General features: G+C 73.0%; 175 protein-coding genes, 4 tRNA genes and 3 pseudogenes (1 of these 182 cut by a window edge). 95 read left to right on the forward strand and 87 right to left on the reverse strand.

The genetic code is table 11. The annotated features are described in order from the left end of the window. Positions 1-553, reverse strand: the 5' portion of a protein-coding gene (locus tag OG310_RS22805) for a TetR/AcrR family transcriptional regulator (protein ID WP_329457727.1). It extends 29 nt beyond the left edge of the window; the window shows 553 of its 582 coding nt (coding positions 1-553); it begins with the start codon at positions 551-553; its stop codon lies off the left edge, out of view. Positions 554-750: 197 nt separating this feature from the next. Here OG310_RS22805 and OG310_RS22810 point away from each other — a divergent pair, with 197 nt between their 5' ends. From OG310_RS22810 to OG310_RS22840, 7 genes are all read left to right on the forward strand, one after another. After that, the gene (locus OG310_RS22810; RefSeq protein ID WP_329457728.1) at positions 751-1971 is read left to right on the forward strand and encodes a cytochrome P450; all 1221 of its coding nucleotides are present in this window, start codon (positions 751-753) and stop codon (positions 1969-1971) included. 7 nt (positions 1972-1978) lie between these two features. Continuing rightward, on the forward strand, positions 1979-2209 hold the full coding sequence (locus OG310_RS22815; protein ID WP_329457729.1) for a ferredoxin: 231 nt from the start codon (positions 1979-1981) through the stop codon (positions 2207-2209). 632 nt (positions 2210-2841) lie between these two features. After that, entirely contained in the window at positions 2842-3621 is a 780-nt protein-coding gene (locus tag OG310_RS22820; RefSeq protein WP_329457730.1) for an HAD-IIA family hydrolase, read from the forward strand. A gap of 119 nt (positions 3622-3740) precedes the next feature. Beyond that, positions 3741-4349 (forward strand): hypothetical protein, encoded by a 609-nt coding sequence (locus OG310_RS22825; protein ID WP_329457731.1) that lies wholly within the window; start codon positions 3741-3743, stop codon positions 4347-4349. A gap of 11 nt (positions 4350-4360) precedes the next feature. After that, entirely contained in the window at positions 4361-5092 is a 732-nt protein-coding gene (locus OG310_RS22830; protein ID WP_329457732.1) for a class F sortase, read from the forward strand. 737 nt (positions 5093-5829) lie between these two features. Continuing rightward, positions 5830-7290, forward strand: coding sequence for a peptidoglycan-binding protein (locus tag OG310_RS22835; protein ID WP_329457733.1), 1461 nt, complete (start codon positions 5830-5832; stop codon positions 7288-7290). An 11-nt stretch (positions 7291-7301) separates the two neighbouring features. Continuing rightward, entirely contained in the window at positions 7302-9122 is a 1821-nt protein-coding gene (locus OG310_RS22840; RefSeq protein ID WP_329457734.1) for an SPFH domain-containing protein, read from the forward strand. Between the two features lie 80 nt (positions 9123-9202). Here the strand turns inward: OG310_RS22840 and OG310_RS22845 are convergent. From OG310_RS22845 to OG310_RS22875, 7 genes are all read right to left on the reverse strand, one after another. Then, positions 9203-9276 (reverse strand) — tRNA-Lys (locus OG310_RS22845). Between the two features lie 72 nt (positions 9277-9348). Further along, positions 9349-10140: an IclR family transcriptional regulator domain-containing protein gene (locus OG310_RS22850; RefSeq protein WP_329457735.1), complete on the reverse strand. Its 792-nt coding sequence runs from the start codon at positions 10138-10140 to the stop codon at positions 9349-9351. Between the two features lie 322 nt (positions 10141-10462). After that, positions 10463-11452: an ectoine/hydroxyectoine ABC transporter ATP-binding protein EhuA gene (gene ehuA / locus OG310_RS22855; RefSeq protein WP_443078711.1), complete on the reverse strand. Its 990-nt coding sequence runs from the start codon at positions 11450-11452 to the stop codon at positions 10463-10465. Next, positions 11442-12089, reverse strand: a complete 648-nt coding sequence (ehuD, locus tag OG310_RS22860; protein WP_329457736.1) for an ectoine/hydroxyectoine ABC transporter permease subunit EhuD — start codon at positions 12087-12089, stop codon at positions 11442-11444. Before ehuD ends, ehuA begins: the two co-directional genes overlap by 11 nt. Continuing rightward, positions 12089-12832, reverse strand: coding sequence for an ectoine/hydroxyectoine ABC transporter permease subunit EhuC (gene ehuC / locus OG310_RS22865; protein ID WP_329457737.1), 744 nt, complete (start codon positions 12830-12832; stop codon positions 12089-12091). The genes ehuD and ehuC overlap by 1 nt, the downstream gene beginning before the upstream one ends. Positions 12833-12854: 22 nt before the next feature. Next, on the reverse strand, positions 12855-13757 hold the full coding sequence (ehuB, locus tag OG310_RS22870) for an ectoine/hydroxyectoine ABC transporter substrate-binding protein EhuB (RefSeq protein ID WP_329457738.1): 903 nt from the start codon (positions 13755-13757) through the stop codon (positions 12855-12857). Positions 13758-14430: 673 nt separating this feature from the next. Next, complete coding sequence (locus tag OG310_RS22875) at positions 14431-14892, reverse strand: TetR/AcrR family transcriptional regulator (protein ID WP_329457739.1); 462 nt, start codon at positions 14890-14892, stop codon at positions 14431-14433. Positions 14893-14995: 103 nt separating this feature from the next. On the opposite strand from OG310_RS22875, the gene OG310_RS22880 reads away from it, so the two are divergent. After that, the gene (locus OG310_RS22880; protein WP_443078884.1) at positions 14996-15934 is read left to right on the forward strand and encodes an NADP-dependent oxidoreductase; all 939 of its coding nucleotides are present in this window, start codon (positions 14996-14998) and stop codon (positions 15932-15934) included. 249 nt (positions 15935-16183) lie between these two features. After that, complete coding sequence (locus OG310_RS22885; RefSeq protein ID WP_443078712.1) at positions 16184-17311, forward strand: LLM class flavin-dependent oxidoreductase; 1128 nt, start codon at positions 16184-16186, stop codon at positions 17309-17311. Positions 17312-17513: 202 nt separating this feature from the next. Here OG310_RS22885 and OG310_RS22890 read toward each other — a convergent pair whose 3' ends face one another. Next, positions 17514-17891, reverse strand: a complete 378-nt coding sequence (locus tag OG310_RS22890) for a MerR family transcriptional regulator (protein ID WP_329460324.1) — start codon at positions 17889-17891, stop codon at positions 17514-17516. 133 nt (positions 17892-18024) lie between these two features. On the opposite strand from OG310_RS22890, the gene OG310_RS22895 reads away from it, so the two are divergent. Next, the gene (locus OG310_RS22895) at positions 18025-19098 is read left to right on the forward strand and encodes an alkene reductase (protein ID WP_329457741.1); all 1074 of its coding nucleotides are present in this window, start codon (positions 18025-18027) and stop codon (positions 19096-19098) included. Positions 19099-19428: 330 nt separating this feature from the next. Here the strand turns inward: OG310_RS22895 and OG310_RS22900 are convergent. Next, positions 19429-21573, reverse strand: a pseudogene (locus tag OG310_RS22900) (putative bifunctional diguanylate cyclase/phosphodiesterase); the annotation flags it as partial. A 631-nt stretch (positions 21574-22204) separates the two neighbouring features. Here OG310_RS22900 and OG310_RS22905 point away from each other — a divergent pair. Continuing rightward, a complete protein-coding gene (locus OG310_RS22905; protein ID WP_329457742.1) occupies positions 22205-23464 on the forward strand; it encodes a M6 family metalloprotease domain-containing protein in 1260 nt (419 codons plus the stop codon). Between the two features lie 298 nt (positions 23465-23762). Here the strand turns inward: OG310_RS22905 and OG310_RS22910 are convergent. The 4 genes from OG310_RS22910 to OG310_RS22925 all read right to left on the reverse strand — a co-directional run bounded on the left by OG310_RS22910 (position 23763) and on the right by OG310_RS22925 (position 26237). After that, positions 23763-23836: transfer RNA gene (locus OG310_RS22910), tRNA-Lys, on the reverse strand. Between the two features lie 18 nt (positions 23837-23854). Then, positions 23855-24526: a bifunctional DNA primase/polymerase gene (locus OG310_RS22915; protein ID WP_329457743.1), complete on the reverse strand. Its 672-nt coding sequence runs from the start codon at positions 24524-24526 to the stop codon at positions 23855-23857. 302 nt (positions 24527-24828) lie between these two features. Further along, positions 24829-25179, reverse strand: coding sequence for a hypothetical protein (locus tag OG310_RS22920; RefSeq protein ID WP_329457744.1), 351 nt, complete (start codon positions 25177-25179; stop codon positions 24829-24831). A gap of 461 nt (positions 25180-25640) precedes the next feature. Further along, a complete protein-coding gene (locus OG310_RS22925) occupies positions 25641-26237 on the reverse strand; it encodes a histidine phosphatase family protein (protein WP_329457745.1) in 597 nt (198 codons plus the stop codon). Positions 26238-26472: 235 nt separating this feature from the next. Here OG310_RS22925 and OG310_RS22930 point away from each other — a divergent pair, with 235 nt between their 5' ends. The 4 genes from OG310_RS22930 to OG310_RS22945 all read left to right on the forward strand — a co-directional run bounded on the left by OG310_RS22930 (position 26473) and on the right by OG310_RS22945 (position 31717). Then, positions 26473-27441 carry a phosphatase PAP2 family protein gene (locus OG310_RS22930; RefSeq protein ID WP_329457746.1) on the forward strand — a complete coding sequence of 323 codons (969 nt, stop codon included), beginning with the start codon at positions 26473-26475 and terminating at the stop codon, positions 27439-27441. After that, entirely contained in the window at positions 27326-28552 is a 1227-nt protein-coding gene (locus OG310_RS22935; RefSeq protein ID WP_329457747.1) for a hypothetical protein, read from the forward strand. The genes OG310_RS22930 and OG310_RS22935 overlap by 116 nt, the downstream gene beginning before the upstream one ends. Next, a complete protein-coding gene (locus tag OG310_RS22940) occupies positions 28543-30288 on the forward strand; it encodes a hypothetical protein (RefSeq protein WP_329457748.1) in 1746 nt (581 codons plus the stop codon). Before OG310_RS22935 ends, OG310_RS22940 begins: the two co-directional genes overlap by 10 nt. An 82-nt stretch (positions 30289-30370) precedes the next feature. Beyond that, on the forward strand, positions 30371-31717 hold the full coding sequence (locus tag OG310_RS22945; RefSeq protein ID WP_329457749.1) for an AAA family ATPase: 1347 nt from the start codon (positions 30371-30373) through the stop codon (positions 31715-31717). A gap of 162 nt (positions 31718-31879) precedes the next feature. Here OG310_RS22945 and OG310_RS22950 read toward each other — a convergent pair whose 3' ends face one another. After that, the gene (locus OG310_RS22950; protein ID WP_329457750.1) at positions 31880-33415 is read right to left on the reverse strand and encodes a hypothetical protein; all 1536 of its coding nucleotides are present in this window, start codon (positions 33413-33415) and stop codon (positions 31880-31882) included. A 352-nt stretch (positions 33416-33767) separates the two neighbouring features. Here OG310_RS22950 and OG310_RS22955 point away from each other — a divergent pair, with 352 nt between their 5' ends. Together OG310_RS22955 and OG310_RS22960 are read left to right on the forward strand one after the other, a co-directional pair. Beyond that, entirely contained in the window at positions 33768-34235 is a 468-nt protein-coding gene (locus OG310_RS22955) for a hypothetical protein (protein WP_443078885.1), read from the forward strand. Positions 34236-34461: 226 nt separating this feature from the next. Beyond that, entirely contained in the window at positions 34462-35247 is a 786-nt protein-coding gene (locus OG310_RS22960; RefSeq protein WP_329460325.1) for a spermidine synthase, read from the forward strand. A gap of 118 nt (positions 35248-35365) precedes the next feature. Here OG310_RS22960 and OG310_RS22965 read toward each other — a convergent pair whose 3' ends face one another. Beyond that, positions 35366-35929: a hypothetical protein gene (locus OG310_RS22965; RefSeq protein WP_329457751.1), complete on the reverse strand. Its 564-nt coding sequence runs from the start codon at positions 35927-35929 to the stop codon at positions 35366-35368. A gap of 62 nt (positions 35930-35991) precedes the next feature. Between OG310_RS22965 and OG310_RS22970 the strand changes: the two genes are divergently transcribed. After that, a complete protein-coding gene (locus OG310_RS22970; RefSeq protein ID WP_329457753.1) occupies positions 35992-36699 on the forward strand; it encodes a response regulator transcription factor in 708 nt (235 codons plus the stop codon). Then, entirely contained in the window at positions 36696-38132 is a 1437-nt protein-coding gene (locus OG310_RS22975; protein ID WP_329457755.1) for a HAMP domain-containing sensor histidine kinase, read from the forward strand. Before OG310_RS22970 ends, OG310_RS22975 begins: the two co-directional genes overlap by 4 nt. A gap of 538 nt (positions 38133-38670) precedes the next feature. Here OG310_RS22975 and OG310_RS22980 read toward each other — a convergent pair. From OG310_RS22980 to OG310_RS22995, 4 genes are all read right to left on the reverse strand, one after another. Next, positions 38671-40191 (reverse strand): glycoside hydrolase family 1 protein, encoded by a 1521-nt coding sequence (locus tag OG310_RS22980; protein WP_329457756.1) that lies wholly within the window; start codon positions 40189-40191, stop codon positions 38671-38673. 267 nt (positions 40192-40458) lie between these two features. Continuing rightward, complete coding sequence (locus OG310_RS22985) at positions 40459-41337, reverse strand: carbohydrate ABC transporter permease (protein WP_329457757.1); 879 nt, start codon at positions 41335-41337, stop codon at positions 40459-40461. A 14-nt stretch (positions 41338-41351) separates the two neighbouring features. Then, a complete protein-coding gene (locus OG310_RS22990) occupies positions 41352-42350 on the reverse strand; it encodes a carbohydrate ABC transporter permease (RefSeq protein WP_329457758.1) in 999 nt (332 codons plus the stop codon). A gap of 409 nt (positions 42351-42759) precedes the next feature. Further along, entirely contained in the window at positions 42760-44094 is a 1335-nt protein-coding gene (locus OG310_RS22995; RefSeq protein ID WP_329457759.1) for an ABC transporter substrate-binding protein, read from the reverse strand. Positions 44095-44440: 346 nt separating this feature from the next. Between OG310_RS22995 and OG310_RS23000 the strand changes: the two genes are divergently transcribed. Then, positions 44441-45478, forward strand: a complete 1038-nt coding sequence (locus OG310_RS23000) for a LacI family DNA-binding transcriptional regulator (protein ID WP_329457760.1) — start codon at positions 44441-44443, stop codon at positions 45476-45478. A gap of 124 nt (positions 45479-45602) precedes the next feature. Here OG310_RS23000 and OG310_RS23005 read toward each other — a convergent pair whose 3' ends face one another. Genes OG310_RS23005 through OG310_RS23015 form a run of 3 tightly spaced genes read right to left on the reverse strand, consistent with a single transcriptional unit; the run spans position 45603 to position 48689 of the window. After that, on the reverse strand, positions 45603-46364 hold the full coding sequence (locus OG310_RS23005; RefSeq protein WP_329457761.1) for a hypothetical protein: 762 nt from the start codon (positions 46362-46364) through the stop codon (positions 45603-45605). Then, positions 46361-47992 (reverse strand): HAMP domain-containing sensor histidine kinase, encoded by a 1632-nt coding sequence (locus OG310_RS23010; RefSeq protein ID WP_329457762.1) that lies wholly within the window; start codon positions 47990-47992, stop codon positions 46361-46363. The genes OG310_RS23005 and OG310_RS23010 overlap by 4 nt, the downstream gene beginning before the upstream one ends. 7 nt (positions 47993-47999) lie before the next feature. Then, complete coding sequence (locus OG310_RS23015) at positions 48000-48689, reverse strand: response regulator transcription factor (protein ID WP_329457763.1); 690 nt, start codon at positions 48687-48689, stop codon at positions 48000-48002. Positions 48690-49081: 392 nt separating this feature from the next. Between OG310_RS23015 and OG310_RS23020 the strand changes: the two genes are divergently transcribed. Further along, on the forward strand, positions 49082-49888 hold the full coding sequence (locus tag OG310_RS23020; RefSeq protein WP_443078713.1) for a DUF3152 domain-containing protein: 807 nt from the start codon (positions 49082-49084) through the stop codon (positions 49886-49888). A gap of 155 nt (positions 49889-50043) precedes the next feature. Here OG310_RS23020 and OG310_RS23025 read toward each other — a convergent pair whose 3' ends face one another. Then, positions 50044-51309, reverse strand: a complete 1266-nt coding sequence (locus OG310_RS23025) for an amidase (protein WP_329457765.1) — start codon at positions 51307-51309, stop codon at positions 50044-50046. 426 nt (positions 51310-51735) lie between these two features. Here OG310_RS23025 and OG310_RS23030 point away from each other — a divergent pair, with 426 nt between their 5' ends. Then, a complete protein-coding gene (locus tag OG310_RS23030; protein ID WP_329457766.1) occupies positions 51736-52899 on the forward strand; it encodes a GlxA family transcriptional regulator in 1164 nt (387 codons plus the stop codon). Between the two features lie 209 nt (positions 52900-53108). Here the strand turns inward: OG310_RS23030 and OG310_RS23035 are convergent, their stop codons facing one another. Both OG310_RS23035 and OG310_RS23040 read right to left on the reverse strand, forming a co-directional pair. After that, positions 53109-55895, reverse strand: a complete 2787-nt coding sequence (locus OG310_RS23035) for a multifunctional oxoglutarate decarboxylase/oxoglutarate dehydrogenase thiamine pyrophosphate-binding subunit/dihydrolipoyllysine-residue succinyltransferase subunit (protein ID WP_329457767.1) — start codon at positions 55893-55895, stop codon at positions 53109-53111. A gap of 417 nt (positions 55896-56312) precedes the next feature. Then, positions 56313-56858, reverse strand: a complete 546-nt coding sequence (locus OG310_RS23040) for a TetR/AcrR family transcriptional regulator (protein ID WP_329457768.1) — start codon at positions 56856-56858, stop codon at positions 56313-56315. 600 nt (positions 56859-57458) lie between these two features. On the opposite strand from OG310_RS23040, the gene OG310_RS23045 reads away from it, so the two are divergent. The 4 genes from OG310_RS23045 to OG310_RS23060 all read left to right on the forward strand — a co-directional run bounded on the left by OG310_RS23045 (position 57459) and on the right by OG310_RS23060 (position 61559). Next, complete coding sequence (locus OG310_RS23045) at positions 57459-58907, forward strand: aldehyde dehydrogenase (RefSeq protein ID WP_329457769.1); 1449 nt, start codon at positions 57459-57461, stop codon at positions 58905-58907. 366 nt (positions 58908-59273) lie between these two features. Continuing rightward, the gene (locus OG310_RS23050; RefSeq protein WP_329457770.1) at positions 59274-59702 is read left to right on the forward strand and encodes a PPOX class F420-dependent oxidoreductase; all 429 of its coding nucleotides are present in this window, start codon (positions 59274-59276) and stop codon (positions 59700-59702) included. 227 nt (positions 59703-59929) lie between these two features. Beyond that, positions 59930-60868 (forward strand): class A beta-lactamase, encoded by a 939-nt coding sequence (bla, locus tag OG310_RS23055; protein WP_329457771.1) that lies wholly within the window; start codon positions 59930-59932, stop codon positions 60866-60868. A 271-nt stretch (positions 60869-61139) separates the two neighbouring features. Then, positions 61140-61559 carry a hypothetical protein gene (locus tag OG310_RS23060; RefSeq protein WP_329457772.1) on the forward strand — a complete coding sequence of 140 codons (420 nt, stop codon included), beginning with the start codon at positions 61140-61142 and terminating at the stop codon, positions 61557-61559. Between the two features lie 321 nt (positions 61560-61880). On the opposite strand, the gene OG310_RS23065 is transcribed toward OG310_RS23060, so the two are convergent. From OG310_RS23065 to OG310_RS23075, 3 genes are all read right to left on the reverse strand, one after another. Next, positions 61881-61953, reverse strand: a tRNA-His gene (locus OG310_RS23065). Between the two features lie 442 nt (positions 61954-62395). Continuing rightward, the gene (gene orn, locus OG310_RS23070; protein WP_329457773.1) at positions 62396-62998 is read right to left on the reverse strand and encodes an oligoribonuclease; all 603 of its coding nucleotides are present in this window, start codon (positions 62996-62998) and stop codon (positions 62396-62398) included. A gap of 10 nt (positions 62999-63008) precedes the next feature. Further along, entirely contained in the window at positions 63009-64358 is a 1350-nt protein-coding gene (locus OG310_RS23075) for a GlxA family transcriptional regulator (protein ID WP_329457774.1), read from the reverse strand. 1519 nt (positions 64359-65877) lie between these two features. Between OG310_RS23075 and OG310_RS23080 the strand changes: the two genes are divergently transcribed. Beyond that, positions 65878-66399, forward strand: a complete 522-nt coding sequence (locus tag OG310_RS23080) for a universal stress protein (protein ID WP_329457775.1) — start codon at positions 65878-65880, stop codon at positions 66397-66399. Positions 66400-66912: 513 nt separating this feature from the next. Further along, the gene (locus tag OG310_RS23085; protein WP_329457776.1) at positions 66913-67497 is read left to right on the forward strand and encodes a GPR1/FUN34/YaaH family transporter; all 585 of its coding nucleotides are present in this window, start codon (positions 66913-66915) and stop codon (positions 67495-67497) included. 363 nt (positions 67498-67860) lie between these two features. Here OG310_RS23085 and glmS read toward each other — a convergent pair whose 3' ends face one another. The 3 genes from glmS to OG310_RS23100 all read right to left on the reverse strand — a co-directional run bounded on the left by glmS (position 67861) and on the right by OG310_RS23100 (position 71181). Next, the gene (gene glmS / locus OG310_RS23090) at positions 67861-69690 is read right to left on the reverse strand and encodes a glutamine--fructose-6-phosphate transaminase (isomerizing) (RefSeq protein WP_329457777.1); all 1830 of its coding nucleotides are present in this window, start codon (positions 69688-69690) and stop codon (positions 67861-67863) included. 110 nt (positions 69691-69800) lie between these two features. Continuing rightward, positions 69801-70076, reverse strand: a complete 276-nt coding sequence (locus OG310_RS23095) for a hypothetical protein (RefSeq protein WP_329457778.1) — start codon at positions 70074-70076, stop codon at positions 69801-69803. 100 nt (positions 70077-70176) lie between these two features. Beyond that, entirely contained in the window at positions 70177-71181 is a 1005-nt protein-coding gene (locus OG310_RS23100) for a DUF4429 domain-containing protein (RefSeq protein ID WP_329457779.1), read from the reverse strand. Between the two features lie 496 nt (positions 71182-71677). Here OG310_RS23100 and OG310_RS23105 point away from each other — a divergent pair, with 496 nt between their 5' ends. Beyond that, positions 71678-73354, forward strand: a complete 1677-nt coding sequence (locus OG310_RS23105) for a beta-N-acetylhexosaminidase (protein WP_329457780.1) — start codon at positions 71678-71680, stop codon at positions 73352-73354. Between the two features lie 98 nt (positions 73355-73452). On the opposite strand, the gene OG310_RS23110 is transcribed toward OG310_RS23105, so the two are convergent. The 6 genes from OG310_RS23110 to OG310_RS23135 form a co-directional block, all read right to left on the reverse strand. Continuing rightward, on the reverse strand, positions 73453-75243 hold the full coding sequence (locus tag OG310_RS23110) for an IucA/IucC family protein (protein WP_329457781.1): 1791 nt from the start codon (positions 75241-75243) through the stop codon (positions 73453-73455). Then, positions 75240-75869 (reverse strand): GNAT family N-acetyltransferase, encoded by a 630-nt coding sequence (locus OG310_RS23115; RefSeq protein ID WP_329457782.1) that lies wholly within the window; start codon positions 75867-75869, stop codon positions 75240-75242. The genes OG310_RS23110 and OG310_RS23115 overlap by 4 nt, the downstream gene beginning before the upstream one ends. Continuing rightward, on the reverse strand, positions 75866-77185 hold the full coding sequence (locus OG310_RS23120; RefSeq protein ID WP_329457783.1) for a lysine N(6)-hydroxylase/L-ornithine N(5)-oxygenase family protein: 1320 nt from the start codon (positions 77183-77185) through the stop codon (positions 75866-75868). The genes OG310_RS23115 and OG310_RS23120 overlap by 4 nt, the downstream gene beginning before the upstream one ends. Continuing rightward, positions 77175-78632: a pyridoxal phosphate-dependent decarboxylase family protein gene (locus OG310_RS23125; RefSeq protein WP_329457784.1), complete on the reverse strand. Its 1458-nt coding sequence runs from the start codon at positions 78630-78632 to the stop codon at positions 77175-77177. The genes OG310_RS23120 and OG310_RS23125 overlap by 11 nt, the downstream gene beginning before the upstream one ends. Positions 78633-79093: 461 nt before the next feature. Further along, positions 79094-79957: a siderophore-interacting protein gene (locus OG310_RS23130; protein ID WP_329457785.1), complete on the reverse strand. Its 864-nt coding sequence runs from the start codon at positions 79955-79957 to the stop codon at positions 79094-79096. Between the two features lies 1 nt (position 79958). Continuing rightward, positions 79959-80996 (reverse strand): ABC transporter substrate-binding protein, encoded by a 1038-nt coding sequence (locus tag OG310_RS23135; protein ID WP_329457786.1) that lies wholly within the window; start codon positions 80994-80996, stop codon positions 79959-79961. A 283-nt stretch (positions 80997-81279) separates the two neighbouring features. Between OG310_RS23135 and OG310_RS23140 the strand changes: the two genes are divergently transcribed. Beyond that, the gene (locus OG310_RS23140; RefSeq protein ID WP_329457787.1) at positions 81280-81690 is read left to right on the forward strand and encodes a hypothetical protein; all 411 of its coding nucleotides are present in this window, start codon (positions 81280-81282) and stop codon (positions 81688-81690) included. 241 nt (positions 81691-81931) lie between these two features. On the opposite strand, the gene OG310_RS23145 is transcribed toward OG310_RS23140, so the two are convergent. The 4 genes from OG310_RS23145 to OG310_RS23160 all read right to left on the reverse strand — a co-directional run bounded on the left by OG310_RS23145 (position 81932) and on the right by OG310_RS23160 (position 87792). Then, on the reverse strand, positions 81932-83092 hold the full coding sequence (locus tag OG310_RS23145) for an acyl-CoA dehydrogenase family protein (RefSeq protein ID WP_329457788.1): 1161 nt from the start codon (positions 83090-83092) through the stop codon (positions 81932-81934). Positions 83093-83100: 8 nt separating this feature from the next. Next, positions 83101-84021 (reverse strand): hydroxymethylglutaryl-CoA lyase, encoded by a 921-nt coding sequence (locus OG310_RS23150; protein WP_329460326.1) that lies wholly within the window; start codon positions 84019-84021, stop codon positions 83101-83103. 95 nt (positions 84022-84116) lie between these two features. Continuing rightward, positions 84117-86159: an acetyl/propionyl/methylcrotonyl-CoA carboxylase subunit alpha gene (locus tag OG310_RS23155; RefSeq protein WP_329460327.1), complete on the reverse strand. Its 2043-nt coding sequence runs from the start codon at positions 86157-86159 to the stop codon at positions 84117-84119. Between the two features lie 16 nt (positions 86160-86175). After that, the gene (locus OG310_RS23160) at positions 86176-87792 is read right to left on the reverse strand and encodes a carboxyl transferase domain-containing protein (RefSeq protein WP_329457789.1); all 1617 of its coding nucleotides are present in this window, start codon (positions 87790-87792) and stop codon (positions 86176-86178) included. Between the two features lie 198 nt (positions 87793-87990). On the opposite strand from OG310_RS23160, the gene OG310_RS23165 reads away from it, so the two are divergent. Continuing rightward, a complete protein-coding gene (locus OG310_RS23165) occupies positions 87991-88674 on the forward strand; it encodes an SACE_7040 family transcriptional regulator (protein WP_329457790.1) in 684 nt (227 codons plus the stop codon). A gap of 189 nt (positions 88675-88863) precedes the next feature. Here OG310_RS23165 and OG310_RS23170 read toward each other — a convergent pair whose 3' ends face one another. Next, positions 88864-89349, reverse strand: coding sequence for a peroxiredoxin (locus OG310_RS23170; RefSeq protein ID WP_329457791.1), 486 nt, complete (start codon positions 89347-89349; stop codon positions 88864-88866). Positions 89350-89489: 140 nt separating this feature from the next. On the opposite strand from OG310_RS23170, the gene OG310_RS23175 reads away from it, so the two are divergent. After that, complete coding sequence (locus OG310_RS23175; protein WP_329457792.1) at positions 89490-90275, forward strand: phosphatase; 786 nt, start codon at positions 89490-89492, stop codon at positions 90273-90275. Positions 90276-90516: 241 nt separating this feature from the next. On the opposite strand, the gene tesB is transcribed toward OG310_RS23175, so the two are convergent. The 3 genes from tesB to OG310_RS23190 form a co-directional block, all read right to left on the reverse strand. After that, positions 90517-91392: an acyl-CoA thioesterase II gene (tesB, locus tag OG310_RS23180; RefSeq protein WP_329457793.1), complete on the reverse strand. Its 876-nt coding sequence runs from the start codon at positions 91390-91392 to the stop codon at positions 90517-90519. A 35-nt stretch (positions 91393-91427) separates the two neighbouring features. Continuing rightward, positions 91428-92585: an acyl-CoA dehydrogenase family protein gene (locus OG310_RS23185; protein WP_329457794.1), complete on the reverse strand. Its 1158-nt coding sequence runs from the start codon at positions 92583-92585 to the stop codon at positions 91428-91430. A 252-nt stretch (positions 92586-92837) separates the two neighbouring features. Beyond that, a complete protein-coding gene (locus tag OG310_RS23190) occupies positions 92838-93722 on the reverse strand; it encodes an SDR family NAD(P)-dependent oxidoreductase (RefSeq protein ID WP_329457795.1) in 885 nt (294 codons plus the stop codon). A 262-nt stretch (positions 93723-93984) separates the two neighbouring features. On the opposite strand from OG310_RS23190, the gene OG310_RS23195 reads away from it, so the two are divergent. From OG310_RS23195 to OG310_RS23210, 4 genes are all read left to right on the forward strand, one after another. Beyond that, positions 93985-94614: a GOLPH3/VPS74 family protein gene (locus tag OG310_RS23195; protein ID WP_329457796.1), complete on the forward strand. Its 630-nt coding sequence runs from the start codon at positions 93985-93987 to the stop codon at positions 94612-94614. Between the two features lie 448 nt (positions 94615-95062). Then, entirely contained in the window at positions 95063-99019 is a 3957-nt protein-coding gene (locus OG310_RS23200) for an ABC transporter ATP-binding protein (protein ID WP_443078714.1), read from the forward strand. A gap of 275 nt (positions 99020-99294) precedes the next feature. Further along, entirely contained in the window at positions 99295-100788 is a 1494-nt protein-coding gene (locus tag OG310_RS23205; protein ID WP_329457798.1) for a S28 family serine protease, read from the forward strand. A gap of 589 nt (positions 100789-101377) precedes the next feature. Next, complete coding sequence (locus OG310_RS23210) at positions 101378-102205, forward strand: NAD(P)-dependent oxidoreductase (protein WP_329457799.1); 828 nt, start codon at positions 101378-101380, stop codon at positions 102203-102205. A 121-nt stretch (positions 102206-102326) separates the two neighbouring features. Here OG310_RS23210 and OG310_RS23215 read toward each other — a convergent pair whose 3' ends face one another. Together OG310_RS23215 and OG310_RS23220 are read right to left on the reverse strand one after the other, a co-directional pair. Beyond that, positions 102327-103112, reverse strand: coding sequence for a sugar phosphate isomerase/epimerase family protein (locus OG310_RS23215; protein WP_329457800.1), 786 nt, complete (start codon positions 103110-103112; stop codon positions 102327-102329). Positions 103113-103403: 291 nt separating this feature from the next. Next, on the reverse strand, positions 103404-104516 hold the full coding sequence (locus OG310_RS23220; protein WP_329457801.1) for a LacI family DNA-binding transcriptional regulator: 1113 nt from the start codon (positions 104514-104516) through the stop codon (positions 103404-103406). Between the two features lie 253 nt (positions 104517-104769). Here OG310_RS23220 and OG310_RS23225 point away from each other — a divergent pair, with 253 nt between their 5' ends. The 5 genes from OG310_RS23225 (at position 104770) to OG310_RS23245 (ending at position 111986) form a co-directional block, all read left to right on the forward strand. Further along, on the forward strand, positions 104770-105921 hold the full coding sequence (locus OG310_RS23225; RefSeq protein WP_329457802.1) for a Gfo/Idh/MocA family protein: 1152 nt from the start codon (positions 104770-104772) through the stop codon (positions 105919-105921). After that, entirely contained in the window at positions 105918-107168 is a 1251-nt protein-coding gene (locus OG310_RS23230) for a dihydrodipicolinate synthase family protein (RefSeq protein ID WP_329457803.1), read from the forward strand. Before OG310_RS23225 ends, OG310_RS23230 begins: the two co-directional genes overlap by 4 nt. Before the next feature lie 44 nt (positions 107169-107212). Beyond that, entirely contained in the window at positions 107213-108010 is a 798-nt protein-coding gene (locus OG310_RS23235) for a sugar phosphate isomerase/epimerase family protein (protein WP_329460328.1), read from the forward strand. A 249-nt stretch (positions 108011-108259) separates the two neighbouring features. Further along, on the forward strand, positions 108260-110518 hold the full coding sequence (gene recD2 / locus OG310_RS23240; RefSeq protein ID WP_329457804.1) for an SF1B family DNA helicase RecD2: 2259 nt from the start codon (positions 108260-108262) through the stop codon (positions 110516-110518). A 154-nt stretch (positions 110519-110672) separates the two neighbouring features. Next, positions 110673-111986 carry a citrate synthase gene (locus OG310_RS23245; RefSeq protein WP_329457805.1) on the forward strand — a complete coding sequence of 438 codons (1314 nt, stop codon included), beginning with the start codon at positions 110673-110675 and terminating at the stop codon, positions 111984-111986. A 548-nt stretch (positions 111987-112534) separates the two neighbouring features. Here OG310_RS23245 and OG310_RS23250 read toward each other — a convergent pair. The 3 genes from OG310_RS23250 to OG310_RS23260 all read right to left on the reverse strand — a co-directional run bounded on the left by OG310_RS23250 (position 112535) and on the right by OG310_RS23260 (position 114524). Then, entirely contained in the window at positions 112535-112753 is a 219-nt protein-coding gene (locus OG310_RS23250; protein ID WP_329457806.1) for a heavy-metal-associated domain-containing protein, read from the reverse strand. Positions 112754-112890: 137 nt separating this feature from the next. Further along, on the reverse strand, positions 112891-113088 hold the full coding sequence (locus OG310_RS23255; protein WP_329457807.1) for a helix-turn-helix transcriptional regulator: 198 nt from the start codon (positions 113086-113088) through the stop codon (positions 112891-112893). A 491-nt stretch (positions 113089-113579) separates the two neighbouring features. Continuing rightward, on the reverse strand, positions 113580-114524 hold the full coding sequence (locus OG310_RS23260) for a sugar phosphate isomerase/epimerase family protein (RefSeq protein WP_329457808.1): 945 nt from the start codon (positions 114522-114524) through the stop codon (positions 113580-113582). A gap of 187 nt (positions 114525-114711) precedes the next feature. On the opposite strand from OG310_RS23260, the gene iolC reads away from it, so the two are divergent. The 7 genes from iolC (at position 114712) to OG310_RS23295 (ending at position 124734) form a co-directional block, all read left to right on the forward strand. Continuing rightward, on the forward strand, positions 114712-115749 hold the full coding sequence (gene iolC / locus OG310_RS23265; protein WP_329457809.1) for a 5-dehydro-2-deoxygluconokinase: 1038 nt from the start codon (positions 114712-114714) through the stop codon (positions 115747-115749). Beyond that, positions 115746-116642: a Cgl0159 family (beta/alpha)8-fold protein gene (locus OG310_RS23270; protein ID WP_329457810.1), complete on the forward strand. Its 897-nt coding sequence runs from the start codon at positions 115746-115748 to the stop codon at positions 116640-116642. Before iolC ends, OG310_RS23270 begins: the two co-directional genes overlap by 4 nt. 231 nt (positions 116643-116873) lie before the next feature. Next, positions 116874-117965: a 5-deoxy-glucuronate isomerase gene (gene iolB / locus OG310_RS23275; protein WP_329457811.1), complete on the forward strand. Its 1092-nt coding sequence runs from the start codon at positions 116874-116876 to the stop codon at positions 117963-117965. Next, the gene (gene iolD, locus OG310_RS23280) at positions 117965-119884 is read left to right on the forward strand and encodes a 3D-(3,5/4)-trihydroxycyclohexane-1,2-dione acylhydrolase (decyclizing) (RefSeq protein ID WP_329457812.1); all 1920 of its coding nucleotides are present in this window, start codon (positions 117965-117967) and stop codon (positions 119882-119884) included. The genes iolB and iolD overlap by 1 nt, the downstream gene beginning before the upstream one ends. 121 nt (positions 119885-120005) lie before the next feature. Next, positions 120006-121508 (forward strand): CoA-acylating methylmalonate-semialdehyde dehydrogenase, encoded by a 1503-nt coding sequence (locus OG310_RS23285; protein WP_329457813.1) that lies wholly within the window; start codon positions 120006-120008, stop codon positions 121506-121508. A gap of 750 nt (positions 121509-122258) precedes the next feature. Continuing rightward, a complete protein-coding gene (locus OG310_RS23290; protein WP_329457814.1) occupies positions 122259-123515 on the forward strand; it encodes an arginine deiminase in 1257 nt (418 codons plus the stop codon). A 139-nt stretch (positions 123516-123654) separates the two neighbouring features. Next, positions 123655-124734, forward strand: a complete 1080-nt coding sequence (locus OG310_RS23295) for an NAD(P)-dependent oxidoreductase (protein ID WP_329457815.1) — start codon at positions 123655-123657, stop codon at positions 124732-124734. A gap of 115 nt (positions 124735-124849) precedes the next feature. On the opposite strand, the gene OG310_RS23300 is transcribed toward OG310_RS23295, so the two are convergent. Next, positions 124850-125389, reverse strand: coding sequence for a GNAT family N-acetyltransferase (locus OG310_RS23300; RefSeq protein WP_329457816.1), 540 nt, complete (start codon positions 125387-125389; stop codon positions 124850-124852). Between the two features lie 169 nt (positions 125390-125558). Between OG310_RS23300 and OG310_RS23305 the strand changes: the two genes are divergently transcribed. Together OG310_RS23305 and OG310_RS23310 are read left to right on the forward strand one after the other, a co-directional pair. Continuing rightward, the gene (locus tag OG310_RS23305) at positions 125559-128411 is read left to right on the forward strand and encodes an alpha/beta fold hydrolase (protein WP_329457817.1); all 2853 of its coding nucleotides are present in this window, start codon (positions 125559-125561) and stop codon (positions 128409-128411) included. Then, the gene (locus tag OG310_RS23310) at positions 128408-129262 is read left to right on the forward strand and encodes an ABC transporter permease (protein WP_329457818.1); all 855 of its coding nucleotides are present in this window, start codon (positions 128408-128410) and stop codon (positions 129260-129262) included. The genes OG310_RS23305 and OG310_RS23310 overlap by 4 nt, the downstream gene beginning before the upstream one ends. A gap of 118 nt (positions 129263-129380) precedes the next feature. Here the strand turns inward: OG310_RS23310 and OG310_RS23315 are convergent, their stop codons facing one another. Together OG310_RS23315 and OG310_RS23320 are read right to left on the reverse strand one after the other, a co-directional pair. Then, positions 129381-130073: a DUF6624 domain-containing protein gene (locus OG310_RS23315; RefSeq protein ID WP_329457819.1), complete on the reverse strand. Its 693-nt coding sequence runs from the start codon at positions 130071-130073 to the stop codon at positions 129381-129383. Between the two features lie 68 nt (positions 130074-130141). Then, entirely contained in the window at positions 130142-130621 is a 480-nt protein-coding gene (locus OG310_RS23320) for an ATP-binding protein (RefSeq protein ID WP_329457820.1), read from the reverse strand. 139 nt (positions 130622-130760) lie between these two features. Between OG310_RS23320 and OG310_RS23325 the strand changes: the two genes are divergently transcribed. From OG310_RS23325 to OG310_RS23340, 4 genes are all read left to right on the forward strand, one after another. Then, on the forward strand, positions 130761-131657 hold the full coding sequence (locus OG310_RS23325) for a helix-turn-helix domain-containing protein (protein WP_329457821.1): 897 nt from the start codon (positions 130761-130763) through the stop codon (positions 131655-131657). Continuing rightward, on the forward strand, positions 131657-131890 hold the full coding sequence (locus tag OG310_RS23330; protein WP_329457822.1) for a DUF397 domain-containing protein: 234 nt from the start codon (positions 131657-131659) through the stop codon (positions 131888-131890). The genes OG310_RS23325 and OG310_RS23330 overlap by 1 nt, the downstream gene beginning before the upstream one ends. A 40-nt stretch (positions 131891-131930) precedes the next feature. Continuing rightward, positions 131931-132749 (forward strand): SAM-dependent methyltransferase, encoded by an 819-nt coding sequence (locus tag OG310_RS23335; protein WP_329457823.1) that lies wholly within the window; start codon positions 131931-131933, stop codon positions 132747-132749. Between the two features lie 73 nt (positions 132750-132822). Then, entirely contained in the window at positions 132823-133626 is an 804-nt protein-coding gene (locus OG310_RS23340) for a hypothetical protein (protein WP_329457824.1), read from the forward strand. A 70-nt stretch (positions 133627-133696) separates the two neighbouring features. On the opposite strand, the gene OG310_RS23345 is transcribed toward OG310_RS23340, so the two are convergent. Continuing rightward, positions 133697-134335: a hypothetical protein gene (locus OG310_RS23345; protein ID WP_329457825.1), complete on the reverse strand. Its 639-nt coding sequence runs from the start codon at positions 134333-134335 to the stop codon at positions 133697-133699. Positions 134336-134438: 103 nt separating this feature from the next. On the opposite strand from OG310_RS23345, the gene OG310_RS23350 reads away from it, so the two are divergent. From OG310_RS23350 to OG310_RS23360, 3 genes are all read left to right on the forward strand, one after another. Next, positions 134439-135194, forward strand: a complete 756-nt coding sequence (locus tag OG310_RS23350; RefSeq protein ID WP_329460329.1) for an ArsR/SmtB family transcription factor — start codon at positions 134439-134441, stop codon at positions 135192-135194. Between the two features lie 320 nt (positions 135195-135514). After that, positions 135515-136792, forward strand: coding sequence for an FAD-dependent monooxygenase (locus tag OG310_RS23355; protein ID WP_329457826.1), 1278 nt, complete (start codon positions 135515-135517; stop codon positions 136790-136792). A gap of 734 nt (positions 136793-137526) precedes the next feature. Next, entirely contained in the window at positions 137527-138957 is a 1431-nt protein-coding gene (locus OG310_RS23360; RefSeq protein WP_329457827.1) for a M1 family metallopeptidase, read from the forward strand. Between the two features lie 142 nt (positions 138958-139099). On the opposite strand, the gene OG310_RS23365 is transcribed toward OG310_RS23360, so the two are convergent. From OG310_RS23365 to OG310_RS23385, 5 genes are all read right to left on the reverse strand, one after another. Continuing rightward, entirely contained in the window at positions 139100-142117 is a 3018-nt protein-coding gene (locus OG310_RS23365; RefSeq protein ID WP_329457828.1) for an alpha-mannosidase, read from the reverse strand. A gap of 178 nt (positions 142118-142295) precedes the next feature. Further along, the gene (locus tag OG310_RS23370; RefSeq protein WP_329457829.1) at positions 142296-143549 is read right to left on the reverse strand and encodes a glycoside hydrolase 5 family protein; all 1254 of its coding nucleotides are present in this window, start codon (positions 143547-143549) and stop codon (positions 142296-142298) included. Positions 143550-143884: 335 nt separating this feature from the next. Next, complete coding sequence (locus OG310_RS23375; RefSeq protein ID WP_329457830.1) at positions 143885-144829, reverse strand: carbohydrate ABC transporter permease; 945 nt, start codon at positions 144827-144829, stop codon at positions 143885-143887. Next, on the reverse strand, positions 144826-145821 hold the full coding sequence (locus tag OG310_RS23380) for a carbohydrate ABC transporter permease (protein ID WP_329457831.1): 996 nt from the start codon (positions 145819-145821) through the stop codon (positions 144826-144828). Before OG310_RS23380 ends, OG310_RS23375 begins: the two co-directional genes overlap by 4 nt. 20 nt (positions 145822-145841) lie before the next feature. After that, on the reverse strand, positions 145842-147155 hold the full coding sequence (locus OG310_RS23385) for an extracellular solute-binding protein (protein WP_329457832.1): 1314 nt from the start codon (positions 147153-147155) through the stop codon (positions 145842-145844). 286 nt (positions 147156-147441) lie between these two features. On the opposite strand from OG310_RS23385, the gene OG310_RS23390 reads away from it, so the two are divergent. Beyond that, entirely contained in the window at positions 147442-148491 is a 1050-nt protein-coding gene (locus OG310_RS23390; RefSeq protein ID WP_329457833.1) for a LacI family DNA-binding transcriptional regulator, read from the forward strand. 316 nt (positions 148492-148807) lie between these two features. Next, positions 148808-149305 carry an FBP domain-containing protein gene (locus tag OG310_RS23395; protein ID WP_329457834.1) on the forward strand — a complete coding sequence of 166 codons (498 nt, stop codon included), beginning with the start codon at positions 148808-148810 and terminating at the stop codon, positions 149303-149305. A gap of 210 nt (positions 149306-149515) precedes the next feature. Here the strand turns inward: OG310_RS23395 and OG310_RS23400 are convergent, their stop codons facing one another. After that, the gene (locus OG310_RS23400) at positions 149516-151435 is read right to left on the reverse strand and encodes an N-acetylmuramoyl-L-alanine amidase (protein WP_329457835.1); all 1920 of its coding nucleotides are present in this window, start codon (positions 151433-151435) and stop codon (positions 149516-149518) included. A 1286-nt stretch (positions 151436-152721) separates the two neighbouring features. Then, a tRNA-Arg gene (locus tag OG310_RS23405) sits at positions 152722-152797 on the reverse strand. 318 nt (positions 152798-153115) lie between these two features. Between OG310_RS23405 and OG310_RS23410 the strand changes: the two genes are divergently transcribed. The 7 genes from OG310_RS23410 to OG310_RS23440 all read left to right on the forward strand — a co-directional run bounded on the left by OG310_RS23410 (position 153116) and on the right by OG310_RS23440 (position 163116). Then, a complete protein-coding gene (locus tag OG310_RS23410) occupies positions 153116-154711 on the forward strand; it encodes a dynamin family protein (RefSeq protein ID WP_329460330.1) in 1596 nt (531 codons plus the stop codon). Between the two features lie 14 nt (positions 154712-154725). After that, positions 154726-156828, forward strand: a complete 2103-nt coding sequence (locus OG310_RS23415) for a GTPase (RefSeq protein WP_443078886.1) — start codon at positions 154726-154728, stop codon at positions 156826-156828. 216 nt (positions 156829-157044) lie between these two features. Beyond that, positions 157045-157794, forward strand: coding sequence for a single-stranded DNA-binding protein (locus tag OG310_RS23420; protein WP_329457836.1), 750 nt, complete (start codon positions 157045-157047; stop codon positions 157792-157794). Positions 157795-158288: 494 nt separating this feature from the next. Further along, positions 158289-159785 carry an LAETG motif-containing sortase-dependent surface protein gene (locus OG310_RS23425; protein WP_443078887.1) on the forward strand — a complete coding sequence of 499 codons (1497 nt, stop codon included), beginning with the start codon at positions 158289-158291 and terminating at the stop codon, positions 159783-159785. Between the two features lie 455 nt (positions 159786-160240). Further along, the gene (gene ettA, locus OG310_RS23430; protein ID WP_329457838.1) at positions 160241-161905 is read left to right on the forward strand and encodes an energy-dependent translational throttle protein EttA; all 1665 of its coding nucleotides are present in this window, start codon (positions 160241-160243) and stop codon (positions 161903-161905) included. A 1-nt stretch (position 161906) separates the two neighbouring features. Beyond that, entirely contained in the window at positions 161907-162335 is a 429-nt protein-coding gene (locus tag OG310_RS23435; RefSeq protein ID WP_329457839.1) for an acyl-CoA thioesterase, read from the forward strand. Between the two features lie 79 nt (positions 162336-162414). After that, entirely contained in the window at positions 162415-163116 is a 702-nt protein-coding gene (locus OG310_RS23440; RefSeq protein WP_329460332.1) for a hypothetical protein, read from the forward strand. A 398-nt stretch (positions 163117-163514) separates the two neighbouring features. Here the strand turns inward: OG310_RS23440 and OG310_RS23445 are convergent. After that, positions 163515-163940 (reverse strand): annotated as a pseudogene (locus tag OG310_RS23445) (ABC transporter ATP-binding protein); the annotation flags it as partial. A 749-nt stretch (positions 163941-164689) separates the two neighbouring features. Between OG310_RS23445 and OG310_RS23450 the strand changes: the two are divergent. From OG310_RS23450 to OG310_RS23480, 7 genes are all read left to right on the forward strand, one after another. Beyond that, the gene (locus OG310_RS23450; protein ID WP_329457840.1) at positions 164690-166105 is read left to right on the forward strand and encodes a hypothetical protein; all 1416 of its coding nucleotides are present in this window, start codon (positions 164690-164692) and stop codon (positions 166103-166105) included. Between the two features lie 11 nt (positions 166106-166116). After that, positions 166117-167238, forward strand: a complete 1122-nt coding sequence (locus OG310_RS23455; RefSeq protein WP_329457841.1) for a transporter substrate-binding domain-containing protein — start codon at positions 166117-166119, stop codon at positions 167236-167238. Between the two features lie 314 nt (positions 167239-167552). Further along, complete coding sequence (locus OG310_RS23460) at positions 167553-168938, forward strand: hypothetical protein (protein ID WP_329457842.1); 1386 nt, start codon at positions 167553-167555, stop codon at positions 168936-168938. Positions 168939-168976: 38 nt separating this feature from the next. Next, the gene (locus OG310_RS23465; protein WP_443078715.1) at positions 168977-171754 is read left to right on the forward strand and encodes a tetratricopeptide repeat protein; all 2778 of its coding nucleotides are present in this window, start codon (positions 168977-168979) and stop codon (positions 171752-171754) included. Between the two features lie 3 nt (positions 171755-171757). After that, positions 171758-173281, forward strand: a complete 1524-nt coding sequence (locus OG310_RS23470; protein WP_329457844.1) for a PP2C family serine/threonine-protein phosphatase — start codon at positions 171758-171760, stop codon at positions 173279-173281. A 230-nt stretch (positions 173282-173511) separates the two neighbouring features. After that, on the forward strand, positions 173512-174837 hold the full coding sequence (locus tag OG310_RS23475) for a vWA domain-containing protein (RefSeq protein WP_329457845.1): 1326 nt from the start codon (positions 173512-173514) through the stop codon (positions 174835-174837). 105 nt (positions 174838-174942) lie between these two features. Continuing rightward, the gene (locus OG310_RS23480) at positions 174943-176244 is read left to right on the forward strand and encodes an FHA domain-containing protein (RefSeq protein ID WP_329457846.1); all 1302 of its coding nucleotides are present in this window, start codon (positions 174943-174945) and stop codon (positions 176242-176244) included. An 83-nt stretch (positions 176245-176327) separates the two neighbouring features. On the opposite strand, the gene OG310_RS23485 is transcribed toward OG310_RS23480, so the two are convergent. The 3 genes from OG310_RS23485 to OG310_RS23495 all read right to left on the reverse strand — a co-directional run bounded on the left by OG310_RS23485 (position 176328) and on the right by OG310_RS23495 (position 178356). After that, entirely contained in the window at positions 176328-177263 is a 936-nt protein-coding gene (locus OG310_RS23485) for a methyltransferase domain-containing protein (RefSeq protein WP_329460333.1), read from the reverse strand. Between the two features lie 147 nt (positions 177264-177410). Beyond that, positions 177411-177854 carry a helix-turn-helix transcriptional regulator gene (locus OG310_RS23490; RefSeq protein ID WP_329457847.1) on the reverse strand — a complete coding sequence of 148 codons (444 nt, stop codon included), beginning with the start codon at positions 177852-177854 and terminating at the stop codon, positions 177411-177413. A 196-nt stretch (positions 177855-178050) separates the two neighbouring features. After that, a complete protein-coding gene (locus OG310_RS23495) occupies positions 178051-178356 on the reverse strand; it encodes a helix-turn-helix domain-containing protein (RefSeq protein WP_329457848.1) in 306 nt (101 codons plus the stop codon). 65 nt (positions 178357-178421) lie between these two features. On the opposite strand from OG310_RS23495, the gene map reads away from it, so the two are divergent. Further along, positions 178422-179204: a type I methionyl aminopeptidase gene (gene map, locus OG310_RS23500; protein WP_329457849.1), complete on the forward strand. Its 783-nt coding sequence runs from the start codon at positions 178422-178424 to the stop codon at positions 179202-179204. 380 nt (positions 179205-179584) lie between these two features. Next, positions 179585-179989, forward strand: coding sequence for a globin (locus OG310_RS23505; RefSeq protein ID WP_329457850.1), 405 nt, complete (start codon positions 179585-179587; stop codon positions 179987-179989). Positions 179990-180209: 220 nt separating this feature from the next. Here OG310_RS23505 and OG310_RS23510 read toward each other — a convergent pair whose 3' ends face one another. The 6 genes from OG310_RS23510 to OG310_RS23535 form a co-directional block, all read right to left on the reverse strand. After that, the gene (locus tag OG310_RS23510) at positions 180210-181205 is read right to left on the reverse strand and encodes an N-acetylglucosamine kinase (protein WP_329457851.1); all 996 of its coding nucleotides are present in this window, start codon (positions 181203-181205) and stop codon (positions 180210-180212) included. Next, positions 181202-182467, reverse strand: a complete 1266-nt coding sequence (locus OG310_RS23515; protein WP_329457852.1) for a 6-phospho-beta-glucosidase — start codon at positions 182465-182467, stop codon at positions 181202-181204. Before OG310_RS23515 ends, OG310_RS23510 begins: the two co-directional genes overlap by 4 nt. Before the next feature lie 6 nt (positions 182468-182473). Then, positions 182474-183376 (reverse strand): carbohydrate ABC transporter permease, encoded by a 903-nt coding sequence (locus OG310_RS23520; protein ID WP_329457853.1) that lies wholly within the window; start codon positions 183374-183376, stop codon positions 182474-182476. Between the two features lie 3 nt (positions 183377-183379). Beyond that, the gene (locus OG310_RS23525; RefSeq protein WP_443078716.1) at positions 183380-184378 is read right to left on the reverse strand and encodes a carbohydrate ABC transporter permease; all 999 of its coding nucleotides are present in this window, start codon (positions 184376-184378) and stop codon (positions 183380-183382) included. 10 nt (positions 184379-184388) lie between these two features. Further along, a complete protein-coding gene (locus OG310_RS23530) occupies positions 184389-185732 on the reverse strand; it encodes an ABC transporter substrate-binding protein (protein WP_329457854.1) in 1344 nt (447 codons plus the stop codon). Positions 185733-185883: 151 nt separating this feature from the next. Continuing rightward, entirely contained in the window at positions 185884-187020 is a 1137-nt protein-coding gene (locus OG310_RS23535; RefSeq protein WP_329460335.1) for an ROK family transcriptional regulator, read from the reverse strand. A gap of 393 nt (positions 187021-187413) precedes the next feature. On the opposite strand from OG310_RS23535, the gene OG310_RS23540 reads away from it, so the two are divergent. Both OG310_RS23540 and OG310_RS23545 read left to right on the forward strand, forming a co-directional pair. Further along, positions 187414-188319 (forward strand): helix-turn-helix transcriptional regulator, encoded by a 906-nt coding sequence (locus tag OG310_RS23540; RefSeq protein ID WP_329457855.1) that lies wholly within the window; start codon positions 187414-187416, stop codon positions 188317-188319. A 144-nt stretch (positions 188320-188463) separates the two neighbouring features. Continuing rightward, positions 188464-189228, forward strand: a pseudogene (locus tag OG310_RS23545) (NADPH-dependent F420 reductase); the annotation flags it as partial. A 169-nt stretch (positions 189229-189397) separates the two neighbouring features. On the opposite strand, the gene OG310_RS23550 reads toward OG310_RS23545, so the two are convergent. Next, positions 189398-190471 carry a mechanosensitive ion channel family protein gene (locus tag OG310_RS23550; RefSeq protein WP_443078717.1) on the reverse strand — a complete coding sequence of 358 codons (1074 nt, stop codon included), beginning with the start codon at positions 190469-190471 and terminating at the stop codon, positions 189398-189400. A 240-nt stretch (positions 190472-190711) separates the two neighbouring features. Here OG310_RS23550 and OG310_RS23555 point away from each other — a divergent pair, with 240 nt between their 5' ends. Then, entirely contained in the window at positions 190712-191248 is a 537-nt protein-coding gene (locus OG310_RS23555) for an HNH endonuclease (RefSeq protein ID WP_329457856.1), read from the forward strand. 133 nt (positions 191249-191381) lie between these two features. Here OG310_RS23555 and OG310_RS23560 read toward each other — a convergent pair whose 3' ends face one another. Then, positions 191382-194456, reverse strand: coding sequence for a beta-N-acetylglucosaminidase domain-containing protein (locus tag OG310_RS23560; RefSeq protein ID WP_329457857.1), 3075 nt, complete (start codon positions 194454-194456; stop codon positions 191382-191384). 402 nt (positions 194457-194858) lie between these two features. On the opposite strand from OG310_RS23560, the gene OG310_RS23565 reads away from it, so the two are divergent. Genes OG310_RS23565 through OG310_RS23575 form a run of 3 tightly spaced genes read left to right on the forward strand, consistent with a single transcriptional unit; the run spans position 194859 to position 197494 of the window. Further along, a complete protein-coding gene (locus OG310_RS23565) occupies positions 194859-195062 on the forward strand; it encodes a hypothetical protein (RefSeq protein ID WP_443078888.1) in 204 nt (67 codons plus the stop codon). Beyond that, entirely contained in the window at positions 195063-197195 is a 2133-nt protein-coding gene (gene malQ, locus OG310_RS23570) for a 4-alpha-glucanotransferase (protein ID WP_329457858.1), read from the forward strand. Positions 197196-197215: 20 nt separating this feature from the next. Continuing rightward, positions 197216-197494, forward strand: a complete 279-nt coding sequence (locus OG310_RS23575; protein WP_329457859.1) for a hypothetical protein — start codon at positions 197216-197218, stop codon at positions 197492-197494. Between the two features lie 370 nt (positions 197495-197864). On the opposite strand, the gene pepN (OG310_RS23580) is transcribed toward OG310_RS23575, so the two are convergent. After that, positions 197865-200447, reverse strand: coding sequence for an aminopeptidase N (pepN, locus tag OG310_RS23580; RefSeq protein ID WP_329457860.1), 2583 nt, complete (start codon positions 200445-200447; stop codon positions 197865-197867). Between the two features lie 116 nt (positions 200448-200563). Between pepN (OG310_RS23580) and OG310_RS23585 the strand changes: the two genes are divergently transcribed. After that, positions 200564-201067 carry a DUF1203 domain-containing protein gene (locus OG310_RS23585; protein WP_329457861.1) on the forward strand — a complete coding sequence of 168 codons (504 nt, stop codon included), beginning with the start codon at positions 200564-200566 and terminating at the stop codon, positions 201065-201067. 91 nt (positions 201068-201158) lie between these two features. Here OG310_RS23585 and OG310_RS23590 read toward each other — a convergent pair whose 3' ends face one another. The 3 genes from OG310_RS23590 to OG310_RS23600 form a co-directional block, all read right to left on the reverse strand. Beyond that, the gene (locus tag OG310_RS23590) at positions 201159-202196 is read right to left on the reverse strand and encodes an aspartate-semialdehyde dehydrogenase (RefSeq protein ID WP_329457862.1); all 1038 of its coding nucleotides are present in this window, start codon (positions 202194-202196) and stop codon (positions 201159-201161) included. A gap of 169 nt (positions 202197-202365) precedes the next feature. Then, positions 202366-203373 (reverse strand): alpha/beta fold hydrolase, encoded by a 1008-nt coding sequence (locus tag OG310_RS23595; RefSeq protein WP_329457863.1) that lies wholly within the window; start codon positions 203371-203373, stop codon positions 202366-202368. 169 nt (positions 203374-203542) lie between these two features. Then, positions 203543-206857: a S8 family serine peptidase gene (locus OG310_RS23600; protein WP_443078718.1), complete on the reverse strand. Its 3315-nt coding sequence runs from the start codon at positions 206855-206857 to the stop codon at positions 203543-203545. A 450-nt stretch (positions 206858-207307) separates the two neighbouring features. On the opposite strand from OG310_RS23600, the gene OG310_RS23605 reads away from it, so the two are divergent. Beyond that, positions 207308-208099, forward strand: coding sequence for a putative protein N(5)-glutamine methyltransferase (locus tag OG310_RS23605; RefSeq protein ID WP_329457865.1), 792 nt, complete (start codon positions 207308-207310; stop codon positions 208097-208099). On the opposite strand, the gene OG310_RS23610 is transcribed toward OG310_RS23605, so the two are convergent. Next, complete coding sequence (locus tag OG310_RS23610) at positions 208068-208472, reverse strand: PPOX class F420-dependent oxidoreductase (RefSeq protein ID WP_329457866.1); 405 nt, start codon at positions 208470-208472, stop codon at positions 208068-208070. The two genes, OG310_RS23605 and OG310_RS23610, sit on opposite strands and share 32 nt — an antisense overlap. Positions 208473-208557: 85 nt before the next feature. Further along, positions 208558-209448: a LysR substrate-binding domain-containing protein gene (locus tag OG310_RS23615; protein ID WP_329457867.1), complete on the reverse strand. Its 891-nt coding sequence runs from the start codon at positions 209446-209448 to the stop codon at positions 208558-208560. Positions 209449-209562: 114 nt separating this feature from the next. Here OG310_RS23615 and OG310_RS23620 point away from each other — a divergent pair, with 114 nt between their 5' ends. The 6 genes from OG310_RS23620 to OG310_RS23645 all read left to right on the forward strand — a co-directional run bounded on the left by OG310_RS23620 (position 209563) and on the right by OG310_RS23645 (position 216156). After that, positions 209563-210579 carry a hydroxyacid dehydrogenase gene (locus OG310_RS23620; RefSeq protein ID WP_329457868.1) on the forward strand — a complete coding sequence of 339 codons (1017 nt, stop codon included), beginning with the start codon at positions 209563-209565 and terminating at the stop codon, positions 210577-210579. Between the two features lie 43 nt (positions 210580-210622). Then, positions 210623-211753 (forward strand): mandelate racemase/muconate lactonizing enzyme family protein, encoded by a 1131-nt coding sequence (locus OG310_RS23625; RefSeq protein WP_329457869.1) that lies wholly within the window; start codon positions 210623-210625, stop codon positions 211751-211753. A 337-nt stretch (positions 211754-212090) separates the two neighbouring features. Next, positions 212091-213416, forward strand: a complete 1326-nt coding sequence (locus tag OG310_RS23630) for an ABC transporter substrate-binding protein (protein WP_329457870.1) — start codon at positions 212091-212093, stop codon at positions 213414-213416. Positions 213417-213539: 123 nt separating this feature from the next. Continuing rightward, positions 213540-214481, forward strand: coding sequence for a carbohydrate ABC transporter permease (locus OG310_RS23635; RefSeq protein ID WP_329457871.1), 942 nt, complete (start codon positions 213540-213542; stop codon positions 214479-214481). Continuing rightward, positions 214471-215361 (forward strand): carbohydrate ABC transporter permease, encoded by an 891-nt coding sequence (locus OG310_RS23640; RefSeq protein ID WP_329457872.1) that lies wholly within the window; start codon positions 214471-214473, stop codon positions 215359-215361. The genes OG310_RS23635 and OG310_RS23640 overlap by 11 nt, the downstream gene beginning before the upstream one ends. Before the next feature lie 3 nt (positions 215362-215364). Next, positions 215365-216156: a sugar phosphate isomerase/epimerase family protein gene (locus OG310_RS23645; protein WP_329457873.1), complete on the forward strand. Its 792-nt coding sequence runs from the start codon at positions 215365-215367 to the stop codon at positions 216154-216156. A 46-nt stretch (positions 216157-216202) separates the two neighbouring features. On the opposite strand, the gene OG310_RS23650 is transcribed toward OG310_RS23645, so the two are convergent. The 3 genes from OG310_RS23650 to OG310_RS23660 form a co-directional block, all read right to left on the reverse strand. Next, positions 216203-216661 (reverse strand): hypothetical protein, encoded by a 459-nt coding sequence (locus OG310_RS23650; RefSeq protein WP_329457874.1) that lies wholly within the window; start codon positions 216659-216661, stop codon positions 216203-216205. A 123-nt stretch (positions 216662-216784) separates the two neighbouring features. Next, positions 216785-217594 (reverse strand): Fpg/Nei family DNA glycosylase, encoded by an 810-nt coding sequence (locus OG310_RS23655; protein ID WP_329457875.1) that lies wholly within the window; start codon positions 217592-217594, stop codon positions 216785-216787. 16 nt (positions 217595-217610) lie between these two features. Next, positions 217611-218099: a ribose-5-phosphate isomerase gene (locus OG310_RS23660; RefSeq protein ID WP_329457876.1), complete on the reverse strand. Its 489-nt coding sequence runs from the start codon at positions 218097-218099 to the stop codon at positions 217611-217613. A gap of 212 nt (positions 218100-218311) precedes the next feature. Here OG310_RS23660 and OG310_RS23665 point away from each other — a divergent pair, with 212 nt between their 5' ends. Beyond that, positions 218312-219814, forward strand: a complete 1503-nt coding sequence (locus tag OG310_RS23665; protein ID WP_329457877.1) for an amino acid permease — start codon at positions 218312-218314, stop codon at positions 219812-219814. Between the two features lie 97 nt (positions 219815-219911). On the opposite strand, the gene OG310_RS23670 is transcribed toward OG310_RS23665, so the two are convergent. Continuing rightward, positions 219912-220499 (reverse strand): biotin transporter BioY, encoded by a 588-nt coding sequence (locus OG310_RS23670; RefSeq protein WP_329457878.1) that lies wholly within the window; start codon positions 220497-220499, stop codon positions 219912-219914. Positions 220500-220781: 282 nt separating this feature from the next. Further along, positions 220782-221414 (reverse strand): mycothiol-dependent nitroreductase Rv2466c family protein, encoded by a 633-nt coding sequence (locus OG310_RS23675; protein ID WP_329457879.1) that lies wholly within the window; start codon positions 221412-221414, stop codon positions 220782-220784. Between the two features lie 169 nt (positions 221415-221583). Here OG310_RS23675 and pepN (OG310_RS23680) point away from each other — a divergent pair, with 169 nt between their 5' ends. Together pepN (OG310_RS23680) and OG310_RS23685 are read left to right on the forward strand one after the other, a co-directional pair. Then, positions 221584-224160, forward strand: coding sequence for an aminopeptidase N (pepN, locus tag OG310_RS23680; RefSeq protein WP_329457880.1), 2577 nt, complete (start codon positions 221584-221586; stop codon positions 224158-224160). 204 nt (positions 224161-224364) lie between these two features. Further along, entirely contained in the window at positions 224365-225453 is a 1089-nt protein-coding gene (locus OG310_RS23685; RefSeq protein ID WP_329457881.1) for a hypothetical protein, read from the forward strand. On the opposite strand, the gene OG310_RS23690 is transcribed toward OG310_RS23685, so the two are convergent. Both OG310_RS23690 and OG310_RS23695 read right to left on the reverse strand, forming a co-directional pair. Beyond that, entirely contained in the window at positions 225442-225888 is a 447-nt protein-coding gene (locus tag OG310_RS23690) for an NUDIX hydrolase (protein ID WP_329457882.1), read from the reverse strand. The genes OG310_RS23685 and OG310_RS23690 overlap by 12 nt on opposite strands. 59 nt (positions 225889-225947) lie before the next feature. Further along, complete coding sequence (locus OG310_RS23695; protein WP_329457883.1) at positions 225948-227180, reverse strand: GNAT family N-acetyltransferase; 1233 nt, start codon at positions 227178-227180, stop codon at positions 225948-225950. A gap of 102 nt (positions 227181-227282) precedes the next feature. Here OG310_RS23695 and OG310_RS23700 point away from each other — a divergent pair, with 102 nt between their 5' ends. From OG310_RS23700 to OG310_RS23710, 3 genes are all read left to right on the forward strand, one after another. Next, positions 227283-228440 carry a PP2C family protein-serine/threonine phosphatase gene (locus OG310_RS23700; RefSeq protein WP_329457884.1) on the forward strand — a complete coding sequence of 386 codons (1158 nt, stop codon included), beginning with the start codon at positions 227283-227285 and terminating at the stop codon, positions 228438-228440. After that, entirely contained in the window at positions 228437-228964 is a 528-nt protein-coding gene (locus OG310_RS23705) for a DinB family protein (protein WP_329457885.1), read from the forward strand. Before OG310_RS23700 ends, OG310_RS23705 begins: the two co-directional genes overlap by 4 nt. Before the next feature lie 641 nt (positions 228965-229605). Continuing rightward, the gene (locus OG310_RS23710; RefSeq protein ID WP_329457886.1) at positions 229606-230589 is read left to right on the forward strand and encodes an aldo/keto reductase; all 984 of its coding nucleotides are present in this window, start codon (positions 229606-229608) and stop codon (positions 230587-230589) included. Positions 230590-230686: the final 97 nt, after the last annotated feature.

Here is a 230686-nt window from a genome sequence, read left to right on the forward strand (position 1 = left end):
CCGCCGTCAGGAACAGTTCGCTCACCTCGTCCGGCCCCGCCGTCGACAGCGGTTCGATACGGCTCACATCCCGTACGAGCCCGATCCCGACCAGCCACGCCAGCACCAGTTGGGCGCGCAGCCGCGCGTCCGGGGCGCTGGTGAGGGTCGCGAGCGCGGCCGCGTAGTCGTCGCCGAGCTGCTCCGCGATGTCCGCGGCCGGGCCGTCCGTGCCGAGTGAGCGCAGGAACGTCACCATGGTGTGGTCGCGTCGCCTGCCGGGTTCGTCCCGCAGCATGCTGCGCAGCGTCGTGTCGAGCAGTTGTTCCACGGGCGTCTGGTGCAGTTGCTCATGGCCGAGGCGTGCCGCGACGGCCTCGAAGACCGCGGCTTTCGAGCCGAAGTAACGAAAGATCAAGGACTGGTTCGCGCCCGCGCGACCCGCGATGTCCCGCACCGTGGTGCGGTTGAACCCGCGTTCGAAGAAAAGCTCCGCGGCGGCGTCGAGCAGTGCCTTCCGCGTCGCCGCCGCGTCGCGCGCCCTGGGGCGTGCGGGGCGTCCGGTTTCAGCCACATGTCCTCCCGTGCACACCGTATCCCCCGCTTCCCGGTCCGGGGTTTCCTTGACGGCCGGGAAGGTGCTGCCTAGCTTGTAAGCGTCTGCTTGCAAGACGTTCGGTCGCAGGGGCGCCACGGAGAGTGCGGACGACGGCTGTCCGGGGTCCCCCGCGAGCGTCCACCCCGTCGGCCACGTTCCCGTGGGAGAGATCCTTGACGAGCACCACACCCCCCACCGCAGCCTCCCTCTCCGCTCCCCAGCCCGTTCCCTACCCCTTCAACGAGGGGGACGGCCTCGCCCTGCACGAGGCGTACGCCGACGCCCGGGGCGGCGCGGGCATGATCCGGGTCCAACTGCCCCACGGCGGGCCCGCCTGGCTCGCGACCCGCTACGAGGACGCCCGGTTCGTCCTCGGCGACCTGCGGTTCTCCCGGGCCATGGCGGTCGGTGACGCGGAGGAGCCGCGCTACAACCCGGCCGTGACCCAGCCGAGCATCCTGTCGATGGACCCGCCGGACCACACCCGCCTGCGGACCCTCGTATCCCGCGCCTTCACCCGCCACCAGGTGGAAGGACTGCGGCCCTGGGTACGGCAGTTGACGTCCGACCTGCTGGACGCGATGCTCGCGTCCGGCTCCCGCGCCGACCTGGTCGACAGTTTCGCGCTGCCCCTGCCGGTGGCCGTGATCTGCGAACTCCTGGGCGTACCGGCCGAGGACCGGCCCAAGTTCCGCGCGTGGAGCGACGCGCTGCTCTCCACGTCCCGCCTCAGTGAGGAGGAGATGCGGGGCAACCAGGAGCAGTTGACCGCGTACATCTCCCAGTACGTCGCCGAGCGCCGCGCCCGTCCGCAGGACGACCTGATCTCCGGCCTCATCGAGGCCCGCGACGCCAAGGACCGCCTCAGCGAGCAGGAGATGGTCAGCCTCTGCCTCGCGATCCTCGTCGCGGGCCACGAGACGACGGCCTCCCAGATACCCAACATGGTCTGGGTACTCCTCGAACAGCATGATGAATGGCAGCGGTTGGTCGGCGACCCGGAGCTGGTGCCCGGCGCCGTCGAGGAGTTGATGCGCTACATCCCCCTCGCGTCGGGCGGGTTCTTCCCCCGGTACGCGCACGAGGACATCGAGGTCGGCGGTGTGCTCGTGCGGCGGGGCGAGCCGGTCCTCGTGTCTCTCGGAGCGGCCAACCGGGACCCGGAACGCTTCGAGGACCCCGACGTGCTCCGGTTCGACCGGCCGGCCAACCAGCACCTGGGCTTCGGCCACGGTGTGCACCACTGCCTGGGCGCCCAGCTGGCCCGGATGGAACTCCAGGAGGCACTGCGCGCCCTCGTCACGAAGGTGCCGCAGCTGCGGGTCACGGGTGACGCCGTGTGGAAGCGGCAGATGCTGGTGCGGGCACCGCGGTCCCTGCCGGTGGGGTGGTGAGGACACGATGACCGACTGGCACATCGAGGTGGACGGACACGTCTGCGTCGGCTCCGGCATGTGTGTCGCGCTGGCACCCGACCGGTTCGCCCTGGACGGCCCGGCGGCCCGTGTGGTGCCGGGCGCGGCCGACGCGGGCGCGGACGACGTGCTGCTCGACGTGGCGGACTCCTGCCCGGCCTCGGCGATCACGGTGACGGACGGCGGCTCCGGGCAGGTGTTGGGCCCCCGGCCGTGACGGACGCCGGGGAGCGGAACGTTCGTGACGGCCCACGCGGGGCGGCGCCCCCGCACTTAAACCCCCGCCGTCCGTAGCGCCTTCGTGCGTGCGGCTGCCGCCCCCGCGTGCCCGCGTGTGCCGGGCGCCGGTCCGGGGGAGTGCGACGGTCCGTCCGGGGCGGTGGCGACAGTCGCCGCCCCGTACCACCGGGACACGGGCCGCCGGCGCGTACCCCCAACGCGTGCCGGTGGCGGCGCACGGACTGCGGGAACACCGGCGAGAGCCGGGCGCCACGCCACCCTCGCCCCGAGGACGGGAACCGCGGCACCGGAAACGGACTCCGGGCCGGAACCGGAACCGAAAGCGGAGCCGGCACGGGAAATGCGAGCGCACGCAGCAGCCGGAGCCGGAGCCCCAGGCGGAGACGGGGCCAGGGCCCTGACCCTGGCCCTGACCCTGGCCCTGGTCCGGGCCGAGTGCGCCCGCGCGGGCGCGGCTCCGGCCCTGCCGGAGCCGCCCGCCGCCCGCCAGGGCTGTCCCGCTCCCGTAACGCGGCGCCGCCCGTGGGGGAGCGGGAGGCTGAGCGGAGGAGATTGCGCCGCTCGTTAGGCTGGGCGTCTCGTTACCACCGCAGAGCGGAGAACAGGCCAGTGGCAGAGCGCAAGCCCATCGAATCGTGGCTCACGGACATGGACGGTGTCCTCGTGCACGAAGGGGTTCCGATCCCGGGCGCCGCCGAGTTCCTGAAGCGGCTGCGGGACTCGGGCAAGCCCTTCCTCGTCCTCACCAACAATTCCATCTACACACCCCGCGATCTCCAGGCCCGGCTGTCCAGGATGGGTCTGCAGGTGCCGGTGGAGAACATCTGGACGTCCGCCCTGGCCACCGCGAGGTTCCTGGAGGACCAGCGGCCCGGCGGCACCGCGTACGTCATCGGTGAGGCGGGGCTGACCACCGCGCTGCACGACATCGGCTATGTGCTCACCGACCACGAGCCCGACTACGTGGTGCTCGGCGAGACGCGCACGTACTCATTCGAGGCGCTCACCCGCGCGATTCGCCTGATCAACAACGGCGCACGGTTCATCTGCACGAACCCGGACGAGACCGGCCCGTCGGCTGAGGGCCCGCTGCCCGCCGCCGGTGCGGTCGCCGCGCTGATCACCAAGGCGACCGGCAAGGACCCGTACTTCGCGGGCAAGCCCAACCCGCTGATGATGCGTACCGGCCTCAACGCGATCGGTGCCCACTCCGAGACCAGCGCGATGATCGGCGACCGCATGGACACCGACATGCTGGCGGGCCTGGAGGCCGGGGTCGAGACGTTTCTCGTGCTGACCGGTGTGACCAAGCGCGCCGACATCGACCGGTACCCGTTCCGCCCGTCGAACACCGTCGATTCGATCGCGGACCTCATCGACCTGGTCTGATTCGGCGCACGAGCAGGTCAGCGCCGTGTCCGCAGGGCCGATCGGGTGAGGTGACCCCGGCTCTGCGGATGCGGAAAGGCTGCGGGCGGGTGAGTCTTCCTGTCAGGAGGAGGTTCACGATGCGTTCAAGGTTGCTCGCTTTCCGTGCCGCCGGTGTGGCCGTCATAGCCGTCGCGGCCCCGGTCCTCGGGGCCACCGGCGCCCAGGCGCGTGACGGTGTCACCGCCACCGTCAGTCCCACGGTCATCGCCGCCCAGGGGCAGGTGCAGGTCAAGGTCGAGGGCTGCAGGGACGGCCGGGCCACGGTCTCGTCCAGCGCGTTCGCCCGGGTGGTCACCATCAGCGGATCCCGCCGCACCATGTACGGCGATGTCTCGATCAAGTCCGTGATGGCCGCCGGGAGTTACGACATCAGCGTCAGCTGTGACGGACACGACCACGGCCGGGTGGGCCGTTTCCAGGTCGTGGACGCGGGTCGCGGCGACCGCAGTCACGAAGGGCGCGACGGCCACCCGGTTCCCCATGCCCCCGTGCAGGCGGGAGGCGGCGGCACGGCGGTCAACGCCGCGGACGTCCGCGAGACGGCGGAGCCCGAGCAGTCAGGACCAGGCACCGCGTACACGCTGACCGGCCTCGGTCTCGCCGGAGTCGCCGCGGTCACCGTCGCGTACCGCACCACCCAGCGCAGGCGCGCGGCTGCCGCGTCCGCCGGCCGGGACGCGGACTGAGGGCGGCGGGCGTGTCCGACGGGAAGTCCGCCACCGGCTCCGGCCGGGGTACCGGCCGCGCGGTCACCGGGGTGGCCTGGGCCGTGCTGCTGCTGGGGCTCTGGCTCTGGGGCCGCGGCGCCGCCGACGGTTCGGCGGGCGGCGCCTCGGCGCCCGCCACGGGTGACATCGCGGCCGTCGGCAGGCCGCTCGGCGTGCCACTGCCGCCGGCGCACCGCCCCCTCGATCCGTCACGGCCCGAGCGCGTCGAGATTCCGTCACTCGGGATCACCGCGCCCGTCACCGCGCGCGGCCTCGACGCGACGGGCGCGGTCGACCCCCCGCCGTACTCCGCACCCGGCACGGTCGGCTGGTACGGCGCCGGTACGCAGCCGGGCGCCGCGGGCACCTCGGTCTTCGTCGGGCACGTGGACACCGACACCCGGCCCGCGGTCTTCTACGGACTGAGCGCGGCGAAGGCGGGCAAGAAGGTACGGGTGACGCGGGCCGACGGCTCGGTCGCCGAGTTCACGATCAGCGATGTGGAGGTCGTGCCCAGGAAGCACTTCGACGCCGCGAAGGTCTACGGCGCGGGCCGGCGGAACCGGGCCGACCTGCGGCTGATCACCTGCGGTGGGACCTTCGACCGCAAGACCCACGCATACACGGCGAACGTGGTGGTCTCGGCCTACCTGACGGGGGTCGTGGACGCTGGTTCCGGCGAGCGCGACGGCGACAGGACCACGAAGGCCGCGGCCGGCTGAGACGCTGCCGCGCCCGGACGGCCGGGAGGACGGCTCCGCGTCGCACGCGGCGCCCTCCGGCACCGGGCGCCGCCGCGACCCGACCTGCCTGCCAGGGCCTGACCCGCCGCGACCGCCTGGCTCACCCGATCTGCCTGCCAGGGCCTGACCCGCCACGACGCGGCCGGGCCGGCCTGACCTGACCCGGCATGGCCCCACGCGCCACGCCCGACCTGGCCTCGCCCGGCCCGGTCCGCGCGGCACGCCCCCGACCCGGCCCGGCCGGCGACCCGCTCCCCCAGGGGTCGTCGGCCGGGCCGGTCCTCGACCGCGCGGGGCCGGGCGCTCGCTGAGGTGTCCGGCCCGCGCGGGAGATCAGGAATGATCATGACCCTGTCATAGTACCGGGAATTGTCGATTTAGCGCCCCCGTTTGGCGGTGCGGTCCGCCCCTCGGCAGGGGCCGCGCCCAGGCGGAGGGGGGAGTGCGAGAGGCCCCCGCGCCACATGGTGCGCGGGAGCCTCTTCCTGCGTGCGTCCCGGGTGCCGTGGCCGACGCGCGGGTCGGTCGGGAGCCGGGGAATGGTCGCACCCTACGCCGACTTTCTGGGCAAACCGGGCCTTTCGGTCCACGCCACGCCCTTTCAAAGAGGTATTTACTACCTTCGATCCGTCAGAATGCGACTTATTAGGGCAGTTGAGACACTGGCGTTCTTGACACCGCGTCAGACACGACCTTGATGAGCGTGGAGGGATCAGATGACCGTCCCGGTCTTCGAAGAGTACGAACCCGCTCTCGACTGCCCTTGTGCGGGATGCGCGCAGCGGCGGCGGGAGCGAGCCCAGAGTGCGGCCGGCCACGACGGCGGCCCCGGCGCGCGGCGCGCGCTGGCACTCGCCACAGCGGTGGGGCTCGCCTGGGGGTGCTCCACGATGGCGGCCTCGGCCGCGACGCCCCATGCCCCCGGTGACGCCACGGCGCCGCACGTCCGCGCGGTGGCGCCCGGCCTGTCCGGCCGGTCCACCGGCTCCAGCGGAACCGCCGGCTCGGCCGCGGCCGCCACCTCCGCCGCGACCGCCGCCGACCAGGACCCGGGAACACCCCAGGGCGGCAGCGGACCGCTGCACGGGAAGCCCGGCGGCAGTGGCCCGGCCACGGATCTGGCGAAGACCACACGCGCCGAGATCATCAGCCGCGCGAAGCGGTGGGTGAGCGCCCAGGTGCCCTACAGCATGACGACGTACTGGAGTGACGGATACCGGCAGGACTGCTCCGGCTACGTGTCCATGGCCTGGAACCTGCCGGAGAACGAGTGGACCGGCAGCCTTTCGGAGTACGGCGACAAGATCGCGCGCGCGGACCTCCAGCCCGGCGACATCCTGCTGTTCCACAACCCCGACGACCCCAGCAAGGGATCGCACGTCACGATCTTCGGCGGCTGGGCGGACGCCTCGCACGCCACGTACCTGGCCTACGAGCAGACGCCGCCGCACACGCGGGCGCAGACGACGCCGATGGCGTACTGGTCCAACTCCGACAAGTACATCCCGTACCGCTACAAGGGGATCGAGGAGGGCGCGGCCGGTGCCGCGGCCCCGGCTCCCGTGGCGTTCCCCGGTGCGGCGAAGTTCGGTCCCGGCGCGAACAACGAGTACGTCACCCGGCTCGGCCGGATGCTGGTGGCGCGCGGCGGCAAGCGCTTCTACACCGACGGTCCAGGCCCGCGCTGGGGCGAGGCGGACCAGCGGGCGACGCAGGCGTTCCAGCAGGCGCAGGGGTGGCGGGGGAGTGAGGCGGACGGGATGCCGGGCCCCGGGACCTGGCGCCTTCTCGTCCAGGGCCTCGGCAAGGACATCCCGCCGGCGACCGACTCCGCCGCCCACGGCAAGCCCGCCTCCGCGGCCTCCGCATCCCCTGCGGCCCCGTCGGTCCCGGCGGCGCAGGCCAAGCCGGCCGCTTCGGCCGTGCCGGTCGCGAAGGCGCCCGCGTACCCGGGCAGCCAGTACTTCGGGCCCGGCCGGTCGAACGCGTACGTCGAGCAGCTCGGCGAGCAGCTCGTGAAGAAGGGCTTCGGCACGCAATACACGAACGGCCCGGGCCGTACGTGGGGCGAGCCGGACCGCAGGAACGTGGCGGCGTTCCAGCGGGCCCTGGGATGGCGGGGCGGCGCGGCGGACGGCCACCCGGGCCCGGAGACATGGCGACGACTGTTCGCGTGACGGAGGAAAGCATGACGACGACGACCCCGCCCCACGACGCCCGGCCGCCGCAGGCCCCGCCTACGGCCGGGGCCCCCGCGGGCCTGCCGGCCGAGGGCGGCACGCCCCAGGAGGCGTCCGGGGCGCAGTCCGGGGCAGAGCCCGGGCGGGCCCCCGCGCCGCTGCCGGGACCGGTGGCTGAAGGGCCGTCGGGGGCGGGCGGCGCCGGGGAGGCACGGGGCACGACCGCCCACGAGCCCGACGCGGCGACGGCGACGACCGGCACGAGCCGGACGGCTGACACGCCGGAGATGACCGGGACGAAGGACACCACCGGGACGGGGGAGCGGACGGAGACGTCCCGTGCGACGGGCCTTCTCACGGTGCCGGGCCTCGCCCTCGACGACGGCGCCCCTGCCGACGCGACCACTGCCGGCCCCGGTGACGACGGCCCCGGCGATGGGTGCGCCGCGGGGGCCGCCGGGGTCGCACCCGTGGCTTCGGAAACGGCGTCCACGAGGAACGTGAGCGACGCGACAGGTTCGGCGGGGACTCCGGACGGGACGCCCGCCCCCGCTTCCGCTTCGGGACCCGCGTTCTCCGAGCCCGGCCCCGCTTCCGGGCCCGCGGTCTCCGTGGCCGGACCCGCCCGGCTCGTGGGCGGCATCGCGACGCCCGGGCCGGCCGAGGGCGACTGGGCCTTCGCCGACCGGCCGGGCGGGGAGGACGCGTTCGTGGGGGCACTCGCCGGGTCCGGAACGGCCCGGCGCAGCCCGCTGATCGTGGGCGAGGCGACCCACGAGATCCCCGTGCACCTGCTCTTCCGCGACGAGGTCGACCCCGCCGTGCGCCGGTCGCCCACCGTCGTGGGGCGCCGCCTGGGCACCGGTGAGCAGCCGCGTATCCGCCGCACCGCACCGCCGACCCGGCCCGAGACGCCCCTGGACCCCCGGTTCAACGAGCGCCCGGGGCCCGCGCTGCCCGGCTGGGCCGCCGCGTTCGCCGGGGCGCTCACCCTCCTCGGCTGCCTCGCCCTGCTGTGGCGGGCAGGCGCCCTGCCCGACATGCTCACCGCTCTGGCGGGGCTCGCCCCGTACCCGTACCACGGCATCGGTCTCGGCCAGTGGCTGCTGCTCACGCTCGGCGTGCTCGTGCTGCTGTTCACGCTCGGCGGCCTCAGCCGGGGCCGGGTCGGGCACGCGCTCGTGCTGACCCTGTTCGGCGAGTACCGGGGCAGCGTCCGCAGGACAGGACTGCTGTGGATCAGCCCGCTGCTGCTGCGCCGCCGGGTCGACGTACGGCTGCGCCACTGGCGTTCCGAGCCGATGCCGGCCATGGACGCCAACGGCACCGGGCTGCGGGTCGTCGTCCTCGTCGTATGGCGGGTGCGGGACACCGTACGGGCGACGCTCGGTATCCGGGACCACGAGGAGTACCTGCGTGAGCAGGTCGAGGCCGCGATGGCGCGGGTCCTCTCGCAGCTGCCGGCGGACGCCTTCCACGGCATGTCGCCGACGCTGCGCAATGTCGAGGCCGTCGGGGACTCGCTGACCCGGGTGCTCTCCACCGAGTGCAGGGCCGCCGGCATCGAGGTGTTCTCCGCGCAGCCGACCCGCATCGAGTACGCGCCGGAGATCGCCGACGTGATGCGGCGCAGCCGGATCGCGGCGCTCGACGCCCGCCACCGGGACACGGTCCTGAACGCCGTGGTCGACGCGGTGGACGACACCGTGCAGCGGCTCACCGCGCGCGGTCTGGTCGAACTGGACGACTACGAGCGCAAGGCGCTCGTGAAGGACCTGACGGTCGCGTTCTACACGGGCAGGGCGGGCAGCCCGGGCGAACGCCTCTGAGGCCGGTGCGGGACCCGGAGCCGTCGGACACGCACAAAGGCCGTGGATCATGTGACATGATCCACGGCCTTCGTCTGCAGTGCGCCGCCAGGGACTCGAACCCCGGACCCGCTGATTAAGAGTCAGCTGCTCTAACCAACTGAGCTAGCGGCGCTTGCTGACGTAGTAATCATACCTGCTCCCCATCGGTGCTTGTGACCACGGCCGGGACGGCCGTCCGCCGCCGTCACGTCCAGGAGGCGGGGGCGTGACGGCCCCCGTTCTGCATGGTCAGCGTCAGTGCGAGCGGGGCCGCCTCCCGGTTGAGCGTGGCCGCCGCCGCCCGCAGCTGGTGGGCGCGCTCGACCGGCAGCGACAGGGCGAGCGCGCCCACCGTCGAACCCGCCGTGAGGGGGACGGCCGCGCAGACCGTGCCGACCGCGTACTCCTGGAGGTCGAGGACCGGGACGGTGGGCGGCTGGCTGTCGAGACGGGAGAGCAGCACCCGCTCGTTGGTGATCGTGCGGGAGGTCAGGCGCGCCACCTTGTGCCGGGAGAGGTGGTCCCTGCGGCTGTTCTGGTCGAGCTGGGTGAGCAGGCACTTGCCGACCGCGCTGGCGTGCGCGGCCGCGCTGAACTCGACCCACTCGGTGACGGCGGGCATGTCAGGACCCGCCGCGACCTGGGTGACGCGGAGCTCGCCGTCGATGTACCGGCTTATGTAGACGGCGGCGCCCAGCGAGTCCCGCAGCCGGGTCAGCGCCTGCTGGAGCTTGGCCTCCAGCGTCCGCCCCCGCGCCGCGTCCGAGCCGAGCAGGGCCAGCGGGTCCCCGGCGATGTACGCGCCGTCGGCCAGCCGCTCCACGTACCCCTCGCGGCTCAGCAGCGCGAGCAGGGCGGACAGATGCGCGGGCGGCAGCCCGGTCTCGCGTGCGATCCCCGGTTCCCTGACGCCGTTGCCGTACCGGAAGACCGTCTCCAGCACGCGCAGCACGTAGTGCACCGAGTGGAACGGCGGGTTCGGATCCCCTCTGGCCACCGCGCTTCCCCCTCCACCTCTGCTTCGCCTCGCGGCCCGTGGCCTCCGCCGCTCGGGCGAACTCCAGGGCAACGATAACCAGGAGTGCGGACGGACAGGCGGCAATTGTCCTGGGGCACCGGCGCGGTTCCGGTCCCCCGCACGCGGTGCGGGGGACCGGAACCCGTGTGCCGGGCGGCGGGCGCGGGCCGTGGGGCGGCGCCGCGCGATCGTGCCCGGGTCCCGCACTCCGGTCCCTCCGGACCCTGCGCCCGGGTTACCGCGCCGGTCGGCGCCGCCGGTCCCTCGCGCGGCTCTCACGGGCCCGCCGGGCCCGCCGCGCTCACAGCACGGCGTTCAGGAACTCGCGGGTGCGCCGGTGCTCGGGGTTCGAGAAGATCTTCTCGGGAGGTCCCTGCTCCACGATCCGCCCCGAGTCGAACATCAGTACCTGATCCGAGACGTCACGCGCGAAGTTCATCTCGTGGGTCACGCACAGCATGGTGATGTCGGTGTCGTGCGCGATCTGCCGCAGCAGGTCCAGCACGCCCGCCACCAGTTCCGGGTCGAGCGCCGAGGTGACCTCGTCGAGCAGCAGGACGTCCGGCCGCATCGCGAGGGCGCGGGCGATGGCAACCCGCTGCTGCTGCCCGCCGGACAGCTGGGTGGGGTGGGCGTCGACCTTGTCGCCGAGCCCGACCAGATCGAGCAGTTCGCGTGCCCGGGCCTCCGCCTCGTCGCGCTCGACACCGAGGACGCTGACGGGGGCCTCGGTGATGTTGCGCAGTACGTTCATGTTCGGGAACAGGTTGAACTGCTGGAAGACCATGCCGATCTTCCGGCGCGATTCCCGCAGTTGCTTCTCGGTGGCGGGCTTCAGGCCGCCGCCGGAGGTCCTGGCGTGCGACAGCGGTTCGCCGCCGACCCAGATCACCCCGCCGCTGGGCCGTTCCAGTGTCATCAGCAGCCGCAGGATGGTGGTCTTGCCCGAGCCGCTCGGACCTATCAGGGTCACGTGCTCGCCGCGCCGCACCTCGAAGTCCAGTTTGTCGAGGACGACATGGTCGCCGTAGTGCTTCTCCACCTGCTCGAAGCAGATCATCGGGGTGCCGGTTCGCCGGGCCGCCGCGTCGTCGGCGCTCACGTCGGCGGGTGCGGCGGTGGCGGCTGCCGTGGCGGCCGGCGCCGGGACGGCGTCCTGCGGCGTCCCGGTGACGGTGGGCGGCACGGCGTCGACGGGTGTCGCGTCACCGGCGGGCGTCGTGTCACCGGCGGGCCGCACCGCGCCGGCGGCCCCCTCGGGTGTCGTCTTCTGCAACGGGTCAGTGGCCAAGGCGCTTCTCCAGCTTTCTCATCAGCAGCGACGTGGGGTAGCTCGCGACCAGGAAGATCAGCCCGGCGAGCGTGAACGCCTCCGTGTACGCGAAGTGCTCGGACCCGTAATCGCGGGCCTCGAAGACCATTTCCTGGACCGTGATGACGGCAAGGAAGGGTGTCTCCTTGAACATCGAGATGCCGTAGTTGCCGAGCGCCGGGAGGACGTTGCGCACCGCCTGAGGCAGCACCACGGCCTGCCAGGTGCGGCGCGGCGACAGGGACAGTGCCCGGCAGGCCTCCCACTGGCCCTTCGGCACGGCGTCGATGCCTGCCCGGTACACCTCCGAGGTGTAGGTGGCGTAGTGGATGCCGAGCACGATGATGCCGATGACGAGCGGGTCCACACTGGAGAACACGGTGGCCGCGCCCACCAGTTGGACGAGCAGCGGGGTGGACCGCACGAACTCCATGACCGCCCGCACCGGCACACTCACCAGCCGTGTGGGCGTCCGGCGCGCGATCGCGATCAGCAGGCCGAGCACGGCTGCGACCAGGGTGCCGAGCACGGTGGCGAGCAGTGTGGTCAGGAAGCCGTGGAGCAGCAGCGGGAGGACATCGCCCGCCGCGCCCCAGTCGAACGTCGAGCCGTTCACTACGCACCACCCCCGACGACCGGGACGGATTCCACCGAGGCCGCGCTGCGGCTGCGGAACAGTCCGCCCGTACCGGTGTGTTGGCCGAGGCGCGCCTTGGCGGCCCTCTCCAGCAGGTTCATGAGGAGAGTGAGGACGTAGGCGAGGATGAAGTAGCAGACCAGCAGGGTGAGATAGGCGACCAGTGACTCACCGGTGCGGTCGCGCAGCTGCTGGATCACGGTCATCAGGTCGGCCGCGGAGATCAGCCACAGCAGCGGCGTCGCCTTGAGCAGCTGGATCAGCAGGTTGGTGAAGGACGGGATCATCTGGGCGAGGGCCTGCGGCAGGATCACCCGCCGCATCCTCTGGTACGGGCTGAGGTTGAGCGCGACAGCCGCCTCCCACTGGGCGCGCGGCACCGCGCTGATGCCGCCGCGCACCACCTCGGAGCCGTACGCCCCGAAGTTCAGTGCGAACGCGAGCACACCGCAGAACAGCGCGCTGAGCTGGTAGCCGGTGAGCAGCGGCAGCGCGTAGTACAGCCAGAACAGCTGGACGTACAGCGATGTGCCGCGGAAGAACTCGACGACCGTGCGGGACACACCGCGCACCACGATGTTGTGGTGCCCGGCCATGAGTCCGAGCACGAAGGACAGGACGAACGCGATCAGCGCGCCCAGCACCGTGGCCTGCGCGGTCACACCGAGCCCGGAGAGCACTTGCGGCAGGTTGTCGAAGAAGGCCGTGAAGAAGGTGTTCATGACGTCTCCGGTGCCGTACCGGTCAGCCCTTGCACAGGTCGGCCGTCTTCAGTGTGGTGGGCGGGATCTCGGCGGCGGTGAAGCCGTAGGTGCTGAGGAGCTTCACGTACTCCGCCTGATCCGAAGTGATCTTCTTCAGCTGGGCGTTGAAGGCGTCGCGCAGTGCCTCGTTGCCCTTCTGGAAGGCGGCGCCGCCCGGGCTGTACTGCTTCTTGCCGCTCAGGGTGGGCACGAAGGTGGGGGTCACTTCGAGCGTCGGGTTGGTCTTGGCGAGCCAGCGCAGCGAGATACCGGTGAGCACGAACGCGTCGACCCGGCCGCCCTTGACAGCGTCGGCGCCGTCCTGCTGGTTCTGCAGGGTCTTGATCTTCGACGCGGGGATGCCCGCGGCCTTCGCGTACGAGGCCTCGACGGCTCCCGCCATCACACCGACGGTGACGCCGGCGGCCTTCGCGGACGGCAGGTCGGTGATCTTCTTCGGGTTGCCCTTCTTCACCATGATGGCCGTGGGCGATATGAACTCCGGCTCGGAGAAGAGGACGTTGGCGCAGCGCTCCGGTGTGATCGCCATGCCCGCGCTGACCACGTCGTAGCGGCCGGCCTGCAGGCCCGGTATCAGGCTGTCGAAGTCGGACAGCGTCGGCTTGAGCTTGTCGATGCCGAGCGCCTTGAAGATGTGGGCGTGCAGGGTGGGCGCTTCGCCCTTCAGCACGCCGCCTTCCGTGTAGCCGTACGGGGCCTCGCCCGCGTACGCGACGCGCACGTAGCCCTGTTTGCGGAGCTTGGCCAGTACGTCGTCGCCGGACCCGGCCGACGTGCTGGTCTTGCTGCATGCGGCCAGGGCGCCGGGTACGACGAGCAGTCCACCGACGGCGGCGGACCGGCTGAGGAAGCCCCGGCGGGACAGGTTCGGGAAATCAGCCATGGATTCGCATTCTCCTCGGTGGGGTTCGGGATCGGGCAGACCTCGCGAAGCGCCTGCCCGATCCCGAACTTCTCAGCGACAACCCCCGATGGCTGTAATGAAACAGTGTCCGGAAGGAGACGTTCCGGTGGCCTGAACTGATTCTTCTGGTGCGCTGTGTCCGTGTGTTGTGCGGTATGTCCCGACGGGATCGGGAGGCCGGAAGGGGTGGCTCGAACCCGCTGTGCCCTGGCCGGACCCATGGGATCGCCGACTCACGACGTACGGAAGCGGTCGGTTGGGGCCGCCTGGACACAACGACACTGACGGGTGGCGGATAGGGGCGCCGCATCGACACGTGGTGTGATCGGACGGCCCCGAGCGGTGTGCGGGCGGGAGCCGTCGTGGGGGACATCGGGACGGCCGGGGCCGGTGAGAACGACCACGGATGCCCGGCGTCCGGTGCCCGGTGCTCGGGTCCTGGTGCCTGGTGCGGACCTCCGGTGTCCGGCGCACCGGCGCACCGGCGCACGCGCCCAGCGGGTCATCACCTCACGGCGACGGCCACCGGGTGCGGCTTGAGCGGCAGTTCAGCGATCGGGCGAGCGCAACCCGGCGAGAAGCAGGTCGAGCAGGGCGCGGATCGCGTCGGGGCGCCGGACGAACCGCGTCGGGCGCAGCGAGGAGATCGCCGTCAAGGCGACGCGGACGTCGCTGACGGTGGTGCCTCGTCCAAGGCCCCCTGCCGGTGTGCGCGGGCGACGAGTTGTTCCAGCGCCGCCGCGTGGGCCTGCCGGTCGTCGCGGAACGCGTCGCCTGCCGCGTGCGAGCCCAGCAGGGCCTCGTTGAGTCCCGGGGCGTGGATCTGGTGCTCCGCGAAGGCGCGGATGGCGGCGCTCAGCGCGACCCAGGCATCCGGCTCCGCCTGTGCGGCCCGCATGTCGGCACGGCAGGCCGCCACATGGCCGGCCAGGGCCGCGTCGATCAGGTCCGTACGGGTGGGGAAGTGCCGGTACAGCGTCGCGATGCCCAGACCGGTGCGGCGGGCTACCTCGCGCAGGGGAAGGTCGACGCCCCGCGCGGCGAAGGCCTCGCGTGCGGTCGCGACGATGTGTTCACGGTTGGCGGCCGCGTCGGCCCTGGTTTTCCGAGTCACTTCTCTCCGCGCCCCTCTCACCTTCCACGGAAGGGGAGCAGGTGCTCCGGAACGATGTTTACCTCATCGCGGAGCCCGGAGGCACCGGGCCGGAGAGGTGATCATCTTCGCTGTGCGGTTCGAGCGGTTCGGTTCGCCCGAGGTCCTGGCTCTCGGCACGGCGCCCGAGCCGCACCCCGGCCCTCGCCAGGTCCGCATCGCCGTCAGGGCGGCGGGCGTCTCACCCGTCGATCTCGGGCTGCGCGCAGGCTCGTCCCCCGCGAGCAGGAGCCTTTCGCTGCCGCACATTCCCGGCGTCGACGCCGCCGGTGTGATCGACGAGATCGGCGACGAGGTGACGGGCCACGCCGTCGGCGACGAGGTCTTCGGGGCGGTCGACGTGGCACGGCTGGGCGGTGCGAGCGCGCAGTACGCGGTCCTGGACTTCCTGGCGCGCAAGCCGCACGGCATGACGTGGGCGGAGGCCGGTGCGGCGGGTACCGGCATCGAGACCGCGACCCGCGCCCTCGACCTGCTCGACATCCAGGACGGCATGACCCTGCTGGTCGACGGTGCGGCCGGCGGCGTCGGCAGCATGGTGGTGCAGCTCGCGGTGGCGCGCGGCGCCCGCGTGATCGGCACCGCGCGTCCCCAGAGCCATGGGTTCGTCAGGGAACTGGGAGGGGAGCCCGTGGACTACGGACCCGGTCTGCCCGCCCGGATCCGCGCCCTGACCGCCGCCCCGGTCGACCGGGCACTCGATGTCGCGGGAGCCGGGTCGCTCAGTGAACTGACCGACCTGGCGGGCACGGCGCACCACGTCGTCACCCTGGCCGACTTCGGGGCGCCGGCTCACGGAGTCCGGCTTTCCCTGGGCCGTCTCGGCGGCCAGGCCGACGGCGTCCACGGACTCGCCCCGGCCGCGGCACTCGCCGACCGTGGCCGCTTCCGCGTGCCGGTCCGGGACGTCTATCCGGCCCATCAGGCCGCGCGGGCGCACGAGGCAGCCGCACAGCCGCCCCGGCGGGGAAAGATCGTGGTCGACCTCACCCGTATCCGTTAGGGCGCTCACGGGCGCCGGGTCCGCGCGCCGGGCCGTCCCTGCCGTGGTGGCACGGGCAGGGCACGGGCTCGGGCATGAGCGTGAGCGGGGGCGAGGGTGCGGGCGCTGGCGGGGGTGCGAGCGCGAACCGGGTGCGGGCGGGGGTGCGAGCGCGGGCCCGGACCAGGTGCGGGCGGGGGCGCGAGCGCGGGCAACGCGCGGGCCCGGCGCCGGCCGGGAATAAAGCGGAGACGACCTCCGCTGCCTCTGGTGACCTGGAAGCTCACTTTGGAGGACCCGAACGTGACGGACGACGCCACCCACGCCGACGCGATCCGAGGCACGGCACAGGGCACCGCGCCGGTGCCGCTGTCCGTGCTCGACCTGGTCACGGTCGGTGCCGGCACGACCGCGACGGACGCGCTGCACAACAGCGTCACGCTGTCGAAGCTCGCCGAGCGGCGCGGTTACCTGCGGCACTGGATCGCCGAGCACCACTCGATGCCCGGCATCGCGTCCTCCTCACCCGCGGTGATCCTGGCCCACCTGGCCGCGCACACCGAGCGCATCCGGCTCGGCTCCGGCGGTGTGATGCTGCCCAACCACGCGCCGCTCGTCATCGCGGAGCAGTTCGGCACGCTGGAGGCGCTCGCCCCCGGCCGCGTGGACCTCGGCCTCGGCCGTGCCCCCGGCACGGACGGCGCCACCGCCGCCGCGCTGCGCCGCTCCGAGCGGCTCAACGAGGGCGCGGACGACTTCCCGCAGCAACTGGTCGAGCTGACCCGCTTCCTCGACGACGACTTCCCCGACGGGCACCCGTACGCGCGCATCCACTCGGTGCCGGGGCCGGTCCAGGGGGCCCCGGGCCGCCCGCCGATCTGGCTGCTCGGTTCGTCCGGCTTCAGCGCGCAGCTCGCGGGCATGCTCGGTCTGCCGTTCGCCTTCGCGCACCACTTCTCCGCGCAGAACACCGTCCCCGCGCTCGACCTCTACCGCAGCTCGTTCCGGCCCTCCGAAGTGCTCTCGGAGCCGTACGCGCTGATCGGTGTGGCCGCGCTGGCCACCGAGGACGAGGCGGAGGCGCGCCGTCAGGTGATGACCGGCGCGCTGTCGATGGTGCGGCTGCGCACGGGTCGCCCCGGCCTCGTGCCGACGCCGGAGGAGACGGAGGCGTACACGTTCAGCGAGATGGAGCGCGACTTCGTGGAGGGCTGGGTGGGCAACGTGGTCCACGGCACGCCCGACGCCGTGCGCGACGGCCTCAACGAGCTCCAGAAGCGCACCGGCGCCGACGAGTTGATGATCACCGCCAACGCGCACACCGCGTCCGTGCGCATCAGGAGCTACGACCTGATCGCCGACGCCTACGGGCTGCCCGGCGGCTCCTCGCAGGGCTGAGGCGCCTCGGCGTCGCCGGGGGCCGTTCTCGCGTCCCCGCCCCGGCCGTCGGCCCTTTGGGCGGTGGGCCGATGGGCCGTACACACCGGCCGCGTTCTCCGGCCCGCGGGGCGGTCCCCGCGGGCGGAGAGCTCCCGTCGGGGGCGGTCCCCGTCGGACGCAGTCATCCGGCGGGGCCGTGACCGCCGCGGGATCTCCGCGTTCAGGCGGCCGTCCGCGGCCGGTGGAGCTCCCGGTGCGCCCGGGCCACCCGCATCAGTTCCTTGAGCGCCTCCTGAGTGCGCGTCAGGTCGCGGATGTGCTCGGCGAGCCGTTCGTGTTCCTGCGCCATGCGCTCCAGGGCCGCGTCGGAGTTCTGCTCGCTGGGGGCGTCGACGCACGGCAGGAGATCGGCGATGGTCTGGCTGGACAGGCCCCCGGCGTACAGCCGTTGGATGAACCGGACCCGCTCGACCTCCGCGTCGGTGTAGTGGCGCTGCCCGCCGGCGCTGCGGGTGCTGGTGAGCAGCCCCTGCTCCTCGTAGTAGCGCAGGGACCTGACGCTGACCCCGGTCCGTGACGCGAGTCCCCCGATGCGCATACCGCCCTCGGTCCGCATGCCGTCCTCCTCGTTGTGAACTGCGCCACAGCGCTTGCCTCTGACATCCGTGTCAGGTTTTAGCGTAGTCGACGTACCCGGGATCCGGGTACGCCGGACGTGAAGGAGCCTGGACGTGACGACCCTTTTCAGCAGCCACCGGATCGGTCAACTGGCCCTGCCCAACCGGGTGGTGATGGCGCCCATGACCCGGGTCAGGGCCGCCGCCGGCGGGCTGGCGACGCAGTCCATGGCGACGTACTACGCCCAACGGGCCACGGCCGGACTCATCGTGAGCGAGGGTGTGCAGCCGAGTGTGATCGGGCAGTCGAACCCGGGTACTCCGGGACTGCACACCGACGAGCAGGTGGCCGCGTGGCGGCCCGTCACCGACGCCGTGCACGCCAACGGCGGGCGGATCTTCGCCCAACTCATGCACGGGGGGAGGGTTTCGCACTCCAGCACCATCGGGACGCAGCCCGTCGGCCCCTCGGCCGTCCCCGCCACGGGCGAGGTGTTCACACCGGACGGTCCCCGGCCCGCGCCCGTGCCGCGCGCCCTGGAGACCGCCGAGGTGGCCGGGCACGCCGAGTCGTACGCCGGTGCCGCCCGCCGTGCCATCGAAGCGGGTTTCGACGGTGTCGAACTACATGGTGCCAACGGCTACTTGATCTCGCAGTTCCTCTCGTCCAACGCCAACCTGCGGACCGACCGATACGGCGGCTCGGTGGTCAACCGGACGCGGTTCGCGGTGGAGGCGGTTGCCGCGACCGTCGCGGCCGTCGGCGCGGAGCGCACCGGCATCCGGCTCTCTCCCGGCGGCGGGTTCTGGGGAGTCGAGGAGAGCGACGCACGCGAGGTGAACACCGCGCTGCTGAGCGAACTGGCGCGCCTGGAGGTGGCCTACGTCCATCTGGAGGCCACCGCCGACGAAGAGGTCCTGCTCGGCCTGCGGCGCGCCTGGCCGGGCACCCTCGTGATCAACCCGGTGTTCCCGATGGGGCCGAAGCAGACGGACCGGGCCGACGCCGACCGCTGGCTCGGGCTGGGGGCCGACCTCATCAGCTTCGGACGCGCCTTCATCGCCAACCCGGACCTGGTCGAACGGCTGCGCACGGGACTCCCGATCGCGCCGGTCGACGAGGCGACGTACTACCAGGGCGGTGACACGGGCTACCTCACCTACGGGGCGTACCAGCACGTGGCCTGACGTACCGTCACCAGTCGTCGGCCTGACGGGTGGACCGGCCGGCGCTCCCCGCGCCGACCGGTCACGCGGCCGGCACCGGAAGCCTGGGCGCGCGGCCGGCGGGGGAGGCCGGTTGTGCGCCGGGCACGGGAAGCCTGCTCACGTGCCAGGTGTCCCCGCGTTCGTAGCGCTGACCGCCTCGGTGGTGGGGAGCGCGGGAGCGCCGGCCGGGGCTCCCGTCCCGGCGACGGCGACGGCGCCCGAGTCGGCGCCCGCGCCCGAGTCGGCGCCCGCGCCCGAGTCGGTGCCCTGGCCGAGGCGCGGGCCCGTACCCGCCCCGCCGGCCCCGGTGGAGCGCCGGGCCAGCAGTTCCGAGATGCGCTCCGGCACCACCGGGCGCGAATACAGCCAGCCCTGCCCGGTGTCGCAGCCGATCTGCTGGAGCCGCTCGGCCTGTACGGACGTCTCGACGCACTCCGCCGTCACCGTCAGCCCCAGCCGGTGCGCGAGCTGCACCAGGGCCTCGACGATCATCTCGTCCGCCGGGTTCTGGTGCGCGCCGCCCTCGTCGTAGCGGAAGCCCCGTACGAACGAGCCGTCCAGCTTCAGCACGGACACCGGCAGCCGGCTCAGGTACGCGAGGTTCGAGTAGCCCGTGCCGAAGTCGTCGATGGCGATGCCGACGCCCATCTCGCTGAGCGACTGCAGCGCTTGCAGCGGCCGGCCCGCCGACCCCATCACCGCCGACTCGGTCAGCTCCAGCTGGAGCAGCTCCGGCCGCAGCCCCGTCTCGGCGAGCACGTCCGCGACCTCGGCCACCAGGTCGGAGTCCCACACCTGCCGTACGGCCACGTTTACACTGACGAACAGCGGCGCCGCGTCCGGGTGCGCGAGCTGCCACCGCCGGGCCTGGCGGCACGCCGTACGCAGCACCCAGCTGCCGAGCTGGACGATCGAACCGTCCTCCTCGGCCAGCCCGATGAACCGATTCGGCGTCAGTGTGCCGAACTGCGGGTGCTGCCAGCGCACCAGCGCCTCCACGCCCTTGACCGAACTGTCCGCCATGCACACCAGCGGCTGGTACTCCAGCTGGAACTCGCCCCGTTCGACGGCGGGCCGCAGCGAGGACGACAGGGCCTGGCGGGTCATGCGGTGCGCGTTGCGCTCCGGGTCGAACAGCGTCCAGCGCGCCTTGCCGTCGGCCTTCGCCCAGTACAGCGTGGTGTCCGCGGCCTGCATCAGCCCCGTCGGGGTGGTGGACTCACAGCCGCGTTCCACGACCCCGATCGACGCGGACAGGGCGAGCCGCTGCCCCGCGAGGTCGAACGGGAGCTGCAGCGAGTCCAGCACGGACCGGGCCAGGGCGGTGAGTTGCTCGGTGCCCGTCGAGTCCTCGACGAGCACCGCGAACTCGTCGCCGCCCAGCCGCGCCACGAGGTGGCCGCCCCCGGTGCGGTCGGCGTGCTCCGCGCAGTCCACGAGGCGCTGCGCGACGGCGGCGAGCAGCCGGTCGCCGGTGCGGTGGCCGAGGGTGTCGTTGACGGCCTTGAAACCGTCCAGGTCGAGGTAGAGGAGCCCGATGCGGCCCGTGCCGCGCTCGCCCGGGTCGTCGTCGGCGCGGCTCTCGCGGGCCTGACGACCGTCGGCGGGGGCGGAGACGGAGGCGGAGGAGACAGCTGAGGATGAGGAGACAGCTGAGGCGGAGACGGAGGTGGATTCTTCGGGGGCGGAGGCGGAGGTGGGGGCGGAGGTCACCGGGGTGGCCCCGGCTGCCTGAGCGACCCGCTCGGTGGGACGGGCCCCTCCGTCGCGCCCTGCTCCATCCTCGGGGACGCCCTCCGGCACGGCGCTCGGAGAGCTCTGGGCGCTCAGGGCCCTCGCGGCGACCTCCTGCTCCGGCGCGATGGCGGTCCGTCGTCCGGGGGCCGAGCACTCCAGGGCGGCCGTCAGCCGCTCGAAGAACAACGCCCTGTTGGGCAGCCGCGTCACCGGATCGTGCATCTGGAGATGGCGCAGCCGCGCCTGGAGTTCGCGCCGGTCGCTGATGTCCGTGACCGAGAGCAGCGCGCCGCCGTCCGTGTCGGGTACGGGGGCCACCGTGACCTCCGCCCACACCGCGCGCCCGCCCGGGTGCTTGATGCGCCGGGTGCACCGCAGGCTGCGCCGGGCGCCGCGCAGCACCTCCCGGTACGCGTGCCAGGTGCGGGCGTCGGACGCGAGGTCGACCAGGTCCGCGGCGGCCTGCCCGGGCAGGCCGGGCCCGGTGGCGCCGAGCAGGTCGGCGAGGGCGTCGTTGGCGCTGAGGACCGTGCCTTCCCGGTCGAGGACCGCCATGGCCAGTTGCGCGGCGTTGAAGGCGGCCCGGTAGTCGCTCGGCCGCGGCGTTCGGCGGACCCCGCCGATCGGGTGACGGTCCGTGACCTTGTGGTCCGCCGGTCGCGCGGCGCCGTGCGCTGCGACTGCCGTCGATCGCGGTTCTTCGGAGGTTGCGCTCACGGCTCGCTCCCTCGGTGCAGTCGTGTCGTACAAGGGCGGTCAGGGTCGGTCGAGCCGGGAAAGTGAGCCGATCATAGAGCCAGGCCGGGGGGCCGTTCCAGCTACGGGCGGACGGGCGGGACGACACGGGGAGGCCAAACGGGGGTCCACGCCCCGGAGGTTGACCGTTTCTGCTTATCTCCGACGCAGGTCGCGCGTGTCCTGACGGTTTGTGACGTTCCGTGATCGAGTGCGCCCACCGGGAGGAGGGGCGCCGCGGTCCGGCCGCCGTGGTGCGCGCCGTCGTCGTACGTGCGTCGCACGCGCCGTCGCGCCCCAAGCGTCCCTCCGTGCGTCGCACGCGCCGGGCCCGTGACCGGCACGCCCATCCCCGCCCCGCCCCGCCCGTCCTGTCCGCTGCGTTCTTCCCGTGCCGGTTCCTTGTGCCGGATCCTTCGCCGCTGCCGCTGCCGCTGCCGTTGCCGTTGCCGTTGCCGCTGCCGCTGCCGCCACCGTCGTCGCGACCGTCGGCGTTGTCGTCGTCGTACGCGTGGCTGTACGGCTCACCCGGCTGGTTCCTCTGAGCGGGCATTTCATAACAAAACATCACAAAGTGGGTGACGTCACACGAATTCCGCGGCCGGAGGTCTTTGTGGAGCGTCACCAGGGATCGGCACCCGCGGGGCCCGACCGGCCGCGTCTGCGCCGCGCGGCGGCGGCCCTCACGTCGCTGGTGGCACTCACCGCCACCTCGCTGGTCACCGCGCCGACGATCGCGGCCTCCGCCTCGCCCGCCGCGTGTGCCCTGCCGCGCACTGCCGCGCACCACAGCCTCGGGCTCGACTCCTGGAACAGTGCCTACGCGCGCCCCGACCACACGGTCGACTCGGTGATGATCTTCCTGTCGTTCCCCGACGCCGCGCCGAGGACCACCCCGCGCGAGCTGGCGGCCGACCACTTCCCGGCCACCAGCCGGTTCTGGAACCGGTCCTCGTACGGCAAGTTCGTGCTGCGGAACCATCCCCTGGCGCACTGGCTCCGGATGCCGCACCCGTCCACCGCGTACCGGATAACACGGGACTGGGCCCCGAAGCGGCGCGACATGTACCTGCGCGACGCGCTACGCGTGGCCGACCCGGTGGTGGATTTCGCGAAGTACCAGGTCGTCTACCTCGTCGCCGACCCGGACGCCCCGGGCGTCGACGCGGACGCGACGAAAGTGGTCAACTTCAGCCGTCCGATGCGCGCGGACGGTACGGACATCGGTCGCATCGTGACCGTGTTCGAACACCACCCGCCGGACCGGAACGTCCTGGCGCACGAGACGGGCCACGTGTTCGATCTGCCCGACCTCTACCACCGGCCCACCGACGGCAAGGGCGACTGGGACACCTACGTGGGCGACTGGGACGTCATGGGCAGCCAGTTCGGCCTCGCGCCCGACCTGTTCGGCTGGCTCAAGTGGAAGCTGGGCTGGCTGGACGACCGCCAGGTCCGGTGCGTGCAGAGCGCCGGTGCCACCATGCTCACCCTGGAGCCGATCTCGGCGCCGCGGTCCGTGGGCGGACAGGCAGGCACCCGGCTCGTGGTGATCAGGACCGGCGAGGAATCGGCGATCGCCGTGGAGGCGCGCGCCGCCGTCGGCAACGACGCGACCACGTGCACCGAGGGCATCCTGATCTACCGCGTCCGCGGCGGGACGGAGTCGGGCGGCGGTCCGATCGAGGTGTACGACACCCATCCGCACACCTCGGCGTGTGCGGGCAACTCGGTCTACCCGCCCCTCGCGGACGCGCCGCTCGGCGTCGGCGAGACGTACACCGTGCCGGGGGAGCGGATCTCGGTGGAGGCCGCCGATCGCACGCCGACGGGTGCGTGGACGGTGAAGATCACCACGGGGGACCACGCGTGACGTGAGGGTGGCGGTGTCCCGTCCCGGGCCGCCTGGTGCCGGGCTCCGGACGCCGGCCGCGCCGCCGTGCGGCGATGCTCACGTCCCGCGGTCGCCCCGACGGTGCCGCCGTCGGGACGAGCACCTCGGGCCATTCCCCGGGTCGCCCGGGACGTCTCCGGACCCCCGACTCCGTACCGGCGACTCCGGGCCCCCGGATCGTCCCGGATCGCCGTGGACCCCTTCGGATCGCTCCGGACGATCGCTGCGGACACGCAAGAAGGCCCCCACCTGACGATGAGGGCCTTCTCGCTGTCTGTGCGCCGCCAGGGACTCGAACCCCGGACCCGCTGATTAAGAGTCAGCTGCTCTAACCAACTGAGCTAGCGGCGCGTGCTGACGTCGTAGACATTAGCACCCGGACCGCTGAGAGGAAAAATCGATAAAGGACGGTGAAGGCGCAGGTCGACGCCGTGCCGCCGGAATCGTCCGCTCCTCGCCCGGCTGCGGGATCGCGCGGGCGGCCCCGACGCACGCCCAGAGCAGCACCTCGGGCCCGGGCAGCCAGGGCCCCCGTGTGTCGGGCGCCACCACCCAGCGCGGCCCGGAGGCCTGCCCGGGGGCCAGCGGTGGCACGGTGACGGCGTCGCCGGCGCCATGGCACAGCAGCGGCGGCATGCCGCCCGCGCGGTCCGTGCCGCCCCACTCCTCCCAGTCGATGAGCGCCGGCAGCCGCTGCGCGGTGCCCGGGGTGGCGAAGAGCAGCACCCGGCCCCGGTGGGCCGCGACCGGCCCGGAGCCGGGGCCCTCGGACCACAGCCGGTCGAGGACCCGGCGGGCGAAGACGATGGGCAGGTTCACGATGTCGAAGACCGACCCGCAGGGCAGGACGCCGGGGGCGTCGGGCCTGCCGTTCCACAGGGACAGCGCGGAGCGCGGATAGGCCGCGGCCGAGGTCAGCCAGGCGGCGCCCTCCGGGGTGACCTGCTCGGTGGGTCCCCGCTCGGCCTCACCGGGCGGGGGCAGCAGATCGGTACGGCGGGGGGCGAGGGGCGGCTTCTCTTCTCGTGGCCATGCGGTCATGCACCCAGGTCTACCTGGAGTGACGGCCGTATGGCTGTGAGTTGTGGGAAACCGGGACGCGGGGTGGAGGCGGGGCGTAACCTGCCTGCCCGCATATGCCGGACGCTCGTACGGATGCACGTGCATCCGGCGTGTGCGCCGGGGTGCGCGGGGGTGCGCCGTCGCACACCGGGACCGGCGCGCGTGTGTCCCGCTCGCGGCGGCACAGAGGTGCGGGACGTGGCGCGGGACGCGGGGCGCGGGGACGTGCGTACGCCGGGACGCTGGTACGCCGCCGTGCTGACGGCGGGCGGGCCGCGTGCTCAGGCGTCGTGGGCCGGGGTCGTGCCGTTCAGCAGGTCCCGGCCGAACTCGATCATCTTCTTCGCGTAGTCCTCGGTCCACCCGGCCCGCTCGGCGATGTCCACCGGCGTCAGCCGGTCGAACCTGCGCGGGTCGGCGAGCTGCGCGGCCGCGATCGCCTGGAACTCGACGGCGCGGTCCGTCGCGGCGCGGAACGACAGCGCCAGTTCCGTCGACCGGTCGAGCAGCTCGCCCGGGTCGTCCATCGATTCCAGTCCGAAGAAGCGGTCGGGGTCGGCCGCCGCGGCCGAGGGCTCGAACAGGAGCGGAGCGGGCCTCGTACGGCGCCGGCCCGGGGCGGCATCCGCCATGGTGTGTCCTCCTGGGTACTGCTGGACGTGCTCGTACGCGAACGTGATCCGACGAGGGACCGTCGTCCATTGTCCCGCGTCGCGCAAGAGGGCGTCCGACGGGCGGACGCCCGGGAGCGTGCGGCGGTATCCGGGATCGTGGGACGCGGAGCGGGACAGGCCCCGTGGGGCATACCGGGCGCCGGCCCTGCGGCACGCCCCCGGGGTCGTGCGGCGGTGGACCCGCGGGAGTGCGCGAGGGCCCCGGCCCACGGCAGCGGCAGGAGCGCGGCACGAGTGGCCGTCCCGCGTCGGGCGACCCCCAGCGGCCGGGCGGGGCGTTCCCCGGGCGAGCGCCCGCGACAGCCGCTCTCGCCCCGGGTCCCTACGTCGAGTTCGTGCTTCGGGCCCGCGCTTTCGGGCCGTACGTCGAGTTCGTGCTTCGGGCCCGCGCTTCCGGGCCGTACGTCGGGCCCTGTCCCTCAGGCCCCGGGCTCCAGGTGCGCCGTGTCGTTCCAGACCTCCAGCGCGGGCGCCCCGTACGCCCAGCCGAGGACCGACAGGGACGCGGGCGCCAGCCTGATCCGCGAGGCGAACGCGACCGGTTCGCCGAGCCAGCGCGCGCCGATCGCCCGCAGGATGTGCCCGTGTGCGAAGACGACCGCGTCGCGCTCGGCGGACCGCGCCCAGGCCACCACCTCGTCCGCCCGCTCCGAGACCTGCGCGAGACTCTCGCCCTCGGGCACGCCGTCGCGCCAGATGAACCAGCCGGGCCTGGCTTCGGCTATCTGTGCGGGCGTGAGTCCCTCGTAGGCCCCGTAGTGGAACTCCATCAGCGCGTCCCACCGCGCCGCCCGGTCGCCGAACCCCGCGAGTTCGCACGTCTGAGCGGCCCGCACCAGGGGGCTCGTGCGGACCTCGGCGCCCGCGAGTCCCGACCACGGTGGGCGGTGCAGGCGCTCGCCGAGCGCCTTGGCGTCCGCGCGCCCCTCTTCGAGGAGGGGAATGTCCGTCCTTCCGGTGTGCTGTCCGGAAACCGACCAGGCCGTCCGGCCGTGCCGGACGAGGAACAGGCGCATGCGAGGGCTTCTCCCAGGAATTCGCGGGCAGATGTCCCTCCATCATCGCCCAGCCGGCCATCCCGCGTTCACCGGGCAACCCGTCCGCCCCGTCCGGCGTCCTTCCCCTCACGCCGCTTTCCGGGGCCGTCGCACGACCCGGTGAACGGCCGCACCCGCATCACCGGCGCCCCCACTGGCCCCGTAGGTTGAACGTCCGCCGAAAAGCATATGAAAACATCATGGAGACGTCCGAATGTCGTACGCAGTGAGCAGCACCGACCGGACCGGGGCGCACCCCAGGCTCCGGTGGTGGATCGAGATCCTGCTGCTCGTCGTGGTGTACGCCGCGTACTCCGCGGGCCGGCTCCTCGTACGTGGTGACATACCCGGCGCCGTCCACCACGGCATCGCGATACTCCACATAGAACAGCACCTGCGCATCGACCCCGAGCGGACGCTCAACCGGGTCTTCACGCGCACCGCGGTCCTCGGCGTCCCCGCCGACTTCGTGTACGCGTCCCTGCACTACGTCATGACGCCCGCCGTCCTGTTCTGGCTCTACCGCCGCCGGCCCGGCCACTACCGCAGGGCCCGCACCTGGCTGATGCTCTCCACGATGGTCGGCCTCATCGGCTTCACCCTCGTGCCGACCGCGCCGCCCCGCCTGCTCGGCAACGCGTACGGCTTCGTCGACACCATGGCGCGCTACAGCTCCTACGGCTGGTGGGGCGGCCAGGCCAGCGCCCCGCGGGGCCTCGGCAGCATCACCAACCAGTACGCGGCGATGCCGAGCCTGCACGTCGGCTGGGCCCTGTGGTGCGGCGTGATGCTGTGGCGGCACGCCAGGACCCCGCTCGTACGGTGGCTCGGCGTCACCTACCCCCTCGTCATCACGCTCGTCGTCATCGGCACCGCGAACCACTACCTCCTCGACGCCGTCGCCGGGGCCACCGTCATGGCGATCGGCGCCCTGCTGACCGACCCGCTGCGCACCGCGGTCGGCCGCGTGCTGCGCCGCCCCGACGAGCCCGAACCGACCCGCCCGGGGGCCCGCCCCGGGACCCGGGGCAGCACGATTGTCAGCGGCGGGTGCGAGACTTCGGCGGGTGAACGATTCCCAGGGCAGCGGACCCGCACCGGCAGTTCCTCCGCAGGCGCGAAACGCGGCGCACGGCGCGGAGCGGGGGCCGACGCCGGCGGCACTACGGCGGCGGCTGGCTGAGCTGCGCGGCCCCGGGGTGAGCGCGCGTCCGCTCGACGCCCGCGCGCTGGCCGCCCTCGCCGCCAACCCCGGCTGCCGGCGGCGCGCGCTGCTCGACGGGGCGGGCGTCGACAAGGGCGTGCTCGCCGAGGCCCTCGGTTCGCCCGCGCCCTTCGGCCAGTCCCAGTTCGCGTTCGCCCGGGGCAACGCGTTCGAGGCGCGCGTCAAGGCGCACGGCGGGTTCGAACTGCTGCGGCTCGTACGGGAACACCTCGGCGGCCCGCCGGCGGCGGCCGAGGAGAGTGCCCGCGTGCCCGACCTCGCCGCCGCAGGCCCCGAAGGGCGCGTGGCGCGTACGGCGCTGGCGCTGCGCGAGGCCACCGACACCGCGGGCGAGCGGGCGTGGACCCTGCTCGACCATCCGCTGCTCGCCCTCGACGTGGCGGGGTCGCCGGCCTATCTGGAGCCGGACGCCGTCGTGGTCGACCCGGACGGGCGGTGGACGGTCGTGGAGATCAAGTCGTTCCCGATGATCGACGGCTCGGCCGACGCGACCAAGGTCGGCGCGGCGGCCCGGCAGTCGGCGGTGTACGTGCTGGCGCTGGAGCGCGTCGCGGCCCACGCCGGCGGCGCCCGCGTCGACGACCGGGTCCTGCTGGTGTGCCCGAAGGACTTCTCCAACCTGCCCGCGGCGTCCGTCGTCGACGTCCGCAAGCAGCTCGCCGTGACCCGCCGTCAGCTGGAGCGGCTGACCCGGATCGAGGACATCGCGGCGGTCCTGCCCGACGGCACGACATTCGATGTGTCCGGGCGCTCGGGCGAGCAGCTGACGGCCGCCGTCGAAGCCGTGCCCGCCGCCTACGCGCCCGAGTGCCTGGCCGCCTGCGAACTCGCCTTCCACTGCCGGGGCCGGGCGCGCGACGCCGGCGCGGTGGAGTCCCTGGGCCGGGGCGTACGGGGCGACCTCGGCGGCCTCACGACGGTCGGCGCGGTCCTGGCGGCGGCGCGCGGTGAGGCGGGCGACGCGGCGGACCCGGCGGTCGCCGCGCTGCGCAGGGCGGCCGCCCTGCGGGCCGAGGCACTCGCCGGTGCGGGTGGCGGCCCGGACGGGGGAGGTGCCGGATGTCCTTGATCAGCACGCTGGCGCGGCTCGAAGCGGTCGACACCGGCCGGGCCACGCGGCTCGCGACCGTACGCCACCGGCACGTGTCGGACCGCCCGCTCGTCCTCGTGCCGCTGACCACGGCGGGGGAGGCCGGGGCGCCGCTCGGGGCCCTCGTCGGCACCGACCGCGACGCGCCCCGGCTGCTGACCGTGGCTCAGCCGCGCGACCGCGACCTGCGGTTCGCGTTCCTCGCCCGGCTCGCGGACTCCGTGCTGCCCGTCATGGACGCGTACGCGGACGACGTGGAGGTCGCGGAGCGCGGCGAGACGGACCCGCAGACGGGCAAGCGCGTCAAGGTCGAGGTCGAACTGTGCGCGGACGCGCCGCAGCTGATCGTGCCCAACCGGCCGGGCATCGACTTCGTACGGCTGCTCGGCCGGTCGATGCGGTTCCGGCGCACGGCGGAGGACGACCCGGACGTGGCCTACCCCGCGCCGCCGCGCGTGCCGCTGCTCGGCCGCTGGCTCACCCACTACGGCGAACGGGCGCGCGTGCCCGGCTCGTCGCTGCTGCTCGCGATGACGGACCTGCTGGGCCGTCACTGGGCGACCGGGCAGTCCAACCTGGAGGACCAGCATCTCGGCGCGCTCCTCGCCTGGCTGGAGCCGCCCGGCGAGCTGACGGGTCCCGAGGCGGCGCTGCGGGCCGAGGTGGGCAGGGACGCGCGGGGGCAACTGCTCTGCCCGCCCGCGGGACCCGCGACGGACCCCGCGTTCGACAACAAGCTGCTCGCGCCCGCGGTCGAGCGCTACGACCGGGCGCGCCGCGAACAGGCGGCGGCCGAGGACGGGGCGTACGCGGAGGAGCAGCTCGCCCGGGCAGCGGCGGCCGAGCGCGACCTGCGCCGGATGCTCGCGGAGGTGCTGCGGCCCACCTGGGACGCCGTGTGGCGCGGCGTCGATCTGCTGCGGGAACTCCCCGAGGGCGCCCGCGTCGACGAGCGGTGGACCAAGGACCGCTGGTCGTACACCGGGCACCGGGACCGGGTACGGGCGGGCGAGCCGCCCCAGCCGCGCCGGGACGACGCGGTGACGGCCGCGCGCAAACTGGCCTCGCGGGAGAGCGCCCAGGCGCAACTGGAGGCGGCGGAGGCGCTGGACGATCCGCTGGTGCTGGCCGGCCACCGGCTCGCGGGGCAGGCGTTCGTCGGCGAGGTGACAGACGTCGTCCTGGAGTACAGCGAGGGCAAACGCCCCGCCCCGAGGCCGCTGGTGACGGTGCGGACGGGTGACGCACCGCAGCTCGGGGAGCGGGCGAAGGTCTTCCGTTCGCTGGACGGCAGGCCCCAGGCGGCGGTGTTCGTCCGGTACGAGGACGTTCCGGGCGGGGCGCGGAGCGCGGGAGAGCCGGGGGCCCCGGAGCGCCAGGAGACGGACGGCCGGGAGGCGCGCGATACGGAGGCGGGTGGTGCGGAGGCGGGTGGTGCGCGGGCGGCCGGGGACGCGCCCGTCACGGTGGTCCTGCGGATCATCGACCGCATGGGCAGGAGCAAGGCTCCGGCCGAGGGCTCGGTGCCGGAGAAGGGCGACGTGATCGCGTGGACGCTGTTCGAGCACACCGTCCGCGGCGGTCCTAGGCTGCCGGAGCCGGAGGACACGCCCTGGACCCACGGCGGACCCCCGGAGGCGTTCACGGCGCCGGCGCTGCCGGACGCCCCGGCCTGGCCGGAGCCGGACCGGGACACGGAGGAGGACTTCCTGTGAGGGACCACGGATGGCCGCCGTTCCTGGCGGCAGTCGACGCACACCCGACGGCGGGCACGGGACGACGGCGGGGAGGCACCAGGTGACGGGGCTCCTCGGCGCCGTCCGGGACACGGACCCGGGCGCGGCGGCGGCGCGGGCCACCGAGGCCATCCTGCGCGACACCCTGCACGGCACGCACCGCGGTGTGGTGGTGGACTCCCCGCCCGGCGCGGGCAAGTCGACACTCGTCGTGCGCGCGGCCCTTGAACTCGCCGCCGCGGGGCGGCCGCTGATGGTGGTCGCGCAGACCAACGCCCAGGTGGACGACCTGGTTCTGCGACTCGGCGAGAAGGACCCCGAACTGCCCGTCGGGCGGCTGCACAGCAGCGACGCGGACCCTTACGACCCGGCGCTCGACGCCCTGGAGAACGTGCGCAAGTCGTCCAGGGCGGCCGACCTCGCCGGCCTCGACGTCGTGGTCTCGACCGCCGCGAAATGGGCTCACGTCCAGGGCGTGGAGCCGTGGGGGCACGCCATCGTGGACGAGGCGTACCAGATGCGGTCCGACGCGCTGCTCGCCGTCGCCGGGCTGTTCGAGCGGGCGCTGTTCGTCGGCGACCCCGGCCAGCTCGACCCGTTCAGCGTCGTGGGGGCCGAGCAGTGGGCGGGCCTCTCGTACGACCCGTCGGCGAGTGCCGTCTCCACGCTGCTCGCGCACAATCCGCATCTGCCGCAGCACCGCCTGCCGGTGTCGTGGCGGCTGCCCGCCTCGGCGGCGCCGCTGGTGTCCCGCGCGTTCTACCCGTACACCCCGTTTCGCAGCGGTACGGACCACGGTGACCGGCTGCTCGCCTTCGGCGTCGCGTCCGACGGCTCCGGCACGGATAAGGTGCTGGACGAGGCCGCCGCATCCGGCTGGGGCCTGCTGGAACTCCCCGCGCGGCGCACCCCGCGCACCGACCCGGAAGCGGTGCGCGCCCTCGCCGGGGTCGTCCGCAGGCTGCTGGAGCGGGGCTGCGTCGCGACGAGCGAGCGCGCGGACGGGCCGGTGCCGGTGACGGCCGACCGGGTCGCCGTGGGCACGGCCCATCGCGACCAGGCGGCGGCGGTCCGCGCGGCGCTCGCGGAACTCGGCGTGCGCGGCGTCGCGGTGGACACCGCGAACCGTCTCCAGGGACGCGAGTTCGACGTCACGGTGGTGCTGCACCCGCTCTCCGGGCGGCCGGACGCCACGGCCTTCCACCTGGAGACCGGCCGTCTGTGCGTCCTCGCGTCCCGGCACCGGCACGCGTGCGTGGTGGTCTGCAGGGCGGGCGTCGAGGACCTGCTGGACGACCATCCCTCGACCGAACCCGTCCAGTTGGGTGTGAGCGTGAAGTTCCCGGACGGCTGGGAGGCCAACCACGCGGTACTGGCCCATCTGCGCGAACACCGGGTGATCGCGTGAGGCGTGGGGCTTCGGCCGCGCTCCTTCGGCCGTGCACCCTGGGCCGGGATGATCCTCCGGCCGCGAACGCCGGGCCCTGACGGGTGAGCGCGTGACGCGGTGGGCGGACCTGGGCCGTCCCGAACACCGGGCGGGGGCCCGTCGCCGCGCCGTCGCGTGGGGTCAGAGCGGCCGGGCGGGGCCCGTACCGGAGCGGGCGAGGAAGGCCTGCACGCCGTGGACCTTGCGCTGCGGCAGCAGCACCCGGGCCGTCGTCGTCAGTATCCCCTGGATACGGGACGACTTGACGTCCTCCAGCAGGTCGAGCGCCGCGTTCCCCGCGGCCGCCGCCTCCTCGGGGGAGCCGGAGTGCGCGAGCGACGTGGCCAGTTGGACGCGGTACAGCGCGAGGTTGCGGGCGAAACGCCCGTCCCTGAGCGCTGTTGCCCGGTAGGCGCGGCGCGCGGCGCGCGGCCAGTCGCCCAGAGCGGCGTGGCAGCGGGCCTCCAGCCAGGCCAGTTCCGGTTCACCGAAGAACGACATCCACTCGGGGTCCTCGTCCGACTCCCCTCGCTCGAAGAGGGCGTGGGCCCCCGCCAGGCTCTCGGTCGCCGCGCTCCGGTCGCCCAGCCCGGCCCAGCCGGCCGCCTCCCGCATCGTGAGCAGCGCGAGCAGCCGCGGTGACGGCAGCCGGGCCGCGGCGCGCCGGCCCGCCTGTGCCGCGCGTACCGCCTCGCGGTGCTTGCCCGCGTCGTCGGCCAGGAACGCGATGTTGCAGAAGGCGTGCGCCTCCAGCGGCGCGTCGTCCGCGACGCGTGCCGTGGCCAGCGCCTCCGCGTAGTGCGACCTGGCCTGTTCGAAGCGGCCCGAGTCATGGGCCAGCCACCCTACGGAGAGGGCGAGTTCGCCGGCGCCCACGTGCAGCCGGTCCGCGAGGGCCGGCCCGCTCACGTGCCCGGAGTCGAGCAGCGCGTACGCGGCGTGCAGTGGCTCCCTCGCCCGCCGGAACAGATCGTCCGCGCCGTGCCGGTCGTCCAGCAGGCGGATGCGGCGGACTTCGTCCTCCACCGCGCGCACCTCGGGTTCGCCGAGGCGGCCCGCGCCGTGTCCGGCGCGGCGCGGTACGGGGATTCCGAGGGTCGCGAACGCCATACCTGCGCTGCCGCTCGCCATGAACGCACGACGCAGCATGTCGCTCTCCTTGTCCGGATCGTGGGGGTCGTCGGGCGGGTGGGTGCCATGAGGATGGTGGGGATGAAGGCGGTGATTGGGGTGTTGGTGGTGCTGAGTCGCGAGAGGCCGTCCGGCGGCGGTCCCGCCCGCCCCACTCGCCCCGCTCGCCCTTCCGGTCCCCGCGGGCCGGCCGGCGCCTTCGGAGGGCTCGGAGCCGGGGTGCCCGCGGCGCCCGGGCGCCGCGTCCGGCTCCGCCGGGGACGCCGTGAGGGCCCGCGTACCCCTGCCCCGTACCGCCTGGCGCGCGAAGAAGCCGAGGTCCGCGAGGGACTTCCCGGGGAACATGTGGAGGAAGACCCGTTCGTAGGCGTAGTTGGGGCAGCGGATCTCACCCGACTCCACCCGTCCGACGTAGCGCGCGTCGCAGGCGACGTGCTCACCGATCTCCCGTGCCGCTCTGCGTACCGCCGCCGCGAACTCCCCGGGAGAGCGCGATCCCCGCAGGCCGCGGAACGCGGAGTTGGGAACTGCCGGTGACGTCGCCATGGCCGAGCCCTCTCTTGGTGCGGGGCAAGAATGTACCCGCTGTTACGGGGTGCGCACAGAGGGTTTGGCTACAAACCGGATAACTCGCCCACGATCTGCCATGAACTGCCATCCTTTGCGGCGGCGTGCCGCCGTAGCTGTTGACGCCGCCAAGCGTTGAACCTCCTGGAGACGTGCGACGTGTCTCGCTCGACGACTCGTGACGCGACGAGGAGGGTCCGCCTTGTTCGAGGTGGAGGTGGAGGTCGGCATGGAAGCCAGTCAGGGGCCGCTCGCGGCCGGCCGGTGTGCGGCGGAGGCGACCCGCGAGGCCGCGGGAGCCGCGAACGCTGCCGCGGCCCGGGCCGCGAACGTGAGCGCCGGGAGCGCCGCCGCGCACCCGGCCGCGGGCGGTGCCGCCGACCGGGCCGCCGCCGGCGAACAGCAGGCCGCCGCCCCGCACCCCGGTCCTCCGGGCCGCTCCCGGGTCGCGCCGCCCTGCGACCTCGTCATGGTTCCGGCCCGGCAGGGCCTGGAAGCCGTGGACATCCTGCGCCGGGGCGAGGTGCCGGCCGTCGGACCGGTCATCCACGACGGACCCTGCGACACGCTCGGTTTCCTCGTCCCGTCCGGTACCGCGGCCGCCTGGGACGTTCCCGGCAGCGCCTGTACCCAGACGGACGGCCGCGGCGTGCGGCTGGCGTCGGACCCTCCGGTCGTGGGCACCGGCTGGCTGTTGGCGCCGGGCAGCACCCAGGGCCCCGTCACCGATCCGACGCGGCTGCGCGCGGCACTGGACGAGGCGGCGCGCACCATCGAGGCCGCCGACCGGCACAGATGATCTCCCCGCGCCGCGCGCGGGCCGCCCCGCACCACCCCGGGAGCCCTTGGCCGCACGTGTGACCCCCGGGTCCGCGCGGGAGCGGCGGGGGCCGCGCGGGAGCGGCGGCCCGAGGCACGGCGATAATGGAACCGTGGCCAGAAATGTACGGAGAGCGGCGCGATCGTCGTCGACACCCTCGGCGCCCGCGGCGCGGGGCAGCGTCGGCGGCGGCACCGCCGAACTCGTGCCGGACCGGGAGCGCCCCGGCGCCACGACGCTGCTGCTCGACGGGGCGCCGCAGTCGCACGTCGACCTCGCGGACCCGGGCCACCTCGACTTCCCCTATCAGCGCAGACTCGGCCACGCCGTGGACCTGTTGGCTCCTGAACGGCAGCCGCTGCGCGTGCTGCACCTCGGCGGGGGCGCCTTCACCCTGGCCCGCTACGTCGCCGCGACCAGGCCCCGTTCGACGCAGCAGGTGATCGAGGCGGACGGCGCGCTCGTCGAGTTCGTCCGCGCGCACCTCCCGCTCGACCCCGCCGCGCGCGTACGGGTGCGTACGGCCGACGCGCGCGAGGGGCTCGCCAAGGTGCACGACGGTTGGGCGGACCTGGTCATCGCGGACGTCTTCGCGGGGGCCCGCACCCCCGCTCACCTCACCAGCGCCGAATTCCTCGCGGAGGTACGGCGGGTGCTCGCACCGGGCGGGTGGTACGCGGCGAACGTGGCCGACGGTCCGCCCCTGGCCTACCTGCGCGGCCAGATCGCCACCGTCGCCTCGGCGTTCGGGCGGCTCGCGCTCGCCGCCGACCCGGCGGTGCTGCGCGGGCGGCGTTTCGGCAACGCCGTACTGCTCGCGGCCGACGGCGACCTGCCGGTCGCGGAACTGACCCGGCGCGTGGCGACCGACCCGCACCCGGGACGCGTCGAACACGGGCGCGGGCTGGCGGACTTCACCGGCGGAGCCGCCGTCGTACGGGACACGGACGCCCGGCCCTCGCCGGTACCCCCGCCCGGCACCTTCGACTGAACGAGGGCGTTCACCGGGCGGGGCGGACCGGCGTCCGTAATGGGCGAGGACCGGACGTACCGCAACAGGGCGAGGGCAGGCCGGGCCGGGACCTGATCGGCCGGCACCGGGCCACGGCCTAGCGGGAGTCGAACTCGGCCATCGGTGCGTGGCCGTTCCAGGTGTAGAACACGGACGACTCCTGCTGTCCCTTCGTGAAGGTCACCCGGACCCATTCCGGTTGCGTCCAGGCCTGCATCTGCCAGCCCGCCGCCGGCGTCGCCGACACCAGGGACGCCGATGTCGCGCCCACGGAGAAGACGGCTCGGCCGCCGGTGATCTCGTAGTTCTTCAGCGTGCCCGAGGGGTCGGAGGAGGAAGGGGACACCGGCGGCGAAAGCGCGGGCCGCCGCGATGGTGACGCCGCGCCGGCTCCCGGCGGGTGCGGGGCCGGGGGCGTGCCGGACGCCTTTGACCGCGGGGAAGGCGGTGGTGCGGAAGGGCTCTCGGGACGCTGGGTGGCCGGGATCAGCGGGGGCGCCGAGGCCAGGGCGGGGGTCGTACCGGCCGCCGTGATCGGGACGGCGCGCGGCGGGTCGTACGCGGTGCCCGCCATCACCGAGTGCACGCCCCACCACGACAGCGTGACCGCCGCGCCGGTGGCGAGCGACCACGCGACGACGGGAACGAGTGCCTGGCGCATCCCCGCCATGGTGCACCACCGGGATGCCCCCTGTCTCACCCGGATGGCGTACGGTGCGGGCCATGGCACGAGTGCTCGTGGTCGAGGATGACCAGTTTGTGCGATCCGCACTGATCCGGCATCTGACCGAGGCGACCCACACCGTACGCAGCGTGGGCACCGCGCTCGAAGCCCTGCGCGAAGTCGCGCATTTCCCCTTCGACGTGGTGATCCTGGACCTCGGTCTGCCCGACCTGGACGGGTCCGAGGCGCTGAAGATGCTGCGCGGGATCACGGAGGTACCGGTGATCATCGCGACCGCCCGCGACGACGAAACCGAGATCGTCCGGCTGCTGAACGCGGGCGCCGACGACTACCTCACGAAGCCCTTCTCCGTGGACGTGCTGTCCGCGCGCATGGCGGCCGTGCTGCGCCGCTCGCGCCTCGGCCCGGCGGACGGGGAGGCGGGACACCTCATCGAGGTGGGCGGGCTCGCCATCGATCCGCTGCGCCGGCACGCCACCCTGGACGGTCTGGAACTCGACCTGACCCGAAGGGAGTTCGATCTGCTGACGTTCCTCGCGGGTCGCCCGGGAGTGGTCGTCGCGCGCAAGGAGCTGCTCGCCGAGGTGTGGCAGCAGTCCTACGGTGACGACCAGACGATCGACGTGCACCTGTCCTGGCTGCGCCGCAAACTCGGCGAGACGGCCGCGCGCCCGCGCTATCTGCACACCCTGCGGGGGGTCGGCGTGAAGCTGGAGCCACCGCGCGCGGGGGCCGCCGCACGATGAGATGGGCGCTGGTCAAGGTGGTGCTCGCGGTGAGCGTGATGGTCGTCGTCGCGTTCGCCGTGCCGCTCGGCCTCGTCGTCAAGGAGATGGCGCGCGACCGGGTGTTCACCAACGCGGAGCGCCAGGCCGCCACCATCGGCCCCGCCCTCGCCATCACCACGGACCGGGGCATGCTGGAGCGCGCGACGCTCTCCACCCAGGCGGGCTCCGACGGCCGGATGGCCGTGCACGTCCCGCCGGCGGACGGCGCCCCGGCCATCGACCTCGGCACCCGCAGGGCAGCGGCCTCGGACATCCGTACGGTCGAACGCGTCGGCCGCGCCTCGATCTCCGCGGTGCCGGGCGGCTTCGCGCTGCTCCAGCCGACCGCGCTCGGCACGGGCGTGACCGCCGTGGTGGAGGTCTACGTCCCCGAGGCCGACGTGACGCGGGGCGTCGCCACCGCGTGGCTGGTGCTGGCGGGGGTGGGGTGTGCCCTGGTCATGGGCTCCGTCGTGTTCGCCGACCGGCTCGGCCGCCGTACGGTGCGCCCGGCACGGCGGCTCGCCGACGCGGCGCAGGCGCTCGGTGAGGGCATGCTCGGCGCGCGCGTGCCCGAGGAGGGCCCGCCCGAACTGCGCTCCGCAGCGGTCGCGTTCAACGCGATGGCGGATCAGGTCGTCCAACTTCTCGATGCGGAGGGAGAGTTCGCCGCCGACCTGTCGCACCGGCTGCGCACCCCGCTGACCGTGCTGCGCCTCAACGCGGCCTCGCTCGGGGACGGTCCCGCCGCCGAGCACACCCGTGAGGCCGTCGCACGGCTGGAGCGTGAGGTCGACACCCTCATCGGTTCGGCCCGGGAGGCGAAGCCGCGTACCACCGGGACCACCGGGTCGGTGATCGGCTGCGACGTCAGCGAGGTGGTCCGGGAACGGATGGACTTCTGGTCGGCGCTCGCCGAGGACGAGGACCGGACGGTGCGGGTCGCGGGGATCGGCGCGCCCGTCCGCATCCCCGTGGCGCGTCCGGAGATGGTGGCGGCGCTGGACGCACTGCTCGGCAACGTCTTCCGGCACACGGCGGAGGGCACGGCGTTCGCCGTCGACGTGCACAACGCGCCGGACGCGGTGATCGTGCTCGTGTCGGACGCGGGTCCCGGCATCGACGACCCGAGGTCGGCGCTCGCGCGGGGCAACAGCGGCGGGCGGCCGGGCTCGACGGGACTCGGACTCGACATCGCGCGCCGGGTCGCGGAGTCCACCGGCGGTGACGTGCGCATCGGGCGCTCGGTGCTGGGCGGGGCGGAGATCAGGATCTGGCTGGGGGTCACGACGCCACCGCGTGGCGGTGGCGGGCGGGGATCGGGCGGGAGCGGCGGTGGCCGAGGCGTTCGAGGACTGGGCCGTACCGGTCATCGGCGAAATAGAAGTGATCGAATCCGGTCGTCCACTTAACTCGTTCCGATCCCGTCCTTAATGCAAGCGTAAGGACGCCCGCCCGGCGCCCGATCAGGCGACGGGCCGGGGCGCGGGGGGCTAGCGTGGCGGTATCCCCCCACGGGACCCGCCCCTCTCGCCCGCCGGCGGGCGAGAAGGACGGGAAGGGTGAGAGCCACGCGGGGGAAGGCGTCGCGATCGCGGCGACCGCCCTGCTCACGTGCGCGGCAGGAGCAGGAGCAGGAGCAGGAGCAGGAGCAGAAGCAGAGGCGGCAGCGATGGCGCAGGCGATGACGGGGGCCTGAACCGACCCGCCCCGGCCCGGCGTCACGGGCCGGGGACCCGGCCGCCCCACCGGCAGGCCCTGGCGCCCCGGACCGGGATCCCCCCACCTGTCCGGGGCGCCGCCCTTGCCCGGCCCCCGGCCCGACCACCCCGGAGTCCGGCTTCCCATGCGCTCCGGCCCGGTCCCATACGGTCTATTTCGGTCTCATCCAATCCGGCCCGCCCGGGGGACCCCGGCCCGGTGCGCGGGCCGGAGCGCCTGCGGACGTCGCTAGGGCAGCCGGGGGAGCGGGGGCAGCGCGTTCGCGCGGATGACGTCCGCGTACCAGTGGGCGCTCGCCTTCGGGATGCGCGCCTGCGTCGCGTAGTCCACGTACACGGCACCGAAGCGCTTCGCATACCCGTACGCCCACTCGAAGTTGTCCAGCAGCGACCAGAGGAAGTACCCGCGCACATCGGCACCCTCGGCCAACGCCCGCTGTACGGAGGCGAGATGACCGTTCAGATAGGCGATGCGCTCCGGGTCCTCGACCCGGCCCTCGGGCGAGACGTAGTCGTCGAAGGCCGCGCCGTTCTCCGTCACCATCAGGGGCAGGTCCGGGTGCTCGCGGTGCAGGCCGACGAGGAGTTCGTACAGGCCGTCGGGGTCGATCGCCCAGTTCATCGCCGTACGGTCGCGTCCCTCCGGCAGGTGGAAGACGACGTCGGCGGCGCCGGGCCAGGGGGAGTGCTCGCTCGCGCCGTGGCCGCCGTGCGAGGCGTCGCGCACCGGGCCCCGCGAGGCTTCCGCGCGCGCATCCGGTGCCGAGACGAGCGTCGGTGTGTAGTAGTTCACGCCCAGGACGTCGAGCGGGCGGGAAATCGTCTCCAGGTCGCCGTCGCGCACCAGTTCGGACCAGTTCACGACGCGGGCCGTGTCGGCGAGCAGGTCCTCGGGGTAGGCGCCCGTGAGGATCGGGCCGGTGAATATCCGGTTGCCGACGGCGTCGATCCGGCGCGCGGCCTCCCGGTCCGCCGCGCCGTCGGTGAGCGGGCGCACGTGGTGGAGGTTGAGCGTCACGGAGACCTCGGCCTCGGCGGGCAGGGTGTCGCGCAGCACCTCGACGGCCCGGCCGTGGGCGAGGTTCAGGTGGTGCGCGGCGCGCAGCGCGGCCGCCGGGTCGGTACGGCCGGGGGCGTGCACACCGGAGCCGTAGCCGAGGAACGCCGAGCACCACGGCTCGTTGAGCGTGGTCCACAGCGGGACGCGGTCGCCGAGCGCGCCGGAGACGAGGGCGGCGTAGTCGGCGAACCGTTCCGCGGTCGGCCGGTGCGGCCAGCCGCCCGCGTCCTCCAGGTCCTGCGGCAGGTCCCAGTGGTACAGGGTGGCGACGGGGGTGATACCCGCCCCCAGCAGTTCGTCCGTGAGGCGGCGGTAGAAGTCGAGGCCGCGTTCGACGGCGGGCCCCCGGCCGGTGGGCTGCACGCGCGTCCAGGAGACGGAGAACCGGTAGGCGGTCAGGCCGAGTTCCCGCATCAACTGGATGTCGTCGCGGTAGCGGTGGTAGTGGTCGGCGGCGATGTCGCCGGTGTCGCCGTTGCGCACCTTGCCGGGTGTGCGGGCGAACGTGTCCCAGATGGAGGGCGTGCGGCCGCCCTCGGTCGCCGCGCCCTCGACCTGGTACGCCGCCGTCGCGGCGCCCCAGGCGAATCCTGCGGGGAACGGGACGGGTGTGTCGCCGAGAGCGTCGGAGGGCGCGGTTCCGGTCCGGGTCCGGGTTCGGGCGCCAATGTCGGTCTGCAGTGCGGTCATGACGGGAGCGCTCCCAGAATGGACGGGGTCGGACAGGGACAAAACGGTTCTTCAGACGGGCGGGCGGACCGGGCGCGGCCGGGGCCGCGGCCCGGGGGACGGTGCGCGACGGAACGGGAACGGACCGGCGGAAGGGACCCGTGTGACGCTGCGTCATCGCGGCGCGGGCACGAAGGGTGACCGACAACGCGGACGCCCGGCACGGGGGATGCCGGACGCGGGGTGTCGGGCGCCGCGCCGCCGTGTACTGAGGCACCCCGCCCGGCCTCACCCCTTGACGGCGCCGGACATGATGCCGCCCACGATCTGCTTGCCGAACACGACGAACACCACGAGCAGGGGCAGAGCACTGATCAGCGCGCCCGCCATCACGATGGACTGGTCCGGGGTGTACGAGGCGCTGAGCTGGCCGAGCGCGACCTGGAGCGTGGGGTTCTGCTGGCTGAGCGCCAGGTACGGCCAGAAGAAGTCGTTCCACGCCTGTACGAACGTCAGCATGCCGAGCACCATCATCGCGGGCCGCGCGACCGGCAGGACGATGCTGAGGACGATGCGGAAGTTGTTCGCGCCGTCCACCTTCGCGGCCTCGACCAGCTCGTAGGGCAGCGCTTCGAGCAGGTACTGCCGCATGAAGAACACACCGAAGGCGCTGACCAGGGTCGGGAAGATCACCGACTCCAGGTGCCCGCCCCAGCCGATGTCGGACATCATCATGAACAGCGGGACGACGCTGAGCTGCGGCGGGATCGTGAGGGTCGCGATGACGGCGGTCATCAGCCACCCCCGGCCCCGGAAGCGCATCTTGGCGAAGGAGTAGCCCGCCAGCGTGCAGAAGAACAGGGTCGCGGCGGTGATGCAGCCGGACACCACGACGCTGTTGACGATGGCCTTGCCGAGGTTCGCCTGCTGCCAGGCGGTCGCGAGGTTGTGGAACAGCCGCCCGCCGGGCACCAGCGGCGGGGTGAGCGACAACACGTCGTTCTGGGTGTGCGAGGCGGCGACGAGCGTCCAGTACAGCGGCAGGATCGACAGGAGCCCGGCGACGATCAGGACGACGTACGTGATCGGTCCCGCGTGCAGCTGGCGACCCGCGCCGACACGGAGCCGGCCGCGGGTGGTGCGGGCGGCGGGGCTGGTGGTGGTCATGGCGGAGGGCTCCCTCAGGCGGCGGACTTGCGAACGAAGCGGCCGACGAGCAGATTGATGCCGGCGATGATCAGCAGCAGGGCGAGCATGGCCCAGGCGACGGCGGCGGCCGGCCCCAAGTGGCCCAGCTTCCAGCCGTAGTTGTAGAGGTAGACACTGAGCGTCTCGTACTGGTTCTGGTTGCCTCCGGTGGCCCCCAGCGTGCCGCCTTCGAGCAGCAGCGGCTCGCCGAACAGCTGCATGGAGCCGATCGTCGAGATCACGATCGTGAAGAGGATCGTGGGCCGCAGGGAGGGGATGGTGACCTTGCGGAACTGCTGCCAGCGGGTCGCCCCGTCGAGGGCCGCGGCCTCGTACAGGTCGGTCGGGACGGCCTGCATGGCGGCGAGGTAGATCAGCGTGTTGTACCCGGTCCAGCGCCAGATGACGATGACCGAGATGGCGATCTTCGACGTCCACTGGCCGTTGGCCCAGTTGGTGTGGCCCAGGCCGATGAAGTGCAGCAGCCAGTTGAGGATGCCGCCGTCGGCGCGGAAGACGAGGGCGAAGACCAGGGCGGCGGAGGCCACCGAGGTGGCGTACGGGGTCAGGATGAGCGTACGGAAGAACGTGCTGGCGCGGAGCCGGTAGTTGAGGAGATGAGCCAGTCCGAGCGCCATCAGCAGCTGCGGAACGGTCGAGATGACACCGATGATGAAGGTGTTGGCGACCGCGGTCCAGAACTCGGAGTCGTGCAGGATCGTGTCGAAGTTCGCCCAGCCGACCCACTGCATCTGGTCGAGCCCCGTCATCTCCACACGGTGCAGGGCGATCCAGCCGGTGTAGACGAGGGGGAACAGCCCGAAGGCGCCGAAGACGAGGAAGAACGGGGCGATGTAGGCGTACGGCGAAGCCTTGTCGTCGAAGCGCCACAGCCGGCTGCGCCAGGAGCCGCGAGCCGCCGCGGGGGGCGGGGGAGCGGACCGGCGGGGCGGCGGGACGTGCGCGTCCCGGGTGGGTGTCGAGGTGGCCACGGTCGGAATCCTTGTCCTTGTCCTGGGGTGGGGCCTTGGGGCGGCGGAGGCCGTCTTCGTCGGTGGCGCCGTCGCGCGGGTGCCGCTTCCGGTGCCGGTTCCGGTGCAGGTCGTGCCGCCCGGCCGGCGCGTCCGGGCAAGCCGGGTCCTCCGGCGCGTCCGGTGGACACCCCGCGGGTCGGGCACGGGTCCGGCGGCCGGTGCTCGTGCGGGCCGTGCCGCGACCCGCCGTGCGCCCGCCGCGCCCCGGCCCGGCGGGGAGACCGGGGCGGGGGGCGGGAACGGGGAGCCGCGGCCCGCGGTCAGGTCAGCCGTCCCGGGGATCCGGGGATCCGGCGGACCGGTGCGGCCCGGCGGCCGGGTGCAGGGGGCGGCCGGAGTCACGCTCGGCCACCCCCGGGCGCGACCGTCAGCCGATGACCTTGTCGATGGTCTTGGTCGCCGCCGCCCACGCGTCGGCCGGCTTGGTGCCGCGCTGCTCCATGTTGTTGATCTGGTTGGAGATGGTGTCCTTGATGACGCCGTCCTTCGGGCCGAGCACGGCCGCCGGGATCGACGCGGCCTCCTGCGCGTAGATCTTTCCGATCGGCGCGTTGTTGAAGTACGGGAGGGTCGCGTTCTGCACGGCCGGCAGCGTGTACGCGCCCTGGTTGGACGGGAACACCCCGATCGCCTTGAAGGTGGCCGCCTGCTGGGCCGGTGCCGTCAGCCAGGCCACGAGGTCCGTGGCCTCCTTCACGTGCTTGCCGCTCTTGGGCACGGAGAGGAAGGAGCCGCCCCAGTTGGCCGCCGCCGTACCGGGCGCCTTGGCGATGTCCCACTTGCCCTTGAACGAGGGGCCCGCGTTCGTGGAGATCTGACCGGCCATCCACGCCGGGCACACCACCGTCGCGACCGTGCCCTTGCGCAGCGCCGCCACCCACGGGTCGTTGAACTGGGCGAGCCCCTGCGTCAGCTTCTTGCTCGCCGCCTCCGCCGCGAGGTTCCAGCCCTCCTTCACGCTGGGGCTGCTCTTGTAGACGGGCTTGCCGTCCTTGTCGTAGTACTGCTCCGCGCTGGAGCTGACGACCGCGTTGTACATGGCGCTCGCGGAGTCCATGAAGAAGGTGCCCGCGGGAGCCTTCTTCTGGTACTGCTCACCCAGCTTGAGGTAGTCCTGCCAGCCGCCCGAGACGAGCTGCGCGACCTTGTCGCGGTCCGTGGGCAGGCCGGCCTTCGCGAACAGGTCGCGGTTGTAGCAGAGCGACATCGGGCCGATGTCGGTGCCCGCGCCGATGACCTGGCCGCCGGACGTGGTGGCCTGCGCCTCCTTCCAGCTCACCCAGTCGGAGGGCTTGATCGCCTTGCTCAGGTCGACGAAGGAGTCGGCCTTCGTGTCGACGACCTCCTTGATGCGCCCGACCTCGATGCCCGTGACGTCGCCGAGGCCGCTGCCCGAGTTCAGCTCCTGGAGCAGCTTCGGGTAGTAAACGGTCTCGTCCGCGGTGACGTCCTCTTTCACCGTGATGTTCGGGTGGAGCTTGTGGTACTGGGCGAACAGGCCGGCTTCCTTGTAGCCGAACTGCCCGTAGTCCGCGACGGTCAGGGTGATCTTCCCGTTCGCCGAGTCCGAGCCGGAGCCCGCGTCGTTCGTGTCGCTGCTACAGCCCGTCAGCAGCAGCGCGGAGGCGGTGAGGACCGCGGTCGTGAGAGCTGCGGCGCCTCCTCTGCCTCGTCGGCTACCGACAGTGCGGGTGATGCGCATTCCACTACTCCTTGTTCCGGGGCGGAGGACCTGGTTCCGGGGTGATCCGGCGAGGGGCCGGTAGGGGTCGGCGCGTGCCGGGACCGGCGTACGGTATCGAGGTGGAATTGGGAGCGCTCCCAATCCGGTGCTGCTCGAAGACTCACGCCAAGAGGGGCGAAGTGTCAATACTTGAAGTCGGTTCCGTTGCCGGAGCGTGTCCTGGCGTCCCGCCGCTGTCCGGGCGCCCGCCGGGGGCCGCCCGGAACGACGGCGCGGAGGAAGGGGTGGACCATGGCCGGGAAGCCGTGGTCACAATGAGCCCACCCCGCCCGCACGAGGCGCGCACAGAGCTGGAAGGTGAACGATGAGCCGAGACGCGAAGGGGCCCGCCGTCAGGGGTTCCGCCCGCCCGACCCTGGAGGCCGTGGCGGCACGGGCGGGTGTCGGCAGGGGCACGGTCTCCCGCGTGGTCAACGGATCGGCCGGAGTCAGCGCCAGGGCGCGGGCCGCGGTGGAGAAGGCGATCGCCGAGCTGGGGTACGTGCCGAACAGGGCTGCCCGCACTCTCGTCACAAGTCGAACGGACTCGGTGGCCCTGGTGATACCGGAGGCCGAGACGCGCCTCGTCGCCGAACCGTACTTCTCGGACACCATCCGGGGCGTGACGGCCGGACTCGCCGAGACCGACATGCAACTGCTGCTGATCCTCGTACGGACGGCGAAGGAACGCGAGCGGCTGGCCGCGTACCTCTCCGCGCAACGGGTGGACGGGGTGCTGCTGGTCTCCGTGCACGCCGACGACCCGCTGCCCACGCTCCTGGAGACGATCGACATGCCCGCGGTGCTCGGTGGCAGGCGCTCCGACCGCGAACCGCTCAGCTACGTGCACGCGGACAACACCTCCGGGGCGCGCATCGCCGTCGAGCACCTGCGGGACCGCGGGCGGCGCGCCATCGCGACGATCACAGGACCGCTGGACATGGAGGTGGCGCGGGCCCGTCTCGACGGTTACCGCACGGCCCACGGCGACGAGCAGCCCGACGACACCCTCGTGGCGCACGCGGACTTCACCGAGGAGGGCGGGGTGCGGGCCATGCGCGAACTCCTCGCGCGCAGAGGGGACCTGGACGCCGTCTTCGCCGCGTCGGACGTGATGGCGGCGGGCGCGATGCAGGTGCTGCGCGAGGCGGGCAGGCGGGTGCCGCGCGATGTGGCGGTCGTGGGCTTCGACGACTCGATCGTGGCCCGGCACACGGACCCGCCGATGACGAGCGTGCGCCAGCCGATCGCCGAGATGGGCCGCACGATGGCCCACATGCTGCTCGACGAGATCGCCCACCCCGGCCTGCCGCACCGCCATGTCGTCCTGGCGACGGAACTGGTGGTGCGGGAGTCCTCCTGACCTCCTGATCCCCTTCACGCGCGCGGCCCGGCCGCCCGTCCTGGGGAGTGCGGGGCGATGCGGACGGGCGGGGAGTCCGCAGGGAGTCGGCCGTGCGTTGCCGCGGCGCCGGTCGGGGCGGTGGTCAGCTCGACGGGCAGCCCGCGTCCGTGCCGCTGGACTTCCAGCCGGCGCCGCTGACGTGGACACTCACGGCGTTCGTGGCCGTGGGACCTGCGACGGCTGCCGGGCCGGGGCGCGCCGATCGCGGCGAGTCCGGCACCGCGCGCAGTGCGGCGGCGGCCGTGCACACCACCTGGCGCATGCCGGGGGGCGTGAGCGGTGCGACCCCGTCCGGGAGGGTCACGAGGACCAGCCCGCCGCCGGTACGGACCGTCGGCGCGCTCGGCAAGCGCGGCAACTCCGTGGTCAGCACAGCCGCTTCGGCCGCGTCCGGGCCGGCGAACACGGCGCGTACGGCGGCGGCGACGGAGGGGCCGCCGGCGCGTGGCGCCGCGACGAGGGCGCCGCCCGGGACCGGGGTCGCGCTCCCACCACCGGAGGCGTCGGCGGCGCCCACGCTGCCGGCGGCGCCCGTGCTGCCTGTGCTGTCCGTGCCGCCGACGCCGCCCGAGGCGCCCGTGCCGCGCGCGCTGCCCGCGCCGCCTGTGCTGTCGGCGCTGTCCGCTCCGTCCGTGCGGTCCGCGTATCTGTCGTAGAAGAAGACCTGGATCGCGGGAGCCATGCCGGTCGCGGGCTCGCCCGCCTGCACGACCTCGGACGGCTGCACCCCGCACCCGGCGGCCGCTGCCGCCACCAGGGCGGCCGGTATCAGGAACGCGCGGAGGCGGGAGCGTGCGGAGCGGGCAGGCCGGGCGCGCCCGGGTCCTGCGGCAGGCCACTTCACGCGCGCTCCCGACCGGGCTCGTCGCCGGAGCCGTCGCCGGCCAGGGACCCGCTGCCGGGGCCGACGTCCGGGCCGGGCCCAGGGCGGTGGCCGCTCCCCGGCCCTGCCGCGGTGTCCGCGTCGGGGTCCGGGCACAGCGGCAGTTCCACCGTGAAGACCGCCCCCGCACCGGGCCGGTTGGCGACGGTCAGGCGCCCGCCGTGCAGGCGTACGTTCTCCGCGGTGATGGCGAGGCCGAGCCCGCTGCTCTCGCTGCGGGTCCTGGTGGCGTCGGCCTTGTAGAAACGCTCGAAGATGTGCGGCAGGTCCGCGTCCGCGATCCCGGGACCGCCGTCGCTCACCTCCATGACCGCGCGGGGCCGGCCGGCGCCGCCGGGCTCCGCCCGGGGGCCCGACAGGTCCTCGTGGCCCTCGCGCAGTTCCAGCCGCAGCAGTACCGGGGGCGCGCCGTGGCGCAGCGCGTTGCCGACGATGTTGGCGGTGACCACGTCGAGCCGACGCGGGTCCACCCGGATCCGCAGCGGCCCCGGCGTCGTCACCTCGACCCTGACCCGGTCCTGCCAGCCGCGTGAGGACAGTGAGTTGCGCACGGAGTCCGCCAGATCGATCTCGTCGGGGTTGAGCACGGCGGCGCCCGCGTCGAAGCGGGATATCTCCATCAGATCGGCCACCAGCCGCGTCAGTCGCACGGTCTCCTGGCTGACCAGCCGTACGGCGTCCGCGGTGGTGCCGTCCAGGTGGGACGCGTCGTCCAGGACGTCCGTGACCGCCGCCATCGCGGCGAGCGGCGTACGCAGCTCGTGCGAGACGTCCGCGACGAACCGCCGCGCCTGCGACTCCAGGCGGCGCAGTTCGGCCACCGAATGTTCCAGCGCGGCGGCTGTCTCGTTGAAGGAGCGGGAAAGATCCGCCAGTTCGTCGGAGCCGTCGACCGACAGCCGTACGTCCAGGTGTCCTTGGGCCATCAGCCGGGTGGCGCCGCGCAGGGCGCGTACGGGACGCAGTACGCCGCGGGACGCGACCAGGGCCACCACCACGGCGGGGAGCAGGGACCACAGGGCGGCGTCCTTGATGGCGCCGACCATCGCCGAGACGTACGCCTGCTCGGTGTTCTGCGGGACGACGAGATAGAAGACGAGCCCGGAGGAGACGAGCGAGAGGCGCCGGTCCGCACCGTAGGTGACGGGCAGCCCGACGACCAGGACGGGATGGCCGCGGTCGTCGACGCGCTGGAAGACGGCGTTCCGTTCCGTCCGCACGGACGCCCGCAGCGCCGGGGACAGGACGTCGAACGTGCCCGGTGGGTCCGAACCGGCGCGCAGGCGGCCGTAGGTGGCGAGCACGTGCCACCCCTGGGGGCGGCTGCCGCGCGCCAGATCGTCCACGACGGACTGCATCTCCTGCTCGCTGGGCGGTGACGCGAAGGAGGGGGCGAGCTCGTCGATCCGGTCCCGGAACTGCCGGATCACCGTGTCCTGGCTCTGCTGCAGGACGCCGGTCCTGGCCTCGCGGAAGGCCAGTGCCCCGGTGCTCAGCGCACTGGCGACGGCGACGAGCACGAACCCCACCACGAGACGGAAACGAAGCCCGCGCAGCGCCAGGAGGAAGCGGGCGCCGACGGCCCTCACGCCGGCCTCATGACGACTGGAAGCGGTAGCCGAAACCGCGGACGGTGTGGATGTACCGGGGGTCGCCGCTGAGTTCGCCGAGCTTCCCGCGGATCCGTTTCACGCAGGCGTCGACCAGGCGTATGTCGCCGTGGTAGCTGTGCTCCCAGACGGCTTGCAGCAGTTGCTGGCGGCTGAGGACCTGACCGGGCGAGGCGGCGAGGGTCAGCAGCAGGCGCAGCTCGGACGGCGCGAGCGGCACGGGCAGGCCGTGGTGGCTCACCACGAGCCCGGCCCGGTCGATGGTGAGCGCGCCGTGCGTCTCCAGCGGGGGCCTGGTCGATCCGGAGCCACGGGTGTCGAGCCTGCGCAGCAGGGCGCGTATCCGGGCTTCGAGTACCCGTGACCTGACCGGTTTGACCACGTAGTCGTCGGCGCCCGCCTCCAGTCCGACAACGATGTCCACATCGTCGCCCCTGGCCGTCACCATGATGATCGGGACCGCGTCGCGGTCCCTGATCCGCCGGCACACGTCCAGGCCGCCCAGGCCGGGCAGCATGAGGTCGAGCACCACGACGTCGGGCCGGAAGGAGTCCAGGATCCGCAGCCCCTCCTCGCCGGTCGCGGCCGCGAAGACGTCGTGCCCGGCGTGCCGCAGGGCCAGCCGTACGCCGTGGCGCACCGCTGGGTCGTCTTCGACGAGCAGGACTCGGGGCATGCCGCCCAGTATCGGTGAAGGGCGCCGACACGTCGGCCGAGGGGCCGTCCCCGGGGGCACTTGTTGCACAACGATCACACTGCGGTGCGGTGCGGTGCGGTGCGTACGGGCGGGCGGGCGGGCGGGCGGCGGTCCGTTTCCCCACATCGGCCCGCAGAGCCGCGGACCCTGCCCGTGACGAATTCGTGACGCGTCGACCCAACGGCCGTCGAACACGCACGTCAGTGTGGGGCGCCATGCACCAGGCAACAGCAGCCCCGTCCACCGCGAAGAGGGCGCACGGGAGAGCCACCGCCGGCTCCCGGTCCGCCCACGGCCGGCCCCGGCGGCGGGGCGGTGCGCGCCGGGGGAACGGACCCCGAAGACGCCGCCCCGCCCTCATGATCGCGGTCGTGGTCGTCGCGGGTGTCGTCGGCGCTGCCCTCACCGTGCTGAACAGTGGGGGTGGTGGGACCGGGTCGGCGGCGGCATCACCGCCTCGTACGTCTCCGGCGGCGCCGCCCGCCGCCACGCACACCGGTGCCGGCCCGGGAAAGGCGTCCGGGAAGCCGTCGGCCTCCCCCTCGCAGAAGCCGTCGGCCTCCTCCTCGGGTACGCCGGGCGGGTCCGGCGAACCGTCGGGCGGCACGGACTTCTCCAGGCCCGGCAGTGGTGTGTTCACCACCGCCGCCGCGTCCGGGAAAGCTGTCGGCCAGGGCACCATCCGCCGATACAAGGTCGAGGTCGAAGGCGGTACGGGTGTCTCGGCGAAGGACGCCGCGCGGGAGGTCGAGACGGTGCTGGCCGATCCGCGCGGCTGGACCGACGACGGGCATGACGGCTTCCAGCTGGTGTCCGGCGGGGTCGCCGACTTCGAGATCAAGATCGCGAGCCCCGCGACGGTGGACCGGATCTGCGGAGCCGCCGGGCTGCACACCCATGGTGAGGTGAACTGTGATGTGGGCAGTCAGGTGGTGGTCAACCTGAAGCGGTGGGAGACGGGTTCGCCGGAGTTCCCGGGCCCGCTGCACGACTACCGTGCGCTGATCATCAACCACGAGGTCGGGCACCGCATCGGCCACGGCCACGAGGGCTGCCCGGGTCCCGGCAGGCCCGCGCCCGCGATGATGCAGCAGATCGACGGCCTGCACGGCTGCGTCGCCAATGCCTGGCCGTACGACTCCCACGGCACCTACCTCGCCGGGCCGCCCATGCCGTGAGCGGCCCGCGCGCCGCCCCCGCACCACGCCCGCACCACGCCCCACCGGACACGGCCGACCGGCCCGGCACCCGGCGGTCACCGTCAGGCACCCGGCACCCGGCATTCGCCACCTGCCGGTCACCGTCAGGCACCCGGCGCTCACCGCCCGGCGGATCAGGCAGCGGCGAGGGCGGACTCCGCCGCGCTGCCCCAGCCGAGCAGCCGCTCGTCCGTGCCGGCCGGTGACACCAGTTGCAGGCCCAGCGGGAGCCCGTCCGCCGTGGCGCCGGCCGGGATCGTGAGCGACGGCCAGCCCGCGTTGCTCCACGGCAGGCACATGACGGAGCCGCCCGTCGTGGCGAGGCCGCGCGGGGCGGGTCCCGTGGCGGCCGGAGCGAGCCAGACGTCGATGCCCGCCGACACGGTCGCGTCCGTCAGGCGCGCGGCGAACCCGGCCTTCTCCGCCCGCGCGCGGTCGTACGCGTCCTGGCCGATGGCGTGGCCCTCCCGGATCGCCTTCGCCGTCTCGGGGCGGTACAGGCCGCCGTACTCGGCGAACCACCTCGCGTGCGTACGCGCCACCTCGTAGCGGTTCATGACGTAGAGCTGGGCCACCACCCGCTCGAAGTCCGCCATGAGCGGCACGTCGCGCACCGCGAACCCGGCCGCGCGCAGCCGCTGGACCTGCTGCTCGAACGCGGCCAGCGCCTCCGCGTCCGCACGCTCCAGGTACGGGCCCCTCGGGATCCCGAACACCGGTGGGCGCGGGGCCGGTTCGGCGGTCCGGTCCCAGTTGTCGCAGAGCACCGCCGCGGCCCGCCCGGCGCCCGCCACATCCGGCGCGAACACACCGAGCGTGTCGAAGCTCGGCGCGTTCGCGATCACACCGTCGACCGGGATACGCCCGAATGTCGGCTTGAAACCCACCACTCCGCAGTACGCCGCGGGCCGGATCATGGATCCCACGGTCTGGGTGCCCACGGCGAGCGGCACCATCCCCGCCGCCACGGCCGCCGCCGACCCACTGCTCGAACCGCCTGGTGTGTGGGCGGGGTTGCGGGGGTTCCGGGTCGGTCCCGGGGCCAGCACGGCGAACTCCGCCGTCACCGTCTTGCCGGCCACCAGGGCGCCGGCCGCCCTCAAGCGGTCGACCACGAGCGCCTGCCGGCCCGCGAGGGCCGCGGGCGGCAGCGCCGACCCGGCGCGCGTGTCGAGGCCGTCCACCCGCACGATGTCCTTCACCCCCACGGGCACCCCGTACAGCCCGGGCAGGGTCCCCGCCCCCGCGAAGCGTTCCGTGACGGCCGCCGCCTCCCGGGCCAGCCGTCCGGGCCGGTCGGCTTCGGGTACGAACGCCTCGATCCCCGGATCGAGCCGCCTGATCGCGTCGAGTGTCCGGGCCACCGCCGTAGCCGCTGCCGTGGCTGTCGTCGCGTCCATACGTACCCCTCCCGAAGGCCGCTCACCGCGCGCCATCGTCGCACGGGGGCGACCGCGCGGTGCCGGTTCCGGGGCCCCTTCGCGGGCCGCGCCCGCGCCCGCCCGTTCAGACCGGCGGGCCGGCGCCGGCCCGCCGGGGGCCTCACGGCGAGGTCCCGCGCCCGCGTGAGGCGCGCCACATGCCGCGCGCCCGGCATCAGGGAAGAGAATGGTCGTTTTCACGCGTTCCCGGGAAGGTACCGTGAGCGGCCGGATCCGAGGGTTCGTGCCGCCGGCGCGGACATCGCCGCAGTTCGGCCGCGTGCCCGGCTCGGGCGGTGCGGCGGGCGTCGGCTCCAGGGTCCACGGGACCGAAGTGACCTACCGGGGCGCCCGCCCCGACCGCGCGGCCCGACCGGCCGCCGGGCCAGGACGTTCGGAGACACGATGAACCAGCCGACGATCAGCCACCCCGCGACCGGCCCCCGCCCCGGTGGGGCGCCGCGTCCCCTGACCGTGACGGTTCTCGTGTTCCCCGGCGTACGGCTGCTGGACGTGACGGCACCCATCGAAGTGTTCTCCGCGGCCAACCAGTTCGGGGCCGACTACCGCGTGCGCACCGTCTCGGCGGACGGGGCCGACATCACGACCCGAGCGGGTCTGCGCCTCCCTGTCGACCTCCCCGCCGCCGAGGCCGACGGCACGAGCGACGTGCTCGTGGTGCCCGGCAGCTCCGAATGGGATCCCCTCATCAAGGACGAGGCGCTGCTCGCCACCGTGCGCTCGCTCGACGCGCAGGCCTCCCGTACCGCGGCCATCTGCGCCGGGGCGTTCCTCCTCGCCGCGGCCGGACTGCTGGACGGCTGCCGCGCCGCGACACACTGGCGCTTCGCGGACGAGCTCGCCTCACGGTTCCCCGGCGTCGCCGTCGACGCCGACGCGATCTTCGTCCGGGACGGCCGGGTGATGACCTCGGCGGGCGGCAGTTCGGGCATCGACCTCTCGCTCGCGCTGGTGGAGGAGCACTGGGGCGCCGACGTGGCCAGGTCCGTCGCGAAGGACCTCGTCGTCTTCATGCAGCGCCCCGGCGGGCAGTCGCAGTTCAGTGTCCGCTCCCGGCAGCCGCACAGCCGGCAGAGCGTCCTGCGGCACGTCCTCGACGCGGTCGCGGAGGACCCGGCGGGCGATCACACCGTCACCGCCCTGGCCCGCCGGGCCGGCACCAGCGTGCGCCACCTCGGCCGGCTGTTCTCCGGGGAACTCGGTACGACACCCGCCCGGTACGTGGAACAGGTCCGGGTCGAGGCGGCCCGCACCCTGCTGGAGGCCGGGGACGACCCGATGACGGCGGTCGCCCACCGTACGGGCCTCGGCTCGCCCGAATCCCTGCGCCGTGCGTTCGTCCGCAACCTCGGCGTCACGCCGGGCGCGTTCAGGGCGAGCTTCCGTACGACGGGAACGGGCGGCGGGGCCCGCCCCGCCTCGCAGGTGCCACCGGGGTCCGCCACCGCGGGCAAGCGCGTACCGTCCCCGGCGGCCCGTCCGCTGTCCGCGCCCGCGACCGGCCAGGGCTCCGCGCAGCGGGCCGGTGCGGTGCTGGACGCCCGCTGAGTCCGTGGCGTCGGCCGGGCCGGCCCAGGCCGGGCCCGTCACGTCACGTCAGGCCAGGGCTTCGGCCGCCGGCGCGGTACTCCCTGTGCGTGTCCGCCGAGCGGGCACCGCCCTGCCTCCCGGACTCCGCTCCGAGCGGGTGGAGGCGGACGCACCCCGCCGGCGGGACGCCCGGGCAACGCCCGGACATCCCCCCGCCGGGCGGATGCTCAGGCGAACGCCCGCCGGACGACATCGCGCTGCTCGGCGCCGTGCCGCCGGGCCGACCCCACCGCGGGGGCGGAGGCCGGCGGCCTGCTCACGCACTCCAGAGCGCCCTGTGCCAGCCCGCGCAGCCGCGGTCCGACATAGCTCCACGCTCCCTGGTTGGCCGGCTCCTCCTGAACCCAGCGCAGCGGCACCCCGGCCGGGAAGCGCGACAGTTCGGCGCGCAACGCCGTGTCCGGGAACGGGTACAGCTGCTCCAGCCGGACGATCGCGGTACCGTCCGCGGTTTCCGTGCCGTCGGTGCTCTCCGTGCCGGCCGCGCCGGAGTCGGCTCGGTGCGCGGCGAGTTCATGGGCGATCTTGCCGGAGCAGAGCAACACCCGCCGCACCCGCGCCGGGTCGGCCACCGGGTCCACCAGGACGGGCCGGAAACCGCCCTCGGTGAAGTCCCCGAGCGGCGACACCGCCGTCTTCAGGCGCAGCATCGACTTCGGTGTGAACACCACGAGCGGCCTGCGCAGGCCGACACCGCCCTGCTGCCGCAGCAGGTGGAAGTAGTTCGCGGGCAGGGACGGCACCGCCACCGTCATGTTGTTCTCCGCACACATCTGCAGGAAGCGTTCGACGCGTGCCGAGGAGTGGTCGGGTCCCTGGCCTTCGAGGCCGTGCGGCAGCAGCAGGCTCACGCCGCAGGACTGCCCCCATTTCTGCTCCGCGGAGGAGATGTACTCGTCGATGACGGTCTGCGCGCCGTTGACGAAGTCACCGAACTGGGCTTCCCACAGCACCAGCGCGTCGGGGCGGCCCAGTGAGTAGCCGTACTCGAAGGCCAGCGCGCCCAGTTCGGACAGCAGGGAGTCGTAGGGCATGAAGGGGGCGGCGTCGTCGCCCAGGGTGCCGAGCGGGGTGTGTTCGGCGCCGGTACGGCGGTCGGTGAGCACGGCGTGCCGCTGGCCGAACGTGCCGCGCCGGACGTCCTCGCCCGTCAGCCGCACCGGCACACCGTCCAGGAGCAGCGAACCGATCGCCAGCGCCTCCGCCGTCGCCCAGTCGACCGTGCCGTCGTCGAGCATGGACGCCCTGCGGGTCAGCTGCGGCAGGACGCGCGGGTGCACGGTGAACCCCTCGGGCAGGTCCGTCTGCGTGGCGAGCACCCGGCGCGCGGTGGCCTCGTCGACCGCCGTGACCGGTGGAGGGCCGTCGATCACCGGCACAGGGGCGGGCGTGTGTTCCCGCTCCTCGACGGCCAGTTCACGGGTCGCGGCGAACGCCGCCTCCAGCCGGCCGCGGTACTCCCGCTGCGCCTGTTCGACCTCGTCCTCGTCGACGTCGCCGCGGCCCAGCAGCGTGCCCGCGTACACCTTGCGTACGGACGGCAGGGCGGCGATGCGGTCGTACATGGCGGGCTGGGTGATCGACGGGTCGTCCACCTCGCTGTGGCCGTGGCGCCGGTAGCAGATCAGGTCGATCACGATGTCCTTGCGGAACGACGCGCGGTAGTCGAAGGCGAGCCGGGCGACCCGGACCACGGCCTCCGGGTCGTCGCCGTTGACGTGCAGGATCGGCGCCTCGACCGTACGGGCCACGTCGGTGGCGTGCACACTGGAACGCCCGCTGTCGGGCAGCGTGGTGAAGCCGACCTGGTTGTTCACGACGACGTGCACGGTGCCGCCGGTCCGGTAGCCGCTCAGCTGCGACATGTTGAGCGTCTCGGCCACCACGCCCTGTCCCGCGAAGGCCGCGTCACCATGCACCACCACGGGCAGGATGGGGAAGTCGTCCTCGCCGGCTCCCTGGGCCACGTCCTGCTTGGCCCGTACGATCCCTTCCGCGACCGGGCCGACGATCTCCAGGTGCGACGGGTTCGCGACAACCGAGACGGGGATGGTGCGGCCGTCAGGCCCGGTATAGGTGCCGGCGGCGCCGAGATGGTATTTCACGTCGCCCGAGCCCTGCACGGTCAGAATGCCGGCGGCGTCGTCGAACTCCTGGAACATCTGCGCGTACGACTTCCCGACGACATTGGCCAGCACGTTCAGCCTGCCGCGGTGGGACATTCCGAGGACCACTTCCCGCATTCCGAGGTCCATCGCTCCCGCGAGGAGCGCGTCGAGCAGGACGATCGCCGATTCGCCGCCTTCCAGCGAATAGCGCTTCTGTCCCACGTACTTCGTCTGCAGAAAGGTCTCGAACGCCTCCGCAGAGCCGAGCCGGCTCAGAATCCGCAGCTGTTCCCTCCGGTCGGGGCGCGGGTGCGCGGTCTCGATCCGGCGCTGGATCCACCGCCGTTCCTCCGGGTCCTGGATGTGCATGTACTCCACGCCGACCGAGCCGCGGTAGAAGGCATCGAGCGTGGCCAGGACCTCGCGCACGGTCATGGTGTCGCGACCGGCGAAACCGTCGACGGGGAACTCCCGGTCCAGGTCGTCCTCGTCCAGACCGTGCCCTGCGGGCCCCAGGTCGGGGTGCTGGTCACGCGGCACGACGGAGAGGGGGTCGGTTGCGGCGGCGAGGTGGCCGCGCACCCGGAACGCGTGGACCAGAGCCGCGACCCGGATCGCCTTGGTGACGCTCCCCGCGTCGAGGTCGCGGGGCCGGTCGGGAGGACGGCTCCCGTCGGCGGCGCCCTGCCCGGCCGGTACGGAGGACAGCGCGGCGGGGGCGGCGGCTCCGCCGACCGAGAAATACGCCGCCCAGGCGTCGTCCACGGAATCGGGGTCGTTTCTGAACCGCTCACGCAGTTCGTCGACGACCCATTCGTTGATGCCGAAATCCGACTGTGCCACCACGGCTCTAGCGCCTTCTTTCGTTTCCGGGAGACCGGGTCATGCGAGGCCTTCTCCGTTTTCGAACGTACAGCGCGGAAAGCGGCCGCGACCCGGTCGCACAGGCCAGCCGAGCGGCACATCCGGACATCGGCGGGGGAGGGTGCGCGCGGGGAGCGTGCGAGCCGTCGGGGTGTCCGCACCGGGTCCGTGCCGGGGCGTCGCGGGGTACGCGCCGGGCCCGGGCCGGTACCTCGTGGGCCGCACGCCGGGACCGCGTCCCACGCGTCCCGTCGTGGCGGCATCCTGTCGTCCCACGCGTCCCGTCGTCCCATCGTCCCGGCCGTGGCGGGGACCCGCACGTCGGCCCGGATGAGACGGCTCCAGCCGGTCGCGGGAAAGGCGCCCGCCGCCGGTCCTCAGCGGTGCGTGCGTCCCGGGTCAGGGCGCCTGGGCGCCCTGCAGGAAGGAAGCGACCACCAGGTCGGCCGCCCGACCCGGTTCGAGGTCGGCGAAGTCGTGAGCGGCCATGTCCACGAGGCGGCCGAGCATCGCCATGGCCCAGCCGTCCGGCAGGTCCGCCCGGACCAGACCCTCGTCCGCCGCACGCCGGAAGAAGTCGGCGAGGCGCGCGCGCTGCGCGTCGGCGCGCGCGAGCGCCTCGGCATCCTGGTTCATCAGGCGCCGGATGTCGAGGGGCCACTGACGGCTGACCGGGATGATCGACTCGGCGTAGCGGTGGAGGGCGACCGCCACGGGGGCCTCCGTGAGGCGGGCCTGGTCGAGGACGGCCTCCGAGGCGTCGAGCTTGGCCTTGTACACGGCGGACAGCAGCGCCTCCCGGGTGGCGAACCGCCGGTAGACCGTGCGCCGGTCCACACCCGCCTCGGCCGCGACGGTGGCGATCGTCGTCGAGGGGTCCTGCGCGAGCAGACGTGCCCCCGTACGCAGAACGGCGTCCAGGTTCCGTGCGGCATCAGCTCTCATGACACTAAGTGTACCTTCGGTGTGGCAGAAGGCTGTCGGGGTACCTCCCGGCGCCTCCGGAGACGCCGAGACGGCGCTCGGGACCCCATATCTGTCACTCTTGTGTGTCGATTGCTTGTATGTAGCGCGCCATCGGCGTAGCCTTTTCGTATGACGACGATCTGGTGTGGCCCGTGCGCGGCGAGCGGACCCGCGCGGAAGCGACCGGCCCGTCCGTCACCGACTCCGGCACCGAGCCGGGCCCCGGGCGGCCGGCGCCCCGGACAGGTGGCCGCCCTGCCGGCGACCGGCCGCCACCGGTGCCGCTGACCCGACCGCTTTCGTAGCGCCACGCGCCCCCGGGCCGCGCACCTGCGATCCGTACCCCCGCACGTCCCTTCACTCCGGTGCACCCCGCGCGCCCGCATGCCCGGTGCCCCGACGTCCCCCGCATCCCCGTACCCCGACGTCCCCGTATCCCCGGCCGACGCACCGGGCTGACGCAGACCCCAGACCGACCGACGCAGACCCCAGGCTGACGCAGACCCCAGACCGACCGACGCAGACCCCAGGCCGACGAAGACCCCGGGGCCGGCACAGAACGAAGGAAGCGGAGACCCCATGATCGTGCGTGACAAGCTCTACCTGGGCGGCGTGTGGACCGCCCCGAGCAGCACCGCCCTGCTCGACATCCGATCCCCCCACGACCAGTCCCTGGTGGGACGTTCGGTGCAGGCACGGCCTGCCGATGTGGACCGTGCGGTGGCCGCCGCCCGCGCGGCGTTCGACGAGGGTCCCTGGCCCCGCACCACCCCCCGGCACCGCCAGGACGTCGTCGCCCGCCTCAACGCGCTCCGCGAGGCGCGCGCCGAGGAGATCGCCGCGCTCATCACCCGGGAACGCGGCAACCCCCACTGGTTCAACGCGGCAGGGCAGGGCGGCCTGACCCGCCAGGCCCTCGGCTACCTCAAGGGGGCCCGCGAGTTCGGCTGGGAGGAGACCCTCGACCCGTCGATACCGGACGCCGCTTTCCGCAGCGTCGTGCGGCGTGAGCCGATCGGCGTGGTGGCTGCGGTCATCCCGTGGAACTCGCCGTTCTCCGCGGCGCTCGCCAAGCTGATCCCGGCACTCCTCGCCGGCAACACGGTGGTCTTGAAGACGTCCCCCGAGAACGCGCTGAGCATGATGCTGCTCGCGGACATCTTCGACGAACTGGGCCTGCCCGAAGGGGTGGTGAGTATCCTTCCCGCCGACCGCGAGACCAGCGCGTACCTGGTCGCGCACGCCGGGACGGACAAGGTCGCCTTCACCGGTTCCACCCGGGCGGGGCGTTCCATCGCGTCCGTCGCGGGGGAGCGGCTCAAGCGGGTCAGCCTGGAGCTCGGGGGCAAGTCGGCGGCGATCATCCTGCCCGACGCCGACCTCCAGCAGGCGGTGCCGGCACTGAAGTTCTCCTCGCTCGCCAACAACGGCGAGGCGTGCATCGCCCAGACCCGCATCCTGGCCCCGCGCGTCCGCTACGAGGAGATCGTCGCCGCGCTGAAGGATCTCCTGGAGGGACTGAAGGTCGGCGACCCGTCCGACAGCGACACCTTCATCGGCCCGCTCGTCCGCGCCGATCAGCAGGAGCGGGTGCGCGACTACATCCGGCTCGGTGTCGAGGAGGGCGCCCGGCTCGTCACCGGTGGCCCCGAATCGCCCGAAGGGCTGGAGATGGGGAACTACGTCAAGCCCACGCTCTTCGCCGACGTCGACAACTCCATGCGCATCGCCCAGGAGGAGATCTTCGGCCCGGTTCTCGTCGTGATCCCGTACGACGACGAGGACGACGCGGTGCGCATCGCCAACGACTCCGAGTACGGCCTCAGCGGCGGCGTCTGGACGGCGGACGCCGAGCACGGCATGGAGATCGCCCGCCGGGTCCGTACCGGGACCTTCACGGTCAACGGCGCCCCGATCGGCTTCGACGGCCCCTTCGGCGGCTACCGGGCCAGCGGCACCGGCCGCGAGTACGGCGCCGTCGGCCTCGCGGGCTACGTCGAGCACAAGACCGTGAGCGTCCCCGCCTGACGGACAGGGGCCCTCCGGTGGACAGGGACCGCCTGGGCCGCGACGGGGCCCGGGTGTGACGGAGCAGGGGATGGCTCGTTGAGCCGTGCATGAGTGTCGCGAGACGCGCGTCGACGCGTACGGCCCCGTGCCGCGTACGGCGTGCCGGCCGGGGACCGGAGCGTACGCCGTGACCCGGCCGGACGCGTGCCCCGAGCCGCCTGCGACGTCGGGCGGACGGCGCGTTTACGCCGTGTCGACGTCCGCGGCCGTCCGGGCCGCACACCCGCACCGCCCACCCCGGCGATCCGGCCGGGGTCCGCACGTCGCGTTCCGGGTCCCGCAGCCGCGGGTCCCTGCCCGCCCCACCGCTTCCCAGGAGAAGCCATGGTCGCCATCCCCGAGTCGGCGCACGCGCTGATGAACTCCACCGCCCTCGGCCACGTCGTCACCCTCAACCCCGACGGCAGCCCCCAGGTCAGCTGTGTCTGGGTCACGCTCGACGACGGTGACATCGTCTTCGCGTCGCTCCACCCGTGGCAGAAGATCAAGAACCTGCGCCGCGATCCACGCGTGGCGGTGACCGTGGAGTCCGACCTGACCGCGGCGACCGGGCTGCGCGAGTACCTCACCGTCAAAGGAGAGGCCGGCATCAGTGAGGGCGGCGGCCTGAAACTGGTCCGCAGCCTCGCGCGCACCTACATGGGCCCCGAGGCGGTCTACCCGCCCCAGGACGACGCGCCCGACGGGTACGTCGTACGGATCAAGGCCGCCACGATCGGTGGCGTCGGGCCCTGGGCGACGAAGCCGGCCTGACGGGACGGTGGTTCCGGCGCGATCCGGCTCCGCCGCGCGGCGGAGCACTTGCCCGTAGCCCGTAGCCCGTTGCTCGTAGCCGACGTTCGCGGCTCGCAGTCCGCAGTCCGCAGTCCTGGCTCGCGACTCGCGGCTCGCGGCTCGCAGTCCGCGGTCCGGGCTCGCGACTCGCAGCGCGCCGGGCGGGGTCCTTGGCCGTACGGGGCCACTCCCGCCAGGCTGGGCGTATGCGCCTCATCCCGTTCCGCGGTCTCCTGTCCGTCGCACCTGCCCTGCTGCTCGTCGCCGCGCTCGGCGCGTGCGGCGGGCCGGGGCCGGCGGCCGACGACCATCCGCGCGGGAGCGCCACCCGGACGGCTGCCTCCGGGAGCCCGCCCTCCCCGGGCGCGCCGACGCACGCTCTCGACGCCCTCCGGCAACGGTTCGGCGCACGGCTCGGGTTGTACGCCCTGGACACCGGCACGGGCCGCGAGATCGGTTACCACGCGGACGACCGGTTCGCCTTCGACTCCACGTACAAGGTCCTCGCGGTGGGCGCCCTCCTGCGCCGCGTCCCGGACGCCGACCTCGACCGCGTGATCACCTACCGCGCCGCGGACCTGCAGGACTACTCACCGATCACCCGCCCCCGCGTGTCCACCGGGATGACCCTGCGCGCACTCATGGACGCGGCCCTGCGGTACAGCGACAACACCGCCGCCAACCTGCTGCTCCGCCGACTCGGTGGCCCGGCGGCCCTGCAGCGGTCGCTGCGGGCGGTCGGCGACTCCACCACCCACGTCGACCGCGACGAACCGTCCGTCAACACCGCCGTCCCGGGGGACGTTCGGGACACCACCACGCCCCGTGCCCTCGGCACGGACCTGCGGCGGTTCGTCCTCGGTGACCTGCTCACCGGCGGCCGACGGCGTCAACTGACCGACTGGATGCTCCACAACACCACCGGTGGCCCCTACGTGCGCGCCGGTGTGCCCGCCGGATGGAAGGTCGCCGACAAGACCGGCAACGGGGATTACGGCAGCCGCAACGACATCGCCGTCGCGTGGCCCGCGCAGGGCGCTCCCGTCGTCATCGCGGTCCTCTCCGCTCGCGGCCAACGTGACGCCGCCTCCGACGACGCGCTCATCGCGGACGCCACGGAGACGGCCCTCGCGGCCCTGCGGTGACGCGCTTCGCACAGCCGGATGGCGCCCCGGGGACACCCTGCGGCATCGCGTCGGCACTCCACGCGCCGGGCAGGGGCGCCGGTGGGCGACGCCGGCCGGCTGACGGGAGGGCCGGGTGCCGCGCCCCCATCAGTGGTCCGTGCGCGCCTGAGCCCTTACGGCTCGTCCCCACTCCTCGTCCCGCCGGGGGCGGAAGTGTCGTCCTCGCGCACACCTCATGTGGCCTGGCGCCATGTGAACCGGTCGCGCGGCGATCTGGGTTCGATGGAGAGTGGCGCTGTTCGCACGGAACTCCCCGGAAGCCGTTCTGCTGCAACTGGCCGCCCATTTCGTGGGCTGCAGGCTGGTCTTCGTTCCACTCTCGCCCGGCGGCGGGCTGGAAGCCCTCGTGCGGCGCGCCGATGTCGAGGCGTTGCTCTTCGACGCGGCTCTCGGAGACCGTGCCCTGCCGGTCGCCGGGAGCGCGGGTGTGCCACTGGTCCTCAGCATCGGTACGTGCCCCGGAGCGGTGGACTTCCTGGCGACGGCGTCCGGTCACGGGCGCCTCGCGCCGCACGAGGCTGCCGACAGCTGCCACGTCGCGACTCTCCTCTGTACCGGCTCTGTACCGGCGGCACCGCGGGCGAGCCCAAGCTGGTCGTCCACCGACGCGCCTCCTCCGAGGACCTGGCGCGGGACGCGGGCGGCTTGAGGCCGACGGCCACCGAACCGGCACTGCTGTTCACCACACCGGTGACGCACGCCAGTGGCCACCGGACCTTCCTGGTGGGCCTGCTGACCGACCAGACCCTCGTGCTGGCCGGCGCCCGGTCGTGGCAGGCACGTGAGCCCCGGCCCGCGGGGACGGGCTGCCCCGGCCCGGCTTGTTTTTCCGGTACCCGGCCCGTCCCCGTCTCCGGGATGGACAGTGCGGGGGCGTGAGCAGGGGGATCCGCGACGGCCGCCGAACGGCCGTCGGATCAGCAGAAAGGCCCCCGACCCGCGAACAAGCGGGACAGGGGCCTTTCAACAGGGTGAGTGACGGGACTCGAACCCGCGGCATCCTGGACCACAACCAGGTGCTCTACCAGCTGAGCTACACCCACCATGACCGGTCCGTTTTCCCTGACCGGCCGAGAAAAAGTGTACAGGGTCCGCAGGGGTGCTCGCGCCGCTGTTTCCGATGGCGCGGCGCGGCCGCCGACGAGCCGCTCCCGACCGGCTGCCGTGGCGCGGCCCGCCGCCCCTGGACGCCCGCCCGGGGAGGCAGGACGCTCCCGGCCGCGCCCGGGGCGCCCCGATCACCCGAGAGGCGCACCAGGGCGATCGGGAGGGCATGGGGGCACCACGCGTACAGCAGGGACCGTCGCCGGCCCCGTGCGGGCCGGGTCACGGCAGCCGGCGCCGCGACGGGCCCGGGGTCACTGCGGCCACGCGATGGCGCCCGGGCGGCGCCGGGCGCCACGGCGGGGCGAGCCGCGACGACGGGACCGGGCGCCACGCCGGGGCGTGCCGCGACATCAGGGCGGGCTTGCGGCGGGTGTGCCGTTACGACGGGGTGACCACGTGCTTCGCGGCGATGCGCTTCGCCGTGTCGGAGTCAGGGCCTGGCTCCGGTACGAAGACCGCCTCGCGGTAGTAGCGCAGTTCCGCGATGGACTCCCGGATGTCGGCGAGCGCGCGGTGGTTGCCGTTCTTGTCCGGGCTGTTGAAGTACGCCCTCGGGTACCAGCGCCGCGCCAGTTCCTTGACCGAGGAGACATCGACGATCCGGTAGTGGAGGTAGCCCTCCAGCTCCGCCATGTCCCGCGCGAGGAAGCCGCGGTCCGTCGCGACCGAGTTCCCGCACAGCGGCGCCTTGCCGGGCTCCTTGACGTGCTCGCGTACATACGCGAGCACCCGCGCCTCGGCATCCGCCAGGGTCGTACCCGCGGCGAGCTCGTCGAGGAGGCCCGAGGCGGTGTGCATGTCGCGCACCACCTCGGGCATCGTCTCCAGAGCGGCGTCCGGCGGGCGGATCACGATGTCCACCCCTTCACCGAGCACGTTCAGCTCCGAGTCGGTGACCAGTGCGGCCACCTCGACGAGTGCGTCGCTCGCCAGCGAGAGCCCGGTCATCTCGCAGTCGATCCACACCATTCGATCGTTCATGCGCCTTACCCTACGGCGCGCTCCGCTGGCCGGGCAGGCCCGGCCGCCCGGGACCCGCCGCGTACAGGTCCGAGCCGGGTTTGTCCTGCTCCCCGCCTGCGGGTCCGGAGCCCCCGGAGGGTGTGGGGCCTGCCGGTGCGCCGTACTGCGGGTGGCCGGGACTCCCGGCGGGACCGGCCTGACCGGCGTGGGCGCCGTGCGGGGCGCCGGAGCCGTTGTGACCGGGTCCCTGGCCTGGGCGGCGGCTCCCCGCGGGTGCGGCCGGATCGGGCGGACCCGCAGCCGGGCCCGCACCCGGGCCCGCGGTCGTCGCGGACCGGGGCTCCGGCACCGACGGATCAGGCCCCGGCCGCCGCGCCCGGTACGCCGAGCGGTACGCCGCGGGCGACGAGCCCAGCTGCCGACGGAAGTGGCCGCGCAGCGCCACCGGCGAGCGGAAGCCGCAGCGGCCCGCGACCTCGTCCACGGAGTAGTCCGATGTCTCCAGCAGCCGCTGCGCCTGCAGTACGCGCTGGGTGATCAGCCACTGCAGCGGGGCGCTGCCGGTCAGTGAGCGGAACCGCCGGTCGAAGGTCCTGCGGCTCATGTACGCGCGCGCCGCCAGCGTCTCCACGTCGAACTGCTCGTGCAGGTGCTCCAGCGCCCAGGCGACGACCTCGGCGAGCGGGTCGGAGCCGATCTCCTCCGGTAAAGACCTGTCCAGGTAGCGCTCCTGGCCTCCGCTCCTGCGCGGCGGTACGACGAGCCTGCGCGCGAGCGCGCCGGCGGCCTCCGCCCCGTGGTCCGTGCGGACTATATGCAGACACAGGTCGATTCCGGCCGCGGTGCCCGCGGATGTGAGGACATCGCCGTCGTCCACGAAGAGTTCCCGCGGGTCCACATGGACGGACGGGTAGCGCTTCGCGAGTGTCGGCGCGTACATCCAGTGCGTGGTGGCCGGGCGGCCGTCCAGCAGCCCGGCGGCGGCCAGCACGAAAGCGCCCGTGCACAGGCCGACGATCCGCGCACCCTCCTCGTGCGCCCTGCGCAGCGCCTCCAGGGCCTCCAGCGGCGGCGGCGCGGTAATCGACCGCCACGCGGGCACGACCACCGTGCCGGCCCTGCCGATGGCGTCCAGGCCGTACGGCGCGGACAGTTCGAGCCCTCCCGTGGTCCGCAGGGGGCCCTCCTCCCCGGCGCAGACCAGCAGGCGGTAGCGGGGGACGCCGGCGTCCTGCCGGTCGATGCCGAACACCGAGAGCGGAATGGAACTCTCGAAGATGGGGCCGCCGCTGAACAGCAGCACTGCGACGACCTCCCGGCGGCGGCGCCCGGAAAGCTTCCGTACTGACTCCTGCGTGGCAGTGGAGTCCTGGGTCATGGCGCTAAGCCCCCCTCGGTGTTCGCGTCTCCCCGTTCTTGTCGGGCCTCTCGCTCCTGCACGATTCCCCTCGGTTTTGCACGGGTCCCCGGCCTTCGATGCTCATGATCGAATCTACTGTGTCCCGTGGTGCCGGCGTGACCAGTTCCCCACCCGCCGTTATGTCGACAAGGCAACTTGGCGCGAAGCATTCGATCACGAAGCGTTCCACTCGCGAGCCGCCCAGGGAAGTACGCCTTCCGTCCATGGCCCGTCCCTATGGCCGGGATTGGCGAACGGAAAGAGTCTTGTGCCTGGTCGCGAGGGGGTTGGCGGGTGATTTCGCCAAGGCTTCAGCTCGGTCGAGAAGTTGGCCGAAAAGAGATGGGTGAGTCTCTGTGAACTGCTCAATCTCCCGGTGTACGCGTGTGAAACGCGTGTGAGCCCCCGTGCATTGGTGAGCCGTCCCGTGATTCTGTGCGCGGCCTTGTGCGCCGGGGTGCGGGATGGTCGCCGGGGCGCTTCCCACTATCGCCCGCGCGGTCGCGATCGTTCAGCCGGCTGACCCGCGGATGGCCGGATGAGCGTGTGCGGTGGAGCAGGTGACGGCATCCGGCCGCCACGGCGGCGAGCCCCGTGGCAGTGGCCACGCCGCCGAGGGCTCCCGGGGGCGCGGGACCGTGCACGGTCCCGGGGGACGTCGCCCCGTACGCGGCGAGGGCGACGGGCGCCAGCAGGCAGCAGAACGCGATCCACCGCAGGACGCAGTGCGGTGCCCGTCGGGCTCTCCCGCCGGGCGGGTGGCCCGTGTTACGGGCGGACCCGTGGCTCGCGCCGGATGCGCGGCGTGCGCCGCGGTCACCGTCTGTGGCGACATCCGTCCTCACCGGTACGGGCAGTGCTTCCGCGGCGGCGTCCGAGGAGGCGCCGCGCGGCTCGGCCGTGGCCGCTCCCTGAGCCTGAGGTGCGGCGCTGACCTGCGCGATCGTGCGTGTGGGCATCGGTACTCCCCGCGGTGGCGGCATGACCGGTGGCCAACGAGCGATGACCGCGTACGGTCACTGGCGGGCGGGGGCCGCCGGGCGAACGGCGGTGCTGTACGGCGGGGGCCGCCAAGGCCGGCGTGCGACGGTGCCCCGCACCTCGCCGCCCGTTCACGCCCGGCTCCGCTTCTCGTTCCGCTTCCTCGCGCCTTCATGGCGCCGCCGGGCATGCGGCGCCGACGCGTGCCGTGCGACGCGCGGTTCCGGCGCGGGCACCCCCGGGGGCCGTTCCTTGGCGCCCTCGCGCGGGCGGTTCACGGGTCAGATGTACCGGCCATCGGGCATTGCGCTACGCGGCGTGCTCGTGCATGCTCCCTGGAACGCCGCGTGCGGGGCGCCGCGAGTGGGACACCAAAGCCTGGGCATGAGAGGAGTGTCGCCGTACCCTTGGGGTATAGGGCTGGGAAAGATGAATCCCGGACACAGCAGCGCCAGTCACCCGCCCGTCGTCGCCCTTGTCGTTCCTTCTCAAGAGGACCTCCTTCGCCGAGACACCCATGGCCGGTCACGAAATCCCAGAACCCGCTGACCGCAAGCAGGTAGCCGACCCCCTGGCGGAACTGCTGGCGGAGGAACAGCCGCGCACGTCGTGCGACCCAGCCTTCCGTCATGGAGTAGTGGTCGGATTCGACGGCTCCACATCGAGCGAGCGAGCGCTCGCCTACGCCATCGGCATGGCCGCCCGACTGGGTTCCGGCCTGATCATCGTTCATGTCGCCAACCGGCTCCCGACGACGGTCTGGGCGGGCTGCGAGCCCCCCGTCTTCGTCGATGTGCCGGACCACCGCACCGAAGTGCTCGGGCTCGAACTCGCCTGTGCGGAACACCTCTCCGAAGTCCCCTGGATCCTCGTGGGGCGTGGCGGGGACATCTGCCACGAGCTGGAGGAGGTCGGCCAGGAGTACTCGGCCGACGCGATCGTCGTGGGCTCGACCCACGGGATCGTCGGGCGCATCTTCGGCTCGGTGGCGGGCCGGCTGGCGCGACGCGCGCGTCGCCCGGTCGTCGTCATCCCGTAACCCGGGCGCGGCACCGCCTGCTCGGGCCCTCGGGGGCTCAACGTCCGTGTGCCGCACGTCGGGTGCGCGGTCCCGCGTCCACCACCCGCCGCACACCTCCCCGTCAGGTGCCCGGGCCCCGGACCCCCGGCCCCTGCGCCCGACTTCGGCCTGCCTTCTGCCGCCTGTCTTCTGCCGTCCGTGCGGGACGTCCTGCCCGCGCACCGGCGCGTTCCGACTGCTACTGCTACTGCTACTGCCCATGTGCCGCCGCTACTGCTGCCGCTGCCGTCGAAGGTCGCCCGAACCGGCGGTTTCCGGCCCTGCGCATGTGGCCACCGGTGCTCGTCGGATCCCCCTCTGGTTCCTCGGGAGACCCTCCACTTCACTCACGTCCCACTGGTGTGACGCACCGTCAACGCACGTACGCACGAAGTGAATCAGCTCACGTCGGGAGGTGAATTGCGCCTTTGTGAAGGGTACATAACGGTCGCTGGGACACAGCACCGTCGCGCACAGTAAAGGGAGCCCGCCATGGACAACGACGTCGCCGCGGGAAGAGCACCGTCATCCACTTCCGTTCTCGGCCATCTCGCACTCGGACTGACCCTCCTCGCGTTCGGCCTCGGGCTCACCGGGGTCGTCCACGGGGTCACGGTGGCCGATGCCGTCAGGCCGGCGCTCTACGTGGGAGGGGTCGCCCTGTTCATCGCCGGCCTCATCGAGTTCCGGTTCGGCGCCGCCTTCACGGGCACGGCCTTCGCCGCGCTCGGCGCGTTCTGGTTCACCTGGGGGGCGGGCGTCGGCACCCACGTCTCGGCGAACGCCGCAGGACTGTTCTTCCTGCTCTGGGCACTGCTGGCGCTGTCGCTCACCCTCGGCGCCAAGGCGGCGGGACCCGTCGCGGGGACCTTGTACGGGCTGTTGTCCGTGGCGCTCGTACTGGTCGCCGTGGCGCTGTTCGCGGGGGCCGGTGAGCTGGGCAAGATCGGCGGCTGGTTCGCCGTCATGTCAGGCCTCGTGGCCTGGTACGCGGCGACGGCGGCGCTAGCGGGGTGGCCGGCGACGGCACTCCCGCGCCGCGGGACCGCGGGGCGGGGGGCCACGGCCGCGGGCTGACGGCGGGCCTGCCGACGCCCCGACGACGCGCCGAGCCCGCCGTACCCGATGCGGGGGAGCCCGGATCGAGCACGGCACGTCCGAGGGCGTCCCGGGGGCGCCTGCATCACGCGGTACGGGCCGCCGCCGCGCGCCCGCGCTGCCAGGCGCCCACGGCGCAGGCCCGTAGCGCGGACGACCAGGGCCACAGAGGGCCGCGCTGCGCGCCACGGGCCCGCGTAAGGGGCGCGGGCGGGACCGTGGACCGAAGCCACGGGCCGGTGCCCAGGGCAAGCACCGGCCCCTTCCGGGGGGCGCGGCGTCCGGTGGCAACGGGTGGCGTTCACCGGGTGCCGCGCCCCCGACCACGCCTCGGCTGTGCGGCTACTCGACCGTGACGGACTTCGCGAGGTTCCGCGGCTTGTCGATGTCGCGGCCCAGGGACAGCGCCGTGTGGTAGGCCAGCAGCTGGAGCGGGATACCCAGCAGGATCGGGTCGAGTTCCGTCTCGTTCTTCGGCACCACGATCGTGTGGTCCGCCTTCGGCTGCTCCCGGTGCGCCACGGCGAGGATCCGGCCCGCGCGCGCCTTGATCTCCTCCATGGCGGCCCGGTTCTTCTCCAGCAGGTCGTCGTCCGGCACGATCGCCACTGTCGGCATCGCCGGCTCGATCAGCGCCAGTGGCCCGTGCTTCAGCTCCGAGGCCGGGTAGGCCTCCGCGTGGATGTAGGAGACCTCCTTGAGCTTGAGGGACGCCTCCCGCGCCACCGGGTAGCCGCGCACGCGCCCGATGAACATCATCGACTTCGCCTGTGCGTACGACGAGGCGAGCTCCTCGATGTCGCCCTCAGCGCGCAGGATCTCCTCGATCTGCTCCGGCAGCCGGCGCAGCCCGGCGATGATCCGCTTGCCGTCCGCGACGGAGAGGTCCCTGATGCGTCCGAGGTGCAGTGCGAGCAGGGCGAAGGCCACCACGGTGTTCGTGAAGCACTTCGTGGACACCACGCACACCTCGGGCCCGGCGTGCACGTACACCCCGCCGTCCGTCTCGCGGGCGATCGCGGAACCGACCACGTTGACCACGCCCAGTACGCGCGCGCCCTTGCGCTTCAGTTCCTGCACGGCCGCCAGCACGTCGTACGTCTCGCCTGACTGCGACACGGCCACGTAGAGCGTGTCGGGGTCGACCACCGGGTTGCGGTAGCGGAACTCGGAGGCGGGCTCCGCGTCGGCCGGGATGCGCGCGATCTCCTCGATCATCTGCGCGCCGATCATGCCGGCGTGGTACGAGGTGCCGCAGCCGAGGATCTTGATGCGGCGCACCCCGCGGGCCTCGCGGGCGTCCAGGTTCAGGCCGCCCAGGTGCACCGTGGAGAACCGGTCGTCGATCCTGCCGCGCAGCACCCGGTCGACCGCCTCGGCCTGCTCCGAGATCTCCTTGTGCATGTACGTGTCGTGGCCGCCCATGTCGTACGACTCGGCCTCCCACTCCACGAGGGTCGGTGTCGCCGAGGTGAGCGATCCCTCCGTCGTGTACGTGCGGAAGTCGTCGGCCTTGAGGGTGGCCATCTCGCCGTCGTCGAGGGTGACGACCTGCCGGGTGTGCGACACCAGGGCCGCCACGTCCGACGCGACGAACATCTCCTTCTCGCCGATGCCCAGCACCACGGGCGAGCCGTTGCGGGCCACCACGATCCGGTCCGGGAAGTCCGCGTGCAGGACCGCGATCCCGTAGGTGCCCTCGATCAGCTGGAGCGCCTGGCGGACCTTCTCCTCCAGGGTCGGCGCCTGCGAGCGCGCGACGAGGTGCGTCAGCACCTCCGTGTCCGTCTCGGACAGGAAGACGATGCCGTCCGCTTCCAGCTTCACCCGCAGCTCGGCGGCGTTGTCGATGATGCCGTTGTGGACGACGGCGACCTTGCCCTCCGCGTCCAGGTGCGGGTGGGCGTTCTCGTCGCTCGGGACGCCGTGCGTCGCCCAGCGGGTGTGGGCGATGCCGGTGGTGCCGGTGAAACGCTTGGGGACCTTGGCCTCCAGGTCGCGCACCCGGCCCTTGGCCTTGACCATCTTCAGCGCCGCCGCCTTGCCCGCGGCCGGCTTGCCCGTGATCACGATGCCGGCGGAGTCGTACCCCCGGTACTCCAGCCGCTGCAATCCTTCGAGCAGCAGCGGAGCGACGTCACGCTTGCCGATGTAACCCACGATTCCGCACATGTCAGGCTCTGCCCCTCCTGGTTTCCGGTGTGCCCGCGGCCGGCGGCGGGCCCGCTCCCGTCGCCGTCCTGCCCTCCGTCCGGCCACCGGGGCCGTACGGGCGGCCGTCGTCAGCCGTAGACGATGCGGCGCAGCTGTCTCAGCGAGAGTTCCGGGGGTGCCACCGCGCGGTGCGGCAGCTCGGCCGCGATCCGCTCGAAGATCACCGTGTTCGTCGCCCCGCCCGCCTGCATCTCGCGGTGGCGGCGCCGCACGAACTCCTCGGTCGTCTCGTCGAAGTACGCCAGCACGTCGAGCACCACCCGGGCTGCCTCACCGCGCCGCAGCGTGGTGGAGCCGACCAGGTGGTCGATGAGGTCGTCGTGTGACGAGCGGCGATCGAGCACTCGTTGATATTGCAGATACTCGGAGCGTTAAGCAACATTTCTGCCCGGAATCGGGCAGGAGGGAGGTGATTACGTACCGTCCGGCGTAGTTTTCCTCCCTTCACAGGCGCCGGAGCACCGCCTGTTTGGCGGTGGCGAACTCGTCCGCCGTGAGAAGGCCCTGCCGCCGCAGCTCGCCGAGCTCCCGCAGGCGGCGCAGCAGCACGTCGGGATCGCCGTCCACCGGTACGGGCGTTCCCGCCGGGGCCAGGGCCCCCGGTGCGGTGGGGGTCCGCACCAGGGACCGGTCCGCCGCCGGGGAGGCGATCAGGTCGCGGTCCGGCGCCGGGTGGTCCGGTGCCGCGCCCGGATGCGCCGGAACCGCGCCGGGACGCGCCGGCGCCGCCGCCGGCCGCGCCGCCGACGGGTGCGGCAGTCGGACCGTGACCGCCGCTCCCACCAGGGCCATCGCGGAGTCCCGCCGGAACCCCCACAGCTCCACCGTGTGCGGGTCGTGCTGCGGCGGGACGTCCTGCGCGCCGCTCCCGGTGGCGGTACGAAAGCGCAGGTGACCGTTGTCGAGACCGCTGCTCGGCCGCCACTGGACCGCCACCACCTCCGCCAGCCGCAGCGTGCGCGGCCCGCCGGACGCCTTCGACTCCTCGGTCTTCCAGCTCCACTCCAGCCTGATCCGCTCACCGTCGAAGCCGGCGCAGCCGTCGCCCGCCGCCACGGAGAGCGGCACGGCGGGTCCCGGCAGCAGATACCGGTCCACGGGACTCGCGGGCACCTCTTCGAGAAGGAGCGTGCTGCGGACCCGCTCCACCAGGTACTCCGCCACGCCCGACCGGTCGCTGTCCACCGTCAGCCGGTACGGGTCGGACACCGGGTCCAGCCGGCCGCCGGCGACCTGGAGCAGCGGATCCGCCCCCTCGCGCAGGCGCAGCCGCAGTCGTCCTGAACGCCGTCCGCGCTCGTACGCGATCCCCGCCAACGCCCGCAGGGGTACGGCGACTTCGCCGAGCAGTCGGCGCAGCGGACTGACGCCCTTGCCGGCGCCGGGCACGATGCGGAGCATTTCCCCGTCGAAGGTCCAGCTTCCGTCCTTCTGCACGATTTCCGCCACGACAGGATTCTTCCACCGCCACCGGGCGCCAGGACGGAACCGGGCGGGCTCCGGGAGGCGGATCCGGGCGGCCGGCGTCGCGCCGGTGGCCGGGCGCCGGCCGGGACCGCGCCGGGGCCTCGCGGTCGGGTCGCAGGCGGACGGCGTCGCGAGGACCGGGCACTCCGGGCGGTTCGCTCCCTTGACGTGGCGCGGGTCCACGCGTCCCATGGACGGGTACGGTCCGCCGCGTGCCCGCCGGCTCTCCCGCGGCGTGCCGCCTCGGTCGCTCGCGCGGCGCCGATCCGCCGCGATCCGCTCACGGCACGACGCACGACGGCATCAGCTCACGCGTCACCGGTTCCGCCACCACCGGCTCAGGCACGACCGCATCAGCTCACGTGTCATCGGTCTCGGCACCACCGGTCTCGGCACCACCGGTTCCGGCACCGCCCGTCCGTTCCGTTCCGTCGCACCTGTTATCGCACCGCGTTTTCGACTCCCCCACGTCGAAGGGATGCTTGTGAGACAGCACAGGACCTTCCGTACCCTGCGTACCCCCCGGCTCGCCGGCTCGCTGCTGCTCGTGCTCGCGGCCGGTGTCTGCGCCGTCGGGGCAGCCCCCGCCGCGCACGGGGCGACGACCGTGCGCCCGCTCGGCCAGGTCGTGCCCGAACCGGCCCAGGTGCGTCCGGCGGGCGCCGCGTACACCCTGACTCCGGCCGCCCGTATCGAGATCGACGCGAGCGGTACGTCCGCCCGCGACGCCCGGCAGGTCGGTACCTACCTCGCGGGGCTGTTGCGGCCACCGACCGGCTTCCCGCTGCGCGTCGTGGACGCCCCGCGCCGCCACGGCCCGGGAGGCCGGGCCCCGCGCGGCTCCGTCACCCTGGCCCTGACCCCGCGCGACAACGCCTCCCTCGGCGCCGAGGGCTACCGGCTCGACTCCGGCCGGGCCGGAGTCACGATCACCGCCAGGACCTCGGCCGGCCTCTTCCACGGCGTGCAGACCCTGCGGCAGTTGCTGCCCGCCGCCGTGGAGAAGCACACCAGGCAGCACGGGCCCTGGCAGGTCGCGGGCGGCACCATCACCGACGTGCCCCGGTACGCCTACCGGGGGGCGATGCTCGACGTGTCGCGCCACTTCTTCTCGGTCGGCCAAGTCGAGACGTACATCGACCAGTTGGCCCTCTACAAGATCAACGAACTGCACCTGCATCTCTCCGACGACCAGGGCTGGCGCATCGCCGTCGACTCCTGGCCGAAGCTCGCCTCGTACGGTGGTTCCACCGAGGTCGGAGGGGGAGCGGGCGGGCACTACACCAAGGCGCAGTACCGGCAGATCGTCGCGTACGCGGCCGCACGCCATCTGGAGGTGGTGCCCGAGATCGACATGCCGTCGCACACCAACGCGGCGCTCGCCTCGTACCCCGAACTCAACTGCGACGGTGTCGCGCCGCCGCTCTACACCGGCACCGAGGTCGGCTTCAGCTCGCTGTGCGTGCCGAAGGACGTGACGTACGCCTTCGTCGACGACGTCGTCCGGGAACTGGCGGCCCTCACTCCCGGCCGCTACCTGCACATCGGCGGCGACGAGGCGCACTCCACGAGCCAGGCGGACTACGTGGCCTTCATGGACCGGGCGGAGGCCGTGGTGGCGAAGTACGGCAAGACCGTGATGGGCTGGCACCAGATCACCGCCGCACGGCAGACAGCCGGCACGGTCGCCGAGTACTGGGGCGACGACGGGACCGGTGCCGCCGAGCGGGCCCAGGTCGCGAAGGCCGCGCAGAACGGCGCGAAGGTGGTGCTGGCACCGGCCGACCGGTCCTACCTCGACATGAAGTACGACAAGGACACCAAGCTCGGCCAGGACTGGGCGGGCACCGTCGAGGTGGACCGTTCCTACGACTGGGACCCCGGCACCTACCTGGCGGACGCCGGTGTCCCGGCAGATGCCGTCCTCGGTGTCGAGGCGCCGCTGTGGACGGAGACGATCACCGACAACAACGACATCGAGGCGATGGCGTTCCCGCGGCTGCCGGGGATCGCGGAGCTCGGCTGGTCTCCCGAGTCCACGCACGACTGGGACACGTACAAGGTCCGGCTCGCCGCGCAGGGGCCCCGGATGGCGGCCATGGGGATCGACTTCTACCGCTCGCCGCTCGTCGACTGGCCGGCCGACGCCCGCTGAGGGCCGCACGGCCGGATCGCAGGGACGCACGGCGTCCGGGGGCCCCGCGGTGCGGGGCCCCCGGGGCCGGCGGGCCGTCGCTCCCGGTGGGACGCCGGTCAGCCGGCCGCGAGCGGGTTGCGCAGGGTGCCGACGAGCTGGAGCGCGCCGGACGGGTCCTGCAGGTCCACCATCTGCTCGTTGTCGCGTAGTTGGAGACGGTTCAGGCAGGACAGGGCGAACTCTCCGGTGAACATGTCGTAGCGCCGGAACCGGTCGGCCAGTTCGGGCGCCGAGTCCTGGTACGCCCGCACGCAGTCGGCGACCGTGCTCCAGAACTCGCCCTCCTCCAGGACGCCTTCGCGGACCAGGGCGGGGGAGAGGAAGCGCAGGAAGCAGTCCAGCACGTCCGTGAACACCGACAGCAGCCGCATGTCCTCAGGGACATCGGCCCGGATGCGCTCCACCTCGGGCGGCAGAGGGGTGTCCTGCTCCATCACCGCGATCTCCTCGGCGATGTCCTTGAAGACCGTCCGCTTCACCACACCGTTCTCGACGACGAGGATGACGTTCTCGCCGTGCGGCATGAACACCAGCCCGTACGCGTAGAAGCAGTGCAGGACCGGCACGAGGTACGCGTCCAGGTAGTGGCGCAGCCACCTGGACGGCGCGAGCGCCGACTCGGCGATCAGCGCCGCCGCCAACGAGTCGCCGTCGCGGTCGGTGTGCAGCAGCGACGCCATGGTGGCGAGGCGTTCGTCGCCGGTCAGGGATGGCACGGGACTCTCGCGCCACAGTGCGGCGAGCATCTTGCGGTACGGGGAGCCCTTGACGGTGGCGGCCTCGAACGCGCGGTGGTGGTAGCCGATGGCCGCGCACTCGCGGATGATCGAGAAGCGGGCCCCGGTCAGCACCGCGTCGCGCTCGATCAGTCCCGCCAGCCAGTCGTTGATGGCGGGCGTCGCCTCCATGTACGCGGCCGAAAGGCCCCGCATGAAGCCCATGTTGAGGACCGAGAGCGCCGTCTTGACGTAGTGCCTCTCCGGCCGGCTGGTGTTGTAGAACGTACGGATCGACTGCTGGGCGAGGTAGCGGTCGTCGCTCTCACCGAGGAACACCAGGCGCCGCTGGGCCACTTCGGCGGCGAAGGTGACCGCCAGCCGGTTCCACCACTGCCAGGGGTGGACCGGCAGCAGCAGGTAGTCGGCGGGGTCGAGCCCCTGGTCCCGCAGGACCGTGGAGAAGCGGTCACGCTGCTCGTCGCCCAGCTCGGCGCGCATGAGCGTGTCGTGGTCCAGCCCGGCGCCCGCCGTGAAGGTGGCCCGGTCGCGGTGGGCGGCCAGCCAGAGAAGCCGCACCTCGCTCGCGGCCTCGGGTGCGAAGGCGCGGTACTCGTGCGCTCCGAAGCCGAGCCGGCCGTTGTTCGCGACGAAGCAGGGGTGCCCCTCCGTCATGCCGGTCTCGATGTCCTGGAAGCCGGACGACGCGAGGTCCGCCGCCGTGGTGTGTTTCGTGGCGAGCTTGAAGGCGGTGCCCGCGAGGGTGGCGGTGATCTCCTCCAGGTACACCGGCAGTACGGCGTCGCTCAGGCCGAGTGATGTGCGCAGCTCGGTGATGAACTCCAACGCGTCCAGGGGGTGTTCCGCACCACTTCGGTGCCGGGTGACGGACTCGCCCGACACCTGCCAGTGGTCGAGGGCGAACCGCTCGGACCGGAAGTGGTACGCGGTCGCGCCGTCGTCGCTGACGACGCGGTACGCGTCCTCGCCGAGTGGTTCGGGCACGAGCAGCCGCTCGTGCGAGAACTCGGCGAGTGCCTTGCGTATCAGCGCGCGGTTGGCCTGCGCCCACAGCTGCGGGGTGAGGTGGGCGACGGCCTCGGCCGCCGCCGCGGGGTACGGGCGGGTCATCGGGCTCCTCCCCGGGTGGCGGCGTCGAACAGGTCGCGGGTGCAGACGCTGAGCAGCGCCTCCTTCTCCGGTTTGGCGATCTTCTCCACCACCTGGAACCCGACGGCCTCGTTGAGCGCGTGCACGGCGCTGTTGCGCACGTCGGGTTCGACGACCACCCGCCGGATCGCCGGGTCGGCGAGCAGGAACTCCATGACGGTGGTGAGCACGGCCCGGGTGAAGCCGTGCAGCGGACCGTGCGCGGGCGCCGGGTCGACCAGGAAGTGCATGCCGATGTCACCCGGCTGGTTGTCGTAGAGCCCCTTCAGCTCGATGTACGCCGGGTCGTACCGCTCGATCAGGAACGCGGGCCGGCCCTCGTACAGGCCGATGTACGCGTCGTGGTGCTCGGCGGCGGCGATCGACATGTACTCGCGTTCGACGTCGGTCAGGGAGGCCCCCTGCATCAGCCAGAACGAGGCCTTCGGGTGGGTGACCCACCCGTGCAGCAGTCCGGCGTCGGCGAGCGGGTCCAGGCCGCGCACGGCGAACGTGCCGAGGCGCTCGTCGGTGCGGGTCAACAGGAGGGCCGCCACCGCCCGTTGATCGGTGGGGGTGTTCGCGGGCTCGTGCGCGGGGTCGGTCATACGATCGTGCCTTCCGGAGCGGCGAACTCCTGGAACGCGATCGCCTTCTCCACCGGGTAGTGGGCGCGGCCGAGGAGTTCGCCGATGATGTACGCGTTGCGGTAGGGCCCCATGCCCAGGTCGGGCGAGGTGATGCTGTGGGTGTGCACCCCGCCGTTCTGCAGGAAGATCCCCCGTCCCGTGGTGTCGATGGAGTAGTTGCGGGCGATGTCGAGGCGGCCGTGCCCGTCGAGCCTGATCCGGTCGGCGACCGGATCGAGGAACCGCGGCGTCGTGTACGTGTAGCCGGTGGCGAGGATCAGCCCCTGGGTGGCGAGCGAGAAGTCCTGTTCCTGCTCCTGCTGGCGCAGCCCCAGCGTGTACGTGCCGCCGACGTCGCCACCCGGTTCGTAACGGGCGCTCAGCAGTGCGGTGTTGGTCATCAGCCGGGTGGGGACGGGGCCCTTGAGGTTCTTCTGGTAGAGCAGGTCGAAGATCTGGTCGATCAGTTCCGCGTCGATGCCCTTGAACAGGCTCCGCTGCTCGCGCTCCAGCCGGTAGCGGGTGTCCTCGGGCAGCGCGTGGAAGTAGTCCACGTACTCCGGCGAGGTCATCTCCAGTGTCAGTTTGGTGTATTCGAGCGGGAAGAACCGGGGGGAGCGGGTCACCCAGTTCAGCCGGTAGTGGTGCGCGTCCATCTCGGAGAGCAGGTCGTAGTAGATCTCCGCGGCGCTCTGTCCGCTGCCCACGATCGTGAGGGACTCCTTGGCCTGGAGGCTCTCCTTCGCCCCGAGATAGCGGGAGTTGTGGATGAGGTCGCCGCCGAGGCCCGCACAGCTCGCGGGGAGGTACGGCGGTGTGCCGGTGCCCAGGACGAGGTGGCGGGCGCGGTAGGTCTCACCGGTCTGCGTGCGCACGGTGTACAGCCCGTCGGACTCCTCGTACGTCACCGTGGTGACGGTGCGGCCGAACCGCACGGAGGAGAGCTTCGCGGCCGCCCACCGGCAGTAGTCGTTGTACTCGGTGCGAAGAGGATAGAAGTTCTCGCGGATGTAGAACGAGTACAGCCGGCCCGCTTCCTTCAGGTAGTTGAGGAAGGAGTACGGCGAGGTCGGGTCGGCGAGCGTGACCAGGTCGGAGAGGAACGGTGTCTGGAGGTGCGCGCCCTCCAGGAACATCCCCGAGTGCCACTCGAAGTCGGGCTTGCTCTCCAGGAAGACACCGTCGAGTTCGGCGATCGGCTCGGCCAGGCAGGCGAGCCCCAGGTTGAACGGACCGAGGCCGATGCCGACGAAGTCGTGCGTGGCGGCGGCGCCGGGCGCGGGTTCAGGAGGCATGGACAAGGCGGCCCCCGTTCTCGGTCGCGATGTGCTGCTCGGCGTGCTCGGCGATCAGGTCCAGTACGGCCGTGATGTCGGCGGCGGTCGTCTCCGGGTTGAGCAGGGTGAACTTGAGGTGCTGGCGGCCGTCGACGACGGTGCCCGCCACGACGGCGTCCCCGGACGCGAACAGGGCCTTGCGCGCATACAGGTTGGCCCGGTCGATCTCCGCGGGCGAGGTGACGTCCCGGGGGATGTAGCGGAAGACCAGGGTGGACAGCTGGGGGCGTACGACGACGTCGTAGCGCGGGTCGGCGGCGAGCAGCCGCCAGCCCTCGGCCGCGAGGTCGCACACCTCGTCGAAGAGTTCGCCGATGCCGTCGGCGCCCATCACGCGCAGGGTCATCCACAGCTTCAACGCGTCGAAACGGCGGGTGGTCTGGAGGGACTTGTCGACCTGGTTGGGGATGCGCTCGGTCAGGGCGCGGCGCGGATTGAGGTAGTCGGCGTGGTACGTGGCGTGCCGGAGCGCAGCCCGGTCGCGTACCAGCACGGCGGACGAACTCACCGGCTGGAAGAAGGACTTGTGGTAGTCGACGGTGACCGAGTCGGCGTGCTCGATGCCGGCGAGCCGGTCGCGGCGGGCCCGGGAGGCGAGGAGCCCGCAGCCGTATGCCGCGTCCACGTGCAGCCATGTCCCGTACCGGGCGCAGAGCCCGGCGATCTCGGGCAGCGGGTCGATGGATCCGAAGTCCGTGGTGCCCGCGGTCGCGACGACCGCCATGGGTACGTTGCCCTCGGCGAGGCAGCCCTCGATCGCGGCGGCGAGCGCGGCAGGGCGCATGCGCCGCTCGCGGTCGCACGGCACGGCGACGACGGCGTCGGCGGAGAGGCCGAGCAGGGTGGCGGACTTCTGCACGGAGAAGTGGGCGCAGTCGGACGCGAAGACGCGGAGCCTGTCGTGGCCGCCGGCGTCCTTCGCCTCCTCGCGCGCGAGCAGCAGCGCCTGGAGGTTCGACTGCGTACCACCGCTTGTGAACACGCCGTCCGCGGACGGTCCGAGGCCGATGCGTCGCGCGGTCCACTCGATGAGGCGCCGCTCGATGAGGGTGCCTCCCGCGCTCTGGTCCCAGGTGTCCAGCGAGGAGTTGACGGCGGACAGCACGGCCTCGCCCACCACGGCCGGGATGACGACGGGGCAGTTGAGGTGGGCGAGGTAGCGGGGGTGATGGAAGTAGACGGCGTCGCGAAGGTAGACGCGCTCCAACTCGTCGAGGGCGGAGCCGGTCTCACCGAGGGGGCGGTCGAGGTCGATCGCGTCGATCTCGGGGCCGAGGGCGTCGGGGGTGATGCCGGAGAAGGGCGATCGTACCGAGGCGAGGCGCGCGGCCACCCGCCCGACCCCGTCGGCCACGGAGCGCTGGTAGCGCTCCGCGGTGGTGTCGTTGAGCAGGTGAGAACGCATAGGGGGGTCCTTCCGGGCGGGGGTGGGGATACGGAAGTCCGCTTCGCGGGACAGGCAAAGGCCCCGACGACAAAGCAAGGTTAGCCTAACCTAAGTTGAAGAGGGGAGGTAGGGCGCCGCCGGGTGCCCGGAGACACGGCGGCGCGGCGGCGCCGGCGGTGGGAGGGGCCCGATTCGTCACGAACGTGGGGGAGGGGAACGGCGGTTGCGTCGTGACCTGGCCGCTGGGGCCGGGCCGGCGGCCATCGCTGCGGCGGAGGGGCGGGATCTGGAACGCGCGGGGGGCGAGGGGCGCGGCCCGCACCGCGCGCACCGGGCCCGTCGTACGGCGCGTTCGCGGAGGGGACCCACGGCTCACGAACAGGTCCTGCGGTAAGCCGTGTTCAACGGAGCGCCCCCGCACCCGCCTCCTGGCTGGCTGCCTGCCTGGCTGGCCCGGCATCGGCGGGCGGCCGGGACGGTCAGGTCCTGGCGGCCTTCGCGGCCCGCTGCGCGCGCAGGTCCTCCTCGCAGGCCCCGGTCCGCCAGTACCCCGCGAACATCACGTTTCTCCTGTCCACGCCCCGTTCCCCCACGAGCAGCCGCCGCAGCGCCTTCACCGCGCTCGCCTCGCCGGCGAGCCACGCGTACGGCCGGGTCCCGCGCCGGGCCGCCGCCCGTACGGCCTCCAGCGCGCGCTCTCCGCGCGCCGCGCCCGGCGCGGCGTCGCCGGCCAGCCAGGCGATCCGCGCGTCCGCGGGGGTCATGAGGGGCCTGCGGTCGGCTGTGCGCGGCACATCGATCCACACGTCCGCCGGCAGACCGGCCGGCAGGGTCCGCAGGATCGCCTCCGCCGCGGGCAGCGCCGTCTCGTCGGCCCAGATCAGCACGGAGTCCGCGTCCTCGGGCAGCCGGAAGCGCACCGAGGGGTTGTCCGCCACCTGGGGGCCGAGCACCATCGCGCGCTGCCCCGGCACGGCCCGCGCCGCCCATCGCGACGCCGGGCCCAGGTCCCCGTGCAGGACGAAGTCGATGTCGATCTCGTCGGGATCGCGGCGCAGCGCGCGCAGGGTGTACGAGCGCATCACCGCGCGCACGTCCTCGTCGAGGGCGCGCCACGCGGCCCACCAGCCGTCGCCCGCGTCCAGCGGCACGAGGGGCGCCGCCTGTCCGGGCCGGGGCAGGAACAGCGACAGGCTCTGGTCGCAGCCGAGCGACGCGAACCGCGCCAGATCCGCCCCGGCGAAGGTCACGCGCAGCGTCGACGGGCCCATCAGGCAGGTCCGTTCGACGGTCACGTCGAAGAAGCGGTACGGACTGGGAGCCGGCATGAGCGTCGTCGCCATGTCAGCCGACCTTCTTCGCCTTCTCGATGGCCTGCGCGAGATCGTCGAGGATCGGCGCGCACTGGGCGTACGAGTAGATCGGCTCGGTCACGCGGGGGATGACCTGCCCGGCCTTCACGGCCGGCAGCTGGGCCCAGGTGGGCTTGCCCGAGAGGGCGGAGGGCTGGAGGGCGGACGAACGGTTGTCCATCATGATGATGTCGGCGCGGTACTTGCCGACGTTCTCCCAGCTCAGGTCCTCGAAGTAGCCCTGCGAGTCCACCTTCGGCGTCACGAACCGCACGCCGAGCTGCTGGAAGTAGGCCGTGTCCGCGGACATCTTCGCGAGCGACACGTAGAACAGGTCCTGGCTCGCGGAGCCGATCAGCACGGTGATCTCGGGGCGGGCCTTCGCCGCCGCCCGCAGCCGCGCCGCGGCCTTCTCGAACGCCGCCTTCGCGTCCGTGACCTTCTTCGCCTTGAGGTCGGCGCCCAGCGACGCGGCCAGGTCCTCGTGGCGCTGGATGGCCTTCGGGACGGTGGTCTGCGAGGCCTCCAGGGCGACCACGGGGGCGAGCTTGGTGATCTGGGCCTTGGACTTGTCCGGCACGTACCAGAGCTCGCCCTTCTGCCACTGCTCCGTGACGAGCAGGTCGGGGTCGAGGGCCGCGTACTTCTCGACGTTGAACTCGCCGTAGACGTTGCCGATGACGGTGACCTTGTTCACGTCGAGGTCGCCGGCCTGGACGTCGGGGGAGCCGTCCTTCTTCTTGGTCGGGCCGAAGACGCCCTTGACCTCGATGCCGTAGTCGTGGAGCGCGGCGGCGGTCCCGACGAACGCCACGATGTTCTTCGGCGTGCTGTCCGCCTTGGCCGTCACACCGCGGTCGTCCTTGAAGGACCACGGTCCGGCCTTCGCCGTCGTGCCGTTGCCGTCCGACGAGGTGGTTGTCCCGCTCTTGCCGCCGCAGGCGGCCAGGACCGCGCCGAGGCCGAGGGCGCCGCCCGCGGCGAGCAGGCCGCGGCGTCCCACGGAGGAGCCGGTACGGAGGTCGGGCATGGCGGTGTCCCGCTTTCGTCGCGCCGATCCGGGCACAAGGAAGGCCGGACCGGCTGATGAGCACGTCCAGCGTAGGTTAGCCTAACCTCACTTGGCTATCGACCCCTCCCCCCGCCCGGCTCGGTTCGGGAGGATTCGGGCCCACACCCCGGGCCCCGGGCGGCAACGATCCGAAGGGCGTGGACCGGGCGCGCCGTCGCCGGCGCGGTCCAGGGCCCGGCTGGGTGTGGCGCGGACGAAAATTCCGTCGTCCACCCACGGTCGTGTTGCCTATGCTGGCCCGATGCCCCGTCGATCGAAGAAAGCGCGCCGGCTGATCGTCGACGGCCGTGTGTACCGGTGGACGCTGCGGCACAGCCACCGCGAGGACGCCCTCGGCGGCGCTGTGGACTGCCGCCAGATCCTCACGCTGACCTCGCAGCCATCGGGCACCGGCGTCCTGCGCATCGTCTTCGCCGACGGCCCCGGCCGGTACGTCCCCGGAGGGGCCCCCTTGGGCTCGGGGGATGTGGGCTTCACGCACGGCTCCGGCCTGAACCTGCACGAACCGGGCAGCGTCCGCGCGCTGCTCGACGCGGCACACGCCGGCGGGTGGAGCGGAGTCGACGGCAAGGTCCTGGAGGTGGACGGCTGGTCCGTTCTGGACGCGGCCGCGGCGAGCCGAGCCGAAGCGGCGCCGGCGAGCGAGGGGTAGCCCCGCCGGCGTGCTGTGGGCGCGGCGACGGGTAGCCGCGCCGGCGTCCGTGGGCACGGTGTCCTGCGCGGCCCCCCGGCGGTGCCGTCGGTGCGGATCCCCCGTGGACGGCACGAGCGCGAGGCGAGGCGACCCGGCAGGGCCGGCCGAGCGGGGAACACCACCGGCGTGTGTGACCGTCCGGCCCGGACACCCCCGGTGCGAGCGGCGACCCCGCCAGGAACCGGAGCCGCCCCCTGGCTCAGCCGGTGAAACCCAACTCCCGGGCGATCAGCATGCGCTGGACCTCGCTCGTCCCCTCGCCGATCTCCAGGATCTTGGAGTCGCGCCACATCCTGGCCACCGGGAACTCGTTCATGAAGCCGTACCCGCCGTGGATCTGCGTGGCGTCGCGCGCGTTGTCGACGGCGATCGTGGACGAGTACAGCTTCGCGATCGCCGCCTCCTTCTTGAAGGGCTCGCCCTTGAGCAGGCGGGATGCCGCGTCGCGCCAGCCGACGCGGGCCATGTGCGCCCGCGTCTCCATGTCGGCGATCTTGAACTGGATCGCCTGGTTGTCGCCGATGGCGCGGCCGAAGGCCTGCCGCTCCCGCGCGTACTTCACCGACTCGTCCACACAGCCCTGGGCAAGTCCCGTGCCCAGCGCGGCGATCGCGATCCGGCCCTCGTCCAGGATGCGCAGGAACTGCGCGTACCCGCGGCCCTCCTCCCCCAGCAGGTTCGCCGCCGGGACGCGGACGTCGGCGAACGAGAGCTCACGGGTGTCGGACGCGTTCCAGCCGACCTTGGAGTACGCCGGCGCCACCGTGAACCCGGGCGTGCCGGACGGGACGATGATCGAGGAGATGCGCGGCTTGCCGCTGTCGGTGCGGCCGGTGACCGCGGTGACCGTCACCAGGCCCGTGATGTCGGTGCCCGAGTTGGTGATGAAGCACTTGGTGCCGTTGATGACCCACTCGTCGCCGTCGCGCACCGCCGTGGTGCGCGTGCCGCCCGCGTCGGACCCGGCCGCCGGCTCCGTCAGGCCGAACGCGCCGAGCATCTCGCCCGCGCACAGCCGGGGCAGCCACTCCCGCTTCTGCTCCTCGGTGCCGAAGCGGAACACGGGCATGGCGCCCAGCGAGATCCCCGCCTCCAGGGTGATGGCGACGGACGAGTCCACCCGGGCCAGTTCCTCCAGGGCCAGGCACAGCGCCAGGTAGTCGCCGCCCATGCCGCCGTACTCCTCGGGGAACGGCAGCCCGAACAGGCCCATGCGGCCCATCTCCCGCACGATCTCGTACGGGAACTCGTGCCTCTCGTAGAAGTCGCCGATCTTCGGCGCGACCACGTCGTGGGCGAACGCCTCGACGGTACGGCGGAGTTCTTCGTGCTCCTCGGAGAGCGAGTGATCCAGGGACATCGCGTTGTTCACCCCTTGTGGGTCAAGGCCCGGACAGTACGGGAGGGACTGGGCCGGCCGAGCCGGTCGGCCATCCATGCGCTGGTGGCGACCAGCAGGTCGAGGTCGACGCCCGTCTCGATGCCGAGCCCTTCGAGCATCCAGACGAGGTCTTCGGTGGCGAGATTGCCGGTGGCGCTCCTGGCGAACGGGCACCCGCCGAGGCCGCCCGCCGACGCGTCGACCGTCGTCACGCCGTGCTGCAGCGCCGCCAGCGTGTTCGCGAGCGCCTGGCCGTACGTGTCGTGGAAGTGCACACCGATCGCGTTGGTGGGCACACCCTCCTCGTTGAGTTCGGCGAGCAGGCTCTGCACATGCCCCGGTGTGGCGACGCCGATGGTGTCGCCGAGGCTCAGCTCGTCGCACCCGAGGTCCATCAGCGCCTTCGCGACGCGGACGACCTGGTGGACGGGGACGGGCCCCTCCCACGGGTCACCGAAACACATCGACAGGTAGCCGCGCACCCGCATCCCGTGCTCGCGCGCCCGGGCCACGACCGGAGCGAACATCCCCAGCGACTCGTCGACCGAACGGTTCAGGTTGGCCTTGGCGAACGACTCGGAGGCGCTGCCGAACACCGCGATGCCGCGCACCCCGTGCTCCATGGCCCGCTCCAGACCGCGCGCGTTGGGTACGAGGACCGGCAGCGCCACCCCCTCGATGTCGCTGAGCATCGGGATCAGCTGCTCCGCGTCCGCCAGTTGGGGGACCCACTTGGGGTGCACGAAGCTGGTGGCCTCGATCGTGGTGAGACCCGCGGCCGCCAGCCGGTGGATGAACTCCGCCTTCACGTCCACGGGGACGACCGCCGACTCGTTCTGCAGCCCGTCCCGCGCGCCGACCTCGTGGATGCGGACACGCGGCGGGAGGCCCTGGGTCGGGACGGCCATGGGCAGTCCGGCCGTCCGGTCCGCCGTGTCCCCGGTGCCGCCCGTGCCCGTGGGGCCCGTGGCGCCGGGCGCGCCCTGGCGGTCCGCTGCCTCGGTCATGAGTCCTCCTGTGGTGCGACCACGGCCAGCACCTGGTCCATGGCGACCGTCGAGCCCGGTCGCACGTCGAGTTGGGTGACGGTGCCCGCGTACGGGGCGGAGACGACGTGTTCCATCTTCATGGCCTCGACGACCAGGAGGCTCTGACCTGCTGTGACGGCGTCACCCGTCGCGACCTTGACGACCGTCACCGTGCCGGGCATCGGCGCCGTGAGCGACCCGCCTCCACCGGCGGCGGCGGACCGCCCCGCCTCCACCGGGTCGTGGTCGCGCAGCTCCCAGCTGTCGCCGTCCCGGCCCAGCCACACAGCGTCCCCCGTACTGAGGGCCGCGAACCGGTGGACCGTCCCGGCGTACTCCGTCCCCGTGTACGGCGTCCCCGCATCCAGGGGAGCACCGCCCGAGCCGGGGTCAGCGCCCACGAGCCGGGCCACCGCGGCCGCGTCGTCGCCGACTCGCACCTCGTCACCCCGCACCCGCACCGTCACCGGCTCCTCGCCGGGCACCCGGAAGTGGTACGGCACCCAGGCCGGTGTCCCGCCGAGCCGCCATCCGTCGGACGCCGAGAACGGGTCCCGCCAGCCGACGGCAGCACCGTGCTGCGTGTCACGCCCCGTACCGGTACCGGCCCGGCCCGCGCGCAGCAGCGCCGCCGTGGCGTACACCTCGGGCGGCACCCCGTCCGGCAGCAGGCCCCCGGCCTCCTCCTCGACGAGCCCGGTGTCGAGGTCGCCCGCCGCCACCCTCGGATGCCCCAGCAGCCTGCGCAGGAAGCCCGCGTTCGTCGTGACGCCCAGCGTCACCGTCTCCGCGAGCGCACCGCGCAGCCTGCGCACCGCCGTCGCCCGGTCAGGGCCGTACGCGATGATCTTGGCGAGCATCGGGTCGTACGCGCTGCCGACCTCCGTGCCCACCGTCAGGCCCGAGTCGCTGCGGACGCCGTCCCCGGACGGCTCGGCGAGCGTCAGCACGCTGCCGCCCGTGGGGAGGAAGCCGCGCGCCGGGTCCTCCGCGCACAGCCGCGCCTCGATCGCGTGCCCGCTGAGCACGACGTCCTCCTGCGCGAACGGCAGCGGCTCCCCGGCCGCGACCCGCAGCTGGAGCTCCACCAGGTCCAGGCCGGTGACCAGTTCCGTCACCGGATGCTCCACCTGCAGGCGGGTGTTCATCTCCATGAAGTAGTAGGAGGACGGATCGGCGCCCGGCACGATGAACTCGATCGTCCCCGCACCGACATAGCCGCACGAGCGGGCTGCCGCGACGGCTGCCTCACCCATGGCCGCGCGGGTGCGGGCGTCCAGCAGGACCGAGGGGGCCTCCTCGATCACCTTCTGGTGGCGGCGCTGCAAAGAGCACTCGCGCTCGCCCAGGTGCACGACATGGCCGTGCGCGTCCGCCATCACCTGGATCTCGATGTGGCGCGGCCGGTCCACCCAGCGCTCCACCAGCAGCGTGTCGTCGCCGAAGGACGCGCGGGCCTCACGCCGCGCCGCCGCGATCTCCTCGGCGAGCACCGCCTCCTCGCGCACCAGGCGCATGCCCTTGCCGCCGCCGCCCGCCGACGGCTTCAGCAGCACCGGCATACCGATCCCGCGCGCCGCCTCGGCCAGTTCGGCGTCGGTGAGGCCGCTGCCGGAGGAGCCCGGGACCACCGGGACACCCGCCGCGGACACCGTCTCCTTCGCCCTGATCTTGTCGCCCATCAGGTCGATCGCGGACGCGGGCGGGCCGATGAAGACGAGCCCCGCCTCCTCGCAGGCGGCGGCGAAGCGCGCGTTCTCCGCGAGGAAGCCGTACCCCGGGTGGACCGCCCCCGCGCCCGTGCGGCGTGCGGCGTCCAGCAGCCGCTCCACCGACAGGTAGCTCTCGGCCGCCGCCGCGGGGCCGATCCTGACCGCCGTGTCGGCCTCGCGCACGTGGCGCGCGTCCGCGTCCGCGTCGCTGAAGACCGCGACGGAGCGCAGCCCCATCGCCCGCAGCGTGCGGATCACCCGGACGGCGATCTCACCCCTGTTGGCGATCAGGACACTGTCGAACATCGTCACTTCCGACTCCTCACATCCTGAAGACGCCGTAACCCGGCTCGCCCAGTGGCGCGTTGGCACAGGCCGTCAGCGCGAGGCCGACCACCTGACGGGTCTCCAGCGGATCGATCACGCCGTCGTCCCACAGCCGGGCCGTCGCGTAGTAGGCGTTGCCCTGCTGCTCGTACTGTGCGCGGATGGGCGCCTTGAAGGACTCCTCGTCCTCGGCGGGCCACTGCTCGCCCCGGCCCTCCAACTGGTCCCGCTTGACCGTCGCCAGTACCGAGGCGGCCTGCTCGCCGCCCATGACCGAGATCTTGGCGTTGGGCCACATCCACAGGAAGCGCGGCGAGTACGCCCGGCCGCACATCGAGTAGTTCCCCGCCCCGTACGAGCCGCCCACCACGACCGTCAGTTTCGGCACGCGCGCGCACGCCACCGCCGTGACCATCTTCGCGCCGTGCTTGGCGATGCCGCCCGCCTCGTAGTCCCGGCCGACCATGAAGCCCGAGATGTTCTGCAGGAACAGCAGGGGGATGCCGCGCTGGTCGCACAGTTCGATGAAGTGCGCGCCCTTCTGCGCCGATTCCGAGAACAGGATGCCGTTGTTGGCGACGATGCCGACCGGGTGGCCGTGGATCCGGGCGAACCCCGTCACCAGCGTCGTACCGAACTCTGACTTGAACTCGGCGAAGCGGGAGCCGTCCACCACGCGCGCGATGACCTCCCGCACGTCGTACGGCGTGCGGGAGTCGACGGGCACCGCTCCGTACAGTCCGAGCGGGTCGGCCTTCGGTTCCTCCACCGGCTCGACGGACCACGGCAGCGTGCCGCGTGCGGGCAGCGTCGAGACGATCGTCCGCACGATCCGCAGCGCGTGCGCGTCGTCCTCGGCGAGGTGGTCCGTGACGCCGGAGACGCGCGAGTGCACCTCGCCGCCGCCCAGCTCCTCGGCCGTGACGACCTCGCCCGTCGCCGCCTTCACGAGAGGCGGCCCGCCGAGGAAGATCGTGCCCTGGCCGCGCACGATCACCGCCTCGTCGCTCATCGCCGGAACGTAGGCGCCCCCGGCCGTGCAGGACCCGAGCACCGCCGCGATCTGCGGGATCCGCGCGGCCGACATCCGGGCCTGGTTGTAGAAGATCCGGCCGAAGTGGTCCCGGTCCGGGAAGACCTCGTCCTGCAGGGGCAGGAACGCGCCGCCGGAGTCGACCAGGTACAGGCAGGGCAGCCGGTTCTCCAGGGCCACCTCCTGCGCGCGGAGGTGCTTCTTGACCGTCAGCGGGTAGTACGTACCGCCTTTGACCGTCGCGTCATTGGCGATGATCATCGTCTCCCGGCCGGAGACCCGGCCGATGCCGGCGATCACCCCGGCGGCCGGGGCGTCCCCGCCGTACATCCCCTCGGCCGCGAGCGGCGCGAGTTCGAGGAAGGGCGAGCCGGGGTCCAGCAGGGTGTCCACCCGGTCGCGCGGCAGCAGCTTCCCGCGCGCCGTGTGCCGGGCGCGGGCGCGCTCGCCGCCGCCCTGGCGTGCGACGGCGAGCCTGCCGCGCAGCTCCTCGGCCAGCGCCTCGTGCGCCGCCTCGTTGGCCCGCCAGGTCCCGGATGACGGGTCGGCGGTGCTGGTCAGCACCGGTGCCTGTCGCATCTGACCCCCTGATGAATGAGATGGAGTGACGTGGGCCGGAGCGCGCCGGGTGGGCTGGAGCGCTCCGGCGCCGACCGGAGGGGTGCGGCGCGGCGCGCCGTGGAGAGGCGCCGTGCCGGTTGGAGAGCGTCGGTTAATGAGCGTTAACGTACGCTCCCCAGGTTAACGACCGCTAACAACTCTGTCTAGAATGAATCGATGACGACCAGAACGGCGGCACCGACCCGCAGGGAGCAGATCCTCAAGCACGCGGCCCGCCTTTTCGCGGAACGCGGCTTCCACGGCGTGGGGGTCGACGAGATAGGCGCGGCGGTCGGTATCAGCGGGCCCGGCCTGTACCGGCACTTCGCCGGCAAGGACGCGATGCTCGCGGAACTGCTCGTCGGTATCAGCGGCCGTCTCCTCGAAGGGGGCAGGCAGCGGGCGGCGGGCGCGGCGGCACATGGCCCCGCGGCCGTACTGGCCTCGCTCATCGACGGCCACATCGACTTCGCGCTCGACGACCGACCGCTGATCACGCTGCACGACCGCGAGCTCGACCGGCTGCGCGACAGCGACCGCCGGATGGTGCGGCAGCTCCAGCGGCAGTACGTGGAGCTCTGGGTCGGCGTCGTACGCGAGCTGTACGGGCAGGTGTCCGAGGCGGAGGCGCGCGCGTCGGTCCACGCCGTGTTCGGGCTGCTCAACTCGACGCCGCACTTCGGCTCGGCCCGCGCGGTGCTGCCCGATCGCTCGGGAACGGCGGAGCTGCTGCGCCGGCTCGCGCACGGCGCGTTCGCGTCCCTCGACGCCTGGCCCGTTCACCCGGAGCCGTCCGGCGCCTCGGGGGTCTACCCCGTCGACGCGACCACCCCCGGCGGGCCCGCAGCCGGGCCCGCCTGAGCGGGACGGGGACCGGCCTGACGGAACCCGGCTGACGGGACCCCGGCTCATGGAGTCCTGGCCTGATGGAACCCCGGCGTGAAGGAACAGGGCCTGACGGAATCCGACCTGACGGAACCCGCACCCTGGACGAGGGGGACCGCGCGGGCCACCCCCCGCTGCTGGGCCGCCCCGGCCCCGCCTGTCGGGTCAGGCCCTCTTCAGCGTCGCCAGTTCGGCGGCCAGCGCGTCCACCGGCTTCCAGGTCGCGCCGAGCAGCGTGATGTGCTTCCAGTGCAGGGTGCCGTCAGGCGCCACCAGAAAAACGGACCGGCGCAGTCCGAGACCGGGTGCCGCGATGCCGAAAGCGCGCGCCACGGCGCGGTCGGTGTCCGCGAGCAGCGGGAAACGCAGCCCGTTGCGCCGGGCGAAGCCCTCGTGGCTGTCGACGTCCTGGGGGCTGATCCCCCACACCTCCGCGCCCAGCTCCGTGAACTGTTCGAGGCCGGTGGAGTACGTGCACATCTGCTTCGTGCACACAGCGGTGTTGTCGCCCGGGTAGAACGCGAGGAGCAGCGGGTGGCCGCGCTCCTCGGAGAGGCGGTAGTCGCGGCGCACGAAGGTGTCGCCGTCGAGGACGCCGCCGGGCAGGGTGAAGTCGACGAGGGGGCTGTGCAGGGCGGGGGATGCGGCCACAGTGCGCTCCTGGTGCTGTGCGGGTGTCGGACTCACCGGTCTGTACGTACGCAACGGTACGGAGCACTCACCGGCGGCCCCCGGGTGTCCGGGGAGCGGACGGGCGGCGCCCCGGACGCGGGTGACGGCACAATGGGCTCATGCCGATACCCAGCCGCCCCGAGCTCGCCGAGCACCTCGTACGGACCCGTATCGCCGGGAACGTCGCCACGCCCCGCGACAACAACCTGTCGCACTACCGCAAACTCGCCAACGGCGACCGGCACTACTGGCTGGGCCTGGAGCTCGGCGACCGGTGGACGGACGAGCAGGACGTGCTCGCGGTGATGGCGGAGCGCTGCGGGGTCGTCGACGACCCGGAGTTCCGTTCGGGCCAGGACACCATCGATCCGGAGCTGACGATCGACGGTCTGGAGCGCATGGCGGGACGGCTGCGCAAGGCGGCGGAGGGCCGGGAGCGCGTGCTGTTCGCGACGGGCCACCCCGGAGGCCTGCTCGACGTGCACCGGCAGACGGCGGACGGCCTGCGGGCGGCGGGCTGCGAGATCGTCCGGATTCCCGAGGGGCTCGTCGCGGACGAGGGCATGGTCGTCCAGTTCGCGGACGTCTCGATGCTGGAGCGCGGGGCCACGCTGTGGCACACGCACTCCCCGGAGCCGATGCGGGCGATCCTCGACGGCCTGGAGCGGGAGGGCAGGCCGCTGCCCGACCTCGTCGTCGCGGACCACGGGTGGGCGGGCTGCGCCGGGCAGCGCGGCCTCGACTCGATGGGCTACGCCGACTGCAACGACCCCGCCCTGTTCATCGGCGAGGCCGAGGGGACGCTCCAGGTCACGGTCCCGCTGGACGACCACGTGACGAGTCCCCGCCACTACGACCCGATGACGGCGTACCTGCTGAACGCGGCGGGCCTGCTCCCCGAGTGACGTGCGCCGCGCTCCCCGTCCGGGGCCGCGGACGCGGCGGGGCGTGACGCGCGGGGGCGGGGAGCGCACGCGGTGACGTGACGTCTCCACGGCGCCCGAGGACCCGGGGCCCCGCCCGCCGGAGAGCGGCTCCCCGGACGCGGCCGGCCCGGCGCCCGGCTTCCCGGGCGCGGGACGTACGCGACGGCCCGCCGGAGCGCGCCGCCGGCCCGCACCAGCGCCCGGTACGCGTGACGCGCGATCAGTCGCGCGGTACGCGCATCACGCCCTCCTGGATCACCGAGATCGCCAGCTTGCCGTCGCGCGTGAAGATGCGGGCCTGGCCCAGACCTCGACCGCCCGAGGACGACGGCGACTCCTGGTCGTACAGCAGCCACTCGTCGGCGCGGAACGGCCGGTGGAACCACATCGCGTGGTCCAGGCTCGCGCCCACGATGTCGCCGACCGCCCAGCCGCCGCGGCCGTGCGCCAGCAGGACCGAGTCGAGCAGCGTCATGTCGGAGACGTACGTGGCGAGGCAGACGTGCAGCAGCGGGTCGTCCGCGAGTTTGCCGTTGGTGCGGAACCAGACCTGGGAGCGCGGCTCGCGCGGCCGCCCCACCGTCGCGTACGGCGGTTCCTGGACATAGCGCAGGTCGACGGCGGCGCGGGTCTCCAGCAGCCGGTCCACGACCGTGGGGCTGAGGAACGCGTCCGCGTACCGGGGCAGTAGTTCGTCGCCCGACGGCAGGGTCTCCGGGTCGGGCGCGTCCGGCATCTGCGCCTGGTGGTCGAGTCCCTCCTCGTACAGCTGGAAGGACGCCGACAGGTGGAAGATCGGCTGGCCGTGCTGGACGGCCACCACCCGGCGGGTGGTGAACGAACGGCCGTCCCGGATGCGGTCCACCGTGTAGACGATGGGCGCGCCCGGGTCCCCCGGCCGCAGGAAGTACGCGTGCAGCGAGTGCGCCATGCGGTCCTCGGGCACCGTGCGGCCCGCGGCGACCAGCGCCTGCGCGGCGACCTGGCCGCCGAAGACGCGCGGTACGACGGACGTGTGGCTCCGGCCGCGGAAGATGTCCTGCTCGATCCGCTCCAGGTCGAGCAGGCCGAGAAGGGTGTCGAGTTCGCTGTTCATGGGACGAGTGTGGCTCAGGCCGCTGCCCGGCCCCGTCACAGGCCCATGGACTTGGCGATGATCATCTTCATGACCTCGCTGGTCCCGCCGTAGATGCGGTTGACGCGGTTGTCGGCGTACAGACGGGCGATCGGGTACTCGTTCATGTAGCCGTAGCCACCGTGCAGCTGCAGGCAGCGGTCGATGACGCGGCTCGCGACCTCGGTGCAGAACAGCTTCGCGGACGCGGCCTCCGCCGCCGTCAGCTCGCCCAGGTCGTGCGCCTGGAGCGCCCGGTCCGCGACGGCCTCCGCCGCGTCGACCTCGGCCTGGCAGGAGGCCAGTTCGAACTTGGTGTTCTGGAAGGACGACACCGACTTGCCGAACACCGTGCGGTCCTGCACGTACTGCTGGGTGAACCGGATCGCGGCGGCGGCCTGGGCGTACGCGCCGAAGGCGATGCCGAGCCGCTCCTGCGGCAGGTTCTGGCCCAGGTAGGAGAAGCCCTTGTTCTCCTCGCCGAGCAGGTCGGCGACCGGGACCTTGACGTCCGTGAAGGACAGCTCCGCGGTGTCGGAGGTCTTGAGGCCGATCTTGTCGAGCTTGCGCCCGACCGCGTACCCCTCGGCCTTCGTGTCCACGACGAGCAGCGAGATGCCGAAGCGGCGGTCGTCGGCGGACGGCGGGGCGGTGCGGGCGCAGACGATGACGCGGTCCGCGTGCACACCGCCCGTGATGAACGTCTTGGAGCCGTTGAGGACGTAGTGGGTGCCGTCCTCGGACAGCTTCGCCGTCGTCTTCATGCCCGCGAGGTCGGAGCCGGTGCCGGGCTCCGTCATGGCGATCGCGAACATCGTGTCGCCGCTGATGAAACCGGGCAGCCAGCGCTTCTTCTGCTCGTCGGAGGCGTACGCCTTCAGGTAGGGCAGGCACAGCGCGACATGCACACCGGAGCCGCCGAACGAGACGCCCGCGCGGGCGGTCTCCTCGGAGATGACAGCCTGGAACTTGAACGACTCGATGCCCGCGCCGCCGTACTCCTCGGGCACCTCGATGCCGAAGACCCCCAGCTCGCCCAGCTCGCGGTAGAAGTCGCGCGGCGCCTGGCCCGCGGCCAGCCACTCCTCGTAGTGCGGGACGACCTCGGCCTCGATGAAGGCTCGCAGGGTCTGCCGGAACGACTCGTGGTCCTCGTTGTAGACGGTACGGCGCATGGCAGGCCCTCCTCCGCGGCGATCCGCCGCCTGTAGGTAACGCAGTGTCGTGCGGCGCGGGAAGAGAGCCCCGCTGCGGTCCGGCGGCGCTTCGCTCTAAGCGCTTGCTCAGTCCAAGTTACCGGGCGGTTAGTACGTGTGTCCAGGGTGGTCCCGGCCACTCCCGCCGCCGGCTGCCCCGGGCGCGGGAGCGCGGCTGCGGCGGCCCGCCCGCCGGTCCGCCCGTCACGCGTCCGTCCGTCCGCCCGCCCGTCAGGCGTCCGCGGTGCCGGTGCCGGTGCCGGTGCCGGTGACCGTGCCGCCGCCCGAGACGATCCCGGCGATCCTGGCGCGCTCCGCCAGCATCACCGCGGTCGGCCGGCCCGCCAGCAGGCCGCCGTCCACCGCGAGGTCCTGGCCGCTGATCATGCGGGCCGCGTCGCTCGCGAGGAACACCATCGCCGCCGTCGGGTCGTCCGGCGCGCCGATCCCGGGCAGCGGCTGCTGATCGTGCTCCATGTCGGCCATGAAGTGCCGCAGGCCGGCGACCCGGGCGTCCCCGCGGGCCGTCCCCCGGCCCTCGGCGAAGACACCGGTGAGGACGAACCCGGGGGACACGCTGTTGACGCGGATGCCGTGCTCTCCGAGCTCCACCGCGGCGCACCGGGTCAGGTGGACGACCGCCGCCTTCGCGACCGAGTAGTCGAGGCCCGCGTAACCGCCCGCATGGCCCGCGATGCCCGCCATGGTGACGATGCTGCCGCCGCCGGAGTCCCGCATCGCGCGTGCCGCGTGTTTGATGCCCAGGAGCGTGCCGCTGACGTGCACCGAGAGGGTCGCTTCGAACAACGAGACGTCCGCGTCCATGATGCCGGTCAGGTGGGAGGGCGACCCGGCGTTGTTGATCATCACGTCGAGCCGGCCGAAGGTCTCCACGGCCCGGTTCACCAGCGCGGCGACCTCCCCCTCCACGCACACGTCCGTACGGTGGAAGACCGCCGCCGGCCCGATCGCGCGTGCCAGCGCCTCGCCCTCGTCCGTCCGGCGGCCCCCGATCACCACGCGCGCCCCCTCGGCGGCGAAGACCTCCGCCGCGCGGGCGCCGATCCCGCTCGTGGCACCGGTGATCACGCTCACCTTTCCGTCCAGTGTTCCCATGGCGGCGCGCGCCTCTCTCCCGGTCCTGTCCCTCGCCGCCCCGATCGTGATCCTGTCGGCGGCCTGGTCTTTTCGTGACGACATCCGTACCGCACGGTGGGAGAACACGAACCGTTCGGCTCGTAAGCTGCCCGGCATGAGCAGGTACCCGTACGACACCCGTACCGCCAAGGGCCGCTTCCTGACGGTCGTGACCGCTCTCCTGGCGGTCGTGCTGGCCGCCTTCGTCCTCGCGTACACGAAGTAGCCGGAGGAGGGGCCCATGAGTCCACCCGCCCTGACCCTGCCCGAGGAGCTCATGCTGCTCGCGCTCGACCCCGCGTCGGGTAAACCGCGCGTACGCGCACGCCATCTTCGGTACGGCGTGGCCGCCGCGGCCCTCGCCGACCTGGAGACCCTGCGGTTCGTCGCGGAGGACCGGGGCCGCGTGGTGCCGGTGTCGCCGCCGCCGACCGGTGAGCCGGTGCTGGACGCGGCTCTCGCGCTGTTCGACGCGGGCCGGCCCGTACGCGTCAGCCGCTGGGTCCGCGGGCGGTCGGGCGCCGTGGCGGACGCCTGCGGCCGGAGTCTTGCCGCACGGGGCCTCGTCACCGTCGAGACGCGCCGCGCCCTCGGCCTCTTCCCGGTGTCGCGGTACCCGCTGCTCTCGGCCGGCCCGGCCGAGGCGGTCGCCGCGGACTTCCGGGGCGCGGCCAAGATGGGTTTCCCCGAGCCCAGGACGCGGATGCTGGCGGCCCTGGTCTCGGCGATGCGCCTCACGCGTGTCGTCCTGCCTTCCGGCGGCAACGCGCGTGAGATCCGTCGGACGATGCGCGCCCTCTCCCGCGAGCTCTGGCCCGCGCACGCCGTGGACCGGCTCATCAAGGCCGAGGCGGCGGACGGCGCGGGCTGAGGCCCCCGCGGGGCGCGCGTTCTCGTCTCCGCCGGGCGCGCCGCCCCTGCCGCCCGCGCGGGTGATGCGGATTCCCGCCGGGCGCGAGCCAGACGGGAGCCAGGCGCGAGTCGGGCACATCGGAGCCGTACGCGTCCCCGCCGCATGCCGCTCGCCGTCCTCATGCCCGGGATGCCAGGGCCCGCCGGGCCGAAGGGGCCCGCGCCGGGTCCACCGGAGGCAGGCCGGGCCCGCTCCCGGCCTCCCGCGCGCCCCGGTTGCCTCCGCGCGCCCGCTCGTACGCACGTTCGGGTGTGGGGTGGGGGCGGTACGGAAGACCTAGGCCTGAAGGCGGCATGAGCCTCCTCCCAAAGCCCTGACTTGCGCTTCTTTCCCTCTCGGGCACAACCGGCGGGATGAATTCCGTGTTACCTGGCGTTGGTGCCTGCGGTGGGAAGGCCTGGTAGGCATGGGCGGGACCGCCGACCGCGGCGGCAGTCGCGGTCCGGCCGGACCGCGATGGCGGGGCCGTGGGGCGGGACGACACACAGGAGGCGCATCACCAGTGGCGGCGGGGACAGAGAGCTGGGCACGACGGCTGACGGCATACGCGTGGCGCTACCGCCGCAAGGTGGTGCTGTCGCTGGCGTCCTCGCTCGTCGGCATGGGCGTCATGGCGTTCGTCCCCCTGATCACCAAGGTCGTCATCGATGACGTCATCGGCTCGCACAGCGGCTCGCTGTACACCTGGACCGGCCTGCTGATCGCGTCCGCGGTCGTCGTCTACCTCTCCACGTTCGTCCGCCGCTACTACGGCGGCCGGGTCGCCCTCGACGTCCAGCACGACCTGCGCACGGACATGTACAGGTCGCTCACCCGCCTCGACGGCCGCCGGCAGGACACCCTGAGCACCGGTCAGGTCATCGGCCGCGCCACCAGCGACCTCCAGCTGATCCAGGGCCTGCTGTTCATGCTGCCCATGACGATCGGCAACCTCCTGCTGTTCGTGGTCTCCCTCGTGATCATGGCCGTGCTGTCGCCGCCGCTGACCCTGATCGCGCTGGCCGTGGCCCCCGCCGTCTACGTCATCGCCCGCCGCAGCCGCTCCAAGCTGCACCCCGCCACCTGGTACGCGCAGACAAAGGCCGCCGACGTCGCCGGCGTGGTGGACGGCGCCGTCACCGGTGTCCGCGTGGTGAAGGGCTTCGGGCAGGAGGACCAGGAGACCGACAAGCTCCGCCAGGTGGGCAGGAAGCTCTTCGCGGGCCGCCTGCGCACGGTGAAGCTCAACGCCAAGTTCACCCCGGCCCTCCAGGCCGTGCCCTCGCTCGGCCAGGTCGCCATGCTGGCGCTCGGCGGCTGGCTCGCCACCAAGGGCGACATCACACTCGGCACGTTCGTCGCGTTCTCCACGTACCTCGCACAGCTCGTCGGGCCGGTGCGCAGCCTCGCCGTGGTCCTCACCGTCGGCCAGCAGGCCCGCGCCGGCGTCGAGCGGGTCCTGGAGCTCATCGACACCGAGCCCACCATGACGGAGGGCACCAAGGAACTGCCCGCCGACGCGGAGGCCTCCGTCGAGTTCGACGACGTGTCCTTCGCCTATCAGGAGGGGCGCCCCGTCCTCGACGGGTTCTCGCTGCGCGTGGAGCCCGGCGAGACCGTGGCCGTCGTCGGCTCGTCCGGCAGTGGCAAGTCCACCGCCTCCCTCCTGCTGCCGCGCTTCTACGACGTCACCCACGGCGCCGTCCTCGTCGGCGGCCACGACGTGCGCGAACTGACCTACGACTCGCTGCGCGCCGCCATCGGGCTGGTCCCCGAGGACAGTTTCCTGTTCTCCGACTCGGTGCGCGCCAACATCGCCTACGGCCGCTCCGAGGCCACCCAGGAGGAGGTGGAGCGCGCCGCACGGCTGGCGCAGGCGGACCGCTTCATCGCCGCCCTGCCCGAGGGCTACGACACGAGGGTCGGTGAGCAGGGCCTCACGCTCTCCGGCGGACAGCGACAGCGCATCGCCCTCGCACGGGCGATCCTCACCGATCCGCGTCTCCTCGTCCTGGACGACGCGACGTCCGCCGTGGACGCGCGTGTCGAGCACGAGATCCACGAGGCGCTGCGCGGCGTGATGGCGGGCCGTACGACGCTCCTGATCGCTCACCGCCGCTCCACACTCGGGCTCGCGGACCGGATCGCCGTGCTCGACGGCGGGCGGCTCGCCGACATCGGCACCCACGACGAACTCCAGCGCCGCTCCGCCCTCTACCGGCGGCTGCTCACCGACCCCGACGAACTGGGCGAGGCCCCCGTGGAGCCGGCCGTCGAGCGGGCGCGCGAGATCGCGGCGGCCGAGGAGGACGCCGAGACCCGCGCGGCGTCCGAACGCCTTGCTGTACGCGAGGAGGTCGCCCGGGAGGGCATCGACACGGAGTTCGACGCCGACTTCGACGCGGAGCGCGGCATCACGCCCACGCTGTGGGCGCGCGACGAGGTCGTCGAGGAGGACGCGGCGTCCGGCGCCACCCCCGAACTGCTGGCGCAGGTGGCCGCGCTGCCGCCCGCCACGGACGAGCCCGAGGTGGACGAGGCGAGCGCCGTCCGGGCCGAGAGCTCGTACGGTCTTCGCAGGCTGTTGCGCGGCTTCGGCAGCGCCCTGACGGTGAGCCTGCTGTTCGTGGCCGCGGACGCGGGGATGGGCCTGCTGCTGCCGGTCCTGGTCCGGCACGGCATCGACCAGGGCGTCGACAAGGTCGCGATCGGCGCGGTGTGGTCGGCGGCCGGTCTCGGTCTGCTTGTCGCGTTCGCGCAGTGGGCGGCGCAGATCGGCGAGACCCGGATGACCGGCAGAACCGGTGAGCGGGTGCTGTACGCGCTGCGGCTCAAGATCTTCTCCCAGCTCCAGCGGCTCGGCCTCGACTACTACGAGCGCGAGCTGACGGGCCGCATCATGACCCGCATGACGACGGACGTCGACGCCCTGTCGTCGTTCCTCCAGACGGGTCTGGTGACCGCTCTCGTCTCCGCGATCACCTTCTTCGGCATCCTCGCGGTCCTGCTGGTCATCGACGTCCAGCTCGCGCTCGTGGTCTTCGCGACGTTGCCGGTGCTCGTCGTCGGCACGTTCTTCTTCCGGCGCAAGAGCGTGCGGGCGTACACGCTCGCGCGGGAGCGGATCGGCGTCGTCAACGCGGACCTGCAGGAGACCGTCTCCGGTCTGCGGATCGTGCAGGCCTTCCGGCGGGAGAAGGACGGCGGCGAGCGGTTCGCCGGCCGCAGCATGCACTACCTGCACGCCCGTACCCGCGGCCAGTGGCTGATCTCGGTGTACTTCCCGTTCGTGCAGTTCCTGTCGTCGGTAGCGGCGGCGGCGGTGCTGATCGTCGGTGCGGACCGGGTCCAGAGCGGCACGCTCACCACGGGCGCGCTCGTCGCGTACCTGCTCTACATCGACCTGTTCTTCGCCCCGGTCCAGCAGCTCTCGCAGGTCTTCGACGGATACCAGCAGGCGACGGTGTCGCTGACGCGCATCCAGGAACTGCTGCGCGAGCCCACATCGACCGTCGAGGCGAAGGACCCGCGGCCGGTCGGGGCGCTGCGCGGCGAGATCGCCTTCGAGGACGTCGACTTCCACTACGCGGCGGACAGCGCCGGCGGTGAGGAGCAGGAGGGCGGCGAGGTCCAGCGGGCCGCCCGGAACGCGCCGGTCGGCGCGGCCCGGGGCACGGGCCGCAAGGAGGCCGCGCTGCGCTCGGTGGATCTGCGTATCCCGGCGGGACAGACGGTCGCCTTCGTCGGTGAGACCGGCGCGGGCAAGTCGACGCTCGTCAAGCTCGTCGCGCGGTACTACGACCCGACCGGCGGGCGCGTCACGGTGGACGGCGCCGACCTGCGGGGCCTCGACCTCGCCGGTTACCGCCACCGGATCGGTGTCGTACCGCAGGAGGCGTACCTCTTCCCCGGCACGCTCCGGGACGCGATCTCCTACGGGCGCCCCGGCGCGAGCGACGCCGAGGTGGAGGCCGCGGCCCGTGCGGTCGGCGCGCACGACATGATCGCCACGCTCGACGGCGGCTACCTGCACCAGGTGGCCGAGCGCGGCAGGAACCTGTCGGCGGGCCAGCGCCAGCTGATCGCGCTCGCCCGGGCGGAACTCGTCGACCCGGACATCCTGCTGCTCGACGAGGCGACCGCGGCGCTCGACCTCGCCAGCGAAGCGGCCGTCAACCAGGCCACCGAGCGTCTGACCGGCCGTCGCACCACTCTCGTGGTGGCCCACCGGCTGACGACGGCGGCACGGGCGGACCGCGTGATCGTGATGGACCATGGCCGGGTCGCGGAGGACGGCACCCACGAGGAACTGCTCGCCCTCGGCGGGCGCTACGCCCGGCTGTGGCGCAGCTTCGTGGGCGAGGAGGAGCCGGCCGTGGCCTGAGGCGGCCCCGCCCCGGGACGCCGGTCTCCCGTTCCGGGGAGGCCGGCGTCGCGCTGCCCGGTGACGGCCGTGCGACGGGCCGCCCGCGCTGCTGGCGACGCCCGCGCGCCCGGGCTCACGGCCGGCTGCCCGCGACCCGGAGTCCTGTAGGCCCTTCGGGCGTCTCGCGTGAGTCCTCCGAGTGGCGGAACCCCCGCAAAGGGCACGAGGCCTGGCGGGGCCCCCGCCCGGGCCCGTACTGTCGCGGCGTCTGTCATGAACACGAGGGAGTGTGAATGGGCAAGGCGCTCAGATGGCTGCTGAGTCTCGCGCTGCTGATAGGCGCGCTCGGCACGGCAGGCGCGGCCACCGCCGCGGAACCCGACACCACCGCCCCCGCCGGCTCGCCCGCCGCGAGCGGCGCGACGACCGCCGACGACGGCACCGGCACCGACATCAAGGACCGCATCCTCGCCATCCCGGGGATGAGCCTGATCCAGGAGAAGCCGGTCGACGGCTACCGCTACTTCGTCCTCGACTACACGCAGCCCGTCGACCACCGGCACCCGTCACGAGGCACCTTCGAACAGCGCATCACCCTGCTGCACAAGGGCGTGGACCGGCCGACCGTCTTCTTCACCAGCGGCTACAACGTCTCCACCACGCCGAGCCGCAGCGAGCCGGCCCAGATCGTGGACGGCAACCAGGTCTCCCTGGAGTACCGCTACTTCACGCCGTCCCGTCCTGATCCCGCCGACTGGACGAAGCTGGACATCCGGCAGGCCGCGAGCGACCAGCACCGCGTCTTCGCCGCGCTCAAGACGATCTACCCGCGCAGGTGGCTGGCGACCGGCGGCTCGAAGGGCGGCATGACCGCCACCTACTACGAGCGCTTCTACCCGCACGACATGGACGGCGTGGTCGCGTACGTCGCACCCGACGACGTCGTCAACACGGAGGACTCGTCCTACGACCGCTTCCTCGCCACCGTCGGCACCACGGCGTGCCGCGAGCGCGTGGAGGCCGTCCAGCGCGAGGCCCTCGTACGACGGCAGCCGCTGGAGCGGAAGTACGCCGACTGGGCACGCGCCGGCGGCTACACCTTCACCACCGTCGGCACCCTCGACAAGGCGTACGAGGCGGTCGTGCTCGACTACGTATGGGCGTACTGGCAGTACAGCCTGCTGTCCGACTGCGACACGATCCCGGCCGACGCCAAGGCCGCCACGGACCAGCAGATCTACGACAGCATCGACGCGATCTCCGGTTTCTCCGCCTACACGGACCAGGGGCTCGCGCAGTACACGCCGTACTACTACCAGGCGGGCACCCAGCTCGGCTCGCCCGACATCCGCCAGCCGTGGCTCGGCGGGCTGAGCCGGTACGGCTACCAGCCGCCGCGCGACTTCGTACCGCGCTCGATCCCGATGCGCTTCGATCCTGGCGTCATGCCCGAGGTGGACAACTGGGTGCGGCACCATGCCGACCACATGCTGTTCGTCTACGGACAGAACGACCCGTGGGGCTCGGAACGCTTCCAGGTGGGCCAGGGCTCGCACGACAGCTACGTGTTCACCGCGCCGGGGGCGAACCACGGCGCCGACGTGGCCGGCCTGCAGGCCGCACAGAAGGCGAAGGCGACCGCGCGCATCCTCGACTGGGCGGGCGTCGCCACGGCGGCCGTCCAGCAGGACGAGAGCAAGGCGAAGCCGCTCGCTCCGTTCGACAGGACGCTGGACGAGCGGCGGCCGCCCCGCGGCCCGAACCCCGGGCCCGCACTGGTGCCGTAGGAGTCCCGAGAGGTGCCCTGTGCCCCTCGCGGTGGCCCGGGGCCGCCGGGTCGCCGCGGGGCGCCGTGGCCGGCGGGACCCTCTCCCGCCGGCCCTCATCTCCGGCGCAGTGCGCCCTGTGCCCGCCGCCTCAGGACAGACAGGCGGCGGGCACGGTCATGTCCGCCGATACGAGGACGACGGATCGAACGAGGCGTACGGGGTGGCCAGGAGAGGCAGTCGGGGTGGTCGTCGGGGATGCGGGCGGGCCTCTCCTGGGTGGTGACGCAGGCGCGGGCCCACCGCCCCGCCCGGGTGATGACGCAGGCGCGGGGCCGCCGCCGGAACAGAAAGGGGGGCGTGCCGGTGGCGGCGGGTGGCCGGCCGCGGGCGGTGGGAGGGCCCGGACTCGCGGTCAGCAACGCGAGGGCCGTGACCGCCCGGCGCGAGAACTCACCGGCGCACGGGGATGGGACGGGCGGACCGTCCGCCCGGTTCCGTCGGTGCGCCGGGGGAGGAACCGGGCACGACACCATCGTTGACAATGGTCTTACCAACAAGCCAGGCTGGGTCGCTGTCGGTGGTGGGACAGCGGGCGGAGGGACACGGGATGACTGCGGTCGGCACGAAGACGGTGGGACTGATCGGGCTCGGGGCGATGGGGCGTCCCGCAGCGGAGTTCCTGGCCGCCGCGGGCGTCACCACGTACGCCTTTGACGCGGACCGCGCGCTCATGGACCAGGTGGCGGAGCGGGGCGTCCGGCCGGCCGCGTCGATCGCCGAACTCGCCGCGGACAGCGACGTGGTGGTGGTCATGGTGCCCACGGACCAGGACGTGCTGGACGTGTGCGCGGAGGCCGGCGGTGTGCTGTCCACGGCCCGCAGCGGCTCGGTGCTCCTCGTCTGCTCCTCGGTCACCCCCGACACCTGCCGCACGGTGGCCACGGCGGCCGCCCGCAAGGGAGTCGACGTCCTCGACGCGGCGCTCACGGGCGGGGTGCGCGCCGCCGAGGCAGGCGAGATCAACCTGCTGGTCGGCGGCGACGAGCGCGTGCTCGACTCGGTGCGGACCGAGCTGGCGCCCTGGACCAGGACGGTCCACCACTTGGGCCCGCTCGGCTCCGGGCAGGTCGGCAAGACCGTCAACAACCTCTGTCACTGGGGCCAGTTGTCGGCCGTCGTCGAGGCGCTGCGGCTCGGCCGCGACCTCGGCGTCGCCCCCACGAAGCTGCGCGCCGCCCTGCTCGACGGCCCTGCGGCCAGCAGGACCCTCGCCGAGATGGAACTGATGCGGCTGACCTGGCACCGCAAGGACCTGGCCAACGCGATGCGCATGGCGGACACGGTGGACCGGACCCTTCCGGTCGCGGCGACGGTGCGTGAGGCGATGGAGGGCATCACCGTCGAGGACATCGCCGCGCTGTACGAGGGGAGTTGAGCCGGTCGAAGGCGGGCGGACGAGGGCCGGGCCGCGCGCCCGCGCCGTGCCACCCCGGGCCGCGCGCCCGCGCCGTGCCACCCCGGGCGGTGGCGCCGCGCGGGCCCACGCGGCCGGCCGCTCAGCGCCCGAGCAGCCCCTCCAGATGGGCCCGCCCCGGGGCGAGCAGCGGCGGGAGGGCGGCGGCCGCCTCGTACCAGCGCTTCTCGTACTCCCAGCACACCCAGGTGTCGTCCGACAGTGTGCTCAGGCACTCGCGGAGCGGCAGCACGCCCGCGCCGAGCGCGAGCGGCGTGGTGTCCTGCGCTGAGGCGATGTCCTTGACCTGCACGTATCCCAGGTAGGGGCCCAGTGTCGCGCGGGTCACCACCGGAGCCTCGCCGCCCCGCCAGGTGTGCATCACGTCCCACAGCACACCGACCTGGGGGTGGCCCACCGCGGCCACCACGCGCTCGGCATCCGCGCCGGTGCGATGCGAGTCGTGGGTCTCCAGCAGGACGCGCACACCGAAGTCCGCCGCGACTTCGGCCGCGACGCCCAGGCGGCGCGCCGCCGTGCCGTCGGCCTCGGGGCCGGCCGCGTCCCCGCCGCCGGGGAAGACCCGTACGTACGAGGCCCCGAGGTCGCGCGCCAGCCGCAGGAGGCCGTCGACCTCTTCGCGGAACGCGCTGTCCGGCACGGTGACATCGGCCGCGCGCGCGTACCCGGCGACCGTGAGGATCTCCACCCCGGCGCGCTCGAACTCCTTGACGACCGAGGCGCGTTCGGCGGCGCCGAGGCCGGGGTGCACCGGCTCCTCGGGGTGGCCGCGCAGTTCGACGCCCTGGTATCCGGCCGACACCGCCAGTTCGGCCACCTCGGGGATCGGCATTCCGGGTACACCCAGGGTCGAGAAGGCGAGCTTCACGAGTGTGTTCCTCCCACTAGTCGCGTGTCTTCGGCGCGGGGTCCGGCAGCCACGGCTGCGGTCCCGGGCCTGCCGGTGGTCCCGGTCCCGGCCCCGCTCGGGTTCCGGAACCGCGGGCGGCCCCCTTCCCGCACGTCCAGCCTTCCCGGACGTGCCCGGGGGAACCGTACGAGATCCCACGCGGACGGAGAGGCGCGCGTGGCGCCGGAACCCGTCCGCTCCTGGTCGGGCCCGATCCGGGCGCGACCCGGCGCCGGTGCCGCGCGGTCGCCCGGGGTCCGCGTCCCCCGTTCAGCGTCCCCCGTTCGGCTCCCTCGTTCCGCGTCCGGGGGGAGCCGTCGAGGCCCGCGCCATGAGTTCCGCGGCGATCGTCGCGATGCCCCCCGGCGGCGGTGTCTCCGTGCCCATAGCCAGCCGGCCCGCGCGCGCCCCGGCCTCCGCGAGGGGGAGCCGCACGGTCGTCAGCGCGGGCACCGCGTCCACCGAGAACGGCAGGTCGTCGAAGCCGGCCACCGACACGTCCTCGGGGATGCGCAGTCCCTGGTCGCGTACCGCCGCGCAGGCGCCGAGCGCGACCGTGTCGTTCGCCGCCACCACGGCCGTCAGCCCGGGCGCTCTGCGCAGCAGTTCGAGCGTCGCCTCGTAACCCGAGCGCCGGGTGTAGGGACCGTGCAGCGTCAACAGCTCCCGCGTGTCCGCGTCGCCGGGCACGCCGGCCGCGCGCAGCGCCTCGCGGTGGCCCTCCAGGCGATGGCGCGTCGTGGTGCGCTCCAGCGGTCCGGCCACGTACCCGATCCTGCGGTGCCCGAGCGCCAGCAGGTGCTCGGTCAGGCGCCGGCTGCCGCCCCGGTTGTCGAAGGCGAGCGCGGCGAGGGCCGCCTCGCTCCCGGCCAGCGGCGGTCGCCCGCACAGCACCACGCGGGTTCCGGCCGCCGCGAGCCGCCCCAGTTTCGCCGTCATGGCCGCACTGTGCTCCGCGTCCTCCAGGGCGCCGCCGGTCAGGATCACCGCCGCCGCGCGCTGGCGCTGGAGCAGTGTGAGGTAGGTCAGTTCGCGTTCCGGGGACCCGCCGGTGTTGCACACGACGGCGAGTTTCTGGCGGCCCGCCCGCCCCAGGCCCTCCCTTCCCGGTGTGTCCTGGCCGCCGATCTCGCTCTGGGCCGCGCCGGCCATGATGCCGAAGAACGGGTCGGCGATGTCATTGACGAGGATGCCCACGAGGTCGGAGGTGGCGGCGGCGAGTGAGCTCGCGGGCCCGTTGAGCACGTAGTCGAGTTCGTCGACGGCGCGCAGTACCCGGTCCTTGGTGGCGGCGGCCACGGGGTAGTTGCCGTTCAGTACGCGGGAGACGGTGGCGGGCGACACCCGGGCGCGGGCCGCCACATCCGCCAGGGTGACTGTCATCGCTTTCCTCCGCTTGGTCGTGCGTGTTCCGCGGGCGTGGTTCCCGCCATCTCGATTGTGGTCGATGGGCGCCGGCGGTCCGCGGCGGGTGGGTCCCCGGCCGGGCCGTTCGCCGCAGCCGGCGCGCGGCGCACGGGACGGACCGGCCGCCGCCCGGGCCACCGCCGTGGGCCCGGGTCTTGTCCGGGCCCGTGCCGCAGGTTAGTTTCCTAGTCGTAGAAAGCGCTTGCTAGAGCGGTATGGAGGGAACTTCGTGGGACGCAGAACAGTCCGGATCGCTATGAACGGCGTCACGGGACGGATGGGGTACCGGCAGCACCTGCTGCGTTCCGTCCTCGCCATCCGGGAGCAGGGCGGGCTGGACCTGGGCAACGGCGACACGCTGTGGCCCGAACCCGTCCTCGTCGGGCGGCGCGAGCACGCCCTGCGCGACATCGGGGGGCGGCACGGCCTGAGCGAGTGGTCCACCGACCTCGACGCGGTCCTCGCGGACGACACCGTCGAGATCTACTTCGACGCGCAGGTGACGGCCGCGCGCGTCGAGTCGGTCAAGAAGGCGATCGCGGCGGGCAAGCACCTCTACGTCGAGAAGCCCACCGCCACCGACCTCGAAGGCGCCCTCGACCTCGCCCGCCTCGCGGAGGCCGCGGGCATCAAGCACGGGGTGGTGCAGGACAAGATCTTCCTGCCGGGCCTGCTGAAGCTGAAGCGCCTCGTCGACGGCGGCTTCTTCGGCCGGATCCTGTCGATCAGGGGCGAGTTCGGTTACTGGGTCTTCGAGGGCGACTGGCAGGAGGCGCAGCGTCCGTCCTGGAACTACCGCGCCGAGGACGGCGGCGGCATCACCGTCGACATGTTCCCGCACTGGGAATACGTGCTGCACGACCTGTTCGGCCGGGTCACCACCGTCCAGGCGCACGTCACCACGCACATCCCGCAGCGCGTCGACGAGCAGGGCAGGGCCTACGAGGCGACCGCCGACGACGCCGCGTACGGCATCTTCCAGCTGGAGGGCGGCGCGGTCGCCCAGATCAACTCCTCGTGGGCGGTGCGCGTCAACCGCGACGAACTGGTCGAGTTCCAGGTGGACGGCACACACGGTTCGGCGGTCGCCGGCCTGCGCACCTGCCGTGTGCAGCACCGCGGCACCACCCCGAAGCCGGTGTGGAACCCGGACCTGCCCGCCACCTACGCCTTCCGCGAGCAGTGGCAGGAGGTCCCGGACAACGCCGAGTTCGACAACGGCTTCAAAGCGGAGTGGGAGCTGTTCCTGCGCCACGTGGTGCTGGACGAGCCGTTCGCCTGGGACCTGCTGGCGGGCGCGCGCGGTGTGCAGCTCGCGGAACTGGGTCTCAGGTCGCATGCGGAGGGCCGTCGCTTCGAGGTGCCGGAGCTGACGCTGTGACCGCGAACACCCCGCGGTCCGGGTCCGGTTCGGCCCCACTGAGGCTGCCGGAAGCGGGCGGCGGCCTGCGTACGTACCTCCCTCGCGGTGAACCGGCCGCCTTCCTCGCATCCGGTACGGGTGCGCCGGGCGGTGCGGGAGGCGCGAGCGGTACGGGGCCGGGCACCGCGGCGCCCGCCGTCTCCCGTACGGTCTTCGCCGCCGCGCACGTCGTCGCCGACCCGTACGCGGACACCACGCCCGACGCGCCGGCCGCGCTCGACTGGGACGCGACACTCGCCTTCCGCCGGCACCTGTGGGCCCAGGGACTCGGCGTCGCGGAGGCCATGGACACCGCGCAGCGCGGCATGGGTCTCGACTGGGCCGGCGCCGCCGAGCTGATCCGCAGGTCCGCGGCCGAGGCGAAGGCCGTCGGCGGGCGCGTCGCCTGCGGCGTGGGGACCGACCAACTCGCCCCGGGGACGCACTCCCTGGCCGAGGTGACGGCCGCCTACGAGGAGCAGCTCGCCCTCGCGGAGGAGACCGGCACGCAGGCGATCCTGATGGCCTCACGGGCGCTCGCCGTCGCGGCGGCCGGGCCCGACGCGTACCTGGAGACGTACGACCACCTGCTGCGGCAGGCGGACGAACCGGTGATCCTGCACTGGCTCGGGCCGATGTTCGACCCGGCGCTGGCGGGTTACTGGGGCAGCGCCGACCTCGACACCGCCACCAGCACCTTCCTCCAGGTCATCGCGGACCATCCGGACAAGGTCGACGGCATCAAGATCTCGCTCCTCGACGCGGGGCGCGAGATCGACGTGCGCCGCCGCCTGCCGGAGGGCGTGCGGTGCTACACGGGTGACGACTTCAACTACCCGGAGCTGATCGCCGGTGACGAACACGGCTTCAGTCATGCCCTGTTGGGTGTCTTCGATCCCCTGGCGCCGCTGGCGGCGAAGGCCCTGCGGGTCCTGGACACGGGCGACGTGAAGGGGTTCCGGGAGCTGCTCGACCCGAGTGTGGAGCTGTCGCGGCACCTGTTCCAGGCGCCCACGCGCTTCTACAAGACGGGTGTGGTCCTCCTCGCCTGGCTGGCCGGGTACCAGGACCACTTCGCGATGGTGGGCCACCAGCAGGCCGCCCGGTCCCTTCCGCATCTCGCGCGCGCCTATGAACTCGCCGACACCCTCGGTCTGTTCCCCGATCCGTCGCGTGCGGCCGAGCGCATGCGCAGCCTCCTGCACGTGTACGGGGTGACGCGGTGAGCGAACACGTCGCGGGCGACCTGAGCCGCTTCAGCATCAACCAGATGACCGTCAAACAGCTCTCGCTGCCCCAACTGAGCGACGCGTGCGTGCGGTTCGGTGTGGGGGGCGTGGGCCTGTGGCGCGCGCCCGTCCAGGCGTACGGGGTCGACGCGGCGGCGAAGCTCGTACGCGAAGCGGGCCTGCGCGTCACCACACTGTGCCGGGGCGGCTTCCTCACCGCCGTCGAGCCGGCCGCGCGGGCGGCGGCCCTCGCCGACAACCGGGCCGCCGTCGACGAGTGCGTCGCGCTCGGCACGGACACACTCGTCATGGTCTCGGGCGGGCTGCCGCCGGGAGAGCGCGACCTGGGCGCCGCGCGGGAACGCGTCGCTGACGCGCTGGGCGAACTCGCCCCGTACGCGGGGGAGCGCGGGGTACGACTGGCGATCGAGCCGCTGCACCCGATGTTCGCGTCCGACCGGTGCGTGGTCTCGACACTCGACCAGGCCCTCGCGCTCGCCGAGCGCTTCCCGGCGGGGCAGGTGGGCGTGGTCGTGGACACCTACCACATCTGGTGGGACGACCGGGCGCCCGCGGCGGTGGCGCGGGCGGGCGAGGAGGGCAGGATCCACTCGTTCCAACTCGCTGACTGGATCACGCCGTTGCCCGCAGGTGTCCTCAACGGCCGGGGTCTGATCGGTGACGGTGCGGTGGACCTGCGGCAGTGGCGGGAGCGCGTGGACGCGACCGGCTTCACCGGCCCGATCGAGGTGGAGCTGTTCAACGACGACCTGTGGGAACGGGACGGGGAGGACCTCTTGCGTGACGTCGCTGAACGCTACGTACGGCACGCGCTGTAGCGGTAGACCGGTCGCCCGGGGCCCTGCGGCCCCGGCGCCCCGGTCGCCCTGACGCGCCGGTCGCGGGTCGGTGACGCGGTGGGGCCCGCGCCGTTCATGCGCCGGGCCGCTCGCCGTGGGCCCCGGCCCGGAGCGCCGTGGGCCGCGATCACCCGAGCGGGTGGCCGAGTTGTACACACGAGCGGCGGCCCGCTCCGGGTTGTCCACAGGCCCGGGCCGGGTGCCGCCCGCGGGGGATACCGTCGGGGCATGTCCAGCCGCACGCCTGCGCAGGCCCCGGGATCCCGCTCCCTCGCCGTACTCGAAGCCGTCCTCGAACGGATCACGTACGCCAACGAGGAGAGCGGATACACGGTCGCGCGCGTCGACACCGGACGCGGGGGCGACCTGCTGACGGTCGTCGGGGCGCTGCTCGGCGCACAGCCGGGCGAGTCGCTGCGCATGGAGGGCCACTGGGGCTCCCACCCGCAGTACGGCAAGCAGTTCACGGTCGACAACTACCGGGTCACCCTGCCCGCGACGATCCAGGGCATCCGCCGCTACCTGGGATCGGGTCTCGTCAAGGGCATCGGGCCCGTCTTCGCCGACCGCATCGTCACCCACTTCGGGCTCGACACCCTGGACATCATCGAGCAGGAGCCCGGCCGGCTGATCGAGGTGCCGGGGCTCGGCCCCAAGCGGACCGGGAAGATCACGGCCGCCTGGGAGGAGCAGAAGGCCATCAAGGAGGTCATGGTCTTCCTCCAGGGCGTCGGCGTCTCCACCTCGATCGCCGTCCGCATCTACAAGAAGTACGGGGACGCGTCGATCTCCGTCGTCCGGCACGAGCCGTACCGGCTCGCGGCCGACGTGTGGGGCATCGGCTTCCTCACCGCGGACAGGATCGCCCAGTCCGTGGGCATCCCGCACGACAGCCCCGAGCGCGTCAAGGCCGGTCTGCAGTACGCGCTGTCGCAGTCCACCGACCAGGGGCACTGCTTCCTGCCCGAGGACCAGCTGATCGCCGACGGGGTCAAGCTCCTGCAGGTCGACACGGGCCTGGTCATCGAGTGTCTCGCCGAACTCGCCGCCGACGACGAGGGGGTCGTGCGGGAGCGGGTGCCGGGGCCTGACGGGGACGAGATCACGGCGGTGTACCTCGTCCCCTTCCACCGCGCCGAGCTGTCCCTCGCGGGCCGGCTGCGCCGCCTGCTGCGCGCGGAGGAGGACCGGATGCCCGCCTTCCGGGACGTCGCGTGGGACAGGGCCCTGCAGTGGCTCGCCGGGCGTACGGGAGCCTCGCTGGCGCCCGAGCAGGAGCAGGCGGTGCGGCTCGCGCTGACCGAGAAGGTCGCCGTGCTGACCGGCGGCCCCGGCTGCGGCAAGTCCTTCACGGTCCGCTCGATCGTCGAGCTGGCACGGGCGAAGAAGGCCACGGTGGTGCTCGCCGCACCGACCGGGCGCGCGGCGAAGCGGCTCGCCGAGCTGACCGGCGCGGAGGCCTCCACCGTGCACCGGCTGCTGGAGCTCAAGCCGGGCGGCGACGCGGCGTACGACGCGGACCGCCCGCTCGACGCCGACCTGGTCGTGGTGGACGAGGCGTCGATGCTGGACCTCCTGCTGGCGAACAAACTGGTCAAGGCCGTCCCGCCGGGCGCCCACCTGCTCCTCGTCGGGGACGTGGACCAACTACCTTCCGTGGGCGCGGGCGAGGTCCTGCGCGACCTCCTTGCGCAGGACGGTCCTGTGCCCCGCGTCCGGCTCACGCGGATCTTCCGGCAGGCCCAGAAGTCGGGGGTGGTCACCAACGCCCACCGGATCAACGAGGGCGTCCCGCCCCTGACCCGCGGCCTCAGCGACTTCTTCCTCTTCGTCGCGGAGGAGACGGAGGACGCCGGGCGCCTCACGGTGGATGTGGCGGCGCGCCGGATCCCCGAGAAGTTCGGGCTCGACCCGCGCCGGGACGTCCAGGTGCTGGCGCCCATGCACCGCGGGCCGGCCGGCGCCGGCGTGCTCAACGGCCTGCTTCAGCAGGCCATCACCCCGGCGCGCCCCGACCTGCCGGAGAAGCGGATCGGCGGCCGGGTCTTCCGGGTGGGCGACAAGGTCACCCAGATCAGGAACAACTACGAGAAGGGGGAGAACGGAGTCTTCAACGGCACGGTCGGCGTGGTCACGGCCATCAGCCAGGAGGACCAGCGGCTGACCGTGGTGACCGACGAGGACGAGGAGGTGCCGTACGACTTCGACGAGCTGGACGAGCTGTCCCACGCGTACGCCGTCACGATCCACCGCTCGCAGGGCAGCGAGTACCCGGCCGTGGTCGTCCCCGTCACCAGGAGCGCCTGGATGATGCTCCAGCGCAATCTCCTCTATACGGCGATCACGCGCGCGAAGAGGCTGGTCGTCCTCGTGGGCTCCCCACAGGCGTTGGCCCAGGCCGTACGGTCCGTGTCGGCCGGCCGCAGGTTCACGGCGCTCGATCACCGACTCGGCGCTCGGGCCGTCGGGGTAGGAAACATCACGTAGGACTTCCAGAACCAGGGCGAAGGGGGCAGGATGAGCAAGTTGGCGGCACTGAGTGCCGCCAATAAGCCCAATGGTCGACCCCGAGTGCACCTTCCTGCGCCAAATGGGGGATGGTAGAGACATCAGGGCACCTCGAAGAAGAGGCACTACGTCGGTGAGGGATGACGTGAGCGAGAAACGCGACAACGACGCGGTAGTACTGCGGTACGGCGATGGCGAATACACCTACCCGGTGATCGACAGCTCCGTCGGTGACAAGGGCTTCGACATCGGCAAGCTCCGCAACCAGACCGGTCTCGTGACCCTGGACAGCGGCTACGGCAATACCGCCGCATACCAGTCCGCGATCACCTATCTGGACGGCGAGCAGGGCATCCTGCGGTACCGCGGCTATCCCATCGAGCAGCTGGCCGAGAGGTCCAGCTTCGTCGAGGTGGCCTACCTGCTGATCAACGGTGAGCTGCCGACCGTGGACCAGCTCGCCACGTTCAAGAGCGAGATCACCCGGCACACCCTGCTCCACGAGGACGTCAAGCGGTTCTATGACGGCTTCCCCAAGGACGCCCACCCGATGGCGATGCTGTCCTCCGTGGTCAGCGCGCTGTCGACGTTCTACCAGGACAGCCACAACCCGTTCGACGAGCGTCAGCGCAACCTCTCGACGATCCGGCTGCTCGCCAAGCTGCCGACGATCGCCGCGTACGCCTACAAGAAGTCGGTCGGTCACCCGTTCGTCTACCCGCGCAACGACCTCGGGTACGTCGAGAACTTCCTGCGGATGACCTTCTCCGTCCCGGCCCAGGAGTACGACCTCGACCCGGTCGTCGTCTCCGCGCTGGACAAGCTGTTCATCCTGCACGCGGACCACGAGCAGAACTGCTCCACGTCCACCGTGCGTCTGGTGGGCTCCTCGCAGGCGAACATGTTCGCCTCGATCTCCGCCGGCATCAACGCCCTGTGGGGTCCCCTGCACGGCGGCGCCAACGCCTCCGTGCTGGAGATGCTGGAAGGCATCCAGGCCGCCGGCAGCGACGTCGACACCTTCATCCGCAAGGTGAAGAACAAAGAAGACGGCGTCAAGCTGATGGGCTTCGGCCACCGGGTCTACAAGAACTTCGACCCCCGGGCGAAGATCATCAAGTCGGCCGCGCACGACGTCCTCTCGGCGCTCGGCAAGTCCGACGAGCTGCTCGACATCGCGCTCAAGCTGGAGGAGCACGCGCTCGCCGACGACTACTTCGTCGAGCGCAAGCTCTACCCGAACGTGGACTTCTACACGGGCCTGATCTACCGCGCGATGGGCTTCCCGACCGAGATGTTCACGGTGCTGTTCGCGATCGGCCGGCTGCCCGGCTGGATCGCCCAGTGGACCGAGATGATCAAGGAGCCCGGATCCCGCATCGGCCGTCCGCGCCAGATCTACACGGGCCAGGTCGAGCGCGACTTCGTGCCGGTCGAGGCTCGCTGACCGGACGCCCGCCGACCGTGAGGCCCTGAGGGTCTCGCGGTCCGGGCGCGCCGCCCCGATACCGGGCGGCGGTACGGGAGAAGCGAAAAGCGCCCCGCCACCGATCCCCCCACGGGTCGGTAGGCGGGGCGCTTTCCATATCCCCGGAGCGGATTCCCCCCACGGGATCCGGGCCGGGCGTATGCCGTAACCACCTGCGGTCACGTGGTGCGGTTCGACCGGGGTACGTACGGGAGGGCCGCTCAAGCTCCCCGGTGCACGTGCCCCGGCCAATCGCTTGCCCGAGATGTCCCCCAAGACATCTCGCGAACGTCCCCCAAGACGTTCTCTGGCATCGTCCTCTATGACACACGAGCTGCTCTGATGGTTACCCATAAATCTATGTGATCTAGGTCTCCATGTGAAGGACTCGTGCCCCATGTGAAGGACACGCAACGGCAAAGACCTGGTCAGGTGCCCTGGTGGGAGCGGCGGCGGGGTCGTCGCGGAAGACTCCGAGGCCCACTCCGAGAGGCCCGTGGGCCCATCGGAGCGGGCCTCGCTCCGCGTCAGGCCTGTCCGGCGAGCTCGTATCCGGCCTCGTCCACGGCGGCGCGCACGGCCGTCTCGTCCAGGGGGTTCTGGGAGGTCACCGTCACCGTGCCGGTGTCGGCCGTCGCCTGGACGGAGACGACGCCGTCGATGCCGGAGATCTCACCGGCCACGGCGCCCTCGCAGTGGCCGCAGCTCATGCCCGTGACCTGGTACACGGTGGTGACGTTGCTCATGGCGTCCTCCTTGACGAACGGGGTGGCACAACGCCGTCCATCGTACCCCTAGGGGGTATGGGCGAGCCGGTGGCGGGGTGCCCTCATGAGGCCGCGGGGCCGGCGTGGGTGAGGCGGCCGCCGCGGGCTCGGGCCGCTCAGGTGCGACGGCCCCGGTTGCCGGGACGGCTCGTGACCCAGGCGCGGATCGTGTCCGCGAACCAGTAGGGCTTGCCGTTCTCGACGTGGTCGGGCGGCGGGAGCAGTCCGTGCTTGCGGTACGAGCGGACGGTGTCCGGTTGGACGCGGATGTGTGCGGCGATCTCCTTGTAGGACCAGAGCCTGGTGTCGGTCATATGGGTCCGCGCCTTCCTGTGCGCATCGCAGCGCCGGTCCTGACGGCCGACGGGGGGTCTGCGGCGCGATCGGCCGGCTGATCACCGAGCCTGTGCCCATTCACGTACGGAGCGTGACGGGGTGTCGATGCCTGTCGCCCGCCTGTTGCCCGAAACCCGCGTAACCGAGATATCCGTGACCAATAGTCAACTTTTTTGACAGAAACGGTTCTGTGCGGTGGAATACGACGGACGTCAACTCTTGCGACAAAAAGGCAGTCGTTGTAGTGAAGCGGTCCGGCGTGGGCTGACGGCGCCGAGGGACAAGGGGAGACGCACAGGGGCGACGGTGAAGCGCCAGAACGGCGCGCGACGGCACGGCTGCGGCACGAGGGCGCGAGGGCGTCGGCCCGAGGCGGCGGGGACACCGGGAAGGCCCCGCCCGGGCGAGGGGAGAGGGGAGGAGGCGGAGTCGGGGTGGAGGAGAAAAGGGCGGCCGGCGGCGCCGGCGCTCAGACCCCGCAGCCGCGCAGGAAGCGGCGCGTGCGGCGCGCGATCGGCAGCGGGCGGTCCGGCTCGCACGGGTACATGTCCTGCTCGACGATCGCGAAGAGATCCACCCCGAGCCTGCCCGCCGCCGCGAGCACCGGCTCCAGCGCGGGCACTCCGGTCGGCGGTTCGCACATGACCCCGCGCGCCACGGCCGGCCCGAAGGGCAGCTCCCGCGCCATCACGTCCGCCAGTACGCGCGGGTCCACCTGCTTCAGGTGCAGGTAGCCGATGCGCTCGCCGTACGTCTCGATCAGCTCGACACTGTCGCCGCCGCAGTAGGCGTAGTGCCCGGTGTCGAGGCAGAGCGACACGGCGGCCGGGTCCGTGGCGTCCAGGAAACGCGTCACGTTGCGCGCGGTGTCGATGTGGGTGTCCGCGTGCGGGTGGACGACGATCCGCAGGCCGTAGCGCTCCCGCACCTCGCGGCCCAGACGCTCCGTCAGGGACGTCAGGTCGCGCCACTGCGCCGCCGTCAGGGTGCGGTCCTCCCGTACCTCGCCCGTCTTGTCGTCCCGCCAGAACGCGGGGATGACGACCAGGTGCTCCGCTCCGGTCGCCCGGGTCAGCTCGGCGATGGCGGCCACATGCTCCCAGGTCGCGTCCCACACGGCCGGGCCGTGGTGCAGCCCCGTGAAGACGGTGCCCGCCGACACCCGCAGGCCGCGCCGCGCCGTCTCGTCCATCAGGCGGCCGGGATCGCTGGGCAGATAGCCGTACGGTCCGAGTTCGATCCACTCGTAACCGGCCTCCGCGACCTCGTCGAGGAAGCGCTCCCAGGGAACCTGCCGGGGGTCGTCGGGGAACCACACCCCCCACGAGTCGGGGGCCGAACCGACCCGGATGCGCGGTGACGACGACGGCGACGGCGATGGCGACGACGGAGACGAGGGCGCTGAGAAGGCCATGGCGGCCAGCTTTCCGGCCGTCCGGAAGCGGTGTCAAGACAACGTCCGAATGTCAGGACATAGCGTTGACAGGTCTTCACGCGGCGCAGTAGACAGGTGCCGACCTCCGCGAGGAGGGTCGGCGTGCTGCGCCGCGGGTGAGGCGCGGGCGCGAGGCAGGTCCGAGAGAGGCGGAGGGACAAGACCCATGGACTCCGGGCCGTACGACGTGATCACGATGGGCCGGATCGGGGTGGACCTGTATCCGCTGCGGACCGGGGTGTCCCTGGCGGACGTGGACAGCTTCGCCCGCTTCCTCGGCGGCTCGGCGGCGAACGTCGCCGTCGCGGGGGCGAGGCTCGGGCTGCGCACCGCCGTCGTCACCCGTACCGGCGCGGACCCGTTCGGCGCCTATCTGCACCGGCAGCTGCGGGAGTTCGGGGTCGACGACCGGTGGGTCGCACCGGTCGAGGAGTACCAGACGCCGATCACTTTCTGCGAGCTCTTCCCGCCCGACGACTTCCCGCTGTACTTCTATCGCCGGCCCAAGGCGCCCGACCTGGTGATCCACCCCCATGAGCTCGATCTCGACGCGATCCGGGCCGCCCGCATCTTCTGGATGACGGGCACGGGTCTGTGCGCCGAGCCCAGCCGGAGCGCGACCCTGGCGGCGCTCAGGGCCCGCGCGCGAGGCGGCGTCACGGTCTTCGACCTCGACTGGCGGCCGATGTTCTGGGACGAGGACCCGCGTGCGGCGTACGCGGCGGCTCTCGCGCAGGCGACGGTCGCGGTGGGCAACCTGGACGAGTGCGAGACGGCGGTCGGCGAGCGTGAACCGCACGCGGCGGCCCGCGCGCTGCTGGCGGCGGGTCCGGAGCTGGCCGTAGTCAAACAGGGCCCCAAGGGCGTCCTGGCCGTCCACCGCGACGGTACGACGGCCGAGGTGGCGCCGGTCCCCGTCGACGTGGTCAACGGCCTGGGCGCGGGCGACGCGTTCGGCGGGGCGCTCTGCCGGGGACTGCTCGCCGGCTGGCCGCTGGAGCGCACCATGCGGTACGCGAACGCGGCGGGCGCCGTCGTAGCGTCGCGGCTCGCCTGCTCGTCGGCGATGCCGTACGCCCGGGAGGTCGAGCAGGTGGCGGCGGGCGGGCCGGTCCCGCCGGAACGGGAGCCCGGACTCGGGCCCGCGAGGTCCGAGGACGGGCCGGGAGCCCAGGGGCCCGCAGCGAGCGGAGGCCGTCGGTGAGCGCCGAGCGGGTCGATGTCGCGGCCCTCGCGCGGCTGCGGGCGCACCGCCCCGAGGCCGTCGCCGAGGCAGCGGCCCGCCGCTCACGCAGGCCGTTGGTCGGCGCGTCCGGACGGCTCATGATCATCGCGGCCGACCATCCCGCGCGCGGCGCGCTCGGTGTCGGCGGCGACCCGCTCGCCATGGCCAACCGCGCCGATCTGCTGACGCGGCTGTGCACCGCGCTGTCCCGGCCCGGGGTGGACGGCGTACTGGGGACCGCCGACATCCTGGAGGACCTGCTCCTGCTGGGTGCCCTGGAGGACAAGGTCGCCGTCGGCTCCATGAACCGCGGCGGTCTCGCGGGCGCCTCCTTCGAACTGGACGACCGCTTCACCGGGTACCGCGCCGAGGACCTGGCAGCCGCCGGCTTCGACGCGGGCAAGCTGCTCCTGCGCGTCGACTACGCCGACACGGGCACCGGTTCCGTCGAGACGCTGCTGTCCGCCGCGCGCGCCGTGGACGCGATGGCGGCGCGCCGGCTGCCGGTGTTCGTGGAGCCGTTCCTCTGCGGCAGGGGCACGGACGGCCGGCTCCGCACCGACCTGAGCGCCTCGGCCGTCATCCGGTCCATCGCGATAGCGTCCGGGCTCGCCGGGACCTCCGCGTACACCTGGCTCAAGCTGCCCGTCACCGAGGACCCCGACGACATGGCACGGGTCATGGAGACCTCCACGCTGCCGGCCGTGCTGCTCGGTGGTGAGATCGGGGACGACCAGGAGGGTACGTACGAGAAGTGGCGCGGTGCCCTGCGGCTGCCGACGGTGCAGGGGCTCGTCGTCGGCCGGTCGCTGCTGTACCCGGCGGACGGCGACGTCATCACGGCGGTGGACACGGCCGTGGGGCTGCTGTGACGGGGCTGCGGGCACGGCCGGGCCCCGGGGGGCCCGCACGCCGCGCGGCCGACGGCACGGGCAGCGGACGGCCGGCGGGAAGTGGCGGGAAGTGGCGGGCGAGCGGAACGGCTGAGCACGGCGCCGGGAACAGCGGGCGAGCGGAACGGCTGATGACGGGGCCGGGAACAGCGGGCGGCGGGAAGCCGCCTCGGGGTCCGGCAGACGGCGGAGCGGGGTAGGGAGAGACGTATGGCGACACGAGCACGGCGGGATGCCCCCGCCCAGGACCCCACCCGGGGCTCGCGCGGCCCCGGGGCGCCGGCATCCGACGGCCGCGGCCTCCATGTCCGGGCGGGTGAGGCCGCCGCGGGCCCCTACGCGCTCGACATCGGGCCGGAGCGCGCCGGGTGGACGTACTGCTCGCTGCGCGTCCTCGACCTGCCGCCCGGCGGCAGCCACGTCCTCGACACCGGCGACAGCGAGTGGATCGTGCTGCCGCTCACCGGCGGCTGTACGGTGCGCACGGAGGGTCGGACCTTCGAACTCCACGGCCGCGACGGGGTGTTCGGCGATGTCACCGACTTCGCCTATCTCCCGCGTGACGGCCACGCCCAGATCGCCTCCGGTGCGGGGGGCCGGTTCGCTTTGGCAGGAGCGAAGTGCGAGCGACGACTCCCCGCTCGCTACGGCCCCGCGCCGGAGGTTCCCGTGGAGTTGCGCGGCGCGGGCATGTGCTCGCGCCAGGTCAACAACTTCGCGGCTGCCGACGTCTTCCCGTGCGACCGGCTCATCGCGGTGGAGGTGCTGACACCGGGCGGGAACTGGTCGTCGTACCCGCCGCACAAGCACGACGAGCACCGGCCGGGCGCCGAGTCGGTGCTGGAGGAGATCTACTACTTCGAGATCGGCGGGCGCGGGGGGACCGATGGCCGGGACACCTGCGAGATCGGCGCGGACGGCGGCGGCGCGGACGACGCCGTCGGCTACCACCGGGTCTCCCCGTCCCGGCCCGGCGGCAGCGACGTCCTCGCCGAGGTGCGCGGCGGTGACGCCGTCCTCATCCCCGACGGCTGGCACGGCCCGTCCATCGCGGCGCCCGGCCGCGCCCTGTACTACCTGAACGTCATGGCGGGGCCCGGGGCCCGCGAGTGGCTGATCAGCGATCATCCCGAGCACCGCTGGGTCAGGGACACCTGGCCGGGACAGGCGACGGACCCGCGCCTGCCGTTCCGCGGTGCGGACGCGCCCCGTACGGCGGGCACCGCCGCCACGGACGCCGACGGCCCCGCCGCCACCCGCCCCGCCGTGGACGGCGGCGGCCCGGTCCGAGGGAATTCCTGATGGGCACCGCAACGCGCCGGCTCACCGTCGCCCAGGCACTGATCACTTTTCTGAGCCGCCAGTACACCGAGCGGGACGGCGAACGCCACCGCCTGATCGACGCCGTGTGGGGGATCTTCGGCCACGGCAACGTCGCGGGCGTGGGACAGGCGCTCGTCGAGGCCGACGGCGCCATGCGTTACGTCCAGGGGCGCAGCGAACAGGCCATGGTGCACGCCGCCGTCGGCTACGCCCGGCAGAGCGGCCGGCTCTCCGCGCAGGCGGTCACCACGTCCATCGGTCCCGGTGCCACCAACCTCGTCACCGGCGCGGCGCTCGCGACCGTCAACCGGCTGCCGGTGCTGCTGCTGCCGGGCGACACGTTCGCCACCCGGCCCGCCGACCCGGTGCTGCAGCAGCTCGAAGTACGGGCGTCCGGTGACGTGTCCGTCAACGACGCGCTGCGCCCGGTCTCCGCGTACTTCGACCGCATCGTCCGGCCCGAGGCGCTCGTCCCCGCCGCGCTCGCCGCGATGCGGGTCCTCACCGACCCGGCCGAGACGGGTGCCGTGACGCTCGCGCTGCCCCAGGACGTGCAGGTCGAGGCGTACGACTGGCCCGCGGAGTTCTTCGCGCAGCGGGTGTGGCGGGTACGCCGTCAGGCGCCGGACCGGCACGAACTCGCCGACGCCGTGGGCCTCGTACGCTCCGCGCGCAGGCCGCTGCTCGTGGCGGGCGGTGGGGTGCACCACAGCCGCGCCGAGGAGGCGCTCGCCGTGTTCGCGGAGAGAACCGGCATCCCCGTCGCGTCCACTCAGGCGGGCAAGGGATCGCTCGCCCACGACCATCCCCGTGATGTCGGCGGCATCGGCCACACCGGCACGGCGACGGCCGACGAACTCGCCCGCGCCGCCGACCTGGTGATCGGTGTCGGCACCCGGTGGTCGGACTTCTCGACGGCGTCGGCGACGCTGTTCGCGAACCCGGACGTCCGCTTCCTCAATCTGAACGTGACGGGCTTCGACGCGCACAAGCTCGCCGCGCACCCGCTGGTCGGCGACGCGCGCACCGCCCTCGAAGGGCTCACGGCGCAGCTCGCCGGCCACCGGGTCGAGCCCGCGTACGAGGCGGCGTACGGGGAGGCGAAGGAACACTGGGAGGCGCGCGTCACCGCCGCCTTCGCCGCCCCCGACGCGCTGGCGCGGCCCACGCAGGGGCAGGTGGTCGGAGCGCTCGACGCGCTGGTGACGGCCGACGACATCATCATCAACGCGGCCGGATCCCTCCCCGGTGACCTGCACAAACTGTGGCGGGCCCGGGCGCGGGACCAATACCACGTCGAGTACGGCTACTCCTGCATGGGGTACGAGATCCCGGCGGCGATCGGCGTGCTGATGGCGGAGCCCCGGCGCCCGGTGTGGGCACTCGTCGGCGACGGGACGTACCTGATGAACCCCACCGAGATCGTCACGGCGGTGCAGGAGAGGCTGCCGCTGAAACTGGTCATCCTCCAAAACCACGGGTACGCCTCGATCGGCGGCCTGTCGGAGTCCGTCGGCTCGGAGGGCTACGGCACCGCGTACCGCTTCCGTACGGGCGGGGCGGCCGGCGCCGCCGCGGGCGGGTCCGACCGCCGGGCCGGGACGTACACGGGCGATCCGCTGCCGGTCGACCTCGCCGCGAACGCGGCAGCGCTCGGAATGCGGGTGCTGCGCGCGAAGACGGTACGTGACCTGCGGGAAGCGCTCGCGCTCGCGCGGGCAGCCGACGCCCCCACATGTGTCTATGTGGAGACCGAAACGCCCGACACTGTGTCCGCCGTCCCGCCCGCGCAGGCGTGGTGGGATGTACCTGTCGCCGAGACGGCGGGCCGTCCGGCCGCCGTCGAGGCGCGCGAGGTGTACGACAGGAACCGGGCCGCCCGCCGCCGCCACCTGTGAGCGCGCACCGGTCCCTGGGCCGTGGTGCGCGAACCGCCGGCCCGCAGCCGGTGGCCGCGTCCGGGGCCGCTTGAAGTGAGCCACGATCCGTGAGCCGCGATCCCTGAAGGAGATCCCGCCGATGAAGACCGTGAACCACTGGATCGGTGGCAAGGCCGCCGAGGGGCCCTCCGCCCGGTACGGCGACGTCACCGACCCGGCGACCGGCGAGGTCACCACGCGGGTCGCCTTCGCGTCCGCCGAGGACGTGGACGCGGCCGTCGCCTCCGCCAGCGCCGCGTACGCGACCTGGGGCACGTCCTCCCTCGCCCAGCGCACGGCGGTCCTCTTCCGCTACCGCGCCCTGCTCGACGCGCGCCGTGACGACATCGCCGCGCTGATCACGGCGGAACACGGCAAGGTCCACTCCGACGCGCTCGGCGAGGTCGCGCGCGGACTGGAGATCGTCGAGCTGGCGTGCGGGATCACGACCGCCCTCAAGGGCGAGCTGTCGACCCAGGTCTCCAGCCGGGTGGACGTGTCGTCGATCCGGCAGCCGCTCGGGGTCGTCGCGGGCATCACGCCGTTCAACTTCCCGGCGATGGTGCCGATGTGGATGTTCCCGGTGGCGATCGCCTGCGGGAACACCTTCGTACTGAAGCCGAGCGAGAAGGACCCCTCGGCGTCGGTCCTGCTCGCCGAGCTGGCGGCCGAGGCAGGCCTGCCGGACGGTGTGCTGAACGTCCTGCACGGGGACAAGGTCGCGGTCGACGGTCTGCTCGGACACCCGGACGTGGCGGCCGTCTCGTTCGTCGGCTCCACACCGATCGCGCGGTACATCCACGCCACGGCGACGGCCGCCGGCAAGCGCGTTCAGGCCCTGGGCGGGGCGAAGAACCACATGCTGGTGCTGCCCGACGCGGACCTCGACGCGGCGGCGGACGCGGCCGTGTCGGCGGCGTACGGCTCGGCGGGCGAGCGGTGCATGGCCATCTCGGCGGTCGTGACGGTCGGTCCGGCCGCCGACGAGCTGGTCTCGAAGATCGTCGAACGGGCGAAGAACATCATCATCGGCCCCGGCAACGACCCCGCCTCGGAGATGGGCCCGCTGATCACGAGGGCCCACCGGGACAAGGTCGCGGGCTATGTGAGCGGTGCCGCCGCGCAGGGCGCGGACGTGGTCCTGGACGGTACCGGCCACACGGTCGACGGCTTCGAGAACGGCCACTGGATCGGCCTGTCGCTGCTCGACAAGGTGTCCACGGACTCCGACGCGTACCGCGACGAGATCTTCGGACCGGTGCTGTGCGTGCTGCGGACACAGACGTACGAGGAGGCCATCGCGCTCATCAACGCGTCCCCGTACGGCAACGGCACCGCCATCTTCACGAGGGACGGCGGCGCGGCCCGCCGCTTCCAACTGGAGGTGGAGGCAGGCATGGTCGGCGTGAATGTGCCGATTCCGGTGCCGGTGGGCTACCACTCGTTCGGCGGCTGGAAGGACTCGCTGTTCGGGGACCACCACGTCTACGGCAACGACGGCGTCCACTTCTACACGCGCGGCAAGGTCGTCACGACGCGCTGGCCGGACCCGTCCGAGACCCCGGCGGGTGTCGACCTGGGCTTCCCGAGCGAGCGCCACTAGGCAGTGCCCGCGCGGTGGCCCACACGCTCCCGGGCCACCGCGGCGCGGGACCGGGGCCGTCCCCCCGGTCCCGGTCCCGGTCCGATGCCGTCGCCGTTGTCGTTGTCCGCGGGGCCCGCGGGCCGGTCGCGGCCGTGACGCCGGCGCCGGGCCTGGCGGATGGGCGGATCGATCCGGCGGATCACCGGCGGCTGGCCCCCGCACCCCGGCGCCGCCCCCGGCGAACCCGCCGCCCCGGCGAACCCGCCGCCCCGGCGAACCCGCCGCCCCGGCGAACCCGCCGCCCCACCGAACCCGCCGCTCCGACAGGCCCGTTGAGCGTCCTCCCGGCGACCTGTGTCACGTGCCTGCCGGCCGGCCGGCCCGGAACCGGCCCGGGTCGTGGCCGCGCTGCCCCGGCCCGGGAGGGGCGACGCGGACTGCGGACAGCGGACGGGACGGGGGACGGGAACAGCGGCGGGCCGGGGACAGCGGCGGGGCCGCGCCGAATCGTGGTCCACCTGATCGGGGAGTACGTCCGCCGTGACGCCGTGACGCCGGGCCCGCCGTGCCCGTCCGCCCGTGGTGTCACCGACGCGCAAAGCGGTTCTTCCTGCGGCAAACCGGGTCGTTTCTTCGGTAGCCTCGGCTGGCCTCACCCCTCACCCTCCATCGGCCCCGCCCCGGGAGCCCTGGGGACGCCGCACCGGGGCCCCGCCTCCACCGTCCCGTCCCGCTTCGGTCTCCTCGTACGAAAGGGCCCCCGCTCCCATGACGCACCCCACCTCGTCCCCCGCGCTCGGCGTGCACTCCGAGGTCGGGCGGCTGCGCAAGGTCCTTGTCTGTGAGCCCGGCCTCGCCCACCGCAGGCTCACCCCGACCAATGCGGAAGACCTCCTCTTCGACGACGTGATGTGGGTGGAGAATGCCCAGCGCGACCACGCCGACTTCGTGTCCAAGCTGCGCGCCCGGGGCATCGACGTGGTCGAACTGCATGACGTGCTCGCCCGGACCATGGCCCTGCCTGAGGCCAGGTCCTGGCTCCTCGACCGGAAGATCGTGCCCAACGAGGTGGGGCTCGGCCTCGTGGACGGCACCCGCGCGTACCTGGAGTCGCTGGAGCCGCGCACCCTCGCCGAGTTCCTGATCGGCGGGCTGGCCGCGGCGGACCTGCCCGACCCGTACCGGACGCCCTTCGCCGCGCTCGTACGGGAGTCGACGGGCGGCCGCGAATACCTGATGCCGCCGCTGCCCAACACCCTCTACACGCGCGACACCACGTGCTGGCTGTACGGCGGTGTGACCCTCAACCCCCTTTTCTGGCCCGCGCGGCACGACGAGACGCTGCTCATGGCAGCCGTCTACCGCTTCCATCCCGACTTCGCGGGCTCCACGGTGTGGTGGGGCGACCCCGAAGCCGACTGGGGGCAGGCGACGTTCGAGGGTGGCGACGTCATGCCCGTCGGCAACGGCGTGGTCCTGATGGGCATGAGCGAGCGCACCTCGCGTCAGGCCCTCACCCAGGTGGCGGCGGCCCTGTTCCAGGCCGGCGCGGCCGAACACGTCGTCGTCGCGGGCATGCCGAGGCTGCGCTCCGCCATGCACCTGGACACCGTCTTCACCTTCGCCGACCGCGACATCGTCAGCCTGTACCCGAAGATCATGGACAGCGTCCACACCTTCTCGCTGCGCCCGAGCGATCGCGCGTCCGGTCTCGACATCACCGACGAGGGGACGACACCGTTCGTGAGCGTCGTCGCCAGGGCCCTGGGCCTGCGGGAACTACGGGTCGTGGAGACCGGCGGCGGCGTGTACGCCTCCGAGCGCCAGCAGTGGGACAGCGGCAACAACGCCGTGGCCGTGGAGCCCGGCGTCGTCTTCACCTACGACCGCAACACGCAGACGAACGCCCTCCTGCGGAAAGCCGGGGTCGAGGTGGTCACCATCGTCGGCGCCGAACTCGGCCGGGGGCGCGGTGGCGGCCACTGCATGACCTGTCCGCTGATCCGCGACCCCGTCTCCTACTGACCGCGGCCGGCCCGGGCACGGCGTGCGGGGCTTCGCCGGTGCCGGGGGCCGCGGTTCAACCCCTCGCCCCTCGCCCCCCGGCTCCCGGTAGGGTGCGTCCGTCCGGGAGAAGGCACGGCCGGTACGAGCGGGGGTCCGCGTGGAGGTGACGCGTCGCCGGGTGCTGCTCCTGGACGCGGCTCCGGGCGAACTGCTGGACCGGGAGTTGGAGCGGTTCCTCGGCCACGGCCTGGCCGTCACGCTGAACCTGGCGCGGGTTGCCGACCCGGCAGCGGCCCGCGCGGCCTGGGACGGCCGGGTGGCGTTCACCGACTTCGACCCGTTCGACGAGCCGGCGCTGATCGCGGCGACCGTGGGCGGTGGCGCCGGCCACCACGCCGTCAAGTCGCGCGCCGGGGTGCCCCTGAGCGCCGCGTTCCTCAGGGCCGCCACCGGGTCCGCGCTGCCCCGGCCGCTCCGGGTGATCGGCCGGGCAGGGGCGGGCACCGACCACGTCGACACGGCCGCGGCGGCCCGGCACAGCGTCACCGTCACCCACACCCCGGGATCCAACGCGAGCGCCGTCGCGGAGTTCGCACTGGCCCAGCTGCTTGCCCTGACCCGAGGGCTCGTCGCGCTCAATGAGAGCTCGCACAGCGGCTCTTGGGGCTCGCCCGGCTCCTCGGTGCGGGGGCTCGCGGAACTGACCCTGGGGATCGTCGGACTGGGCAGGACCGGCCGGGCCCTGGCCGAGCGGGCGGGCGCGCTGGGCCTGGCGGTCCTGGCCCTCCAGCGGGGCGGGACCGCGACCACGGGCGCGGGGGTGCCGGTGGCCCGGCCAGGGTCGCTCGCGGACCTGCTGGCCGCGAGTGACGTGGTCTCGCTGCACGTTCCGCTCACGCGGGCGACCAGGAACCTGATCGGCGCCGGGGAACTGGCCCTGATGCGGCCCGGATCGATCCTGCTGAACACCGCGCGGGGCGGGATCGTGGACGAGCGGGCGCTGGCCGACGCGCTGGCCGACCCGGCCCACCCGCTCGCGGCGGCGGCCGTCGACACCTTCGCGCACGAGCACGCGGCATTCGCCTCGCCCCTCTTCGGCCTGCCGAACGCGCTGCTGACCCCGCACGTCGCGGGCATGACACGAGACGCCATGGCCACGGCCGCGCTCCGCTGCGCGGATCACATCGCGGCGCTGCTGGCCGGGCGCCCGGACGGCGTGCCTGTCGTGACCGACTGACCCGTGTCCCCGGCGTGTGCGGCTGACCGGCTGAGCAGCTGACCGGCTGTGTGCTGACCGGTCCTGCGGGCCGCGCTGCCCCGGATCCCAGCCGCCTCAGGACGGCGGGGGCGGCTCAACGCGCCGCGTCCCCGCCGTGCCGGTTCCCGTGCGGGTCGCGGTCGTGGTGGACCGTGTCCTCGGTGTCCTCGGTGTCCTCGGTGTCCTCGGTGTCCTTGGTGTCCTCGAAGGTCCAGGCGAGGATCGCCGAGGGGCCTTCGTCGCGCGCGCCCGCCGAGAGGTACGTCGCGAGGGCGGCCGCGTTGCCGGTGTCCGTGCCCACCCACATGCCGTAGCAGCCGCGCTCGCGGGCGACGGCGGCCAGCGCCGCTGTGAGGGCGCGGCCGATTCCCGCGCGACGGTACGGCTCGGCGACCTCCAGCTCGTAGAGCGCCATTTCGACGCCTTTGTCCGGGTGGATCATCTCGATGCCGGTCACAAAGCCCACCGGGGTGCCCTCGCCCACCCGGTCCAGGTACGCGAGGAGCATCACGTGCCCCTCGGCGGCGAGGAAGCGGCGGGCCCAGGCGTCACGGACGGTGTTGTCGAACAGGTACTCCGCGGCGATGAGCTGGGCGACGTTCGTCGCCGTGCGGAGGGAGAGACCGGTCGGCAAGGGACACCTCTCTGTGTGCCGGAACGCGTACGGGACAGGAGCCAGGCTCCCCCGGAACGAGACCTGCCGCGGGGAGGCGGCGCCCTGGACGGCTCCCCGGGTCCGGGCGGCCGGTGGGCTCAGGGCATGACCCGTCGTCACTGTCAGTGGTGGCGCTTAGAGTTCGGGCATGGAGATCCGCATCCCGTGGCCGCCCCGGCCGCACGCGCGCTGGACCGCGGTGCTGGCTGTGCTCGTCGTGCTCGTCGGCGCCGGGACCTGGACGGCAGTCGCCGCGTCGGGCGGCGGTGCGCCCGCTGTGCACCGCACGGACCGGTTCATGGACATGCCGGGGGCGCGGATCGACACGTCGTACTTCGTCGCCGACACCGGCCCGGGCGGCGGCGCGGGCGGGCGGCGGCCCGCCGTGCTGCTGGCGCACGGGTTCGGCGGCAGCAAGGACGACGTGCGGGGTGAGGCGGAGACCCTCGCCCGCGACGGGTACGCGGTGCTGACGTGGTCGTCACGCGGCTTCGGCAGGTCGACGGGCAGGATCGGGCTCAACGACCCGGCGTACGAGGTGAAGGACGTCTCCCGGATGATCGACTGGCTGGCCCGGCAGCCGCAGGTCCGGCTCGACGGGCCGGGCGATCCGCGCGTCGGTGTCACGGGCGCCTCCTACGGCGGAGCCGTCTCGCTGCTCGCCGCCGGGTATGACAAGCGGGTCGACGCGATCGCGCCCGAGATCACGTACTGGAACCTCGCGGACGCGCTCATGCCGGACGGGGTCTTCAAGAAGCTGTGGGCGGGGATCTTCTTCTCCACGGGCGGCGGTTGCGGCCGCTTCGAGACGAGCCTGTGCGAGCTGTACGACCGGGTCGCCGTCTCCGGCACCCCGACCGCGGCGGACCGGGCGCTGCTGGAGAAGCGCAGCCCCTCGGCCGTCGCCGACCGCATCGACGTGCCGTCGCTGATCGTGCAGGGGCAGACGGACTCGCTCTTCCCGCTCGGCCAGGCCGACGCGATGGCGAAGGCGATCGGGCACAACGGCGCCCCGGTGGCGGTCGACTGGACGGCGGGCGGCCACGACGGTGGCGACCAGGAGACCGACCGGGTGCAGGGACGGGTCGCCGGCTGGTTCGACCACTACCTGAAGGGTGACAAGGGCGCGTCCACCGGCCCGGCGTTCCGGGTCAGCCGCACGGGCGGGATCGACGCCACGGACGGCGCGACGCAACTGCGGGGTGCCGAAGCCGACCGCTATCCGGGTCTTGAGGGCGACCCGACGCGGGTGGCACTGGCCGGCGGACCGCAGACGTTCGCGAACCCGGCGGGCGGCAGTCCGCCCGCCATCTCCGCCGTGCCGGGGCTCGGCGGACTCGGCGCGTTCGCGTCGGGGGCGGGCGGCGGTTCCGGCGGCGGCTCCTCGGACGCGGACGCCGATTCGGGCGGTTCGGACTCGGGGGCAGGCGGTTCGTCGGGCTCCGACAGCGGGTCCGGGAGCGCCGTGAGCGGGCTGGCCGCCGCCGGGCTCGGGCTGTCCCTCGACTTCCCCGGCCAGTACGCGCAGTTCCTCTCCGCCCCGCTCGCCCGTTCCCTGCGGATCACCGGGTCCCCGACGCTGCGCGTCCGGGTCTCCTCCTCCACCGGGCGGGCGGTCCTCTTCGGCAAGGTGTACGACGTGGGTCCCGGCGGCGCCCAACAGGTGCTGCCCTCCCAGCTCGTGACCCCCCTGCGTGTCGAGGGCGCGCACGGCGGCCGGACGATCGAGGTCACGATGCCCGCCGTCGACCACCAGGTCGCGGCGGGGCACCGGCTGAGGGTCGTCCTCGCGGCCACGGACCTCGGGTACGCGTCGCCCGCGACCCCGGCCGTGTACCAGGTCTCCCTCGCGGGCGGCGGGATCTCGGTGCCCACCGACCCTGCCCTGGCGACCGGATCCGCCGCACTGCCCTGGTGGGTGTGGGGCCTGCCGCTCGCGGGCCTGGCCGTCGGCGCGGCGCTGCTGGTCACCGCGCGGCGCCGGTCCGCCGCACCGCCGCCCGAGCCGGCCCTCGCGGAGGTCCCGCTCCTGATCACGGGCCTGACGAAGCGGTACGCGAGGTCGGCCGACCGGTACGCGGTGCGCGACCTGTCCTTCCGGGTGGAGAAGGGCCAGGTGCTCGGCCTGCTCGGGCCCAACGGAGCGGGCAAGACCACCACGCTGCGCATGCTCATGGGACTCATCGGCCCGGACGCGGGCGAGATCCGGATCTTCGGGCACGCGGTGCGGCCGGGAGCGCCGGTGCTGTCGCGGGTCGGCTCGTTCGTCGAGGGCGCGGGATTCCTGCCGCACCTGACGGGCCGGGCCAATCTGGAGCTGTACTGGCGCGCCACCGGCCGCCCGGCCGCGGACGCCCACATCGAGGAGGCGCTGGAGATCGCGGGCCTCGGGGACGCCCTGGCCCGCGCCGTGCGCACGTACTCGCAGGGCATGCGGCAGCGGCTCGCGATCGCCCAGGCCATGCTGGGACTGCCGGATCTGCTGATCCTGGACGAGCCGACGAACGGCCTCGACCCGCCGCAGATCCGTGAGATGCGGGACGTGATGATCACGTACGCGGCCGCGGGGCGCACGGTCATCGTCTCCAGCCATCTGCTGTCCGAGGTCGAGCAGTCCTGCACGCACCTGGTCGTCATGCACCGCGGCCGGCTGGTCCAGGCGGGGCCCGTGGCGGAGCTCACCGGGGCCGGGGACACGCTCCTGGTGGGAACCGAGGACGAGATGCCCGCCTCGGTGGTCGCCCACGTCGCGGCCCTGCCCGGGGTCGCGTCCGCGGTGCGCACGGACACCGGCCTGCTCGTGCGACTCGACGGTGCGACGACGAACGCGCTCCTCGCCGAGCTGCTGCGACGGGGCGTACGGCTGACGGGCGTCGGCCCCCACCGGCGGCTGGAGGACGCGTTCCTCACGCTCATCTCCGACGGAGGCGCCGCCGGCGCCGCCGGCGCCGAACCCGTCACCGAAGTACCCGAGTCCGTCGCCCCAGGAGGTTCCGCATGAGTGCGCTCACCGAGTCCGCGGCCGGGTACCGCGCCCGGCGTACCCTCCCCGTCCGCGTCGAGTCCGTACGGCAGTTGAAGCGGCGGCGGACGCTCGCGATGGGGCTGGTACTCGGCCTGCTGCCATTCGTCCTCGTCGCGGCGTTCGCCATCGGCGGCACGCCGGGCGGGGCGAGCGGCCGGATCACGCTGATGGACACGGCGACCCGGTCGGGCGCCAACTTCGCGGCGACGGCGCTGTTCGTGTCGGCGGGATTCCTGCTGGTCGTCCCGGTCGCCCTGTTCTGCGGGGACACCGTGGCGTCGGAGGCGAGCTGGTCGTCGCTGCGCTATCTCCTCGCGGCTCCCGTGCCCCGGGCCCGGCTGCTGGTCAGCAAACTGATCGTCGCCCTGTGGATGAGCGCGGCGGCGATCGTGCTGCTGCCGCTCGTGGCACTCGCCGTCGGCACGGCGGCCTACGGCTGGGGCCCCCTGGAGCTGCCCACCGGCGGATCGCTGTCCACGAGCGAGGCGCTGCCCCGGCTCGCACTGGTGGTCGCGTTCGTGTTCCTGTCCCAACTCGTGACGGCCGGGCTGGCGTTCTGGCTCTCCACGAAGACGGACGCGCCGCTGGGCGCGGTGGGCGGGGCAGTGGGTCTCACGATCATCGGCAATGTGCTCGACGCGGTGACCGCACTCGGCGACTGGCGCCAGTTCCTGCCCGCGCACTGGCAGTTCGCCTGGATCGACGCCCTCCAGCCGGGGCTTGAGTGGTCGGGCATGCTCAAGGGGTCCGCGGTGTCGGTCGCGTACGCACTGGTGCTGTTCGCGCTGGCCTTCCGGGGGTTCGCCCGCAAGGACATCGTGTCGTAGGACGCGGGGAGGGTGCGCGGGCGAGCCATCCCCCGTGCGCGTCGCCGGACGGTGCGTGGGACCGGAGTACGGGCGGTACCCCCGTGGCTCCTGGGGCCCGGCCCCGCGCGCGGCCCGCTCAGGCCGAGGCGCGGTTCAGGCGGCGCACCCTGATGTCGTTCAGCGCCTGTTGCTCCGCCGCCATCGTGCGCAGCCCGATGGACACCCGCCGGGCATCGACCCCGTCCGGGTCCGCCACCGGGAACGGCCTGCCGAGCGGGGTGTAGCGGGTGCCGTAGGTCTGGGGTCTGCCCAGTTCGACCGCGCAGTGGTCCGTCGCGTAGGCGGCGTGGATGGGCGGGCACTGCCCGCGCTCGACCGCGCTCGTGATCAGGTCGCGGCCCGTCAGCTGCAGCGGCAGGTCGTCGGCGTGCAGCAGGATCATCAGGGCGGCCGTGGACGCCTCGGCGCCGACGAGGGCCGCGGTCGGCCAGCCGTGCTCCTCGACGATCTCCGCGAGGGCCGCCGCGTTCGCCGTACGGCAGCGGGCGAGCCGCCTGCGCTGCAGGGCGCCTGGCAGCCGGTGCGCGGCCACCGTCAGCGTGCTGTCCTGTGCGACGCGGTCCACCAGTTCGCGGGCGAGCCCCGCGATTCCGTCGGGCCCCTCGGGTCCTTCGGTCGGGTCCGGATCATCCGCCACGTACGCCGCGTCGGCCACGTACGCCGCGTCGGCCGGGTACGCCGCGTCGGCCGGGTACGCCGCGTCGGCCGGGCGCGGCGCCGGCCGCGCGGGCCGGGCCTCCGCGCGGTCCGCCCGGGTCGCCTCACGCACCCTGCGCCCCTGGCCGCTCCCGATGCCACCCGTACGCCACAGGTCCCGGCACTGCCCGTCCCCACCCTTCACCGTTCGGTTCTCCCGGACGGGGTGGTGGCGAGGCAGACGCTCGCCCAGACCGTACGGCCCCGTCCGGTGCCGTCCGTCTCGCTGCCCCAGGCCCGCGCGACCTTGTCCACCAGGAACATCCCGTGCCCGGTGGGCGGTGCGCCGACGGCCGGGCCCTCGTCCCGTACCTCCACGCGCACGCCGCGGGCGAAGACCCGCGCCGTGCAGCTCACGACGGAACTCTCGGTCCGGAGAACGGCGTTGGTGACCAGTTCGGACACGACGAGTTCCGCCATGTCCCGCACCTCGTGCGGCAGGTCGCCGTCCCGCAACTGCGCGCGGAGCAGGTGCCGTGCCACGGCGACCGAGTCGGGCCGGCGGGGGAGTGCGTGCGTGTACGCGGCCGGGAGGCCCTCCATCAGCTCGACCGGGGCCGACAACTCCAACGGCCGCGCGGCGCGTTGCTGGTGTGCCACCTGTTCCTTGATGCGAGCCACGCGCTCACTATGCGCGCTGACTCGGTCACGCCGCAACCGACTGTCTGATAATTTCAGCGTGCTCGTCGACGCTATGGATAGCGCACGGAGCACCTGTCAGACTCATTCGAGTGAGGTGGTGTCAGGTGGTGACGACGTGGTGAGTGATGCCCGGTCCGGGGTCCCGGCGGTCTCGGGCTCGTCGGGTAACGGCAGTTCGCCGACCGTCCTGCGCATCGTCCTCGGGAAGCGGCTGCTCGCGCTGCGCGAGAGGGCCGGCGTGTCCCGCGAGGCGGCGGCGGAGGTTCTCGACGTGACCCCGCTGACGATCCGCCGGATGGAGAACTCCGAGGTCGGGTTCAAACTCCCCTACGTGCGGCTCCTGCTGGGGATGTACGGGGTGACGGGGGGCGAGGCCGAGCAGTTCACCGAGCTGGTGAAGGATGCCAACCGGCCTGGCTGGTGGCACCGTTACCGCGATGCCGTGCCCGGCTGGTTCAGCGGCTATGTGAGCCTGGAGGACGAGGCCAGCCTCATCAGGACGTACGAACCCCACTACATCCCGGGACTCCTGCAGACGGAGGAGTACGCGCGCGGAGTGCTGGGGGCCGGTGCCCCGAGGAGCGGCGCGGAGCTCGACCGGCGGGTGGCGCTGCGCGTCAAGCGGCAGCAGCTGCTGACGAAGTCGGGGGCGCCGATGCTGTGGATCCTCATGGAGGAATCCGTTCTGCGGCGGCCCGTCGGCGAGTCGCCGGACGTGATGAGGGCGCAGGTGGACCATCTGCTCGACACGACGGCGATGCCCAATGTGACGCTGCAGCTCATGCCGTTCACGATCGGCCCGCACCTGGGGGCGTTCGGGCCGTTCCACCTGTTCCGCTTCGACCTCACGGAGCTCCCGGACATCGTCTACACCGAGAACCTGACGGGCGCGGTCTACCTCGACCGGCGCCCGGACTCCTCCGCCTATCTCGAAGTGCTCGACAACCTCTCGGCCCGGGCGGCCTCGGTGCACGAGACGAGAGCCTTCCTCCAGAACATACGCAAGGAGCTCTAATGCAGGAGATCTACAACGGCATGCCGGCGGCCGAACTGGGCGCGGAAGGCTGGGAGAAGCCCTGGAGCGGTCCGAACGGCGGCAGTTGCGTCGAGGCGAAGAAACTCGGGGAGGGCCGCGTGGCGGTCCGTCAGTCCACGGATCAGTCCGGTCCGGCGCTGATTTGTTCCGACGATGCCATGGCGTGCTTCGTCGAAGGCGCGAAGAATGGCCTCGCCGACTTCCTCCTGTAGGCGTACCACCGAGGCATGACCGAGAAACGGACGGACCAGGATGACGGACCTCGATCAGGTGTCGCTCGACGACATCGACACCAGCAAGCCGCACCCGGCACGCATGTACGACTTCTACCTCCAGGGGAAGGACTACTACGAGGCCGACGAGGTTGCCGGGAACAAGGTCCTTGAGGTCTTCCCGACCATCAAGGTCACGGCCCGGGTGAACCGTTCGTTCATGCACCGCGCCACGCGGTACCTGGCCACCGAGGCCGGCATCCGGCAGTTCCTGGACATAGGGACGGGCATCCCGACCCGTCCCAACCTCCACCAGGTGGCGCAGGAGGCCGCCCCCGACTCCCGTGTCGTGTATGCGGATTACGACCCGGTCGTGCTGCGGCACGCCGAGGCACTGATGCGCAGCACACCCGAGGGCCGCACGACCTACATCCAGGCGGACGCGCGCCGGCCCGAATCCATCATCGAGAGCGCCGAGTTGCACGAGACGATCGACCTGTCGCAGCCGGTGGGCCTGTCGCTCAACGCGCTGCTGCACTTCGTCCCGGACGAGAACAAGCCGTACGAGATCGTGCGGTATCTCCTCGACCAGCTGTGCCCGGGGAGCTACCTGGCGATTTCCCACTGCACCGCGGACTTCGCCCCCGCGATGTGGGCGGGCGTGGCGGAGGTCTACCACCGGGGCGGCATTCCGCTCCAGTTGCGCTCCCGCGACGAGGTGGCCGAGTTCTTCGAAGGCCTCGACCTGGTCGAGCCCGGGCTGGTGACGCCGCACCACTGGCACCCGGACGGCGTCACGGTCCCGGGCACCTCCGACGAGGCGGTGTCGATGTACGCGGCGCTGGCCCGCAAGCGGTAGCGGGCGGCAGGTTCGGGCGGCACCCCTCCACAGCCCACTGTTCCGGCGGGCCCCCGGATGGCACCCTTACGTCGTGACTGTGGATCCCCTCGTGCGCGAGGTCGTCGGCGCGTATCTGTCCCTGACCGACGCCGCCGTTCCTGGCCTGGTGCAGGGCTTGTACCTGACGGGTTCCGTGGCGCTCGACGACTTCCTGCGCCGTCGCGGGGACATCGACTTCGTCGCGGTCTCCGCGGTGCCGCCGTCGCCTGCCCAGACCGCGGCGCTCCAGCAGGCGCACGCGCGGCTCGCCGGGCATGTCCGCAGGCCGTTCTTCGAGGGCCCGTACGTGACCTGGGACGAACTCGCGGACGATCCGGCGGACGCCGCACCGGGGCCGTACGCGCACCGCGGCGGTCTGCTGCCTGCCGTGCCGCACGGCAGGCAGCCCGCGACCTGGCAGGTGCTCTCCCGCCACGGTGTGACGATGCGCGGGCCCAACGCCCAGGACCTCACGATCGACACGGCCCCGGGCGAACTCGTGCGGTGGGCGCGCGAGAGCCTCGCGCGCTACTGGCGACCGTGGTGGGAGCGCAGCTCGCAGCCCCTCACCTCGGAGGGGCTCGCCGCTCTGGGCGCGGAGGCCACCTCGTGGGGGGTGCTGGGCGCCAGCAGGGCGCACCGGGCGCTCACCACGGGCGAAGCGGTGTCGAAGACGGCGGCAGGGGAGTACGCGCACACCGCGTTCGGCCCCGCCTGGCACCGTGTGGTGGAGGAGTCGCTACGGGTGCGGCGGGGCGACGGGGGCCGCTCCCGCTATGCCACCCCGGTGGGGCGGCGCGCGGACGCACTGGCCTTCGTGGACATGGTGATCGAGGACGCGCACGCCCGGTTGTGAGCGATGGCCCCGCCTGACGGTGCGTCGGGCGGGGCCATCGGTCGAGCGTGCGGGCATATGGGCCCCGGGATCAGGCCTCGCTGTCGCCCTCGGCCTCTTCGAAGTACGCGTCGAGCACGGCGTCGAGCCGGGTGCTCCACTCCTTGAGGGCGGTGCGGCTCGGGGCCTCGGCGTCGGCCTCGTACGAGCGGCCGAGGTGGGTGTGCACGATCACACTGAACCGCTTGCCGAAACGGGGGACGGCGACCTCGACGGCGCCGATCTCGTCCCACCGGAAGTCGGCTTCCTGGTCGTCCAGGGTGAAGTGCACACCGCCGTGGCCGGCCGTGATGGAGGCCCGCCGGTCCGACGCCTCCAGGCTGGGACCGTCGCCGGCTCCTTCCGTGGCGTCCGCCGTCTCGGTGGTGTCGCCGGGGTCGTCCGCGCCGGCCGGGTCCGCGGGCCTCGCCGTATCCGCGGGCGCCGCGGCCCCGGGTGTCGCCGGATCCGACGCGTCGGGATCGCCGGCCCCGGCCGGCGGATCACCGGGCTCGGACCGCTCGGAGGGGTCGGTGCGGTCGGGTCGGGACGACGAGGACGTCGCCGTCGTGGTCCCGGTGTCCTCGGCCTCGGGGGCGCGAAGGTTCACGAGACCGGGCACGTACGCCGGGTCCACACCGGCCCCGACCGCCGTTACGGGCTGGATGTTCGTATCGCTGCGCTGCTCCACGGCCGGAAGTATGGCGGAACATCCTGTGCGGGGAAAGCCGCGCAGGGCCTGGGGTGATTGACATGCAAGTAAATACTTGCATGATGGGGGTGTGAGTACGGAGATGGATGCGGTCTTCAAGGCCCTCGCTGACCCGACGCGCCGGTTCCTGCTCGACCTGCTGCGGCAGGAGGGCGGCCGGACGCTGGGCGAGCTGTGCACGGGACTCGCCATGTCACGCCAGGCGGTCACCCAGCACCTCGCGGTGCTTGAGGCGGCGAACCTCGTGAGCACCGCGCGCAGAGGGCGGGAAAAGCTGCACTACCTCAATCCGGTGCCGCTGCACGAGATGCAGGTGCGGTGGATCGACCGGTTCGAGCGGCCCCGGCTGCGGGCGCTCGCCACGATCAGACAGAAGGCGGAGGACGCGATGAGTGACAGGCCGACGTTCGTGTACGTCGTGTACATCGAGAGCACGGCGGAGAAGGTCTGGGAGGCGCTGACGGACGCGGATCTGACGGCCGCCTACTGGGGGCACCGCAATGAGTCCGACTGGCGGGAGGGCTCCGCCTGGCAGCATGTGCGCGCGGACGGCTCGGGCGTCCGTGACGTCGTCGGCACGGTGGTGGAGTCCGTGCGGCCCGCGCGCCTCGTGACCACCTGGGCGGCCCCGGACGCCCCCGAGGGCCGGGCGCCGTCCCGGGTGACGTACGAGATCGAGGCGCACGAGGCGATCGTGAAGCTCACGGTGTCGCACGAGGACCTGCCCGACGAGGCGGAACTGGCCGGGATCTCCAAGGGCTGGCCGGCCGTGCTGTCGAACCTGAAGTCGTTCCTGGAGCGGGGCGCCGCCCTGCCCACGGCCCCCTGGTCGATGTGAGCCCGGGCGCTCGCGGCACGCGCGCCCGACGCTGACGGCGCGTCCCGCTCCCCGCAGGCGCTGCACGGCGGGCCGGCCGGGTGACGCCCGCAGGTCCCCGTACGTCCTGCCGCCCACCGGCGTGACGTCCTGCCGCCCACCGCCGTGTCCCGTACGCGGCGAGGCGCACCGGAGCGTCCCCGCACCTCGGGAAGCACACCGAGGCGTCGTTTCCGTACGCCAGGAAGCACACCGCGCGGAAGCGGGGCGCCACCGCCGGGCGCTCCGACGCTGCTACGGTGCGTCACCGGAGTTTCACTCGACGTCACCCGGGAGTGTGTGTGAAGGTCGTCTGCGTCGGAGGCGGGCCCGCCGGCCTCTACTTCTCGATCCTGATGAGACTGCGGGACCAGGATCATGACGTCACCGTCTACGAGCGCGACCCCGCCGGATCCACCTACGGCTGGGGCGTCACGTACTGGGGCACGCTGCTCGACAAGCTGCGCGCGGGCGATCCCGTCTCCGCGCGGGCCGTCGAGGACGCCTCCGTGCGCTGGAGCGACGGTGTCGCGCACGTACGCGGGACGACGACCCGGCACCAGGGCGACGAGGGGTTCGGGATCGGCCGGCACCGCCTGCTCGAACTGCTCGCCGGCCGGGCCCGGGACCTGGGGGTGCGGGTCGTGCACGAGCACGAGGCCGAGCCGGGGGAGGTGGCGGACGGCGCGGCGGGCGCGGGTCTCGTCGTCGCGGCGGACGGCGTGCGCAGCGCGCTGCGCGGCCGGTGGTCGGGGCACTTCGGCACCGAGGTCGCCGTCGGCCGCAACCCCTACATCTGGCTCGGCACCACCAAGGTCTTCGACGCCTTCACCTTCTCCTTCGTGGAGAGTCCGCACGGCTGGATCTGGTGCTACGCCTACCGCTTCAGCGCCGAGGCCAGCACGCTGGTGGTGGAGTGCGCGCCGGAGACATGGCGCGGCCTCGGCCTCGACCGGGGGAGCGAGAGCGACAACCTGGCGCTGCTCGGCGGCCTCTTCGCGGACGTGCTCGACGGCCATCCGCTCACCGGCCGCGGCGGCGGCGAGGAGGGGCCGGCCCAGTGGCTGACCTTCCGGACCCTGACGAACCGCACCTGGCACCGGGGCAATGTCGTCCTGCTCGGCGACGCGGCCCACACCACCCACTACTCCATCGGGGCCGGGACGTCCCTGGCACTGGAGGACGCGCTCGCCCTGACGTCCGCGCTGCACGCCGTGCCGTCGGCCGCCGCGCCCTCGGCGGCCCCGGCCGGCGCCGCCCTGCCGGACGCGGCCGCTCTGGACGCGGCGCTGACCCGTTACGAGGATGTCCGCCGGGCGGAGTTGCTGTCGGTGCAGAGCGCGGCGCGCTACAGCGCACGCTGGTACGAGGACCTGCCGCGCTACCTGCGGCTGCCCCCGGAGCAGATGTTCGCGCTGCTCGGACAGCGTCACTCGCCGCTGCTGCCGTACGTGCCGCCGCAGCTCTACTACCGGCTCGACCACGCGGCCGGGCGGCTGGAGTCTCTGCGCCGGCTCAAGCGGTGGCTCGGCCCGCGGCTGGCCGGCTCGCTGCACGCCCGCGCCCACGGGCGCGACTGACGCCCGGTCACCGCCGTCGGCCGGAAACCGCCGCTCGCGGTCGGTGCCTCCGGCGGGCGCGGCCACCGAGGGCGGGCCCGTACGGTGGCGGCGACCACCAGAGGCCCGGCCGATGGCGGTCCGGTGGCTGTGACGGGGGTCCCGGGCGGCGATCGCCGCTGGTCCGCGAGAGTCGGCGGAATGTGGCCCGAGGCGGGAACCAGCGATGAGCAACCACCCTGCGGCGCGGGCGTGTTAGCGGCGGCGCTCATGGACGTCGGGGCGGCGGCGCGGAAGGTGGTCACACCGGAGCAGTACCTGCGGGTGGCCGTCGCCGTGCGGGAGAGCCCGTACGGCCCTGGCGTGGGAGGCCCGCGAGCTCGCGTCCCGGGCGCAGGTGGGTGTGGCGGAGTACGGGTCGCCGCGCTCGCGCACCGTCCTCGTCAGGACGGTCGAGGCCCGGCCGGGCCCCTGATCGCTGCCGAACCGCCGTACTCGGTAAGGAGGTCGCCCCGGTGTGCGAGCGGGAAGCGGCGGTTGCCGGCCGCGAGGCGGAGCGACGACCTCGCGTGGGAACGGGACGGGCCGGGTCGAAAGGCGCGGGGCCGGGGCGAAAGGTGCCGGGCCGGGTCCGGCGCCGCCCGGGCAGGGGTCCGGGCGGCAGCCGGGCCTTCTGGTCCGGGGGGCACCTCCGCGTTAGGGTCTCGCCGTGTACCTGTCACCCCAGGTGCTCCCTCACGCTGGAGGAACCTTCCGTGCGCAAGAGAGTCATCGCGTCCACCGCCCTCGCCCTCGGTCTCTCCCTCGCCGTGCCCGTCACCACGGCCTCCGCGACCGCCGACGGGCCCCACGCGGGCCCCGGCGCGCCCGGTATCGGCGACCCGTACTACCCGACGTACGGTAACGGCGGCTACGACGTCTCGCACTACGACCTCGACCTCGACTACCAGCCGTCCACGGACCGCCTCTCCGGGACCGCCGTCGTCACCGCGACCACCACCCAGGGGCTCACCAGCTTCGACCTCGACTTCGCCCTCGACGTCAGCTCGGTGCGCGTCGACGGCCGCCCCGCACACTTCACGACCAGCGGCGAGCAGGAGCTCGTCATCACACCGCCGCGCACCGTCCCGCGCGGCCACCGCATGACCGTCGCCGTGACGTACTCCGGCGTGCCCTCCACCGTTCAGAAGTACGGGTTCACCTCCTGGCAGCGCACCCCCGACGGCGGTGTGGCCGCCAACGAACCCGAGTCGGCCTGGTGGTGGTTCCCCAGCAACGACCACCCCCTGGACAAGGCGACGTACGACGTCACGGTCCGGGTGCCCAAGGGAGAACAGGCCGTTTCCAATGGCCTGTTGCTGTCCACGCGGACCGCCGGCGGCTCCACCTCCTACCACTGGCGGCAGGACGACCCGCAGGCCACGTACCTCGCCACACTCGCCGTCGGGCACTTCGACATCACCCGGAGCCGCACGCGGACCGGTGTGCCGGTCATCAACGCGTACAGCACCGCGCTCGCACCGGCGGTCAAGGCCAATGCCCAGGCCAGTGTGGAGCGTACGGGCGAGATCATCGACTTCCTGAGCGGGTACTTCGGCCCGTACCCCTTCGACGCGGCGGGCGGCTACGTCCCGAACGTGCAGTCCCACTTCGCCCTGGAGGCGCAGACCCGCGTCTTCTACAGCCCGTCCTTCTTCGCCGCGACCACGGACACCTCCGTGGTCGCGCACGAACTCGCCCACCAGTGGTGGGGCGACGACGTCTCGCTGGCCCGCTGGTCGGACATCTGGCTCAACGAGGGCTTCGCCGGCTACGCCGAGTACCTGTGGGCGGAGCACGAGGGGACCGGCACGCCCCAGGAGTTGGCGCAGAAGGTCTATGACAGCCACCCGGCGGACGACCCGTTCTGGACCGTGAAGCCCGGCGACCCGGGCGCCGTCGACCAGTTCGACGACGCGGTCTACGACCGGGGCGCTGTCGCCATCCAGGCGCTGCGTGACACGATCGGCGACCGGGCCTTCCTGAAGCTCCTCAAGACCTGGCCCGCGCAGCACCGTTACGGCAACGGCACGATCGCCGAGTTCGAGAAGCTCGCCGAGCACCTGTCGGGCCAGGACCTCGGCGACTTCTTCCAGACCTGGCTGTACACCCCGGCCAAGCCGGCCGTCTTCCCCGCCGGGCACTGAGGCCCGGCGCGCACGGAGCCGGCGTCCCCGGCCCCTCGGGACGGGGGACGCCGGCGCGACCGGCCGGCGACGGACCGGCCAGGGCCCGGCCGCAGCCCGACCGCTTGTGTGCTCCGCGGTCGGGTTGCGGGTCAGCCGCGGGTCAGCCGCGCGTGAAGCGCAGCGTCCGCAGCTCGAACGGGCGCAGCGACACCGTCACCACGTCGCCCGTGCGCTGCGGCGCGGGAGCGTCGGCGAGCGGCCGCTCCAGCAGGTCGGTCGCCACCGCGCCGGTGACCGGGAAGCCCGCCGCCAGCGTCGCCGTGGCCCGGCCGCCGCGCGCCTCGTGGAAGCGCACCACGATGTCGCCGCTGCCGTCGTCGGCGAGCTTCACCGCGGTGACCACCACCGCGTCGTTGTCGAGTGTGACGAGAGGCGCGACGTCCCCGCCGCCACTCAGGCGCCGCTCGGGCAGGTTGACCCGGTAGCCCTCGGTGACCGCGTCACCGACCGTGGCGCCGGGCACCAGCGCGTGGTGGAAACGGTGCACGCCCTGATCGGTCTCCGGGTCGGGGAAGCGCGGGGCCCGCAGCAGCGACGCGCGCACCGTCGTGGTCGTACCGCCGTCCTCGGCCCGCACCGTACGGGTCACGTCATGGCCGTACGTGGAGTCGTTGACGAGCGCGACGCCCCAGCCGGGCTCCTCCAGGTGGACGAAGCGGTGGTTGCAGGCCTCGAACTTCGCCCACTCCCAGCTGGTGTTGGTGTGCGTCGCCCGGTAGACGTGACCGAACTGCGTCTCGGACGCGTACCGTTCGGCGTGCACATCGAGCGGGAAGGCCAGCTTGAGGAACTTCTCACTCTCGTGCCAGTCGACCTCGGTGTGGATGTCCAGACGACCGCTGCCCGCCGCCAGGGTCAGGGTCTGCGTGACCTTCGACCCGCCGAAGGACCGGACGATCCGGACCGCCGAGTCATGCTGGAGCGCCGTGAGTTCCTCGACGTCCGTGAGGTCGGCGCCCGTGTTGCGGTAGAAGGCGTCGACGTCCCAGGCGTCCCACTGGTTGGGGAAGTCGGGGTGCAGCTGGAGCAGGTTCGCGGCCTGCCCCGGCGCGACGGCCTCGCGTCGCGCCGCGATGTCATAGGCGGAGACGACCAGGCCGCGTGCGTCGATCTCCACCCGCAGCAGGCCGTTGTCGAGCACGAAACCGCCGTCGGCGCGGCTGCCGACCGCCGTGGCACCCGACGCTACGGGCGCGGACGCACCGCCCGCCGGTACGCCACCCCGGGTGTGCGGGGCGCCGTTGAAGACCAGCGGCCGCTCGCCCGCGCCGGCGAGGGCGCCCTGGGCGGCGTCGATGATGCCGTTCAGTTCGCCCGCGACCTTCGCGTAGGTCGCGCGGGCCTCGCGGTGCACCCAGGCGATGGACGAGCCCGGCAGGATGTCGTGGAACTGGTGCAGCAGCACCGTCTTCCAGATCCGGTCCAGCTCCTCGTACGGATACGGGAAGGAGGCCCGCACCGCCGCCGTGGCCGCCCACAGCTCCGCCTCCCGCAACAGGTGCTCACTGCGCCGGTTGCCCTGCTTCGTCCCCGCCTGGCTCGTCAGCGTCGCCCGGTGCAGCTCCAGATACAGCTCACCCACCCACACCGGCGGATCGGGATACTCCGCCTCCGCCTTCGCGAAGAAGTCGGCCGGCTTCTCCCAGGTCACCGTGGCAGAGCCGTTCAGGTCCCGCAGCCGCGCGGCCTTGGCGACCATCTCGCGCGTCGTCCCGCCGCCGCCGTCCCCGAACCCGGTCGGGGCGAGCGAGTGCCGCGCCACACCCTTGTCCTTGAAGTTCCGCTCGGCGTGGGCGATCTCGCTGCCCTTCATCGAGCAGTTGTAGGTGTCGACGGGCGGGAAGTGCGTGAAGATCCGCGTCCCGTCGATGCCCTCCCAGTTGAACGTGTGGTGCGGGAACGTGTTGGTGGCCGACCACGAGATCTTCTGCGTGAGCAGCCGCTTCGACCCGGCGGCCTTGATGATCTGCGGCAGACCCGCCGCGAAACCGAACGTGTCCGGCAGCCACGCCTCGTCGTTCTCCACCCCGAACTCGTCCAGGAAGAACCGCTTCCCGTGCACGAACTGCCGGGCCATCGCCTCCGACCCCGGCATGTTCGTGTCCGACTCCACCCACATCCCGCCCGCCGGCACGAACCGCCCGTCGGCGACGGCCTTGACGACCTTTGCCCACACCTCCGGGCGGTGCTCCTTGATCCACGCCCACTGCTGAGCCTGGGACATGGTGAAGACGAAATCCGGCTCGTCCTCCAGCAGCGCCGTCATGTTCGACGTCGTACGGGCCACCTTGCGCACGGTCTCGCGCAGCGGCCACAGCCAGGCGGAGTCGATGTGCGCGTGGCCGACCGCGCTGATGCGGTGCGCCGCGGGATGCGCGGGCTCGGCGAGGACGCCCGCGAGCTCCGCCCGCGCGGCCGCCGCGGTGCCGTTCACGTCCTGCAGGTCGACCGCGTCCAGCGCCCGGTCCACGGCCCGCAGGATCTCCCACCGGCGGCTGCCCTCGACCGGCAGCTCGGCCATGAGCTCGCCCAGCACCTCCAAGTCGATGATCAGTTGCCAGACCGTCTCGTCGAAGACGGCGAGATCCATCCGGGCGAGGCGGTACTGCGGCTCGGACCCGGCGGTCTCCCGGTCGCCGAGCGGCGTCGGCAGGAAGGGGTGGTAGTCCAGCAGGACCGGGTTGGACGCCGCCTCGATGTGCAGCCGTACCTCCTCGCCGCCCTCGGCGCGCTCGGCCACCCGCACCCACTGGTTACGGGGGTTGAGACCCTTCACCGGGGTGCCGTCGGGCCGGTAGACGAGGCCCTCGCACTGGAAGCCGGGCATGTTCTCGTCGAAGCCCAGGTCGAGGACGGCCTCGACGGTCCGGCCCGCCCAGGCGGCGGGAACCGTACCCGTCACCCGGAACCAGCTCGTGCCCCACGGGGCGCCCCAGCGGTCGCCGACGCGGACGGGGGAGGGCTCGGCGGCGAGGCCCTCCGCGACCGGGACCGGTTCGCCGGGCGCGGTCCACACCGCCACCTCCATCGGCACGGCCTCGGGATATACGGCGGGCCTGATGCGCTCGTCGAGGACGCGCTTGAGGCGGGCCTCGACCAGAGAGCGGTCGTCATGCATGAGAGGTGGCTCCGTTGCTGGTGCTGGTGCTGGTGCTGGTGCTTGTACAGGTGGTGCGGCTGGTACGGGTGAGACGGTGCCGCTGACGCCGCTCGCCGCTCGGGGGAGGACGTGGCGGTGTACCACCGGCACTGTGGTGCGTCGGGGCGGGCGGCCCCCGCCGCCCTGTGCTGGGGACTCAGCCTGTCACAGCGTCCGGAGCGACCACCTCGGTGATCCCCCGCTCCGCGAGGTGCTGCTTGTCGTCGGCCCGGCTCGCGAGCACCGTCGTCGGCCGCACCCCGTCCGCGCACAGCCGCGCGAACGCCTCGAAGACCGGGCCTCCGGGCGCGCACACCGAGCGGCGGGGCGCGGTGTCGTCGTCACCCGCGTCCACCACCAGGGCGGTGGTGCGCGGCGCCGGGGTGTACGGGCGCTCCCGCCATGACCTCGCGGCCCGTGCGACGGCCTCGCCCGCCGGCTTGACCGCGCCGTCGGAGGTCAGCAGCCCGAGGCCGTACTCCAGCTCGGGGAAGTCGGCGAGCGAGCGGGAGACGTCGTGCGAGCACCACCAGGTGACGCCCCACAGGTCCGCGCAGTCCAGGGCACCCGCGAGGGTCGCCTCGGTGAACTCCGCGGCCCGCTCCGGCGGGATCAGCGGCCCCGGCGCGCCCACCTCCTGCAGCCACACCGGCCGGTGCGGCTCGTGCGCCCAGGCCTTCGACAGCTCGATCAGGTACGCGGCGTGCCGGACGGTCGCGGTGCCGTCCGGTCCGTGGCGCTGCGCCGTGCCGTTGAACACCCACGAGTGCACGGCGGTCATCGCGCCGAGGCGGGCCGCGTGCGCGGGCGTGAACGGCTGGTCGTCCTGGTACCAGGCGGCGTCGTACTCGGCGTGCAGGTGGGGGCGGCCCGGCGCGCCCTCCTCGCAGGCGGCGAGCAGCCGCTGCAGCCAGGTGCCCGCCTCCTCGGTGGTGACGCGGTCCGGGTCGGGGTGCGGGTCGGCCGCGAACTGGGCGACCTCGTTGCCGAGGGTCATGCCGATGAAGTTGGGCCGGTCGGCGAGTGCGGCGGCCAGTGTCCGCAGGTAGGCGGCCTGCCCCGCGACGACGTCCTCGTCGGTGAAGAGGTTGCGGCGGTGCCAGGTCCGGGTCCACGCGGGCAGGAAGTCGAAGCTGGACAGGTGGCCCTGGAGGCCGTCCACGTTGACGTCGAGCCCCCGCTCGGCCGCCGCGTCGGCGAGCTGGACGAGCTGCTCGACGGCGCGCGGCCGGATCAGGGTCCGGTTGGGCTGGAAGTACGGCCAGATCGGGAAGACGCGGATGTGGTCGAGGCCGAGCGCGGCGATCGAGTCGAGATCGGCGCGTACGGCGTCGATGTCGAAGTCGAGCCAGTGGTGGAACCACCCCTGGCTGGGTGTGTAGTTGACGCCGAAGCGGACCGCAGGGGGCATGACGTTCCTGGTTCTGTGGAGCGGGTGCGTGGGGGCAGGACGGGGTGGCACAGGCCGGGACGGGGTGGCACGGTGGGGCCCGGACGAGGCGGTGCGGGGGGACCGGGACGGGACGGGGCGGTGCGAGGGAGCCGGACGCGGGTCCCGGTACGAGCGGGCCGGGCCGGGTGGCGGTCCCCGGGGGCGGGCGACGCGTGACGGACCCGGCCGCCCCCGCCGGACAGGGGCGCCGGCGACCCGACGGCGGCGCGGCCCGCGCCCCGCGTGCTGCCGTCCTCGCGCCCGCGTACGGCAGCGCCGCAGGCTTACGGCACCGGTCACCGCGGTCCGCCCGCTCAGCCCTTGACGGCGCCCTCCCCGACACCGCGGAAGAAGTACCGCTGGAGGCAGGCGAACAGGATGATCAGCGGCACGACGGCGATGACCGTGCCGGCCGCCACGAGCCGCTGGTCGTCGGCGAACGTGCCGTGCAGGTAGTTGAGTCCGATCGTGAGCGTGAACTTCGTGGAGTCGCTGAGCACGATCAGCGGCCACAGGAAATCGTCCCACGACCCCATGAAGGCGAAGATGGCCACCACGGCGAGGGTGCCCCGGACCGAAGGCAGGGCGATCCGGAGGAACCGCTGCCAGGCGTTCGCGCCGTCCACGATGGCTGCCTCGTCCACCTCCGGCGGGAGGTGGAGGAACGCGTTGCGCATCAGCAGGACGTTCATCGCCCCGACACAGCCGGGCAGCAGCACGCCGAGCAGTGTGTTGTTGAGCCCGAGCGAGCGCATCGTCTGGAACTGGGCGATGATGATGCCCTCCACCGGGACGAGCATCGCCACGATGAACACGAGCGTCAGCAGCCTGCGGCCCCGGTAGCGCAGCCGGGCTATCGCGTATCCGGCGAGCGCCGAACCGACGCAGTTCGTCAGGACGTTGGCGCCCGCGACCTTGAGCGAGTTCAGTGCGTAGGTCCACACCGGGATGGTGTCGGCGACACGGGTGTAGTTGTGCAGGGTCGGGTGCGCGGGCAGGAACGACGGGGGTGTGCTGAAGATGTCCTCCGTCGGCCCCTTCAGGGAGGTGGCCAGCTGCCAGACGAACGGGCCCACCGTCAGGGCCAGGACGGCGACGAGCAGTACGTACCGTACGACCAGTTCCCAGGGGGCGACCCGGCTCCCGTGCTCGTCGGTGAAGCGGGCCTTCTTGCGCGGCTCGAGTTGCCCGGGGGCGGTGTGGTGCGGGTGTCCGGCCTCATCGCGGCCGGCGGCGCGGTGGCCGGTGGTGGAGCTCACGCTTCCTCCTTGCGGTCGGCGCGCAGCACGAGCAGCATCAGCCCGACGGTGATGACGAACACGACGACGGACAGGGCGGAGGCGTAACCGACGCGGCCGGTCAGGCCGGTTCCGGTGCGCTCCACGAGCATCACGAGCGTGGTGTCCTCGCCCGCCGGGCCGCCCTTCGGCCCCGCCATCACGTAGACCTCGGAGAACACCTTGAACGCGGCGACCGAGGAGAGCGCGGCCACCAGGACCATCGTGGAGCGCACGGCGGGGACGGTGACGGAAAGGAAGCGGCGCATCGCGCCCGCGCCGTCCACCGACGCCGCCTCGTGCAGCTCCCGGGGCACGTTCGCGAGGGCCGAGAGATAGATGATCATGTAGTAGCCGAGGCCCTTCCACACCGTGACGAACATGGCGCTCAGCAGGAGCAGCCACTGGTCACTGAGGAAGCCGACATGGCCGATCCCCACCTCGTCGAGCACCGCGTTGATCAGCCCGCGGTCGTCCAGCATCCACACCCAGATCAGCCCGACCACGACGATCGAGGCGACGACCGGTGTGTAGAAGGCGCTGCGGAAGAACGCGATACCGGGGATCCTCTTCTGCACCAGCAGCGCGAGCAGCAGCGGCAGGACCACCAGGGCCGGCACGACCACGACCATGTACAGCGCGCTGTTGCGCAGGCCGATCCAGAACATGTCGTCGTGCAGCATCTCCGTGAAGTTCGCGAACCCCACCCACTGGCCGGCGACGAGAGCCCGGCGGTCGGTGAAGGAGTCGACGAGCGTGGAGATGAACGGGTACAGGATGAAGACGCAGACGACCACCAGGCCGGGTGCGGCGAACAGCCAGGGCGTGAAGGGCAGATGGCGCCGGGCGGCCCGGGGGCCGGCCGGGCGCGGAGCCGCGGGCCGGGCGCCGGACGCGGAGCCGGGCCCGGGGCCCGCCCCCGCGCCGGCGAGGGAGCCGGCGGCGGTGGCGGGCCCGGCGGTGGGGCTGGTCATGGTGTGTGCCGCTCCCGCTCTCAGCTCTGCTTCAGCAGCTGGTCGCAGGACTTGACCGCCGCGTCCATCGCGGCCTGCGGGGACTCCTTGCCCTGGAGGGCCTTGGCGACCTCGTTGCCGAGCTCGGTCTTCATCTGGTCACTGAAGACGACGGGGGTGTAGTTCACCGCGTTCTTCAGGGACTTGGCGGCGGCTACCCGGACGCGGGCGGTGTCGGTGCCGTCCTCCTTGGTGAAGTACGGGTCGTCGAGTGTGCCCGCCGTGCTCGGGAAGATCGCGGCCTTCTTCGCGAACGACAGCTGGTTCTGCGAGTCGGTCACGAAGTGGGCGAAGGCGATGGAGGTCGCCTTCTGCTTGGTGGCCTTGTTCACCATCAGGCCCATGACGTACATGTTGACCTTGCCGGTGCTGGTGATCTGGTTCGTGATGCCGATGTTCTTGTAGAGCGTCGGGGCCTGGGTCTTGAAGTTGCCGAGGTCCAGCGCGCTGCCCGGGTTCATCGCGACGGCCTGGGTGAGGAACTTCTGCCCGGCCGAGTCGGGGGTGGCGGTGAGCGCCTGCGGGTCGAGCGCGTGCGCCTTGTAGAGCTTGACGTACTGCGTCAGCAGGTCGACGCCCTTGGCGTCGTTGAAGCTGAAGCCGTCGCCCTTGCTGTTCATGATCTGCACGCCGTACCGGCCGAAGTCCTCGATCGTGGGCACGTTGGAGAGCGTGGCGATCTTGCCGTGGCTGTTCTTCGAGATGGTGAGCGCGTCGCTGAACAGCTGGCCGTACGTCGTCGGCGGCTTCTCCGGGTCCAGGCCGGCCTTCTTGAACAGGGCCTTGTTGTAGAAAAGCGGGCCGGTGTTGAGGTACCAGGGGAAGGCGTACGTCCCCTGCAGGCCCGGCACTTCGCTGCTCGCCCAGGCGCCGGGCAGGTACTCCTTCTTGTACTTCGCGGCGGCCGGGTCGCTGTCCAGGTCGAGCGCGAGGCCCGCCTGCGCGAGTGGGGCGCCGAGGTCGGGGGAGACGTTGACGACGTCGGGCAGCGTCCCGCCGGAGGCGTCGGCGCTCAGCTTGTCCGCGTAGTTGTCGGCGGGCTGGTCGACCCATTTCACGTGGGTGCCGGGGTACTTCTTCTGGAAGTCCGCTATGAGCGTGTTGAAGTACGTCTGGTAAGTGGCCTTCAGATTCCACGTCTGGAAAGTGATCGACCCGTCGATCTTGCCGGAGCCGGAGGCCGAGGACCCGCCCGAGCTGCCGGAACCTCCACCGCAGGCGCTCAGGGGAAGAAGGACGGCGACCGCAGCGGCGGCTACGGCCGCCTTCTGGGGGACTCTGCTGGAAAAGCGCACGGCAAACGGCTCCTTTGCTCAACCCGGGCGTGGCGCGGTGCCCGCCCGCCAGGCCGGGGCCCGGGGCGGTGACTGCCGCGCAGCAGACCTTGCACGTCGTCCGGATGAAATGTCAATGCATCTGGCGGGCGGAAAAGCGATCCGTCGATGAACATGCAGGTCACCGGCGTACGAAGGGTGTCGATGATCAAGAACTAATGCGCTTTAGGTGATCGTGGCTCAAGCGCTTTAGTCACCAGGCCCCATGGGCTACGCTGGCGCCCCTACCGTCACCGAGGGGGCAGGCATGCCGGTTCGACGCTCGTCCGCACGTCGCCCGACGATGAAGGACATCGCACAGCGCGCGGGGGTGTCGGAGAGCGCGGTGTCGTTCGCGCTCAACGACCGCCCCGGAGTCTCCGACATCACCCGGGACCGGGTGCGCCGCGTCGCCGAGCAGCTGGGCTGGCGCCCCAGCGCCGCCGCCCGCCAGCTCTCCGGTGAGGGCTCGGCGACGGTGGGCCTGGTGGTCGCCCGCCCGGCGGACACCCTGGGCGTCGACTCCTTCTTCCTCCAGCTGATCTCGGGCATCCAGGAGGGCCTCGCCAGCCGCCATCTCGGGCTGCTGTTCCAGGTCGTGGAGGACGTGGACGACGAGTGCGAGGTGTACCGGCGGTGGTGGGCCGAACGCCGGGTGGACGGTGTGCTGGTGGTCGACCCGCGGACGGACGACCCGCGCCCCGGACTCCTCGCGGAACTCGGCCTGCCCGCCGTCATCATCGGCGGTGTGCCCGGTCGGCAGCGGCCCGACCTCTCGACCGTGTGGGCGGACGACGCGGGCGCGATGGCCGCCGTCGTGGACCGGCTCTACGCGCTCGGCCACCGGCACATCGTGCACATCGCGGGCCTGCCCGACCTCGCGCACACCGAACGCCGCATCAGGACGCTGCGGGCCGAGGCCGAGCGGCGCGGGCTCACCGGTGTGCGGTCCCTGACCACCGACTACTCGGACACCGAGGGCGCGGCGGCCGCCCGCAGCGTGCTCACCTCACCGGACCCGCCGACGGCGCTCGTGTACGACAACGACGTGATGGCGGTGGCCGGCGTCGCCGCGGCGTCCGCGCTGGGCTTCTCCGTACCGGGTGACGTCTCCATCGTGGCTTGGGAGGACTCGGCGTTGTGCCGGATGGTCCACCCCTGGCTGTCCGCCCTGACCCGGGACACTCTCGCCTTCGGCCGGACGGCGGCCACGGAACTGCTCTCGCTGCTGGACGGCGCCCCGGCCCGCACGGTCCAGGTGCCGGTGCCGCGCCTCATCGAACGGGAGTCGACGGGCACGGCCAAGTCCGGCGCGTGACACGGAACTTGGCCCCGGGGGCGCCCAGTGCCCGACCATCCGGGTGCCGAGGGTGCCGAGGGTGCCGAGGGTGCCGAGGGTGCCGAGGGTGCCGAGGGTGCCGAGGGTGCCGAGGGTGCCGAGGGTGCGGGGTGTCCGGTGTCCACCGGGTGGAGTGTGACCGGCATCGTCCGCACACCGGGCCGCGCGGAGGTGCGCGTACCGGCTCGGATCCTTGGTGCGGGCCCTGCGGGCGGCCACGCCGCGCGCCTCGCCTGTCAGCCTAATGGAATTTATTGTTTGCCTAAACATATTAGGCAAGCTAGCCTCGCTGCACATGCGACCCATCACCGAGACGGAGATCCGTACGTCCTTCGTCAACTGCTCCAAGGGCGAGGCGACGCGTCTCGGCCTCCCACGCGACCTGGACGAGTGCCCGTTCGACGACCTCGACTTCCTCGGCTGGCGCGATCCGGGCGCTCCCGAGCGTGCCTATCTGGTCGCCGAGTACGACGGCCGTCTCCTGGGCCTGTCCCTGCGGTCGGTGACCGCGGCGGCACGCGGTTTCACCTCGCGCAGCATGTGCTCCCTGTGCGTGACGACCCACGTCGGAGGCGGTGTGGTGCTGATGGCCGCGCGCCGTACCGGCGAGGCCGGGCGGCAGGGCAACACGGTCGGGAAGTACCTCTGCACCGACCTGGCCTGCTCCCTCTACATACGGGGCAGGAAGCGGACGTCCGCGGGCAAGGGCCTGGACGAGACCCTGTCCCTGGACGGGAAGATCGCCCGCACCCGCGACAACCTGACCGGGTTCATCGCCAGGGTGATCGCCTGAGCGCGCCCGTGCGGCCCGGGCCGAACATCCCTGTGCCCGTACGTCCGTATGCCGGTGGGTCCGGGGGCCGCGCGTGCGCCCGTGCGCCCGTGAGTCGTCCGTCACGTAGAGAAGCGCCCGAGGCCGCGAGGCCCCGGGCGCTTCTCTACGTTCTGTCTCTTCGTTCTGTCTCTTCGTGCCGCGGTGGTCCCCGCCGGGGCGGGGCCTGTGTCAGCGGGCCGTGGTGGCCGTGACGTCCGCCGAGTTCACGTAGATGGTCCGGTGGTTGAACTGGACCTGGTAGTACGTCTCGCTGCCCGTGACGACCTGGCCGCCGGCCTTGAAGAAGTCGTCGGCGGGCGTGGCCGGCTGGTCGGCGACGTACGCCTGACCCACCGGGATCTTGTAGTTGGCGGCCGTGAGCGGCGCCTGCGTCGACGGGGACAGGCCCGCCGGGTACTCGGACGCGGCCGGGTAGGCCTGGCCGTAGACCGGGGCGGCGGTGGTGCCGGCCGTCTTGATGATCTCCACGCCCGTGGTGGGGATCGTGTACTTGCCGGACGGGTTGTAGATCCAGCCCTCCTGGCCGTCGTACCAGATCGCCGTCCAGTCGCCCTTGCGGTCGGCCACCACGAACTGCTGGCCGGCCTGGACGTGGTCGCTCCAGTCACTGATCGAGTCCGTGCCCGCCGCCGCGTCCGGGTGGACCACCGGGTCGAGGAAGAGCGGGGCGTCGGAGCTCGGAGCGCTGCGCACGAACAGGGAGTTCGACGGCTGCGGGATCTCGGCGCAGGCCGGGGTGGCGCCGGACGGGTCGTCCGAGGGGCAGACGGTGTACGTCTGCTCGTCCTTCGTGCTGAACTTCGGGGCGATCGTGACCACCGAGCCGGTCTTGCCCACGCCGCGGGCGCCCGAGTCGACCGGCGCGCCGAGCAGCCGCATGAAGCGGCTCCAGTCCCAGGCCGTTCCCTTGTCCCAGTGCTGTGCGGCCAGGTTCGAGTCGAGCGAGCCCGGAACGTTGTCGTGGCCGAGGATGTGCTGGCGGTCCAGCGGCACGCCGTAGCGCTTGGCGAGGTACTTCACCAGCTGGGCGGTCTGCTGGTACACGGCGTCCGTGTACCAGTCGGCGCCACGCGCGGTGAAGCCCGCCTGCTCGATCGAGACCGAGTGCAGGTTGTAGTGGTAGTTGCCGACCGCGAACGCGAGGTCCTTGTTCGCCATCAGCTGGGTGGTCGTGCCGTCCGTGTCCATCAGGTAGTGCGCGGCCGTGATGGCGCCGGGAGCGTCCAGTTCGTCCTTGGCGCTCGCGAAGGAGCCCTCGGCGGTGTGCAGGACGATCCGGTCGATCTTGATGCCGTTGGCGGGCCGGTCGGAGGCCTGCCCGTTCGCGGCGATCGTGACCGGGTCGAACGAGCAGTCCATCGAGGACGGGCACTCCGCGCCGGTCGTCGAGGGCTTGTTCTTGAGCTTCAGCTTGTTCATCTGGGTAGTGGCCGGCTTGGCGGAGGGTTCCGCGGCGAGCTCGACCGTGTTGCCGCCCGAGGACTTCCGCTGAGCACCGGACTTGATGGTGCCGAAAACGTTGTCAACGTAGCTCGTCGCGGCCTTCTTGTCCGAGAACTGGCTGTACTTGGCGACAGCCGCCGTCCAGTCGGACGGGTTCTTGGACAGGGTGCCCGAGAGTGACTTCTGGTACGAGGCGAGCAGTGCCGCCGCGCCTTCGAGGTTGGAACGGCGGTCCGTTCTGAGCTTGCCGGCGGGGATGCCGGTCAGCTTGGCCGCCGTCTGCAGGGTGTGCATCTCGGGGTGGTCGACCATCGACGCGAGGTCGGATCGGCCGCCGGCACCCGCGTCACCGTTGACGAGCATGTCCTTCGTCACGTCGGTGAGGTCGGCGAGTCCGTAACCGCCCTTGTTGTTGTACCCCTTGTGCGACTGCCAGCCGGACTCCTCGTGTGTGATGCCGAGGAGTACGGACGTCGGCACGTCGTACTTGGCGGCGGCGGCCGAGAAGTCTGCCTGCGCGCTCGTGTCCTGGGGGGATTCGGTCTGCGCCTGGGCAAAAGTGGGCAGGAACGCGAACGCTCCCGCTGCCACGGCGCCGCTCGCGACGGCCGCTGTGAGCCATCGCTTCGACTTCCGCTTGTGCAAGGTCCTACTCTCCGTCCAACTCTGAGCATCGTGTCGTCGACAGGGGCGATGGGGGCACTCTCCGTAGAGGACGCGCAAGGTTCCGGGGCCTGCGGCCCTGGTGGTGAGGCGTCTTGGCCCTCGGTGTACGTACACCTGTGCCAGGAGAATCTACGTCGGCCGGGAGTGTTGGCCGAGGCGCCACGCCATGGTGATGAGCACATCAACGACATGATTCTTGTAGTCGTTGGGGTTCCACAGCGTCAACTCGTCCAGGTGCTCGACAGGTGAACGAGGTGTGACGGCAAGGGCCCCGGCTCGTAAGGGAAAACACCGCTTCCGTGCGAGGTGTGCCGCTCGGGGACGTGTCCCCGCACCCCGTGGGCACCGGGCCGAGGGCGTGTCGGGCGGTGGCGCGGGGCGGAGTGGGACTTCGTACGGCGCGGGCCGAACGAAGCTGCTCCGGCGGCGCGTTGCTCCGCGTGGACGGGATGTATGCCATGACATAACGGCACTTTCCCCGTCGTTCGCGGTGGCCCGATCTTTCACGCTTCTTTCACCGTGTTCGTCGCGGCGGGGTCGCTCCCGTTGCGACCTCCGCCCGGGACCGCGCGGAGAGGGGACGGATCGGTCGGATCACGGGGCTGCCCGGTCGCGCGGAGGGGCGGACCGTGCGGAGGGGCGGACCGTGCGGAGGGGTGGACCGTGCGGAGAGGTGGACCGTGCGAGCCTCCGGAGCCGGGTGGGACCCACCCGTCGGGTGTGTCCCACCGACCGGGTGTCTCCCGTGACGGGACGCGTCCCACCGACCGGGTGTCGCCCGTGGACGGGACGCGTCCCACGGACCTCCGCCCGCGTCATAATTCGGGCGGCGTCGAACGGCCCGGCGGTTCGGAGTCCCGGCGAGGGCGGGTCCCCGGCGGAGGGTCCTCCCCCGACACGGGTCACCGGCCCGGACTTGTGGCAAGTGGCCCAGAGCATTCTGACGGCCCGTCGGCCCGGCCGGGCAGGTGCCGGCCGTGCGTTCGGCGCGGTGGGACCGGCCCCCGGAAGAGGTGGGTGCTCCACGCCCGAGAGGCGCGTGCGGTGGCGGGGTGCAGGTGATTCCCCGGGCGTGCACGGCCGGGGCGGTGCCCTGTGGCCCTCGGGTATGTCAGGGGCGGGGCGTGGACGGGCCGGGAACGTCCCGAAAGCGCTGCCGGGCGGCAGGTGGGGAAATCAGGACGAAAGCGACGTCCGGCAGTGGCAAGAACCCGCCGCGAGTCATCCCGCGACGGGCTGGAAGTGGCCCCTGGCCTGCGAAGGTATGGCGCCCCCGGCAGGACTCGAACCTGCGGCCAAGCGCTTAGAAGGCGCCTGCTCTATCCACTGAGCTACGGGGGCCGGGTGATGCTGGGTCGGTCCGGGGACCGGCCGGGTCAAGGATAGGGGTCCGGTTGCCTTGGCCCGGTTGCTTCACGTGCGTGGCACGATGTGGAGATCCAGTGAAGTGAACTGATAATCGCAGGCGATGTCCGATCTCGCAGCGGTTTTTGCCGTCCACGCCCCGGGTGTTGTGCACTCGTTATGCCTGCGCCCCACTCGCCCCATCTGTCCCTCCAGGTCCCCCGTACGGTACCCGGTCGGATTCTATCGGCGCGCAGAGAGGGCTATACGCTTCAAAAAGCGTCCTAAATTGGGCATTCTTCGCATGTGGTGACCTTGGAAGTACGGCCTGAGCTGATCGACGCACTCTCCGCCCTGCGCGACCGTGTCGCTGCCGTGCGTCTTCCCCTGCCCCTGCCCGGTGCCCCGCGCGCCCGGCAGAGCCGGGGGGAACTGCTCGCGCAGCTGGACGACTACCTGTTGCCCCGCCTGAGGGAACCGGACGCCCCGCTGCTCGCCGTGATCGGCGGCTCCACCGGCGGCGGGAAGTCCACGCTCGTCAACTCCCTGGCCGGGCGGCAGGTGAGCGAGGCGGGGGTGCTGCGGCCCACCACGCGCACACCCGTGCTGGTCTGTCACCCCGAGGACCATCACTGGTTCGCGGGGACCCGTGTCCTGCCCGGATTCACCCGTGTGTGGCTGCCGCAGGACCGCGAGCAGATCCCGGCGCCCTCCCGCGGCGCCGACGGCCGCGGCGTCCTCGTGGTGGAGACGGAGGCGGGTCTGCCCCGCGGCCTCGCACTCCTCGACGCCCCCGACGTCGACTCCCTCGTCGTGGAGAACCGGCTGCTCGCCGCCGAGTTGATCTGCGCGGCGGACATCTGGGTGATGGTCACGACGGCGTCGCGCTACGCGGACGCCATCCCGTGGCACATGCTGCGTGCGGCCAAGGAGTACGACGCGACCCTCGTGACCGTCCTCGACCGGGTCCCGCACCAGATGATCGGCGAGGTCTCCCGGCAGTACGCGGCCCTGCTGACGCGCGCGGGACTGGGAGAGGTGCCCCGGTTCACCATTCCCGAACTGCCCGAGTCGACGGGCGGGGGACCCGGGCTGCTGCCCACGACGGCCGTCGCGCCGCTGCTCACCTGGCTCGCGCACCGCGCGAACGACCCGGCGGCGCGGCAGCAGACCGTCGCCCGGACGACGACCGGCGTCGTCCGCTCACTCAACGTACGGATGCCCGAACTCGCCTCCGCCGTGGCCTGCCAGCACGCGGCGGCCGGGCGCCTGATGAACGCCGTGGACGAGGCGTACAGCACGGAGGGAGACCGGGTGCGGCGGCAGCTGCGCCACGGCGCCGTGCTCGCGGGCGACGCCAGGACCCGCTGGCGCGGCTATCCCCGCGACAGCTCGGCCCGCGAACTGCTCGACTCGCTCGTGGAGAGCCTCGCGGCCCTGCTCCAGTGCGCGGTCGCCGCAGCCGACGAGCAGATCGTGCGTGTGTGGGAGCACGAGCCCGCCGCGCAGGGCCTCACCATGCCGGGCAGGGACACCGAGACCGCGGACCGGATCGGCCTGCGTATCCGGCGCTGGCGGCGTGAGCTGGACGAACTAGCCGAGGAAGAGGTTCGCGAGCTGGACCGCGCCGCGGCCCCCGAGTCCGAGACCGTCTCCGCGCTGCTCGCCGCCTCCCTGCTCGGCGGGCGCCGCGCCCGCACCGCGGGGGAGCGGCTCGCCGAGTTGCTGGGGGCGCAGGGGGCGCTGCGGCTGCGTGACCAGGGTGGCGCACTCGTCGCCACATACATCGACCGTGTGCTGCACGGGGAGCGCGACCGGCGCCTTGCCCCGCTGGAGGCCCTGGGCGTCGCGCCCGAGCCGCAGGCGGAACTGATCGCCGCGCTGTCCGTACTCCAGAAGGAGACGAGGTAACCGCTGTGAGTGATGTGGTGGATGTGGCCGACGCGCAGGGTGCGGGAGGCGATCCCGGGAATCCCTCCGGCAGGTCCGGTGGCCGTGACAGGACCGGGAGCGGGCCGGCCCGGGCCGGGGAGCCGGGCGGGTCCGGCGCGGGCACACGGTTCGGCCGGCCGGCCGGCGCCGTGCGCTCCGCGGACGCCGCGCGCTCCCGTGACCCCCGTAGCGCCCGTGACCCACGGGATGCCGGGGGTGCCCGGGGCTTCCGGGACACCGGGGTCACCCGGGAGGCCGCGGGACGCCCCGGCGGCGGGCCGAGGTCCGCGCCCGGCTCTCCCGGGTGGGACGACGGGCTCATCGCCCGGCGCGCCCGGAAGCGGTCCGACGAGGGCGGCCCGGAGAGCCTCCTCACCGGTGGCGGCGGTCACACCCCCATCGGCAGCGCGTACGCGGGCCCGCTGCGGGCCCGGCTGGACGCACTCGGCGAACTCGTCGGCCTCTCCCGCACCCGGGTGGACGCCTCCGTGCTCGCCGAGGCGGGACGGGTGCTGGACGAGGCGTCGACACGGCAGCGCCTCTCCTCGCGCCACACCGTGGTCGGCATCGCGGGCGCCACGGGCAGCGGCAAGTCGACTCTGTTCAACGCACTGGCGGGCGTGCCCATTTCGGAGACCGGCCTGCGCAGGCCCACCACGTCCGCGCCCATCGCGTGCGTCTGGTCGGACGGCGCGGCGGGTCTCCTCGACCGGCTCGCCATCCCCGGCCGACTGCGTCGCAAGCCCCTCGCAGGCGGCGACGGCGACGAGGAACTGCACGGGCTCGTCCTGATCGACCTGCCCGACCACGACTCCGCCGTCACCGCGCACCGCGACCAGGTCGACCGGGTGCTCGGCCTGGTGGACGCGGTGATCTGGGTCGTCGACCCGGAGAAGTACGCCGACGCCGCGCTGCACGAGCGCTACCTGCGGCCCCTGGCCGGGCACGCCGAGGTCACCTTCGTCGTCCTCAACCAGGTCGACCGGCTGCCGGGCGAGGCGGCCGAGCAGGTCCTCGACGACCTGCGCCGGCTGCTGGACGAGGACGGGATGGCCCTCGGCGAGTACGAGGAACCCGGTGCGACCGTGCTCGGGGTCTCCGCACTCGGCGGCCAGGGCATCGGCGAACTGCGCGAACTGCTCGGCCGCTTCGTCCAGGAACGCACCGCCCCGGAGCGGCGCCTCGCTGCCGATGTGGCCGCCGCCGCCGGACGGCTGCGCCCCGCGTACCTGGCGGACGGGCGGCCGGGGCTCGACGAGTGTTCGCGCGAGCAGTTCGCCGACCGGCTGGCCTGGGCCGTCGGCGCCGTCGCGGCGGGGGAGGCGGCGGAACGCGAGTGGCGCAGGAACGCCGGCCGCGCCTGCGGAACACCCTGGCTGCGGCTGTGGCGCTGGTACGAGCGGACGCGCACGCCGGGCGCCGAGCCGCCGCAGGAGCCTTTGGTGGTCGAGGAGGAGGCCACCGCGAGGCAGCGGGTCGAACAGGCGGTACGCACTGTCGCGGACGACGCGTCCGCGGGGCTGCCCGCGCCTTGGGCGCACGCCGTGCGCGAGGCGGCCGTACGGGGTGCGGACGGGCTGCCGGAGGCGCTGGACGACCTGGCGGCGACGGCCCCGAGCACGCTCCCGCCGCGCCCCGCGTGGTGGCCGGCCGCCGTGCTCGTGCAGGCGGGGATGACGCTCCTGCAGATCTTCGGCGCGCTGTGGCTGCTCGGGCAGATCGTGGGCGTCGTGCCGCCGGGACTGCTGCCACCGGCGATGGTGATGCTCGCCGGGATCGTCGGCGGGCCCGTCGTCGAGTGGGCCTGTGCGGCGGCGGCGAGGGGCCCGGCACGGCGGTACGGGCAGGACGTCGAGCGCCGGTTGCGCGAGACGGCTGCCGGGTGCGGGCGGGTGAAGGTGCTCGACCCCCTCTCGGCGGAGCTGATGCGCTACCGGGAGGTGCGGGAACAGTTCGCGGCGGTGTCGGGCCTGGGGACCGTGCCGGTGAGCAGCATGACGGTCCCGGGTGCGACAGGGGCCGGGATGGCGGGAACGGGGGCCCGGGGCACGGGTGTCGGGGGCGGAGCGAGGACGGGTTCTCGCTCGTCCGGGTGAGGGAGTTGTCCACAGCCCCCGGTCGTCCGGACGGTTCGGCGGCTGGTTGTCCACAGTCCCCGGCAGGATTCCGGCGACCGGGTCACTCTGGGTCCAGGAGCCGGCCGGGGCAGGGCGCCCCGGAGCGGTGGCGGGCGGCAGGTGCGGGACGACGCCCGTGGGCGACGTCGCGGCCTGCGGCGTGGCACGCGGCGTCCGAGAGCGGGGAGGGGCGACATGACGGAGACGATGGTGACGCTGGTCGGGAACGTGGCGACCGGGGTGGAGTTCAAGGAATCGCCGACGGGCGGAGTGGCGCGTTTCCGGTTCGCCGTTCCCGTGCGGCGCTGGGACAGGGCCAGGGCGGACTGGACGGACGGGCCGACGAGCTTCTACACGGTCTGGGCGTGGCGTACCCTCGCCGCCAATCTCGCCGCGTCCGTGTCCGTGGGGGAACCCCTGGTGGTGCAGGGCAGGTTGCGGGTCAGGGAAGAGGACCGGGAGGGCGGGCGCAGGACGTTCGTGGACATCGAGGCCGCGGCGGCGGGCCACGACCTGACCCGGGGCACCTCGGCGTTCCGCCGCGTCGCGCGCGGTGTCCCGCGGGTGACGCCGAACCAGGGCGAGGTGGTGGCGGGGCTGCTCGCGAAGGCGAGCGTGGGGCAGGGGCAGGGGCAGGGGCAGGGGCAGGGGGAGGGGCAGGGGCAGGACCGGGATCCGTGGGCCGCCCCGGCCCCGGCGCGGGAACGGACCGGGCCTTGGGCGGGGACCCCGGAGCCCGTCCGGCCCGGCGACGGCCGCGAAGCGGGCCGGACCGCTGAGGACACGCAGGACGAGAGGGACCCGGCCGGAGCCGGGGACGTGACCGGGGACGGGACGGCGGCCGGGGTCGCCGGGAGGGCGGATCCAGTGCAGGGCCCGGTCGCGGAGCCGCCGGTGCGCCGGGCGGTGGGGCGCAAGAAGACGGCAGCACCGACGCCGTCCTGAGCGGTCCGTCGCGGCCCGGGTCGCCGAAGCGGGGGCGACAGGAGGGGGACGGAGCGGGGTGCGGGTGCGGGGTGCGTGAGGGGCGCGCGCTCGCTGCGGTGGATGAGGCGGACGGCGGGCGACAGCGCAGGGGGGGTGAACGGGGCAGAGGATTCGGAGGGGGAACGGGAGCCGACGGTCGCCCAGGACGGGTCGTGGCGGCCGGGCGTGCGGCGCGCGCGGGTCGGACGGAGCGGAGGGCGTACGGGGGCGCGGGACGGGTCAGGTCGGGGCCGGATCCAAACGGGTGGGGATACCAAGGGACTTGTCGACAAAGTACGTCAGTGATTCGCCGGGGTATTCCTGTGACATGCCGTTTCGGCGGTAACGATTGCGATTCGGTACGGCCGTCCGGGCGCAGGAGGGTCATCGGTCACATCTGCCCTCCTTAGGATTCCTGTTGTCCACGAGCCCACTCCAAGGGGTGTCGGGCGAAGGGGAATTCGGTGCTTTCTGTGATATTGGCCGCATCCGTTCGGCAGTCCGGCTCCGCACGGGCGCGAGGGCGGGCCCGTCTCGCCGGCCGCGCTCCGGCGCGACTGGTCTCGGCGGCGGCCGTCTCGGGCCTGCTCGCCCTGGGGGTCGTGGCCGGTTCGGGCGCCGCTTCCGCCGCCGACTCCGCACCGCAGCGACCGGGTGGCGCGACGGCCGTCCTCGACGGACTCGATGTGCACGGCGGCGCCGTGCTGCACACGAAGGACGTGGACGGCCGGGACGCGGACGAGCAACTCGACGCGGGCCTCTTCGAGATGAACGTGGACGGCGGCGGCAAGCTCAAGACGTACGGCGTCGACATCGACAACCCGGTCCAGGATGAGGCCAGGTACGTGGAGACGCCCTGGGCCCAGACCTCGCTCGGCGCCAACCGGAACGCGGGGAAGATCCTCTGGATCGTGCGGCACTCCTATCCGCAGGTCGACGATCTGTCCGCGCTCGCCAGGACCGCTCACACCGGCGCGCTGACCGCGCAGAGCGCGGCGGCGGGCACGCAGGTGGCGATCTGGCGGCTCTCGGACGGGGCCGATGTGGACGCGGCCGACCCGCAGGCGGAGCGGCTGGCCGACTGGCTCGGTCGGCACGCGCGTACGGCGGCCGAGCCGCAGGCCTCGCTCAGCCTCACGCCGAGCGCCGTTTCCGGACCGGCGGGGGCCCGGATCGGACCGGTCACGGTCACCACGGACGCGCAGAGCGTGACCGTCGTGCCGCCTGCCGACGCCGCCGAGACCGGGGTCCGGGTCACCGACGCGGACGGTAAGGCGGTCACCACGGCGAAGAACGGCAGCAGGCTGTACTTCGACGCGCCGGGGAGCACCGGGCCTGGCGGCCCGGCGTCGGGCACGGCACAGATGACCGTGCAGGCCACGGCCTCGGTGCCGGTCGGGCGGGCGTTCGCGGGCGTCAACAAGAGTCAGACGCAGATCCTCGCCGGCTCCAGCGACTCGACGGTCTCCGCGGTGGCGAGCGGCACCTGGGCGCCGTCCGGCGCGGTGGCCACGCTGACGGCCGCCAAGGACTGCGGCAAGGGCGGCGTGGATGTCACCGCGACCAACCGGGGTCAGGGCGATTTCCGGTTCGACCTCGGTGGTGAGACGCAGACCGTCGCGGCAGGCAAGGCGAAGACGATCACGGTGCCCGTCGCCGAGGATCAGCTCTACGACTTCGTGGTCACCGGCGATCACGGCTTCGAGCAGCGGTTCTCCGGCACGCTCGACTGCCGGACCACCAGTTCGACGCCGCAGTCCGACCAGGACGTCACCGGCCTGAGCGCGGCCTCCGTCGGCGGCCCGGCGGGCGGCGACACCACGGACCTCGCGAGCAGCGGCCTCGCGGAGACCGGCTCGTCCAGCGCGACCCCCGTGGTCGCGGGGATCGCCATCGCACTCGTGGTGATCGGTGGCGGCGTGATCTTCATGGTCCGCACCAGGAGGGGCGCTCCCGGTACGGGCGCGTGATCCTGCCTCCAGGACCGGCGGACGGGCCGGGAGAGCCGTCCGCGAGAACCGTCCGGGAAAACTCCGGCGGTCGTTGAACACGGGCCGTGGACCGTCCGTACTCCTGAGGGGAACGGGTGGCCTGGCGGGGCCGCCCGTTCCCGCTTTCGCGGCGCGTCGGCGACCCGCGCGGGTCCTGAAGGGCGCCGGCCGGGCTGCCGGGAGACTCGGCGGGGTCCGGGTCGCTGCCAGGCGATCGCGGGCCGGGAGCGGCCGGGGCATGGGGCTCGCGTGCAGGTCAGGCGGGGGACAGCGGGAGACCTCCGCGCCGGGGCGGGTGTCGGGCGCCGGGACACTGTCCGGAGGGCGGACGCACTGGTTTCCGCCGGGGGATGGACGGCTGGCAAGATGGGGTGTATCTGCCCTCACGCGGCGGAGCCGCACATTGGCCCTTCTCGATTGCCGGACGGTTTCTCTTGGCTGAGTACATCTACACGATGCGCAAGACGCGCAAGGCGCACGGCGACAAGGTCATCCTCGATGACGTGACGCTGAGCTTCCTGCCGGGCGCGAAGATCGGTGTGGTCGGTCCGAACGGAGCCGGCAAGTCCACCGTCCTCAAGATCATGGCCGGTCTTGAGCATCCCTCCAACGGTGACGCGTTCCTCTCGCCGGGGTACACCGTCGGCATGCTGCTGCAGGAGCCGCCGCTGGACGAGTCGAAGACCGTCCTGGAGAACGTGCAGATGGGCGCGGCCGAGGTGATGGGCAAGCTCCACCGCTTCAACGAGGTGGCCGAGCTGATGGCGACGGACTACTCCGACGCTCTCCTGGAGGAGATGGGCAAGCTCCAGGAGGACCTGGACCACGCGAACGCGTGGGACCTGGACACACAGCTGGAGCAGGCGATGGACGCGCTGGGCTGCCCGCCCGGCGACTGGCCCGTCACCAACCTCTCCGGTGGTGAGCGCCGCCGCGTCGCCCTGTGCAGGCTCCTGCTGGAGGCCCCCGACCTGCTGCTGCTCGACGAGCCCACCAACCACTTGGACGCCGAGTCCGTGCAGTGGCTGGAGCAGCACCTCGCGAAGTACGCGGGCACCGTCGTCGCCGTCACCCACGACCGGTACTTCCTCGACAACGTCGCGGGCTGGATCCTGGAGCTCGACCGCGGCCGCGCCATCGGCTACGAGGGCAACTACTCCACGTACCTGGAGACCAAGCAGACCCGTCTCAAGGTCGAGGGCGCGAAGGACGCGAAACGCGCCAAGCGCCTCAAGGAAGAGCTGGAGTGGGTCCGCTCCAACGCGAAGGGCCGGCAGGCCAAGTCCAAGGCCCGCCTCGCGCGCTACGAGGAGATGGCCGCCGAGGCGGACAAGATGCGCAAGCTGGACTTCGAGGAGATCCAGATCCCGCCGGGTCCGCGCCTGGGCAGTGTCGTCGTCGAGGTGGAGCACCTGTCGAAGTCCTTCGGCGACAAGTTCCTCATCGACGACCTGTCGTTCACGCTCCCGCGCAACGGCATCGTCGGTGTGATCGGCCCCAACGGCGCCGGCAAGACCACGCTGTTCAAGATGATCCAGGGTCTGGAGACGCCGGACTCGGGCTCGATCAAGATCGGTGACACGGTCAAGATCAGCTACGTCGACCAGGGCCGCGAGAACATCGACCCGAAGAAGACGCTCTGGGCGGTCGTCTCCGACGAACTCGACTACATCAACGTCGGCCAGGTCGAGATGCCGTCGCGCGCGTACGTGTCGGCGTTCGGCTTCAAGGGACCGGACCAGCAGAAGCCCGCGGGCGTGCTCTCCGGCGGTGAGCGCAACCGCCTGAACCTCGCGCTCACCCTCAAGCAGGGCGGCAACCTGCTGCTCCTCGACGAACCGACCAACGACCTCGACGTCGAGACGCTCTCCTCACTGGAGAACGCGCTCCTGGACTTCCCCGGCTGCGCCGTCGTGGTCTCCCACGACCGGTGGTTCCTGGACCGGGTCGCGACGCACATCCTCGCGTACGAGGGCGAGTCGAAGTGGTTCTGGTTCGAGGGCAACTACGACACCTACGAGAAGAACAAGGTCGAGCGGCTCGGCGCGGACGCGGCCAGGCCGCACCGCGCTTCCTACAAGAAGCTGACGCGCGACTGACATGGCCCGCTTCCTGTATCGCTGCCCGCTGCGCTGGGCGGACATGGACGCCTTCGGGCACGTCAACAACGTCGTCTTCCTCCGCTATCTGGAGGAGGCGCGTATCGACTTCATGTTCCGCCTGGCGCCGGGGGACGGCTCGGCGTCGTTCTCCGGCGGGTCCGTGGTGGCGCGCCACGAGATCGACTACAAGCTGCCGCTCGTCCACCGCTACGAACCGGTGCCGATCGAGCTGTGGGTGACGGAGGTCAAGGCGGCGTCGCTGACCGTCGCGTACGAGGTGAAGGACGTGGCGAGCGAGGACGGCCCCGAGCGGGTGTACGTGCGGGCGTCGACGGTCGTCGTCCCGTTCGACCTGGACGCGCAGCGGCCCCGGCGGATCACGGCCGAGGAGAAGTTCTTCCTCCAGAAGTACCGCGACGACGAGTGAGTCGGTGACGACCAAGGACGGGGTGGGGTTCCTCGTGGGACTTCCCGGTGACAAGCCCGGCGGGGCGGCGGATTCCACGCTGCGCCTGGCCGATGCGGGGGAGGCCGCGGACCTCGCGGCCTTCCTCGGGCGCCTGCTGCACTACGACCGGGCCGCCTCCGTGCGGCTCCAGGCGGGTGGCGGGGTGCTCGCGGTGTTCGGACGGCCGCCGTCGTTCGAGGTCGTCGCGATCCGTACGGTGCGGCTGCGCGGCTCCGGGGGACCGGGCGGGCCCGGTGCGCCGGTACCGCTCGACGTCACGGTGTCCGCGGGCGATCTGCTGGAGGGCGTCGACGAGGACCGTGCCGAGGTGGCGGTCCCGGCGGCTGTGACCGGTCCGCCCTGGGCGGGGGTGCTGCCACCGCGCGGTGGCTGGCGTCCGGTCTCCGGCCTGCCGGAGGTGGGGCACATGGCGCGGGCGGTCGCGGGCGCGGTGGCCGAATTCCGGCGCCGCGACGAGCAGTTGCCCGAGGAACGGCGCACCAGGGACGAACGGGACCGCATCGGTAACGAGATCTGGTCGCGGACCCTGGGTGAGACGGGCCTGCCGCTGCGCGCGGTGCACGCCGCCCGGTCCGTGGGTTTCCTGCGGCCGCCCGGCGCCGCGCCGGGCGCGGGTGAGGCCGCGCTGTTCGCGGCGGGCGCGTGGCTGCGGCTGCGCACGGCGTACGGGTCGATCGCGGTACGCGTCGGCGACGCGGGCCTCGGCGCGCTGCCCGGCCTGAGCGTGACGCGCGCGTAGCAGGGGCCTCGGACGGTCGACGGTCCTCGGGCCTCACGGGGCGGGACGGTGGACGGCCTTCACGGGACGGGGGACGGTCTTCACGGGACGGGGACGCTGGACGCCCTGCACCGGGCGGTGGAGGTCAACGGCCTTGACGGAGCCGGGACGTTGACGGTCCCGACGGGGCGGGAGGGACAACGGTCCGCACGGAGCCGGGACGTTCAATGGTCCTCACAGGCCGGGACGCTCGACGGCCTTCCGGCGCTGGCCCGGCCCGCGTCCCCGGCCCCCGGCCCCGCGGCTGTCTGCCCTCGGCTCGGGCCCCGCGGCTGGGGCTCCGCGACCCGGGCTCAGCGACCCGGGCCCTGCGGCTGGGGCCCCGCGACCCCTGCCCGTGATCGCGAGGGGACCCCGGCTCAGGACGGTGCGGTGCCGTCCGCCCGTACCTCGATGTGGTCAGGTGCCAGTTCCAGCAGTACGCGGTGCTCCATGTGCAGCGCCTCCGTGTACTCCTGGGGGAGTTGGAGGCGGCCCGCCCGGTCCAGCATCGCGTACTCCCTCGCCACTTGGGACTCCTGGCCGGTCGCCGCGTCGATCTCCGTGCGGCGCAGGACCTCGGAGGACGTGCGGCCGTCGCGGATCGCGACGGTGCGGCGTACCTCGCCGGCGACCTTCTGGTCGTGCGTGACGATCACGATCGTCGTGCCGAGGCGTTCGTTTGCGGCGCGGAAGGCGGCGAAGATCTGCTCGCCCGTGGCGGAGTCCAGTTCGCCGGTCGGCTCGTCCGCCAGCAGTACGGACGGCTCGTTGGCCAGCGCCACCGCGATCGCCACCCGTTGCGCCGCCGCGAGCAGCAGCCGGTGCGCGCGCACCCGCAGGAACAGGAACCCTGTCAAGCCTTCCCCCGATTCCTCGGCCCGGTTGCGGAACCCGGCCCGGTTGCCGAACCCGGCCCGGTGACCGGCCGGTCGCGGTCGCCACCGGAGCCGGCGGTCACGTTCGCGGCCCGGCGGTCGCGAGGTGGACGGCCGGTGGTCCGGCGCGTGACCGCGTCCCCGCTGCCGCCGTTCCCGGCATGTCCGATGCGCGGGCCCGGTCAGGGGACATCCCCCGAACGGCGTTCTCCCGAACGTCGATTCGAGGATCGTGTCAGGGGGAGGCCCAGGAGAAAACGCCGCCCCGAGGACGTGACGGGATCGTGACCGCGAACCGACCGCGCGTGTCCCGGTACCGGACGCTCCGCATCCGCCGCGCGCGCCCGCCCGTTCGGCCCGGGGAACCACGTCCGAAGCGTCCGGCCGGGGACCGGCGGCGGCCCGCCCGGATCCGTCCCGGCAGCCGGCGGCGGCTCGTCCCGTGTCCGGCCCCGCCTCGAACGGGGGCCGTTCCCCGGCCGGGCCGGAACCGAACGGGGGCCCGGGCGCGTACTCAACACAGAGCCCGTGCCGTACGCTTCACCGGATGTCGGGCGGACAAGATCCAGTCAAGGCCGGTGCACGCTGTCGGTGCTGACGGCCATACTGCTGGCCGGGGGGTGTTCCCCGGCACCCGCCGGGGGCGGGCCGACGTCCAGACCTGAGGGGGAGGTCGCGTGACATATCCGCCGAACGTGCGCACGGCGCCACCGCCCGTGGCGCCGAGTCCGCTGCCGCCACGCCCGTCGGTTCCACCGCCCGGTCCCGCGGGCGCGGGAGGTCTGCGCGAGCTGGGGCGCGACGGCGCCGACCGGCTGCGGCGCGCCGCCCGCACGGAACCGGGCAGGCTGCGGCTCCTCGGGGCGGCGCTCGCGCTCCTCGTGATCGTGTTCGGGGCCGTCACCGCCTGGCAGAGCTCGGACCGGTACGCGTCGGCCGACGACGTCGTCAGCCGCGGGCAGACCGTCAAGGACACCGCCGACCTGTACGGCGCGCTCGCCGACGCCGACACACAGGCCGCCACCGGCTTCCTCGCGGGCGCCACCGAGCCCGCCGACGTACAGGCCGCCTACCGGGGCGACGTCTCCCGCGCCGGAACACTGCTGTCCGGCGTCGCGGAGAACACCGCGCCCGGCAGCCGCTCGGCGGACCTGATAGCCAGCATCAGCAGGCAACTGCCCGTCTACACCGGCCTGATCGAGCGGGCCCGCGCGGAGAACCGCCGCGGCCTGCCCCTCGGCGGCGCGTACCTGCGGTACGCGAACGACCGGATGACCCGCCCCGGCGGCATCCTCCCGGCCGCCGAGGCGCTGTACACCGAGGAGAGCTCCCAGCTCGGCGCCGAGTCCGGTGCCGCGCGGACCTGGCCGTACGCGGCCCTCGCGCTGGGCGTGATCGCGCTGTACGCGCTGGCCCGCGTCCAGCGGCGCAACTACCGGCACACCAACAGGGTGTTCAACCGGGGGCTGCTGACCGCGACCGCCGCGTGCACGGCCGCCCTGCTCTGGCTGGTCGCGGGCCAGGCCCTCGGCAACATCGGCCTCCACAACGCGGACCGGCACGGCCAGCGCTCCCTGACGGCGCTCAACGCGGCCCGGATCAACGCGCTGAAGGCCCGCGCCGACGAGAACCTGTCGCTGGTCTCGCGCGGTTCGGTCGTCGCGGCCGACGGCAAGACCGACAAGTACGAGGTCGACTTCGGCGCCAAGACGAAAGCCCTCTCCGGAGATCTGGGCCGGGCCGAGTCCCTCGCGGACGACGGCCCCGGCCGCACCCCGGTCGCCGCTGCCGTCGACGCCGTCGCCACCTGGCAGACCCGGCACCGGCTCGGCAGCAGGGCCGGGGCCGACGGCCGCTTCCAGGACGCCCGCGCGGCGCTGGACGGCTCGGGCACGACGAGCGAGCAGGCGTTCAACGAGGTCAACAAGTCGATCGCCACCGCGATCCAGCACGAGCAGGACGAGTTCACGACCTCCGCCAAGCACGGCAGGGGCGCGCTCACCCTGGTCTGGCTCGGGGCCGCGGTGCTCGCGGTGCTGGGCGCCGTGAGCGCCATCCTCGGGGTGGGCCGCAGGCTTTCGGAGTACCGGTGAGAGGGGGAGCCATGGGTTCCGTGTTGGGCAGGCTGCGCGGCTGGGGCGGCGTGAGCGCCATGGGCGCTGCCTGCGCCGCCTGCGCTGTGACCGCGACGCTCGTCCTCGTACCGCTCGCGCACCACGGCACGGGAGCCGCAGACGTCCGGGCGGGCGCGCCGGCCGCGGACCGTGCGACGGACGCCGCCGCCCGGCGGACCTCGGGCGTGGCGGCGGCCCCCGGCCAGGAGCAGAGGTGCTCCAGCACCGGGCAGCCGGCCGAGGCCAGCGTCCCGGCCTCGGACGCGGGCGGTCCGGACATCGACAAGATGCTCGCGCGAAAGGGCGACAAGCGGCGCCTGGTGGTCGGCGTCGACCAGAACAGCTACCAATGGGGTTATCTGAACCCGGCGACCGACCAGTTCGAGGGGTTCGACATCGACCTCGCGCACGCCATAGCGAAGAACATCTTCGGTGACGCGAACGCCGTCACCTTCAAGCCGGTGTCCACGGCGGAACGCACCGAGGCCCTGGCGAACGGCTCGGTCGACATCGTCGTGCGCACGATGACAATCGCCTGCAACCGCCTCGCGGACGCGGACTTCTCCACCGCCTACTTCAAGGCGGGCCAGCAGGTGCTCGCCCCCAAGGGCGACGCCACCACCATCACGGGCTACGACGCGACGCTGCGGCACAAGCGGGTGTGCACCGCGACGGGTTCGACGGCGGTGCAGGAGCTGGAGAAGAGCAACCCCTACCAGGTCTACTTCTGGGACAAGGCCAACAACAAGGGTTACAACCCCGAACACAAAGACGTCGACGACCTCAGCGTGGCCAACCAGCTCGACTGCCTGGTCAGGCTCCAGCTGGGCCTGGTCGACGCGGTCATCACGGACAACGCGCTGGCGGCGGCGCAGGCGGCGCAGGACCCGGCCGTGGAGCTGAAGGGGGACGCGCCCTTCACCACCGAGTACTACGGCGTCGCCGCGAAGCCGCACGCGGACGACCTGGTCGCGCGCATCAACGCGGTGCTGGAGCAGTACCGTTCAGGTGGGGCCGGCAGCCCCTGGCAGAAGTCGTACGACAAGTGGCTCAAGGCGGAGCTCGGCCCCACGGCGGGGCCGCCCGCACCCCTCTACCTGACCGGACACTGACACCGGCCGGCGCGCCACCCGGACCCGCGCGGCGCCTCGCAGCGGCGCGGCCCGCCGGGAACGCGCACCACCCGAACGACGCGGGGGTCGCCGCGACCGACCGGGCGGCCTGGAAGACCGACCGGCGGTCCAGGGGGAACCTGCCCGCCGGCCGCGGGGACCAACCGGCCGGCCGGCCACCGGGACCGGACCGGCGGCTGGAGCAGGTACAGCGGCAGCAGGAACAGCGGCAGCGGGAACAGCGGCAGCAGGAACAGCGACAGCGGGAACAGCGACAGCGGCAGACGCAGCAGCACACAGCGGAAAGGTGAACGATGGGCGCCACGGGCCCCTTCCCCGGCCCTTCGGGGACACCGCCGGGACCGGTGTACGACCGGGACGAGGCGGACCGTGCCCTCGCGCGTCTGCAAGCCGAGCACGAGGCGATCGAGACCTCGCTGCTCTCCCTCCAGGACCACGCGGGCCGCAGGCTCCTCGAAGGCGCGCAGCTCACCGGCGTCACCAAGAGCCGCTGGGCCGTCACCGAGCAGTCGGTGACCGACCTGTGGACGTACTACGACGCCTACACCAAGGCCCTCCACCAGGCGCTGGAGCTGCGCGGCCGGCGCCGCTGGCCGTCCAAGGACGACCTGGCCGACCTCACGGAGCGGCTGCGCGGCGCGTCGGTCGCGGTCGGCGCCACGGGGGGCAAGCTCTCCGAGCGCTTCACGCTAGCCGAGCTGGTCGCGCGGATGAACGAGCTGTACGCGACATCGCTCGACATGATCGTGGCGGCGGACGCGGTGTGGTCGGCGCTGCCCGCCCGCATCGACCTGCTCGCCGCCGAACTGCGCAGGACCCGCTCCCTCGCGCATTCCGTCGGGGTGCGCCCCGGGGAACACCCGGCGGGCGACGACCTGGCGGACATCACTGAGGAGCTGACCGTGCTCCGGGTGGAGGTCGTCTCCGACCCGCTCGCGTACTGGCGGCCCGCGCAGGGCAGTTCGGCGCCGGGCGGCGGCGCGCCCGACTCCCGGCGCTACGACAGGGCCGCTCGCGCCCTGGAGGACGTGAGGCGTGAGATCGAGGCGGTCCTTGAGGTGCGCAAGGACTCCGAGGAGCGCCTGCTGCGGCTGCGGGACGTGATCTCGCGCGCCGACCGCACGCTGACGGAGGCGCGCTCGGCCCGGGGCGAGGTGCTGGCCAAGATCGCCGCGACGGAGGTGCCCGCCGTCAGCGGGCCGTCGGCCGTCCTGCACGAGCGGCTGTCCATGGCGGCCGAGTACCGCAGGAACGCGCAGTGGCACCGCCTCTCGCCCCTGCTGGAGGCGCTGGAGCGGGACGCCGAGGACGAACTGCTGCGGGCCCGGGAGTCGTTGACCGCCGTGACCGCCCCGCTCGCCGTCCGCGCGGAGCTGCGCGGCCGGCTGGACGCGTACCGGGCGAAGGTCGCGCGGCTGGGGCTCGCGCAAGATCCGCTGCTGATCGAGCGGTACGACGCGGCGCGCCGGATGCTCTGGAGCGCGCCCTGCGACCTGCGGGTCGCGGAGGGGGCCGTGCTGCGCTATCAGCGACTGGCCGTCGAGCTGGCCGCACAGGTCCAGGGGCAGGGCCCCGGGCGGGAGGGGGACCGCGTCCCGGGCCAGGGGCAGGGCGCGGGCGGCGGACCCCTCGGTACGGGTGCCGAGGACGGACGGGACGGACGGGGGAAGCGCGTATGACGGGGTCGACGGCATGTCAGCGGCCTGACTGCGAGGGAATGTACGAGGACGTGGGCGGGGGCGAGCTGTACTGCGACGTCTGCGGCCTCGCGCCCGTCGTGTCGCCGACGGGCTCGCTGTCCTCACCGCCGACCGGGCTCGCGGCCGCCGCGAAGGAGCGGGCCGGGACGGGCGCGGGATTCGGCGCGGGGACGGGCAGGGGGAACGGGACAGCCACGGGACCCGGCGTCGGCACCGGCGCGGGCGGCGGGACCGGTAGGGGCACGGGGCCGGGTGGCGGCGCCGGCGCGGCGGGCTCCACACTCGCCGGCTCGGAGAGCTCGTCCCGTTCCTCGCGTTCCTCGACGTCCCGGCGCTCGGTCTCCGGGCGGCTCTCCAGGGCGCTGTCCGGTGAGACGTCCGGCCGGTCGGTCTCCGTGATCAGCTCCGGCAACTCTGGCTCGCCGTCCGGCCGCAGCAGGCTCGGCGCGGGTCTCGTCTCGATCCCCGACGTGCCGAAGCCCGACCCGCGCGCCGCGGTGATGGACAACGCCGAGGTGCCGGAGCGCAAGCGGTTCTGCTCGCGCTCCGACTGCGGCGCGCCGGTGGGCCGTTCGCGCGGCGACCGGCCCGGCCGCACGGAGGGCTTCTGCACCAAGTGCGGCCACCCGTACTCCTTCGTGCCGAAGCTGCGCGAGGGCGACATCGTGCACGGCCAGTACGAGATCGCCGGCTGCCTCGCGCACGGCGGCCTCGGCTGGATCTACCTGGCCGTCGACCGGGCGGTGGACGGCCGCTGGGTGGTCCTCAAGGGCCTGCTCGACACGGGCGACGCCGACGCGATGGCGGCGGCCATGTCCGAACGCCGCTTCCTCGCCGAGATCGAGCATTCGAACATCGTCCGCATCTACAACTTCGTCGAGCACCTGGACCCGCGCACCGGCTCCCTGGACGGCTACATCGTCATGGAGTACGTCGGCGGCAAGTCGCTGAAGGAGATCGCCAACGACCGGCGTTCGCCCGCGACCGGCCGGCGCGACCCGCTGCCGGTCGAGCAGGCGTGCGCGTACGGCATCGAGGCGCTGGGCGCGCTCGGCCACCTGCACAGCCGGAATCTGCTGTACTGCGACTTCAAGGTCGACAACGCCATCCAGGCCGAGGACCAGCTCAAGCTCATAGACATGGGCGCCGTCCGGCGGATGGACGACGAGGACTCCGCGATCTACGGCACGGTCGGCTACCAGGCTCCGGAGGTCGCCGAGGTCGGCCCGTCGGTCGCCTCCGACCTGTACACGGTCGCGCGCACGCTCGCGGTGCTCACGTTCGACTTCCAGGGCTACACCAATGTGTTCGTGGACTCGCTGCCCGACCCGGAGCACATCGAGGTGTTCGGTCAGTACGAGTCCTTCTACCGCCTCCTGGTGCGCGCGACGGACCCGGACCCGGGGCGCAGGTTCTCCTCGGCCGAGGAGATGGCGGAGCAGCTGACGGGGGTCCTGCGCGAGGTCGTGGCGCTCCAGTCGGGCCGGCCCCGGCCCGCGCTGTCCACGCTGTTCGGCCCCGAGGTGCGGGTGACCGACGCCCAGTTGTTCGCCGAGCAGACGGACGACGTCTCGGTGCTGGGTGCGCGCCAGGTGCTCTCGCGCCGGTCCCGGCGCTCCGCCGCCCGGGCGCTGCCCGCGGGGCACGTGCCCCCGGCCGCCCCGGGCACCGCTCCGGCGGCGACCGCGCTGCCGCCCGCCGGATCGCGCCCCGGCGTGCCCGGGCAGCGCGGGCTGCTCCCCGCGGAGGCCGCCGGCGGCGCCCCGGGAGGAGGGCCCGCGCAGGCGCCCGCCGCGCCCCAGGGGGATACGGGCCGCACAGGGGCCCGGTCCGCCGCGGCGGAGGCGCTGCGGCTGGTCCCCCTGGACGTACGCGCGACGGTCCTCGCGCTGCCCGTACCGCGGGTGGACCCGAACGACCCCCACGCGGGATACCTCGCGGGCCTGCTCTCCTCGTCTGCGCACGGCGAGCTGATAGCGGCGCTGGAGGTGGCGAAGAGCCACGCGTCCGGTGACTCGGCGGAGGTGCGGCTGCGTGAGGTGCGTGCGCACCTGGAGCACGGCGACACCGCCGCCGCCGCCGGTGCGCTCGGGGCCCTGCAGGCACGTCACCCCGACGAGTGGCGGGTTGTCTGGTGCCGGGCTCTGATGGCGCTGGTGACGGGTGACCACGCCACCGCCGCGGTGTCCTTCGACGCGATCTACGATGCCTTCCCCGGCGAGCCCGCGCCGAAGCTGGCGCTCGGCGTGTGCGCCGAGGTACTGGGCCAGCTGGACAACGCGGCGGAGTACTACCGCCTCGTTTGGGCGACTGACCCCAGCTACGTGAGTGCCGCCTTCGGGCTCGCCCGGGTCCGGCTCGCAGCGGGTGACCGGCAGGGCGCGGTCGCGACCCTGGAGTCGGTGCCGGAGGCGTCCATCCACTACACGGCCGCGCGGGTGGCCGCCGTACGGGCGCGGCTGCGCCGGCGGGTCTCGGTGGAGCCGCTGCTGCCGGATCTGACGGCGGCGGCGGACCAGGTGGAGGCGCTGCGGCAGCTGGGCCTGGACGCGGTGCGCCGGGAGCAGTTGTCGACTGAAGTACTCGGGACGGCCCTGGACTGGGTAATCTCCGGGGGCCGGGGCGGTCGGGCCGATGCGACCACGACCCTCCTCGGCAGCCGTCTCGACGAGCGGGGCCTGCGCTTCGGACTGGAGCGCTCGTACCGGGCACTCGCCCGGCTCGCCCAGCGCGGCGAGGAGAGGATCGAACTGGTGGAGCGGGCCAACCGTTTCCGCCCCCGGACGTGGGTGTGATTGATGGCGCAGAAGCACCAGCGGGACGTCAGCACCTCGCCCTGCCCCAACCCGGCCTGCGGCGAACTGGTGGAGCCCGGCGACCTGTTCTGCGGTGCCTGCGGGTACGACCTGACGGCGGTGCCCGTGCCGGACGCGGGCGCCGACCACCCGACGGTCACGCTCGGCCGGGCCGGCGGCCACGGCCCGGAGCAGGGCGCGCCCGGGGCCAGGGTGTCGTGGCCGGACGCGGTGCCCGGCCAGGGGGCGGGCGCCCCGGTGGGCGCCCAGCGTCCCGGGGATCTGCCGGGTATCGACTCACGGGGTGTCCAACTCCCTCCGGAGACAGGTGACTTCGTGCTGCGTTCGCCGAGTGACGGGCATCGGGGCACACCGGCGGAGCCGCCCCGCACGGGGACACCGGCTCAGCTGCCGGACCCCGTCGCGCCGGGCCCCGTCGCGCCGGGCTCAGGAGTGCGGACGGACGCCCCCGTGGCGCCTTCGGCGGCCCCCGCCCCGGTGGCGGGCCCGGGCGTGCCGCCGGACGGGGCCGTACCCGGCGCCGCCGCCCCCGCCGACCCGCGCATGGCCGGCCCGGCCGGTGCGCCGGCGGGCGGTGAGACGCTGTGCGTGGCCTGCCGGGCGGGCCGGGTCGACACCGACGGCTACTGCGAGAACTGCGGGCACGCGCAGCCCCGGGAGCGCGACCACGTCGAGCGCGACCTCGGCCGCGTCGCGGCCGTCAGCGACCGGGGTCTGCGCCACCACCGCAACGAGGACGCGTTCGCCGTGTCGAACGGGACGGCCGCCGACGGGACCCCCGCGGTGATCGCCGTGGTCTGCGACGGCGTCTCGTCGGCGGCGCGCCCCGACGAGGCCTCGTCGGCCGCCTCGGTGGCCGCGGGCGAGTCGCTGCTGGCGTCGCTCCCGGGGGGCACGCACCCGCAGCAGGCCATGCACGAGGCGATCCTCGCCGCGGCCGAGGCGGTCAACTCCCTGGTGGGCGACGGCAGCGCGGTGGAGCGGGAGTCGCAGCGCCGGCAGAACGCCCCCGCCTGCACCTTCGTCGGCGCCGTGGTCACGGGCGGGCTGCTCGTCGTCGGCTGGGTCGGCGACAGCCGCGCGTACTGGGTACCCGACGATCGGACGACACAGGCGGTACGTCTGACCGAGGACGACTCGTGGGCCGCGCAGATGGTCGCGGCCGGGCTGATGAACGAGGCGGAGGCGTACGCGGACGAGCGTGCGCACGCGATCACGGGCTGGCTCGGCGCCGACGCGTACGAACTGCAGCCGCACACCGCCTCGTTCAAGCCAGACCGGCCCGGCATCGCCCTTATCTGCACCGACGGGCTGTGGAACTACGCGGAGGGCGCCGACGAGATCGCCTCGGCCGTGCCCGCCGACGCGTCGGCGAGGCCGCTGCACGCGGCGCAGGTCCTCGTCGGGCACGCGCTGGACGGCGGGGGCCACGACAACGTAACAGTGGCCATCGTGCCGTTCCCCCTGGCGCCGGGCGGGGCAGGATCCGCGTACACCACGCCCTGACCGCCCGATCGATCACCGTTCCCTGTCCGCTTTCTGACGACGTGTCATATCAGAGCCGATGCCCGGAACGGCTCCGGTCCGCCGCGGCCGGGCCGCCGGGACCCCGGCGGCCCGGCGACTGCCCCGGCCGCCGGGGCGCCACGGCCCGTCACCCCCCCACCGCGCGAGTTCCCTCCGAATCGTTTCGAACCGTTTCCGCCCCAGCCGGTGGAGTGTCGAGGAGCCGACCCATGGCGAACTTCTCCAAGTCGAACGTGCCGCAGTTCAGAGTCGACGTGTACCAGAACGAGTACCTGGCCGAGGGTGCCCGTGAGGTCAACGCGATCGTGACGGTGACGTCCACGGGCGGCGGCACCAGCGGCGGCGGCCTGGCGGGCCGCGGCTCCGGGGCGGCCGTGGTGATCATGGTGGACTGCTCGGGTTCCATGGACTACCCGCCGGAGAAGATGCGCAACGCGCGCGAGGCGACGGCCGCCGCCATCGACACCCTGCGCGACGGTGTCTCCTTCGCGGTGGTCGCGGGGACGCACATCGCCAGGGAGATCTATCCGGCGAACGGGTCCCTGGCCGTCGCCGACGCGGAGACCCGTTCGCGCGCCCAGCACGCGCTGCGCTCCCTGGGGGCGGGCGGCGGCACCGCCGTCGGCACGTGGCTGCGGCTCGCCGACCGGCTGCTGTCGACGGCGGACGTGCCGATCCGGCACGGCATCCTGCTCACCGACGGGCGCAACGAGCACGAGTCGCCCGAGGATCTGCGCGCCGCGCTCGACGCGTGCGCCGGGCGCTTCACCTGTGACGCGCGGGGCGTCGGGACGGACTGGGAGGTCAAGGAGGTCACCGCGGTGGCCTCGGCGCTGCTCGGCACCGCCGACATCGTGGCCGACCCCGCCAACCTCAGCGCGGACTTCACGCAGATGATGGAGACCGCGATGGGCAAGGAGGTCGCGGACGTCGCGCTGCGGCTTTGGACCCCGATGGGCGCGGAAGTCCGCTTCGTCAAGCAGGTGGCGCCGACGGTGGAGGCGCTGACCGGCCGCCGGACGCTGAGCGGTCCGCGCTCCGGGGACTACCCGACCGGGTCGTGGGGTGACGAATCTCGCGATTACCACGTCTGTGTAGAGGTTCCCGAGGCGGCCGTCGGACGGGAGATGCTGGCCGCCCGCGTCTCGCTCGTCCTGCCCGCGCCCGACGGGGGAGCACCTCAGGTGCTGTCCCAGGGCCTGGTCAAGGCGGTGTGGACGGACGACATGGAGGCGTCGACGTCCATCAACCCGCAGGTCGCGCACTACACGGGGCAGGCGGAGCTGGCGCAGGTCATCCAACAGGGCCTCGACGCGCGCAAATCGGGTGATTTCGATGGCGCGACGGCCAAACTCGGCCGGGCGGTACAGCTGGCCGCGTCGTCCGGAAACGCGGACACTGCGAAATTGCTTTCGAAGGTGGTGGACGTGGTCGATGCCGCGACGGGTACTGTGCGACTGAAGGCGAAGGTGGCGGAAGCGGACGAGATGACCCTCGAAACGCGCTCCACCAAGACCGTCCGGGTCAAGAAGTAGCCCGCGGGAAGCACCGCGGAACCGGGCCGGACAACCACCGCAACAACCGCAAGCACCACCGAGTGGCGGCCGCGAGGCCGGATCAGGAGAGGGGGAAGCGCAGCCATGCCGACCTGCCCCAACGGACACCAGTCGGGCTCCGACGACTGGTGCGAAGTCTGCGGCCATCGCATGGGCGGCCCTGCCGTACCGCCTCCCCCCGCACCGCCGGGCCAGGGGTACGGGTACCCGCCGCAGGGCCCCGGTCCCGCCGCCGTGTCCGAACTCTGCCCGCAGTGCCAGACGCCGCGTGAGGCCAACGCGCCGTACTGCGAGGAGTGCCGGTGGAACTTCCTCACCAACACCGCCACCTCGTACACGCCCCTCGCGCCGCGCACCACCAACGGCCAGGGCCCCGGCGGCGGGATCAACCTACCGCCCGGCTTCCAGACCCAGCCGCCGGGGCCGCAGACGACGCGCCCGCCGGAGCAGTACGGGACCCGGCCGCCCGACCCGTACGGGACGCGCCCGCCGGAGCCGTACGGGACGCGCCCGCCCGAACCGCCCTACGAGGCGAGGCCGCCGGAGCCCTACGGGACAAGACCCCCCGAGCAGCCGCCCTACGAGCGGAGCGGAACCCGCCCCTCGCAGATCAACCGTCCCGCCGAACCCCTGCTCTCCGAGCCGGCGCCGGGGCCTGGCGGCGGAGCCGACGACGGCTGGGGCGCACCCCAGCCGTCGCGCTTCGAGCGCGTCTCGCCCCCGGCCGCCCCCGCACCGCAGGGGCCGGGCCCCACAGCGGGCGGCGACTGGGCGCCCGCGCCCCCCGCGCCGTCCTTCGACCGGCTCTCCCCGCCGCCCGCGCAGCCCGGCCCCGGCCCGGTCGCCGAGGACGACTGGATGCTGCCGCCGCCGTCCGCCTCGGGGCCGTTCCCGCCCCAGCAGGGGATGGAGCAGCCCGGTGTGCCGCCGCAGGGGACCCAGGGCGGGCCCGGGCCGCAGCAGCCGCGCTACCCCGGGCCGTCCCGGTGGGCCGTGGTGATCGGCCCCGACCGCGAGTACTTCATGGCGATGATGCACCGCAGCGGGCCGGAGGCCACGGGCCTCAACCTGCCCGCGTACTCGCCCGAGCAGCACATGCCGCTCACCGGCAACCAGGTCACCATCGGCCGCCGCAGGCACTCCACGGGGGAGTCGCCCGACATCGACCTCTCGGTGCCGCCTGAGGACCCGGGCGTCTCGCACCAGCACGCGATCCTCGTCCAGCAGCCGGACGGCGGGTGGGCCGTGGTCGACCAGAACTCGACCAACGGCACGACCCTCAACGGCGGCGAGGAACCGATACAGCCCTACGTACCGATTCCGCTCGGTGACGGTGACCGGGTGCACGTGGGCGCCTGGACGACCATCCGGATCGTCCAGGACTGAGCCCTGCGGACGGGGTCCCGGCCGGGACGCCCGGCGCGCTCCCGTCCGGTACGCGCTGCCTCCGTTGCGCTCCCGTCCGGCGCTCAGGTCGGCGGGAGCGGCCAGACGTCACGCCCGTGCGGATCGTCCAGCCAGGCCCACTGGCCGGCGTCGGTGACCGTGACGCCGTAGCGCTCCCGCCCGGGGCGGTGCGCGTGGCGCCACAGGCCGTACGCCTCCTGCGGGTCGAGGCTCTGCGCGCTCAGCGCCAGCAGGAAGCGGAAGCTGTCGTTCGCCAGCACGTGCCGGGGCAGTTCCGCCGCCCGCTCGGCGAGGTCCTCGCCGAGGACGGGCGCGCCGCGCAGCGCCACGAAGAACGCCGAAGTGGGAAGGAACGTGCCCTGCGCCAGCCGCCCCCCGGCGGTGTCCGTCACCCGCAGGGAGATCAGCCCGGTGGCGAGCGGCGCGACGATGCGCCCGTCGGGCGCCGACTGCTCGACCCAGGCGCGCGGCACCGACGGCAGCGCGCAGGTCGCGATGATCCGGTCGAACGGCGCGCGCTCCGGGACGCCGCGGGCGCCGTCGCCCGTGAAGACGGCGGGCCGCCGGCCGGCCGCCCTGAGGTGGACCCGGGCCGACTCGGTGATCTCCGGATCCAGGTCGACGGTCGTCACGAGGTCGTCGCCGAGCCGGTGCGCGAGCAGCGCCGCGTTGTAGCCGGTGCCCGCGCCGATCTCCAGCACGCGGTGGCCGTCACGCACGTCCAGTTCGGCGAGCATCCCCGCCATCAGCGAGGGCTGGCTGCTCGACGAGATCAGCCGGCCGTCGCGCATGCGGGTACCGAGCGCGGTGTCCGCGTACGCGCCGCTCAGCCAGCGCCACCGGTTCTCCTGATCCGGGTCGCCGGACCACAGCCGCCTGCTGCCGCCGCTGCCCTCGACGTAGTAGTAGGGGACGAACAGATGCCGGGGCACGGCCTCGAACGCGGCACGCCAGGCCGGGTCGGGCAGCGCGCCCATGGCGGCCATGTCGCGCACCATCGTGGCCCGCGCCTGGGCGGCGTGGGCCTCCTCGTCGTATCCGGTCACCCTTCCACTGTCAGCCCTGACGGTCGGCCGGGCGAGTGCGGGAGCCCGCCGTGCGGGGCGCAGGGACCGGCGGTGGGGGAGCGTGGGGGGCCGGAGCGCTCAGCCCGGGGACTGGAGGGTCCTGCTGGGGCTCTCTCCGTACATCGATTTGTACTGTTCGGCGAAACGGCTGAGGTGGGTGAAGCCCCAGCGGTACGCGATCTCGGAGACGGAGGAGCCGGCCGGGTCGGCCCGCACGAGCTCCGTGTGGGCGCGGCGAATCCGGACGGACTGCAGGTACTTCATGGGCGACATGTTCAGATTCCGCCGGAACGTGTTCTGGAGCGCGCGCACGCTCACGTGCACCTGGCCCGCGATGTCCCCGACGGTCAGGGGCAGTTCCGGCTGATCCTCGATCAGGGCGATCGCGGCCTTCAGGGCGCGCGGCCGCAAGTCCTCCGCCGCGGCGCGCAACGGGCCGGACGCCGTGTGCGTTGTGGCGAGCAGGAACCCGTTGACGAGGGACTCCCTGATGGGCCGCGCGGCCAGCGGCTGGGCGAGCAACCCGCCCGGCGTGGCGCCGAGTTCGGTGGCCGTGCGGACCAGCCTCGCCCAGTCCCCTCCGGCGCCGGTCCGGCGCGCGCCAGCGCCCCTGTGCGCCGCTGACCGGGACCGGCCGCACGGCGCGGGCGCGGGCGCCCGGCAGTGCGGGCCGCGTCGCGCCGGGGGGCACGAAAGGGGCGATGTGGCGCGACGGGCGTTACGAAACCAGCGACGCGTGACGTGCGACGGGCAGGACCGACGGATCCTCGGCGGCGCCCTCCGGTCGGCTGATCTCGGCCCAGACCGCGTCCAGCGACAGGCTGAGGACGTCGGCGATCGCCGCGATGGTCGGGAACGCGGGGGTGGCCACGCGGCCGGATTCGATCTTCCGAAGCGTCTCCGGTGAGATGTGCGAGGCGAGCGCCACGTCGAGCATCGAGCGGCAGCCCCGGGACCGGCGGAGCAGGGCACCGAGGCGCTGTCCGCGTGCTACCTCGGCGGGGGTGAGCGGCAACCTGACCATGACCCAACTCTAATACCGGTACAGTTAGACCGGGATAGTTATTGGACGTACATGAGAGGCCCCCGATGATTGAGATCCTGAACTCCGCGCGACTGGAGCGGGCGAGGGGCACGGGCGCCCTGGTCGCCGACATCCTGCACGCCCTGAAGCAGCGCGCCACGGTCGGGACGAACCTGCTGGAGATCGATCAGTGGGCCAAGGAGATGATCACCGAAGCGGGGGCGCAGTCCTGCTACGTCGACTACGCGCCGTCCTTCGGGCGCGGCCCGTTCGGTCACTACATCTGCACGGCCGTCAACGACGCCGTCCTGCACGGGCGGCCTCACCACTCCACGCTGGCCGACGGGGATCTGCTGACGCTCGACCTGGCCGTGGTCAGGGACGGAGTGGCCGCGGACGCCGCGATCAGCTTCCTGGTGGGCAAGGCCCGGCCCGCGGCGAGCGTCACGATGATCGAGACGACACAACGGGCCCTCGCGGCCGGTATCGCCGCCGCCAAGCCAGGAGCACGCATCGGCGATCTCTCGCACGCCATCGGCACGGTTCTCAGCGACGCGGGCTACCCCGTCAACACCGAGTTCGGCGGCCACGGCATCGGCTCGACGATGCACCAGGACCCGCACGTCCCGAACACCGGACGGCCCGGCCGGGGCTACAAGCTGCGCCCCGGGCTGCTGCTCGCCCTGGAGCCCTGGGTCATGGCCGACACCGCCACGCTCGTCACCGACGCCGACGGCTGGACACTGCGCAGCGCGACGGGCTGCCGCACCGCGCACACCGAACACACCATCGCCATCACCGATGACGGCGCCGAGATCCTCACCCTTCCCACTCCGGCACGGCCGTAAAGCCCTGGTCACCGCTCCGAACCCGAAGGCCGGCACGCAGAACTCCGCACCGGAGTGCGCGCTGCGGCGGCCACGTGCAGGCGGGTGGTCGGCCGTACGCGCGAAAGCCCGGCGGCTCACGCAGGCACCGGGCATCAGCGCGGTCACCTCGGGTGTCGAGGGTGAGGGTGTCGCTGCCCGCCTCCCGGGCGTCGGCCATCAGGCCGGCGGTCCCGCCCGGGTCGCCGGGTGAGCCGACGAAGCCGCCGCCGGCCGACCGCACGGTCAACGCCCTCCCGGACGACGGGAGCCGGACGACGGGCGGGCACCGCTCCCCCCTTGCCGTGGGGGGCGGTCCTAGGACCAGGGGCCTGGTCCTGGCCGTCTGCGACCATGGGGGGGTGACAGAGATCAGGCGCGGCACGCTGAGTGAGCAGACGTTCTACGAGGCGGTCGGCGGCGAGGAGACGTTCCGCCGTCTGGTGCACCGCTTCTACGAGGGTGTCGCGGAGGACCCGCTGCTGCGGCCGATGTACCCGGAGGAAGACCTCGGCCCGGCCGAGGAGCGCTTCCGGCTGTTCCTGATCCAGTACTGGGGCGGCCCGCGCACCTACAGCGAGCAGCGCGGACACCCCCGGTTGCGGATGCGGCACGCGCCGTTCGCGGTCGACAGCGCGGCCCGTGACGCCTGGCTCGCCCGGATGCGGGTGGCCGTCGAGGAGCTGGAGCTGCCGCAGGAGTACGAGCAGCAGCTCTGGGACTACTTCACCTTCGCCGCCCAGTCCATGGTCAACACCCCCGGCTGACCCGGGCCCTGGCCGTGCCCGGGGTGCCCGGCGCGGTGGGGGCACGGCCCGGCCGTACGGGAAGGGCCTCGACCACGCGCCCGGCCGTACGGGAAGGGCCTCGACCACGCGCCCGGCCGCACGGGAAGGGCCCCGGCCACGCGCCCGGCCGTACGGGAAGGGCCCCGGCCAGATCCGCCGTCGTGGCGGTGGCCGGGGCCCTGCGGCGGGCCGTACGGATCTACCGCGCGTAGTGCGCCGCCAGGCGTTCGTGCGCCGACGCGGGCGCGCCCAGGTGGTCCAGGCCGAGCAGCCCCGCACCCAGCACGGGCGGGGCCGTCACCACGTCCACCACGGCCTTGGGTGCCCTGGCCGCCAGCAGTTCGGCGATCCGCTCGTCCAGCTGCGGATGACGGGCGGCGAGCACCCCGCCGCCGAGCAGCACCGGGGCCGGTTCGTCCAGCAGGTCGAGCTTGCCCAGCGCGACGCCGGCCATCACGACGACCTCCTCGGCCAGCCGGTCCACCACCGAGGTGGCGATCGCGTCACCGGCCGCGGCGACCGTGAACAGGACCGGCGTCAGCTCGTGCCGCCGGGCGCTCTCGATGCGGCCCAGGTGCAGCGCCTCGATGAGCTCGTACATGGTGGACAGGCCGAAGTGCGCGGGCAGCGCGCGGACCAGTTCGGTCGGTCCGCCCCTGCCGTCCTCGGCGCGGGCCGCGTGCCACAGCGCCTCCAGCGCGAGGCCGCTGCCGCCGCCCCAGTCGCCGGAGATCTGGCCGATCGCGGGGAAGCGTGCCGTGCGGCCGTCGGGCCGCATGCCCACGCAGTTGATGCCCGCGCCGCACACGACGGCAACACCGCGCGGCGCGTCGCCGCTCGGCAGGCCCGCCCGCAGGATCGCGAAGGTGTCGTTGCGCACGTCGGTGGTCGCCGCCCACCCGCGCTCCTGTATCGCCGCAGCCAACTGCTCCTCCTCGACGGGGAGGTCGGCGTTGGCGAGGCACGCCGAGACGTGCCGTGCCACGCCGGACGCGGACAAGCCCGCGTCCGCCGCGGCGGCGGCCACCGCCACCGCGAGGGTGTCGATGGCCGCCTGTACGCCGACGATCGGCGGCTGGAAGCCGCCGCCGCGGGCCGCGCCGAGCACCGAGCCGTCGGCGCCGATCACGGCCACATCGGTCTTGCTGTTCCCCGCGTCGACCGCCAGGACGGCCGACGGGGGAGTGTCACTCATGCCCACGCCAGGTGCTCCCGGTTGTGGGCGATCAGCTCGTCCGTGAGCTTCTCCGCGTACGCGAACTGCCCGACGAGCGGGTTCGCGAGCAGCGCGTCGTACACCCGGTCCCGGCCGCCGTGCAGCGCGGCCTTGAGCGCCAGGTCCTCGTACGCGGTGGCGTGCGCGATGAGGCCCGCGTACAGCGGGTCGACCGGTGCGACGGCGAGCGGCTCGGCGCCGGTGGTGGTGACCTTCGCCTGTACCTCGATGACCGCGTCGTCCGGCAGGAAGGGCAAGGTGCCCTTGTTGTAGGTGTTGACGACCTGCACCGCGCTGCCCCGGCCGCGCAGGAGCGAGGCCGCCAGGTCCACGGCCGCCTCGGAGTAGTACGCGCCGCCGCGCTTGGCGAGCAGCGCGGGCTTCTCGTCCAGCTTCGGGTCGCCGTACATCTCCAGCAGTTGCTTCTCCATCGCCGCGACCTCGGAGGCGCGGGACGGCTTGGTGCGCAGCTCGCGCACGACCTCGTCGTGCGCGTAGTAGTAGCGCAGGTAGTACGAGGGGACGACGCCGAGCCGCTCGACCACGGCGCGCGGCATGTGCAGGTCCTCGGCGATCGCGGCGCCGTGCTCCGCGAGCAGCTTCGGCAGCACGTCCTCGCCCTCGGGGCCGCCGAGGCGCACCCCCCGCTCCCACGTGAGGTGGTTGAGGCCCACGTGCTCCAGGTAGACCTCGGACGGTGAGACGCCGAGGTGGTTCGCGAACTTCCGCTGGAAGCCGATCGCCACGTTGCACAGGCCGATGGCCTTGTGCCCGGCCTCCAGCAGCGCGCGCGTCACGATCCCGACCGGGTTGGTGAAGTCGATGATCCACGCGTCCGGGTTGGTGCGGCGCACCCGCTCGGCGATGTCCAGTACGACCGGCACCGTGCGCAGCGCCTTGGCGAGGCCGCCCGCGCCGGTCGTCTCCTGGCCGACGCAGCCGCACTCAAGCGGCCATGTCTCGTCCTGGCCGCGGGCGGCCTGGCCGCCGACGCGCAGCTGCAGCAGCACCGCGTCGGCGCCCTCCACGCCCGCGTCCAGGTCGGAGGTGGTGACGATGCGGCCGGGGTGGCCCTGCTTGGCGAAGATGCGGCGCGCGAGGCCCCCCACCAGGTCCAGACGGTCGGCCGCCGGGTCGACGAGCACCAGCTCCTCGATCGGCAGGGTGTCCCTCAGCCGCGCGAATCCGTCAATGAGTTCAGGTGTGTAGGTGGATCCTCCGCCTACCACTGCGAGCTTCATGGTTCCTTAGCCCTTCACTCCGGTGAGGGTGACGCCTTCGACGAAGGCCTTCTGTGCGAAGAAGAACACGATGATGACCGGGGCCATGACCAGCAGGGTCGCGGCCATCGTGATGTTCCAGTTGACGCTGTGCGCGCTCTTGAAGGATTCCAGGCCGTAGCTGAGGGTCCAGGCGCCGGGGTTCTGCGAGGCGTAGATCTGCGGGCCGAAGTAGTCGTTCCAGCAGTAGAAGAACTGGAACAGCGCGACGGCCGCGATGCCGGGCTTCGCCATCGGCACGACCACCCGCAGCAGCGCCCGCAGCTCACCGCAGCCGTCGACCTTCGCCGACTCGATGTACTCGTTGGGGATGGTCAGCAGGAACTGCCGCAGCAGGAAGATCGAGTACGCGTCACCGAACGCCATCGGGATGATCAGCGGCCACAGCGAGCCCGAGAGGTGGAACTGCTGCGCCCACACCAGGTACATGGGGATCACGATGACCTGCGGCGGCAGCATCATCGTCGAGATGACGAGGATCATCGCGAGCCGGCGGCCCTTGAAGCGGAACTTGGCGAGCGCGTAGGCCACCGGGGTCGACGACACCACGGTGAACACGGTGCCGAGGACCGCGTACATCAGCGAGTTCTTCCACCAGCTGAGGAAGCCCGGGGCGTGGAAGACCGTCGCGTAGTTCGACCAGTGCCAGGAGTGCGGCCACAGGTCGCTCGTGAGGGCCTGCTGGTCGCTCATCACCGAGGTGAGGAAGACGAACACGAACGGCAGGACGAAGAACAGGGCGGCGGCTATCGCCAGCGCGTGCACCGCGACCCAGTTGAGGAACTTCTTGCGGCGGTGCGCTCCGGCGCCGCCCGCGTCCGCGCCCGGGGCCGAAGCGGTGAGCGGCGGGTTCAGGGTGGTGGTGGTCATCTCTCAGTCCTCCGCCGGGATCAGGCCCGCGTTCTTGCGCATCAGCAGCAGGGTCACGGCCATCGCGATGACGAACAGCACGAGCGAGAGCACGCACGCCGCGCCGGTGTTGAAGTTCTGGAAGCCCAGCTGGTAGACGAGCTGGGGCACGGTCAGGGTGGAGTGGTCGGGGTAGCCGGGCTGGACGACCGAGCCGGGGCCGATCGAGACACCGGAGGCGATCTTCCCCGCCACCAGGGCCTGCGTGTAGTACTGCATGGTCTGCACGACGCCCGTCACCACCGCGAACAGCACGATCGGGGTGATAGCGGGCCAGGTCACGTAGCGGAACTTGGCGATGGCGCCCGCGCCGTCCAGGTCGGCCGCCTCGTACTGCTCCTTCGGCACGTTGAGCAGCGACGCCATGAAGATGACCATCAGGTCGCCGACACCCCACAGGCCGAGCAGCACCAGCGAGGGCTTCGCCCAGTTCGGGTCGTTGAACCAGGTCGGGCCGTTGATGCCGATCCAGCCGAGCACCCGGTTGACGGGTCCTGTCGACGGGTTGAGCAGGAAGACGAAGGCGACGGTCGCGGCCACCGGCGGTGCCAGGTAGGGCAGGTAGAAGGCGGTGCGGAAGAACCCGACGCCCGTCTTGACCTTGGTGATGAGCAGGCCGATGCCGAGGCCGAACACCACGCGCAGCGCGACCATCACGACGACCAGCCAGATGGTGTTCCACAGGGCCGGGCCGAACAGCGGCATCTGCTCCAGCACGTACTTCCAGTTCTTGAGGCCCACGAAACTGGGCTGCTCGATCTGGTTGTAGTGCATGAAGGAGAAGTAGACGGTCGCGAGTAGCGGATATCCGAAGAAGACGGAGAAGCCGATGAGCCACGGCGACAGGAAGCCCAGCACCTTCAGCCGGTGCCTGTTGCGCTTCCGCTTCAGTGTCATGTCCGGCTGTGTGCCGGTGCCGGAGCGCGCGGACGCGCCGGCCGAGGACGAGAGGGAGAGTGCCATGTGCTGCTCCTCAGCTCTCCGACTGGAGGTCGTCGGCGTCGATCTGTTTGTCGAGGGCCTTCAGGCCCGCGTGGAGGTTCTTCACGCTGCCCTCCTCCTCGGAGTACGCGAAGTCCTGGAAGGAGGTGATGTACATGCCGCCGTTCTCCGACGGGGGGATCGCGGAGCTGTACTTGTTCTGCGCGATCTTGATGAACGCCCGGAAGTTGGGGTCGGGCGTCAGCTTCGGCGAGGCGAGCGCGGCGTTCGTGGAGGGCACGTTGTGGATCGCGTTGGCGAAGTCCACCACCTGGTCCGTGTTGGTCGTCAGGAACTTGACCAGCTCCCAGGCCGCGTTCTGGTGCGTGCTGCTGTGCGCGATGCCGGTGACGGTGCCGGTCAGGTAGCCGCGGCCGTACGTGTCGGCCTGGTCGTCCGGGACCGGCAGCGGCGCGACGGCCCAGTGGAACTTGGCACCGGCGTCCTTCAGCATCAGGCCGCGCCACTCGCCGTCCATGTGCATCGCCAGCTTGCCCTGGAGGAAGGCGTTGCCGTCCGAGTACTCGTCACCGAAGCCGGCGCGCAGGTTCTCCAGCTTCTGGTGTCCGCCCTCGGCCGCCGAGATGTCGTTCATGGACGTGAAGAACTTGGTGACCGCGGGGTCGTCGGCGAGCTGCGCCTTGCCCTGCTTGTCGAAATAGGTGGGGCCCCACTGCGCCAGCATGCGGTCCGGGCTGTTCTGGTACAGACGGAAGTTGGGCATGAACCCGGCGCGGGTGATCGAGCCGTTCTTGGCGTGCTTCGTCAGCTTGACCGCGTCGGCCTGGAACTCGGACATGGTCTTCGGCGGGGTGGCGATGCCGGCCGCCTTGAAGTCGTCCTTGTTGTAGTAGAGCCCGTACGCGTCGGCCAGCAGCGGCAGCGCGCACTGGTCGCCCTTGTACTGGGTGTAGTCGAGCAGGGTCTTCGGGAAGACCTTGCTCTTGTCGATCCCGTCCTTCTGCAGGAACGGGTCGAGGTCGGCCCACATACCGGACGAGCAGTACTGGCCGACGTTGTTCGTGGTGAAGGACGTCACCACGTCCGGGGTGTCGGAACCACCGGCGCGCAGCGCCTGGTTGATGGTGTCGTCCGAGACGTTGCCGGTGGACTGCACCTTGATGTTCGGGTGCAGCTTCTCGAAGCGGGCGATGCTGGCGTTGATCGCCTTGACCTCGTTGCTGTCCGACCAGCCGTGCCAGAACTTCAGCGTGACCGGTTTGGTCGGATCGTCATGGGCGCTGCCGGTGCTCGGATTGGCACATCCGGCGAGCAGCAGTGCCGCGGCGGCGCCGAATGCCACGGGCACGCAGGAGCGTATACGCCAACCTGCCATGTCGGACTTCCTTTGCGAGGAGGGAACGGACGGGGAAGGGACAATATGGATTAATCGGTACAAAACACAGCTGTGGGGGTAGGGGAGACCACACCGACGACCCGTGGTGGGGAGGCCGGGCGGTGGAAGGGAGCGCGGAGGCCGGTCCGGCCTACCGCGCGGTATCGAAGCGGCTCGTGTCGAAGACCGCGTCCCTGGCCTGCGTGAGCGCGGTGCGCAGCGCCCCCGTCAGGATCGGATCGCCGTCGATGTCACTGATCCGCAGCAGGGGCCTCGGCAGTGCGAGCCCGGTGAGTTCGGCGTCCACCGCCTCACGCAGCGCTTCGCCGCCCGCCTGGGCCACGGAGCCCGAGAGCACCACGAGTTCCGGATCGACCACCGCGACCACCGCGGCGATCCCGGTGGCGAGGCGTTCGGCGACGGTCCTGCGTACGGCCTCGTCCGCCAGCGCCTCGTCCAGTGGGGCGCCGCCGGCGAGCGCCCGGACGGCGACCGCGGAGACCTGGCTCTGGAAACCGCCGCCCGCGTCGTCGCCCGCCCACGCGGCGGAGCCGCCGCGGGCCAGCGGGGCGCCGGGCAGGGGCATGTAGCCGATCTCGCCCGCGCCGCCGGTCGCGCCGCGCAGCAGCGTGCCGCCGAGCACGATCGCGGCGCCGACGCCCCGGTCGAGCCAGGTCAGCACGTAGTCGTCGAAGTCCTGGGCGGCGCCCTCGTACTGTTCGGCGAGCGCCGCGAGGTTCACGTCGTTCTCGATGACGACGGGGGTGCCGAGTACCTCGGCGAGGTCGGCGAGCAGCGTGCGGGAGTGCCAGCCGGGCAGGTGCGGCGCGTACCGCAGTTCGCCGCTGGAGCGGTCGATCGCGCCGGGCGTGCCGATGACCGCGCAGTGCAGGTCGCCGTGGCCGACCCCGGCCTCGGCGAGCGCGCCGTCCACGGCCTCGGCGACGAGTTGGGCCGTGCGGCCCCGGACGTCCGCGGCGACGGCGTCCGCCTCGACCCGGCAGGTGCCCACCACCGCGCCGGTGATGTCGGCGATCTGGGCGCTGATGCCGGTGTGGCCGACGGCGAGCGCGGCGACGTACGAGGCCGTCGGCTCGATCTCGTACAGCGCCGCGTTGGGTCCTGGGCGGCCGCTCACCCTGCCGGTGGCGCGGACCAGGCCCGCGGCCTCCAGGCGGTTGAGCAACTGGGACGCGGTGGGCTTGGACAGCCCGGTCAGTTCACCGATCCTGGTCCTGGTCAGCGGGCCGTGTGCGATGAGCAGATCGAGCGCCGCCCGGTCGTTCATCGCCCGCAGCACTCTGGGGGTGCCCGGTGAAGGTGTCGTCGTGCTCACGCCCGGACCTGTTTCCTCGACTGATGAATCACCGATCACTGTTAGGAAGGTTTCCTAATCGGTTGCGAGGAACGTATGACCCGCGTAAGGGCGGCGTCAATACCCCAAACCGCCGGTTTTCCGCAGGCAACCAAAGCGTTACGTGGGCGGGTACGGAAGAACGGACGGAAGGGGGGCAGCCACCTCCGGCCATGGGCGTGGTCCTGGACGGCCGCCACGGATGGCCCCAGGGGGCGGCCCCCGGGAGGCCGTCGAGGACCGGCTCGCGCGTCCCTCGCCCGCCTGGGTCCAGCTGGGTCACTCTCCGCCCGGCCCGCGGCCGTGCCGGCGGCACACAATGGGCTGATGGATCAGAACACGGAGCTGCGGGACTTCCTCCGCTCGCGCCGGGGCCGGCTGAGCCCCGAGGCGGCGGGCCTGGCGCCAGGAGGAGGCGCCCGCAGGGTGCCTGGGCTGCGCCGGGAGGAGGTGGCGCACCTGGCCGGGATGAGCACCGACTACTACACCCGCCTGGAACAGGGCCGTCACCCGCACGTCTCCGGGGGCGTGCTGGACGCGGTGGCGCGCGCCCTGCGCATGGACGACGTGGAACGCGACTACCTGTTCGAGCTCGTCCGGGCACGCATCGCGCGCCCTGCCCGGAGCCCTGGCACGGTGACGCGGCGGGTGCGGCCGGAAGTGCATCAGATGCTGGACGTCCTGGGCGACGTCGCACCGGCGGTGGTCATCAACCACCGTCAGGACGTGCTGGCCTCCAACCGCCTGGCCCGAGCCCTGATCACGGACTTCGAGGTGCTGGCCGGCCGGCAGCGCAACCTCGCCCGGCTGGTCCTGCTCGACCCGGCCGTCCGCGCACTGTTCGTGGACTGGGAGGAGATGGCGGAGATCACCGTGGCAGTCCTGCGACTGGCGTCCGGCCGTCACCCCGACGACGCCCTGCTCAACGAGCTGATCGGCGAAGTGATGGCCAAGGTGCCGAAGGCGGGGACCTGGTGGGCGAGCCACCGGATCTCCCAGTGCGTGCACGCGACGACCCCGCTCCACCACCCTGTGGTCGGTCCGCTCACCCTGCGCTTCGAGACGCTGTCGTTCCCCGCCGATCCCGACCACACCCTGGGCCTGTTCACGGCGGAACCCGGCTCCCCTTCCGCGCAGGCCCTTTCCCTGCTGGCCAGTTGGACCGCGCCCGAGATCCGTGCGGACCCGGAGGTACCGGGCCGCACCGGTCCCGGCGAACCGCACCGCACCTGAGGTCCCTGTGACCCGCGGCCCGCGCGGCCCGCGGGTCGGACGGCCCGGCCCGTTCGAACCTGGTTCCAGCTGGGCCAGGCCGGGGGCCGCAAGGCGGCGGCCGGGGCGTGAGGGTGGAGAAGTGCCCGCGCCGCGCTCGAAGGATCGTGGAGCGCCGGGCGCGATCCCTCCACCCGTCGATGCGAAGGAAACCGTATGAGCACCATCGGTCTGATCGGCAGCGGCCTGATCGGTTCCACCGTCGCCCGCCTGGCTGTGGCAGCCGGCCATGACGTCGTCCTCAGCAACCGGCGCGGCCCCGACACCCTGAAGGACCTCGTGGCGGACCTGGGCCCGCGCGCCCGCGCCGCCACTCCCGCCGAAGCCGCCGAGGCCGGCGACCTGGTCGTGGTGACGGTCCCGCTGCACGCCTACACCAGCGTCCCGGCTGCTCCGCTGGGCGGGAAGACCGTGATCGACACCGACAACTACTACCCGGACCGGGACGAGCACATCGCCGCGCTGGACGACGAGTCCACCACGACCAGCGAACTCCTCCAGGACCACCTGCACGGGTCCCACGTGGTCAAGGCGTTCAACAACATCACCCACGCCCACCTGGCCGCCCTCGCCCGCCGGGCCGGCGCCCCCGACCGCTCCACGCTCGCGATCGCCGGTGACGACGCGGACGCCAAGCGGCAGGTCGTCGCCTTCCTCGGCTCGATCGGCTACGACACCCTGGACGCCGGGCCGCTCGCCGAGGGCTGGCGCTTCCAGCGCGACACCCCGGCCTACTGCGTGCCGTACTTCGGCGCGGGCTACACCACGGCGGACGCCCTCCGGGGCGCCGACGTCGGCCCGGGACAGCAGGTGACGGCCGAGACGCTGCGCCGCCGGCTGGCCGAGGCGCGCCGCTACCGCGACATGTGACATGTGAGCCGCACACGGGCCCCGGCCGCGACACCGTCACGCGGCCGGCGGCCTACGCGGCTGGTACCTCCAGGCGACCGGGCCGTCACGCGGGCGGGGCTGTCACGGGGCCGGGACCTTCACGCGGCCGGGGCTGTCGGTGGCCGGGGCCCGGTGTCGCGGCCGGGGGCTACTTGTTGACGTTCGGCTGGGCGGACGGCAGCGGCGACGCCTCAGTCGACTGCGGGGATGTCGGGCTGGCCAGCGCGGACGGCGGGGCGACCCCGGCCGAGGGGTCGGCCACGTCCTCCGCCACGAGGGGCAGCGCACCGCCCACGAGGGGGATGCCCGCCTCGTCGAACGCCTGCTTGATCCGCCAGCGCAGCTCCCGCTCCACCCGCAGCGACTGGCCGGGCATCGTCTTCGCGGACAGCCGGATCGTCATCGAGTCCAACTGCACGGAATCGAGGCCCAGGACCTCCACGGGGCCCCAGAGGCGCTCGTTCCACGGGTCCTCCTTGGCCAGCTGCTCCGTGGTGGCGAGAATGACCGACCGCACCCGGTCCAGATCCTCGGTGGGCCGCACCGTCACATCGACACCGGCGGTCGCCCAGCCCTGGCTGAGGTTCCCTATCCGCTTGACCTCGCCGTTGCGCACGTACCAGATCTCGCCGCCCTCGCCGCGCAGCTTCGTCACCCGCAGCCCGACCTCGATGACCTCGCCGGACGCGACCCCCGCGTCGATCGTGTCGCCCACGCCGTACTGGTCCTCCAGGATCATGAACACACCGGAGAGGAAGTCCGTGACCAGGTTGCGCGCGCCGAATCCCAGTGCGACGCCGGCCACCCCGGCCGAGGCGAGCAGGGGCGCCAGATTGATGTTCAGCGCCCCCAGCACCATCAGCGCGGCCGTGCCGAGGATCAGGAACGACGTCACCGAGCGCAGCACGGAACCGATCGCCTCGGAGCGCTGTCTGCGCCGCTCCGCGTTGACCAGCAGGCCGCCGAGCGCGGTGCCCTCCACCGCCTGCACACTGCGGTTCATCCGGGCGATCAGCCGGGTCAGGGCCTTGCGCAGCAACTGCCGCAGCACCAGCGCGATCAGCGTGATCAGGATGATGCGCAGCCCGACGCTCAGCCAGGTGGACCAGTTCTGCCCGACCCAGCTCGCCGCGTCGTTCGCCCGCTCCGTGGCCTCGCCGAGGCTGTCGGGCGCGGGGTTCGGGGCGGCGAGCGGCACGCCCGCCGGCAGGGACCAGGACACGACGGAAAACCTCCAGATGGCGCCGGGCGGCGGATCCTCCACACTAACGGCCCACCGGCGGCGTCCCGGTGTCCCCGTGGAGGGGAGAGACCTGTTTCACGTGGGAAGAAATGGGCTGTGGTCGAAAACACCCTGAGCCTGTTACCCGGTCGTGGTGGCGTTTCGACCAGGCATGAGGAGAGACTGAGAGCAGATCGTCCCGGCGCCAGCCACGCGCCGCCGGCGTAATAGGAGGCATCCGTGCCGCATGTCCTGGTCCTCAACGCGTCGTACGAGCCGCTCGGCGTCGTACCGCTCCGCCGCGCGCTCGTCCTCGTCCTGGAGAACAAGGCGATCTCCCTGGAGGACACCGGCGCCTTCCTGCACAGCGCGACACGGGTCGTGTCCGCGCCCAGTGTGATCCGGCTCAAGCGCTTCGTGCGGGTCCCCTACCGGGGGCCCGTACCGCTCACCCGCCGCGCCCTGTTCGCCCGCGACGGCGGCCGCTGCATGTACTGCGGGGGCGTCGCGACCAGCGTCGACCACGTGGTGCCGCGCAGCAGGGGGGGACAGCACGCGTGGGAGAACGTGGTGGCCGCCTGCCGCCACTGCAACCACATCAAGGCCGACCGGCACCTGCGCGAACTGGGCTGGCGGCTCCATCAGCAACCCGCGCCGCCTTCGGGTCTCGCGTGGCGCATCATCGGCACCGGCCACCGGGACCCGCGCTGGATGCCGTACTTGCAGCCGTACGGCGCGGAGGACGCGGTGGCCCGGATCGACGGCGTTTCAGCCTGAGTCCGGGCCATCGGTGTGTCCGGCCCGTGCCCGCACGGCACCCGCCGGACGCGTCCGCGGCATGCCCCGGGCCGGGCCCGCGGTGGTCCGCCGGGCCGCGGGCCCGGCGCGCCCGCATGCCCGGGCCGTCCCGCTACGGTCGCGCGGTTCCTGCCGGGGGCGCGGCGGTACCCGGGGCGTCCGGGTCCTCCGGGGCGTCCGCACCGGCCCCGTACACCTCGACCGAGAACAGCGAGTACCCGTACGCCGTCGCCCGCTCCTCGCCCCGCACCCGGACGTAGCGGGTGTCCGCCGCGTCCAGGCCGATCACCTCGCGCCCGCCGGACCCGTCGCGCACCGTCGCGGCCGCTCTCCAGCGGCGGCCGTCCGCCGAGGTCTGCACGCGGTAGCGCGAGGCGTACGCGTCCTGCCAGGTCAGCACGACCTGCCCGACCCGGGCCGGCCGGGCGAGCCGCACCTGCCACCACGCGTCGTCCGAGGGCGGTGAGGACCAGCGGGTGACCGGGTCGCCGTCGTTCGCCGCCGACGCGGGGAAGGCGTCCGTCTCGTCTCCCGACGACGACGCGAGCGTCCCCGGCCCCCGTGCGAGATCCGGCCCCGACACCTGCGGCGACACGCGCACCGCCAGGGTCCGCGTCGCGCCCCCGAACGCCAGAGGCACCGCGTACGTACCGCTCGGCGCGCCCGCCGCGGCGGAGACCCGCACCGGCACCGTCGCGGCCCGGCCGCGCGGCACCGTCGTCTCCCCGGGCACCCGTACGGTGATCCCGGCCGGTGCCTCGGCCGTCAGTGAGCCCCGCACGGCGCCGGGGCGCAACCCGGTCAGCCGGGCCGGGACCGTCGCCCCGCCGCCGCCCGAGCGGACGTCCGCGGCGCCCCGCCCGAGCGTGAGCGCCGCCTTCGGGCCGTCCGCGAACCACGGCACCACCCGGTGCACCAGCGGCGTCGAGGCCATGGCGCCCGGTCCGCCCCCCTTCGCGGCGGGGCCCGCGCCGGGCCAGGACACCCGCAGGGACTCCGCGTGCAGCCCGCGCCCGGGCAGCCGGGTCCAGCCCGATGCCGACACCGGTCCGAGCGGGCGCCAGCCGCCGGGCACGTACGCCTCGACGGCCGCGCCCGCGCCCGTGCCCGGTTCCGTCATCACGGTGACCGAGTCCAGCGGACGCGAGCGCTTGAGATCCACCGTCCAGCCCTCGGACGTGGACACCGGGTCCTGTCCGGCCGAGCGGTTCGCCCCGGTCCAGCCCGCTGCGGCCTTCACCACCCGCTCCAGGAACGCGTCCGGCACACCCCCTCCCACCCGCGCGGACGAGGCGGCGCGCGCCGCCGCCCGGCGCGCGGGCCCGAGGGCCAGCGAGGCCCGCCAGGCCGCCGCGCCGTCGCCGTGGGCCTGCGCCTGGAGCATGTCGACGGCGAGTACGCCGGCCCTGCCGTACCGGGCGAGCTGGTCCACCCAGGGCCGTGCCTCGCTCTCCAGCGCGCCGCCCGCCGTCCGCGCCAGGGCGGCGGGGGCGTCCGCCATCACCGCGAAGGCCGCCCTCAGGCGCGCCGCGGCACTGTCGCGTGCCGCCGTGTCCGTCCCCGCCCCCGACGCCCAGAAGCGGCCCATGAGCGGCTTCAGGTACGCCGACTCGGCCGGGTCGAGGATCGACGCGGCGTCGTTCCCCGCGAGCGCGCCCAGGGCGGCCCCGGCCCGCGCGTCGCCGCCCGCGAGGTCGTCGACGGCGGCCCGCCAGGAGCGGTCGGGGTCGTACCCGCGCGGGTTCCACGCGAAGTCGGCGGCGGTGAACAGCGCGAGACGGGACGCCGCCGCCTGCGGCATCGCGTTCGCCAGCACCCCCGCGGACCCGGTCGCGACGGCCGCGTCGCGGCCCCGGTAGGGACCGAGGAAGAGGCGTTCGCCCCGGTAGTCGTTGACCGGGTAGTTGTCGGTGGTCACGACGGGCCGCCCGCCGAACGCGGCGCGCGCGGCCGCCAGTTCCCGGCCGGTGATCGTGCGCGGTACGACCCCGACCCCGGTCCACGCAACCTGCACCGAGGGCGCGAGCGCCCGGGTGAGCGCGCTCCGGTACCTCGTCGCACCGCTCTGGTAGTACTCGGTCGGCATGACCCCGAGCGGGGGCGCTCCCGGATGGCGCCGGGCCAGGTGTGCCGCCAGCGCGTCGGCGACCCCGGCCTGTGCGCGGGCCGCGGCGCGCGGGCCCGAGCCGTACAGGTGCGCGTCCTCGTCACAGTGCCACTCGCTGTAGCTGACGTCCTGGAACTGGAGCTGGAACGCCCGCACGCCGAGCGCCCACATCGCGTCGGTCTTGCGCAGCAGCGCCCGGACATCGCCGTCGGACGACAGGCACATGGCCTGCGCGGGCGCCACGGCCCAGGCCAGGGTGACGTGGTCGGCCGCAGCGCGGGCCGCGAGCTGCCGGAAGTCCGCACGCCGGGCCGCCGGGTACGGCTCGCGCCACCGCGCCCGCCGGTACGGGTCGTCGCCGGGCGCGTACAGGTAGCGGTTCTGCTTGGTGCGGCCCATGAAGTCGAGCTGTGCGAGCCGGTCCGCCCGGCTCCACGGCCGCCCGTAGAACCCCTCCTCGGTGCCGCGCACGGGGGAGGCCGGCCAGTCCCGCACGTTCACGGCGGCGAGCGAGGGCCCGTCCGGGCCGCGCACGACGAGCTGCCGGAAGGTCTGGGCGGCGTGGAAGAGGCCGTCGCTGCCCGTCCCTTCGAGGGCGACGGTGGCCCGCCCCGCGACCCGGCCGGCCACGAGGCGGTATCCCCCGGACGGCAGGGGGGCGCTTCGAGGTGCGTGCAGGGCGCGCAGTGCGTCCCGCGCGCCGGTACCGCCGACCAGGACCACGGTCCCCGCCGCACCCGCGGTGACCGGGCGGCGCGCCCGGACGACCGGGACGCCCGCCGTCGTCAGCGCGTCCCGCACCGCGCCGACCGCGTACGGGTCGGCGCCCGCACCGGCCACGACCCGGACCCCGGCCCGGAGCGGCAGCGCACGTCCCGCCGCCCGGATCGACCGGGGGCGCGGCCACACCGCGGGGGCGGCTGCGGCGCCTGCGCCCGGGGACGCGGCGGGCGCCGGGCCGCGGGGCCCGCCAGGGGCCCCGCCCGGCACCGCGAGGGCGCCCTGGCCGGTGCAGAGCAGTCCGCCGAGCACCGCGGCCGCGACGGCGGCGGCGGTGCGCCTGCGGTGTACGAACCGCATGTCTGCTCCCCTCGTCGCCCGGTGCGCGACCGGCTGCGCCACCTGCCGCGCGCCTGGTGCGCGGCCCGCCGTGCGGCCCGCTGACGGTCCGTCGGGCAGGCCGGGCCCCGAGCCCACCACCGGCGGGTGGGCGTGTCAACGAGCCCGGCCCTGGTGTCGTAATTGCCCGCTGTGGTAGATAAAGGTCCCCACTCCGGCTCATCCCCCGACCCGCTCGCGTCGCGGTGCCGTCCGTGACTCCCCGCACGTTCACCACCCGTGCACGTCTGCGGCCGCGCGCGCTGGGTAGGCCTGACGGGGTCCGGATCCCACACCTCCTGGAGGCACCCCGTGGCCGTCGTCGTCCGCAAATCCGCCAAACAGTCCACCAAGTCCGCGGGTCAGCCCTCCAAACGGCGGGCACTGTGCGCGCCCGCCATCCCGGCACAGGCGTGGGCAGTGCCCGCCTCCGCACCGGCCTCCTTCGCCGCGCCCCTCACCAGCGAACCGCCCCTCGGCGACGCCGCCCCCCTGACGAGCGAGCCGCCGCTCTCCGACACGGCCCCCCTGACCAGCGAACCGACCGCGCCGGGCCCGGCCGTCGGCACGGAGCCCTCAGGAGTCTGAATGGGCCTCGCCCGCCTCGCCGAGCTGTACGGCGTCGCCACGGCGTACGCACCCTCCCCCACCGAGGAGGTCCGTGTCCCGGACGCCACGGTGGTGGCGGTGCTCGCCGCGCTCGGCGTCGACGCCTCCACCCCGGCCGCGGTCCGCGCGGCCACCGAGGCCGCCGAGCGGGAGGCCGCCGCCCGCCTGCTTCCGCCTACGGTGGTGCGCTGGGCGGACGAGCCCCGGCCGGCGTGGGAGGCGGCGCTGCCCTCCGGCACCCGCCTCACCCTCGCCCTGGAGGACGGCGGCGCGCGGCAGCTGACCGTCCCGGACGGCGGGGGGTCCGCTGACCTGCCGCTCGGGGTGCACCGCCTGACGGCCCTCGCGCCCGACGGGCGCACCGCCGCCGCGACACTCGTCGTCGCCCCGCCGCGGGCCCCGCAACCCGGCGCACGCACGTACGGATTCCTCGTCCAGCTCTACTCGCTCCTCTCCTCCCGCTCCTGGGGCATGGGCGACCTCGGGGACCTCGCGGAACTGGCCTCCTGGGCCGGCCGCAGCCTCGGCGCCGGCTTCGTCCAGATCAACCCCCTGCACGCGGCCGTGCCCGGCCGCCCCACCGACCCCTCCCCGTACCGCCCGTCCTCCCGCCGCTTCCCCGACCCCGTGCACCTGCGGATCGAGGACGTGCCCGAGTACGCGTACGTCACCGGGCCCGACCGGGCCCGCCTCGACGCCCTGATCCCGCGCGCCGCCGCACTGCGCGCGGCCGTCCTCGACGAGGGCGCGCTCATCGACCGCGACGCCGTCTGGGAACTCAAGCGGGAGGCGCTGGAGATCCTGTGCGCCGAGGACCTCGGACCCGGCCGGCAGGCCGAGTACGGCGACTTCCTCGCGGACCGGGGCGATGCCCTGGACGACCACGCGACCTGGTGCGCGCTCGCCGAGGTCCACGGCACCTCCCGCGCCGAGTGGCCCGAGCCGCTGCGCGACCCGCGCTCCCCGCAGACCGCCGCCGCCCGCGACCGATTGGCCGCGCGGGTCGAGTTCCACCGCCGCGCCGCCTGGCTCACCGACGAGCAGCTCGGCCGGGCGAGCCGTGCCGCACGCGACGCCGGTATGGGCGTCGGCATCGTCCACGACCTCGCCGTCGGCGTGCATCCCGACGGCGCCGACACCTGGGCGCAGCGGGACGTGTTCGCCGAGGGCATCTCGGTGGGCGCGCCGCCCGACGCGTTCAACTCCCTGGGCCAGGACTGGGGGCTGCCGCCGTGGCGTCCCGACGCGCTCGCCGCGAGCGGGTACGCGGCCTACCGGGGTCTCCTGCGCGGCCTGCTGCGGCACGCGGGCGCACTGCGGATCGACCATGTCATGGGCCTGTTCCGGCTCTGGTGGATCCCGGAGGCGACAGGCGGCGGCAGTGACCCCACACGCGGCACCTACGTGCGCTACGACGCCGACGCCATGCTCGCCGTCCTCGTCCTGGAGGCGCGTCGCGCGGGCGCGGTGGTGGTGGGGGAGGACCTCGGCACCGTCGAGCCGGGGGTGCGCGAGGAACTGGCGCGGCGCGGCATCCTCGGCACCTCCGTGCTGTGGTTCGAACGTCACTGGGACGAGGAGGGGCAGCCGCCGCTGGAGCCCGGCGAGTGGCGCTCCGGCTGCGTGGCCACGGCCACCACCCACGACCTGCCCGCAACGGCCGCCCGGCTCACCGGCGAGCACGTCGCCCTGCGCCACCGGCTCGGGCTGCTCTCCCGCCCGCTCGCCGAGGAGCAGGCCGAGGACCGTGCCGAGGTCGGGGCCTGGCTGCGCGAACTGACCCGTCTCGGCCTGCTGCGGGACACCGCCGCCGGTGGTCCCGGCGACGGTGACGAGGAGGAGGAGATCCGCGCCGTCCACCGCTTCCTGCTGAGCACGCCCGCCCGGATGGTGGGCATCTGGCTGCCCGACGCGGTCGGTGACCGCCGTCCGCAGAACCTCCCGGGCACCTGGGACCAGTACCCGAACTGGCGGCTGCCCGTGGCGGACGCGGCGGGCCGGCCGATGACGCTGGAGCAACTGGCCGCGTCACCGCGTCTGCGTCGCCTGATGGAGGGAGTCCTGCCCCTCGGTCCGGCGCGTACAGCACCCCCGGCCGCGCACTCGGCCTAGGCGTTCGCTACGTTTGCACCGTGGACAAGAAGAACGCTCTGCGCGCCGGCGCCGTCGCGGCCGGTACGACGCTGATGATGCTGCTGATGTCGTCCCCGGCGCTGGCCCTCACCCGGGACGACGGCGACGACCCGGGATCCGGTCTGAGTGTGATCCAGACGGTCGGCCTGTTCGTGCTGATCCCCCTGGCGCTGTTCGCGGTCATCGCGGGCCTCGTCATGGTCCTGGACAAGTCCCGCAAGGCCGGCGGTCCGACCGCGGTCGTGAAGCCCAAGAAGAAGGTCAAGGCGAGCGTCTGACGCTCCCACCGGCCCCGCGTAGCGCGAACGCCGGGGCGCCGTCCGTGCCCAGAGCCGGACGGCGCTCCGGCGTTTTCGCGTGCGGACATGCGGGGCGTGTGCGCGATGCGGGAGATTCCGGGGCGGGCCTTGGGTCGCGGCGGGAGGTGACCCTTGTGATCCCCGTGTTCCCCGTGACCTGAGGGCGCGACAGGCGCGAGGCCCCTGGTCCCGGCCCCTGGTCCCGGCCCCTGGTCCCGGTCCCTCGTCCCGGTCCCTCGTCCCGGCATCCTCGTACGACCGGCCCCACCGGAGATGTCCGGTGGGGCCGGTCGCGTCCGGTCGTGCCTGCGGCGGGCGCGCCGCCTGCGTACAGGCGTACGGGGAGGTGTTACGCCCTGGCCGCGGCCTCGTCGGCGGCGCGGGCCCGCAGGGCGCGCTCGACACCCGAGCGGGATTCCGTGATCAGGCGGCGCAGCGCCGCGTTCGGGCCGGCCGCCGCCAGCCAGGCGTCGGTCGCGGCGAGGGTCTCCTCACCGACCTGGAGCGACGGGTACAGGCCGATCGCGACCTGCTGCGCCATCTCGTGCGAACGGGAGCCCCAGACGTCCCCGACCGCCGCGAAGTACTTCTCCGCGTACGGGGCCAGCAGCTCCCGCTGGTCGGTCTGGACGAAGCCCGCGATCACGGCCTCCTGCACCGCGTTGGGCAGCTTGTCGTCCTCGACCACCGATTCCCACGCCTCGGCCTTCGCCTGTGCCGTCGGGCGGGCGGAGCGGGCGGCGGCCGCGTGGCGCTCGCCCGCGGCCGTGCGGTCACGCTCGTACTCCGCGGCGATCTCCTCCTCGTCGAAGTCGCCGGTCGCCGCGAGCCGCGCCACGAACGCCCAGCGCAGTTCCGTGTCGACCGCGAGGCCCTCGATGCTCTCCCGGCCGTCCAGCAGGCCCTGGAGCAGGTGCAGCTGCTGCGGTGTGCGGGCCGTCGCGGCGAACGCCCGCGCCCACGCCAGCTGGTGGTCGCTGCCGGGCTCGGCGGCCCGCAGGTGCGCCAGGGTCGCGTCCGTCCACTGCGACAGGCCCGCCTCGCGCCAGGCCGGCGCCGCGTACTGGTCGAGGGCGAGCTTCGCCTGCCGGTGCAGCGTCTGCACGACACCGATGTCGCTCTCCTTGGAGATCCCCGACAGCACCAGCGTCAGGTAGTCGCGCGTCGCCAGTTCGCCGTCGCGCGTCATGTCCCACGCCGAGGCCCAGGACAGCGCGCGCGGCAGCGACTCGGCGAAGTCGCCGAGGTGTTCCGTGACGGTCCGCAGCGACTCCTCGTCGAGGCGCACCTTCGCGTACGAGAGGTCGTCGTCGTTGAGCAGGATCACCGCGGGCCGTGCCGTGCCGGCCGGGAGCGGGACCTCGGTGAGCTCACCGTCGACGTCCAGTTCGATGCGCTCGCCGCGCACGAGCTTGCCCGCGTCGTCGAAGTCGTAGAACCCGATCGCGATCCGGTGCGGGCGCAGCACCGGGGTGCCCTTGGCGCCCTCCGGCAGGGCCGGGGCCTCCTGCCGCACCGCGAGGGACGTCAGCACGCCGGCGTCGTCCGTCTCGATCTCGGGACGCAGGATGTTGATGCCCGCGGTCTCCAGCCACGCCGTGGACCAGGTCTTCAGGTCGCGTCCCGAGGTCTGCTCCAGCGCGCCCAGCAGGTCCGTCAGGCGGGTGTTGCCGAAGGCGTGCTCCTTGAAGTACGCCTGCACGCCCCGGAAGAACTCGTCCTCGCCGACGTACGCGACGAGCTGCTTGAGCACGGACGCGCCCTTCGCGTACGTGATGCCGTCGAAGTTGACGAGCACGTCGTCCAGGTCGCGGATGTCCGCCATGATCGGGTGGGTGGAGGGCAGCTGGTCCTGCCGGTACGCCCAGGTCTTCATCGAGTTGGCGAAGCTCGTCCAGGACTGCGGCCAGCGCGAACCGGGCGCCGCGGCCTGGCAGGCGATGGAGGTGAACGTGGCGAACGACTCGTTCAGCCAGAGGTCGTTCCACCACTCCATGGTGACCAGGTCGCCGAACCACATGTGCGCCAGCTCGTGCAGGATGGTCTCCGCGCGGCCCTCGTACGCGGCGTCCGTCACCTTGGAGCGGAAGACGTACTGGTCGCGGATGGTCACCGCGCCGGCGTTCTCCATCGCGCCCGCGTTGAACTCCGGCACGAACAGCTGGTCGTACTTGGCGAACGGGTAGTCGTGGTCGAACTTCTCCTGGAACCAGTCGAAGCCCTGCCGCGTGACGTCGAAGATCGCGTCCGCGTCGAGGAACTCGGCCAGCGACGGGCGGCAGTAGACGGCGAGCGGGACGGTCCGTCCGTCCTTCTCGTACGTGCTGTGGACGCTGTGGTACGGGCCGGCGATGAGCGCCGTGATGTACGACGAGATCCGGGGCGTCGCCTCGAAGCCGCGCACGCCCTGGGCGTCCGCCTCCGGGGTGGGGGAGTTCGACACGACGGTCCAGCCGGCCGGCGCCTTCACGGTGAAGCGGAACGTGGCCTTGAGGTCGGGCTGCTCGAACACCGCGAACACCCGGCGCGAGTCGGCGACCTCGAACTGCGTGTACAGATAGGCCTGCTCGTCGACCGGGTCGACGAAGCGGTGCAGTCCCTCGCCCGTGTTCGTGTACGCGCAGTCCGCGACGACCCGCAGCTCGTTGCTGCCCGCCCGCAGGCCGGGCAGCGCGATCCGGGAGTCCTTGAACACCGCGTCGACGTCGAGCGCCGTGCCGTTGAGCACCACCGAGCCCACCCCCGGCGCGACCAGGTCGATGAAGGTGTCGGCGTCGGCCTCCGCGCTGTCGAAGCGCACCGTCGTGACCGAGGCGAAGGTGCCGCCCCCGGCCTGCGCGCCACTGAGGTCGAGGTCGATCTCGTAACTGTCCACGCGGAGCAGCCGAGCCCGCTGCTGCGCCTCGTCGCGGGTCAGGTTCGTACCAGGCACCGGGTCATCTCCTCGTTGTGTGTCGCTTCTCCGACCGCCATCCTTCCACGCGGGCCCCGCACCACGACGTCGTATATCCGCCGGTAGCGCCGTCGGGGCCCGGCCAGCATCGGGGTATGACCCAGCACACACCGCGGCCCATCGAGCCGGCCGCCCTGAAGGAACTCCGCGTCACCGACGACGCCGGGGCCCCCGTCGCCCCCTTCACCGACGACGAGGGCGGCGCGCCGCTGCGCTGCTGCCTGCGCGGCAGCGGCCCCGGCGAGCGCATCGCCCTGGTCACTTACGCCCCGCTGCGCCGCTGGGCGGCGGCGACGGGCGCCACCCCCGGCGCCTACGACGAGCAGGGACCGGTCTTCATCCACCCCGGCGACTGCGGCGGGCCGGCCACCGGCCAGGACGCCCGCTACCCGTTCGCCCGCCCCGGCGCGCTGCGCACGCTGCGCCGCTACGACACCCGGGGGCGCATCGACGGCGGCCGGCTGCTGGAGATCCCGGCAGACGCCGACAGCGGCTTCGACGCGGCCCTCGACGAGGCGTTCGCCGACCCGGAGGTGGCCCTGGTGCACGTCCGGGCGGTGGAGTACGGCTGCTTCCAGTTCGAGGTCCGCCGCCCCTGAGGCCCCCCGGGCGCGACCCCGCGACGTGCGAGGGCCGGGGACGCGCAGTGCGTCCCCGGCCCTCGCACGCACCGGTGTGCGGTGCCGGACGTCATGCCGCGCGCAGCTCCGCCGCGACCAGCTCCGCGATCTGCACCGCGTTGAGCGCGGCGCCCTTGCGCAGGTTGTCGTTGGACACGAACAGCGCGAGCCCCCGGCCGCCGTCCACCGTCTCGTCCACGCGGATACGGCCCACGAACGCCGGGTCCTTGCCCGCGGCCTGCAGCGGGGTGGGGATCTCCGAGATCTCGACGCCCGGCGCGTCCGCCAGCAGCTCGTACGCGCGCTCCACGCCAAGCGGCCGCTCGAAGCGCAGGTTCACCTGGAGCGAGTGGCCCGTGAAGACGGGGACCCGGACGCAGGTGCCGGAGACCTTCAGCTCCGGGATCTGCAGGATCTTGCGGGACTCGTGGCGGAGCTTTTGCTCCTCGTCGGTCTCGTACGAGCCGTCGTCCACCAGGTTGCCCGCCAGCGGCAGTACGTTGAACGCGATCGGCCGCTTGTACACGGACGGCTCGGGGAAGTCGACGGCCCCGCCGTCGTGCGTGAGGCCGTCGGCCTCCGCGACGACCTTCTGCACCTGGTTGTGCAGCTCCGCCACGCCCTTGAGGCCGGAGCCCGAGACGGCCTGGTACGTCGTGGCGACGAGCGCGGTCAGACCCGCGGCCGCGTGCAGCGGCTTCAGCACCGGCATCGCGGCCATCGTGGTGCAGTTCGGATTGGCGATGATGCCCTTCGGCCGGTCGGCGACGGCGTGCGGGTTGACCTCGCTGACCACCAGCGGCACCTCGGGGTCACGGCGCCACGCGGACGAGTTGTCGATCACGACCGCGCCCTGCCCCGCGACCTTCTCCGCGAGGGCCTTGGAGGTGGCGCCGCCCGCCGAGAAGAGCACGATGTCGAGACCCGCGTAGTCCGCCGTCGCCGCGTCCTCGACCGTGATCTGCTCGCCCCGCCATTCGAGCGTGGTGCCCGCCGAGCGGGCCGACGCGAACAGGCGCAGCCCCGTCAGGGGGAAGTCGCGCTCCGCGAGGATCCTGCGCATGACCGTGCCGACCTGACCGGTGGCTCCGACGATTCCGACCTTCACGGGGACTCCTTGGCGGTGACGTGTGGACGTGGGCTCGCTCCGTGCGTACGGACGGCGCTGTGCGTACCCGACGGTGCTCTCCTGTGCCTGCCCCATCATGCGGGCGCTGCACGTGACGTTGTCCACCCCATTGTCCGCCACGACGCAGGTGGGGGCGGTGTCCGGCGCTTCACACCGCCGGATCGGGCGATTCTCGCGGACTCAGGGACCCCAGGAACGCCAGCAGCTCCGCCGTCACCTCGGCGGGCCGCTCCTGCTGCGCCCAGTGCCCGCAGCCCGTCAGGATCACCGGCTCCCGCATCCCCGGGTGCCGGCCGGGCAGGCTCGCCACGTACGCGGCGCTGCCCGGGCCGGACAGGACGGTGTCCCGGTCGCCCGCGACGAAGAGGGCGGGCATCCGCAGCCGGGCGCCGTCGAACGCGGCGAGCGCGGGCCAGTCGGTGTCCAGGTTCCGGTACCAGTTCAGGGCGCCGGTGAAGCCGCCCGTCTCCGGGGCGAACTGCTCCGCGAACACGTCGAGGTCCGCCGCGGACAGCCAGGACGGCAGGACGTCCCGGCCGCCGAGGGCGTCCGGCAGCCCATCACCGTCCGGCACCAGCAGCGGCTGCGGGGGGTCGTTCGCGGGGTTCTCGCCGCTCAGTCCGTCGAACGCCAGGCGCAGGCTCCGCCGCACGTCCCGGGCCATCTCCGCGTCGGCCACGCCCGGCTTCTCGATGTGGTTCATGTAGAACCGGCCCGCGTGCAGGGCCCGGTACGCCTCCAGGGGCGGACGCTGCCCGCGCGGACGCGGCGGCACGCTCAGTCCCGCCACCGCCCGGACCAGGTCGGGACGCATGGCCGCGAGCTGCCACGCGACGATCGCTCCCCAGTCGTGGCCGACGACGACGGCGTTCTCGGCGCCGGCGTCCGCGATCAGCGCGACGACGTCGCCGACGAGCCGGAGGACCGAGTAGGCCTCGACCGGCTCCGGGTGCGAGCTGTGCCCGTAGCCGCGCTGGTCGGGCGCGATCACCCGGTATCCGGCGGCGGCGAGCGGCTCCAGCTGGTGGCGCCAGGAGTACGCGCTCTCCGGGAAGCCGTGCAGCAGCACCACGAGCGGCCCCTCGCCGGCCTCGGTGACCCGCAGCCGGACCCCGTGCGGACCGCTCCCGCCGCACTCCACGAACCGCTCTCGCATGCCTGCCTCCGTCTCGCCCGGCGGACCGGCGCTCCGGCGTCGCCGCGACCGTGGGGCGCCCGACGCTACGGCGGCGCGCCCGGCCCGCGCTACGGCGCCCCCGGCCCTTCCTGGAGGAACAGGAGGAAGGAACCGGGGGCGCCGTCGTGTGCCGGGCGGTGTGCCGCCGTTACGGGGTGACGTGGGCGATGGTCACGTTGCCCGTGCCCGCCGGGGTCCCGTTCGCGTTCAGCAGCCGCACCTCACCGAAGAACTGCCGGCCTGCCGGTGCCGGGGCCGCGACCTCGACCGACGCGCCGAGCGTCGCCGACGCGCCGTTCCCGAGGCGCACGTGCTGCGTCGCGTCGACGGTCGTCGAGCCGAGCGCGGACGAGTAGTACACGTCCCGGTAGTCGTAGGCCGTCGACCCGGCCGGGACCGCGAAGCCGTCCACGAGGATCGTGTACGTGCCCGGCGCCGGGTCCGGGATCGACACCGACTCGTCCGAGTCGCCGTCCGCGGACTGCGCGACGGTCACTCCGTCCTTCAGTACGGTCAGGTCGAGGTCGGCGCCCGGGTCGGCCGGGTTCCCGATCGCCACGTCGAGGCGCTCGGCCCCCTGCGGCACGTCGACCGTCGTCGTGCGCTGCTCGCCCTGCGCGATCGTCGGCCGGTCCGTCTTCGCCGAGCCGAGCGGGCCGCCCGCCAGCTTCCCCTCGACGGGCGCGAAGTCGTTCTTCACCGTCCACTCGACGGGCTCCGGTGTGCCGGCCTTCGCCTCGGGGAGGGTGATGACGGCCGGGTCGAACGCGGCGCCGAGCACCGTCGCGTGCAGCCGGTAGGGGTTGTCGAGCAGCGGGGAGGTGCGCCGCGCCTCGACCTCGATCTCCCAGACCCCGGGCAGCGGCGCGTCGTACGACCGCACGTCGGGGCGGCAGGGGTTCGCCGGATTCGGGTAGTTGGGGTAGCAGAACCCGGTGGTCGAGTCGTCCACCGGCACGCCGTACGGGTGGATGGTGATGAACCGGGTCTGGCTGCCCTTGGCGAGCCCGTCCATGGACACTTCGAGGGTCTTCGCGCCCTGTGGCACCGTCACGAAGTAGGAGGTCGTGCTGTTGCGCTGCGCGGTGCCGGACGCCGTGAACGCGTAAGAGGGCTTCGGGAACGCCTTCGCGACCACGACCGTCACCATGATCTGCTTGTCGACGCCGCCCGTCGCCCGGTCGTCGACCTGCAGGAGCGCGCTGTGCGCTCCCGCCGTGCGCGGCTTCGCCCGCACGGTCAGCGTCACCGGCTGGTTCAGCGGCAGCCGCACCCTCTCGCCGCCCGCCAGTGTGAACGTCCCGTCGTCGTACTTCCAGCTCAGCCGGTGCTCCAGCGCGCCCTTCGGCCCGGTCGTACGGGTCACGGTCACGTCGTACGTACGGCTCCCGCCGACCGTGAGGCCGCCCTCGCGGTCGTAGACGCCGGGGCCGCGGCCGGGCGTGGCGAGCGCGCCGGAGAGGACCGTGTCCACCGGCGCCTCGACCGTGTACGCGTGCGCGTCGACGCCCCGCTCGATGGTCTTCCACGCGCCGGCCGCGTCGATCAGGCCCGCGCCCTGCTCGTGTGCCGCGACCCCGTCGATGCCTTTGGCGCTGCTGGTCAGCGCGGTACGCAGCCGGTCCGGGGTGAGCGTGATGTGCTTCTGCCGCGCCGCCGAGAGCAGCAGCGCGCCGACGCCCGTGGTCTGCGGTGCCGCCATCGAGGTGCCCTGGAGCATCGCGTAGCCGGGCGGCAGGGAGTACCCGGCCTCGGCGACGGGCGCGCCCGCCTCCCAGGTGGGGATGGAGTTGATGGCCGCGCCCGGCGCCGTCACGGTCGGGGTCAGGCCGCCGTCCTCGCGGGGACCGCGCGCGGAGAAGGGCATCATCTGGTTCTTCCGCGTGACACCGGATCCGTAGTCGGCGGCCCAGGTGTCCTTGGAGACGGACGCGCCGACGGAGATGGCCTTGTCGGCGGTGGCGGGGTCGCTGATGGTGTTCGTACCGGGGCCGTCGTTGCCCGCGGAGATCACCAGTTGCACGCCGTAGGTGTCGATGAGGCGCGTGTACAGCTCGTCGCGGGCGTTGTTGGAGTCGTTCAGCGGCGGCAGACCGCCGATGGAGAGGTTCACGATGTCGACGCCGCGGTTCGCCACGAGGTCGATCATGCCCTCGGTCAGCGCGATGTTGGTGCAGCCGCCGCTCCAGGTGCAGGCGCGGGAGGAGACGAGTTTCGCACCGGGCGCGGCGCCGTCCATCTTCCCGCCGAACAGCCCGTTGGCGGCGGTGATCCCCGCGACGTGCGTGCCGTGTTCGGCCTCGACCACGCCGATGTTGACGTAGTCGGAGGTGTCACCCGCCGCGTCGTAGGTGACGTCCTTGCGGATCTCGACGACGAACGGGATGCGCTCGGCGATCGCGGTGCGCGGGTCGTCCTTGCCGAAGTAGCCGATCTGGAAGCCGTCCTTGTAGGGCTTCATCGCGGTGTCGTCGGTGAAGTCACCGTCGTTGTCGAGGTCGACGCGCACGGTGCCCTTCGCCGGGTCGTACAGCACACCCCAGGTGTCCGTGGTGTCGCCGTCGCGGTTCAGGTCGCCGTTCATGTCGCCGCCGATGGTGGCGGACTCGGCGAACGTGTTGAACGCGTACGACCCGGCCGGCGCCTTCCAGGTCCGGCCGTCGGCCGTGAACACCCGCCCGGCGACGGGGGTGTTCATCCGGCGCCAGGTGTTGTCGCCGTCGGTCACGGGGTCGGTGGCGGTGACCCAGTCGACGATCTTGCGCTCGCCGGTGGTGGTCGTCCGCAGCGCCGGGTGCCCGAGGTCCACACCGGAGTCGAGGATGCCGATGGTGACACCGCGGCCGTCGGCCCCGGGGTGCTGCCTGACGAAGTCGGCCGCGCCGGTCTCGCCGTTCGGGTTGTACGGGTTCTTCGCCGGGGTGTGCGCGTCGGGCGCGGGCCGCAGCGCGACCCCGTTCTTCCCGCCGGAGACCGTCGCCGCGGTGCCGCCGCCGGTCTCGGGCGCGGGGTCGTCCAGCTTGATCTCCTTCTTGAGATCGATGCCGTGGACGGACGGCAGCCGGGAGGCGGCACTGATGGCGGCGGCGGCCTCGGAGGTCGGCACCGTGGCCCGCACATAGCCGAGCGCGTCGTAGGTCTTGCCGACCAACGCGCCTTTTACCTTGTGGAGTTGACCGGATACCTGCTCGGTGGCGCCGGGCGCGGTGGCGACCATCATCGTGACGGTCTTCTCGTGGTCCGCGCGGGCGGTGGCGAGCAGGCCGGCGTCGGCGGCGCCGAGCTTGTCCGCGGTCGTGGCGGGCGTGTTCCCCGGCGCCCGCCCGGTGGAGGCGGCGAACGCGGGAACGGCACCGGAGGCGATCAGCGCGGCCGCGAGTCCCGCGGCGGCCGTGATCCGGGCCAGGCGCCGTGGGCGCTCCGGTCCGGATATGGATCTCTCGTGGGCGGAGCTCATCGACATCCTTCGGTTGGGGAAGGGATCGTCCGGGTGAGACACCGGATGGCCGCTCAGCTTTGCCCAATGACCGGGTCTTTGTGGAGTCTTGACCGGACGTAGATCCTCACTTGGCGGAGATCCGCCACCGGACGTGGCGCGCCACGCGGGCCCCTGAACGGTCGCAGGTGGGCGCCCCGGACGCCGGGCCCGCGCCGCCCGGGGATCCGGGACGCCGGGCACACGTGGGCGGAGGTACGGGTGCGGGCATGTCCGCGCGTCCGGGGGACCGGGAGTGCCGGCGGCCGGGCCGGCGGCCGGCTGTGGGGGCCGTGGTAGCGTTCGGTCCCCGCGCCGCCAGGAGGTGAGTCCCGTGACGACCGTCAGCGCCCCGTTCCCTCCCGGACTCGCCCGCGCCCGCTGAACCTCCGCGGACCCGGACCGTCCGGACCCTTCCGGAAGGTCGAGACACCACCGATGTCCCTCGTCACCACCCTGCGTGCCGCCGGCTGCGTGTTCGCCGAGGAAGAGGCCGCGCTCATCCTCGCCACCGCCTCCGGGCCGGCCGAGGCCGCCCGGATGGCCACCCGCCGCGCCGCCGGTGAGCCCCTCGAACACGTCCTGGGCTGGGCCGGGTTCCTCGGCCTGCGGATCGCCGTCGGACCCGGCGTCTTCGTGCCCCGCCGCCGTACGGAGTTCCTCGCGGGCCTGGCCCTGCTGCTGATGCCGCCCGGCGCGAGGGCGGTCGACCTGTGCTGCGGCGCCGGCGCGCTCGGCGCCGTGCTCGCCCGCCACGGCGCGGGCGAGGTGCACGCGGCCGACCTCGACCCGGCCGCCGTCGACTGCGCGCGCCGCAACCTCGAACCGCTCGGCGCCCACGTCCACAGGGGCGACCTGTTCGCGGCCCTGCCGGCTTCTCTGCGCGGCCGGGTCGACGTGCTCGTCGCCAACGTCCCCTACGTACCGACCGGCGAGGTCCCGCTGCTGCCCACCGAGGCCCGGGAGCACGAACCGCTGCTGTCCCTCGACGGCGGCGACGACGGGCTCGGCGTCCTGCGGCGCGTGGCCGGGGACGCGGCCTCCTGGCTCGCCCCCGGCGGGGTGCTGCTCAGCGAGACCAGCGAGCGCCAGGCCCCCGCCGCACTCGCCGCGTTCGCCGGGGCCGGGCTCGAAGCGCGGCTCGCCGAGGACGACGACCTCGGCGCCACGGTCGTGCTGGGCACCCGGCCCGGCGGCGTCAGAGCGTGTCGACGATCTTCCGCGGGGTGATCCGGACGGCCACGGCCCCGCTCGTGCTCGCGCCGGGCGAGAACTGCGCGTAGGGCTTGCCCTCGTACGCGACGGACAGCCGGTCGAGGAGTTCGGGCCCGTCCTGCTCCGAGAGGGTGACGGTGCCGCGCACCTCCGCGTACGTGTACGGCGCGGCCGCCGGCTGCAGCAGCACCGAGATCCGGGGGTCGCGGCCCAGGTCGACCGCCTTGCGCGAGCCGGCTCCGGTCGCGAACACGAGATCGTCGCCGTCCCGGCCCATCCACACCACGGCGAGGTGCGGGCTGCCGTCGGGCAGCAGCGTCGAGACCATCGCGAACGTCTTCCCGCCGTCGACGAGCTGCTTCAGTTTCTCCGAGAGCTGCGCTGACATGCCGTGTCCCTTCCGTCGCCCGCCACGGCTGCGCCGTCACGGTGAGTGATCGATCGGTCGCGAGTCTAAGCGCGGGCCGCGGCTCTCACCCGGCGGGCAGGCCCTCGCGCGTCAGCGCGTCGACCACCCGGCGCAGTGCCGGGTTGGGGTTGTCCGGACTCCAGCAGGCGTGCAGGGTCACCGAGTGCGCGTCGGCCGCCGCCAGCTCCCGGTAGCGGACTCCGCGCACCCCCATCGCCATGACGGACCGGGGGATCAGGGCGCATCCCCTCCCGGCCCTGACCAGGGCGAGCATCGTCGGCACCTGCGAGGTCAGCTGGCTGACGGCGTACCGGTCCACACCGATCATGGCCGCGCAGATGTCGTGCAGGTACCGGGACCCCTCGGGGCTGTAGCCGATGTAGTCGTCGCTGGCGTCCGCGAGCACCACCGGTTCGGCGCCGCCCGCCAGCGGATGCCCGTCGGGAACGGCGAGGACGAGATCCTCCGAGTGGACGCGCACCGACGCGTACATGTCGGGGATCGGCGGCCGGACGAGGCCGAGGTCGATGCGCAGGTCCGACAGGGCCGCGAACTGGTCGGGGCTGACCAGCTCGGTCAGCTCCACGGAGACCTCCGGGAGGTGCCGGGCGGTGAAGTCGAGGACGTCCGCGAGCACCGCGTACGCGCCGATCGCGGTGAAGGCCAGCCGCAGGGTGCCCGTACGCCCCTCGGCGGCTCTGCGCACGGCGGCCGGGGCGGACTCCAGCAGGGCGAGCACCCGGCGGCAGTGGTCGAGGAACACCTCGCCGCCCGGGGTGAGCCGTGCGCCCCGCCCGGTCCTCTCGAAGAGCGGGACACCCAACGACTTCTCCAGCGCCTGGACTTGGCGGGTCAGAGGCGGCTGGGTCATGGTGAGCCGGATCGCCGCACGGCCGAAGTGGCCTTCCTCCGCGACCGCGACGAAGCCCCGGAGCTGCTGCAGGGATATCTCCATACCGGCACGGTATCGGGCGATGCGAAATCGGGCTTGGACGCGCATAACCGGGGCTGGCTACCGTCGGGACGAGTCACCGCGCAAGCGGCGTACGCACCCGTCGAAGGAGCCAGGTTGTCGAAACTCGCCGTCGCCATGACCCCCGAGCGCGCCGCCGACGTGTGCGGCCCCGACGCCCGCCGCCTGATCGAAGAACACTTCGACGTGACCTGGGCCGAGCAGGAGATGTCCGCGCGGGAACGCGCCGCGGGAGAGCTGACCTGGGACGTGGTGGCCCGCCTCGCGGCCGGCCGTGACGTCCTCCTCACCAGCTGGGGCACCCCCCATCTCGACTCCTCCCTGTGGGCGGACGGCGGCGGGCCGCGCGTCGTCGCCCACGCCGCGGGCACCGTGAAGAAACTCCTCGACCGGGAGGTGCTGGACCGGGGCGTCACGGTGTTCTCCGCCGCGGGCCGGATCGCCTGGTCCGTCGGCGAGTACTGCCTCGCCTCGATGCTCACCCTCGCCCGGCGGCTGCCCCGCCTCGACGCCGCGCTGCGCACAGGCGGCTGGAAAGCGCCCGCGCTGCGCGGCCACGAACTCGCCGGCGCTCGCGTGGGCCTGCTCGGCGCCAGCTCCACGGCACGCGCCCTGATCACCCTGCTGAAGCCGTTCCGGTGCGACGTCGTCGTCTACGACCCGTACCTCGGCGCGGAGCGGGCCGCCGCGCTCGGCGTGCGCACCGCGCCGCTCGCCGAGGTGCTGCGCAGCCCGTTCGTCTCCCTGCACGTACCGAACCTGCCGGAGACCGAGGGTCTGGTGGACCGGGGCCTGATCGAGTCGATCCCGGACGGCGCCGTTGTCGTCAACTCCGCCCGCGGGCCCGCCGTCGACCAGGCCGCCCTGCTCGAACACGCCCTGGCGGGGCGGCTCCTCGCCGCCCTCGACGTGTACGACCCGGAACCGCCCCGGTTCGGCGCGGACGTGCTCGGCTGCCCGAACCTCCTGCTGACCCCACACATCGCGGGGGACACCGCGGAGGGGCACCTCGCTCTCGCCGGATACGTCCTCGGCTCCGTCGTCGGCTGGCTCGACACGGGGGAGCTGGGCCCGGGCCACGTGGACCCCGGGGCCTGGCCGACAGCCGCCTGAGCCACCGCCCGACCACCCCCGCGTGAAAGGAACCACCCAAGCCATGTCGCGTATCGCGGCGGTCGACGTCTTCGCCGTTGCCGTGCCGTTCGCCCGCAGATTCGTCCTCGGCAGCGGCACCGTCGGCACCCCCGACCAGGCGGGCTCCGTCATCTTCGTCAAGCTCACCACCGAGGACGGCGTCGTCGGCTGGGGCGAGCAGCGGGCCCTGCCGAGCTGGAGCTACGAGACCGCCGAGACCATCGCGGTCGTCATCAAGCGGCACCTCGCCCCGATACTCCTCGAACTCACCCCGTTCGACGTCGAGTTGTTCCATGCGCGGGCCTCCCGACGGCTGAGCCCCGCCGTCTCCAACGGCTTCCCCTTCGCGCGGGCGGCCGTCGACATCGCCCTGCACGACGCAGCGGGCAAACTGGCGGGCCTGCCGGTGCACGCCCTCCTCGGCGGACGGCTGACGGACACCGTCCCGCTGTGCTCCGCCATCGGTGTGGGGGAGCCGGACGCGGTGCGCGAGCACGCGCTCCAGTCCGCCGACTACGCCGCCTACAAGGTCAAGATCGGCGGGGACGTCGCCGCCGACGCGGCCGCCGTCGCCGCCGTCGCCGAGGTCGCGGGCGACAAACCCATCTGGCTCGACGCCAACCAGTCCTACCGTCCCGCCGCCCTGCGCCGACTGCTGGACGCCGTCGGGGACATCCGTACGATCCACTGCGTGGAGCAGCCCGTGCCCAGCACGGACACCCTCGCCCTGTGCCGGCTCCGCGAGATGATCGACCTGCCGGTGGCCATCGACGAGGGCAGCTTCAGCGCCCAGGACCTGGCCCGCGCCATGCGGCTCGGCGCCGCCGACCTGGTCGTGGTCAAGATCTGCAAGTCCGGCGGCATCCGCAACGCGCTGAAGACGGCGCAGGTCGCGCTCGCGGGCGGCCTCGAAGTGCTCGCCAGCGGACTGACCGACTGCGGGATCGGCTTCGCCGCCGCGCTGCACCTGTTCAGCCAGCTCGAACTGGCCCTGCCCGCCGAGCTGAACGGGCCCGAACTGCTCGCCGACCTCTACGTGGAGAACCTGTCGATCGAGGCCGCCGTGGCCCGGGTGCCCCAGGGGCCCGGCCTCGGTGTGGAGGTCGACGAGGAGCGCATCCGCGCCCAGGCGACGGAACTCTCCTTCACCTGAGCCGCGTTCGCCGTTCCCACGCATCTCCACCCGTCCCGCCGGCCGTCACGTGGAAACCCACCGCCGCGTCACCGGTCCCACCGGCCCTCACCAGGAAACCCACCGCCGCCTCACCGTTTTCCCCGGCTGTGACCAGACACCCCCAACGCGTCACCGATCTCACCGGTCATCACGCGAAACCCCTCGTGTGGCGGCGATCCCCCGACGCCCGCCGCAGCACCCACCGCGCGCGACCGGCAGCACCCGCACCCGCACCCGTAACCCACACCGCACCGGTACCCGTACCCGCACCGCACCCGTAACCCACCGAATCTCGCCGGCCCCTGAGGAGACGACGATGTCTTCCCCCTTCTCCCGCCGCTCCTTCCTCACAGCCGCCGCCGTGGCGGGCGCCGCGGCCGCGGCGGGCAGCGCCCTGTCGGGCTGCTCGTCGGGGCCCCCTGCGGGCACCGCCACCTGGTCCATGTGGTCCGACAGCCCTCAGGAACAGCAGGTGTGGACCGATTTCGGCGCGTACGTGCGGCGCGAGATGCGGGTCAGGTCCCTGTCCACCCTCACCCCCGCATCCGGCTACCCGACCAAGCTCGACCTGCAGCTCGTCAGCGGTACGGCGAGTCTGGTCACCGCGCTCAACGGCTGGCTGATCCCCACCTACGCGGCACGCGGCGCCCACCGCCCGCTCGACGACCTCATCGCGGCCGATCCGGACTTCGACACCGGCGACTTCTACCCGGACAGCCGGTCGATCTCGTCCTTCGCGGGCCGCACGTACGCCGTCGGCTTCGACGTGGCGCCCACGGTCCTCTACTACAACAGGACCCTGCTGGAGAAGAACGGCATCGCGCCGCCCTCGCCCACCGAGCCGATGAGCTGGGACACCTTCCGCGGCCTCGCCCGCGAACTGAGCGGACCCGAAGGGCAGTACGGGTTCACCTGCGCGCCGGCCATCGACGACCTGGTGTCCTGGATCTACTCGGCCGGTGGCAACGTCATGAACCGGGCCGCCGACCGGAGCATCCTCGGTGACGCGGAGGCCATGGAGGCGATCGACTTCGTCACCGGCCTCTTCGTCAAGGACCGGGTCACCCCGCCCATCGCGAACCTGGTCACCGAGAACGCCCTCGCCAACTTCCTCCAGGGCAACGTCGCGTTCATGCAGAACGGGCCCTGGCAGGTGGTGAACGTCCGTAAGGCGTCGTTCGACTGGGACATCGTCCCCTTCCCCGCGGGGCCGGCCGGCAGCAAGCCGCGGGTATCGGGCTCCAGCTTCGCGATCCCCGCAGGCGTAGGGGACGACCAACTCGGCCTGGCGTGGCGGCTGCTGAAAACCCTCACCAGCACCGGCGCGCTGAACATCTACGCACGGGCGGGCCGCAACAACCCCGCGCGGCTCTCCGCCTCGACGGCTTTCGCGCCGCCGCCCGCCAACCTCGGCATCGTGCGCAGGATCCTCGACAGGAGGGCCGGCAAGCTCGCGGGCGGCCACCCCTTCGACGTCACGACCAACTGGAACCAGGTGCGCCAACTCCTGGGGCAGGACCTGCCCCGGGCGTTTCTCGGCCAGGTCGGGGCGAAGGAGGCCGTCGCCGGTCTCACCCCCCGGCTGAACGTCCTGATGCGGCAGAACCAGGACGCCGTACGGCAGGCGTCCGCCAAGTCCTGAACGTGGCCGCTCCCACGTGGTGGCCGCCGCACCCGGACCGCCGCACTCCACCCCGTCCCGCCGGTCCGGCCCAGCCCGGCCCCCATGTCCCGCAAGCCCGCCCGACGTCCGAAGGAGGACGCCATGGCCGTCGAGGTCCATCCCGCCGCACCCGTCCGAGCGCCGGGGCCGCCGCGCGGCCGGCGCCACCGGTGGCGCGGCTCCGAGACGCTCGCCGCCTGGCTGTTCCTGCTGCCGAGCTTCGCCGGGTTCGTCGTCTTCACCGTCGTCCCCGTCCTGGGCGCCGGCACGATCTCCCTCCTGAACTGGAACCTGTTCTCCTCGCCGACCTGGGCCGGCCTGCACAACTTCGCCCGCCTCGGGCCCGATCCGACCTTCTGGTCGGCGCTCGGCAACACCGCGTACTTCACCTTCGTCAGCGTGCCGCTGACCCTGCTGGTCAGCCTCGGCCTGGCGCTGCTCCTCAACCAGGGGCTGCGGCACGTCGCGCTCTTCCGGTCACTGCTGCTCCTGCCGTACGCCACCATCACCGTCGCGGTGGCGTTCGTCTGGATCTGGCTGTACATCCCGCACGACGGGCTGGTCAACGCGGTGCTCGGGCTCGTCGGCCTGCACGGCCCCAGTTGGCTGATCTCCGACGAGTGGGCCATGCCCGCGCTGATCGTCATGAGTGTGTGGAAGAGTTTCGGCTTCGGCATGGTGATCTTCCTGGCCGGCCTCCAGGCCATTCCCCAGCAGCTGTACGAGGCCGCGCGGGTCGACGGCACCTCGCCGTGGCAGAGCTTTCGCAACGTCACCCTGCCGCTGCTCTCGCCCTCGGTGTTCTTCGTGGTCGTCACTTCGGTCATCGGGTCGTTCCAGGTCTTCGACCAGGCACTCGTGATGACGAACGGCGGTCCCGGATCCCGTACCACCACGCTCGTCATGTACATCTACCAGACCGGGTTCGAGAACTACGACCAGGGATACGCGGCCGCCCAGTCCCTGGTGCTGTTCGCGTTCATCGCCGTCATCACGGGCCTGCAGTTCCTGCTCCAACGGAGGCTGGTGCACTATGACATCTGACGCTCCCACCCTGGCCGGGAACGCGGTGCCGGGCCCGCTCGCGGCGAGCCTGCGGCGCTCCCCGGCGCTGCGGCGCAGACTGCTCGTCCTCGCCTGCTTCCTCGTCACCGCGCTCACCCTGACACCGGTCGTCATGATGCTGCTGGTGGCCTTCCAGTCCGACAGCGAGTCGATGGCGGCGAAGCCGTCGTTCTGGCCCGGGACCTGGCACTTCGAGAACATCAGCCGCGCGTTCCAGCTCGTCCCGCTCGGCCGCTACCTGCTCAACACCGTGTTCTTCGCGGGCGGTACGACCCTGCTGGAGACCGTCACCGCCGCGCCCGCCGCGTACGCCTTCGCCCGGCTCACCTTTCCGGGACGCGGTGTGCTGTTCGGTGTGTACCTGACGACCCTGATGATCCCGGCGCAGGTCACACTGATCCCGCAGTTCATCCTCGTGGCGAAGTTCCACGGTGTGGACACCTGGCCGGGCATGATCCTGCCGCACGCCTTCACCGCCCTCGGGGTGTTCCTGCTGCGGCAGTTCTTCCTCGGCATCCCCCGCGACTACGAGGAGGCGGCGCGGCTGGACGGCGCCAACCGCTGGCAGGCGTTCACCCGGGTGATCGTGCCGCTGGCGGTGCCCGCGATCGCGACGCTCGCGGTCTTCAAGTTCATCAGCCAGTGGAACAACCTGCTCTGGCCGCTGGTGGTGTCGAACAGCGACGCCACCAGGACCGCGGCCGTGGGACTGCAGGTGTTCCAGTCCACCGACGGCACCCAGTGGAACCTGCTGCTGATGGCCGCGTCCATCTGCACCGTGCCGCTGATCGTGCTGTTCTTCCTCACCCAGCGCTGGTTCGTCAAAGGCATCACCATGAGCGGACTCGGAGGCCGCTGAACCATGACATTCCTGTGGTCCGTCTTCACCAAGCCCTGGTCCGCACTGCCAGGGGAGGAGCTCGGCCCGCTCGTCGCGGGCCTCGGTTTCACGGGCGCCGAGGTGCCCGTACGCGACAACGCCCATGTCACGCCCGGCGAGGCCGAACGGCTGCTGCCTCAGCTGGCGTCCCGGCTGCGGGACGAAGGGGTCGAGGTGATCAGCATCGCCGGCGACCTCGACGAGCGGTTCTTCGCGGCCTGCGCCGCGGCGCGTGTCCCGCTCGTGCGGATCATGGCCGACCTCGGCCCCGACGGTTACGCGGAGTCGGTGCGGCGCGTGCGCGCCCGGCTGGAGGCCGCCGCGCCGCTGGCGCAGCGGTACGGAGTGGGGGTCGGTGTGCAGCCCCACCACGGCCGGTACGTCTCCTCGACCCTCGGCGTCCTCGGGCTGCTCGAAGGGCTGCCGGCCGAGCACTTCCGACTGGTGTGGGACGCCGCCCACGACGCCCTCGCGGGCGACGATCCGCGCGTCACCCTGCCGCTCGCGGCGGACCGGCTCGCGATCGTGAATCTGAAGAACGCCGTTCACGTGCCCGCCGATCCGCCCGTGCGTCCCCTCGGCGGCAACTGGACTCCCCGGTGGGTGCAGGGGGCCGAGGGGCTGGCCGACTGGGCGGTGGCGCTGCGGCAGCTCACCGAACTGGGGTACGCGGGCCCGGTCTGCCTCTCCGGCCAGTACTCGGACCCCGCGGTGCCGGTGGAGGAGCGCCTCGCGGTGGATCTGGCGGCGGCGCGGGCGGTGGCGGGGGAGTGACACGGCCGGGCTCCGGCCCGGCCGGTACGCCGTACTGCCGGCCGGGTCAGCCGCTGCCGTCGTCGCTGTCGTCGGGATCCGCGAGCAGAGCCCGCTCCCAGGGGGCCCGCGGTGCGTCCCCGGCCGGCAGCTTCTTGGTGGCGGAGTAGTGGGACCGCCCGGCCGCGACCCGCAGCATCTGGACGGGGAGCAGGAGGTACGCGCGCTTCCCGCGGATGCTCGCCCTGCCCGAGAAGACGGCGGTGATCACGTCGCCCAGGTGCCCGGCGGCGATGTCCTCCAGGATCCAGTCGTCCAGCACGAGCCGCACCTTGCGGGTGGTGGAGGACTTCCCCATGACGGCGAGGTACACGTCCGAGCCGGCCAGCGGGCCGGACCAGTCGGCGAACCAGTGCCCACGCCCCGCGGGCCGCTGGTCCAGCACGGCACCCCGGACCCCGAGCGACCGCAGCGCCGTCTCGGCCTCGGTCACCACGGGGAGCTTCTCGCCGCTCTTCGATGCCATCAACTCAAACGGTCTCACATACCGCGCCCGGTGGCCCGCCCGCAGCGGGCCCTCCGGCCGCCCCCGCGACACCGGGCCGGGCCACGCGGTGGGAGCCGCCGCCCGCCGTCCGCCGGACCCCCGCTAGGGGGCCTGGCAGGTCGGGCACCAGAAGAGGTTCCTGGCCGCCAGCGGAGCCGTGCGCACCGGGGTCCCGCACACCAGGCACGGCAGGTGCGTGCGCCGGTAGACGTACACCTCGCCGCCGTGGTCGTCCACGCGCGGCGGCCGGCCCATCGCCCCCGGTTCGTGCTCGGGGCGGACCGTGTCGATGCGGTTGTTGCGCACGCCCTCGCGCATCAGGGCCACCAGGTCCGCCCAGATCGCGTCCCACGCGGCCCTGGTGAGGTCCCTGCCCGCTAGGTAGGGGTCGATGCCGTGCCGGAACAGGACCTCGGCGCGGTAGACGTTGCCGACGCCGGAGACGATCCGCTGGTCCATCAGCAGCGCCGCGAGCGTCGTACGGGAGCGGGAGATCCGGGGCCACGCGTCGTCGGCCGAAGCGGCCGGGCGCAGCGGGTCCGCGCCGAGACGTTCGTGCACCGCCCGCTTCTCGCCGTCCGTGATCAGCGCGCACGTCGTCGGACCCCGCAGGTCCATGTACGCCGACTCGCCCACCAGGCGCAGCCGTACGGTGTCCGTGGGCGGCGGGGCGGGCGGCCCGCCGAACGCCACCTTGCCGAACAGCCCCAGATGGATGTGGACCCAGCCGGAGTTCTCGAAGCCGAGGAAGAGGTGCTTGCCGTGGGCGTCCGCGTCGTCCAGCACCCGTCGGTCGAGAAGCGCGGCGCTGTCGGAGAACTTGCCCTGGGGGCTGCTCACCCGGACCGCCCGGCCGCCGAAGCGGTCCAGGTGGTCCAGGGCGAGCCGGTGGATCGTGTGACCTTCGGGCACCAGCGGACCCTCGTGCTCAGTCCTGCTGCGGGTGGTGCGCGGGGACCGGCGGCAGTTCGCCCGTCTCCTCGTACGCCGTGAGCATGCCGATACGCCGGGCGTGCCGTTCCTCGCGCGAGTACGGCGTCTTCAGGAAGACCTCGACGAAGGACGTCGCCTCGTCCCTGCTGTGCATCCGCGCGCCGACGGAGACGACGTTCGCGTCGTTGTGCTCGCGGCTCAGGCGTGCGGTCTCCTCGCTCCACGCGAGGGCGGCGCGTACGCCCTTGACCTTGTTCGCGGCGATCTGCTCGCCGTTTCCGGAGCCGCCGATCACGATGCCGAGGCTGTCCGGGTCCGCCGCCGTACGCTCCGCGGCGCGCAGGCAGAACGGCGGGTAGTCGTCCTGGTCGTCGAGGATGCGGGGACCGCAGTCGACCGGTTCGTGGCCGTGCGAGGTCAGCCACTGGACAAGATGATTCTTGAGTTCGTAGCCCGCGTGGTCGGAGCCGAGGTAGACGCGCATGTCCCGAGTGTGGCACGGGAAGCGGTGGGTAATGGGCAGGGGGCTCGCCTTGTGTTGATCTGGACCCGACAATGCTGGGCAGGCCGTGACCGGGTGCGGCGGAGTGCCGCGCGTGCGGGCACTTCCTCCTCGCGAGCCCCCGCGCCCGGCCGCCGTCCGCCCGTACACCGAATGACGCCAGCGTCATGGACCTAACCGAGGGATGCACCAACATGACTCGTCCCCCCACCGTCACCGCGGACGGCGGAGCCCCCGCCGGGCCACCGCCCCCCGCCCAGCCCTCAGCCGGTGACGGCGGTCTGCGCCCCGGGCTCAGGAACCGCCACCTGTCGATGATCGCGATCGGCGGCGTCATCGGCGCGGGACTCTTCGTGGGTTCGGGCTCCGGCATCGCCGCCGCCGGGCCCGCCATCCTCGTCTCGTACGCCCTGGTCGGCCTGCTGGTCGTCCTGGTGATGCGGATGCTCGGCGAGATGGCGGCGGCGAACCCGACCTCCGGGTCGTTCTCCGCGTACGCCGACCGGGCACTGGGCCGGTGGGCGGGATTCTCGATCGGCTGGCTCTACTGGTTCTTCTGGGTGGTCGTGCTCGCGGTCGAGGCGACCGCGGGCGCCACGATCCTGAACGGCTGGGTGCCGGCGATCCCGCAATGGGGCTGGTCGCTGATCGTGATGCTCGTACTGACGGGCTCGAACCTCGCGTCCGTCGCCTCGTACGGCGAGTTCGAGTTCTGGTTCGCGGGCATCAAGGTCGTCGCGATCGGCGCGTTCATCATCATCGGTCTGCTCGCCGTCTTCGGCGTGCTCCCCGGCTCCGACAACGCCGGCGCGGGCTTCTCCCACCTCTCGGACGCGGGCGGATTCCTGCCGAAGGGGCCCGGCGCGATCCTCACCGGTGTGCTGCTGGTGGTGTTCTCCTTCATGGGCAGCGAGATCGTGACCCTCGCGGCCGGCGAGTCCGCCGACCCCAGGCGCGCCGTGTCCAAGGCCACCAACAGCGTCATCTGGCGTATCTGCATCTTCTATCTGGGCTCGATCTTCGTCGTGCTGGCACTGGTGCCGTGGAACGACAAGTCCATCGCGAAGGACGGCAGCTACGTCGCGGCGCTCGACACGATAGGCATTCCGCACGTCGGCACAGTGATGGACGTGATCGTGCTGACGGCCGTGCTGTCCTGCCTCAACTCGGGCCTCTACACGGCCTCGCGGATGGCGTTCTCGCTGGGCCGGCGCGGTGACGCGCCGCGGGCCTTCACCCGTACGAGCCGGCGCGGGGTGCCGCACGTGGCGATCATGTCGTCGGTGGCGTTCGGCTTCGTCGCGGTGTGGTTCAACTACCAGTGGCCCGACACGGTCTTCCAGTTCCTGCTGAACTCCTCGGGCGCCGTCGCGCTCTTCGTGTGGCTGGTGATCTGCCTGACGCAGCTGCGGATGCGCCGGATCATCCTGCGGGAGTCGCCGGACAAGCTCGTCGTGCGCATGTGGCTGTTCCCGTACCTCACCTGGGTGACGGCCGCGGTCATCGTCTTCGTCGTCGGCTACATGCTCACGGACGACTCGGCACGCGACGAGATGCTGCTGTCGCTGCTGGTGGCGGCGATCGTGGTGGCCATCGCGGTCGTGCGCCGCGCGGTGGGCAGGGAGACCCCGGCGGCGGTGCCCGCCGTCGAACCGGCGGGCGCCGCGCCCGCCGGTTCGCCGGAGGGTCCCGCGTAGCGGCCGCGCCCCGTCCCCGTTCGCGGGTGCCACGCGTGAGGCCCCGCTCCCCGGAAGCGATGACAGGGGAGCGGGGCCTCACGCGGTGCACGGGTGGTCAGCGGCGGTCCGCCAGCTTCCAGGAGGCCGGCAGCGCGCCCATCGCGAGGGCGGCCTTGATCGCGTCGCCGATCAGGAAGGGCACGAGCCCGGCCGCGATCGCCGCGCCCGCGGACATGCCGGTCGACAGGGCCAGATAGGGCACGCCGATCGCGTAGACGACGGCTGAACCGATCACCATCGTGGCCGCCGTGCGGGGCACCGAGCGGTCGCCGCCGCGCCGGGCCAGCGCGCCGACGACGGCGGACGCGGCGAGCATGCCGAGCACGTAACCGAACGAGGCGCCGCCGGCGCCCGAGGTGCCGCCGGAGAACCACGGCAGCCCCGCCAGGCCCAGCACGGTGTAGAGCGCGAGCGAGAGGAAACCGCGGCGCGCGCCGAGGGCGCTGCCCACGAGCAGGGCCGCGAAGGTCTGCCCGGTGACGGGCACCGGCGAGCCGGGGACGGCCACGGACAGCTGCGCGGCGAGCCCGGTGAGCACGGCGCCCCCGGCGACGAGCGCGATGTCGCGGGTACGGGTGGCGGGGATGAGGTCGGCGAGAACGCCGGCGCGGGAGGCGGCCGCTGTGGGCGCGACGGTGCTCATGGGGGCTCCGCGGGGTGAGGTCGGACGGATGGTCGAATCGCCTCGACGTTAACCCACGGGGCGGCCCGCCCCGGCCGTCGGAGCCCCACAAAGCCGAGGCCACAGCGTTGTGGACCGTGTACGCGCGGCATACCCCGGGCGCCGCGCGGCCCCGGACAGGCCCTTCCCCCGCGTGGGGCACGTACCTCGGGACCGGCAGCCGGCAGCGCCCGGCGGGGCGTCGCCCGCGCCGTAGGACTGCCGGCGGCCCGGGGCTCCTCGGAGCCCCGGGCCGTTGAGACCTCAGTCGAAGACCGGGCCCTGGGTGCGCGTGCGCTTGAGCTCGTAGAAGCCCTTGACCGACGCCACCATCAGCGTGCCGTCCCAGAGCCGCAGCGCCTCCTCGCCCTTGGGCGCCGGGGTCACGACGGGGCCGAAGAACGCGACCTGCTCGCCGTCCGCACCCGGCACGGCGATGACCGGGGTGCCGACGTCCTGGCCGACCTTGTCGATGCCCTCCTGGTGGGAGGCCCGCAGTTCGGTGTCGTAGGCGTCCGAGTCCGCGTACTCGATGAGGTCGGCCGGCAGGCCGACGTCCGCGAGCGCGCCCGCGACGGCCTCGCGCGTGGGGCCCTCGCCCTTGTTGTGGATGCGGGTGCCGAGCGCGGTGTACAGCGGACCGACGACGTCGTCGCCGTGCTTGATCCGGGCGGCGATGACGACGCGGACGGGCGCCCAGGCCTTCGTCGCCATCAAGTCCCGGTACTCCTCCGGCATCTCGTCCAGCCGCGGCTCGTTCAGCACCGCGAGGCTCATCACGTGCCACCGGATGTCCAGGTTCCTGGCCTGCTGGACCTCCAGCACCCAGCGGGAGGTCATCCACGCCCAGGGGCACAGCGGGTCGAACCAGAAGTCGACCGGGGTCTTCTCCGACATGTCTCTCCTCGAAAGCTCCATACAGGACACACCTCGTCGTGAGGCCCAACGTACGCGCGGCCCCGCCACATTCCCGGAACGCGGGCGACCGCCTGCCTCTGCCGCACTGCCGACATGCGAGGATCGACCCGGTTGTGAGACGTCCGTGAGCTGCGAAGGAGCTGCCCCCGTGCCTGGAGAGAACCTGTCCCGCGACGAGGCCCGTCAGCGGGGAGATCTGCTGTCCGCCACGGGTTACGAGGTCGCCCTCGACCTCCGCTCGGCGGTCGGCGAGGGCCCCGTGGCCGGGCCCCGTACGTTCCGGTCCGTCACCACGCTCCACTTCACCTGCGCCCGCCCCGGCGCTGCGACCTTCGTCGACCTGATCGCCCCCTCGGTGACCAGCGTCACACTCAACGGCCGCGCCCTCGACCCCGCCACCGTCTTCGACGGCGTACGCATCGCGATCGACGACCTCCAGGCGGAGAACACACTCGTCGTCGACGCGCAGTGTGCGTACAGCAGGACCGGCGAGGGCATGCACCGCTTCGTCGACCCCGAGGACGGCGAGGTCTACCTCTACACGCAGTACGAGCCGGCCGACGCCCGCCGCGTCTACGCCAACTTCGAGCAGCCAGACCTCAAGGCCCCGTACCGCTTCGAGGTCACGGCCCCCGACGACTGGCAGGTGTGGAACAACGGCGCGGGCGATCGGGGAGCCGACGGTGTGTGGCGCTTCGCGCAGACCAAGCCGATCTCCACGTACATCACGGCCGTCGTCGCGGGCCCGTACCACTACGTGAGCGACACCTACCGGCGCGCCCTGCCCGGCGGTGGCGAACTGGAGATCCCGCTCGGCGCCCTGTGCCGCAAGGGCCTCGCCAAGCACTTCGACGCGGACGACATCTTCCTCGTCACCAAACAGGGCCTGGACTTCTTCCACGACAACTTCGACTTCCCCTACCCCTTCGGGAAGTACGACCAGGCGTTCGTGCCCGAGTACAACCTCGGCGCGATGGAGAACCCGGGCCTCGTGACCTTCCGCGAGGAGTACATCTACCGCGGCAAGGTCACCCAGGCGTCCTACGAGCGCCGGGCCAACGTCATCCTGCACGAGATGGCGCACATGTGGTTCGGTGACCTCGTCACCATGCGGTGGTGGGACGACCTGTGGCTGAAGGAGTCCTTCGCCGATTTCATGGGCGCCTTCTCGATGGTCGAGGCGACGCGCTTCACCAACGGCTGGATCACCTTCGCCAACAACCGCAAGGCCTGGGCCTACCGCGCGGACCAGCTGCCCTCCACGCACCCCATCACCGCGGACATCCGCGACCTGGAGGACGCGAAGCTCAACTTCGACGGCATCACCTACGCCAAGGGCGCCTCCGTGCTCAAGCAGCTGGTGGCGTACGTGGGCAGGGACGCGTTCCTGGAGGGCGCACGCCGCTACTTCAAGCGGCACGCGTACGGCAACACGGAGCTCGGCGACCTGCTCGCCGTGCTGGAGGAGACCTCCGGCCGTGACATGGCGGGCTGGGCCCGCTCGTGGCTCCAGACCGCGGGGGTCAACTCGCTGACCCCGCAGGTGGCGTACGACGCCGAGGGCCGCGTCCAGGAGCTCGCCGTCGTCCAGGACGCGCCGAAGGAGCACCCCGAACTGCGGCCGCACCGCGTCGTGGTGGCCCTCTACCGGCTCTCGCCGGAGGGTGAACTCGCCGCCTACGCGACGGCGGGGACCGATGTCTCGGGTCCGCGCACGGTCGTCGCGGAGCTCGCCGGGGCCGAGCGTCCCGACCTGATCCTCGTCAACGACGAGGACCTGACCTACTGCAAGACCCGCCTCGACGACGCGTCGCTCGACACCCTGCGCACCCGCCTCGGCGCCCTCACGGATCCGATGGCGCGAGCGCTGTGCTGGTCGGCGCTGTGGAACATGACGCGCGACGCGCTGCTGCCCGCCCGGGACTTCGTGGCGCTCGTGCTCGCGCACGCGGGCCGCGAGAGCGACATCGGTGTGCTCCAGATGCTGCACACGTGGGCGAACTCCGCCCTCGTGCACTACGCGGCGCCCGCCTGGCGCGCCGAGGGCGGGCGGCTGCTCGCGGAGGGCGCCCTGCGCGAGCTGCGCGACGCCGAGCCGGGCAGCCAGCACCAGCTGACCTGGGCCCGCTTCTTCGCCCAGGTCGCCGCGAGCGACAGCGACCTGACGTTGTGTCAGGCCTTGCTCGACGGCTCGGAGCAGGTGCCGGGACTCGACGTGGACCAGGAGCTGCGGTGGGCCTTCCTCAGCCCGCTGGCCTCCCACGGCCGCGCCGGCGCGCCCGCCATCGCGGCCGAACGCGCCCGCGACGACACCGCGTCGGGTGAGCGCCACGCGGTGCGCTGCCTCGCGTCGCGCCCCTCGCCCGAGGTGAAGGCCGCCGCGTGGAGCGACGTCGTGGAGCACGACGCCCTGTCCAACGCGCTGGTGGAGGCGACGATCGCCGGGTTCGCGCAGTCCGGGCAGCGCGAACTGATCGCGCCGTACGCCGAGAAGTACTTCGCGGCCGTGGAACGCGTCTGGGCCGACCGGTCGATCCAGATCGGCATGCTCGTCGTACGCGGCCTGTTCCCGGACCTCCAGGACGACCCGGCGACGCTCGACGCCGCCCGCACCTGGCTGGCCGGGCACAAGGACGCGGCGCCCGCGCTGCGCCGCCTCGTGACGGAGGCGGAGGACGACCTGGCGCGCGCCCTGCGCGCCCAGGAGCGCGACGCCGCGGCGTGAACTCCGCGCCGGCCGGCCGTGCGGGGTGATGTCGATACCGGCCGGCTGCGGCGGTGTCAACTCCGTCGCGGCCGGCTGTGACCCGAACGGGTGGCTCCCTGCTCGGCAGTCGAACGTCCGTACTTTAGGACGGGCTTGTCCGGTTTGCGCAACGCCCTTGTAACAGGGGTTAGCGGGGCGCGGGAGAGGGGGGAGACCGGGAGCATGAACAACAACAGCACCCCCCTCTCCAACTCCCCCCGCCCCGGCTGCGACGGCCGCCCCACCGGTGGCGCTCCCGCCGGCGCCCCCCTCCTCGCGGAGGCCGCAGGCGCCGCAGTGCCGCGCCTGCTGACGACGGCGCAGCTGCGGGCGCGCGGAGTGCCGGCGGCCACCGCCGCCGCCCACAGCCGCCCCGGTGGGGCCTGGCAGCAACTGCTGCCCGGTGTCTTCCTGCTGCACCGGGCACCGGCCACGGGGGAGGACCGCCTGCGGGCGGCGCTGCTCTACGCGGGACGCGCCCTGCCGGCCCAGCAGTCGGGCAGCGGCAGCGGCCGGCCGGCCGCGATGCTCACCGGCCTTGCCGCGCTCTCCGCCCACGGCTTCGAAGCGGTGCCCCCGGTGCCGTCCCTGGAGACGCTCGACGTCCTCGTGCCCCGCACCAGGCGCCTGCGCTCCACCGGATTCGCGCGGCTGATCCGCACGGCCGCGCTGCCCGAGCCCGAAGTCGTCGGCGGTCTCGCCCTCGCCCCGGTCGCCCGCGCGCTGGCGGACGCCGTGGCGGACGTGCGGGACGCCGCGTCCCTGCGCCGGCTGCTGACCGAGGCCGTGCGGGACGGGTACTGCGAACCTGGGGCGATCGTCACCGAGTTGGCGGCCGCGCGGCTGCTGGCCCGCCCGCACGTCGTGGGCGCGGTCGACGCCCTCCTCGCCGAGGGCAGGGCCCGCGCCGAGGAGCGGCTGTACACGCTCGTGCACGACAACGCCCTGCCCGAGCCGCTGTGGAACGTCGACCTGCGGCTGCCCGGAGGGCCCTACCTCGGCGGGGTGGACGCGTTCTGGCCCGGGCAGGCCGTCGCGGTCGAACTCGACACCCGGGCACCGAGGTTCTGCGGCAGCTTCGAGGACGACGCCCGCTGGGAGGCGGGCGCCGCGAAGCGCGAGCACCTGGAGCGGCTCGGCATCACCGTCGTCCACCTCACGCCCCGCAAGCTGCGGGACGCCCCCGACCAGCAGGCCGTGGTGGTACGGACCGCGCTGACGGCCGCCGACGAGCGGGAGCCCGCCGCGTACGTGGTGGTACTACCGAGGTGACGTCTTCGGGAGGTGTCCGACGGCGGGCCGCTCCCGCCACAACCGCAGCGCCAGATCGACCAGTTCGACCCGGGCCAGGTTCGCCACCGCCTCCAGCGGGTGCCAGGCCGCCAGATCCGTCGACCCGTGCGGCTCGGCCCGCAGGGCGCCGCCGGTGATCTCCCCCTCGTACAGGACGCGCACGGTGTGCAGGTCGCCCCGCTGCTGGGAGTCCACACCGAGCAGCGCCGCCATCCGCGACAGGTGGCCGGTCTCCTCCTCCACCTCCCGCACGACCGTGTCGAACGGGTCCTCGCCGGGATCCGTCCCGCCGCCCGGCAGCGTCCACCGTCCGGCGACCGACTGGTCGCGCAGATGCGGGACGAGCCGCGACAGCAGTATGCGGCCGTCGTCGACCAGGACGGCGTAGGCGGCCACGCGAAGTGAGGTACGCATCGGCGCAGGGTACCCACCGCAAACCGTCGGCCGCCCGGCATTTTGCCCCGTCGGGAGGGTCAGAAGCCGTGCGGCAGCCAGGGCGCCACCTCGGAGCCGAACGCCGCCGACGCGGACGCCAGCGCACCGGGCCGCAGCTCCCGCACCCGTCCCGCGTCCGCCAGTTCGCGCAGCGTCGCACCGCCGAGGTAGGCGGCGCCGATCTCCCGTACCGACAGCGACAGGTCAGCGGCGTCCGTCGTGGGCCCGCACACCGCGCCGTCGCCGTCGCCGCTCAGCCGCACCCGGCCCGCGTTCCACGGGCAGAAGGCGTCCGCCACCTCCAGCACCACGTCCACCGGGGCACGGTAGGTACGGGCCGCGAGCGCGGCTCCCACCTCCACCGGTCGCAGATACAGGTCGTCCCGGATCCTGAGGCCCGAACGGCGCACGTCCGAGACGAGATGCAGGAGCGGGTCGTCCACCGGGCGGCGGCGCGCGGTGACCGTCCATGTCAGGTCGATGCCGCACAGGAACCTCCACAGCGCCGCGTACGACGCGGGGTCGAGCCCGTACACCTCCCGGACCCGGACCGCGCCGTTCGCGCCCCCAGCATCCGAGTCGCCCGTCGTGGCGAACAGCGCGAACCCCAGACTCTCGCCGTCCCGTTCGGCCAGCACGCACTGCAGCGGCGACGCCCCGTCGCGGCCCTCCGGCGGGTCCAGCAGCGACAGCCGCTCCCAGCCGGGCTGCCGGGCAAGCATGCCGGGCCGGACCGGCACGGCCCGCGCGTAGATCTCCTCGATGCTCCGGCCCGTGGCCGGATCGGCGGGCGACGCGTACCGCAGGGCCACCGCGTCGGTGCCCTCGGGCGCCTCGATCCGCACGCGCGTCGTGTCGATCTCCACCGACAGCTGCCGCGTCGCCGACCCGTACCCGAACCGTCCATAGATGTCCGGTTCGGAGGCGGTCAGTACGGCCAGCGCCTCGCCCCGCTCCCGTACGTCGTCCAACTGCCGCCGCATCATGGACCGCAGCAGCCCCCGGCGCCGGTGCGTGGCCGCGACGCTCACCATGGTCACCCCGGCGGCGGGCACCAGCGCGCCGCCCGGCACCGACAGCCGGAACGAGAACGCCCCCGCGGTACCGACGCAGCTCTCCCCGTCCCACAGCCCGAGACTGCGCTCCGGCTCGGTCAGGGCGTCCCACAGGTCGCGCTCCTCGGGCAGGTCGCCCGCACCGCCGAACGCGCGCAGCAACTGTCCGTACCAGCGGTCCCAGTGGTCCTTGTGCAGTACGCGCAGTTCCGTCATCCGCCCATCAGTACCAGCCAGGGGCTGCCATGGCGATCCGATATCGAACACAATGGGCCCCCTCTGCACGGCGGGCGAACAGATCGATAGGGTCCAACCACCATGGCCGGTGTTGCGGGAGCGGAATCGTATGCGGCCCGGATGCGCAGGAGACTGCACCGGGTGCGCACGGCGCTGCGCCGGTCCGGAGTGGACTACTTCCGCGGCGACGGGTCCGACTGGATCGCCATGATCGGCCTGTTGCTGCTCGTGCCCGCGATCACCGTGAGCACCCTGGCGATGCCGCTGTGGTGCGCGCCGTCCGCGCTGGTCGTGCCGATCGTCGCGGGCGGGCTGCTGCTGCGGCCCGCCAGCCTGCTCGGCCTGTACGCGGCGTCCGCGGCGGCGCTGATCATCGAGTCGATCGTGCTCGGCCCCTACAACGAGGGGCCGGGACGCGTCACCCCCGGCACCGTCCTGGTGGTCGCCGCGTGCGGCCTCTTCGGGCTGCTGCTCGCGCAGTTCAGGGCGCGCGTGGGGGTGCCCTGGCGGCGCGGCGGGACCATGCTGTTCGACCTGCGCGAGCGCATCCGCGTGCAGAGCGCGCTGCCCGCACTGCCGAAGGGCTGGTACCGGGAGTGGTCGCTGCGTCCGGCGGGCGGCCAGTCCTTCTCCGGTGACTTCGTCGTCGCCGCGAGGACCAACGGCGGCAGGACCCTGGAGGTCGTCCTCACCGACGTGTCCGGCAAGGGCATGGACGCGGGCTCACGGGCGCTGCTGCTGTCGGGCGCGTTCGGCGGGCTGCTCGGCTCGCTGCCGCCGCACGGCTTCCTGCCGGCCGCCAACGGCTACCTGCTCAGACAGGACTGGGACGAGGGCTTCGCCACCTCCATCCACCTCGTGCTCGACCTGGACTCCGGCGACTACGAACTCCTCTCGGCGGGCCACCTGCCCGCCCTCCAACTGCACGCGGGCACCGGCCTGTGGGAGGAGAAGTCGGGCGAGGGCCCGCTCCTCGGGGTCTACGACGGCGCGCAGTTCGACCCGGTCAAGGGCGCACTGCGGCCCGGGGACGTCCTGATGCTGTTCACCGACGGCCTCGTGGAGGCGCCGGGCCGCGACCTCGGCGAAGGCATCGACCGGCTCACCGGCGCGGCCGACCGGTACGTCAAGGCGGGCTTCGAGGGCGCCGCGTGGCACCTCATCGAAGCGGTCGCCAAGGACGTCAACGACGACCGGGCGCTGCTCCTGCTCACCCGCGACGCGGACGTGGCGCCGTGACCACGGGCGACTGGCGGAGCCTGGCCGCCCGCCAGTTCGTCCGCATGCACACCGACCTGACGGCGCTGCTCACCGGCGTCCCCGACCGGATGCTGCACGTCCGCCCGGCGGCGCTGCCCGGCGCCAACACCCCCGCCTGGCTCCTCTGGCACGTGGCACGCGGCCAGGACCGCAACGTCTCCGAGCTCCTCGGCCGCGCGCAGCTGTGGACGGCGGGGGACCGGGCCGCCCGCTTCGGCCGCCTCCCGGACCCCGCGGACACCGGCCTCGGACACACCCCTGAGGAAGCGGCCGCCTTCCACGTCCCCTCCCCGGCCGGAGAGACGCTGGCCGCGTACCTGGCCGACGCGCACGCCCGCACCCTGGCGTACCTGGCCGGGGCGCCCGGGGACGACGCGACGAGAGCCGTGACAAGCCCCACACTGCGTGACACCCGCACGGTGGAGGAGCGCCTGGCGGCCCTGCTCCGCGACGGCTTCGAGCACACGGGCCAACTGAGCGTGCTGCTGCCGTCGGCAGGCTGAGGCGGACCCTCGCCGCCGGCCGGAGCGCGGCGCGCACGCACCCGCGCGCGGGGCCCCTCGTGGCGCGGTCCTGCCCCAGCGCCCGTTCGAACCAGCGACGACGAGGAGCCGGCGTACGAGCCGAAGGGTGGGATCGGGCGGTAGCCGCACCGGCGGCAGAAGCGCACGGCCCCAGGCTGCCGGTCCCCCTCTCCAGCCGCAGCCCCGTCCAGCCATGGGCCCGCGCCCGGTCCTCCAGAGCCACGGCAGCTCTGCCGCCGCCCCCGGAGCCGCGCCGGGCGGGCGCCACGTACATGCGCTTGATCGCCCGCGCTGCGGCCGAGGTCCCGCGGACCACCGCAGCCGACGGCCGTGCCGTCGTCCGCGAAGGCCACCAGGAAGACCGCGATGTCCCGCGCCGACGGCGGCGTTCCCGGTCCGCTGTCGGGTGTGCCGTAGATCTCCGCGATGTCGCGGCGCTGCCCCTCGCGCGGTGCGACCGCCTCCGAGCGGTGCCACGCGACCTGTTCGCCCCGCATGGCCCGCATGGCCCGGATGGTGCGCCAGGGATGTCCCCGGCCGGTGAACCGCCCCGCCCACGGGGACCCCGACGCGCGCCGGCCTTGCCTTCGGGTGCGCTCCAACTCCTAGCGTCACGGGCCATGGACACCAGGACATTGGGACACAGCGACCTCCGCGTCAGCGCGCTCGGCTTCGGCTGCTGGGCCATCGGCGGCGAATGGCGGGGCCCCGACGGCGGGCCGCTCGGGTGGGGAAGCGTCGACGACGACGAGTCCGTCGCCGCGGTCCGCCGCGCCCTCGATCTCGGCGTCACCTTCTTCGACACCGCGGACGTGTACGGCACCGGCCACAGCGAGCGCCTCCTCGGCCGTGCCCTCGCGGGCCGGCGCGACGACGTCGTCATCGCCACCAAGTGGGGCAACGTCTTCGACGAGGGAACGAGGACCCTCACCGGCGAGGACCCCGGCCCGGCCCACGCGCGGCGCGCCCTCACCGCCTCGCTCCGGCGCCTTCGCACCGACCACGTCGACCTCTACCAGCTCCACCTGGCGGGCGCTTCGCCCGAGGAGGGGGCCGCCCTGCGCGAAACCTGCGAGGACCTCGTACGCGAAGGGCTCGTACGCGGTTACGCCTGGAGCACGGACGACCCCGGGCGGGCGGCCGTCTTCGCCGCGGGTCCGCACTGCCTCGCCGTCCAGCACGCGTGCAACGTCCTTGAGGACGCACCCGAGATGCTCGACCTCACCGCGCGGTACGGCCTCGCGAGCGTGAACCGCAGCCCGCTCGCCATGGGCCTGCTCACCGCGAAGCGGGGCTCAGGCAGCCGGGGCGCGACGGGCGACATCAGGGCCGTACCGCCGTCCTGGCTGCGGTTCTTCGAGCAGGGCGGGGTCCCGGCGCCCCACTGGGCGGCGCGCGTGGACGCGGTCCGCTCCGTCCTGACCAGCGGCGGGCGCACCCTCGCCCAGGGCGCCCTCGCCTGGCTCTGGGCCCGGGGCGCGCACACCGTGCCCATCCCCGGTTTCCGCACCGTCGCGCAGGCCGAGGAGAACGCGGGCGCGATGGCGTACGGCCCGCTCACCGCGGCGCAGCTGACGGAGATCGACGGGCTGCTCGGCCGGTAGACGTGCGGGCCGCGCGGCCCGGGAACGACGAACGGCCGGTGCGGCCTCAACCAGCCGCACCGGCCGTACGCCCGTCTCAAGGGGCCGATGGCGTGTG

Origin of the sequence: Streptomyces sp. NBC_01497, from assembly GCF_036250695.1 — a bacterium.
GTDB lineage: Bacteria > Actinomycetota > Actinomycetes > Streptomycetales > Streptomycetaceae > Streptomyces.

Excerpts from the sequence above, each read along its gene's own strand:
- OG310_RS22815 (WP_329457729.1), top strand. The coding sequence starts at position 1,979 with ATGACCGACTGGCACATCGAGGTGGACGGACACGTCTGCGTCGGCTCC.
- OG310_RS22825 (WP_329457731.1), top strand. The coding sequence starts at position 3,741 with ATGCGTTCAAGGTTGCTCGCTTTCCGTGCCGCCGGTGTGGCCGTCATA.
- OG310_RS22835 (WP_329457733.1), top strand. The coding sequence starts at position 5,830 with ATGACCGTCCCGGTCTTCGAAGAGTACGAACCCGCTCTCGACTGCCCT.
- OG310_RS22840 (WP_329457734.1), top strand. The coding sequence starts at position 7,302 with ATGACGACGACGACCCCGCCCCACGACGCCCGGCCGCCGCAGGCCCCG.
- ehuC (WP_329457737.1), bottom strand. The coding sequence starts at position 12,832 with ATGAACACCTTCTTCACGGCCTTCTTCGACAACCTGCCGCAAGTGCTC.
- ehuB (WP_329457738.1), bottom strand. The coding sequence starts at position 13,757 with ATGGCTGATTTCCCGAACCTGTCCCGCCGGGGCTTCCTCAGCCGGTCC.
- OG310_RS22890 (WP_329460324.1), bottom strand. The coding sequence starts at position 17,891 with ATGCGCATCGGGGGACTCGCGTCACGGACCGGGGTCAGCGTCAGGTCC.
- OG310_RS22915 (WP_329457743.1), bottom strand. The coding sequence starts at position 24,526 with ATGACCGCATGGCCACGAGAAGAGAAGCCGCCCCTCGCCCCCCGCCGT.
- OG310_RS22920 (WP_329457744.1), bottom strand. The coding sequence starts at position 25,179 with ATGGCGGATGCCGCCCCGGGCCGGCGCCGTACGAGGCCCGCTCCGCTC.
- OG310_RS22925 (WP_329457745.1), bottom strand. The coding sequence starts at position 26,237 with ATGCGCCTGTTCCTCGTCCGGCACGGCCGGACGGCCTGGTCGGTTTCC.
- OG310_RS22930 (WP_329457746.1), top strand. The coding sequence starts at position 26,473 with ATGTCGTACGCAGTGAGCAGCACCGACCGGACCGGGGCGCACCCCAGG.
- OG310_RS22940 (WP_329457748.1), top strand. The coding sequence starts at position 28,543 with ATGTCCTTGATCAGCACGCTGGCGCGGCTCGAAGCGGTCGACACCGGC.
- OG310_RS22950 (WP_329457750.1), bottom strand. The coding sequence starts at position 33,415 with ATGGCGACGTCACCGGCAGTTCCCAACTCCGCGTTCCGCGGCCTGCGG.
- OG310_RS22965 (WP_329457751.1), bottom strand. The coding sequence starts at position 35,929 with ATGCGCCAGGCACTCGTTCCCGTCGTCGCGTGGTCGCTCGCCACCGGC.
- OG310_RS22970 (WP_329457753.1), top strand. The coding sequence starts at position 35,992 with ATGGCACGAGTGCTCGTGGTCGAGGATGACCAGTTTGTGCGATCCGCA.
- OG310_RS22975 (WP_329457755.1), top strand. The coding sequence starts at position 36,696 with ATGAGATGGGCGCTGGTCAAGGTGGTGCTCGCGGTGAGCGTGATGGTC.
- OG310_RS22980 (WP_329457756.1), bottom strand. The coding sequence starts at position 40,191 with ATGACCGCACTGCAGACCGACATTGGCGCCCGAACCCGGACCCGGACC.
- OG310_RS22985 (WP_329457757.1), bottom strand. The coding sequence starts at position 41,337 with ATGACCACCACCAGCCCCGCCGCCCGCACCACCCGCGGCCGGCTCCGT.
- OG310_RS22995 (WP_329457759.1), bottom strand. The coding sequence starts at position 44,094 with ATGCGCATCACCCGCACTGTCGGTAGCCGACGAGGCAGAGGAGGCGCC.
- OG310_RS23000 (WP_329457760.1), top strand. The coding sequence starts at position 44,441 with ATGAGCCGAGACGCGAAGGGGCCCGCCGTCAGGGGTTCCGCCCGCCCG.
- OG310_RS23015 (WP_329457763.1), bottom strand. The coding sequence starts at position 48,689 with ATGCCCCGAGTCCTGCTCGTCGAAGACGACCCAGCGGTGCGCCACGGC.
- OG310_RS23025 (WP_329457765.1), bottom strand. The coding sequence starts at position 51,309 with ATGGACGCGACGACAGCCACGGCAGCGGCTACGGCGGTGGCCCGGACA.
- OG310_RS23030 (WP_329457766.1), top strand. The coding sequence starts at position 51,736 with ATGAACCAGCCGACGATCAGCCACCCCGCGACCGGCCCCCGCCCCGGT.
- OG310_RS23040 (WP_329457768.1), bottom strand. The coding sequence starts at position 56,858 with ATGAGAGCTGATGCCGCACGGAACCTGGACGCCGTTCTGCGTACGGGG.
- OG310_RS23045 (WP_329457769.1), top strand. The coding sequence starts at position 57,459 with ATGATCGTGCGTGACAAGCTCTACCTGGGCGGCGTGTGGACCGCCCCG.
- OG310_RS23050 (WP_329457770.1), top strand. The coding sequence starts at position 59,274 with ATGGTCGCCATCCCCGAGTCGGCGCACGCGCTGATGAACTCCACCGCC.
- bla (WP_329457771.1), top strand. The coding sequence starts at position 59,930 with ATGCGCCTCATCCCGTTCCGCGGTCTCCTGTCCGTCGCACCTGCCCTG.
- orn (WP_329457773.1), bottom strand. The coding sequence starts at position 62,998 with ATGAACGATCGAATGGTGTGGATCGACTGCGAGATGACCGGGCTCTCG.
- OG310_RS23075 (WP_329457774.1), bottom strand. The coding sequence starts at position 64,358 with ATGACCCAGGACTCCACTGCCACGCAGGAGTCAGTACGGAAGCTTTCC.
- OG310_RS23080 (WP_329457775.1), top strand. The coding sequence starts at position 65,878 with ATGGCCGGTCACGAAATCCCAGAACCCGCTGACCGCAAGCAGGTAGCC.
- OG310_RS23085 (WP_329457776.1), top strand. The coding sequence starts at position 66,913 with ATGGACAACGACGTCGCCGCGGGAAGAGCACCGTCATCCACTTCCGTT.
- glmS (WP_329457777.1), bottom strand. The coding sequence starts at position 69,690 with ATGTGCGGAATCGTGGGTTACATCGGCAAGCGTGACGTCGCTCCGCTG.
- OG310_RS23105 (WP_329457780.1), top strand. The coding sequence starts at position 71,678 with ATGCTTGTGAGACAGCACAGGACCTTCCGTACCCTGCGTACCCCCCGG.
- OG310_RS23110 (WP_329457781.1), bottom strand. The coding sequence starts at position 75,243 with ATGACCCGCCCGTACCCCGCGGCGGCGGCCGAGGCCGTCGCCCACCTC.
- OG310_RS23115 (WP_329457782.1), bottom strand. The coding sequence starts at position 75,869 with ATGACCGACCCCGCGCACGAGCCCGCGAACACCCCCACCGATCAACGG.
- OG310_RS23120 (WP_329457783.1), bottom strand. The coding sequence starts at position 77,185 with ATGCCTCCTGAACCCGCGCCCGGCGCCGCCGCCACGCACGACTTCGTC.
- OG310_RS23125 (WP_329457784.1), bottom strand. The coding sequence starts at position 78,632 with ATGCGTTCTCACCTGCTCAACGACACCACCGCGGAGCGCTACCAGCGC.
- OG310_RS23130 (WP_329457785.1), bottom strand. The coding sequence starts at position 79,957 with ATGGCGACGACGCTCATGCCGGCTCCCAGTCCGTACCGCTTCTTCGAC.
- OG310_RS23135 (WP_329457786.1), bottom strand. The coding sequence starts at position 80,996 with ATGCCCGACCTCCGTACCGGCTCCTCCGTGGGACGCCGCGGCCTGCTC.
- OG310_RS23140 (WP_329457787.1), top strand. The coding sequence starts at position 81,280 with ATGCCCCGTCGATCGAAGAAAGCGCGCCGGCTGATCGTCGACGGCCGT.
- OG310_RS23145 (WP_329457788.1), bottom strand. The coding sequence starts at position 83,092 with ATGTCCCTGGATCACTCGCTCTCCGAGGAGCACGAAGAACTCCGCCGT.
- OG310_RS23150 (WP_329460326.1), bottom strand. The coding sequence starts at position 84,021 with ATGGCCGTCCCGACCCAGGGCCTCCCGCCGCGTGTCCGCATCCACGAG.
- OG310_RS23155 (WP_329460327.1), bottom strand. The coding sequence starts at position 86,159 with ATGTTCGACAGTGTCCTGATCGCCAACAGGGGTGAGATCGCCGTCCGG.
- OG310_RS23160 (WP_329457789.1), bottom strand. The coding sequence starts at position 87,792 with ATGCGACAGGCACCGGTGCTGACCAGCACCGCCGACCCGTCATCCGGG.
- OG310_RS23165 (WP_329457790.1), top strand. The coding sequence starts at position 87,991 with ATGACGACCAGAACGGCGGCACCGACCCGCAGGGAGCAGATCCTCAAG.
- OG310_RS23175 (WP_329457792.1), top strand. The coding sequence starts at position 89,490 with ATGCCGATACCCAGCCGCCCCGAGCTCGCCGAGCACCTCGTACGGACC.
- tesB (WP_329457793.1), bottom strand. The coding sequence starts at position 91,392 with ATGAACAGCGAACTCGACACCCTTCTCGGCCTGCTCGACCTGGAGCGG.
- OG310_RS23185 (WP_329457794.1), bottom strand. The coding sequence starts at position 92,585 with ATGCGCCGTACCGTCTACAACGAGGACCACGAGTCGTTCCGGCAGACC.
- OG310_RS23190 (WP_329457795.1), bottom strand. The coding sequence starts at position 93,722 with ATGGGAACACTGGACGGAAAGGTGAGCGTGATCACCGGTGCCACGAGC.
- OG310_RS23195 (WP_329457796.1), top strand. The coding sequence starts at position 93,985 with ATGAGTCCACCCGCCCTGACCCTGCCCGAGGAGCTCATGCTGCTCGCG.
- OG310_RS23200 (WP_443078714.1), top strand. The coding sequence starts at position 95,063 with ATGGGCGGGACCGCCGACCGCGGCGGCAGTCGCGGTCCGGCCGGACCG.
- OG310_RS23205 (WP_329457798.1), top strand. The coding sequence starts at position 99,295 with ATGGGCAAGGCGCTCAGATGGCTGCTGAGTCTCGCGCTGCTGATAGGC.
- OG310_RS23210 (WP_329457799.1), top strand. The coding sequence starts at position 101,378 with ATGACTGCGGTCGGCACGAAGACGGTGGGACTGATCGGGCTCGGGGCG.
- OG310_RS23220 (WP_329457801.1), bottom strand. The coding sequence starts at position 104,516 with ATGACAGTCACCCTGGCGGATGTGGCGGCCCGCGCCCGGGTGTCGCCC.
- OG310_RS23235 (WP_329460328.1), top strand. The coding sequence starts at position 107,213 with ATGACCGTCAAACAGCTCTCGCTGCCCCAACTGAGCGACGCGTGCGTG.
- recD2 (WP_329457804.1), top strand. The coding sequence starts at position 108,260 with ATGTCCAGCCGCACGCCTGCGCAGGCCCCGGGATCCCGCTCCCTCGCC.
- OG310_RS23250 (WP_329457806.1), bottom strand. The coding sequence starts at position 112,753 with ATGAGCAACGTCACCACCGTGTACCAGGTCACGGGCATGAGCTGCGGC.
- OG310_RS23255 (WP_329457807.1), bottom strand. The coding sequence starts at position 113,088 with ATGACCGACACCAGGCTCTGGTCCTACAAGGAGATCGCCGCACACATC.
- OG310_RS23260 (WP_329457808.1), bottom strand. The coding sequence starts at position 114,524 with ATGGCCTTCTCAGCGCCCTCGTCTCCGTCGTCGCCATCGCCGTCGCCG.
- iolC (WP_329457809.1), top strand. The coding sequence starts at position 114,712 with ATGGACTCCGGGCCGTACGACGTGATCACGATGGGCCGGATCGGGGTG.
- iolB (WP_329457811.1), top strand. The coding sequence starts at position 116,874 with ATGGCGACACGAGCACGGCGGGATGCCCCCGCCCAGGACCCCACCCGG.
- iolD (WP_329457812.1), top strand. The coding sequence starts at position 117,965 with ATGGGCACCGCAACGCGCCGGCTCACCGTCGCCCAGGCACTGATCACT.
- OG310_RS23285 (WP_329457813.1), top strand. The coding sequence starts at position 120,006 with ATGAAGACCGTGAACCACTGGATCGGTGGCAAGGCCGCCGAGGGGCCC.
- OG310_RS23290 (WP_329457814.1), top strand. The coding sequence starts at position 122,259 with ATGACGCACCCCACCTCGTCCCCCGCGCTCGGCGTGCACTCCGAGGTC.
- OG310_RS23305 (WP_329457817.1), top strand. The coding sequence starts at position 125,559 with ATGGAGATCCGCATCCCGTGGCCGCCCCGGCCGCACGCGCGCTGGACC.
- OG310_RS23310 (WP_329457818.1), top strand. The coding sequence starts at position 128,408 with ATGAGTGCGCTCACCGAGTCCGCGGCCGGGTACCGCGCCCGGCGTACC.
- OG310_RS23330 (WP_329457822.1), top strand. The coding sequence starts at position 131,657 with ATGCAGGAGATCTACAACGGCATGCCGGCGGCCGAACTGGGCGCGGAA.
- OG310_RS23335 (WP_329457823.1), top strand. The coding sequence starts at position 131,931 with ATGACGGACCTCGATCAGGTGTCGCTCGACGACATCGACACCAGCAAG.
- OG310_RS23350 (WP_329460329.1), top strand. The coding sequence starts at position 134,439 with ATGGATGCGGTCTTCAAGGCCCTCGCTGACCCGACGCGCCGGTTCCTG.
- OG310_RS23365 (WP_329457828.1), bottom strand. The coding sequence starts at position 142,117 with ATGCATGACGACCGCTCTCTGGTCGAGGCCCGCCTCAAGCGCGTCCTC.
- OG310_RS23370 (WP_329457829.1), bottom strand. The coding sequence starts at position 143,549 with ATGCCCCCTGCGGTCCGCTTCGGCGTCAACTACACACCCAGCCAGGGG.
- OG310_RS23380 (WP_329457831.1), bottom strand. The coding sequence starts at position 145,821 with ATGACCAGCCCCACCGCCGGGCCCGCCACCGCCGCCGGCTCCCTCGCC.
- OG310_RS23390 (WP_329457833.1), top strand. The coding sequence starts at position 147,442 with ATGCCGGTTCGACGCTCGTCCGCACGTCGCCCGACGATGAAGGACATC.
- OG310_RS23395 (WP_329457834.1), top strand. The coding sequence starts at position 148,808 with ATGCGACCCATCACCGAGACGGAGATCCGTACGTCCTTCGTCAACTGC.
- OG310_RS23420 (WP_329457836.1), top strand. The coding sequence starts at position 157,045 with ATGACGGAGACGATGGTGACGCTGGTCGGGAACGTGGCGACCGGGGTG.
- OG310_RS23435 (WP_329457839.1), top strand. The coding sequence starts at position 161,907 with ATGGCCCGCTTCCTGTATCGCTGCCCGCTGCGCTGGGCGGACATGGAC.
- OG310_RS23455 (WP_329457841.1), top strand. The coding sequence starts at position 166,117 with ATGGGTTCCGTGTTGGGCAGGCTGCGCGGCTGGGGCGGCGTGAGCGCC.
- OG310_RS23460 (WP_329457842.1), top strand. The coding sequence starts at position 167,553 with ATGGGCGCCACGGGCCCCTTCCCCGGCCCTTCGGGGACACCGCCGGGA.
- OG310_RS23465 (WP_443078715.1), top strand. The coding sequence starts at position 168,977 with ATGTACGAGGACGTGGGCGGGGGCGAGCTGTACTGCGACGTCTGCGGC.
- OG310_RS23470 (WP_329457844.1), top strand. The coding sequence starts at position 171,758 with ATGGCGCAGAAGCACCAGCGGGACGTCAGCACCTCGCCCTGCCCCAAC.
- OG310_RS23475 (WP_329457845.1), top strand. The coding sequence starts at position 173,512 with ATGGCGAACTTCTCCAAGTCGAACGTGCCGCAGTTCAGAGTCGACGTG.
- OG310_RS23480 (WP_329457846.1), top strand. The coding sequence starts at position 174,943 with ATGCCGACCTGCCCCAACGGACACCAGTCGGGCTCCGACGACTGGTGC.
- OG310_RS23485 (WP_329460333.1), bottom strand. The coding sequence starts at position 177,263 with ATGGTGCGCGACATGGCCGCCATGGGCGCGCTGCCCGACCCGGCCTGG.
- OG310_RS23495 (WP_329457848.1), bottom strand. The coding sequence starts at position 178,356 with ATGGTCAGGTTGCCGCTCACCCCCGCCGAGGTAGCACGCGGACAGCGC.
- map (WP_329457849.1), top strand. The coding sequence starts at position 178,422 with ATGATTGAGATCCTGAACTCCGCGCGACTGGAGCGGGCGAGGGGCACG.
- OG310_RS23510 (WP_329457851.1), bottom strand. The coding sequence starts at position 181,205 with ATGAGTGACACTCCCCCGTCGGCCGTCCTGGCGGTCGACGCGGGGAAC.
- OG310_RS23515 (WP_329457852.1), bottom strand. The coding sequence starts at position 182,467 with ATGAAGCTCGCAGTGGTAGGCGGAGGATCCACCTACACACCTGAACTC.
- OG310_RS23520 (WP_329457853.1), bottom strand. The coding sequence starts at position 183,376 with ATGACCACCACCACCCTGAACCCGCCGCTCACCGCTTCGGCCCCGGGC.
- OG310_RS23525 (WP_443078716.1), bottom strand. The coding sequence starts at position 184,378 with ATGGCACTCTCCCTCTCGTCCTCGGCCGGCGCGTCCGCGCGCTCCGGC.
- OG310_RS23530 (WP_329457854.1), bottom strand. The coding sequence starts at position 185,732 with ATGGCAGGTTGGCGTATACGCTCCTGCGTGCCCGTGGCATTCGGCGCC.
- OG310_RS23535 (WP_329460335.1), bottom strand. The coding sequence starts at position 187,020 with ATGAACGACCGGGCGGCGCTCGATCTGCTCATCGCACACGGCCCGCTG.
- OG310_RS23540 (WP_329457855.1), top strand. The coding sequence starts at position 187,414 with ATGGATCAGAACACGGAGCTGCGGGACTTCCTCCGCTCGCGCCGGGGC.
- OG310_RS23560 (WP_329457857.1), bottom strand. The coding sequence starts at position 194,456 with ATGCGGTTCGTACACCGCAGGCGCACCGCCGCCGCCGTCGCGGCCGCG.
- malQ (WP_329457858.1), top strand. The coding sequence starts at position 195,063 with ATGGGCCTCGCCCGCCTCGCCGAGCTGTACGGCGTCGCCACGGCGTAC.
- OG310_RS23585 (WP_329457861.1), top strand. The coding sequence starts at position 200,564 with ATGACCCAGCACACACCGCGGCCCATCGAGCCGGCCGCCCTGAAGGAA.
- OG310_RS23595 (WP_329457863.1), bottom strand. The coding sequence starts at position 203,373 with ATGCGAGAGCGGTTCGTGGAGTGCGGCGGGAGCGGTCCGCACGGGGTC.
- OG310_RS23600 (WP_443078718.1), bottom strand. The coding sequence starts at position 206,857 with ATGTCGATGAGCTCCGCCCACGAGAGATCCATATCCGGACCGGAGCGC.
- OG310_RS23605 (WP_329457865.1), top strand. The coding sequence starts at position 207,308 with ATGTCCCTCGTCACCACCCTGCGTGCCGCCGGCTGCGTGTTCGCCGAG.
- OG310_RS23610 (WP_329457866.1), bottom strand. The coding sequence starts at position 208,472 with ATGTCAGCGCAGCTCTCGGAGAAACTGAAGCAGCTCGTCGACGGCGGG.
- OG310_RS23615 (WP_329457867.1), bottom strand. The coding sequence starts at position 209,448 with ATGGAGATATCCCTGCAGCAGCTCCGGGGCTTCGTCGCGGTCGCGGAG.
- OG310_RS23625 (WP_329457869.1), top strand. The coding sequence starts at position 210,623 with ATGTCGCGTATCGCGGCGGTCGACGTCTTCGCCGTTGCCGTGCCGTTC.
- OG310_RS23630 (WP_329457870.1), top strand. The coding sequence starts at position 212,091 with ATGTCTTCCCCCTTCTCCCGCCGCTCCTTCCTCACAGCCGCCGCCGTG.
- OG310_RS23635 (WP_329457871.1), top strand. The coding sequence starts at position 213,540 with ATGGCCGTCGAGGTCCATCCCGCCGCACCCGTCCGAGCGCCGGGGCCG.
- OG310_RS23640 (WP_329457872.1), top strand. The coding sequence starts at position 214,471 with ATGACATCTGACGCTCCCACCCTGGCCGGGAACGCGGTGCCGGGCCCG.
- OG310_RS23645 (WP_329457873.1), top strand. The coding sequence starts at position 215,365 with ATGACATTCCTGTGGTCCGTCTTCACCAAGCCCTGGTCCGCACTGCCA.
- OG310_RS23650 (WP_329457874.1), bottom strand. The coding sequence starts at position 216,661 with ATGGCATCGAAGAGCGGCGAGAAGCTCCCCGTGGTGACCGAGGCCGAG.
- OG310_RS23660 (WP_329457876.1), bottom strand. The coding sequence starts at position 218,099 with ATGCGCGTCTACCTCGGCTCCGACCACGCGGGCTACGAACTCAAGAAT.
- OG310_RS23665 (WP_329457877.1), top strand. The coding sequence starts at position 218,312 with ATGACTCGTCCCCCCACCGTCACCGCGGACGGCGGAGCCCCCGCCGGG.
- OG310_RS23670 (WP_329457878.1), bottom strand. The coding sequence starts at position 220,499 with ATGAGCACCGTCGCGCCCACAGCGGCCGCCTCCCGCGCCGGCGTTCTC.
- OG310_RS23675 (WP_329457879.1), bottom strand. The coding sequence starts at position 221,414 with ATGTCGGAGAAGACCCCGGTCGACTTCTGGTTCGACCCGCTGTGCCCC.
- OG310_RS23685 (WP_329457881.1), top strand. The coding sequence starts at position 224,365 with ATGAACAACAACAGCACCCCCCTCTCCAACTCCCCCCGCCCCGGCTGC.
- OG310_RS23690 (WP_329457882.1), bottom strand. The coding sequence starts at position 225,888 with ATGCGTACCTCACTTCGCGTGGCCGCCTACGCCGTCCTGGTCGACGAC.
- OG310_RS23695 (WP_329457883.1), bottom strand. The coding sequence starts at position 227,180 with ATGACGGAACTGCGCGTACTGCACAAGGACCACTGGGACCGCTGGTAC.
- OG310_RS23700 (WP_329457884.1), top strand. The coding sequence starts at position 227,283 with ATGGCCGGTGTTGCGGGAGCGGAATCGTATGCGGCCCGGATGCGCAGG.
- OG310_RS23710 (WP_329457886.1), top strand. The coding sequence starts at position 229,606 with ATGGACACCAGGACATTGGGACACAGCGACCTCCGCGTCAGCGCGCTC.